This window comes from Rhodococcus sp. FW305-130, assembly GCF_058788335.1.
This window is the reverse complement of record NZ_JBYTAP010000002.1, coordinates 1-227,272: the sequence shown is the minus strand read 5'-3', so window position 1 is coordinate 227,272 and position 227,272 is coordinate 1. Positions and strand designations below refer to the sequence as shown.

General features: G+C 62.5%; 232 protein-coding genes and 2 riboswitches (1 of these 234 cut by a window edge). Of the genes, 95 read left to right on the top strand and 137 right to left on the bottom strand.

From position 1 onward, the window contains the following. On the top strand, positions 1-233 hold the 3' portion of the coding sequence (locus AC3WQS_RS07190; protein ID WP_492712111.1) for a DNA-formamidopyrimidine glycosylase family protein. 559 nt of this gene lie to the left of the window's left edge; 233 of the gene's 792 nt are visible here — the last part of the coding sequence; its start codon lies off the left edge, out of view; the stop codon is at positions 231-233. Here AC3WQS_RS07190 and AC3WQS_RS07185 read toward each other — a convergent pair. Then, on the bottom strand, positions 220-789 hold the full coding sequence (locus AC3WQS_RS07185; RefSeq protein WP_019747721.1) for a TetR/AcrR family transcriptional regulator: 570 nt from the start codon (positions 787-789) through the stop codon (positions 220-222). The two genes, AC3WQS_RS07190 and AC3WQS_RS07185, sit on opposite strands and share 14 nt — an antisense overlap. An 87-nt stretch (positions 790-876) precedes the next feature. Between AC3WQS_RS07185 and AC3WQS_RS07180 the strand changes: the two genes are divergently transcribed. The 3 genes from AC3WQS_RS07180 to AC3WQS_RS07170 all read left to right on the top strand — a co-directional run bounded on the left by AC3WQS_RS07180 (position 877) and on the right by AC3WQS_RS07170 (position 3,357). Further along, entirely contained in the window at positions 877-1,818 is a 942-nt protein-coding gene (locus tag AC3WQS_RS07180) for an oxygenase MpaB family protein (RefSeq protein WP_019747720.1), read from the top strand. 17 nt (positions 1,819-1,835) lie between these two features. Then, positions 1,836-2,372, top strand: a complete 537-nt coding sequence (locus AC3WQS_RS07175) for a hypothetical protein (RefSeq protein ID WP_019747719.1) — start codon at positions 1,836-1,838, stop codon at positions 2,370-2,372. Between the two features lie 100 nt (positions 2,373-2,472). Next, positions 2,473-3,357: an aldo/keto reductase gene (locus AC3WQS_RS07170; protein ID WP_029537905.1), complete on the top strand. Its 885-nt coding sequence runs from the start codon at positions 2,473-2,475 to the stop codon at positions 3,355-3,357. A 22-nt stretch (positions 3,358-3,379) separates the two neighbouring features. Here AC3WQS_RS07170 and AC3WQS_RS07165 read toward each other — a convergent pair whose 3' ends face one another. Continuing rightward, the gene (locus tag AC3WQS_RS07165) at positions 3,380-4,123 is read right to left on the bottom strand and encodes a 3-hydroxybutyrate dehydrogenase (protein ID WP_029255017.1); all 744 of its coding nucleotides are present in this window, start codon (positions 4,121-4,123) and stop codon (positions 3,380-3,382) included. Next, positions 4,120-5,496 carry an MFS transporter gene (locus tag AC3WQS_RS07160; RefSeq protein ID WP_041815787.1) on the bottom strand — a complete coding sequence of 459 codons (1,377 nt, stop codon included), beginning with the start codon at positions 5,494-5,496 and terminating at the stop codon, positions 4,120-4,122. Before AC3WQS_RS07160 ends, AC3WQS_RS07165 begins: the two co-directional genes overlap by 4 nt. Positions 5,497-5,649: 153 nt before the next feature. Here AC3WQS_RS07160 and AC3WQS_RS07155 point away from each other — a divergent pair, with 153 nt between their 5' ends. After that, complete coding sequence (locus AC3WQS_RS07155; protein ID WP_020907050.1) at positions 5,650-6,597, top strand: LysR family transcriptional regulator; 948 nt, start codon at positions 5,650-5,652, stop codon at positions 6,595-6,597. Here the strand turns inward: AC3WQS_RS07155 and AC3WQS_RS07150 are convergent. The 3 genes from AC3WQS_RS07150 to AC3WQS_RS07140 form a co-directional block, all read right to left on the bottom strand. Further along, positions 6,566-7,282 carry a GAF and ANTAR domain-containing protein gene (locus tag AC3WQS_RS07150; protein ID WP_019747714.1) on the bottom strand — a complete coding sequence of 239 codons (717 nt, stop codon included), beginning with the start codon at positions 7,280-7,282 and terminating at the stop codon, positions 6,566-6,568. The two genes, AC3WQS_RS07155 and AC3WQS_RS07150, sit on opposite strands and share 32 nt — an antisense overlap. Positions 7,283-7,332: 50 nt before the next feature. After that, on the bottom strand, positions 7,333-7,875 hold the full coding sequence (locus AC3WQS_RS07145) for a hypothetical protein (RefSeq protein WP_021332531.1): 543 nt from the start codon (positions 7,873-7,875) through the stop codon (positions 7,333-7,335). 99 nt (positions 7,876-7,974) lie between these two features. Beyond that, a complete protein-coding gene (locus AC3WQS_RS07140; protein ID WP_492712113.1) occupies positions 7,975-9,717 on the bottom strand; it encodes a glycerol-3-phosphate dehydrogenase/oxidase in 1,743 nt (580 codons plus the stop codon). 108 nt (positions 9,718-9,825) lie between these two features. On the opposite strand from AC3WQS_RS07140, the gene glpK reads away from it, so the two are divergent. Then, complete coding sequence (gene glpK, locus AC3WQS_RS07135) at positions 9,826-11,316, top strand: glycerol kinase GlpK (protein ID WP_492712115.1); 1,491 nt, start codon at positions 9,826-9,828, stop codon at positions 11,314-11,316. 171 nt (positions 11,317-11,487) lie between these two features. Continuing rightward, positions 11,488-12,903 carry an MFS transporter gene (locus AC3WQS_RS07130; RefSeq protein ID WP_080909723.1) on the top strand — a complete coding sequence of 472 codons (1,416 nt, stop codon included), beginning with the start codon at positions 11,488-11,490 and terminating at the stop codon, positions 12,901-12,903. Here the strand turns inward: AC3WQS_RS07130 and AC3WQS_RS07125 are convergent. Then, entirely contained in the window at positions 12,900-13,796 is an 897-nt protein-coding gene (locus AC3WQS_RS07125; protein WP_020907047.1) for a LysR substrate-binding domain-containing protein, read from the bottom strand. The genes AC3WQS_RS07130 and AC3WQS_RS07125 overlap by 4 nt on opposite strands. Before the next feature lie 84 nt (positions 13,797-13,880). Between AC3WQS_RS07125 and AC3WQS_RS07120 the strand changes: the two genes are divergently transcribed. Then, positions 13,881-14,795: a CoA transferase subunit A gene (locus AC3WQS_RS07120; protein ID WP_020907046.1), complete on the top strand. Its 915-nt coding sequence runs from the start codon at positions 13,881-13,883 to the stop codon at positions 14,793-14,795. Further along, positions 14,792-15,577, top strand: a complete 786-nt coding sequence (locus AC3WQS_RS07115) for a CoA-transferase subunit beta (RefSeq protein ID WP_492712117.1) — start codon at positions 14,792-14,794, stop codon at positions 15,575-15,577. The genes AC3WQS_RS07120 and AC3WQS_RS07115 overlap by 4 nt, the downstream gene beginning before the upstream one ends. Here the strand turns inward: AC3WQS_RS07115 and AC3WQS_RS07110 are convergent. Together AC3WQS_RS07110 and AC3WQS_RS07105 are read right to left on the bottom strand one after the other, a co-directional pair. Then, entirely contained in the window at positions 15,558-16,739 is a 1,182-nt protein-coding gene (locus tag AC3WQS_RS07110) for an aminotransferase-like domain-containing protein (protein ID WP_492712119.1), read from the bottom strand. The genes AC3WQS_RS07115 and AC3WQS_RS07110 overlap by 20 nt on opposite strands. 180 nt (positions 16,740-16,919) lie before the next feature. Further along, on the bottom strand, positions 16,920-18,323 hold the full coding sequence (locus tag AC3WQS_RS07105) for an NAD(P)H-quinone dehydrogenase (RefSeq protein ID WP_020969166.1): 1,404 nt from the start codon (positions 18,321-18,323) through the stop codon (positions 16,920-16,922). Positions 18,324-18,477: 154 nt separating this feature from the next. Here AC3WQS_RS07105 and AC3WQS_RS07100 point away from each other — a divergent pair, with 154 nt between their 5' ends. Next, the gene (locus tag AC3WQS_RS07100; protein ID WP_003940753.1) at positions 18,478-18,948 is read left to right on the top strand and encodes a gamma-glutamylcyclotransferase family protein; all 471 of its coding nucleotides are present in this window, start codon (positions 18,478-18,480) and stop codon (positions 18,946-18,948) included. 13 nt (positions 18,949-18,961) lie between these two features. Here the strand turns inward: AC3WQS_RS07100 and AC3WQS_RS07095 are convergent, their stop codons facing one another. Genes AC3WQS_RS07095 through AC3WQS_RS07080 form a run of 4 tightly spaced genes read right to left on the bottom strand, consistent with a single transcriptional unit; the run spans position 18,962 to position 23,110 of the window. Continuing rightward, positions 18,962-20,038 (bottom strand): hypothetical protein, encoded by a 1,077-nt coding sequence (locus AC3WQS_RS07095; RefSeq protein ID WP_181447641.1) that lies wholly within the window; start codon positions 20,036-20,038, stop codon positions 18,962-18,964. Positions 20,039-20,093: 55 nt separating this feature from the next. Next, positions 20,094-21,242 (bottom strand): M20 family metallopeptidase, encoded by a 1,149-nt coding sequence (locus AC3WQS_RS07090; protein ID WP_003940741.1) that lies wholly within the window; start codon positions 21,240-21,242, stop codon positions 20,094-20,096. Continuing rightward, positions 21,239-22,399 (bottom strand): M20 family metallopeptidase, encoded by a 1,161-nt coding sequence (locus AC3WQS_RS07085; protein WP_020969164.1) that lies wholly within the window; start codon positions 22,397-22,399, stop codon positions 21,239-21,241. Before AC3WQS_RS07085 ends, AC3WQS_RS07090 begins: the two co-directional genes overlap by 4 nt. A gap of 12 nt (positions 22,400-22,411) precedes the next feature. Then, positions 22,412-23,110 (bottom strand): enoyl-CoA hydratase-related protein, encoded by a 699-nt coding sequence (locus AC3WQS_RS07080; protein WP_003940710.1) that lies wholly within the window; start codon positions 23,108-23,110, stop codon positions 22,412-22,414. Between the two features lie 67 nt (positions 23,111-23,177). On the opposite strand from AC3WQS_RS07080, the gene AC3WQS_RS07075 reads away from it, so the two are divergent. After that, complete coding sequence (locus AC3WQS_RS07075; protein WP_020907041.1) at positions 23,178-23,975, top strand: purine-nucleoside phosphorylase; 798 nt, start codon at positions 23,178-23,180, stop codon at positions 23,973-23,975. Continuing rightward, positions 23,972-25,564 carry a phospho-sugar mutase gene (locus AC3WQS_RS07070; protein WP_492712121.1) on the top strand — a complete coding sequence of 531 codons (1,593 nt, stop codon included), beginning with the start codon at positions 23,972-23,974 and terminating at the stop codon, positions 25,562-25,564. Before AC3WQS_RS07075 ends, AC3WQS_RS07070 begins: the two co-directional genes overlap by 4 nt. On the opposite strand, the gene upp is transcribed toward AC3WQS_RS07070, so the two are convergent. Further along, the gene (gene upp, locus AC3WQS_RS07065; protein WP_007727319.1) at positions 25,561-26,184 is read right to left on the bottom strand and encodes a uracil phosphoribosyltransferase; all 624 of its coding nucleotides are present in this window, start codon (positions 26,182-26,184) and stop codon (positions 25,561-25,563) included. The genes AC3WQS_RS07070 and upp overlap by 4 nt on opposite strands. Positions 26,185-26,265: 81 nt before the next feature. On the opposite strand from upp, the gene AC3WQS_RS07060 reads away from it, so the two are divergent. From AC3WQS_RS07060 to AC3WQS_RS07040, 5 genes are read left to right on the top strand one after another with little or no spacing between them, the layout of a single operon-like run. Further along, positions 26,266-26,580: a type VII secretion target gene (locus AC3WQS_RS07060; protein WP_020969162.1), complete on the top strand. Its 315-nt coding sequence runs from the start codon at positions 26,266-26,268 to the stop codon at positions 26,578-26,580. Continuing rightward, complete coding sequence (locus tag AC3WQS_RS07055; protein WP_243617097.1) at positions 26,577-27,569, top strand: C40 family peptidase; 993 nt, start codon at positions 26,577-26,579, stop codon at positions 27,567-27,569. The genes AC3WQS_RS07060 and AC3WQS_RS07055 overlap by 4 nt, the downstream gene beginning before the upstream one ends. Then, positions 27,566-27,919 carry a hypothetical protein gene (locus AC3WQS_RS07050; RefSeq protein ID WP_021332524.1) on the top strand — a complete coding sequence of 118 codons (354 nt, stop codon included), beginning with the start codon at positions 27,566-27,568 and terminating at the stop codon, positions 27,917-27,919. Before AC3WQS_RS07055 ends, AC3WQS_RS07050 begins: the two co-directional genes overlap by 4 nt. Further along, positions 27,916-28,215: a YbaB/EbfC family nucleoid-associated protein gene (locus AC3WQS_RS07045; RefSeq protein ID WP_021332523.1), complete on the top strand. Its 300-nt coding sequence runs from the start codon at positions 27,916-27,918 to the stop codon at positions 28,213-28,215. The genes AC3WQS_RS07050 and AC3WQS_RS07045 overlap by 4 nt, the downstream gene beginning before the upstream one ends. 47 nt (positions 28,216-28,262) lie before the next feature. Beyond that, a complete protein-coding gene (locus AC3WQS_RS07040; RefSeq protein ID WP_020969158.1) occupies positions 28,263-29,501 on the top strand; it encodes a SatS C-terminal domain-containing protein in 1,239 nt (412 codons plus the stop codon). 15 nt (positions 29,502-29,516) lie between these two features. Here the strand turns inward: AC3WQS_RS07040 and AC3WQS_RS07035 are convergent, their stop codons facing one another. From AC3WQS_RS07035 to AC3WQS_RS07025, 3 genes are read right to left on the bottom strand one after another with little or no spacing between them, the layout of a single operon-like run. Next, a complete protein-coding gene (locus AC3WQS_RS07035; RefSeq protein WP_042951360.1) occupies positions 29,517-30,602 on the bottom strand; it encodes an adenosine deaminase in 1,086 nt (361 codons plus the stop codon). 9 nt (positions 30,603-30,611) lie between these two features. Continuing rightward, positions 30,612-31,907, bottom strand: a complete 1,296-nt coding sequence (locus AC3WQS_RS07030; protein WP_092763735.1) for a thymidine phosphorylase — start codon at positions 31,905-31,907, stop codon at positions 30,612-30,614. Continuing rightward, complete coding sequence (locus AC3WQS_RS07025; protein WP_019747693.1) at positions 31,900-32,304, bottom strand: cytidine deaminase; 405 nt, start codon at positions 32,302-32,304, stop codon at positions 31,900-31,902. The genes AC3WQS_RS07030 and AC3WQS_RS07025 overlap by 8 nt, the downstream gene beginning before the upstream one ends. 253 nt (positions 32,305-32,557) lie before the next feature. On the opposite strand from AC3WQS_RS07025, the gene sdhC reads away from it, so the two are divergent. From sdhC to AC3WQS_RS07005, 4 genes are read left to right on the top strand one after another with little or no spacing between them, the layout of a single operon-like run. Continuing rightward, positions 32,558-32,962 carry a succinate dehydrogenase, cytochrome b556 subunit gene (gene sdhC, locus AC3WQS_RS07020; RefSeq protein ID WP_020969155.1) on the top strand — a complete coding sequence of 135 codons (405 nt, stop codon included), beginning with the start codon at positions 32,558-32,560 and terminating at the stop codon, positions 32,960-32,962. A 1-nt stretch (position 32,963) separates the two neighbouring features. After that, positions 32,964-33,419 (top strand): succinate dehydrogenase hydrophobic membrane anchor subunit, encoded by a 456-nt coding sequence (locus AC3WQS_RS07015; protein WP_003940699.1) that lies wholly within the window; start codon positions 32,964-32,966, stop codon positions 33,417-33,419. Between the two features lie 15 nt (positions 33,420-33,434). Then, complete coding sequence (gene sdhA / locus AC3WQS_RS07010; protein ID WP_019747692.1) at positions 33,435-35,186, top strand: succinate dehydrogenase flavoprotein subunit; 1,752 nt, start codon at positions 33,435-33,437, stop codon at positions 35,184-35,186. Beyond that, positions 35,186-35,953, top strand: coding sequence for a succinate dehydrogenase iron-sulfur subunit (locus AC3WQS_RS07005; RefSeq protein WP_003940925.1), 768 nt, complete (start codon positions 35,186-35,188; stop codon positions 35,951-35,953). Before sdhA ends, AC3WQS_RS07005 begins: the two co-directional genes overlap by 1 nt. 58 nt (positions 35,954-36,011) lie before the next feature. Here the strand turns inward: AC3WQS_RS07005 and AC3WQS_RS07000 are convergent, their stop codons facing one another. Next, positions 36,012-37,034, bottom strand: coding sequence for a LacI family DNA-binding transcriptional regulator (locus tag AC3WQS_RS07000; protein ID WP_092763737.1), 1,023 nt, complete (start codon positions 37,032-37,034; stop codon positions 36,012-36,014). Positions 37,035-37,109: 75 nt separating this feature from the next. On the opposite strand from AC3WQS_RS07000, the gene AC3WQS_RS06995 reads away from it, so the two are divergent. Genes AC3WQS_RS06995 through AC3WQS_RS06980 form a run of 4 tightly spaced genes read left to right on the top strand, consistent with a single transcriptional unit; the run spans position 37,110 to position 40,802 of the window. Next, a complete protein-coding gene (locus AC3WQS_RS06995; protein WP_019747690.1) occupies positions 37,110-37,901 on the top strand; it encodes an SDR family oxidoreductase in 792 nt (263 codons plus the stop codon). Next, positions 37,901-38,941, top strand: a complete 1,041-nt coding sequence (locus tag AC3WQS_RS06990) for a Gfo/Idh/MocA family protein (RefSeq protein WP_172933438.1) — start codon at positions 37,901-37,903, stop codon at positions 38,939-38,941. The genes AC3WQS_RS06995 and AC3WQS_RS06990 overlap by 1 nt, the downstream gene beginning before the upstream one ends. After that, positions 38,938-39,804: a TIM barrel protein gene (locus tag AC3WQS_RS06985; protein ID WP_029254998.1), complete on the top strand. Its 867-nt coding sequence runs from the start codon at positions 38,938-38,940 to the stop codon at positions 39,802-39,804. The genes AC3WQS_RS06990 and AC3WQS_RS06985 overlap by 4 nt, the downstream gene beginning before the upstream one ends. After that, positions 39,801-40,802 carry a Gfo/Idh/MocA family protein gene (locus AC3WQS_RS06980; RefSeq protein WP_080909717.1) on the top strand — a complete coding sequence of 334 codons (1,002 nt, stop codon included), beginning with the start codon at positions 39,801-39,803 and terminating at the stop codon, positions 40,800-40,802. Before AC3WQS_RS06985 ends, AC3WQS_RS06980 begins: the two co-directional genes overlap by 4 nt. Positions 40,803-40,860: 58 nt before the next feature. Here AC3WQS_RS06980 and AC3WQS_RS06975 read toward each other — a convergent pair whose 3' ends face one another. The 4 genes from AC3WQS_RS06975 to AC3WQS_RS06960 form a co-directional block, all read right to left on the bottom strand. Continuing rightward, positions 40,861-41,673, bottom strand: a complete 813-nt coding sequence (locus AC3WQS_RS06975; RefSeq protein WP_492712123.1) for an ATP-binding cassette domain-containing protein — start codon at positions 41,671-41,673, stop codon at positions 40,861-40,863. A gap of 3 nt (positions 41,674-41,676) precedes the next feature. Further along, positions 41,677-42,735, bottom strand: coding sequence for an ABC transporter permease (locus tag AC3WQS_RS06970; RefSeq protein WP_003940759.1), 1,059 nt, complete (start codon positions 42,733-42,735; stop codon positions 41,677-41,679). 63 nt (positions 42,736-42,798) lie between these two features. Beyond that, positions 42,799-43,800, bottom strand: coding sequence for a substrate-binding domain-containing protein (locus AC3WQS_RS06965; RefSeq protein WP_007727338.1), 1,002 nt, complete (start codon positions 43,798-43,800; stop codon positions 42,799-42,801). A 160-nt stretch (positions 43,801-43,960) separates the two neighbouring features. Next, entirely contained in the window at positions 43,961-44,962 is a 1,002-nt protein-coding gene (locus AC3WQS_RS06960; RefSeq protein WP_019747686.1) for a LacI family DNA-binding transcriptional regulator, read from the bottom strand. Between the two features lie 116 nt (positions 44,963-45,078). Between AC3WQS_RS06960 and AC3WQS_RS06955 the strand changes: the two genes are divergently transcribed. Together AC3WQS_RS06955 and AC3WQS_RS06950 are read left to right on the top strand one after the other, a co-directional pair. Beyond that, positions 45,079-46,104 carry a Gfo/Idh/MocA family oxidoreductase gene (locus AC3WQS_RS06955; protein WP_492712125.1) on the top strand — a complete coding sequence of 342 codons (1,026 nt, stop codon included), beginning with the start codon at positions 45,079-45,081 and terminating at the stop codon, positions 46,102-46,104. After that, positions 46,101-46,877, top strand: a complete 777-nt coding sequence (locus tag AC3WQS_RS06950; RefSeq protein ID WP_492712127.1) for a TIM barrel protein — start codon at positions 46,101-46,103, stop codon at positions 46,875-46,877. The genes AC3WQS_RS06955 and AC3WQS_RS06950 overlap by 4 nt, the downstream gene beginning before the upstream one ends. Here the strand turns inward: AC3WQS_RS06950 and AC3WQS_RS06945 are convergent. Then, complete coding sequence (locus AC3WQS_RS06945; RefSeq protein WP_492712128.1) at positions 46,874-47,914, bottom strand: Gfo/Idh/MocA family protein; 1,041 nt, start codon at positions 47,912-47,914, stop codon at positions 46,874-46,876. The two genes, AC3WQS_RS06950 and AC3WQS_RS06945, sit on opposite strands and share 4 nt — an antisense overlap. Positions 47,915-47,994: 80 nt before the next feature. Between AC3WQS_RS06945 and AC3WQS_RS06940 the strand changes: the two genes are divergently transcribed. The 3 genes from AC3WQS_RS06940 to AC3WQS_RS06930 all read left to right on the top strand — a co-directional run bounded on the left by AC3WQS_RS06940 (position 47,995) and on the right by AC3WQS_RS06930 (position 50,649). After that, positions 47,995-48,990, top strand: coding sequence for a Gfo/Idh/MocA family oxidoreductase (locus AC3WQS_RS06940; protein WP_336504799.1), 996 nt, complete (start codon positions 47,995-47,997; stop codon positions 48,988-48,990). A gap of 95 nt (positions 48,991-49,085) precedes the next feature. Continuing rightward, positions 49,086-50,270, top strand: coding sequence for a phytanoyl-CoA dioxygenase family protein (locus tag AC3WQS_RS06935; protein WP_492712130.1), 1,185 nt, complete (start codon positions 49,086-49,088; stop codon positions 50,268-50,270). Between the two features lie 61 nt (positions 50,271-50,331). Next, on the top strand, positions 50,332-50,649 hold the full coding sequence (locus AC3WQS_RS06930; protein ID WP_229756809.1) for a hypothetical protein: 318 nt from the start codon (positions 50,332-50,334) through the stop codon (positions 50,647-50,649). 97 nt (positions 50,650-50,746) lie between these two features. Here the strand turns inward: AC3WQS_RS06930 and AC3WQS_RS06925 are convergent, their stop codons facing one another. The 5 genes from AC3WQS_RS06925 to AC3WQS_RS06905 form a co-directional block, all read right to left on the bottom strand. Then, on the bottom strand, positions 50,747-51,172 hold the full coding sequence (locus AC3WQS_RS06925) for a hypothetical protein (protein ID WP_492712131.1): 426 nt from the start codon (positions 51,170-51,172) through the stop codon (positions 50,747-50,749). Positions 51,173-51,200: 28 nt separating this feature from the next. Continuing rightward, entirely contained in the window at positions 51,201-52,667 is a 1,467-nt protein-coding gene (gene iri / locus AC3WQS_RS06920) for a rifampin monooxygenase Iri (protein ID WP_492712133.1), read from the bottom strand. A gap of 121 nt (positions 52,668-52,788) precedes the next feature. Further along, the gene (locus AC3WQS_RS06915) at positions 52,789-54,174 is read right to left on the bottom strand and encodes an MFS transporter (RefSeq protein ID WP_256063574.1); all 1,386 of its coding nucleotides are present in this window, start codon (positions 54,172-54,174) and stop codon (positions 52,789-52,791) included. Between the two features lie 30 nt (positions 54,175-54,204). After that, positions 54,205-55,353 (bottom strand): Gfo/Idh/MocA family protein, encoded by a 1,149-nt coding sequence (locus AC3WQS_RS06910; protein WP_020969141.1) that lies wholly within the window; start codon positions 55,351-55,353, stop codon positions 54,205-54,207. Between the two features lie 106 nt (positions 55,354-55,459). Beyond that, on the bottom strand, positions 55,460-56,197 hold the full coding sequence (locus AC3WQS_RS06905) for a GntR family transcriptional regulator (protein WP_003941006.1): 738 nt from the start codon (positions 56,195-56,197) through the stop codon (positions 55,460-55,462). Positions 56,198-56,396: 199 nt separating this feature from the next. On the opposite strand from AC3WQS_RS06905, the gene iolC reads away from it, so the two are divergent. The 8 genes from iolC to AC3WQS_RS06865 are packed head-to-tail and all read left to right on the top strand — an operon-like array spanning position 56,397 to position 65,599. Next, positions 56,397-57,401, top strand: a complete 1,005-nt coding sequence (iolC, locus tag AC3WQS_RS06900) for a 5-dehydro-2-deoxygluconokinase (protein ID WP_020969140.1) — start codon at positions 56,397-56,399, stop codon at positions 57,399-57,401. Then, positions 57,394-58,293, top strand: coding sequence for a Cgl0159 family (beta/alpha)8-fold protein (locus AC3WQS_RS06895; protein ID WP_020969139.1), 900 nt, complete (start codon positions 57,394-57,396; stop codon positions 58,291-58,293). The genes iolC and AC3WQS_RS06895 overlap by 8 nt, the downstream gene beginning before the upstream one ends. Before the next feature lie 21 nt (positions 58,294-58,314). Beyond that, the gene (iolB, locus tag AC3WQS_RS06890; protein WP_020969138.1) at positions 58,315-59,187 is read left to right on the top strand and encodes a 5-deoxy-glucuronate isomerase; all 873 of its coding nucleotides are present in this window, start codon (positions 58,315-58,317) and stop codon (positions 59,185-59,187) included. A gap of 14 nt (positions 59,188-59,201) precedes the next feature. Further along, positions 59,202-61,157 carry a 3D-(3,5/4)-trihydroxycyclohexane-1,2-dione acylhydrolase (decyclizing) gene (iolD, locus tag AC3WQS_RS06885; RefSeq protein WP_492712137.1) on the top strand — a complete coding sequence of 652 codons (1,956 nt, stop codon included), beginning with the start codon at positions 59,202-59,204 and terminating at the stop codon, positions 61,155-61,157. Positions 61,158-61,209: 52 nt separating this feature from the next. Continuing rightward, positions 61,210-62,115 carry a sugar phosphate isomerase/epimerase family protein gene (locus tag AC3WQS_RS06880; protein WP_046378296.1) on the top strand — a complete coding sequence of 302 codons (906 nt, stop codon included), beginning with the start codon at positions 61,210-61,212 and terminating at the stop codon, positions 62,113-62,115. A 26-nt stretch (positions 62,116-62,141) separates the two neighbouring features. Next, positions 62,142-63,182, top strand: coding sequence for a Gfo/Idh/MocA family protein (locus tag AC3WQS_RS06875; protein ID WP_046378295.1), 1,041 nt, complete (start codon positions 62,142-62,144; stop codon positions 63,180-63,182). Positions 63,183-63,184: 2 nt separating this feature from the next. Beyond that, entirely contained in the window at positions 63,185-64,069 is an 885-nt protein-coding gene (locus AC3WQS_RS06870; RefSeq protein ID WP_020969134.1) for a sugar phosphate isomerase/epimerase family protein, read from the top strand. Positions 64,070-64,093: 24 nt separating this feature from the next. Continuing rightward, positions 64,094-65,599 (top strand): CoA-acylating methylmalonate-semialdehyde dehydrogenase, encoded by a 1,506-nt coding sequence (locus AC3WQS_RS06865; RefSeq protein WP_019747667.1) that lies wholly within the window; start codon positions 64,094-64,096, stop codon positions 65,597-65,599. 62 nt (positions 65,600-65,661) lie between these two features. Here the strand turns inward: AC3WQS_RS06865 and AC3WQS_RS06860 are convergent, their stop codons facing one another. Together AC3WQS_RS06860 and AC3WQS_RS06855 are read right to left on the bottom strand one after the other, a co-directional pair. Continuing rightward, positions 65,662-66,234, bottom strand: coding sequence for a dihydrofolate reductase family protein (locus AC3WQS_RS06860; protein WP_019747666.1), 573 nt, complete (start codon positions 66,232-66,234; stop codon positions 65,662-65,664). Between the two features lie 121 nt (positions 66,235-66,355). Then, positions 66,356-66,754, bottom strand: a complete 399-nt coding sequence (locus AC3WQS_RS06855; RefSeq protein ID WP_047888601.1) for an Rv0361 family membrane protein — start codon at positions 66,752-66,754, stop codon at positions 66,356-66,358. Between the two features lie 103 nt (positions 66,755-66,857). Between AC3WQS_RS06855 and AC3WQS_RS06850 the strand changes: the two genes are divergently transcribed. Further along, the gene (locus tag AC3WQS_RS06850) at positions 66,858-68,171 is read left to right on the top strand and encodes a D-alanyl-D-alanine carboxypeptidase family protein (protein ID WP_492712143.1); all 1,314 of its coding nucleotides are present in this window, start codon (positions 66,858-66,860) and stop codon (positions 68,169-68,171) included. Here the strand turns inward: AC3WQS_RS06850 and yhjD are convergent. The 7 genes from yhjD to AC3WQS_RS06815 all read right to left on the bottom strand — a co-directional run bounded on the left by yhjD (position 68,168) and on the right by AC3WQS_RS06815 (position 74,812). Continuing rightward, entirely contained in the window at positions 68,168-69,202 is a 1,035-nt protein-coding gene (yhjD, locus tag AC3WQS_RS06845) for an inner membrane protein YhjD (protein ID WP_020969131.1), read from the bottom strand. The genes AC3WQS_RS06850 and yhjD overlap by 4 nt on opposite strands. A 51-nt stretch (positions 69,203-69,253) precedes the next feature. Further along, entirely contained in the window at positions 69,254-70,288 is a 1,035-nt protein-coding gene (gene trpS / locus AC3WQS_RS06840; protein ID WP_003941025.1) for a tryptophan--tRNA ligase, read from the bottom strand. A 26-nt stretch (positions 70,289-70,314) separates the two neighbouring features. Continuing rightward, positions 70,315-70,809 (bottom strand): barstar family protein, encoded by a 495-nt coding sequence (locus tag AC3WQS_RS06835; RefSeq protein ID WP_492712144.1) that lies wholly within the window; start codon positions 70,807-70,809, stop codon positions 70,315-70,317. Next, positions 70,809-71,360, bottom strand: coding sequence for a guanyl-specific ribonuclease (locus AC3WQS_RS06830; protein WP_306490550.1), 552 nt, complete (start codon positions 71,358-71,360; stop codon positions 70,809-70,811). The genes AC3WQS_RS06835 and AC3WQS_RS06830 overlap by 1 nt, the downstream gene beginning before the upstream one ends. 8 nt (positions 71,361-71,368) lie before the next feature. Continuing rightward, the gene (locus AC3WQS_RS06825; RefSeq protein WP_492712146.1) at positions 71,369-72,214 is read right to left on the bottom strand and encodes an exodeoxyribonuclease III; all 846 of its coding nucleotides are present in this window, start codon (positions 72,212-72,214) and stop codon (positions 71,369-71,371) included. A 36-nt stretch (positions 72,215-72,250) separates the two neighbouring features. Next, complete coding sequence (locus AC3WQS_RS06820; RefSeq protein WP_492712148.1) at positions 72,251-73,459, bottom strand: MFS transporter; 1,209 nt, start codon at positions 73,457-73,459, stop codon at positions 72,251-72,253. 129 nt (positions 73,460-73,588) lie between these two features. Beyond that, complete coding sequence (locus tag AC3WQS_RS06815) at positions 73,589-74,812, bottom strand: NADP-dependent isocitrate dehydrogenase (protein WP_019747659.1); 1,224 nt, start codon at positions 74,810-74,812, stop codon at positions 73,589-73,591. Between the two features lie 305 nt (positions 74,813-75,117). Continuing rightward, a riboswitch (SAM riboswitch) is annotated at positions 75,118-75,258 on the top strand. Between the two features lie 143 nt (positions 75,259-75,401). Here AC3WQS_RS06815 and AC3WQS_RS06810 point away from each other — a divergent pair. From AC3WQS_RS06810 to AC3WQS_RS06795, 4 genes are all read left to right on the top strand, one after another. Then, positions 75,402-76,727, top strand: coding sequence for a bifunctional o-acetylhomoserine/o-acetylserine sulfhydrylase (locus AC3WQS_RS06810; RefSeq protein ID WP_279218271.1), 1,326 nt, complete (start codon positions 75,402-75,404; stop codon positions 76,725-76,727). Further along, the gene (gene metX / locus AC3WQS_RS06805; RefSeq protein WP_492712149.1) at positions 76,724-77,860 is read left to right on the top strand and encodes a homoserine O-acetyltransferase MetX; all 1,137 of its coding nucleotides are present in this window, start codon (positions 76,724-76,726) and stop codon (positions 77,858-77,860) included. Before AC3WQS_RS06810 ends, metX begins: the two co-directional genes overlap by 4 nt. A 118-nt stretch (positions 77,861-77,978) precedes the next feature. Next, positions 77,979-79,808, top strand: a complete 1,830-nt coding sequence (locus tag AC3WQS_RS06800) for a DEAD/DEAH box helicase (RefSeq protein WP_492712151.1) — start codon at positions 77,979-77,981, stop codon at positions 79,806-79,808. Next, positions 79,808-80,383: an SWIM zinc finger family protein gene (locus tag AC3WQS_RS06795; RefSeq protein WP_020969123.1), complete on the top strand. Its 576-nt coding sequence runs from the start codon at positions 79,808-79,810 to the stop codon at positions 80,381-80,383. Before AC3WQS_RS06800 ends, AC3WQS_RS06795 begins: the two co-directional genes overlap by 1 nt. A gap of 5 nt (positions 80,384-80,388) precedes the next feature. Here AC3WQS_RS06795 and AC3WQS_RS06790 read toward each other — a convergent pair whose 3' ends face one another. Continuing rightward, positions 80,389-80,673, bottom strand: coding sequence for a DUF3017 domain-containing protein (locus AC3WQS_RS06790; protein WP_003940740.1), 285 nt, complete (start codon positions 80,671-80,673; stop codon positions 80,389-80,391). A 5-nt stretch (positions 80,674-80,678) separates the two neighbouring features. Next, positions 80,679-81,536: a bifunctional methylenetetrahydrofolate dehydrogenase/methenyltetrahydrofolate cyclohydrolase gene (locus AC3WQS_RS06785; protein ID WP_007727401.1), complete on the bottom strand. Its 858-nt coding sequence runs from the start codon at positions 81,534-81,536 to the stop codon at positions 80,679-80,681. Between the two features lie 64 nt (positions 81,537-81,600). Here AC3WQS_RS06785 and AC3WQS_RS06780 point away from each other — a divergent pair, with 64 nt between their 5' ends. Continuing rightward, positions 81,601-82,080 (top strand): GNAT family N-acetyltransferase, encoded by a 480-nt coding sequence (locus tag AC3WQS_RS06780; RefSeq protein ID WP_019747653.1) that lies wholly within the window; start codon positions 81,601-81,603, stop codon positions 82,078-82,080. A gap of 31 nt (positions 82,081-82,111) precedes the next feature. Further along, positions 82,112-82,387: a DUF1905 domain-containing protein gene (locus AC3WQS_RS06775; RefSeq protein WP_047888596.1), complete on the top strand. Its 276-nt coding sequence runs from the start codon at positions 82,112-82,114 to the stop codon at positions 82,385-82,387. A 6-nt stretch (positions 82,388-82,393) separates the two neighbouring features. Here AC3WQS_RS06775 and AC3WQS_RS06770 read toward each other — a convergent pair whose 3' ends face one another. Beyond that, positions 82,394-83,014, bottom strand: coding sequence for a pentapeptide repeat-containing protein (locus tag AC3WQS_RS06770; protein WP_003940770.1), 621 nt, complete (start codon positions 83,012-83,014; stop codon positions 82,394-82,396). Between the two features lie 33 nt (positions 83,015-83,047). Further along, a complete protein-coding gene (locus tag AC3WQS_RS06765) occupies positions 83,048-83,728 on the bottom strand; it encodes an excalibur calcium-binding domain-containing protein (protein WP_308372262.1) in 681 nt (226 codons plus the stop codon). Positions 83,729-83,864: 136 nt separating this feature from the next. On the opposite strand from AC3WQS_RS06765, the gene AC3WQS_RS06760 reads away from it, so the two are divergent. After that, complete coding sequence (locus AC3WQS_RS06760; RefSeq protein WP_019747649.1) at positions 83,865-84,329, top strand: tRNA (cytidine(34)-2'-O)-methyltransferase; 465 nt, start codon at positions 83,865-83,867, stop codon at positions 84,327-84,329. Positions 84,330-84,335: 6 nt separating this feature from the next. Here the strand turns inward: AC3WQS_RS06760 and AC3WQS_RS06755 are convergent, their stop codons facing one another. Continuing rightward, positions 84,336-88,520 carry a bifunctional nitrate reductase/sulfite reductase flavoprotein subunit alpha gene (locus tag AC3WQS_RS06755; protein ID WP_492712153.1) on the bottom strand — a complete coding sequence of 1,395 codons (4,185 nt, stop codon included), beginning with the start codon at positions 88,518-88,520 and terminating at the stop codon, positions 84,336-84,338. Between the two features lie 254 nt (positions 88,521-88,774). Here AC3WQS_RS06755 and AC3WQS_RS06750 point away from each other — a divergent pair, with 254 nt between their 5' ends. Beyond that, positions 88,775-88,963, top strand: a complete 189-nt coding sequence (locus tag AC3WQS_RS06750) for a hypothetical protein (protein ID WP_492712154.1) — start codon at positions 88,775-88,777, stop codon at positions 88,961-88,963. Here AC3WQS_RS06750 and AC3WQS_RS06745 read toward each other — a convergent pair. Further along, positions 88,919-90,082: an FAD-dependent oxidoreductase gene (locus AC3WQS_RS06745; RefSeq protein ID WP_492712155.1), complete on the bottom strand. Its 1,164-nt coding sequence runs from the start codon at positions 90,080-90,082 to the stop codon at positions 88,919-88,921. The two genes, AC3WQS_RS06750 and AC3WQS_RS06745, sit on opposite strands and share 45 nt — an antisense overlap. A 75-nt stretch (positions 90,083-90,157) precedes the next feature. Between AC3WQS_RS06745 and AC3WQS_RS06740 the strand changes: the two genes are divergently transcribed. Then, the gene (locus AC3WQS_RS06740; protein WP_031330947.1) at positions 90,158-90,838 is read left to right on the top strand and encodes a TetR/AcrR family transcriptional regulator; all 681 of its coding nucleotides are present in this window, start codon (positions 90,158-90,160) and stop codon (positions 90,836-90,838) included. Positions 90,839-90,863: 25 nt separating this feature from the next. On the opposite strand, the gene AC3WQS_RS06735 is transcribed toward AC3WQS_RS06740, so the two are convergent. Then, positions 90,864-91,775: a LysR family transcriptional regulator gene (locus AC3WQS_RS06735; protein WP_019747644.1), complete on the bottom strand. Its 912-nt coding sequence runs from the start codon at positions 91,773-91,775 to the stop codon at positions 90,864-90,866. A gap of 90 nt (positions 91,776-91,865) precedes the next feature. Between AC3WQS_RS06735 and AC3WQS_RS06730 the strand changes: the two genes are divergently transcribed. Both AC3WQS_RS06730 and AC3WQS_RS06725 read left to right on the top strand, forming a co-directional pair. Further along, on the top strand, positions 91,866-92,951 hold the full coding sequence (locus AC3WQS_RS06730) for a TDT family transporter (RefSeq protein WP_492712156.1): 1,086 nt from the start codon (positions 91,866-91,868) through the stop codon (positions 92,949-92,951). Between the two features lie 74 nt (positions 92,952-93,025). Continuing rightward, the gene (locus tag AC3WQS_RS06725) at positions 93,026-93,667 is read left to right on the top strand and encodes a dihydrofolate reductase family protein (RefSeq protein WP_029254966.1); all 642 of its coding nucleotides are present in this window, start codon (positions 93,026-93,028) and stop codon (positions 93,665-93,667) included. A gap of 48 nt (positions 93,668-93,715) precedes the next feature. Here the strand turns inward: AC3WQS_RS06725 and AC3WQS_RS06720 are convergent, their stop codons facing one another. Further along, on the bottom strand, positions 93,716-94,024 hold the full coding sequence (locus tag AC3WQS_RS06720) for a rhodanese-like domain-containing protein (RefSeq protein ID WP_019747641.1): 309 nt from the start codon (positions 94,022-94,024) through the stop codon (positions 93,716-93,718). 85 nt (positions 94,025-94,109) lie between these two features. Between AC3WQS_RS06720 and AC3WQS_RS06715 the strand changes: the two genes are divergently transcribed. Beyond that, complete coding sequence (locus AC3WQS_RS06715) at positions 94,110-94,949, top strand: CPBP family intramembrane glutamic endopeptidase (protein ID WP_031330946.1); 840 nt, start codon at positions 94,110-94,112, stop codon at positions 94,947-94,949. 33 nt (positions 94,950-94,982) lie between these two features. Beyond that, positions 94,983-95,873 carry a poly(ethylene terephthalate) hydrolase family protein gene (locus tag AC3WQS_RS06710; RefSeq protein ID WP_019747639.1) on the top strand — a complete coding sequence of 297 codons (891 nt, stop codon included), beginning with the start codon at positions 94,983-94,985 and terminating at the stop codon, positions 95,871-95,873. On the opposite strand, the gene AC3WQS_RS06705 is transcribed toward AC3WQS_RS06710, so the two are convergent. From AC3WQS_RS06705 to AC3WQS_RS06690, 4 genes are all read right to left on the bottom strand, one after another. Beyond that, positions 95,860-96,867, bottom strand: a complete 1,008-nt coding sequence (locus AC3WQS_RS06705) for a zinc-dependent alcohol dehydrogenase family protein (RefSeq protein WP_492712157.1) — start codon at positions 96,865-96,867, stop codon at positions 95,860-95,862. The genes AC3WQS_RS06710 and AC3WQS_RS06705 overlap by 14 nt on opposite strands. A 58-nt stretch (positions 96,868-96,925) precedes the next feature. Further along, on the bottom strand, positions 96,926-97,696 hold the full coding sequence (locus tag AC3WQS_RS06700) for a glucose 1-dehydrogenase (RefSeq protein ID WP_020906972.1): 771 nt from the start codon (positions 97,694-97,696) through the stop codon (positions 96,926-96,928). 14 nt (positions 97,697-97,710) lie between these two features. Continuing rightward, entirely contained in the window at positions 97,711-98,058 is a 348-nt protein-coding gene (locus tag AC3WQS_RS06695) for a hypothetical protein (RefSeq protein WP_492712158.1), read from the bottom strand. 216 nt (positions 98,059-98,274) lie between these two features. Next, positions 98,275-101,562, bottom strand: coding sequence for an error-prone DNA polymerase (locus tag AC3WQS_RS06690; RefSeq protein WP_492712159.1), 3,288 nt, complete (start codon positions 101,560-101,562; stop codon positions 98,275-98,277). A gap of 269 nt (positions 101,563-101,831) precedes the next feature. Between AC3WQS_RS06690 and phoA the strand changes: the two genes are divergently transcribed. Next, positions 101,832-103,364, top strand: a complete 1,533-nt coding sequence (phoA, locus tag AC3WQS_RS06685) for an alkaline phosphatase (protein WP_021343627.1) — start codon at positions 101,832-101,834, stop codon at positions 103,362-103,364. Positions 103,365-103,401: 37 nt separating this feature from the next. On the opposite strand, the gene AC3WQS_RS06680 is transcribed toward phoA, so the two are convergent. From AC3WQS_RS06680 to AC3WQS_RS06665, 4 genes are read right to left on the bottom strand one after another with little or no spacing between them, the layout of a single operon-like run. Next, positions 103,402-104,172, bottom strand: coding sequence for a (2Fe-2S)-binding protein (locus tag AC3WQS_RS06680; protein ID WP_046378280.1), 771 nt, complete (start codon positions 104,170-104,172; stop codon positions 103,402-103,404). Beyond that, a complete protein-coding gene (locus AC3WQS_RS06675; RefSeq protein ID WP_020969107.1) occupies positions 104,169-105,002 on the bottom strand; it encodes an ABC transporter ATP-binding protein in 834 nt (277 codons plus the stop codon). Before AC3WQS_RS06675 ends, AC3WQS_RS06680 begins: the two co-directional genes overlap by 4 nt. Continuing rightward, positions 104,999-106,039, bottom strand: a complete 1,041-nt coding sequence (locus AC3WQS_RS06670; RefSeq protein ID WP_029254959.1) for a FecCD family ABC transporter permease — start codon at positions 106,037-106,039, stop codon at positions 104,999-105,001. Before AC3WQS_RS06670 ends, AC3WQS_RS06675 begins: the two co-directional genes overlap by 4 nt. Further along, the gene (locus AC3WQS_RS06665) at positions 106,036-107,031 is read right to left on the bottom strand and encodes an ABC transporter substrate-binding protein (protein WP_492712190.1); all 996 of its coding nucleotides are present in this window, start codon (positions 107,029-107,031) and stop codon (positions 106,036-106,038) included. Before AC3WQS_RS06665 ends, AC3WQS_RS06670 begins: the two co-directional genes overlap by 4 nt. 116 nt (positions 107,032-107,147) lie before the next feature. After that, a riboswitch (cobalamin riboswitch) is annotated at positions 107,148-107,295 on the bottom strand. Positions 107,296-107,364: 69 nt separating this feature from the next. On the opposite strand from AC3WQS_RS06665, the gene AC3WQS_RS06660 reads away from it, so the two are divergent. The 4 genes from AC3WQS_RS06660 to AC3WQS_RS06645 all read left to right on the top strand — a co-directional run bounded on the left by AC3WQS_RS06660 (position 107,365) and on the right by AC3WQS_RS06645 (position 112,275). Then, positions 107,365-109,485 carry an MMPL family transporter gene (locus AC3WQS_RS06660; protein ID WP_492712160.1) on the top strand — a complete coding sequence of 707 codons (2,121 nt, stop codon included), beginning with the start codon at positions 107,365-107,367 and terminating at the stop codon, positions 109,483-109,485. Positions 109,486-109,614: 129 nt separating this feature from the next. Further along, positions 109,615-109,737 (top strand): hypothetical protein, encoded by a 123-nt coding sequence (locus AC3WQS_RS06655; protein ID WP_019747629.1) that lies wholly within the window; start codon positions 109,615-109,617, stop codon positions 109,735-109,737. A 50-nt stretch (positions 109,738-109,787) separates the two neighbouring features. Next, complete coding sequence (locus AC3WQS_RS06650; protein ID WP_172933418.1) at positions 109,788-111,782, top strand: SDR family oxidoreductase; 1,995 nt, start codon at positions 109,788-109,790, stop codon at positions 111,780-111,782. 52 nt (positions 111,783-111,834) lie between these two features. Next, positions 111,835-112,275: a hypothetical protein gene (locus AC3WQS_RS06645; protein WP_020906963.1), complete on the top strand. Its 441-nt coding sequence runs from the start codon at positions 111,835-111,837 to the stop codon at positions 112,273-112,275. Positions 112,276-112,655: 380 nt separating this feature from the next. On the opposite strand, the gene AC3WQS_RS06640 is transcribed toward AC3WQS_RS06645, so the two are convergent. Further along, positions 112,656-113,645, bottom strand: coding sequence for a threonine ammonia-lyase (locus AC3WQS_RS06640; RefSeq protein WP_279218926.1), 990 nt, complete (start codon positions 113,643-113,645; stop codon positions 112,656-112,658). 81 nt (positions 113,646-113,726) lie between these two features. Here AC3WQS_RS06640 and AC3WQS_RS06635 point away from each other — a divergent pair, with 81 nt between their 5' ends. Further along, positions 113,727-114,641 (top strand): LysR family transcriptional regulator, encoded by a 915-nt coding sequence (locus tag AC3WQS_RS06635; RefSeq protein WP_492712161.1) that lies wholly within the window; start codon positions 113,727-113,729, stop codon positions 114,639-114,641. Between the two features lie 25 nt (positions 114,642-114,666). Here AC3WQS_RS06635 and AC3WQS_RS06630 read toward each other — a convergent pair whose 3' ends face one another. After that, on the bottom strand, positions 114,667-115,251 hold the full coding sequence (locus AC3WQS_RS06630; RefSeq protein ID WP_020969094.1) for a TetR/AcrR family transcriptional regulator: 585 nt from the start codon (positions 115,249-115,251) through the stop codon (positions 114,667-114,669). Between the two features lie 77 nt (positions 115,252-115,328). On the opposite strand from AC3WQS_RS06630, the gene AC3WQS_RS06625 reads away from it, so the two are divergent. Continuing rightward, complete coding sequence (locus AC3WQS_RS06625; protein ID WP_492712162.1) at positions 115,329-115,943, top strand: NAD(P)H-dependent oxidoreductase; 615 nt, start codon at positions 115,329-115,331, stop codon at positions 115,941-115,943. Positions 115,944-115,957: 14 nt separating this feature from the next. On the opposite strand, the gene AC3WQS_RS06620 is transcribed toward AC3WQS_RS06625, so the two are convergent. From AC3WQS_RS06620 to AC3WQS_RS06605, 4 genes are all read right to left on the bottom strand, one after another. Next, entirely contained in the window at positions 115,958-116,539 is a 582-nt protein-coding gene (locus AC3WQS_RS06620) for a GNAT family N-acetyltransferase (protein ID WP_020906959.1), read from the bottom strand. A 184-nt stretch (positions 116,540-116,723) separates the two neighbouring features. Continuing rightward, a complete protein-coding gene (locus tag AC3WQS_RS06615; protein WP_374277204.1) occupies positions 116,724-117,626 on the bottom strand; it encodes a ferredoxin family protein in 903 nt (300 codons plus the stop codon). Between the two features lie 30 nt (positions 117,627-117,656). After that, on the bottom strand, positions 117,657-118,229 hold the full coding sequence (locus tag AC3WQS_RS06610; RefSeq protein ID WP_047888590.1) for a YdeI/OmpD-associated family protein: 573 nt from the start codon (positions 118,227-118,229) through the stop codon (positions 117,657-117,659). Positions 118,230-118,238: 9 nt separating this feature from the next. Then, complete coding sequence (locus AC3WQS_RS06605) at positions 118,239-118,742, bottom strand: hypothetical protein (protein WP_492712163.1); 504 nt, start codon at positions 118,740-118,742, stop codon at positions 118,239-118,241. 127 nt (positions 118,743-118,869) lie between these two features. Between AC3WQS_RS06605 and AC3WQS_RS06600 the strand changes: the two genes are divergently transcribed. Continuing rightward, on the top strand, positions 118,870-119,703 hold the full coding sequence (locus AC3WQS_RS06600; protein WP_019747617.1) for an alpha/beta hydrolase: 834 nt from the start codon (positions 118,870-118,872) through the stop codon (positions 119,701-119,703). On the opposite strand, the gene AC3WQS_RS06595 is transcribed toward AC3WQS_RS06600, so the two are convergent. Continuing rightward, positions 119,700-120,656: a GlxA family transcriptional regulator gene (locus tag AC3WQS_RS06595; RefSeq protein ID WP_408989301.1), complete on the bottom strand. Its 957-nt coding sequence runs from the start codon at positions 120,654-120,656 to the stop codon at positions 119,700-119,702. The genes AC3WQS_RS06600 and AC3WQS_RS06595 overlap by 4 nt on opposite strands. A gap of 126 nt (positions 120,657-120,782) precedes the next feature. On the opposite strand from AC3WQS_RS06595, the gene AC3WQS_RS06590 reads away from it, so the two are divergent. Further along, positions 120,783-121,421, top strand: coding sequence for an HD domain-containing protein (locus AC3WQS_RS06590; RefSeq protein WP_019747615.1), 639 nt, complete (start codon positions 120,783-120,785; stop codon positions 121,419-121,421). 9 nt (positions 121,422-121,430) lie between these two features. On the opposite strand, the gene AC3WQS_RS06585 is transcribed toward AC3WQS_RS06590, so the two are convergent. The 7 genes from AC3WQS_RS06585 to imuA' all read right to left on the bottom strand — a co-directional run bounded on the left by AC3WQS_RS06585 (position 121,431) and on the right by imuA' (position 128,789). Beyond that, a complete protein-coding gene (locus AC3WQS_RS06585) occupies positions 121,431-122,387 on the bottom strand; it encodes a R2-like ligand-binding oxidase (protein WP_019747614.1) in 957 nt (318 codons plus the stop codon). Positions 122,388-122,474: 87 nt separating this feature from the next. Then, positions 122,475-124,112 carry a sulfatase family protein gene (locus tag AC3WQS_RS06580; protein WP_492712164.1) on the bottom strand — a complete coding sequence of 546 codons (1,638 nt, stop codon included), beginning with the start codon at positions 124,110-124,112 and terminating at the stop codon, positions 122,475-122,477. Between the two features lie 45 nt (positions 124,113-124,157). Beyond that, positions 124,158-124,499 carry a DUF6292 family protein gene (locus tag AC3WQS_RS06575; protein WP_019747612.1) on the bottom strand — a complete coding sequence of 114 codons (342 nt, stop codon included), beginning with the start codon at positions 124,497-124,499 and terminating at the stop codon, positions 124,158-124,160. 67 nt (positions 124,500-124,566) lie between these two features. Beyond that, positions 124,567-125,322 (bottom strand): alpha/beta fold hydrolase, encoded by a 756-nt coding sequence (locus AC3WQS_RS06570; protein WP_019747611.1) that lies wholly within the window; start codon positions 125,320-125,322, stop codon positions 124,567-124,569. Beyond that, a complete protein-coding gene (locus tag AC3WQS_RS06565) occupies positions 125,309-126,154 on the bottom strand; it encodes an alpha/beta hydrolase (RefSeq protein ID WP_070796129.1) in 846 nt (281 codons plus the stop codon). The genes AC3WQS_RS06570 and AC3WQS_RS06565 overlap by 14 nt, the downstream gene beginning before the upstream one ends. 164 nt (positions 126,155-126,318) lie before the next feature. Further along, positions 126,319-127,872, bottom strand: coding sequence for a DNA polymerase Y family protein (locus AC3WQS_RS06560; protein ID WP_029254945.1), 1,554 nt, complete (start codon positions 127,870-127,872; stop codon positions 126,319-126,321). Beyond that, a complete protein-coding gene (gene imuA', locus AC3WQS_RS06555) occupies positions 127,869-128,789 on the bottom strand; it encodes a DnaE2-dependent mutagenesis accessory factor ImuA' (protein WP_492712165.1) in 921 nt (306 codons plus the stop codon). The genes AC3WQS_RS06560 and imuA' overlap by 4 nt, the downstream gene beginning before the upstream one ends. Before the next feature lie 227 nt (positions 128,790-129,016). Between imuA' and AC3WQS_RS06550 the strand changes: the two genes are divergently transcribed. After that, positions 129,017-130,216 (top strand): serine/threonine-protein kinase, encoded by a 1,200-nt coding sequence (locus AC3WQS_RS06550; RefSeq protein WP_020969081.1) that lies wholly within the window; start codon positions 129,017-129,019, stop codon positions 130,214-130,216. A 27-nt stretch (positions 130,217-130,243) separates the two neighbouring features. Here the strand turns inward: AC3WQS_RS06550 and AC3WQS_RS06545 are convergent, their stop codons facing one another. Then, complete coding sequence (locus tag AC3WQS_RS06545) at positions 130,244-131,632, bottom strand: FAD-binding oxidoreductase (RefSeq protein ID WP_019747606.1); 1,389 nt, start codon at positions 131,630-131,632, stop codon at positions 130,244-130,246. Further along, positions 131,632-132,468, bottom strand: coding sequence for a class I SAM-dependent methyltransferase (locus AC3WQS_RS06540; RefSeq protein WP_445388009.1), 837 nt, complete (start codon positions 132,466-132,468; stop codon positions 131,632-131,634). The genes AC3WQS_RS06545 and AC3WQS_RS06540 overlap by 1 nt, the downstream gene beginning before the upstream one ends. 151 nt (positions 132,469-132,619) lie before the next feature. Here AC3WQS_RS06540 and AC3WQS_RS06535 point away from each other — a divergent pair, with 151 nt between their 5' ends. The 6 genes from AC3WQS_RS06535 (at position 132,620) to AC3WQS_RS06510 (ending at position 138,198) form a co-directional block, all read left to right on the top strand. Beyond that, complete coding sequence (locus tag AC3WQS_RS06535; protein ID WP_021343599.1) at positions 132,620-133,297, top strand: winged helix-turn-helix transcriptional regulator; 678 nt, start codon at positions 132,620-132,622, stop codon at positions 133,295-133,297. Positions 133,298-133,407: 110 nt separating this feature from the next. Further along, positions 133,408-133,992, top strand: a complete 585-nt coding sequence (locus AC3WQS_RS06530; RefSeq protein WP_019747603.1) for a M15 family metallopeptidase — start codon at positions 133,408-133,410, stop codon at positions 133,990-133,992. Positions 133,993-133,994: 2 nt separating this feature from the next. Continuing rightward, positions 133,995-134,636, top strand: a complete 642-nt coding sequence (locus AC3WQS_RS06525; RefSeq protein WP_019747602.1) for a phosphatase PAP2 family protein — start codon at positions 133,995-133,997, stop codon at positions 134,634-134,636. A 75-nt stretch (positions 134,637-134,711) separates the two neighbouring features. After that, positions 134,712-135,410, top strand: a complete 699-nt coding sequence (locus tag AC3WQS_RS06520) for a response regulator transcription factor (RefSeq protein ID WP_084325094.1) — start codon at positions 134,712-134,714, stop codon at positions 135,408-135,410. After that, a complete protein-coding gene (locus AC3WQS_RS06515) occupies positions 135,407-136,801 on the top strand; it encodes a sensor histidine kinase (RefSeq protein ID WP_492712166.1) in 1,395 nt (464 codons plus the stop codon). Before AC3WQS_RS06520 ends, AC3WQS_RS06515 begins: the two co-directional genes overlap by 4 nt. A gap of 188 nt (positions 136,802-136,989) precedes the next feature. Further along, on the top strand, positions 136,990-138,198 hold the full coding sequence (locus tag AC3WQS_RS06510; protein ID WP_020906942.1) for an MFS transporter: 1,209 nt from the start codon (positions 136,990-136,992) through the stop codon (positions 138,196-138,198). Here AC3WQS_RS06510 and AC3WQS_RS06505 read toward each other — a convergent pair. Genes AC3WQS_RS06505 through AC3WQS_RS06495 form a run of 3 tightly spaced genes read right to left on the bottom strand, consistent with a single transcriptional unit; the run spans position 138,195 to position 141,635 of the window. Continuing rightward, positions 138,195-139,649, bottom strand: a complete 1,455-nt coding sequence (locus AC3WQS_RS06505) for an MFS transporter (RefSeq protein WP_492712167.1) — start codon at positions 139,647-139,649, stop codon at positions 138,195-138,197. The genes AC3WQS_RS06510 and AC3WQS_RS06505 overlap by 4 nt on opposite strands. A gap of 49 nt (positions 139,650-139,698) precedes the next feature. Next, positions 139,699-140,358, bottom strand: a complete 660-nt coding sequence (locus AC3WQS_RS06500) for a response regulator (protein WP_020969075.1) — start codon at positions 140,356-140,358, stop codon at positions 139,699-139,701. Further along, positions 140,355-141,635: an ATP-binding protein gene (locus tag AC3WQS_RS06495; RefSeq protein WP_037134353.1), complete on the bottom strand. Its 1,281-nt coding sequence runs from the start codon at positions 141,633-141,635 to the stop codon at positions 140,355-140,357. Before AC3WQS_RS06495 ends, AC3WQS_RS06500 begins: the two co-directional genes overlap by 4 nt. Before the next feature lie 236 nt (positions 141,636-141,871). Here AC3WQS_RS06495 and AC3WQS_RS06490 point away from each other — a divergent pair, with 236 nt between their 5' ends. Both AC3WQS_RS06490 and AC3WQS_RS06485 read left to right on the top strand, forming a co-directional pair. Further along, a complete protein-coding gene (locus AC3WQS_RS06490; RefSeq protein WP_492712168.1) occupies positions 141,872-143,266 on the top strand; it encodes a PspC domain-containing protein in 1,395 nt (464 codons plus the stop codon). Next, positions 143,263-143,496: a hypothetical protein gene (locus AC3WQS_RS06485; RefSeq protein ID WP_020906937.1), complete on the top strand. Its 234-nt coding sequence runs from the start codon at positions 143,263-143,265 to the stop codon at positions 143,494-143,496. Before AC3WQS_RS06490 ends, AC3WQS_RS06485 begins: the two co-directional genes overlap by 4 nt. A gap of 56 nt (positions 143,497-143,552) precedes the next feature. On the opposite strand, the gene guaA is transcribed toward AC3WQS_RS06485, so the two are convergent. After that, complete coding sequence (guaA, locus tag AC3WQS_RS06480; protein ID WP_492712169.1) at positions 143,553-145,124, bottom strand: glutamine-hydrolyzing GMP synthase; 1,572 nt, start codon at positions 145,122-145,124, stop codon at positions 143,553-143,555. Between the two features lie 366 nt (positions 145,125-145,490). On the opposite strand from guaA, the gene AC3WQS_RS06475 reads away from it, so the two are divergent. Both AC3WQS_RS06475 and AC3WQS_RS06470 read left to right on the top strand, forming a co-directional pair. Beyond that, positions 145,491-147,260, top strand: a complete 1,770-nt coding sequence (locus tag AC3WQS_RS06475; RefSeq protein ID WP_197941268.1) for an Ig-like domain-containing protein — start codon at positions 145,491-145,493, stop codon at positions 147,258-147,260. Between the two features lie 51 nt (positions 147,261-147,311). Beyond that, a complete protein-coding gene (locus tag AC3WQS_RS06470) occupies positions 147,312-149,069 on the top strand; it encodes an Ig-like domain-containing protein (RefSeq protein ID WP_019747591.1) in 1,758 nt (585 codons plus the stop codon). Positions 149,070-149,152: 83 nt separating this feature from the next. Here AC3WQS_RS06470 and AC3WQS_RS06465 read toward each other — a convergent pair whose 3' ends face one another. From AC3WQS_RS06465 to guaB, 3 genes are all read right to left on the bottom strand, one after another. Next, positions 149,153-150,907, bottom strand: coding sequence for a GMC oxidoreductase (locus tag AC3WQS_RS06465; RefSeq protein WP_020906934.1), 1,755 nt, complete (start codon positions 150,905-150,907; stop codon positions 149,153-149,155). Positions 150,908-151,080: 173 nt separating this feature from the next. Beyond that, entirely contained in the window at positions 151,081-152,220 is a 1,140-nt protein-coding gene (locus tag AC3WQS_RS06460) for a GuaB3 family IMP dehydrogenase-related protein (RefSeq protein WP_003940976.1), read from the bottom strand. Between the two features lie 27 nt (positions 152,221-152,247). Beyond that, positions 152,248-153,771, bottom strand: coding sequence for an IMP dehydrogenase (gene guaB / locus AC3WQS_RS06455; RefSeq protein WP_020723641.1), 1,524 nt, complete (start codon positions 153,769-153,771; stop codon positions 152,248-152,250). A 243-nt stretch (positions 153,772-154,014) separates the two neighbouring features. On the opposite strand from guaB, the gene AC3WQS_RS06450 reads away from it, so the two are divergent. Continuing rightward, a complete protein-coding gene (locus AC3WQS_RS06450) occupies positions 154,015-154,419 on the top strand; it encodes a DUF5319 domain-containing protein (RefSeq protein ID WP_003940777.1) in 405 nt (134 codons plus the stop codon). Between the two features lie 102 nt (positions 154,420-154,521). Here the strand turns inward: AC3WQS_RS06450 and AC3WQS_RS06445 are convergent, their stop codons facing one another. The 3 genes from AC3WQS_RS06445 to AC3WQS_RS06435 all read right to left on the bottom strand — a co-directional run bounded on the left by AC3WQS_RS06445 (position 154,522) and on the right by AC3WQS_RS06435 (position 156,894). Then, positions 154,522-155,457, bottom strand: a complete 936-nt coding sequence (locus AC3WQS_RS06445) for an anti-sigma-D factor RsdA (protein ID WP_492712170.1) — start codon at positions 155,455-155,457, stop codon at positions 154,522-154,524. After that, positions 155,441-156,019, bottom strand: a complete 579-nt coding sequence (locus tag AC3WQS_RS06440; protein ID WP_003940953.1) for a sigma-70 family RNA polymerase sigma factor — start codon at positions 156,017-156,019, stop codon at positions 155,441-155,443. The genes AC3WQS_RS06445 and AC3WQS_RS06440 overlap by 17 nt, the downstream gene beginning before the upstream one ends. Before the next feature lie 176 nt (positions 156,020-156,195). After that, positions 156,196-156,894 (bottom strand): hypothetical protein, encoded by a 699-nt coding sequence (locus AC3WQS_RS06435; RefSeq protein ID WP_046379846.1) that lies wholly within the window; start codon positions 156,892-156,894, stop codon positions 156,196-156,198. Between the two features lie 755 nt (positions 156,895-157,649). Between AC3WQS_RS06435 and AC3WQS_RS06430 the strand changes: the two genes are divergently transcribed. The 4 genes from AC3WQS_RS06430 (at position 157,650) to AC3WQS_RS06415 (ending at position 160,273) form a co-directional block, all read left to right on the top strand. Continuing rightward, positions 157,650-157,946: a WhiB family transcriptional regulator gene (locus tag AC3WQS_RS06430; RefSeq protein WP_003940939.1), complete on the top strand. Its 297-nt coding sequence runs from the start codon at positions 157,650-157,652 to the stop codon at positions 157,944-157,946. Positions 157,947-158,111: 165 nt separating this feature from the next. After that, positions 158,112-158,777, top strand: a complete 666-nt coding sequence (locus tag AC3WQS_RS06425; RefSeq protein ID WP_007728616.1) for a fasciclin domain-containing protein — start codon at positions 158,112-158,114, stop codon at positions 158,775-158,777. 88 nt (positions 158,778-158,865) lie between these two features. Further along, entirely contained in the window at positions 158,866-159,534 is a 669-nt protein-coding gene (locus tag AC3WQS_RS06420; RefSeq protein WP_019747585.1) for a sigma-70 family RNA polymerase sigma factor, read from the top strand. A gap of 1 nt (position 159,535) precedes the next feature. Next, positions 159,536-160,273 carry an anti-sigma factor gene (locus AC3WQS_RS06415; RefSeq protein WP_019747584.1) on the top strand — a complete coding sequence of 246 codons (738 nt, stop codon included), beginning with the start codon at positions 159,536-159,538 and terminating at the stop codon, positions 160,271-160,273. 76 nt (positions 160,274-160,349) lie between these two features. On the opposite strand, the gene groL is transcribed toward AC3WQS_RS06415, so the two are convergent. Beyond that, a complete protein-coding gene (gene groL / locus AC3WQS_RS06410; RefSeq protein WP_019747583.1) occupies positions 160,350-161,960 on the bottom strand; it encodes a chaperonin GroEL in 1,611 nt (536 codons plus the stop codon). Positions 161,961-162,046: 86 nt separating this feature from the next. Further along, on the bottom strand, positions 162,047-162,346 hold the full coding sequence (groES, locus tag AC3WQS_RS06405) for a co-chaperone GroES (protein ID WP_003940763.1): 300 nt from the start codon (positions 162,344-162,346) through the stop codon (positions 162,047-162,049). Between the two features lie 233 nt (positions 162,347-162,579). On the opposite strand from groES, the gene AC3WQS_RS06400 reads away from it, so the two are divergent. Beyond that, positions 162,580-164,295 (top strand): TIGR03767 family metallophosphoesterase, encoded by a 1,716-nt coding sequence (locus AC3WQS_RS06400; RefSeq protein WP_492712171.1) that lies wholly within the window; start codon positions 162,580-162,582, stop codon positions 164,293-164,295. 19 nt (positions 164,296-164,314) lie between these two features. On the opposite strand, the gene AC3WQS_RS06395 is transcribed toward AC3WQS_RS06400, so the two are convergent. Continuing rightward, positions 164,315-164,875 (bottom strand): potassium channel family protein, encoded by a 561-nt coding sequence (locus AC3WQS_RS06395; protein WP_020906930.1) that lies wholly within the window; start codon positions 164,873-164,875, stop codon positions 164,315-164,317. 161 nt (positions 164,876-165,036) lie between these two features. Here AC3WQS_RS06395 and AC3WQS_RS06390 point away from each other — a divergent pair, with 161 nt between their 5' ends. Continuing rightward, positions 165,037-166,623 (top strand): Hsp70 family protein, encoded by a 1,587-nt coding sequence (locus AC3WQS_RS06390; protein WP_019747580.1) that lies wholly within the window; start codon positions 165,037-165,039, stop codon positions 166,621-166,623. A 3-nt stretch (positions 166,624-166,626) separates the two neighbouring features. Here AC3WQS_RS06390 and tsaD read toward each other — a convergent pair whose 3' ends face one another. The 7 genes from tsaD to AC3WQS_RS06355 form a co-directional block, all read right to left on the bottom strand. Next, positions 166,627-167,664 (bottom strand): tRNA (adenosine(37)-N6)-threonylcarbamoyltransferase complex transferase subunit TsaD, encoded by a 1,038-nt coding sequence (tsaD, locus tag AC3WQS_RS06385; protein ID WP_492712172.1) that lies wholly within the window; start codon positions 167,662-167,664, stop codon positions 166,627-166,629. Then, positions 167,661-168,155: a ribosomal protein S18-alanine N-acetyltransferase gene (gene rimI, locus AC3WQS_RS06380; RefSeq protein WP_020906927.1), complete on the bottom strand. Its 495-nt coding sequence runs from the start codon at positions 168,153-168,155 to the stop codon at positions 167,661-167,663. Before rimI ends, tsaD begins: the two co-directional genes overlap by 4 nt. Positions 168,156-168,165: 10 nt before the next feature. Continuing rightward, positions 168,166-168,864 (bottom strand): tRNA (adenosine(37)-N6)-threonylcarbamoyltransferase complex dimerization subunit type 1 TsaB, encoded by a 699-nt coding sequence (tsaB, locus tag AC3WQS_RS06375; RefSeq protein ID WP_020906926.1) that lies wholly within the window; start codon positions 168,862-168,864, stop codon positions 168,166-168,168. A gap of 136 nt (positions 168,865-169,000) precedes the next feature. Next, the gene (gene tsaE, locus AC3WQS_RS06370; RefSeq protein ID WP_019747576.1) at positions 169,001-169,492 is read right to left on the bottom strand and encodes a tRNA (adenosine(37)-N6)-threonylcarbamoyltransferase complex ATPase subunit type 1 TsaE; all 492 of its coding nucleotides are present in this window, start codon (positions 169,490-169,492) and stop codon (positions 169,001-169,003) included. Further along, positions 169,482-170,534: an alpha/beta fold hydrolase gene (locus tag AC3WQS_RS06365; RefSeq protein ID WP_492712173.1), complete on the bottom strand. Its 1,053-nt coding sequence runs from the start codon at positions 170,532-170,534 to the stop codon at positions 169,482-169,484. Before AC3WQS_RS06365 ends, tsaE begins: the two co-directional genes overlap by 11 nt. Beyond that, positions 170,531-171,733 carry an alanine racemase gene (alr, locus tag AC3WQS_RS06360; protein ID WP_492712174.1) on the bottom strand — a complete coding sequence of 401 codons (1,203 nt, stop codon included), beginning with the start codon at positions 171,731-171,733 and terminating at the stop codon, positions 170,531-170,533. The genes AC3WQS_RS06365 and alr overlap by 4 nt, the downstream gene beginning before the upstream one ends. A gap of 55 nt (positions 171,734-171,788) precedes the next feature. Further along, on the bottom strand, positions 171,789-173,222 hold the full coding sequence (locus AC3WQS_RS06355; RefSeq protein ID WP_019747574.1) for an NAD(P)H-hydrate dehydratase: 1,434 nt from the start codon (positions 173,220-173,222) through the stop codon (positions 171,789-171,791). Positions 173,223-173,260: 38 nt separating this feature from the next. Between AC3WQS_RS06355 and AC3WQS_RS06350 the strand changes: the two genes are divergently transcribed. Then, entirely contained in the window at positions 173,261-173,632 is a 372-nt protein-coding gene (locus AC3WQS_RS06350) for a cupredoxin domain-containing protein (protein WP_019747573.1), read from the top strand. Between the two features lie 54 nt (positions 173,633-173,686). On the opposite strand, the gene glmS is transcribed toward AC3WQS_RS06350, so the two are convergent. Further along, positions 173,687-175,549, bottom strand: coding sequence for a glutamine--fructose-6-phosphate transaminase (isomerizing) (gene glmS, locus AC3WQS_RS06345; protein ID WP_020906923.1), 1,863 nt, complete (start codon positions 175,547-175,549; stop codon positions 173,687-173,689). Positions 175,550-175,671: 122 nt separating this feature from the next. On the opposite strand from glmS, the gene AC3WQS_RS06340 reads away from it, so the two are divergent. Together AC3WQS_RS06340 and AC3WQS_RS06335 are read left to right on the top strand one after the other, a co-directional pair. After that, complete coding sequence (locus AC3WQS_RS06340) at positions 175,672-176,511, top strand: poly(ethylene terephthalate) hydrolase family protein (protein WP_182261810.1); 840 nt, start codon at positions 175,672-175,674, stop codon at positions 176,509-176,511. 6 nt (positions 176,512-176,517) lie between these two features. Beyond that, complete coding sequence (locus AC3WQS_RS06335; RefSeq protein WP_492712175.1) at positions 176,518-176,739, top strand: hypothetical protein; 222 nt, start codon at positions 176,518-176,520, stop codon at positions 176,737-176,739. Positions 176,740-176,785: 46 nt separating this feature from the next. On the opposite strand, the gene AC3WQS_RS06330 is transcribed toward AC3WQS_RS06335, so the two are convergent. The 9 genes from AC3WQS_RS06330 to eccCa all read right to left on the bottom strand — a co-directional run bounded on the left by AC3WQS_RS06330 (position 176,786) and on the right by eccCa (position 187,480). Further along, positions 176,786-177,769 carry a hypothetical protein gene (locus AC3WQS_RS06330; RefSeq protein WP_492741431.1) on the bottom strand — a complete coding sequence of 328 codons (984 nt, stop codon included), beginning with the start codon at positions 177,767-177,769 and terminating at the stop codon, positions 176,786-176,788. Between the two features lie 176 nt (positions 177,770-177,945). After that, positions 177,946-178,251, bottom strand: coding sequence for a hypothetical protein (locus AC3WQS_RS06325; protein ID WP_020969054.1), 306 nt, complete (start codon positions 178,249-178,251; stop codon positions 177,946-177,948). A 110-nt stretch (positions 178,252-178,361) separates the two neighbouring features. Continuing rightward, positions 178,362-179,699 carry a phosphoglucosamine mutase gene (gene glmM / locus AC3WQS_RS06320; RefSeq protein ID WP_021343572.1) on the bottom strand — a complete coding sequence of 446 codons (1,338 nt, stop codon included), beginning with the start codon at positions 179,697-179,699 and terminating at the stop codon, positions 178,362-178,364. Between the two features lie 154 nt (positions 179,700-179,853). Beyond that, a complete protein-coding gene (gene rpsI / locus AC3WQS_RS06315; RefSeq protein WP_019747567.1) occupies positions 179,854-180,366 on the bottom strand; it encodes a 30S ribosomal protein S9 in 513 nt (170 codons plus the stop codon). After that, entirely contained in the window at positions 180,363-180,806 is a 444-nt protein-coding gene (rplM, locus tag AC3WQS_RS06310) for a 50S ribosomal protein L13 (protein ID WP_019747566.1), read from the bottom strand. The genes rpsI and rplM overlap by 4 nt, the downstream gene beginning before the upstream one ends. 290 nt (positions 180,807-181,096) lie before the next feature. Further along, positions 181,097-181,390, bottom strand: coding sequence for a WXG100 family type VII secretion target (locus tag AC3WQS_RS06305; protein WP_003940975.1), 294 nt, complete (start codon positions 181,388-181,390; stop codon positions 181,097-181,099). A gap of 87 nt (positions 181,391-181,477) precedes the next feature. Further along, positions 181,478-181,891, bottom strand: a complete 414-nt coding sequence (locus AC3WQS_RS06300; protein WP_223257856.1) for a WXG100 family type VII secretion target — start codon at positions 181,889-181,891, stop codon at positions 181,478-181,480. Between the two features lie 70 nt (positions 181,892-181,961). Next, the gene (locus AC3WQS_RS06295) at positions 181,962-183,464 is read right to left on the bottom strand and encodes a type VII secretion-associated protein (RefSeq protein ID WP_084326083.1); all 1,503 of its coding nucleotides are present in this window, start codon (positions 183,462-183,464) and stop codon (positions 181,962-181,964) included. Further along, on the bottom strand, positions 183,461-187,480 hold the full coding sequence (eccCa, locus tag AC3WQS_RS06290; protein ID WP_492712192.1) for a type VII secretion protein EccCa: 4,020 nt from the start codon (positions 187,478-187,480) through the stop codon (positions 183,461-183,463). The genes AC3WQS_RS06295 and eccCa overlap by 4 nt, the downstream gene beginning before the upstream one ends. A gap of 224 nt (positions 187,481-187,704) precedes the next feature. Here eccCa and eccD point away from each other — a divergent pair, with 224 nt between their 5' ends. Both eccD and mycP read left to right on the top strand, forming a co-directional pair. After that, complete coding sequence (eccD, locus tag AC3WQS_RS06285; RefSeq protein ID WP_492712178.1) at positions 187,705-189,171, top strand: type VII secretion integral membrane protein EccD; 1,467 nt, start codon at positions 187,705-187,707, stop codon at positions 189,169-189,171. 14 nt (positions 189,172-189,185) lie between these two features. After that, entirely contained in the window at positions 189,186-190,598 is a 1,413-nt protein-coding gene (gene mycP / locus AC3WQS_RS06280; RefSeq protein ID WP_492712179.1) for a type VII secretion-associated serine protease mycosin, read from the top strand. A gap of 14 nt (positions 190,599-190,612) precedes the next feature. Here mycP and eccB read toward each other — a convergent pair whose 3' ends face one another. Then, a complete protein-coding gene (gene eccB / locus AC3WQS_RS06275; protein WP_492712180.1) occupies positions 190,613-192,079 on the bottom strand; it encodes a type VII secretion protein EccB in 1,467 nt (488 codons plus the stop codon). 97 nt (positions 192,080-192,176) lie between these two features. Between eccB and eccE the strand changes: the two genes are divergently transcribed. Then, positions 192,177-193,817: a type VII secretion protein EccE gene (eccE, locus tag AC3WQS_RS06270; RefSeq protein WP_492712181.1), complete on the top strand. Its 1,641-nt coding sequence runs from the start codon at positions 192,177-192,179 to the stop codon at positions 193,815-193,817. A gap of 16 nt (positions 193,818-193,833) precedes the next feature. Here the strand turns inward: eccE and AC3WQS_RS06265 are convergent, their stop codons facing one another. Continuing rightward, positions 193,834-194,391, bottom strand: a complete 558-nt coding sequence (locus tag AC3WQS_RS06265; RefSeq protein WP_020906901.1) for an NADPH-dependent FMN reductase — start codon at positions 194,389-194,391, stop codon at positions 193,834-193,836. Between the two features lie 22 nt (positions 194,392-194,413). Continuing rightward, positions 194,414-194,992 (bottom strand): TetR/AcrR family transcriptional regulator, encoded by a 579-nt coding sequence (locus AC3WQS_RS06260; RefSeq protein WP_492712182.1) that lies wholly within the window; start codon positions 194,990-194,992, stop codon positions 194,414-194,416. A 57-nt stretch (positions 194,993-195,049) separates the two neighbouring features. On the opposite strand from AC3WQS_RS06260, the gene AC3WQS_RS06255 reads away from it, so the two are divergent. Further along, the gene (locus AC3WQS_RS06255; RefSeq protein ID WP_172933403.1) at positions 195,050-196,192 is read left to right on the top strand and encodes an acyl-CoA dehydrogenase family protein; all 1,143 of its coding nucleotides are present in this window, start codon (positions 195,050-195,052) and stop codon (positions 196,190-196,192) included. 57 nt (positions 196,193-196,249) lie between these two features. Here the strand turns inward: AC3WQS_RS06255 and truA are convergent, their stop codons facing one another. The 32 genes from truA to rpsJ all read right to left on the bottom strand — a co-directional run bounded on the left by truA (position 196,250) and on the right by rpsJ (position 214,438). After that, positions 196,250-197,134, bottom strand: a complete 885-nt coding sequence (truA, locus tag AC3WQS_RS06250) for a tRNA pseudouridine(38-40) synthase TruA (RefSeq protein WP_151531841.1) — start codon at positions 197,132-197,134, stop codon at positions 196,250-196,252. A 6-nt stretch (positions 197,135-197,140) separates the two neighbouring features. Further along, entirely contained in the window at positions 197,141-197,698 is a 558-nt protein-coding gene (rplQ, locus tag AC3WQS_RS06245; RefSeq protein ID WP_020906897.1) for a 50S ribosomal protein L17, read from the bottom strand. Between the two features lie 29 nt (positions 197,699-197,727). After that, positions 197,728-198,789, bottom strand: a complete 1,062-nt coding sequence (locus tag AC3WQS_RS06240; protein ID WP_003941016.1) for a DNA-directed RNA polymerase subunit alpha — start codon at positions 198,787-198,789, stop codon at positions 197,728-197,730. A 120-nt stretch (positions 198,790-198,909) separates the two neighbouring features. Continuing rightward, complete coding sequence (gene rpsD / locus AC3WQS_RS06235; protein ID WP_003940769.1) at positions 198,910-199,515, bottom strand: 30S ribosomal protein S4; 606 nt, start codon at positions 199,513-199,515, stop codon at positions 198,910-198,912. 22 nt (positions 199,516-199,537) lie between these two features. Further along, positions 199,538-199,951 (bottom strand): 30S ribosomal protein S11, encoded by a 414-nt coding sequence (gene rpsK / locus AC3WQS_RS06230; protein WP_003940683.1) that lies wholly within the window; start codon positions 199,949-199,951, stop codon positions 199,538-199,540. Then, a complete protein-coding gene (gene rpsM / locus AC3WQS_RS06225; protein ID WP_003940834.1) occupies positions 199,951-200,325 on the bottom strand; it encodes a 30S ribosomal protein S13 in 375 nt (124 codons plus the stop codon). The genes rpsK and rpsM overlap by 1 nt, the downstream gene beginning before the upstream one ends. A gap of 250 nt (positions 200,326-200,575) precedes the next feature. Next, on the bottom strand, positions 200,576-200,689 hold the full coding sequence (rpmJ, locus tag AC3WQS_RS06220; protein ID WP_003938068.1) for a 50S ribosomal protein L36: 114 nt from the start codon (positions 200,687-200,689) through the stop codon (positions 200,576-200,578). 90 nt (positions 200,690-200,779) lie between these two features. Beyond that, positions 200,780-201,001, bottom strand: coding sequence for a translation initiation factor IF-1 (gene infA, locus AC3WQS_RS06215; RefSeq protein WP_003418601.1), 222 nt, complete (start codon positions 200,999-201,001; stop codon positions 200,780-200,782). Between the two features lie 313 nt (positions 201,002-201,314). Beyond that, positions 201,315-202,112 carry a type I methionyl aminopeptidase gene (gene map, locus AC3WQS_RS06210; protein WP_003940806.1) on the bottom strand — a complete coding sequence of 266 codons (798 nt, stop codon included), beginning with the start codon at positions 202,110-202,112 and terminating at the stop codon, positions 201,315-201,317. Next, positions 202,112-202,657, bottom strand: a complete 546-nt coding sequence (locus tag AC3WQS_RS06205; RefSeq protein WP_003940868.1) for an adenylate kinase — start codon at positions 202,655-202,657, stop codon at positions 202,112-202,114. Before AC3WQS_RS06205 ends, map begins: the two co-directional genes overlap by 1 nt. Next, complete coding sequence (secY, locus tag AC3WQS_RS06200; RefSeq protein WP_020906895.1) at positions 202,654-203,973, bottom strand: preprotein translocase subunit SecY; 1,320 nt, start codon at positions 203,971-203,973, stop codon at positions 202,654-202,656. The genes AC3WQS_RS06205 and secY overlap by 4 nt, the downstream gene beginning before the upstream one ends. A 257-nt stretch (positions 203,974-204,230) precedes the next feature. Beyond that, positions 204,231-204,674 carry a 50S ribosomal protein L15 gene (rplO, locus tag AC3WQS_RS06195; protein WP_019747555.1) on the bottom strand — a complete coding sequence of 148 codons (444 nt, stop codon included), beginning with the start codon at positions 204,672-204,674 and terminating at the stop codon, positions 204,231-204,233. Between the two features lie 2 nt (positions 204,675-204,676). Continuing rightward, complete coding sequence (rpmD, locus tag AC3WQS_RS06190) at positions 204,677-204,856, bottom strand: 50S ribosomal protein L30 (RefSeq protein ID WP_003940751.1); 180 nt, start codon at positions 204,854-204,856, stop codon at positions 204,677-204,679. Beyond that, a complete protein-coding gene (rpsE, locus tag AC3WQS_RS06185) occupies positions 204,856-205,527 on the bottom strand; it encodes a 30S ribosomal protein S5 (protein WP_003940718.1) in 672 nt (223 codons plus the stop codon). Before rpsE ends, rpmD begins: the two co-directional genes overlap by 1 nt. 31 nt (positions 205,528-205,558) lie before the next feature. Then, a complete protein-coding gene (gene rplR / locus AC3WQS_RS06180; RefSeq protein ID WP_003940996.1) occupies positions 205,559-205,966 on the bottom strand; it encodes a 50S ribosomal protein L18 in 408 nt (135 codons plus the stop codon). Between the two features lies 1 nt (position 205,967). Further along, complete coding sequence (rplF, locus tag AC3WQS_RS06175; RefSeq protein WP_003940970.1) at positions 205,968-206,507, bottom strand: 50S ribosomal protein L6; 540 nt, start codon at positions 206,505-206,507, stop codon at positions 205,968-205,970. A 14-nt stretch (positions 206,508-206,521) separates the two neighbouring features. Continuing rightward, entirely contained in the window at positions 206,522-206,920 is a 399-nt protein-coding gene (rpsH, locus tag AC3WQS_RS06170) for a 30S ribosomal protein S8 (RefSeq protein ID WP_003940873.1), read from the bottom strand. A gap of 452 nt (positions 206,921-207,372) precedes the next feature. Beyond that, on the bottom strand, positions 207,373-207,558 hold the full coding sequence (locus AC3WQS_RS06165; RefSeq protein ID WP_003940698.1) for a type Z 30S ribosomal protein S14: 186 nt from the start codon (positions 207,556-207,558) through the stop codon (positions 207,373-207,375). A gap of 4 nt (positions 207,559-207,562) precedes the next feature. Further along, positions 207,563-208,129: a 50S ribosomal protein L5 gene (gene rplE / locus AC3WQS_RS06160; protein ID WP_003940924.1), complete on the bottom strand. Its 567-nt coding sequence runs from the start codon at positions 208,127-208,129 to the stop codon at positions 207,563-207,565. Position 208,130: 1 nt separating this feature from the next. Then, positions 208,131-208,448, bottom strand: coding sequence for a 50S ribosomal protein L24 (gene rplX / locus AC3WQS_RS06155; protein WP_003941019.1), 318 nt, complete (start codon positions 208,446-208,448; stop codon positions 208,131-208,133). Continuing rightward, positions 208,448-208,816 carry a 50S ribosomal protein L14 gene (gene rplN / locus AC3WQS_RS06150; RefSeq protein ID WP_003940951.1) on the bottom strand — a complete coding sequence of 123 codons (369 nt, stop codon included), beginning with the start codon at positions 208,814-208,816 and terminating at the stop codon, positions 208,448-208,450. The genes rplX and rplN overlap by 1 nt, the downstream gene beginning before the upstream one ends. Before the next feature lie 357 nt (positions 208,817-209,173). Next, the gene (gene rpsQ / locus AC3WQS_RS06145; protein ID WP_003941020.1) at positions 209,174-209,455 is read right to left on the bottom strand and encodes a 30S ribosomal protein S17; all 282 of its coding nucleotides are present in this window, start codon (positions 209,453-209,455) and stop codon (positions 209,174-209,176) included. Beyond that, positions 209,452-209,688: a 50S ribosomal protein L29 gene (gene rpmC, locus AC3WQS_RS06140; RefSeq protein WP_003940734.1), complete on the bottom strand. Its 237-nt coding sequence runs from the start codon at positions 209,686-209,688 to the stop codon at positions 209,452-209,454. Before rpmC ends, rpsQ begins: the two co-directional genes overlap by 4 nt. Next, positions 209,688-210,104, bottom strand: coding sequence for a 50S ribosomal protein L16 (gene rplP / locus AC3WQS_RS06135; protein ID WP_003940899.1), 417 nt, complete (start codon positions 210,102-210,104; stop codon positions 209,688-209,690). Before rplP ends, rpmC begins: the two co-directional genes overlap by 1 nt. A 3-nt stretch (positions 210,105-210,107) precedes the next feature. Continuing rightward, a complete protein-coding gene (rpsC, locus tag AC3WQS_RS06130; RefSeq protein WP_003941003.1) occupies positions 210,108-210,914 on the bottom strand; it encodes a 30S ribosomal protein S3 in 807 nt (268 codons plus the stop codon). Then, entirely contained in the window at positions 210,914-211,318 is a 405-nt protein-coding gene (gene rplV / locus AC3WQS_RS06125) for a 50S ribosomal protein L22 (RefSeq protein WP_003940717.1), read from the bottom strand. Before rplV ends, rpsC begins: the two co-directional genes overlap by 1 nt. Then, positions 211,315-211,596, bottom strand: a complete 282-nt coding sequence (gene rpsS, locus AC3WQS_RS06120; protein ID WP_003940820.1) for a 30S ribosomal protein S19 — start codon at positions 211,594-211,596, stop codon at positions 211,315-211,317. Before rpsS ends, rplV begins: the two co-directional genes overlap by 4 nt. A gap of 13 nt (positions 211,597-211,609) precedes the next feature. Beyond that, positions 211,610-212,446, bottom strand: a complete 837-nt coding sequence (gene rplB, locus AC3WQS_RS06115) for a 50S ribosomal protein L2 (RefSeq protein ID WP_003940895.1) — start codon at positions 212,444-212,446, stop codon at positions 211,610-211,612. A gap of 39 nt (positions 212,447-212,485) precedes the next feature. Then, positions 212,486-212,791, bottom strand: a complete 306-nt coding sequence (gene rplW, locus AC3WQS_RS06110) for a 50S ribosomal protein L23 (RefSeq protein WP_003940990.1) — start codon at positions 212,789-212,791, stop codon at positions 212,486-212,488. Continuing rightward, entirely contained in the window at positions 212,788-213,462 is a 675-nt protein-coding gene (gene rplD, locus AC3WQS_RS06105; RefSeq protein WP_003940723.1) for a 50S ribosomal protein L4, read from the bottom strand. The genes rplW and rplD overlap by 4 nt, the downstream gene beginning before the upstream one ends. Next, positions 213,459-214,115, bottom strand: coding sequence for a 50S ribosomal protein L3 (gene rplC / locus AC3WQS_RS06100; RefSeq protein WP_003940826.1), 657 nt, complete (start codon positions 214,113-214,115; stop codon positions 213,459-213,461). The genes rplD and rplC overlap by 4 nt, the downstream gene beginning before the upstream one ends. A 17-nt stretch (positions 214,116-214,132) precedes the next feature. Next, positions 214,133-214,438, bottom strand: coding sequence for a 30S ribosomal protein S10 (rpsJ, locus tag AC3WQS_RS06095; protein ID WP_003938093.1), 306 nt, complete (start codon positions 214,436-214,438; stop codon positions 214,133-214,135). 575 nt (positions 214,439-215,013) lie between these two features. On the opposite strand from rpsJ, the gene AC3WQS_RS06090 reads away from it, so the two are divergent. From AC3WQS_RS06090 to AC3WQS_RS06070, 5 genes are all read left to right on the top strand, one after another. Then, the gene (locus AC3WQS_RS06090; protein WP_462374286.1) at positions 215,014-215,490 is read left to right on the top strand and encodes a hotdog fold domain-containing protein; all 477 of its coding nucleotides are present in this window, start codon (positions 215,014-215,016) and stop codon (positions 215,488-215,490) included. A gap of 85 nt (positions 215,491-215,575) precedes the next feature. Beyond that, positions 215,576-216,100, top strand: a complete 525-nt coding sequence (locus tag AC3WQS_RS06085; RefSeq protein ID WP_492712183.1) for a chorismate mutase family protein — start codon at positions 215,576-215,578, stop codon at positions 216,098-216,100. Continuing rightward, entirely contained in the window at positions 216,097-218,181 is a 2,085-nt protein-coding gene (pabB, locus tag AC3WQS_RS06080) for an aminodeoxychorismate synthase component I (RefSeq protein ID WP_492712184.1), read from the top strand. The genes AC3WQS_RS06085 and pabB overlap by 4 nt, the downstream gene beginning before the upstream one ends. An 8-nt stretch (positions 218,182-218,189) precedes the next feature. Then, positions 218,190-219,089, top strand: coding sequence for a prephenate dehydrogenase dimerization domain-containing protein (locus AC3WQS_RS06075; RefSeq protein WP_492712185.1), 900 nt, complete (start codon positions 218,190-218,192; stop codon positions 219,087-219,089). Positions 219,090-219,095: 6 nt separating this feature from the next. After that, positions 219,096-220,067: a diiron oxygenase gene (locus AC3WQS_RS06070; RefSeq protein ID WP_416315092.1), complete on the top strand. Its 972-nt coding sequence runs from the start codon at positions 219,096-219,098 to the stop codon at positions 220,065-220,067. Here the strand turns inward: AC3WQS_RS06070 and AC3WQS_RS06065 are convergent. Further along, positions 220,048-220,902 carry a glycosyltransferase family 2 protein gene (locus AC3WQS_RS06065; protein WP_416315091.1) on the bottom strand — a complete coding sequence of 285 codons (855 nt, stop codon included), beginning with the start codon at positions 220,900-220,902 and terminating at the stop codon, positions 220,048-220,050. The genes AC3WQS_RS06070 and AC3WQS_RS06065 overlap by 20 nt on opposite strands. Before the next feature lie 434 nt (positions 220,903-221,336). Here AC3WQS_RS06065 and AC3WQS_RS06060 point away from each other — a divergent pair, with 434 nt between their 5' ends. The 4 genes from AC3WQS_RS06060 to AC3WQS_RS06045 all read left to right on the top strand — a co-directional run bounded on the left by AC3WQS_RS06060 (position 221,337) and on the right by AC3WQS_RS06045 (position 225,221). Further along, the gene (locus AC3WQS_RS06060) at positions 221,337-222,317 is read left to right on the top strand and encodes an ATP-binding cassette domain-containing protein (protein ID WP_350490541.1); all 981 of its coding nucleotides are present in this window, start codon (positions 221,337-221,339) and stop codon (positions 222,315-222,317) included. Next, on the top strand, positions 222,314-223,177 hold the full coding sequence (locus AC3WQS_RS06055; RefSeq protein ID WP_047888519.1) for an ABC transporter permease: 864 nt from the start codon (positions 222,314-222,316) through the stop codon (positions 223,175-223,177). Before AC3WQS_RS06060 ends, AC3WQS_RS06055 begins: the two co-directional genes overlap by 4 nt. After that, on the top strand, positions 223,177-224,031 hold the full coding sequence (locus AC3WQS_RS06050) for an ABC transporter permease (protein WP_047888604.1): 855 nt from the start codon (positions 223,177-223,179) through the stop codon (positions 224,029-224,031). The genes AC3WQS_RS06055 and AC3WQS_RS06050 overlap by 1 nt, the downstream gene beginning before the upstream one ends. 140 nt (positions 224,032-224,171) lie before the next feature. Beyond that, entirely contained in the window at positions 224,172-225,221 is a 1,050-nt protein-coding gene (locus tag AC3WQS_RS06045; protein WP_054188111.1) for an alpha/beta hydrolase, read from the top strand. An 83-nt stretch (positions 225,222-225,304) separates the two neighbouring features. Here AC3WQS_RS06045 and AC3WQS_RS06040 read toward each other — a convergent pair whose 3' ends face one another. Together AC3WQS_RS06040 and AC3WQS_RS06035 are read right to left on the bottom strand one after the other, a co-directional pair. Further along, on the bottom strand, positions 225,305-225,943 hold the full coding sequence (locus AC3WQS_RS06040; RefSeq protein WP_492712187.1) for a histidine phosphatase family protein: 639 nt from the start codon (positions 225,941-225,943) through the stop codon (positions 225,305-225,307). Continuing rightward, the coding region (locus AC3WQS_RS06035) for a thioesterase domain-containing protein (RefSeq protein ID WP_492741427.1) at positions 225,940-227,272 on the bottom strand (1,333 nt) is incomplete at its 5' end. The genes AC3WQS_RS06040 and AC3WQS_RS06035, both read right to left, overlap by 4 nt.

Here is a 227,272-nt window from a genome sequence, read left to right as displayed (position 1 = left end):
TCGACGCGATTGTGGATCTGTCATTCCGCACCATCAACGTCAACAAGTCGCGTCGCATCCGGGTCACCACCGGCGACACCCGCCCAGGTAGGCAAACGTGGGTGTACGGCAGACGCGGAAAACCTTGCCGCCGATGTGGAACCCGCATCAGAGAAGACACCCTCGGACCGGATCAGCTCACCGAGCGAAATATCTTCTTCTGCCCCGCGTGCCAGCCGTTCACGCCTGGTTAGCGTTGATCAGCAGCCGGACGCAATGGCGCACAAATCGCTCGCGCTCGACGACGATCGAGCCGTCCAGATAACCGATGAACAGTGTGAACAACGCCCCGACCAGCCCGACTGCCACCAGCTGCTTGTCCACCGGATCAGCAATCTCGGACAACTGGTCGTACACCAGGTCCACGAACGCCGGCATCGATTCGATACCGCGTCCGCTCAGCACCGGCTCCGAGAGCGGAGCGATCAGAAGCACTCGCCCCATTGCCGGGTCGTCGACCATCAGCTTGACGAAAGCGTCGACCGCAGCGGTGGCGACTGCCTCGGATGTCGTCTCGGACTCCACTGCCGTCGCGAGCGCCGACTGCGCGCGCTCGGCGACAAACGTGTGGACCGCGACAACGTACTGATCGCGATCGGTGAAGCTCTCGTAGAAGTACCGCTCGGTCAGACCAGCGGCCTTGCAGACCGCTCGCACGTTGACGGCCGGACCGTCGACCGCACCGAGCAGTGTCACTCCGACGTCGAACAACGTCGCCTTTCGAGTGGCCCTGCGTTCTTCGATGCTCACAACTTCCCCACTTCGCCGACACTTGTTCTTCAATGCACCCGGTACTCGATCCTTGACTACCGCTGTTGTCGATCCTAATCTGACAACATGCGTAGTCAACTTGGCGACAGCAGCACCCCGGTTCCCCTCGGTCCGGATTCCCTGACCTGGAAGTATTTCGGCGACTGGCGCGGGATGCTCCAAGGTGTCTGGGCAGGTTCGATGCAAAACATGCACCCTGGTCTCGGCGCCGGGGTCGAGGAGCACTCGCAGTTCTTCGACGAGCGCTGGGAACGGCTGTACCGCTCGCTGTATCCCATTGCCGGCGTGGTCTTCGACGGCGATCGCGCGCAGCAGACAGCCGAAGAAGTCCGTGGCTATCACACACGGATCAAGGGCATCGACAAGCTGGGACGCCGGTACCACGCCCTTGATCCCGACACCTTCTACTGGGCGCACGCGACATTCTTCATGGGCACCATCGTCACCGCCGAGAACTTCTCCGGTGGCCTGACCGAGGCCCAGAAACGACAACTCTTCACCGAGCACATTCAGTGGTACCGCCTGTACGGGATGAGCATGCGCCCAGTTCCCGAAACCTGGGAGGCATTTCAGGAGTATTGGGACCACATGTGCCGCAACGTACTCGAAGACAACAAAGCGACCCGCGACGTCTTGGATTTGTCGGGGCTGGGAAAGCCCCCGTACATGACGTGGCTACCCGATCCGTTGTGGCGGCTCACGCGGATTCCCCTCGCCCGCGGATTCGTGTGGCTGACAGTGGGCATGTACGACCAACCGGTTCGCGACCTTCTCGGCTACTCGTGGACCAGTCGCGATCAGAAAATTCACAACGCTGTCGGCCGCACCGTCAACGCCGTCTTCCGCCTGGTGCCGTGGCGATACCGGTATCAACCGCGCGCTCGCGCGGGGTGGGACCGAGCCAGCGGCAGAATTCCCGCCGGGGCTCCACTGGTCCACACGCCGGCCCGCAATCTACCGCCGCTCGAGCAGCGAGATAATCCGATGCACTACAGCCCGAGGGTCTGATCTGCCATGCTCTGAACATGGAGTGGGACCTGCGAACACTGCTGAACCGGCCGATCACGTCTCACGGTGCGCCGCTGGGACAAGAACGTGTGGCGGCGAGAACCACCGCGTACATCTACGGCAACATTCTTGTCCTTGCCGCACTCGTCCCGGTGACGAAATCTCAGGAATCACTGGGCGCCGCGATTGTGGTCGGCACGGCATTGTCGACGTATATCGCCCACACATTTGCCGAGAGCGTCGGCGAGAGCATTCGCAACGACCGCCGTCTCACCACCGCGGAGAGAATCGACTCGCTGCGCGATTCTGTCCCGATCCTCACCTCCGCGGTTGTTCCTGTCGCCATTCTCGCGACGGCGTGGTTCAACTTCCTGGAACCACGGACGGCGCAGTTGATCGCGGAAATCGTCTTGATCCTGCGCATCGGATCCACGAGTTACGTGATCAGCCGCCTTCACGGCGAGAAGGTCAGCACGAACACACATCTGGCAGCCTTCGGCCTCGCTGCCGTCGCCACCCTCATAGTCGGCTTGAAGATAGTGCTCACTCATTGACGAGCCACAACTGCAAATTGCCAGGCCTGAAGGGGTACTGCCGTTACCCGGCTGAGCAGTCACTCCCACCGAACCAGTGGCCGCCGCTACCGTGGACGACATGAGCATCCCGAGCCTGAAACTGAACAACGGCGTCGACATCCCCGCGCTGGGCTTCGGCGTCTACCAGACCCCGCCGGACGAAACTGTCGCCGCAGTCGAGTCCGCGCTGTCGGTGGGTTATCGCCATATCGATACGGCTGCGGCCTACGGCAACGAGAAGGGTGTCGGCGAGGCGATCCGGCGATCCGGTCTCGATCGCGGTGAGATCTTCGTCGAAACGAAAGTCTGGATCACCGACTACGGATACGACGAGACCTTGCACGCCTTCGACAAGAGCGCAGGCAAACTCGGAGTCGAGCAACTTGACCTCCTCATCCTTCACCAGGCGTTGCCGAGCGAGTTCGAGCGCACCATCGACGCATACAAGGCCCTGGAAACACTTCTCGCAGACGGCAAGGTTCGTGCCATCGGAGTCAGTAACTTCATGCCGGATCACCTCACCCGACTATTGGACGCAACGTCCGTAGTGCCGGCGGTCAACCAGATCGAGGTCCATCCATACTTCAGGCAGTCGACCTTGCTCGAGGCCGACGCCGATCACGGCATTCTGTCTCAGGCATGGTCACCGATCGGCGGAATCACGTTCTATCGCGACGGCTCTCACGGCTCAACCCTCGAGGACGCCACCATCGGCGCTATCGCTTCCTCTCACGGCAAGTCTCCCGCACAGGTGATGCTCCGCTGGCACCTCCAGCAGGGCCGCCAGGTGATCCCCAAGTCGGTGACTCCCTCGCGCATCGCGGAGAACTTCGACGTGTTCGACTTCGAACTCACCGCCGAAGAACTCTCCGCAATCGACGCACTCGACACCGGAGTTCGCGGTGGTCCCGAACCCGAGGTCATCACTCGCGAGAAGTTCGGAATCGAGATCCCCGAAGCGTGAAAAACCCAGCAGCTCGGGTGGTCTAGCTGGCGCTCCACCCTCCGTCGATGGTGTACGACGCCCCCGTCACCATCGACGCCTCGGTCGATGCCAACCAGCCCACCAGCGATGCCACCTCCGCAGGCTCGACCATCCGTTTGATTGCGCTCTCGGTGAGCATCACCTTTTCGACAACCTCGGATTCACTGATTCCGTGAACCTTTGCCTGGTCGGAGATCTGGGATCGCACTAGTGGCGTCAGGACGTAGCCCGGATTGACGCAATTGCTGGTGACACCGTGTGGGGCGCCTTCGAGCGCAACAACTTTCGACAGTCCTTCGAGTCCGTGCTTAGCCGTGACGTATGCACTCTTGAATGCCGAAGCGCGGAGCCCGTGGACCGAGGAAATGTTCACGATGCGACCGAAACTGTTGCGGTACATGTACGGCAGGGCGGCCCGAGCGAGGAGGAATGGCGCTTCGACCATGAGGCGCTGAATCTTCCGGAAGTCCTCGACGTCGAAATCCTCGATAGGACTGACCCGTTGAATGCCGGCGTTGTTGACGAGTATGTCCGTCTCGAGTGACAGATCCACGAGTTGGTCGGTGTCGAGGAGATCGACGGCCCACGCCGTGCCGTCGATCTCGTCGGCCAGCGACTTCGCGGCGACGTCGTCGAGATCGGCGACGGTCACGTGCGCGCCGCGGGCGGCAAGGAGTCGAGCACACGCCTCGCCGATCCCGCTGGCACCACCGGTGACCAGAGCAGACTTTCCGGTCAGCGTCATACAGACACACCGGCCCGCTCGTCGGCGAGAACACGGGCGTCAGCGGCGTCGACGGACTCGAGCGAGATTCCCTTGGTCTCCCGCGCGAAAACGACTGCAACGATGGTGACCAGGGATGCCAGCAGGAGATAGATCGCGATGGGGACCGAGGAGTCGAACTTGCTCAGCAATCCGGTCGCGATGATCGGAGCCAGTGAACCCGCCACGATGGACGTGACCTGATAACCCAGGGAGACACCGGAGTAGCGCATCCGAGTCGGGAACATCTCGGCCATGATCGCGGGTTGGCCTGCGTACATGAACGCGTGGAACACGAGCCCGATGATGATTGCCGACAAGATGACTGCATTGTGCCCGCTGTTCATCATCGGGAAGGCGAAGAATCCCCACGTTCCGGCGGTGACGGCGCCGATCATGTACACCGGGCGTCGACCGATCGTGTCGGACAGTTTGCCTACCAACGGAATCACTGCGAAGTGCACGGCATGTGCCATCAGCATCCACCAGAGGATGTGCGCCGTGTCCGCATGAACGACGACCTTGAGGTAAGTGATCGAGAAGGTCACCACGAGGTAGTACATGACGTTTTCGGCGAAACGCAGCCCCATCGCGGTCAACACTCCGCGCGGGTAACGCTTGACGACCTCGAAAACGCTGTACGAGGTTGCCTTGACCAGTTCTGCTTCCTTCTGCGCCGCAATGAAAATGGGAGCATCGGTGACCTTGGTCCGAACGTAGTACCCGACCAGAACGATCACCGCGGAGAGCCAGAAGGCAACGCGCCAGCCCCAACTCATGAAGGATTCGTCCGAGAGCGTCGACGTCAGGATCAACAGCACGACCGTCGCCACCAGGTTGCCCATCGGCACGCCGGCCTGAGGCCACGACGACCAGAATCCGCGCGATCGATTCGGGCTGTGCTCGGCGACCAGGAGTACCGCCCCACCCCATTCGCCGCCGACCGCGAATCCTTGGATGAAGCGCAGCGTGACCAGCATTGCCGGCGCCCAGTAGCCGATCTGACCGTAGGTAGGCAGGCAGCCCATCAAGAACGTTGCGGCGCCGACCAACAGCAAACTGAACTGCAGCAACTGCTTTCGGCCGAATTTGTCTCCGAAGTATCCGAAGACGATTCCGCCGAGTGGCCGCGCGGCGAATCCGACGGCGTAGGTGATGAAAGCCGCGATGATCGCATCCAGCTCGTTGCCGCCGCCGGGGAAGAAGACCTTGCTGAAGACCAGCGTGGCCGCCGTGCCGTACAGAAAGAACTCGTACCACTCGACCACGGTGCCCGCCATCGAGGCGCCGACCACCTTCTTCAGCCCCGATGGTGGGGCTTGGCTCTCGGGTTTCGGCATGTTGTCGACGCTCATCGTGGACTCCCTCGTCTTCAGTTCGCGATTCGCCTGCTCTTCACGATCAGGAATGTGACCGCTCGCACACTTTTTGTGACTCGATGAGTATCAGTGCAGATTGATGGCACGACAATGACAAATCTCGCACCATATAGGTGCAAAAATGCAGATATGACTCTCGGACTGAGCCCGGACGACCTACTGGTGCTTCTCGCGGTCGGTCGCACCGGTCGCTTCAACACCGCCGCCGACGACCTCGGCCTCAATCACACCACCATCTCGCGCCGCATTTCCTCGCTCGAGAAGTGTCTCGGCGGCCGTGTCCTGGTTCGCTCGTCCGGCGGCTGGGAGCTGACCGACCTGGGCAGACAAGCCCTCAGCGCGGCCGAGCGCATCGAGGCTGCGGTGAACGAACTGGCGCTCGACTCCACCGGTCAGCAGCAACTCGACGGCGTCGTGCGAGTCTCGGCGACCGACGGATTCAGCGCATACATCGCGGCGCCCGCCGGCGCCGCGGTTCGCAGACGCCATCCCCGCGTCAGCGTCGAGATTGTTGTCGCAACCAGAAAGGCGTCGCAGATACGCTCGGGCCTCGACATCGAGGTTGTGGTCGGCAAGCCTCAGGTTCACCGCGCCGAAGCAGTCCATCTGGCCGACTACGCGCTGGGTTTGTACGCCTCCCGAGAGTATCTACGTCAGAATGCTGTTCCCGAAAATGCCGAAGATCTGGCCGAACACTCGCTCGTGTATTTCATCGACTCGATGCTGCAGGTCGACGAACTCGATCTGGCTCGCAAGCTCACGGTTTCCATGCGCGAGGCCGTCACGTCCACCAACGTGTTCGTCCACATCGAGGCAACGCGCGCGGGTGCCGGCATCGGCCTTCTCCCCTGTTTCATGGCCGAGCAGCACGACGATTTGATTCGCGTTCTACCGGCTCACATCGAGGTGAGACTTTCCTATTGGTTGGTGGCCCGTTCGGAATCCTTGCGACGCCCGGAGGTCGCAGCGGTGGTGACAGCTCTTCGAGAGACGGTGGATCGCAAGCGATCTCAACTCCTCGGTTCTCCCGGGACGAACGAAGCGCTCAGTCCAGAGTCGAACGATGCTGGACGATGACCTTGCGCGCCAATTCGGCGATCTTGACGTTCATGTTTTGTGAGGTTCGCACCAGAATGTCGAAGGCCTCGTCGTCGGACACACGATGCAGTGCCATCAGCAGACCGACGGCCTGACCGATTTCGCGACTGCTTGCCAGACCACGTCGCAGCGAGTCGGCATCCTCGCCTCGCGTCAGCGCAGTGACGGCCACGGATGCAAATGACGCCAACATGATCGCGTGGTCGGCAACGGTTTCGGTGAAAGCCCCCGGAGTGTCCGAGAAGAGGTTGAGGGCACCGAACTTCTGACGATCTACCATCAGCCGGAACCCCATCGATCCGCGAATGGGTGTCTCTGCCACGACTTTCCGAGCGAACTCGGGCCACTGATTCGGGGTGCGAAGGTCCGACTCGAGTTGCGGAGCCTCCGTATCGAGGGCGTCGATGCACGGCCCCTCACCGGTGGCACGCTCGAGATCGTCTGCATAATCGGCGATCTCGTCGCTCGCCGCTACGGTGACGTTGGTGTTTCCACGTCGCAGCATCAGACTTGCGTGGTCGCAACCGGGAATCAACTCGACAGCCGCCGAACAGATCGCGGAGTACACCTCGGCGCTGTCTGCCGCGGAGTAGAGGATCTCCGCCAACGCCGCGAACACTGCCTTGGGTTCTGTCAGTGCTTGGTCGCGCTCAGCCATCTCCATACACCTCGGGGTCTACCGTTCATCGAATTCTTCATCGAACGGTACAAACCTTACTTACTCGACCTGATGGGGTCGCCGCCGCTCGCCGATTCCCGCCCGTCCGTCCCCTGGAAAGCCTCCGTAGCTGCGCGGTGATGCAGCGCCGTGACCGTGGTGATCTGCTTGGACACCAGGTCGTTGAGTTCGCGGTACTGCTCCTCGGTCTCCCCGGCCGGAATGTCTCGCAGGACCTCCCACATCGCACTCTTGCCGCACAGAGCGGTCCGCATGATCTCGAGAGTTGCCAACTTCACGAGACGGTTGCGCCAGATTGCGTCGACGTGAACGAGGCGTCTGATCCGATTGACCGTCGCGTCGATCTTGGAGTACCGCGGCAGAGATATGCCCTGGGTGTCCTCGATCAGTTGCAGCAGCTGCTCGATCTCGTACTCGAGCTCACCCGGCAACGAGTCCAGCTCACCGTCGGCCCAGGCACCGTACGAGTCCGCGAGTGACCGCGAGAGTTGCAGCCCCACCATCGCCCCGCACAGGTGAGTGACCAGATAGCCGGTAGCTATGTGTTCCTCAGCAGATCGCGACCGATTACCGAACATTGAGATCCTCCTGGGTGACGCTCGACCGGTCTGTGCTGACACGGGTGGTGATTCGCCATCCGCCTACCCGCGACAGACCGAGAACAAACGACAGGCGACTCAGACCCGATCCGGCACCACGACGACGGGCTCGAGGATCTCGGCCCGCGACTCCGGCGCTGCGGCGCGCAATGCGTCCGCCGACTCGTCGTCCGGCTGGGTCTGAGACTCGATTTCGGCTTCGACACGCGCTCGGTACGTGTCGACTTCGCGTTCGACGGTGGCGGCATCCCAACCGAGAATCGGGGCAACCAATCCGGCGACCTGCTGTGCGCAGTTGACACCACGATGCGGATATTCGATTGCGATACGCGTACGGCGGGCCAGAATGTCGTCGAGGTGCAGTGCCCCCTCGGCCGCGGCGGCGTACACAGCTTCGACCTGAAGGTAATCGGGCGCGTCCGTGATGGGCTGCAACAACTCCGGTGTCTGCCGGCCGAGTTCGAGGACCTCGGTGATGAGCGAACCGTAGCGGTCGAGCAGGTGCTTGACGCGATACGGATGCAAGCCGTACTGCTCGCCCAGTTGCACGGTCTGGTTGATCAACGCGAAGTATCCGTCGGCGCCGACGAGCGGTACCTTCTCCGTGATCGACGACGCAACCCGCGCCGGAATGTCTTCTGCTGCGACGTCGACGGCGTCTTCCGCCATGACCCGATACGTCGTGTACTTTCCGCCGGCGATGGCGACCAGACCTGGAGCCACACGGGCAACGGCGTGCTCGCGCGAGAGCTTCGACGTCTCGTCGCTTTCACCGGCAAGCAGCGGGCGCAGGCCGGCGTACACACCGTCGATGTCGGCGTGCGTCAACGGCGTGACCAGGACGGAGTTCACGTGGCCGAGGATGTAGTCGATATCTGCTTTGGTTGCCGCCGGATGTGCGAGATCCAGGTTCCAGTCGGTATCAGTGGTGCCGATGATCCAGTGACTGCCCCACGGAATGACGAACAGCACCGACTTCTCGGTACGCAGGATGATGGCGGCTTCACTGACGATGCGATCGCGCGGGACGACGATGTGTACGCCCTTCGACGCTCGCACCCGGAACCGTCCGCGCTGACGTGAGAGCGCTTGGATCTCGTCCGTCCAGACACCGGTCGCATTGATGACGACGTGACCCTTGACCTCGGCGGTACGGCCGTCTTCGCAGTCCCGAACACGAACTCCCGAGACCCGATCCGCTTCCCGCAGAAAGCCGACGACCTGCGTCGACGTTCGGACGACCGCGCCGTAGTGTGCAGCGGTCCGTGCGACGGTCATGGTGTGCCGAGCGTCGTCGACGACGGTGTCGTAGTACTGGATGCCACCGGTCAGCGAACTGCGCTTGAGGCTCGGCGACATGCGTAGCGCGCCCGCCCGCGTCAAGTGCTTCTGGGAGGGGACCGACTTTGCGCCGCCCATTCGGTCGTAGAGGAAGATTCCCGCCGCCATGTACGGGCGCTCCCACACTCGGTGAGCCAGAGGGAACAGGAACTTCAGCGGCTTGACCAGGTGCGGAGCGAGCGTGGTCAGCGAGAGTTCGCGCTCACGCAATGCTTCACGAACGAGGCCGAATTCGAGTTGCTCTAGATAGCGGAGACCGCCGTGGAACATCTTCGACGAGCGACTGGACGTGCCGGATGCGTAGTCACGGGCCTCGACCAACGCAACCTTGAGTCCGCGGGTGGCCGCATCGAGCGCAGCTCCGACACCGACAACACCGCCGCCGACAACGACGACGTCGAATTGCTCGGCCTGAAGCTGTTCCCAAGCAGCTTCACGCTGCTGCGGGCCGAGAAACTGCGCACCTTGCTGCTTACTCAACCCGGTCTCCTGTAAGTCGACGACGAATCCGTTTACAGGCTAGTAGCTTGATCCACATACTGCGACAGCGCACGGATAACTGCGAACGCGCCCGAACATAGGAGCACAGTGAATCAATACATCGCCGCCATCGACCAAGGCACGACGTCGAGCCGCTGCATGATCTTCGATCACGACGGCGCCGTGGTGAGCGTTGCGCAGAAAGAACACGAGCAGATTTTCCCGCGTGCCGGTTGGGTCGAGCACGACCCGGTTGCGCTGTGGATCAACACCCGGGAGGTGGTGGCCGGCGCTCTCGCGAAGGTCGACCTCACGCGGGCCGACATCGCGGCCGTCGGAATCACGAATCAGCGTGAGACGACCGTCGTTTGGGAGCGTTCGACGGGCAAGCCGATCTACAACGCGATCGTGTGGCAGGACACGCGCACGGATCAACTGTGTGTCGAACTGGGCGGCGACGAGGGTCCGGACAAGTACCGAGACAAGACCGGGCTGCCGCTCTCGACCTACTTCGCCGGGCCGAAGATCCGGTGGATTCTCGACAACGTGGACGGCGCGAGAGCCAAAGCGGAGGCCGGAGAATTGTGCTTCGGCACCGTCGACACGTGGATCGTATGGAACCTGACCGACGGTGTTCACGTGACAGATGTCACCAATGCGTCACGCACGATGCTGATGGATCTCGAGACCCTTCAGTGGGACGAATCGATCTGCGCGGACTTCGGAATCCCGATGTCGATGCTCCCGGAAATCCGTAGTTCGTCCGAGGTCTACGGCACCGGCCGTCCTCGCGGCAATCTCGCCGGTGTGCCGGTCGCGGGAATCCTCGGTGACCAGCAGGCAGCCACATTCGGCCAGGCCTGCCTCTCCGAGGGTGAAGCCAAGAACACCTACGGCACCGGCAATTTCATGCTTCTCAACACCGGAACGAAGCCGGTGCACAGCAAACACGGACTGCTGACGACCGTCTGCTACAAACTCGGCGAAGCCCCTGCCGTCTACGCACTCGAAGGTTCCGTCGCGGTGACCGGCTCCTTGGTCCAGTGGCTTCGGGACAATCTCGGAATCATTCAGAACGCCAAGGACATCGAGCCGCTCGCCGCGAGTGTCGACGACAACGGTGGCGCCTACTTCGTACCCGCGTTCTCCGGACTGTTCGTTCCCCGGTGGCGACCGGATGCACGCGGCGTGATCGTCGGCCTGACGCGGTTCGTCAACAAGGGACACCTGGCTCGCGCGGCGCTCGAGGCGACGGCATACCAAACCCGTGAGGTCATCGACGCCATGCGTGCGGATTCGGGAGTCGAACTGTCCGCGCTGAAGGTCGACGGCGGCATGGTGGTCAACGAAACCCTGATGCAGTTCCAGTCGGACATCCTCGGAGTTCCCGTCATCCGTCCGGTGGTCAACGAAACGACAGCACTCGGCGCTGCGTATGCAGCGGGCCTCGCCATCGGTTACTGGGCCGACACCGAAGACATCCGCAACAACTGGGCCGTCGGCCAAACCTGGGAACCGGCGATGGACGAGTCCGAAAGGTCACGGCTGTACGCGGAGTGGAACAAGGCCGTCGAGCGGACGTACAACTGGTCCGAGTAATCACCCCGATCCTTCCATACCGGAAGAGCTGATCATGGCCGCCTATTGATACTCCTGAGGTATCAATAGGCGACCAAGTTGGTATTGGACGTGACCTACACCACTCTGCGAATCTCATTCAGGCGCGCCACGTTTCGGCGCCGCGAATGTTGCAGAGAAAGGTCGCCACGCATGAGTTCACCCACTCGCAGTTCCGAGGAGATCAACGCCAAGGCACGAAGAGCCGGTATCGCTTCATTCATCGGAACCACCATCGAGTGGTACGACTTCTATATCTACGGCACCGCGGCTGCCCTGGTATTCGGCGAGATCTTCTTCTCCGACACACTGCCGAACGGAGTCGGCACGCTCCTCGCCTTCATCACCCTGTGGGCAGGCTTCCTCGCCAGGCCGATCGGCGGGATCATCTTCGGCCATCTCGGCGACCGGATCGGGCGCAAGAACACTCTGGTCATCACCTTGATGATGATGGGCGTCGCCACTGTCGGGATCGGGCTCCTCCCCACCTACGCGCAGGTCGGCATGTGGGCCCCGATCGGTCTGGTCACCCTTCGCGTGATCCAAGGAATTGCGGTCGGTGGTGAGTGGGGTGGCGCGGTACTCATCGCCAGCGAGAACGCACCGAAGGGCAAGAGCATCCTCTACTCCGCGTTCGCTCAGCAGGGCTCGCCCGCGGGAAATCTGTTGGCGACCATCGCATTCTTCCTGCTGTCCTCGATGCCGACGCCGTCATTCCTTCTCTACGGCTGGCGAATCCCTTTTCTCGTTTCGGCAGGCCTGGTCATCCTCGGCATGATCATTCGCCTGAAACTCGAAGAGTCCGACGAGATGAAGGCCGTTCTCGCCCGCAAGAAGGTCGTCAAACTTCCGCTCGCCGAAGTATTGCGCAAGCATTGGGTGCTGGTTCTCCTCGGCGCCGGCGCACTCCCCCTCGCCCAGGTCACCTATTTCAAGAACACCTTCGCATTGTCCTGGGCTACAAAAGAACTCGGATACGACCGCGGCACATTCCTCGCCGCTATCGCGATCGCACTTGTCGTGCAGTTCATCGTCCAACCGTTCGGGGCCGTTCTGGTTTCCAAGATAGACATGCGGAAGGCCATGTGCCTGATGGTGATACCGGAGTTCGTTCTCATGCCCGCGATGTTCTTTGCCATCAGAACCGGGAACTTCACCATCGCAGTCGTTGCGATGTGTCTCGCCACGATCCCGCACTCGATGTTCTACGGCGCCATCGCCGGCGTTCTCGCTCGCGCCTTCCCTGCGAACATCCGTTACACGGGTCTGTCGACGGCATATCAACTGTGTTCCCTTGTCGTCGGCGGCGGAACTCCGGTACTGGCGCAGTGGATGCTCAACACGTCAGGCAACATCGTCGGGGTCGCGATCGTGTCCGGACTGTACGCACTTGTCTCGCTGATCTGCACCCTTCTCCTACTCCGACGTACCGGCTACAACGCAAGCGAACTCTCGACGGCCGAGCAAGCGGATTACGACGAGCTCGAACTCGAGAACGCTCTTGCCGATACTGCAAACTCGCCGACGTCCGAAGCGGGTGAAATTCCTACCGGGAGGGCAACCGTCTAAGCCAGGGACGGCAGCGCCTGCTCGGACAATTTCAACACTTCGAGAAGAGCAGGTCTGTCGTCTCCATCTCGCCAGGCGATACGCAGTTGAAGGGGAGGAGGTGGATCCATGACGGGAACAAAGACAACATCAGGGTTCACGATGCTTTGGGCCACCGACGAAATAGTCAACGAGCATCCGATTTCCGCGGACACCAGCGCGATCAACGACATCGAATCCGGTGCCGTCTGCACGATTCGAGCCAGGAACCCTGCGTTCTTCGACGCAGTGAGCAGAGACTCCCGCAGAATCGAACCCGGCTCCGCCGGAAGCGTCACCCAATTCTCGGACTCCAATTCGATCAACCGAACCGATTCCCTCGACGCCAACGGGTGGTCTTTCGACATGGCAACCAGAAAGTTCTCCTCGGCGATCAATCTCGACGTGATCCCGAGCGGCGGGACGGTCCACCGCACCATCCCGATGTCGAGGCGTCGATCGAGCAACATCAACAACGCCTCGTTCGCGAAAGCGGAACTGTCGAGCACGAATTCGATACCGGGATTCGTCTTTCTCACCAATTTCGCCCACCGCCCGACGAGTAGGTGCGACGAGGTTCCCGCGAAGCCCAGGCGAACGCGACCTGTCGTTCCCTGGCCTGCCGCGGATACCGCGATCTCGGCCATCCGGCACGCGTCCAGAATCTCGCGCGCCGGAAGCAGCAGTGCTTCACCGGCAGCAGTCAACCGCACAGTTCGAGTACTTCGATCGAACAACGGCGAACCGAGCTGTTTCTCGAATTGCCTGATGGTTCGACTCAGCGGCGGTTGCGCAATCCGAAGCCGCTGAGCCGCACGGCCGAAATGTAGCTCCTCAGCCACCGCGAGAAATGCGTTGATCTGATGAATTTCCACCCGACATTGTTGCGCCACACCGGCCGACCATGTCAAGTTTCCGAAACCGACCAAGTGCGCGAGAACGTAAGAAGAGGTACACACGTGGACAAGACGCTCTCGATGAAAGAGGCCATCGGTCGATACGTCGGCGACGGAATGACTGTTGCGTTGGAGGGCTTTTCGCATCTCATTCCATTTGCCGCGGCACACGAGATCATCCGGCAGGGCAGGAAGGACCTCACGCTGTGCCGGATGACGCCGGACATCGTTTCCGATCAACTCGTCGCCGCCGGCTGCGTCCGAAAGCTGGTCGCTTCGTTCTTCGCCAGCGGCTCCGCAGGTTCTCTGTACGAGTTACGCAGACGCATCGAGAACCAGGACCCGCTCCCCCTCGAAGTCGAGGAATACAGCCATTACGGCATGGTGTGCCGGTATCAGGCGGGAGCCGCCAGGCTTCCCTTCTTCCCGCTACGGTCGTACGCCGGTAGTGATCTACCCGCACTCAACCCACAACTGAGACTCGTCGAGGACCCGTACGGCGGCGGGAGCGTCTACGTTGTGCCGCCATTGAATCCGGATGTCACGATCATCGGCGCACAGCGAGCGGACACGTCCGGGAACGCGCAGATCTGGGGCATCGCCGGGGTGCAGCAAGAGGCCGTGTACGCCGCGAAGAAGGCAATCGTCGTTGTCGAAGAACTGGTCGACGACGAGGTCATCAGGTCAGACCCGAGCCGAACTCTGATTCCCTCGCATGCAGTCGACGCGGTTGTCGTCTGCCCGCGCGGCGCACACCCGTCGTACGCGCAGGGATACTACGACCGCGATTGCGGCTTCTACCGACGCTGGACTGAAATCTCCAAAGACCCTTCACGGCTGAGAAATTGGCTCGACGAATGGGTGTACGCACTCGACAGTCACGGCGAGTATCTCGCCAAACTCGGAGCCGACTACTGGTCGGATCTCGAGGTCGGACCAAAACTCTCCACACCAGTCGACTACGGGAGCAGACTATGACCACCACGATCGACACCGGTAGCACCACCTCCACCGAAACGATCGTCGCCGTCGCGGCACGCGAATTGGCGGGTAAGCGCCGGGTCTTCGCCGGAGTTGGACTGCCCACGCTCGCAGTCGATCTCGCGCGGCACACGTCGAATCCGGACGTCGAGCTGATCTACGAATCCGGAGTGTGCGGTGCACATCCGTCGGCAATGGCCGAGGGTATCGCGGACTCCGTGGTTGTCTCCGGTGCCGAATCCGTGCTGAGCATGGCCGCGCTCTTCGGTTACGTCCTGCAAGGTGGCAACGTCGACGTCGGATTTCTCGGGGCCGCTCAAATCGATCGAACGGGCAGTCTGAACACAAGTTTCATCGGTGACTGGAAGAACCCGACGGTCAGACTGCCCGGAGCGGGCGGGGCCGTCGAGATCATCGCGAACGCCGCCGAGATCTTCGTCGTGATGCGTCGCCACGATCTCAGTTCCTTTCCGGCCGAGCTCGACTTCTGCACCTCACCCAGCCCCGCCCGCGCCCACGCCAGCGGTAAGGGCATCATGCCGGCAGGTGCAGGAGTGACCAAGGTATTCACCAACCTCGGCGTCCTGACACGCCAGGGCCCCGGCGGCGAATTGGAGTTGACCAGCGTCCACGAGGGAATCTCGGTCGATCAAGTCCGAGAGTCGACGGGATGGGACCTCGCCGTCGCCGAGCACGTCACCATCACCACCCCACCATCGAGCACGGAGATCGATCTGCTCCGCAACACTATCGACAAGGTCAGGCTGTACCTGCGGTAACACTCTTCCGGAGCCTGCCGACGGCATCGACCAGCACGGCTTCGGGATACGTCGCGAAACAAAGTCGAGCGCTTCGACCGAGGTCAGCTTCGACCGCGAAGGCCGAACCTGGGACAAATGCCACGCCGTGCTTGAGCGCGGCACCCAGGAGTTCGGTGGTGTCGACGTCGTCGACGAAATCCATCCAACAGAACATCCCGCCGCGGACCTCGGAAAAGCGTGCACGCCCACTCAATTCCGTCTCGGCGGCCGTGACCAACGCCTTCGCTCTGGCGCCGTAACCTTCCCGGAGCTTGTCGAGGTGCGTTTCGAACCATTCGACGTCGGAGAAGAGGTCTGCGGCGATCTGCTGGGTGAGCGAAGACCCGCACAGGTCAGCGCCTTGCTTGATCAGTTCCACCGCCTCGCAGACCTTTCGGTCGCCGTGCAGCCAGCCGACGCGCAGCGCCGGTGCCAACACTTTGGAAGCACTGGACAGCCGAATCACCCTGTCCGACAACGCCGCCAGCGGTGCGGGCGGTTTCTCGCCGAAGTACAGTTCGCCGTACGGGTCGTCCTCGAGAACCCAGAACCCGTATCGGTCCGCCAGCGCCGCCAAGTGCGCTCGCCGCGGCGCCGAGAGCACCGCGCCCCGCGGGTTGTGGAAATTGCTCACGGTGTGCACAACTTTGGGCCGAAGACCGGCGGCGAGTTTCGCCTCGAGCGCGTCGGTGTCCATTCCGTCCTCGTCCAACTGGACGGGAACGAGACGAGCCTGCGCCGTCCGAAAGACCTGCAGCGCACCGGTATATGCCGGTTCCTCCACGACCACAACGTCACCGGCGTCGAGGAGGACCTGCGCGAGCAGGCTCAAACCTTGCTGAGAACCGTGTGTGATCACAACTTCGGACACGTCGAGTGCCCGCCCGATCTTGGAGGATTCGCGCTCGGCAATCACCTCACGGAGGCGCCGCAGGCCTGACGTCTCGCCGTATTGAACGGACGAGGGGTCACCGAGTGCGTCGTGGGCTGCCTTCGAGATTCGTTCCCGCGGAATGAAATCAGGATCGGGTAGTCCGCCGGCCAAGCTGATGACGTCGGGTCGGGCAGTCAAGGTGAGCAGATCGCGAATTGCAGAACTACGGAGTCCGTCCATACGAGCGGACAGCGCGGCGTGTGTCATGTGAAGCTCCCAGGCACGCAGAATGAAGGTCAGAGGAAAACACCCTGAGCCGTCCTGGGTCAACGGGGCGGGAGAGCGCCGAGATACCGACCCTTGATTCGGTCGGTATCTCGACTATCTCACCAATACTTCAGTATGTGAAACAGACTTCTCACATTGTAAGAAGACTCTGGTCCGTTCTCAGTCCAGGTCGTCGTGACGCATGAGCTGACGAGCTGCCTCGGTGATCGATCCGGTCAGCGACGGGTACACCGAGAACGTCTGAGCCAGGTCGTTGACCGTCAGGTTGTTCTGCACGGCGATCGCAATCGGCAGGATGAGTTCCGAAGCGGTGGGCGCGACCACAACACCGCCGATGACCACGCCGGTAGCCGGGCGGCAGAAGATTTTCACGAAGCCGCGGCGCAAACCGGACATCTTGGCACGCGGGTTGGTGTTGAGCGGCAACATGACGGTGCGAGCAGGCACCTCTCCGTTGTCGATCGCGGCCTGCGAAACACCCACCGTTGCAATTTCGGGGCGTGTGAAGACGGCCGATGCGACGGTCTTCAACTTGATCGGGCTGACGCCTTCACCGAGTGCGTGGTACATCGCGATACGTCCCTGCATCGCAGCCACCGACGCGAGCGGGAGCAGTCCGGTGCAGTCACCGGCAGCGTAGATACCGGAAACCGTGGTGCGCGAGACCCGGTCGACACGCAGGTATCCACCCTTGTCCAACTCGATGCCGACCCGCTCCAGGCCGAGACCGTTGGTGTTGGGGACGGAACCGACGGTCATCAAAGCGTGGCTTCCTTCGACCGTGCGGCCGTCGGAGAGCTTGACGATGATGCCCTTCTCGGTGCGCTCGACGGCGTCTGCGCGGGCGTGCTTGACGAGGGTGACACCGCGCTCGGCGAGGGCGTCCTCGAGCACGAGCGCCGCATCGGCATCCTCGCCGGGCAGAACACGGTCACGACTGGACACGAGTGTGACCTTGACGCCCATCTCGGTGTATGCGGAGACGAACTCGGCACCGGTGACACCGGAACCGACCACGACCAGGTGCTCGGGCAGCTCGTCCAAGTCGTAGAGCTGACGCCACGTCATGATTCGCTCACCGTCGGGCTCGGCTCCCGGGATGATGCGGGGGCTGGCGCCGGTGGCGATCAACACGACGTCTGCGTCGATGGTCTTCTGCTCGCCGCTTCCGAGCGTCGCGCGAACCTGGTGTGCTGCCATACCGAGGAGCGGATCGGTCAGTTCGGCGGTGCCGGAGAGAACCTCGACGCCGACCGTCTGCAACCGTGCGCGAATGTCCGAGGACTGGGACAACGCGAGACTCTTGACTCGGGAGTGGATCTTCGGCAGTGACACCGAAGCCTGCTCCGGATCCAGAGTGATGCCGAGGTCGGATGCACGACGCATGTCGGTGCGGATTCCGGTGGACGCGATGAACGTCTTCGACGGGACACAGTCGAACAGCACACACGCGCCGCCGACGCCGTCCGAATCGACCAGGGTGACCGTGGCCCCGTGCTGCGCGGCTACCAGTGCCGCCTCGTAGCCGGCGGGTCCGCCACCGATGATCACGATCCGGGTCATGTGTCCTCCAAGTCCTCGCGTGGCCGGCAGGGGTCTCCCGTCGACCAGTGTCACGCTATTCGAGCACCACGTGTCGCGCAGTGCTTGTACCAGATTACTTGCGTCCGGTGGTCCGCTTCGCCACACCCTCGGACCACGGTTTAGGCTTGCGCCCGTGTCGATTTATGCCGCCTACGGTTCCAACATGCATCCCGAGCAGATGTTGTTGCGCTGCCCACACTCGCCCATGTCCGGGACAGGGTGGCTGCGAGGCTGGCGCCTGACCTTCAGCGGCGAGGACCTCGGCTGGGAGGGGGCTCTCGCCACCGTGGTCGAAGACCCCGATTCCAGTGTTTTCGTGGTCCTCTACGACGTCCCGGAAGAGGACGAAGTGAGTCTGGACCGCTGGGAAGGTGCCGAACTCGGTCTGCACCGCAAGATCCGCGTGCGGGTCGACACCGCAGGCGATGCGGTGCTCGCTTGGCTCTACGTCATGGATGCGTACGAAGGCGGACTGCCGTCGGCCCGCTACATCGGCGTGATGGCCGACGCCGCCGAGATTGCCGGAGCGCCGGCCGAGTACGTGCGAGAGTTGCGGACGAGAAACAGCCGCAACGTGGGTCCGGGTAACGGTGTTACCGATTAGATAGCTGTCCTGCTCAAAGCAGCAGGAAATACGCGAGCAGTGCAAGTGCTGCGAGTACCACCACAATCGTCAGGCCGATGAGCACACGCTTGGAACCGCGTGACTCCGATTCGCCTGCGGCAACTGCAGTTTCCGGCTCGACTGTTGCCACCCCGGTTGCAGTTTCAGCCGCCACCTTCTCACGTCCGAGAGTGTCGAACACCTCCGTCACGTCGTGTGAAGGCGGCAAACCGATCGGAACGATCGTGTGCGACGTCGAGGTGAAACCGGCAGCCAGAATTGCGGCTCCCAGCGCGGCCGACTGCTCCGGTCCGGGCCCGAGTTCACATCTGACACCGAGCTTTTCGGCGATTCCGGCCGCTATGGACATCATGGCTGCTTTGTCTGTCGCCGGTTCTCCGTCACCGGTGACGACTACGGCGTCCAGGTTCTCCGGCATCCAACCGAACGCACCTAGTGCCGTCGCGAGGCGTGAACTCGGTGAACTCCCGTCGCCGGCGAAGCCGAATGCGCGGCCGGCGGCGACGCCCGAACGCACCAGCGTGACCGCTGCCCCGGTGTCGTCGACGTGATAGATGCCGATGAGCGTGCCGGCGAGTGCCGCGATTTCCGACTCGAACCACGCCGAGACCGCCTCGGCGTCCGAGACGAGAGTGACCCGCTCGAGGCCTGCATAGACCAGTGAATCCTGCATGAGGGCCGCTGTGGACGAGTCCCAGCGCGACGGGTAGGTCGCGACGATGTCGGGCGCTCCCCCACTTCGACCACCACGATCGGGCAGCGGCTCGCATTCCTGTAATAGGCAGCGAATCGACGTCGCCACCAAATCCTCGGCGCGGTAACGGGTATCGGCCGTTCCGGAGACGCCACTCGGGTCCCCCACACGGCCGACAAAACCTGACCATGATTCCGAGAATTCACGGCCGGCACCCAATTGCTCGGTACCGCCGAGCACGGTCGTTCCGTCCTTGCGTTGATTGAGAATCGTGTCCCTGACCAACACCACCGGATCGGCCGAACCCGGATCGTTGGACGCAACTACAGCCGTCGACACCAATGTGCCGATTCGCACTCCCACACCTATGGACATGCCCGTACCTTCACTCGAACGACACGAAAAACGGTACCCCCGACGGGAACCGGAACTATCCCAGAACCAGGCTCGTCAGAACCTTCACACCGACGCCGAGTGCACGCTCGTCGAGATCGAAAGTGGGTTGGTGGATATCGAGCTGATCGCCTTCACCCGACCACACGCCGAGCCGCGCCATGGCACCCGGCACGGTTTCGAGGTACCACGAAAAGTCTTCGCCACCACCGGATTGCGGGGTGTCCGCCAAAGCATCTTGTCCGACGGTCGCGATGGCGTCCTCGAACATCCGAGTGGACACCTCGTCGTTGACGACCGGTGGCACTCCGCGACGATAGTTGAGTTGGTAGCGAACTCCGGTGGGCGCGAGCAGTCCGTGGACGATTTCTTCCACGAGCGGTTCGAGCAACTCCCACGTGTCGTGATCGCCGGTACGTACCGTGCCCGTCATCATGCCGGTCTGCGGAATCGCGTTGGGCGCCTGACCTGCACTGACCGCACCCCACACCATCACGGTGCCGGTACGCGGATCGATACGACGGCTGAGCATTCCCGGCAGCCCGGTCACGACTGTGCCGAGTGCGTAGATGAGGTCCGTGGTCAGGTGCGGCCTCGACGTGTGCCCACCCGGAGAGTCGAGAACGACCTCGATCGTGTCTGCAGCAGAGGTGATCGCGCCAAGACGCATTCCGACCTGGCCTGCCTCGAGTCGCGGATCGCAGTGCAGAGCAAAGATTCTGGACACGCCGTCGAGCGCGCCGGCAGCGATGACGTCGAGTGCACCACCAGGCATGACTTCCTCGGCGGGCTGGAAGATCAGCCGAACCCCGACGGGAAGTTCGGGCAGCGTGGCCAGAGCCAATCCGGCGCCGAGCAGGATGGTGGTGTGGGCGTCGTGCCCGCATGCATGAGACACACCGGGGACCGTGGACGAGTACGTCGCCCCGGTCGCCTCCTGCATCGGCAAAGCGTCCATGTCGGCGCGAAGTGCGATTCGCGGCCCCTCAGGTCCGATGTCGCACGTGAGCCCGGTGCCACCGGGAAGGATCTTCGGCGACAGCCCAGCGGCGGTGAGGCGGGTCGCGACGAATTCGGTGGTCGCGTATTCGCGGCGAGCCAACTCCGGGTTGGCATGGATGTGTCGACGCCACGCGACGAGGTCGTCGGTGTGCGCGTGAATCCACGTGTCGATTGCCGCGTTCACCGGCGATCTACCCCTTCCAACAGACGGGTGCGTTGTTCTGGATCGGACGCTACCCGGACAGCAGTGCGGGCCAACGCAATTGCACCGTCGACTACCGCTCGATCTGCGGAGGTGGTGATACACGCGGCCGCGAACTCCGGCTGATGTGTCACTGCCCCCGATGAATCCAAGCCTATGACCGGGTGAATTCCCGGAATCACATTGGTCACATTACCCATATCCGTACTACCCAGTGGACGGGAGCGCTCCCATTCCGCTGCCAGTGGCACCCGCCCGAGGTCGACGATCTGTTCACGGTACGCCGCCGCCAGCCACGGATCGGGGGTCAACTCGGTGTAAGTGGGCGATACCGTGCGGATTTCGTGGGTGCATCCGGTGCCGAGTGCGCCCGAGGCGAAGCAGGCGTCGGCACGCTCGGACAGATTGGCCAACGACGCGGCCGTCTCGGCACGCAGGTAGTACAGCAGTTCGGACCGAGCCGGAACGATGTTGGGAGCAGTGCCGCCATCACTGACGATTCCGTGAATCTGTTGCCCTGGCTGGAGGTGCTGGCGCAACAGTCCGACCGCCACCTGCGCGAGCGTCGCGGCATCGGCGGCATTACGACCGAATTCCGGCGCAGCAGAGGCGTGCGCTTCGCGACCGTGATAGCTGACGGCGATGTCCGCCAGGGCCAGCGAGGTGGCACCGATGATGTCGATCGGTCCTGGATGAACCATCATGGCCGCGCCGACGCCGTCGAATGCACCACGCTCGAGCATCAGAACTTTGCCGCCACCGGTTTCCTCCGCGGGAGTACCGATCACTCGGACGGTGATCCCCAGTTCGTCGGCCACGGTAGCCAACGCGATGCCGGCCCCGACCGCGGCGGCGGCAATGATGTTGTGCCCACAGGCATGACCGATCTCGGGCAGCGCGTCGTACTCAGCGCAGATCGCGATGACCAACTCTCCACTGCCGTAGGTGGCATCGAAGGCCGTCGGCAGATCGACGATCCCGTGAGTGACCGCGAAACCGTGCTGCGCCAGCAGGTCCGACACTTTGGCAGCGCTGCGGAACTCCTCGAAGGCAAGTTCCGGATCGCTGTGAATCGAATGCGACAGCGCAATCAGATCGGCCTCTACGGACCTGACTGCGCTGTCGACATTCTGGTTCACGCGATCATTGTCTCACCCGAAGGAGAAGTTGCTCTTGTCAGTCACCTGAGCGAGGTCCGCAAGCGCATCGCGGTGGATGCCTGCCTTGATTCCCGCCAAGTTCTTGCCGTGAGTCGACGTCAGTGCCGATGCCTTGGCCACTGCTGCGGCGAGTACTCCGTCGCCGTCGACCGTTTCCTGCACGATGCCGGCAGCAAGCGCGTCGGCGCCGCCGAATCGACGCCCCGTCGTCATCGCGTCGACTGCCGTCTGCTTGGGCAGACGACTGTTCAACAGTGCTGACATGCCGACAGTGAACGGCATGTTCAGTCCGACCTCGGGGAGGCAGTAGAAGCCGCGGTCCGCGCGCATGATCTGGAAATCGTGTGAGGACGCGAGCATGGCGCCGGCGCCGAACGCGTGCCCCTGCACGGCCGCGACCGTGGCCATCGGGAAGGTCAACAAACGGCTGTAGATGGTGTGGACCTTGTCCAGGTAGCCGGGCAGACCGTCGAGATTGCCGAAGATCCACGTCGTGTCCAGGCCGTTCGTGTAGAACTTGCCCGTCGCGGTGGTCACCAGGGCTGCGGGCCCCTCGTGCGCTTCGACCTCGTCCAACTTGCTGTGAACAGCGTCGATCCACTCAGGGCCGAAGCGGTTCTCGTTGTCCGTTTCGCCCTCGTTGCCGAGGTACAGGATGAATACGTCGCCGTCGCGTTCGAGATAAGGCATGGATGGGAGAGTAACGCCCGCCAACTCACCCGGCGAACCGACCCGACTCCTCAGTAGGGTTGCTCACATGGGAACGATCGCCGAGGCCGCCGCCGCTGCTCTGTCCGCCATGACTGGCTCTTCGTCACCGTCAGTCGCCATCGTGCTCGGGTCGGGGTGGACCGATGCCGCAGACGTGTTCGGCGACGCCGGTGCGGACGTGACAGCCGAAGTCTCGATGGCGGATCTTCCTGGCTTCGCCCCACCGTCCGCGCTCGGTCACGCGGGCACCATTCGTTCGGTGCGCGTCGGAAACACCGAAGTTCTGCTGCTGCTCGGGCGCGCGCACGCATACGAGGGCCACGATCTCGGTACCGTCGTCCACCCGGTCCGGACAGCCATTGCTGCCGGCGCCGACACGGTCATCCTCACCAATGCGGCCGGCGGTATTCGCGAAAACTACACAGTCGGTCAACCGGTGCTGATCAGTGACCACCTGAACCTGACGGCCCGCTCTCCCCTCGTCGGCGCAGAGTTCGTCGACCTGGTCGACGCCTATTCGCCGGAACTGCGCGCGCTGGCTCGCTCGATCGACCCGGACCTTGCCGAGGGTGTTTACGCCGGGCTTCCCGGTCCGCACTACGAGACTCCGGCCGAGATTCGAATGCTTCGTACACTCGGCGCCGATCTGGTCGGCATGTCGACGGTTCACGAGACCATCGCGGCTCGCGCGCTCGGCGCCCGCGTTCTCGGCATCTCCATGGTCACCAATCTGGCCGCCGGAATCACGGGCGCCCCGCTCGACCATCAGGAAGTGCTGGCGGCAGGCAAAGCCTCGGCGGCCCGGATGGGAGTGCTGCTGCGTCAACTGGTCGAGCAGCTGTGACACCACTGAACGTCACCGAGTGGATCGACGCCGATCCGGACCCAGTTACCCGCGCAGAATTAGCAGCCATTTCCGAACATGAACTGACCGAACGCTTTTCCGCACCACTGACGTTCGGCACTGCTGGGCTTCGCGGGCCGGTGCGCGGCGGGCCCAACGGCATGAACCTCGCGGTCGTCATCCGGACCACGGCCGGTCTGGCGGCCTGGCTGACAGCTCGCTGCCAGGGCGGGTCCCGCGTTGTGGTCGGCCGCGACGCCCGGCTCGGTTCAGAGGCATTTGCTCTCGCCGCCGCCGAGGTCATGGCAGCGGCCGGGTTCGAGGTGACCCTGCTCCCCCGCCCACTGCCGACACCGCTGGTGGCGTTCGCGGTGCGCAGGCTCGGGGCAGCGGCAGGTATCCAGATCACCGCCTCCCACAATCCTGCCGCCGACAACGGTTACAAGGTGTATCTCTCGGGCGGAGCGCAACTCGTCTCCCCCGCCGATCGTGAAATCGAGAGCGAGATCGCCCGCATCGGTGGTGCCGCCGACGTCGCCCGGGCATCGGTGATTCCGGCCGACGATTCTCTGGTCGAGGAGTACATCGCCCGCATCGCGACCCTCCCGCACGGCGACGCCCGCTCGATCCGGATTGCGCTCACGGCAATGCACGGCGTCGGCGGGGAGACTGCGACAGCGGCTCTGCGAGCAGCAGGGTTCGACGATCTGCACGTCGTGGCGGAGCAGTTCGATCCCGACCCCACGTTTCCGACCGTCGAGTTCCCCAATCCCGAAGAGCCTGGCGCCGCAGACCGCCTGCTCGCCCTTGCCCGAAGTGTCGACGCGGATCTGGCGATCGCACTCGACCCGGATGCCGACCGCTGCGCCGTCGGAGTTCGCGACGGTGATCAGTGGCGCATGTTGCGCGGCGACGAAACCGGGGTGCTCCTGGCCGACCACGTACTGCACACGGCGCCCGGAGATTCGTTGGTGGCGACGACGATCGTCTCCTCGACTCTGCTCTCGAAGTTGGCGAAAGCTCGCGGAGCCAGGTTTGCGCAGACACTCACCGGATTCAAGTGGCTCACGCGCGCCGGCGACGGACTCGTCTACGCCTACGAGGAAGCGATCGGGCACTGCGTCGATCCGGATGTGGTGCGGGACAAGGACGGAATCTCAGCTGCCGTTCTGGTGGCCGACCTGGCTGCCACCCTCGCGGGCAGCAACAGAACCCTGTTGGACGTTCTAGGCGACTATGCCGTCGAATTCGGACTGCATCGCGGGGACCAAGTATCCCGCCGCGTCGAGGATTTGAGCGACATCGCCGAAATGATGAAACGACTACGCGCCGATCCTCCTGGCCAACTCGCGGGTGAGCCGGTCACGACCGAGGACTTGTCCCTGGTTCGCGGCGGTATGCGCACCGACGCAGTGATATTCGACGGGCCGTCGATCCGCGTGGTTGTCCGACCGTCCGGAACCGAGCCCAAGCTCAAGTGCTATCTCGAAGTTGTCGTCCCGGTGGCGAACCGCGACGACCTCGCGAACGCACTAGAGCAGGCGAAGGCCCGGCTGGCCGAACTTCGAACCTTCGCCCTTTCGCTCTAGCGGGGTCCGAACTGCCGATCGCCGGCGTCACCGAGACCGGGGACGATGAAAGCGTTCTCGTCGAGTCCGTCGTCGATGCTCGCGATGACCAGACGAACCGGGTGGCCGGACGCTGCCAGCGCGTCGACGCCGGCCGGAGCGGCCACGACGCACACTGCCGTGACATCCGTCGCGCCACGCGCAACCAGCAAGTCGATGGTGTGCACCATCGAGCCACCGGTGGCGAGCATCGGATCGAGCACGAACACCGGGATACCGGACAGATCCGCAGGCAGGGATTCGAGGTACGGAACCGGCTGATGAGTCTCTTCGTCACGTGCCATTCCGACAAAGCCGACGCCGGCCGACGGAATCAGCGCACTCGCCTGTTCGACCATGCCCAGACCGGCCCGCAGCACGGGTACCAACAACGGCGGCTTCGCGAGCCGGATGCCCGTCGTCGCTGCTACCGGGGTGTCGACCGGAAACTCCTCGACCTCCGCGTCACGCATGGCCTCGTAGACCAGCATGTGCGTGAGCCTGCGAAGTGCGGAACGAAAAGTTGCGTTCTCACTGCGTGCATCACGCATTGTCGTCAAGAGGGCCGCCGCGAGCGGATGGTCGACTACGTGCGTCTGCATGACCATCAGAATAGTTCCTCGGGAACCGGAGCACCCCGCGCGGCGTCCAAGAAGGAGTAAGCGCAACGGGGGGAAGACAAGTTGACAAATCTGGATCTGGACACTGAAAGCATCGCGGAGTTCGCCACGCGGTTGGGCACTGTTGCCGACAACGTCGCGCAAGCGCGACAGGACGCGGCGGGTGGCGATCACTTGGCTCTGTCCACTGTGCTGGGGCTGATCGGCGGCGACTTCGTCGATGTCGCGAGCCGAGCACAGCAAGCGCACATCGACGACATCGATCGACTGTCCGCTGTGATCTCCAGCGTCCAGTCAGCCACCCGCGACGCTCACGCCGTCTATCTCGACTCCGAGGAATCGGTACGAACGACTCTCGCTGAAGCCGCACGCTCATGATCGACGTCGACGCACTCGCACGACCGATCATCGATCTGGTCGACATTGTCGGGACTGGCGTCCCCAGCGCAAGTGGACCCGACGTCGGCATCCGAATCGCTACGGACGCCCTCGAGATCGCATACCAATTGGGAAGCGCTGCTCTGAGCGAACTGGCGTCCTCTCAGAGCTCGTCCACGGCCCTCACCGCTGCGGTGACCAAAACCGAGCAGACGCAGACGTCGACGCGAAACCTCGCCGATCGTGGAAACGACATCGCCGGCGTCGTGGACGAAGCAACAACGTCCGTGTACGCGGGAATGACCGAACTCGGTGAGATTCTCCAGTCGTTTCTGACACTCGCGATCAAGGCCGGGCCGACGCTCATGACACCGACGGGCCAATTGATGTTGTTGTCGGCCGCGTTGGAGCACCTCGGACGCGCGGTATCGGTTATCGAGCGGGTACGCGGTGAGCTGGCGGGGTCGACCGACAAGATGTCCGCACTCGTCCCGTCCGTCCCGATACCCGATCCCGCACCTGGAGTCTCCGGTTCGGTGGGTGGTTCCGGTTCCGTCGGTGGTTCCGGTTCCGTCGGTGGTTCTGGTTCCGTCGGTGGAGTAGAGGTCGAACTTCCCGACGGCTCGATTGCCACCGCACCGAACGCCGAGGCCGCTGCTGCCGTACGCAACGCGCTTACTCAACAGGGTGTCCCGTACGCCTGGGGAGGCACGACACCCGGAGTCGGTCTGGACTGCAGTGGTCTGACGCAATGGGCGTACGGCCAGGCCGGAGTCGATATTCCGAGGTTGGCTCAGGAACAGGGAATCGGGAACCAGGTCGATCAGAACAATCTGATGCCGGGCGACCTCGCGGTCTGGGACGGCCACGTCGCGATGGTGATTGGCGGCGGCCAGATGATCGAAGCCGGCGACCCAGTCGAAATCAGCGCCATCCGAACCACGAACAGCGGCATGGGCTTTCACGGTTTCTACCGTCCGACAGAATGACAGGAAACATGAACGAGAACATGCGGGAATCACCGCCGATCATCACAGCCGTCTCCGTCAACCGCGCTGGAACCATCGCGGTCCGCGCCACGGAACACGCCATTCCCGTGGACCTGCGGATCAGCCAGGAGGAACTGCGGTACGGCGGGGAACGGTTGGCGCAACAGATACTCACACTGTGCTCGAAAGCAGCAATCGAGGCCGGCGCCCGCCATCGTGTGGAGCTCGAAGAGACCGGAGTCCCGGCAGCGATCCTCGATCGGCTCGGTCTCGCGACCCGAGACGAACTGGCCGATGTCGATGCCGCCGAGGGCCAGATCCTTCCGTCGAGCTGGATGCGTTCGATATGAGCGAGATTGATCGAATCATGGAGCTGGCGAAACACCGGACCGGACTCTTGCAGGACGCCGTCGACGGGGTCGGCGCTCTGCGGGCAGTCGTCTCGAGCGAGGGTGGGATAGTCACGGCGACTGTCGACGGGCTGGGCGCTCTGGTCGATCTACGGATTACCGACGCAATCACCACGATGAATTCTCGCACTGTGGCCGCATTGACGGTGGCAACAATTCACCAGGCAGTTCGACAGTCCAACGACGAACGAGAGCGACTGGTCAGTGAGCTCCGAGTGGCACTGAAACAAACGTGACGAACCCCCGCTATGCCTTTCGCTCTGCGGTGGATAGGCTTCCGCCCATGGCTGGAGACATCGTCCCTATCGAAATCGGACTCACCGACGGAGACCTCGTCACTTTGTGGGCACCCCGCTGGCGCGAAGGCGACGACGAGTGGGAAGCGTTCCTCGGCCATGAGGAAGACCTGTACGGGTTCTCCTCCGTCGCAGAACTCGCGGCCTTCATCCGAACGGACTCCGACAACGACCTGGTCGAGCATCCGGCGTGGGCCGTCGTCTCCGGACTGTCGGCAGCCGAGCTCGAACCGGAAGAGAACTTCACCTTCGACTTCGTCGGCGTGCCGGAACTGGCCGCAGGTGACCCTGAGGCACTGGCGGTCTCGGAACTCGAAGACACCTTGAACATGGCTCGCAACATCGGCGAGGTGTGCGAACTGGACGCGGTCATCCGCTTCTTCAGCGGCCATCCGGTACTCGGCGCGCTTGCGACCGGCGCCGGCACCTTCGAAGGTCGCGAAGGCCTGGAGCTGTGGGACCAGGTCGGCGCTGCGATCGTCAAGGACTGGGACGCCGTTCTCGACGCCATCGACAAGGTGGTCACCTCCCCGAAGGTCGACGCAGCTGCCGTCGCGGTCGCCGAAGCTGAACTGCTCGCTGCCGCCGAGAACACCGTCGACGCCGACGATGTCGCTGAGGAGGGCGAGGACGAGGAATTCGACGAAGACGACCTCGACGAGGAGGAAGACGAAGTCGAGACCTTCTGGGGCGAGGTCGGTGTCGACCCGATCCGCATCATCACCTCAGCCGAGACGTTCTACACTCTGCGCTGCTACATGGGCGATCAGGCGATCTTCCTCGGCAAGGACGGACTGATCACCGTCTTCCGTAGCGAGCGCGCACTCGCCCGCTACCTCGCCGACAACCACGAACACGATCTCTCGCAGGTCAGCACGTACGGCGAAATTCAGAATGCTGCCGTCGACGGTTCACTCGAAATCGAAGTCACGGACGAGAACGTCTACGTTCTGCCCGGTATCGCCGACGACCTCGCCCAGGGCCCGGACGTCGTCGATGCCGAGCAACTGGAACTTGCCGTCGAATTGTTCACCGATGCAGCGGATTTCGCCGACGACGACTCCACCGAGGAGGCTCTGTCCGCGTCGAACGAGCTGGGTTGGTACGTCTCGTACCTCCTCAACCCCGATCCGTCGCGGATGGCTCCGAGTGCGCCGTTCACCAAGGAATCCGAGGCCTGGCGCGAACTCGAGCGTGAGTTCGAGGCCCGGCTGCGATCTGAGTAGTCGGGTGCACGTCAGCTAGCCGATGAGCACGGCGTAACCCGGCTTGATGACGTCGTCGATCAACGCGAGGCGCTCGTCGAACGGGATGAAGGCCGACTTCATCGCGTTGATGGTGAAGCGTTCCAGATCGGTCCAGCCGTAACCGAAGGTCTCGACCAACGCGGCCATTTCCCGGCTCATGCTGGTGTCGCTCATCAGCCGGTTGTCAGTGTTGACGGTCACGCGGAAGCGCAAGTCCGCCAACAGTCCGAACGGATGGTCCGCCAGGGCGGCTACCGCTCCGGTCTGCACGTTCGAACTCGGGCACAGTTCCAGGGGAATGCGCATGTCACGGACGTAGTTCGCGAGTCGACCCAGTTCTGCCCCACCTTGGCCACCTACGTCGATGTCGTCCACGATCCGCACGCCGTGGCCCAACCGATCCGCTCCACAGAAGGCGATGGCTTCGTGGATCGACGGCAACCCGAACGCCTCACCCGCGTGAATCGTGAAGTGGGCGTTCGCATCACGCATGTATTCGAAGGCGTCGAGGTGCCGGCTCGGCGGGTTACCGGCCTCGGCACCGGCGATGTCGAAACCGACGACGCCGCGGTCCCGGAATCGCACAGCGAGTTCGGCGATCTCTCGTGACCGGGCGGCATGCCTCATCGCCGTGAGAAGACACCCGATTCGGATCTCCCGTCCCGCGACCCTGGCAGCGGATTCGCCGGCCCGGAAACCTTCGAGAACGTGCTCGACGACCTCGTCCAAACTCAGGCCTTGTTCCAGGTGCTGCTCGGGCGCAAAACGGATTTCGGCATAGACGACGTTGTCGTCGGCCAGATCCTCGGCGCACTCGCGCGCGACCCGCGCGAGCCCTTCGGGAGTCTGCATCACGGCGACTGTGTGCGCGAACGTTTCGAGGTAGAGCTCGAGCGATCCGCTGTCAGCGGCAGTTCGGAACCATTGCGCGAGTTCGGATGCCGTAGTCGCCGGCAGCTCGTCGTAGCCACACTGCTCGGCCAGTTCGAGGACAGTCTCGGGTCTGAGTCCTCCGTCGAGATGATCGTGGAGAAGAACTTTGGGTGCGCTGCGGATCGTGGTCAACTCCGGTGCGTTCATTCGCCAACGCTAACGCGAATCACCCACAATTCGCTCGATGAGCAACGGTCGCGAAACGGTGTCGGAATCGGCCCCGATCGACCAGCCTCCGCCGAGGCTCCGCCGCGCAGGATCAAATCTCTCGGGAGTGTCGGTGTGCAGTGTCATCAGCTTCTGTCCGGCGCGGACCACGTCGCCGGGCTTCGCGTGCATCTCGATGCCGGCACCGGCCTGAACGGCTTCGCCCTGTCGTTCGCGTCCGGCTCCGAGCTTCCAGGCCGCGATGCCCACCGCCATGGCGTCGAGTCGGGTCAGCACGCCGTCTCGGTCCGCGGTGACGACGTCGCTGTGCCGGGCCACCGGCAGCGTCGCGTGTGGGTCCCCACCTTGTGCGGCGATCATCGCGCGCCACCGGTCCATGGCCGTGCCGTCGGCCAGTCTGTCTGCGGGGTCGATACCGTCGATCCCAGCCGCGGACAGCATCTCCCGAGCCAGGACCAGGGTCAGCTCGACGACGTCGGACGGCCCGCCGCCTGCCAGCACCTCGACGGATTCACGCACCTCGAGAGCGTTGCCAGCCGTCAATCCCAGCGGGGTGTCCATCCCGGTGATGAGAGCACTTGTACGAACGCCGGCGTCGTTGCCCAACTCGACCATCGTGCGTGCCAACTCTCGCGCGTCGCCGAGGTCCTTCATGAACGCTCCGGAACCGACTTTGACGTCGAGCACCAGGGCGCCGGTTCCCTCGGCAATCTTCTTGCTCATGATCGAACTTGCGATCAGCGGAATGGATTCCACCGTTCCGGTCACGTCGCGCAGCGCGTAGAGCTTCTTGTCGGCGGGGGCCAGGTTCGCTCCGGCAGCGCAGATCACCGCGCCGATTTTCGGGTCCGCGAGAATGTCGACCATCTCCGTCGCCGTGAGCTCGGCTCGCCAACCTGGAATGGCCTCGAGCTTGTCGAGAGTTCCGCCGGTGTGGCCGAGTCCGCGTCCCGACAACTGCGGGACTGCAAGACCACATGCCGCGACGAGGGGTGCGAGCGGAAGGGTGATCTTGTCCCCAACACCACCGGTCGAATGCTTGTCGACGGTGGGCAGCGGCAAGTCCGAAAAGTCCATCCTCCCGCCGGATTCGATCATTGCCTCGGTCCATCGGCCGGTCTCTGCTCGTGACATTCCTCGGAAATAGATCGCCATCGCGAGCGCCGACATCTGCTCGTCGCCGACGACCCCCTCAGTGAACGCCTGAACTATCCAGTCGATCTCGGTTCCCGACAACTCGCGGCCGTCACGCTTGGCGCCGATGATGGAAACTGCGTCAAACATGGCGGAGCCCCTCTGCTTGTTCCGGCCCGAAAGCATCAGGCAACAGCTCGCTCAGCGGCTTGAACCCACTGCTCGTGTCGACAAGCATCTCACCCCCGCCGTGCTCGAGAAGAAGCTGTCTGCACCTGCCGCATGGCATCAGAATCGAGCCCTTCGCGTCGCAGCACGTGAAGGCAACCAGCCGCCCGCCCCCGGTGGCGGCTAAGTTACCGACGAGTCCACATTCGGCACACAGGCTCAAACCGTATGAGACATTTTCCACATTGCATCCTGAGACGATCCGACCATCGTCTACCAGGGCAGCTGCACCCACTGCATAGCCCGAGTACGGTGCATAAGCCTGCCGCATGACCACTTGCGCGTTGTGCCGCAACAACTTCCAGTCGATGTCACCCATGGTTCGTTATCCAATCACGCCGACTGAATGGATGCAGAAACCACGCCGAAACCGACTAGGTGAGATTGGAAAGGCAAACCTTACAAAGAGTTTGGTACGCGTACGAATCCCGCATCTGATTAGTTCCCGGTTTCACATAGGTTTAGAGTCTGAGTCAAGTCGGTTCAGGATCCCGTCGAGCCCGGGCTGAGGTACATCGAAGCTCTCTGCAGGCTCGACGCGTCCACCAATGACGTTGGAGGCACAGCACTCGATGAGTACTACGACTGAAGCCGCTCCTCAGAAGGAGCGCACGAGGTCGCTTTACCGGGGCGACCCCGGAATGTGGTCCTGGGTTCTACACCGGATCACAGGCGTCGCTACTTTCTTCTTCCTATTCGTACACGTTCTCGATACGGCACTCGTTCGGGTCAATCCCGATACGTACGACGCCGTCATCGACACGTACAAGAACCCCCTCGTCGGCCTCATGGAGATCGGCCTCGTCGGCGTAGTCCTCTACCACGCCCTCAACGGCGTGCGCGTGATGTTGGTGGACTTCTGGTCGAAGGGCCCGAAGTACCAGCGCGTCATGCTCTGGACCATTCTGACGATCTGGTTCCTGGTGATGATCCCAGGCGCCGGACGCATCCTCATCAACATGTTTGCGGAGCACTGACATGGCGACTACTCACGGACCCGAAGCCAAGAGCCTGGGCACCTCATACGACCGTCCCGCAAGCCTGGACAACCCGCGGTCCCCGCGCGCGAAGGCTCGGAACAACTTCGAGTTGTACGCATGGCTGTTCATGCGCTTCTCCGGCGTCGCCCTGATCGTTCTGGTCCTGGGCCACATGTTCATCATGCTGATGCTCGACGGTGGCGTTCACCGTCTGAACTTCGCATTCGTCGCAGGTCGCTGGTCCAGCCCGTTCTGGCAGTTCTGGGATCTGACGATGTTGTGGCTGGCACAGCTGCACGGCGGTAACGGCCTGCGCACGGTCATCGCGGACTACTCCCGCAAGGACTCCACGCGCTTCTGGCTGACCACGATCCTCGTTCTCTCGATGATCCTGATCATGGGCCTGGGCACGTACGTCATCTTCACCTTCGACCCCAATATCTCGGCGAGCTAGGGGAGCACAGACTTCATGCAGGAACATCGTTATGACGTGGTCATCGTCGGCGCCGGCGGCGCAGGCATGCGTGCGGCAATCGAAGCTGGCCCCCGTGCCCGCACGGCCGTACTGACCAAGCTCTACCCCACCCGCAGCCACACCGGCGCGGCCCAGGGCGGCATGTGTGCCGCACTGGCGAACGTGGAGGAAGACAACTGGGAGTGGCACACCTTCGACACCGTCAAGGGCGGCGACTACCTCGCCGACCAGGACGCCGTCGAGATCATGGCCAAAGAGGCCATCGACGCGGTGCTCGACCTCGAGAAGATGGGTCTGCCGTTCAACCGCACGCCCGAAGGCAAGATCGACCAGCGTCGATTCGGTGGCCACACGCGTGACCACGGCAAGGCACCCGTCCGCCGTGCGTGTTACGCAGCCGACCGCACCGGTCACATGATCCTGCAGACGCTGTACCAGAACTGCGTCAAGCACGACGTCGAGTTCTTCAACGAGTTCTACGCGCTCGACATCGCCATCACCGAGACCGAGGACGGCCCGGTTGCCACCGGTGTCATCTGCTACGAGCTCTCGACCGGCGAGCTGCACATCTTCCACGCCAAGTCGATCATCTTCGCGACCGGCGGCTCGGGACGTATGTACAAGACGACGTCCAACGCGCACACCCTCACCGGTGACGGCATGGGCATCATCTTCCGCAAGGGCCTGCCCCTCGAGGACATGGAGTTCCACCAGTTCCACCCGACAGGACTCGCCGGTCTCGGCATCCTGATCTCGGAAGCCGTCCGTGGTGAAGGTGGCATTCTCCGTAATGCCGACGGCGAGCGCTTCATGGAGCGCTACGCCCCCACCATCAAGGACCTCGCTCCGCGTGACATCGTGGCCCGTTCGATGGTCCTCGAGGTTCTGGAAGGCCGCGGCGCCGGCCCGAACAAGGACTACGTCTACATCGACGTGACGCACATCCCCGAGGAAGTTCTCGACGAGAAGCTCCCCGACATCATGGAGTTCTCGCGCACCTACCTCGGCGTGGACCCCGTCAAGGAGCCCGTGCCCGTCTACCCGACGTGCCACTACGTCATGGGCGGTATCCCCACCAAGATCAACGGTGAGGTTCTGCGCAACAACGACGAGGTCGTCAAGGGCCTGTATGCCGCCGGCGAATGTGCCTGCGTTTCCGTGCACGGTGCAAACCGCCTCGGCACCAACTCGCTCCTCGACATCAACGTGTTCGGCCGCCGCGCCGGCATCGCTGCCGCCGAGTACGCGAACTCCACCGAGTTCGTCGACCTGCCGGAAACCCCGGCTGCGATGGTCGAAGACTGGGTCGGCGTCATCCTGTCCGATCACGGCCACGAGCGCGTTGCGGACATCCGCACCGAGCTGCAGCAGTCGATGGACAACAACGCCTCCGTCTTCCGCACCGAAGAGCGCCTCACCCAGGCACTCAAGGATGTGCGTGCTCTCAAGGAGCGCTACAACCACATCACGGTCCAGGACAAGGGCAAGCGCTACAACAGCGACCTGCTCGAGGCCATCGAGCTGGGCTTCCTCCTCGAAATGGCAGAGGTCACCGTCGTCGGCGCCCTCAACCGCAAGGAATCGCGCGGCGGCCACGCTCGTGAGGACTTCCCGGATCGCAACGACGCCGAGTACATGAAGCACACGATGGCGTACAAGGAGGGTGACGGCCTGCTCTCCGACATCCGTCTGGACTACAAGCCGGTGATCCAGACCCGCTACGAGCCGATGGAGCGTAAGTACTGATGTCTGCGCCTGCTGTAGATGCACCCAAACTCCCCGCTGTTCCCGAGGGGGCCGTCATGGTCACTCTCAAGATCGCGCGGATGAACCCCGAATCGGGCGAGGGCCAGCACTGGGACAGTTTCCAGGTCCCGGCACTGCCCACCGACCGTTTGCTCAACCTGCTGCTGTACGTGAAGGGTTACCTCGACGGCACCCTCACGTTCCGTCGCAGCTGCGCACACGGTGTCTGTGGATCGGACGCCATGCGGATCAACGGTGTGAACCGTCTGGCCTGCAAGCTGCTGATGAAGGACATGCTGCCCAAGGACGGCAAGCCGGTCACCATCACGGTCGAGCCCATCAAGGGCCTGCCCGTCGAGAAGGACCTGGTTGTCGACATGGAACCCTTCTTCGACGCATTCCGCGCCGTGAAGCCGTTCCTCATCACCAGTGGCAACGAGCCCACTCGTGAGCGCATCCAGAGCCAGCACGACCGTGCTCGTTTCGACGACACGACAAAGTGCATCCTCTGCGCATGCTGCACCACGTCGTGCCCCGTGTACTGGAGCGACGGCAGCTACTTCGGTCCCGCTGCCATCGTCAACGCACACCGGTTCATCTTCGACAGCCGTGACGAGGCTGCTTCCGAGCGTCTCGACATCCTGAACGACAAGGACGGCGTGTGGCGTTGCCGCACCACGTTCAACTGCACCGACGCATGCCCCCGCGGCATCCAGGTGACAAAGGCAATTCAGGAAGTCAAGCGAGCTCTGCTCTTCGCTCGATAGTCAGGCCTTCGGCCCTGTGCGCGGTTAGGGAGTCTCCGGACTCCTTAACCGCGCACAGCTATGTCGGGGGCATGTTGAGCGGTGTCACGACTTGAACCGGTGACGTCGTAAAGCCGAAGTGAGCGCCCATGGCGCCGTGTTCTTTCATGACCACCTGACAGGCAGTGCGAACATCCGCACGCAGATCGTGGTGGAGCACCGCTGATATTCGCCTCTCCCCCAGCAACTTTCGATTGTCACCGTCGAGATCGTGGGCGATGAAGACACTGCACTCCCGGTTCAGTTCTTCGAACGCGTCGACCGTGGCCAGGTTGCCACCACCGATCGAATAGACAGCCCGGATCTGCGGATCGGATTCGAGTGCCGCTCGCACCAGTTTCCTACTCGTCTGATCCAGACCGTCACTGTTCGGAATGTCGATCAACCGTCGATGCGGAGCCGCGACGCGCATGGCGGATCGAAATCCCATCTCCCGTTCTTCCTCCCCGCGAAAGAATCCGCTACTCATGCTGACCAGCACGTTGCCGTCCCGATCCCTCAGCCACTGATCGATCAAGTACGCGGCGGTGGCTCCGGCGGCTCGGTTGTCGATGCCGATGTAGGCGGCTCGCCTGCTACCGGGAACATCGGTCACCAACGTGACGACCGGAATCTTTGCCGCCACCAACCGGTCGATCGCCGCCACGACTTCCGGAGTGTCGGGAGCCTTGACGATGACTCCGTGGGATCCGCGTCGGCGAATCTTGTCGAGCGTCGACGTCATCGCTTCGACCGAACCGGTTTCACGAAAGTGGAACCGGGAACGAACGACAGCAGGCGCAAGGGTCGGCAGTTCGTCCTCGAGCGCGTCACGGACGGCGTCGGAAAACCTTGCGGGGGTTTGCAACACGACGTCGACGATGAACGTGCGCCCGACCAGTTTCAGTTGCGAGCGTTGACGTTCCAGGTCCGTGATCGCCTGGCGAACCTCCGATCGTGTGCCCTCCCGAACTCCAGGACGGTCGTTGAGCACCCGGTCGACGGTGGCCTCACTCAGGCCCGACTGCTGAGCGATCTCCCGTACTTTGAATCGATGCGCCACAACTACCTCACGATGATGGATATTTGATGGTTTTTCGCTGTTGCTCGAGGTCTTCGTCACAGCCAGACTAAACCCATGACTTCTCCGCCGGGCGTAACCAGGCCCGCACTCCTAGCCGACACCGTCGTACTGGTCAGTGGCGGCTCGCAAGGCGTCGGCGCCGGCGTCGTACGCGCCGCAGTCCGTGAGGGCGCTCAGGTGGCTTTCACCGGCCGACGCCCGGACGTCGGAAAGGCTCTCGAGGCAGAACTTTCGGGAACCCACTTCATCGAAGCCGATGTGGCGCAGACCGATTCCGCGCTCGCCAGCGTGGCCGAGACGATCTCACATTTCGGCCGCGTGGATGCCCTCGTCAATTCCGCCGGACTCACCTCGCGCGGCACGCTGCTCGACACCACCGAGGAACTCTTCGACCAGCACATCGCGGTGAACCTTCGCGGTCCGTTCTTCACGATGCAGGCAGCCGTCAAGGACATGCGCGAGCGTGCGGTCCCCGGGTCCATCGTCAACATCATCTCCACGTCCGAACTCGGCGGGCAACCGTATCTCGCGCCGTACGTGGCAGCGAAGGCCGGGCTGGCGGGGCTGACCCGCAACGCCGCCCATGCGCATCGCTGGGATCGTATCCGGATCAACGGTCTCGACATCGGGTGGACACAGACCGAGGGAGAAGACCTCACGCAGAGAGCTTTTCACGACGCTGGTGACGATTGGCAGGAACGTGCGGGCAGCACCCTCCCCATGGGCAAGCTCGGACAGGTCGACGAAATCGCCGACTTCGTCGTCTTCCTGCTCTCCGATCGCAGCGGAGTCGTGACAGGTTCGATCATCGACTGGGACCAGAACGTCTTCGGAGGGCTGGACTGATGGGCGCTCGTATCGGAGTCATCGGCCTCGGACGAATCGGCAGCTACCACGCCCGAAACCTGCTGACGACGGACGGCGTCGACGCACTGGTTGTCACCGACGTCGACGCACGTCGAACCTCGGACGTGGCAAGCGAACTCGACGTGGAGTCCGCTGCCGATCCCGACGCGCTTTTAGCGTCAGGCATCGACGGCGTTCTGATCGCCGCGTCGTCGAGTTCGCACGCCGACCTGATCGAAGCCGCTGTCCGCCGAGACATCCCGACGTTCTGCGAAAAGCCGGTAGCCGACTCGATCGAATCCTCGGTTCGTGTCCTCGCGACTGCCGAGCAGACGTCGGTACCAGTACAGATCGGATTTCAGCGCCGATTCGACCCGTCATTTGTGGCGGCGTACGACGCAGTTCGATCTGGAGAACTCGGTTGGATCCACACTCTCCGATCGACCACCCTCGACCCCGCTCCCCCGCCGATCTCGTACATCGCACACTCCGGCGGCATCTTCCGCGACTGCTCGATCCACGATTTCGACATCGTCAGGTGGGTCAGCGGCCGCGAAGTCACCACGGTTTTTGCCACCGGCTCGAATCAGGGTGATCGCGGGATCGCCGATGCCGGTGACGTCGACACCGCCGCAACGGTTCTCACTTTCGAAGGCGGAACCATCGCGGTCGTGTCAAATACCCGCTACAGCGGCCGCGGCTACGACTGCCGACTCGAGGTACTCGGCTCGGCGGACTCCGTCGTTGCCGGGCTGGACGACCGCTTGCCACTCCGCTCTCTCGACCCCGAAACATCGTTCCCCTCGAAGGAGCCGTACACGTTCTTCATGGACCGCTTCACGTCCGCCTACCGTGCGGAACTCGAAGCATTCCTCGGCGTTGTCGCCGGGCGTCGGGAATCACCGTGCACGCCCACAGATGCGGTCGAGTCGGCGTGGATCTCCGAAGCTGCAACGCACTCTCTGCGCGAGGGTCGGCCCGTCACGATCACCGAAGTCAAAGATCTGTTCCTTCACGACAAGAATGAGGCACACACATGAGCACTCCTCGCATCGCCGGCGCACCGATCTCCTGGGGCGTGTGCGAAGTCCCGGGCTGGGGCTACCAACTCGACCCTGCGCAAGTCCTCCGGGAAATGCGCGAAGTCGGTCTGGCGGCAACGGAAATCGGACCGGAGGGCTTTCTGCCGACAGCACCCGCCGAAATGGCCAAGGTGCTCGCGGATCACGACCTGAGCGCAGTCGGCGGGTTTGCACCAGTACTGCTGCACGATGACGATCATGATCCGGTACCCGGCATCTCCCCCATCCTCGACGGTTTTGTCGCCTCGGGTGCCGAGGTTTTGGTTCTGGCCGCCGCGACGGGTTCCGACGGCTACGATTCACGCCCAGAACTGGACGAGCAGAGTTGGAAAACCCTGCTGCACAATCTCGATCGCCTCACCGACGCCGCCGCCGAGCGTGGAATCAGGGCAGTTGTCCACCCTCACGTCGGAACGATGATCGAGCAGCGCGACGAGGTCCTGCGAGTGCTCGACGGCTCGGCCATCCCACTGTGCCTGGACACCGGCCACCTGTTGATCGGCGGCACCGATCCGGTCGACCTGGCGCGTCAAGCTCCCGAGCGCATCACCCACGTGCATCTCAAGGACGTCGACGATGCCCTCGCATCACGCGTTCGCAGTGGTGAGCTCACCTACACCGACGGCGTGAAGGCGGGAATGTACCGTCCACTCGGTGGCGGCGACGTCGACATCGCCGGTGTCACAGCCATATTGCAGCGCCACGGTTTCGACGGATGGTACGTGCTCGAGCAGGACACCATTCTGACCGAGGCTCCGTCCGACGAGGGACCGGTGCGCGATGTGCGAGCGAGCGTCGAGTATCTGCGGTCGGTTCTGTGACACCTGCCCCGCTGCGGATAGGCATTCTGGGAGCCTCACGCATCGCCGAGAACGCGATGATCAAACCTGCAACGGCCACCGGGCACCGCCTGGTGGCCGTTGCCGCACGCAGCCCCGAGCGGGCCAGAGCCTATGCAGCCCAGCATGGGATCGAACGGGTGGTCGGTTCGTACGCCGAGCTGATCTCGGATCCGGAGGTGGACGTCGTCTACAACGCGCTGCCCAACAGCCTGCACGGACCGTGGAATCTCGCCGCCGTTCAGGCCGGCAAGCACGTGCTGACGGAGAAACCGTTTTCGAGCAACGCGGTGGAAGCGCGTGCTGTAGCCGAGGCAGCGCGCGTGAGCGGAGTGACGCTGCTCGAGGGGTTCCACTACCTCTTTCATCCGGTGAACCGGCGCCTGCTGGATGTGGTTCGGAGCGGCACAGTCGGCGCGGTCACTCGGGTGGAAACCGTACTGCGGATGCCCAAACCATCCGAGAACGACCCGCGGTGGGAGCTCGCCTTGTCAGGCGGGTCACTGATGGACCTGGGCTGCTACGGGTTACATGCTTCCCGGATGCTGAGTGACGTCTGTGGTGGTGCGCCAGTGGTGACCGGGACCCGCCACGAGGAATACGCTCCGGGGGTCGATTCGTGGTTCGACATCGAACTCGAGTATCCCGGCGGAGCGCGGGCATCCGTTGTGACAACGATGTTGGACGAGCAGTACCACTTCACCTTCCGGGTCTTCGGATCCAACGGAGACGTCCTGGTGCACAACTTCCTCCAGCCGGACGTCGACGACCGTGTCTCCGTCACTGTCCATGGGCGCACGAGTATCGAGCAGCTGGGCACGAAGTCGTCGTACACCTGGCAACTCGAAGCGTTCGCCGATCATCTGTCCGGGGTCTCGGCGCTGCCGATCGGACCGGGCGACGCGGTAGCCAACATGACGATGATCGACGAGGCGTACATGCATTCCGGCCTCGGGGTTCGGCCGACGACCATCCTCTGACGAAACGACTACAGCCTCGGTTCGATTCGAACCGAGGCTGTAGTCGCGAGGTTTTGATCTAACGGCGAAGCTCGTGGGTCAGTGTCTCGAGCTCGTCACCGCCCGCCATCTCCTTGGTCAGTTCTTCGAGTGAGATGTCGTCGTACTTGGCGTCGAGCTTCTGCCTGCCTCGGTTGAGGAGCACGAAGTGATCGCCGACCATGTACGCGTGGTGCGGATTGTGCGTGATGAAGATGACGCCGAATCCCTGTTCCTTGGCAGCGGTGATGTAGCGCAACACCATTCCCGACTGCTTGACGCCGAGCGCTGCTGTCGGCTCGTCGAGAATCAGCACGCGGGCACCGAAGAAGATGGCGCGGGCGATGGCAACACACTGACGCTGACCGCCGGAGAGACTACCAATCGGTGCGTCGACGTCAGGCAGTTCGATGCCCATCTTCGACAGTTCCGAAAGAGTCGTCGCGCGCATGGCGTTGGCGTCGAGCGACTTGATCAGACCACCCTTGCGCCGTTCCTGCCCGAGGAAGAAGTTGCGCCACACCGGCATCAACGCAACAACGGCGAGGTCCTGATAGACCGTCGCGATGCCTTTGCCAAGCGCTTCTTTAGGCGAGTGGAACGTTGTCGGTTCGCCGTCGACGAGTAGTTCACCTTCGCTCTGCTGGTGCAGACCGGCGATGATCTTGATCAGCGTGGACTTGCCTGCGCCGTTGTCACCGAGCACACCGGTCACTTCACCCGCACCGACGCGCAGGTTGATTCCCTTGAGCGCGATGATGTTTCCGTATTGCTTACCGACGTCCTTGAGCTCGATCAGTGGCACGTTGCCGCCCGAGTTCGAGAGAGCCGGAACTTCAGCTGTGGTACTCATGTGTCACCTTTTCGCAGCGTAGTTGCGGAATGCGTTGTTGGCGATGACCGCGAACAGCAGCATGGCGCCGAGGAAGAACTTGAACCAGTCCGGGTTCCAGCCTGCGTAGACGATGCCCTGGTTGGTCATACCGAAGATGAATGCGCCGATCGCAGCGCCGATCGCGGTTCCGTAACCACCGGTGAGCAAACAACCGCCGATGACTGCGGCGATGATGTACAGGAACTCGTTACCGACACCCTGACCGGACTGAACGGTATTGAACGAGAACAGCAGATGCATGCCCACGAACCAGGCAGCAAAGCCGACGGTCATGAACAAACCGATCTTGACTGCGGTCACCGGCACACCGATCGCGCGGGCACTGTCCTGATTGCCGCCGACCGCGAAGATCCAGTTGCCGATCTTGGTCTTGAACAAAACAAATGTTGCAATCGCGGTGAACAGCAGCCACCACACGACCGTGATCTTGACGGACACCCCGAAGACCGAGAACGACGACGCGAATACCTTTTTCGCAGAATCGAATCCGGCCATGTCGGAGACGCTGGGTGTGGCAACCTGACCACTCACGAGCTTGGTGACGGCCAGGTTGATTCCGGTCAACATCAGGAACGAGCTCAGGGTGATGAGGAAGCTGGGAATCTTCGTCTTCATGACGAGGTAGCCGTTGAAGAATCCGACTGCGAGCGAGACGACCAGCGCCAGAATCGCACCCACCCACAGATTGAGGTGCAGGTTGTAGGCGATCATCGACGCGGCGAGCGAGGACGTGGTGACTGCGACGCCGGCGGATAGGTCGAACTCGCCGCCGATCATGAGCAGGGCGACCGCGCAAGCCATGATGCCGATCGTGGAGCTGGAGTAGAGCACTGTCGCAAGCGCTTCCGGCGTACGGAACGGTGCCGCGACGATACAGAAGAAGATGAAGATGGCGATGGCGCCGACAAGTGAACCCATCTCCGGGCGGAGCAGTAGGCGCTGAATGCGCTTTTGCTCCTTCACCCGTTCATCGGTCACGACTTTGTGGGCGGCAAGGTCGAGATCTGCCTGAGTGGACATGATTTCCCTTCCGTGCTGGACAGGCGCACGGAGGGCGGACTCTCAGCCCTCCGTGCGCCCGGATCAGCGAGTTCCGTTCTTGGCGTACTCGGCGACCGAGTCGATGTTGGTGTTGTCGATGAACGCGGGTCCGGTCAGGGTCGGCAAGCCGCCACCGATCACGTTGCCGTTGTTGAGGTAAAGCCACAGCGAATCGATGGCGAGGTAGCCCTGCAGGAAGGGTTGCTGGTCCACTGCCCACTGCACGTCACCGGATTTGATGGCGTCGACGAGCGCCGCGTTGGTGTCGAAAGTGACGACCTTCGCCTTGCTGCCCGCATTGCCGACCGACGTCACGGACGTCAAGGCAAACGGAGCACCGAGTGCGAGAACTCGATCGATTGCCGGGTCCTGTTGAAGTTTCGCGGTGATGGTCGATTCCACCGACGGCATGTCCTTGCCGTTGACGTTGAGAATCTCCGTCGTTCCCTTGAACGACTTCTTCACTCCGGCACAACGTGATTCGAGGCTCACGTTGCCCTGCTCCTGAATGACGCACAACACCTTGGTGGCACCTTCGGTGTTGAGTCGCTCGCCGGCAGCTTCACCGGCAATCGACTCGTCCTGACCGAAGTACTCCTTGACGCCCATGTCCTTCCAGGTCTCGAGGCCCGAGTTGAGGGCGACCACCGGAATGCCCGCGGCGGTGGCACTTTGGACCGCGGCAACCATGGCGTCGGGCTTCGCGAGGGTCACGGCAATCCCGTCGACCTTGCTGTCGATCGCACTCTGAACCAAGTTGGCCTGATTCGGCGCCTCGGGATCGGCGGAGTACCGAAGCTCGATGTTGTCCTTGGCCGCTGCGGTTTCGGCTCCCTTGCGCACCAGATCCCAGAACGTGTCACCGGGAACTTCGTGAGTGATCATCGCAATGGTGGCGCGGGGCGTGTCCGCCGTACCCGCGCCCATTCCGGATCCGGAAGAATCCGGCTTTCCGCCGGTGCTTGAACAGGCGGCCAGACCCAAGACCACGACTGAGGCTCCGGCCAGTACGGCAACGCTCTTGCGTCCCGTGAGAAACGACATGTGAACTCCCTCTCGACATCAACCAACGGCCCGCGAACGGATGGTGCTCGGTTGTATGTGAAAGATGTAATACCCGTCACAGTCGAATGTCAATAGTTTGTTCTGACATTAGGACTGCTTATCAAAGGCCGAACAAACTAATGGAAGTCGAAACTGCAGGTCAATGCCCTGCGGGTCCAGTTGAACCTCGAACCACCAGTTGTGGCTGCGCGACAATGTCCTTGCCCAATGGCCCACTTCCGCCGTCGAGGCGTTCGGAGATCCGCTCCACCGCGGCGCCGCCCAGAAACGCCGTGTCCTGCCCGACACTGGTCAGATCGATGTGCGCCAAACCTGCCAATGCACTGTTGTCGAATCCGATCACGGAAACGTCGCCAGGCACCGAGATCCCGGCACGCAGGAAGACGTCGAGAACTCCGAGCGCGCAGCGATCGTTGAAAGCGAAGACCGCCCCGGGTAACCCACCCTCGACCATCGACCTGGCGGCAGCTGCGCCGAACTCCTCCGTGAGACCGCCGGGAAGAATTCTCGGCTCCAGACCTGCCGCTCGCATGGCCTTGCGGTAGCCCTGACGCCGTTCCTGGGCGCCCGGGCCGCGCCCGCCGTCGACGTGGGCGATCGAGCGGTGCCCGAGTTCGACAAGGTGATTCACGGCCATCACCGCGCCCGCCTCGTCATCTGTTCGGACAACATCCACGTGCACTGACGACATCTTCCGCGCGATTACGACAACGGGAACCTTGTCGGCCAGGTCGACGATCTCTGCTTCCGGCGCCTGTGAACCCAACAGCAAGATCGCCTCACACCGGTCGTCGAGCAGGGTCCGCGTTGCACGAGAATCCGGCCGTCGCTCCGAGACCGCACTGAGGACGACGTCGTAGCGCGACCGTTCGGCGGCCACATAGATTTCGTCGAGCAGCTCCGCGTGAAATGTTTGCGCCGCAACGTAACTGACACCGATCAGGCGGCTGCGATGTTGGCGCAGCAGTCGCGCCGCGTTGTCGGGTCGATAGCCGAGTTCGTCCGCGGCCGCCTTGACCCGTACCCGCGTCGCATCGCTGGCACCTGGGACATCACGAATGACGATGGACACCAGAGCGCGTGACACACCGGCCAGGTCTGCTACGTCTTGCAAGGTGGGGCGTCGACTGTTCACCTCCACAGACTAGATCGTTCCAGCGAATTAGCACCGAAGCATTGACGCGCGCCGCATCCGGCGCTTTACTGGCATGGACTAGAACGATCTAGTTCCTCATTCTCACTCCGAACGGAGCCCCCATGTCTGCCTCTGTTGCAGTCGGTCTCATCGGCGCCGGATGGATCGGCCGCTTCCACGGCGAGTCCGTCGCGCTGCGTATCTCCGGCACCCGTCTCGTCGCCGTCGCCGATCCTGCGCCCGGCGCTGCGGCGTCGTTGATCGAACGTGTCAGTCCCGACGCCCGCGCGTACACCGACGCCCTTGAGCTGATTGCCGATCCGACCGTCGAAGCGGTGCTCATCAGTACGCCCGCATCAACTCACACCGATCTCGTGGTGGCCGCCGCGGAGGCCGGCAAACATGTCTTCTGCGAAAAGCCGATGGCCTTGACACTCGAGGACGCCGATCGCGCGATCGGCGCATGTGCCGCGAACAACGTTGCGCTGCAAGTCGGTTTCAACCGGCGCTTCGCCGCCGACTTCACCGCGGCCCACGACGTGATCACCGCCGGCGGGATCGGAACCCCACAGTTACTTCGTTCTCTGACCCGCGACCCAGGAATCACCGCCGACGTCGCCTCCCGAGTCAAGCCGTGGACCATCTTCAACGAGACGCTGATTCACGACTTCGACGCTCTGCTCTGGCTCAACCCCGGGGCACGCGTCGTCGAGGTGTTCGCGCAGGCCGATGCTCTCATCCATCCGCAGTACAAGGAGCAGGGGTACCTCGACACATCGATGGTTCAGTTGCGCTTCGACAACGGCGCCCTCGCGTCGGCCGAGGCCAACTTCCAAGCCACCTACGGTTACGACGTTCGCGGCGAAGTTTTCGGTTCCGGTGGAATGGTGAGTGCAGGCGAGGTCACGCGGACCGCGATGCGTCATTACAGCTCACCGGGCGTTCTGGCCGACACACCTCGGGTGAACATCGAACTGTTTCACGACGCCTATGTCGCCCAACTGGCGCACTTCGCAGACTGCATCCGCTCCGGCAGCGCGCCGTCGGTCGACGGTCTGGATGCCCGCAATGCGCTGGAAATTGCATTGGCCGCAAAGGAATCCGTGGAAACCGGACTGCCCGTATCATTGTTGGCGGTGCCGCAGTGAGCCCCTTCGATTTGGCGGTCTCTGCCGAGATGACGTTCACCGAACTCCCTGTCGTCGAGCGTGTTCGGCGGATCTCGGAGGCGGGGTTCGCAGCTGAGATCTGGAGTTGGCAAGACAGGGACCTCGATGCTCTGGTCGCCACCGGAGCTCGGTTCTCCTCGATGACCGGCTATCTCCACGGCGATTTGTTCGACGAAGCCGGCAGCGCCGAACTGGTACGCACAGCGGCGCTATGCCTCGCTCCGGCAGCGAAACTCGGCGTTCCCCGGCTGAACTTCCATACCGGCGAGCTCATCGACGGACAGGCTGCGCGCCCGCAGTATCGAACTACGGGAGCGATGTGGCTGACCGCCCAACGCGCGCTCGAGAAGATCGCGAGACTGGGCGAAGAAGCCGGAGTCGTCTTCTGCCTCGAGAATCTCAATACGATCGTCGATCACCCCGGCGTACCGATGGCCCGCGCCAAAGACACTCTGGCACTGGTGGAATCCGTCTCACACCCCAACCTCAAGATGATGCTCGACCTCTACCACGCACAGATCGGCGAAGGAAACCTCATCGAACTCGTGCGGCGTTGTGGTGACAACATCGGCGAGATTCAGGTGGCCGACGTACCCGGCCGATGCGAACCCGGAACCGGCGAGATCAACTACCCCGCCATCGCACGCGTGCTCGCCGACCAGGGTTACACCGGCACGATCGGTTTGGAGGGCTGGGCATCCGGAGACAGTGACACCGCACTCACTGCTTTCCGGAAGGCCTTCACGCTCTAGCCCTCACCCGGGAACGTGATCCCCACCTGACGGCGGATCTCGTCGAGGATGTCGAGCGTCGCAATGGCCGCGTCGAGCGGATGGACCGGCGACTCGATATCCCCGGCGGTGATCCGCCGCGCCGCCTCGGCCGCCTCGAACGCGAGACCTCCGACGTATCCGTCGACCGGATCGTCGTAGCGCGCAGATCTTCCGTCACCTAGCCGGACAGTGAAGGCCCCGGGCCGGTAGAACGTCGAGTCCAGAACGATCATCCCCTTGTCGCCGCAGATCGAGGCCGTGTTGGGCGTGTCAGCAAGGATCGTGGTGTTCAGACTGGCCTGAGCAATGCCTGCCCAGGACAGAACCACTGAGATCTGGCCGTTCACCATGTCATTCGCCGGCTCGCCCAGGGCAGCAACCGCAGTAGGAACACCCAATACCCGATACGCGAGACTGACCGGATAGGTCCCGAGGTCGAGAAGTGGCCCACCCGCAAGCGCTGGATCGTAGATACGATGATCGGTCTCGAACCGTTCGCCGTGATCGGCCAGAACCGTACGTATGGTTCCCAGCAGCCCCGCCTCGAGGATCTGGTCGATCACGTCGAACTTGGGCAGAAACGACGTCCACATCGCCTCCATGCAAAACAGTCCGAGCGCAGTCGCCCGCTCCTGAATCGCCCGTCCCTGCGCTGCGTTCAAAGCCAGCGGCTTTTCGACCACGACATGCTTGCCGTGATCCAATGCCGCCATCGCGCAATCGAAATGAGCAGTGTGCGGTGTTGCGACATAGACGACGTCCACATCCTCGGAGGCAAGCAAAGCGTCGTAGCTACCGTGAGCGCGTCGGATCCCCCAATTGTCCGCGAAGGCCTGAGCGCGGGTGAGTCCGCGCGAAGCGACGGCCGTGACTTCCTGCGCTGTATTTCTCTGCAGTGACTCCACGAAGCGTTCTGCAATCCAGCCAGGCCCGAGGATCCCCCAGCGCAAAGTCGGAGCGTCGACCGGATCGGGGACCCGGGTGCGAGGGAGTTCCAGAACTGTAGAAGAAGTCATGCCTCGAACTGTAGAGTCGAATCTCGAAATATGTAAGGACATTAGGTTGTCCGTTTCAATCCTCTGGAAGTAGGAACCTCATGTCGATTCGTGTCGGTGTGATCGGAACCGGCGTCATGGGCGCCGACCACGTCCGCAATCTCCACTCCACGGTCTCCGGGGCAACGGTCTCTGTGGTTGCAGACCTCGATCAAGAGCGAGCAAAGTCCGTAGCGTCCGCAGTCGGCGCACGGTGGGTGACCGATCCGTTGAAACTGATCAACGACGCCGGTGTGGACGCCGTAGTCATCGCTTCCCATGATTCAACGCATGCCGACCTCACGCTTGCTGCTGTCGAAGCCGGAATACCGGTTCTGTGTGAAAAGCCCCTCGCAGTGACAGCAGAGGACTGCCGACGCGTCGCTGCGGCCGAGAACCCCGAAAGCCCCCTTGTGAGCGTCGGATTCATGCGCCGCTTCGATCCGGGATACGTGGCGCTGAAGGCCGAAACACATTCCGGCCGTATCGGTGACCCACTGATCGTGCACTGCTCGAGTCGCACTGTCAGCGCCTACCCGGGTGGCAGCTCGGAATCCACGGTGACCAACTCCGCGATTCACGAACTCGACATCGTGCCGTGGATCTTGAACTCCCCCGTCGTCGCAGCCAGCTGGCACTGCGGGCGCTCGAGTTCGCTGGTGAACGATCGCCAGGATCCGCAGATAATCATGCTGCGCACCGCCGACGGCGTTCTCACCACGGTCGAGGTCTTTCTCAACGCGCGGTACGGCTACGACACTCGGTGCGAGGTCGTGGGCGAAATCGGCGCCGCTCGTCTCGCCGAACCGGTGGTCATCCACACCGACGCGGATCGATCCCACTCGTACGGCTATGCGGCGGATTGGATTCCGCGTTTTGCCGAGTCGTATCGGCGCCAATTTCAAGAGTGGATCGACGCATTGAGCACCGGAAGACCGTCGACCTTGGCCACAGCCGCGGACGGCCTGCGGGCAAATCTCGTGGCAGCTGCCGTGATCAAGTCGATGCACTCCGCGGGGACAACTGTCTCGGTCGAGCCCGTGGGGGAAAGTTTCTGAGGTCTTTTTGATGGATTTCAGGGGTAGTTTCGATGGGTTCTCCTTGGCAGTCTTTGAGGTACAGCGCATCTTGAACACCGCAGGAAAGGCCCCGAATGACTCCATCACTGACCAACCACACCGTGCCGTCCGCAGGTAGGTTGCACCGAGAAGACTGCAACATCGACGACTTCGCCGCTTTGGTCGCGCACGACACCGACCTTGCCGATTACCCGTACGCCGATTCAGTGGCCGACGGGGTTCTTCTGTACCGCTCCGAAGCATTGGTAGAGCAATCGTCGAATCCTGAAACCCGGGCCGAGATCCAAGACGAGATCGCCCGGGCGTTACTCACCGGCCCCGGCATCACAGTCTTTCAAGGCGCGTTCGACGCGGAGATACTGGATCGCGCCAGCGCGGTCTTCCGTGAACTCATTGCACGCCAACACGAATCCGGTGCAGCGTCCGGAGATCACTTCGCCAAACCTGGTGCCAATGACCGAATCTGGGGCGCACAACTGAAGTTGGCGCTCGAAGATCCCAAGGCTTACGTCGACTACTACGCAAACAGCATTGTCGCTTTGGCTTCGGAAGCGTGGCTCGGCCCCATGTATCAGGTGACGTCGGACGTCAACGTCGTCAATCCCGGTGGCGCCGCACAGAATCCACATCGCGACTACCACCTCGGTTTCATGTCGAGCGACGTAGCCGCGAAGTTTCGGGCGCATGTTCACCGCTTGACCCCTGCCCTCACCTTGCAAGGTGCAGTCGCCCACGTGGATATGCCGGCCGAGACGGGGCCGACGAAGTATCTGCCGTACTCGCAGCAATTCGAATCCGGATACCTCGCGTTCGAGCGTCCCGAGTTCAAGGAGTTCTTCGAAGCCAACTACGTCCAATTACCTTTGAAGAAGGGAGATGCCGTCTTCTTCAACCCAGCCCTGTTCCACGCGGCAGGCCACAACAAGTCCGCCGACGTCCTGCGTATGGCAAATCTTCTCCAGGTGTCGTCGGCCTTCGGTCGAGCCCTCGGAACCATCGACCGGGAGGCACTCGTCAACGCGATCTATCCGGCACTGCTCGCTCTCAGCGAGGCGGCGTCAGACGAGGCAGTTCGGTGTGCCGTCGCCGCCTCGGCCGAGGGCTACGCCTTCCCGACCAATCTGGACCGAGACCAACCGATCGACGGCCTCGCGCCTCAGACGCAGGCCGAACTCGTGACGGAGGCGGTTCGCGAGCGGATCTCACCTGGTCGACTGGCCGATCTACTGAAGGCACAGTCCGAGAGACGAATGAGCTGAGGGACGGTAGCACTGAAGAGACTTGAGCCGCTTGATGCCGATCGGTCGGTACGCTCGAAGCATGGGGTGGGACTTGTTAGTGCTGTTCGCCATGATCGGCCCGTTGGCAGTGTTCGGGTGGGCGGCTGTTCGGGCGAAGCGCCGCGGACTCGGTGGCTCGTTCGTGGGGCCGTTTCAGGAAATGTTCGATCCTGGTGCGGCGCGAGCACAGACGGTCATCGAACAGATCGCGGAACTGCCGGATCCTGCGGACTCCGGCGACCCGGACAACGATGACGATGTGCCGTACACAGTCACCTATGAGGGTGTTCGGCTCCACATCAATCCCGGTAGGGCCCGACAGCGTGGAGGCGAAGGGACCGCCAAGCACGCTGACTGAAAGTTGCACCGGATACAACATGCTGTATGGGTTTTTTCGACGTGCAGTACAGGGATCGCTACTGTTCGAGAATTCGGGTGAGGGAGAACTGGTTCGGTCAGGGCCGGCGCAGTTGATAGGTGACACCGTTTTCCAACTCGTCCGAGCTGAACGACTTCGGGGAAAAGCGGCCCAAGCTCACCTCGTAGTTCTTCTGGTTTGCGGGGACGGCATCAAAATGTGCGGTGTAGGAGCACGTGCTCATTCCGTCAGGAAGTTGATCGATTGCCTCGACCTCGAGTGTCGACCTGACGGACGCAGCGCCACTGCCCCCGAAAATTTGAATCTGGTCGTTCGGAGCGACACGGATCGAGTCGATCACGCACTCTCCAGAGCCGGCCTCGACTTGCTCTGCCTGACCGGTCACCGTCAATGTGGCAGCAAATGTCTTCGGCACATCGACATTGGTCGTGCAGCCCGTGAGTATCAGCACTCCGACGGCGATCAAGGCCGCAGGCGTGATCTGCCCCAATCCTTGTCCCATAAACGGCAACGGTAGTGCACCCGAGGTGTCACGGTGCTCGGTTGTCGAAATCGAAGGGTCGCGCGCGGTCCCTCGCCGGCCGACCGAACCACGTGGACAGCTGAGTGTCCAACTCCGCCTGCGTATCCCCCAGCCACACCACATGACCGTCCGGCCGAAGCAGGACAGCCGGAGCGTCCAATTCAGTGCTTGTGTCAACGATGTGGTCGGCGCGATCGCTCCAACCATCGACGGACAGTTGGCCACCCTGGTCGAGAAGAAGTCCGCGGCCGGATCGCATCAGGTCGTACAGGTTGCCGCGGGTCAACGCGATGTTCCGCAGCCTCCGACCGAGTAGGTCGTCGCCTTCGCCGAAATCGTAGCGAATCGAGATCGCAGTGATCTTCTCGGTCAAATAGCGCTTGACGTCTTCGAATTCCATCAGCTCGGAGATCAAGCGCCGCACCGCTTGTGGTCCGGCAGCGGTGGAGATCAACTCGGCCTGGGCGCGCGTGTTGTCCAGCACGTCGGCAGCCACCGGACGCCGTTCCGATTCGTACGTGTCGAGCAGGCCCTCCGGTGCCCAGCCGTTGATCTCGGCGGCGAGCTTCCAGCCGAGGTTGAAGGCGTCCTGCACACCGAGATTGAGACCTTGACCGCCCATCGGTGGGTGGATGTGTGCGGCGTCGCCGGCGAGAAACACCCGGTCGCGCCGGTAGTGCTCCGCCAGACGAGTGGCGTCGCCGAAGCGCGAGAGCCACCGCGGCGAGTGCACACCGAAGTCGGTACCGGCAATGGCCAGTAGCTGTTGTTTGATGTCGTCGAGGGTGGTCGGTGCTGCGCGACCGTCGGCAACTTCGGCCGCAGGAACCACGACACGAAAAGCACCATTGCCGGCGGGACCGACTCCGAATCGTTTGTGCGTTTCCCGGATTTCGGCGACAACGGCGGCCAGTTCATCAGCGGGCATGGTCACGTCCATTTCGCCGATCAACGTGTCGGCGCTCGACGGCTCGCCGGGAAACCCGACGTCGATCAGCTTCCGAACAGTGCTGCGGCCGCCGTCGCAGCCCACGAGGTAACGCGCGTGAAGTGTTGTGCCGTCGGACAATTCCGCTGTGACGTTGTCGGCATCTTGACGGATCGCGACGACGCGCTTCCCTCGCTGAATGTCCGCGCCGACTTCGGTGGCATGTTCGGCAAGAATCCTGTCGATCTCGGGCTGAGGTATTCCCAGTACGTACCCGTGCGCAGTATCGAGGTGCGCGGGTGCCGGTTTGCTGATCCCCGCGAAGAATCCACCGAGCGGATACTTGCGGCCGTGCGCGAGGAACTTGTCCAGCAACCCGCGCTGCTCCATGATTTCGATGCTGCGCACATGGATGCCGAGGGCACGGACGAACTGAGTCGGCTCCTCGTCCTTGTCCACGACGACGACATCGACGCCCTGTAGCCGGAGCTCACCTGCCAGCATCAATCCAGTTGGTCCAGCACCGACAATGATGACGTCACTCATGCGATCCCCTCCTTCGGGCAAGGCTTTTGCTTGCTCGCAGCAGACGAGTGTGCACCATCACCGGGGCCTTGCCGCAAGCCCCGGGTCCCGCGTTATGATGAAGGTGGCGGAAGACGCTTCATTATCGGCGCACCAACACCACAGCACCCGTATCGCGTGGGAGCCGCCAACTCTCGATCACCGTCGGCACCAGCATGGCCCCGAGAACACCCAGCGTCAGAGAAAACGGCACTCCGCCGCTCAGATCCCCCGACTCCGCCAACGGTGTGCAGAGCGTGATCACCAACGCGGACAGTGCAATACCTAGACCGGATGCCAACTCTTGCAGCGTTGCATGCAGAGTATTTGCATCGGTCAGCTCACCCGAGTCGACGTCGGCGAACGCCAAGCTGTTGTACGCGGTGAACCCGATGGATCGCAACGCGCCACTGACAAACAGTGCAACAGCGATAACGACGTCCGGTGTCGTCGACGAGATCAGTACCAGCGCACCGAAGCACACCACCGACAGAACTCCGTTTCCCACCAGAACTCGTCTGATCCCGAATCTGCGCATGAGCGGAGTGGTGAGCGGTTTGATCGCGATATTCCCCGCGAACAGAACCATCACCAGCAGACCTGCCTTGAACGCCGACATTTCGAACCCCACTTGGAACAACAACGGCAGCACAAACGGCACGCCCATGATCACGAGCCGGTACAGCGAGCCGCTCGACGCGACGAGCCGAAACGATCGAAGTCGGAGGACGCCGAGCGCGATGAGCGGGTGATCCGACCGGACGAGGTGAATGACGGCCAAGCTCAACAAGATCAGAGCCGCAATGATCCCGAGGCCCACTCGTAGCCAGTCGGTTCCGGCACTGTGCACGCTGTCGAGCGCCACCACAAGCACTGCGACGCCTGCTCCGATCACCACCAATCCCAGCCAGTCAAGGCTCCGTTTCTGCGTTTGCCGAATGTCGGGTACCATGCGCAATGCCAGCAGAAACCCGACGATCCCGATCGGAACGTTGATCAGAAAGATCCAGCGCCACGAAGCGATCGACACGATGGCTCCACCCACAGCGGGCGCAAGAACCGGCGCTGTGAGCGCCGGCCACGTCAAGTAAGCGATAGCCCGTACGAGTTCCGCCTTCGACGTCACCCGCAATACTGCGAGCCGCCCTACCGGCACCATCATGGCGCCGCCTACCCCTTGTAGTGCGCGCATTCCCACCAGCATCGGGAGGGACGTGCTCAGTGCACATCCCACCGACGCCACCGTGAAAACGGCTATGGCAGAGATGAAGACACGTCGCGTTCCGAACCTGTCGGCCATCCATCCGCTCGCCGGGATCAGGACGGCCAACACCAGGAGATACGAAGAAACGGCGACATTGACGTCGACGGCGTCAACTCCGAAGGATTGGGCGATCGACGGCAGTGCGGTTGCGAGAATCGTCGCATCGAGCATCTCCATGAACAGTGCTGCTGCCACCAGCAACGCCAGTCCGCGGGGAAATGTCACTGCACCAGAGCCTTTCGGAGCAATTCTCGATCAGCCGAGAGAAATCCAGCCACCGGAGGAGACCGAGGCAACCATCGCGTCCAGAGCCTGCGCCGACGCGACAGCATCAGCGATGGTCGCGCCCTGCGGCGCTCCGTCCACGATCGAGGAGACGAAATTGCGAGCCTCGATGACCTTCAGGTCGTCATAACCCATGGCGTTGGCCGCGCCGGGTTGGAAGCGGCCGAACTCTCCCGACTCGGGGCCGACCAAAACCGTCGTGACGGATTGGTCCTGGTACTTCGAGCCGAGGCTGGTGCCCAGTTCACCCATCCGGCGGTAATCCCAGAACACGGCACCCTTCGTACCGTGAATCTCGAATCCGTAGTTGTTCTGCTCTCCCACGGCGACGCGGCACGCTTCGAGTGTGCAGCGGCCGCCCGAGCCGAGCCGCAGCAGTGCGCTGACGAAGTCTTCGTTCTCGACAGCTCCCATCTCCCCGCCGCTGGCTCGGGCATGTCCACTGGTAGCGGCGGACGGACGCGCACGCTCCGGGATGAAGATCGCAGTATCAGCAACGAGAGCGTCGACGTCACCGAGAAGATGACGAATCAGATCGATGCCGTGCGAAGCCAAGTCGCCCAGGACGCCGGCGCCGCCGCGCTCACGCTCGTATCGCCAACTCAAAGCGCCTTCAGGGTGGGCCGCATAGTCGCTGAGGAAACGAAACCGCGAGTGCGTGATCGTGCCCAACTCCCCTGAGTCGATCAGGCTTTTTGCCAGGGCTACAGCCGGCGCGTTTCGGTAGTTGAAGCCGACGGTCGACTGCACACCGGCCTTCGAGACTGCTGCGGCAACAGCTTTGGCGTCTTCCGTGGACAAGCCGACGGGCTTCTCGATCCAGATGTGTTTGCCGGCTTCTGCCATTGCGACGCCGATTTCACGGTGCAAGAAGTTCGGGGCCGTGATGCTCACCGCGTCGATGGCCGGATCGGCTGCGATATCGCGCCAGTCCTGGGTGAAAGCTTCGAAACCGAATTGGTCCGCCGCTTCCTCCCCTCGGCCAGGCACCTCGTCGGCGACGACGGCCAGGCGGATCACGGGAAGCTGGGGATAGTGTTGCCGCAGACGCAGATACGCCTGCGTGTGGACGCGGCCCATCCATCCGAATCCGGCAACTGCTACTGAAATGCCTGTCATGAGGCTCCGTTCGGGTCAAATGATCGAAGGATCGCAGAAATGCTGGGATCACAAATCACCCCCACTGACTCGGTCAGGCGGGTACTCGTGTCACCGGGATCGAGATCTAGCGGTCGACCACGGTGGTGTCGAAGTAGTAACGCGACGCTCGGTAGCAGTGGCTGCCGTACTCGACGGCACTACCTGAATCGTCAAATGCAGTGCGGCTCATGGTCAAGAGGGCAGCACCCACTTTCTCGTCGAGCAATCCTGCTTCTTCGCGAGTCGCCGCCCGAGCGCCGATTCGCTGCCGCGCCACACGGATGTGAACGCCGCGAGTTCGCAAGGTTTGGTACAGCCCTTGCGTCTCCAACTCCTCGGGATCGGGGGCGATGTCCACCGGAATGTAGTTGGTCATCACTGCAAGCGGTTCGCCGTTGGTGCTTCGCAGACGCCTGATGGTGGCCACTTCGGCGTCAGGTTCGAGGTTGAGTTCCGCGGCAACGTCCTCGGCGGGAACTCCCACCGTGAACTCGAGCAGCTTGGTCGTCGGCGCTTGGCCTGCCCTCGCAAGGTCGTCGAACAGGCTGGTGAGCTCGACCGGGCGGTGCACCGGACTTTGCACCACCTGAGTTCCGACTCCCCGCTTACGAACAAGTAGGCCCTTGTCCACCAGTTCCTGGATCGCACGTCGAGTGGTCGGACGTGAGAGATTGAGCCGTTTGGCCAACGCCAGTTCGTTCTCGAAGCGATCACCTGGGGCAAGTTCGCCACCGAGAATAGCGCCCTCGATTGCCTGGGCCAGCTGAAAATACAGCGGCACCGGGCTCGAGCGGTCCAACTCGACGGCGAGTGCTGCGACCACGGTCAACTCCGATCTGTCTTGGGAAGGCGCCGTATCGACGCTACTTCTCTCGGCAGTGTATGCGAACACTAACATTCACTTGACCGCAAGTCATAATGTCCAGACAAACTATTGACAATCGCTGTGTCGCGGCGCACAGTTTCAGTCATACAACGGTGCCCTGCGCGGGCAGCCCACCACGAACTCTCGGGAGTCAGTCTTGACAAGCATCAACACTCACCAGAGCGGGTCACACATCCCTGACGCACCATTCGACGTGCTTGCCATCGGCCGATCGGGGGTGGACATCTACCCACTTCAAACCGGTGTCGGACTCGAAGACGTCGAGACCTTCGGCAAGTTTCTCGGCGGCAGCGCGGCAAACGTCTCGGTGGCGGCTGCACGCCTCGGCCGGCGAGCAGCACTGATCTCCGGCGTAGGCAGCGATCCCTTCGGAAAGTTCGTCACACGCGAGTTGGCACGTCTGGGCGTCGACAACAGGTTTGTCGTCACCAATTCCGAGTACCCGACACCGGTGACGTTCTGCGAGATCTTCCCCCCTGACGACTTCCCGCTGTACTTCTACCGCAAGCCGCATGCGCCCGATCTTCGGATCACCCCGGAAGATATCGACCTCGACGCCGTTCGAGGAGCGTCCCTCTACTGGTCGACTGTGACGGGGCTGTCCGAAGAACCGAGTCGCAGTGCACACTTCGCTGCCTGGGAAGCCCGCGAACGACGCCCGCTGACGGTCCTCGATCTGGACTACCGCCCGATGTTCTGGTCGACACCCCAAGAAGCGACCACTCAGGTGCAGCGCGCTCTCGCGCACGTGACGGTAGCCGTCGGAAACCGCGAAGAGTGCGAGATCGCGGTCGGTGAGACCAATCCGAACAAGGCCGCCGACGCGCTTCTCGACCTCGGAGTCGAACTGGCCATCGTGAAGCAGGGCCCGAAGGGTGTCCTCGGCAAAACACGAAAGCAATCGATCACCGTGCCGCCCAACGCCGTCGACGTGGTCAACGGGCTGGGTGCCGGCGACAGCTTCGGCGGGTCACTGTGCCACGGACTGTTGGCCGGGTGGCCACTGGAGAAGGTACTGCGCTATGCCAACGCGGCCGGTGCCATAGTCGCATCTCGGCTCGAATGCTCCACTGCGATGCCAACCGCTGAAGAAGTCCACGATCTCGCCGAAGCCACAGCCACGGAGGCAGTCAATGTCTGACAAGCTCGCCGCCCGCCCCCTCGCCACCACCTACGCCGACGTGACGGAACTGCGTGCGAGCGATCCGCAGATCATCGAAAAGGCCTGGGCAGCACGCACTCCTCGCGCCACCGTTCGAGGCAACGGACGACTGATGATCGTCGCTGCCGATCACCCAGCGCGTGGGGCATTGTCTGTCGGCGGCAAGCCGACAGCGATGAACAGTCGTACCGATCTGCTCGACAGATTACGCACGGCGCTCGACAATCCCGGAGTCGACGGCGTTCTCGGTACCGCGGACATTCTCGACGATCTGCTCCTCCTCGGGGCCCTCGAGGACAAGGTCGTCTTCTCGTCGATGAACCGCGGCGGCCTGGCGGGCGCGAGCTTCGAACTCGACGACCGCATGACCGGATATACCGCGGCGGGCACCGCGAAGTTCGGAATGAACGGCGGAAAGATGCTGCTGCGCATCGCCCTCGACGACGCGGGCACCCTGCCCACCATGACGGCATGTGCCGAGGCCGTTGACGAACTGGCCGCGGCCGGACTGATCGCGATGCTCGAGCCGTTCCTCTCCAGTCGCGTCAACGGCAAGGTGGTCAACGATCTCAGCCCCGACGCCGTCATCAAGTCCATCCACATCTCCCAAGGTCTCGGCTCCACCTCGGCGTATACGTGGATGAAACTGCCGGTCGTCGACGAGATGGAACGCGTCATGGATGCGACCACCCTCCCGACGCTCCTCCTGGGCGGCGATCCGCAGATCGCGCCGGAAGAAACGTACGCAAAGTGGGACGCTGCCCTTCAGCTGCCGTCCGTGCGCGGATTGATAGTCGGGCGCGCGCTGCTCTACCCACCGGACGGCGACGTGACCGCGGCCGTCGACACCGCAGTCAAGCTCGTCCACTAGAACCGACCTGGCAGGAGCAAGATGTTCAGCAAGTACTACGTCCCCGCCGGATCGTCCGCCGACGGTGATTTCACGACAGTGGTCACGCCGGAGTCCGCGGGTTGGACCGAATCCAGCTTGTGGACACTCGAACTCGCCCCTGGCGCGAGCGTCCGCTTGCAGTCCGGCGAGAACGAGATAGTCGTCGTTCCACTGTCGGGTTCGGCCGTGATAGTTGCCGAGGGGACGGAGATCGCCCTGACCGGCCGCGCGTCGGTCTTCGACGGACCGAGCGACTTCGCCTACATAGGACGCGATTCCGACTACACAGTGGCCAGCGCAGGTGGAGGCCGCTTCGCCCTGTGCGGAGCGCGCGCCGGCGCAAAGCTCCCCCATCGCTACGGTCCCGCATCAGGAGTTGCCGTCGAACTCCGCGGCGCCGGTAACTGCAGCCGACAGGTTCACAACTTCGCCACCGCAGACACTTTCGAGGCAGACTCCATCATCGCGTGTGAGGTCATCACCCCCGGCGGGAACTGGTCGTCGTATCCCAGCCACAAGCACGACGAGAACAGCGACGTCGAATCGGCCCTGGAAGAGATCTACTACTTCGAGATCGACCGAAGCCCCACCGGGACCGAAGGGTTCGGCTACCACCGCGTGTACGGAACCGCCGAGAGACCTATCGAGGTGCTCGAGGAAGTCCGCTCGGGCGACGTCGTCCTCGTGCCGCACGGCTATCACGGCCCGTCCATCGCAGCGCCGGGCCACCACATGTACTACCTCAATGTCATGGCAGGTTCGGGCGAGATCCGGGCGTGGAACATCTGTGACGATCCGCAACACACCTGGCTACGTGGAAGCTGGGATCACCAGGACATCGACCCTCGACTGCCGTTGCAGTCCCACAACTGACGGAAGTGAAAGCTGTGGCACCCACCAACAACGCAACCGGCAATCGTCTACCTCGCGACGAGCCGACCGTACACCTCACCGTTTCTCAAGCTGTCGTCCGCTTCCTCGCCAACCAGTACACCGAACGCGACGGCCAGCGCACCAAGCTGTTCGCCGGCTGCTTCGGAATCTTCGGGCACGGCAACGTCGCCGGACTGGGGCAGGCACTCTTGCAGGCCGAGATCCAGGATCTCGATGCCGGCCGTGAGCCGACACTCCCCTACGTGCTCGGCCGCAATGAACAGGCGATGGTGCATTCGGCTGTCGCGCACGCCCGCATGAAGGACCGCCTGCAGACGTGGGCAGTCTCGTCCAGCGTCGGCCCCGGTGCCACCAATATGATCACCGGCGCGGCACTGGCCACCATCAACCGTCTACCTGTATTACTGCTTCCCGCAGACACTTTCGCGACCCGCGCCAGTGCCCCCGTCTTACAGGAACTCGAACTCCCGTCGAGCGGCGACGTCACAGTCAACGACGCTTTCAAACCGGTCTCACGATACTTCGATCGGGTATGGCGCCCGGAGCAGTTGCCGAGCGCTCTGCTCGCCGGGATGCGCGTTCTCACTGATCCCGTCGAGACCGGCGCAGTGACCATCGCCATCCCGCAGGACGTGCAGGCCGAGGCTTTCGACTGGCCCGAGTCCTTCTTCGCCGAACGGGTGTGGCACGTGGCCCGCCCGCTCCCCGAACGATCGGTGATCGAACGCGCCGCCGCGATCATCCGCTCGGCTCGCAAGCCACTGATCGTCGCCGGCGGCGGAGTGATCTACAGCCAGGCCACCGACTCTCTGGCAGCGTTCTGCGCGCAGACCGGAATCCCCGTGGGGCAGAGCCAGGCCGGCAAGGGTTCATTGGTCTACGACCATCCACAATCCGTCGGGGCGGTGGGGTCCACCGGCACTACGGCTGCAAACGTACTGGCTACCGAGGCGGACGTCGTCATCGGTATCGGCACGCGGTACAGCGATTTCACGAGCGCGTCCCGCACCGCATTCACCAATCCCGACGTTCGCTTCGTCAACATCAACGTCGCTTCACTGGACTCCGTGAAGCAGGGCGGAGTCAGCGTGGTCGCCGACGCACGTGAGGCGCTCGACGCGCTGGCGATCGCACTGAACGACTACCGGGTGGACGACGAATACGCGTCCAGGATCGGTGAACTCGCTCGCGATTGGGATGCGATCGTCGAATCCGTCTACAACCCAGCCGAACCCGCTGCCGACGGGTCACTGAATCAGAATCAGGTGATCGGCCTGGTCAACACTCTGTCCGATCCACGTGACGTCGTGGTGTGCGCTGCCGGGTCCATGCCGGGTGACCTCCACAAGCTGTGGCGAACCCGTGATCCCAAGGGGTATCACGTCGAATACGGGTACTCGTGCATGGGATACGAAGTTGCCGGCGGTCTAGGCGTCCGCATGGCGTGCCCCGATCGCGACGTGTTCGTGATGGTCGGCGACGGTTCCTATCTGATGATGGCCACCGAATTGGTCACCGCCGTACAGGAACGCCTCAAGGTCATCGTCGTCCTGGTGCAGAATCACGGATTTGCCTCCATCGGTTCGCTATCCGAGTCGTTGGGTTCCCAGCGCTTCGGCACGCAGTACCGCTACCGCTCGAATGACGGACGTCTCGACGGAGGTGTTCTCCCGGTCGATCTGGCCGCGAACGCCGCCAGCCTCGGTGTCGACGTCATCCGCGCCAACACCGCCGCCGAGTTCGCCGATGCGATCAAAGTCGCCAAAGCAAGCGACACCAGCACGGTCATCCACGTCGAAACCGATCCGCTGATCGGCGCCCCGGACAGCGAATCCTGGTGGGATGTACCGGTATCGGCCACCTCCGAACTGGAATCGACCAAGAACGCCCGGACAACCTACGAGTCCTGGAAGAAGATCCAGCGACCGTACCTCCGTCCATCCGAATGAAATTTCCGCACAACCACACCCCAAAAAGCTTGCCCGCGAAAGGAATCTAGACATGAGCGCGATTCGCGTCGGATCAGCCCCCGACTCCTGGGGTGTGTGGTTTCCGGACGACCCTCAGCAGACCCCGTACACGCGATTCCTCGACGAGGTGTCCGCGTCGGGATATGAATGGATCGAACTCGGTCCGTTCGGATACCTTCCGACCGATCCAGCCAAGCTGACTGACGAACTCGGAGCACGCGGCCTCAAGCTTTCGGCCGGTACCGTTTTCGAACACCTGCACCAGGACGATTCCTGGGATGCCGTCTGGAATCAGATCAAGGACGTCGCCAAGTTGACCGCAGCCGTCGGCGGCAAGCACGTAGTGGTCATACCCGAGATGTGGCGCGATCCTTCCACCGGAGTGGTACTCGAGGATCGAAATCTGACTCCCGAGCAGTGGCGCAAGAAGACCGACGGCATGAACGCTCTCGGCAAGGCGATGCTCGAGGAGTACGGCGTCATGGCGCAGTACCACCCTCATGCCGACAGCCATGTCGATATCGAGGACAACGTCTACAAGTTCCTCGAAGGTACAGACGAGCGTTTCGTGAACCTGTGCCTCGATACCGGCCACATCAGCTACTGCGGCGGCGACAACCTGGCCATCATCAACAAGCATCCGGAGCGCATCGGGTACCTGCACCTTAAGCAGGTGGATCCGGCGATCGTCGCCAAGGTGGAGGCGGAGGACCTGCCGTTCGGCGAAGCCGTCAAACTCGGCGCGATGATCGAACCACCGCGTGGAATCCCGGACATGCCGCCGCTTCTGGAGGCCATCGAGAAGCTCGGCATCGACGTGTTCGCGATCGTCGAGCAGGACATGTATCCCTGCCATCCCGACACACCGCTGCCCATCGCAGCGCGCACTCAGAAATACCTGTCCACCTGTGGCGTCCCCGCCGTCCGTTTCAGCTGAGCAACACAATCGAGGAGTACCACCGCATGTCTGACAACCAGGATCTCCGGATCGCAGTGCTCGGCGTCGGCATCATGGGGGCCGATCACGTCGACCGCATCACCAACAAAATCGGCGGTGCCCGAGTCACCGTCGTCAACGACTACTCTCTTGCCCGCGCCGAGGAAATCGCAGCATTGACGCCGGGGTCACGCGTCGTCGTCGATCCGTTCGATGCCATCGCAGCCGAGGACGTCGACGCCGTTGTGCTCGCAACCCCGGGCCCGACCCATGAGAAGCAGGTACTTGCCTGCCTCGAAGCAGGCAAGCCGGTTCTCTGCGAGAAGCCGCTGACCACCGACGCGGGCAGTTCGCTGGCGATCGTCAAAGCCGAAGCAGCGCTGGGAAAGAAACTGATCCAGGTCGGTTTCATGCGCCGGTTCGACCACGAATACACCCAGCTCAAGGATTTGATCGACAGCGGCGATCTCGGTCGCCCTCTCGTTGTTCACTGCGCGCACCGCAATCCTGCGGTTCCGAACGGCTTCGACAGCGCGATGATCGTCAAGGACTCACTCGTCCACGAGGTCGACGTGACGCGATTCCTGCTCGACGAAGAGATCACCTCGGTGCAGATAATTCGGCCGTCTGCGAATTCGCTTGCTCCCGAGGGTATTCAAGACCCACAGATCGCTATATTCGAGACCGAGTCCGGTAGACACGTCGACGCCGAGGTGTTTGTCACCACCGGAGTTGCCTACGAGGTGCGCACCGAAGTTGTCGGCGAACTCGGAAGCGCGATGATCGGACTCGACGTGGGACTGATCCGAAAGACCAAGCCCGGCAACTGGGGTGGGCAGATCACCCCAGGATTCCGCGAACGCTTCGGGCAGGCATACGACACCGAGTTCGCCCGGTGGATCAAGGCAGTGAAGACGGGCGCCGGCACCGGCAACTACATCGACGGACCAGGTGCCTGGGACGGGTACGCCGCGGCCGCTGTCTGCGCCGCTGGCGTGAAGTCTCTGGAGACGGGTCAACGCGTCGTCGTGGACATGGTTCCGCGCGACTCTGTGGCCGGGGCGTAGCGATGAAGGTCGCTCTCGATCCCACACCGTTCCATCACGACTACTCGCTGCTGGAGCTTCCCCGAGTTGTTGCCGATCTCGGGTACGAGTACCTGCAGCTCACACCGCACGTCGACATGATCCCGTTCTTCAATCACCCGAAAGCCGACGACGCGCTCGTCGCCGAGTTCCGGAAGGCCTGCGCGAGTGCGGGAGTCGGCATCGCGTCGGTGCTCCCGGTCCTTCGGTGGTCCGGCCCGGACGAGGACGCTCGCGAAGCAGCAGTGCGTTACTGGAAGCGGGCCATCCAGATCACGGTCGATCTCGGTGTCAACGTCATGAACACCGAATTCTCCGGCCGCCCCGAGAAAGCCGAAGAGTCCGAGCGTGCGTTCTATCGTTCGATGGAGGAACTGCTTCCGATCATCGAACGCGAGGGGATCGACGTCCTGATCGACCCGCACCCGGACGATTTTGTCGAAGACGGACTTGCCGCGATCCGCACGATCCGTGGCGTGAACTCCAAGAACCTCGGCATGGTGATCGTGGCGTGCCACCAATTCCATATGGGTGGGGACCTTCCCGCCATCATGGAGGCCGCCGGCGACATGGTCCGTCTCGTACATGTGGCAGACACCATGGATCATCACCGTTCCCACGGACTTCGCTACATCACCAATCCGCCAGGCAATGCCGTTCGAGTGCATCAACACCTCAAAATCGGGGACGGAGACGTCAACTGGGACGAATTCTTCGGCGGCCTCGGCAAACTCGGCTTCTACGATCGTGACAACACCGTGATGGTGTCGAGCGTCTTCGCCGAGAACGAAAACGCACACGAGGTTTCCCGGTACCAGCGCGAGACGATGAACGACTATGTCGCCAAGTACACCTCCCCGAACTCCTGAGCCACCAGACCACTAGGAAATACCATGACCAGCACTGATACTCGTGTCATCGCACACTGGTTGGACGGCAAGTCGTTCGCCGGAACATCCGAGAACACCGCCCCCGTCACCAACCCCGCCACCGGGCAGATCACCGGCCGACTCGCCCTGGCGAACCTCGAGGATGCCCGCACCGTCATCGACGCTGCTGCGGCGGCCTTCCCCGCCTGGCGTGACACCTCCCTGGCCCGGCGCACACAGATACTGTTCAGCTTCCGCGAACTCCTCAACGCTCGCAAAGGTGAACTCGCCGAGATCATCACAGCCGAGCACGGCAAGGTTCTCTCCGACGCCCTCGGCGAAATCAGCCGCGGACAAGAAGTAGTCGAATTCGCCTGCGGAATACCGCATCTCCTCAAGGGCGGATACACCGAGAATGCATCGACCAAGGTCGACGTCTACTCCATCCGCCAACCCCTCGGCCCCGTAGGCATCATCTCCCCCTTCAACTTTCCCGCGATGGTCCCGATGTGGTTCTTCCCGGTTGCCATCGCCGCCGGGAACACCGTGATTCTCAAACCCTCGGAGAAGGACCCCACCGCGGCGATCTGGCTCGCCGAACTCTGGGCCGAAGCCGGTCTGCCCCCCGGCGTCTTCAACGTCCTCCAAGGTGACAAGCTCGCCGTCGACGAACTTCTGGAAAACAAAGCAGTCAAAGCGATTTCGTTTGTCGGATCCACCCCCATCGCCCAGTACGTCTATGCCACCGGCACCGCCAACGGCAAACGCGTGCAAGCACTCGGCGGCGCCAAGAACCACGCCATCGTTCTGCCGGACGCCGACCTCGACCTCGCCGCCGACGCAATGGTCAACGCGGGATTCGGCTCCGCGGGCGAACGATGCATGGCGATCTCCGCCCTGGTCGCAGTCGGCGACATCGCCGACGAACTGGTCGCCAAGATCGTCGAGCGCACCACTCCCCTCGTCACCGGTGACGGCACCAAGAACTCCGACATGGGTCCGCTCGTCACCAAGGCCCACCGCGACAAGGTCGCCTCATACGTCGATGCAGGCGAGAAGGACGGCGCCACCATCGTGGTCGACGGACGTACAGTCCAGGCCGATGGTGGACCGGACGGCTTCTGGCTTGGACCCACCCTCATCGACCACGTCACCACCGACATGTCGATCTACACCGACGAAATCTTCGGGCCTGTTCTCTCCGTCGTGCGCGTCGATACCTACGACCAAGCCCTCGAACTGATCAACAACAACCCGTACGGAAACGGCACCGCCATCTTCACCAACGACGGCGGCGCTGCCCGACGCTTCCAGAACGAGGTGGAGGTCGGCATGATCGGCATCAACGTCCCCATCCCGGTTCCCATGGCCTACTACAGCTTCGGCGGCTGGAAGAACAGCCTCTTCGGTGACACCCACGCTCACGGGACAGAAGGTGTTCATTTCTTCACGCGAGGTAAAGCCGTCACCAGTCGCTGGCTCGACCCCAGCCACGGCGGCATCAACCTCGGCTTCCCCGAAAACAGTTAGCCGGCAAGACATCTGTGGCCGAGACTCTCGAAGAGGCTCGGCCACAGATGTTTTCGAGAGGTCTACGCGACCGTGGGGTGGTACGTCAGCACCTGAACTCCGGATTCGTACCGACGATCGTCCTTCAACTCGAGGTCGATCTTGTCGGCCGATTCGGGGAACACTCTCCCGCCGGACCCGAGAATGACCGGGAAGACCATCAGTCGCAGCTCGTCGACCAGACCGGCCAGCAACAACGCGTGGACGAGCGTCCGACTTCCCGCGACCAGGATTTCGCCGTCGATCTGTTCCTTCAGCTTCGGAACGGATTCCTCGATGGGACCGTCGAGCGCCGTCGAGTTGTTCCATTCGAGCGGCTCCGTCGAACTCGTCACGACGTACTTGGGCATCTCGTTCATCTTGTCCGCAAAGCCTTGGTCGTCTTCGCGCTCAGGCCAGGCACCGGCGAAGCTCTCGTAGGTCCGTCGACCGAGTAGAAGCACGTCCGCGGCGAGGGTTTCGTCGAGTTTGAACTTCATCTGATCGCCCTCCTGGTACGGAAAGACCCATCCAGTGTGCGCATAGCCCGGTTCGCCACCGGGCGCTTCCATGACCATGTCCAAAGACACGAATTCCGTCACCACGATCTTGCCCATACCGATCCCCTGTCGTCAGTGCGTGTGCGCCATTCGAGTAGTCGACTACCCCACTGTTACAGACTCTGTGTGGTGGTGGAACTCATCGGCGGCGATCTTCGATTGTCACCACATAAAGACGTCAGCACACAACCCAGGCGCCGTTCTCCTTGATCAACGTGATGTCCTCGCGCATCATCTCGGACGGATCCTCGGTGCTGTAATGGCGAGTGTTGGCTGTTGCCGAATCCCCGTTCACGACGATGTTCTCCACTCCGTCCAACCTCAGACTCGCAAGCGTGTCGTCGAACGGCGACTCTTCGGCCCGGGGGCTCTCGCTGCGCATCGAACTGCATTGAGTGCTGTCCACTGCCTCCCAGTCCCTTTCGGCCATGAATTCGAAACTCTGACCGACCACGGCAGAGATTTGGCTCTCGGCCGACGGTTCCGAATCGCCGGAACATCCCACGACGGCGGCTGACGTTCCGATGAGTGTCATTGCGGCGAGCGTCAGGCGTCCGCGTATGACTGTGAGGTTCATCCGTCCACTATGACCGATGTACAAACCGAATCGCCTGTTTTCGATCCCTCTGCTTGCGCGGCGATTCGGACGTTCCCTCACGTTCGCATACCCTCGTATATCGATGATGTGGCGTCGAAAGTGTGCAGTGGCAGTGGCCGGAACAGTGCTCTCAGGGAGCATTGCGTTTACCGGTGTCGTAGGGACCTCGGGAGTGGCCGGCGCCCAACCGGCCCCGCCGCCGCCCACCACCACCACCGAGGCACCGTTCACAACACCCAACACCGACAGCTGCCCGTTCACGAGTAGCCCGGCGCCGGCGATCGATCTCTCCGAAGCACCCGCGCCCGGATCCACGGCCCCGACTGCTGTCCCGATTCCGGAAAGCCCCGTCGGTGGAGACAAGCTCGGCGAGTGTGGCGTCGTACTTCCTGACGGCGCTCCCCCGCTCCCGGCCGACATCGCGGCATCCGGATGGGTACTCGCGGACGCCGAAACCGGTGAGGTCCTCGCCGCGAAAGATCCGCACGGTCGCTACCGACCGGCCAGCACCATCAAGATGCTGTTGGCTCTCGTCGCTCTCGACGAACTCGATCTCGACACCGAAATCACCGCAACTGCCGAAGATGCGGACGCTGAAGGTAGCGCTGTCGGCATCGGCAAGGGCGGCAAGTACACCAACCGGCAACTGATGCAGGGTCTGGTCATGGCGTCGGGAAACGATGCCGCGCACGCTCTTGCCCGCCAACTCGGCGGTGACGCTGCAGCCGTGTCGAAGATGAACGCGCTCGCGGCCGAACTCGGCGCCCTCGACACTCGCACGGCAACTCCATCCGGACTCGACGGCCCGGGGATGAGCAGCTCACCGTACGACCTGGCCGTAATCTTCCATACAGCCCTCCAGAATCCGACGTTTGCCGGACTGATCCATACCGAAACCGTCGAGTTTCCCGGCTTCCCGAAAGATCCGACGATTCCTGACGATCAGGACCGCCCCGGATTCACTCTCGCGAACGACAATCAGTTGCTCTACAACTACGACGGCGCATTGGGCGGCAAGACCGGCTTCACCGACGACGCCCGCCACACGTACGTCGGTGCTGCGGAGCGCAACGGCCGGAAACTACTGGTGACATTGATGGGCGGCGAAGCCAAGCCGATCCGTCCGTGGGAGCAGGCTGCCCGTCTACTCGACTACGGATATGCACTCCCCGCCAGCACAACCGTCGGCTCGTTGACGGACCGATCGACCGACGATGCCACGCCCGATGTCACTCGCACACCGTCTGCCGCTGCACCAGCCTCGATCTCGGCAGCACCCACCGCTACCGACACCGAGTCGGACACCACTGACCGCATCCTCATCGGTGCTGTCGGCGGAGTTGTGGTGATCGCGCTGGTGGCGGGAGCCGTTGCCCTGAACCGTCGAAGGCGCTAGCGCGGCCGACGGCGCATGAAGCCCGAAAGACCCAGGCCGGCAACCGCACCCGTGGCGATCAACGCAGCCACGCGAGACGGTGAAGCTCCGTCACTGACAACGATTCGCGGCGAGATCACGGCCGGATCCGGCGGCGGAACGAAGGCGAGAGCCATACTTTCCTTTGTCGTCGCCGCCCACGCCGTGCAGAACAGCAGCATCCTCGACGCAGTGAACACGAACACGAGCAAACCGATGATCGGGCCGAATGCCACGCCCGCCGGGCCACTGGTGACGGCCGCGAGGTAGATCGCACCTACCTGCTTGAAGATTTCGAACACGACCGCGGCGATAAGCGCTGCCTGCGCGGCGCTGCGCAGCGTGACAGGCTCGCGCGGTAGCCGGGCAATCACCCACAGGAACACCGCCCACGTCGCCAGGAGTGAGAGCAACAGTGAAACGACTCTGAGCCCCACGCCGACACCGGTGATGTTCTCGAGGTTGAGCCATTTCACGATCTGAGTCGCAACCGGCCCGCTGCTCAGCGCCGACATTCCCAGTGAGACGACCATGGCGAGAGCCAGACCGATGAGGGCCCCTGCGTCACCGAGTTTGGTACGAACGAAACCCTTCGGCTCGCGCTTGCTCTCCCACATCGCCGTCAGCGCGTCGCGAACATTTGCCATCCAACCGAGACCCGCGTACGCGGCACCCAGGAGACCGAAGATTCCGACGCTCGCGCGCGAGTCGATAGCCGAATCGATCAGCGTGTTGATGGTGTCACCCAAGCTGCCCGGAATGCTCTTGGTGATCTGCTCCTGAATCGACTCCAGGTACTCGGGATGCCCGGCCAATACGAAACCGGCCACTGCAAACGCGACCATCATGATCGGAATCAATGCGAGAACACTGAAGTACGTGATTCCCGCAGCGTAGTAATCGCCCTTTTGCTCTTGGAAACGTCCTGCGGCGCGAACCAGATGATCGAGCCAGGGTCGCGCTGCTCGTTGCTTCTCGAGAAAGCTCGGTGCGTCGTCGTCCGTGTCAGCCATTGCCGTCCCCCTCATGTTCGGTCAGGCGTCGTGAGTCCGAATTCGCGTAAGTCAGCCCTTCGGTGCCAGGAATCCGACCTTGTCATAGACAGCGGCGAGAGTGCGTGAAGACACCTCACGGGCGCGGTGCGCTCCAGCCGCGATGATGCGATCCAGCTCTGCCTCGTCGGCAAGGTAACCGTCGACCTTCGCCTTGAGTGGGGTGACGAACTCGGTCAGCACGTCAGCGGTATCGGTCTTGAGGTCGCCGTACCCCTTGCCCTCGTAACCGGCCACCAGAGTCTCGATCGGCACTCCCGAGAGAGCCGACTGAATGGTGAGCAGGTTGCTGACGCCCGGCTTGGCCTGCGGGTCGAAACGAATCTCGCGCTCGTTGTCGGTGACGGCCGACTTGATCTTCTTTGCCGACACCTTCGGATCGTCGAGCAGATTGATCAGTCCGGCCGCACTGGCGGCGGACTTGCTCATCTTGGCGGTCGGATCCTGCAGGTCGTAGATCTTTGCCGTGCCCTTGATGATCTGCGGCTCGGGAACAACGAACGCCTTGCCGTAGCGGGTGTTGAACCGGCCGGCCAGATCGCGTGCGAGTTCGAGGTGCTGACGCTGATCCTCACCCACCGGAACTCGCTGCGGGCGGTACAGAAGGATGTCCGCGGCCATCAGAACCGGATACGTGAACAAACCGACACTGGCGTTGTCGCTGCCTTGCTTGGCGGACTTGTCCTTGAACTGCGTCATACGGCTGGCTTCACCGAAACCGGTGATGCAGTTCAGGACCCACGCCAACTGTGCGTGCTCGGGAACCTGACTCTGTACGAACAGCGTCGCCCGATCCGGATCGATACCCACCGCAAGGAGCTGAGCCACCGCAACCTTGGTGCGACGACGCAATTCCTTCGGGTCCTGCGTCACCGTGATGGCATGAAGATCCGGAATGAAGTAGAAAGCGTCGAAATCGTCCTGCAACGGAACCCACTGCTGCAGCGCACCCAGGTAGTTGCCGAGGTGGAAAGAATCCGACGTCGGCTGGATTCCGGAAAGCACGCGAGGCTTTGCGGTGGGCTTCTGTTCTGCAGGGGTCGACATGGTTCCGATCTTTTCACGAGTGGAAATCAGTGCAGTGGCGTGGTGCCCGGGTAGTCGAGTTCGACGAGGTCTTCACCGTGGGCGGTGAGGTCCTCCGCACCGAACTGGTAGACGGTCCGGAAAACGACGGGTTCCCATTCTTCGGTGTAGAAGTCCATCGTTTCGCGGAACCACTCCAACTGATCCTGTTGCTCGGACAGTAGAGAACCCGCACCTCGGATCACAACTACATATCCGGCGCCAAGTCCGAGTACGCCGTCGAGATCGCGCATGACATCGTCGAAAGCGTCTTTGTTGCGCCCGAAGTGGGACGGAAACTGGAAGGCTGCCGCGAACTCGTCGAAGACCTGCGCCGTTGTTCGCATGTTCTCTCCGCGAACCACCCGAACGACAAAATTCTCGCCACGGAGTTCACGTGCAAGATCATCCGCAACGGCCGGGTCGCCCTGCAGGGCCACCGAAGCCACATCGGAAGACGGATCCAGCCACTGCGCCACGCTGACCGTATACGAGTCCGACATCAGCGAATCCTCACAAACGTGTCGTAGTGATCGAGGGTGTACCACGCCGAACCGTCGTTACCGGTGACGATTCGCTCGGCATCACGACCTTGGCCGTTTTTCTTCGCGTTGACGTCCCATTCCTGATAGACGACACGTCCGCCACCGGCACCGACAGCGGGCAGACGCCCTTCGCTGTTGCGGAAGGTGATGCCGCCCTTGGTGCCCGGCGCATTGGCGGAATCCGGCCACCGCCCGGCGTCGATCTCCACGAGCGTGGCGAGAACGCGCGCCGGCGCATCGCTGTTCGTCTGCTGCGTTGTCTTGACGGCGGAGCTGGAGGGCGCGGAGCTCGAGGGCACGGAACTCGACGGCGCGGCCTTGGTGGTAGCACCCGGCTTGGCTTGAACAGTCGAGGACTGGGCACTCGAGGACTTCGTAACCGACGACGCCGAACTGTCGGAGTCACGTGAAGAAAGGGTTACCGCCAGTACGAGCGCCACCACCGCCACCACGACGGTGATGATGGCGTTGCGCGTCTTTGCGCTCGGCATTTTCAGACCTTCAGACATGCGCGTCCCTACCGGTACGAGACAGTGACAGGTGCGTGATCCGACCAACGGAGGTCGTAGGACTCAGCGCGTTCCACGAGCGCAACCTTGGCCCGCTCGGCGTATCCGCGGGTGGCAACCTGGTAGTCGATACGCCAACCCGAATCGTTGTCGAATGCCTTGCCGCGGTACGACCACCACGAGTACGGACCGTCGACACCCGGATGGAGGGTGCGGAAGACATCGACCCACGCGGAATCTTCGGCGAACAGCAGATCCATCCAGGCGCGCTCCTCGGGGAGGAATCCCGAAGACTTCTTGTTGGTCTTCCAGTTCTTGAGGTCGAGTTCGGTGTGCGCGATGTTCCAATCGCCGCTGACCACCACGTGACGATCGGCAGCCTCGGCCGCCGCAGCGGTGGTAGCGAGGTGAACTGCGAAGGACGCCATGAACCGCTCCTTCTCCTCCTGCTTCGGCGTGAGCGCCTCACCGGAGGGCAGGTACAGGCTCGCGACGGTCAGATCCGCGAAGTCGGCTTCGATGTATCGACCGACGTCGAGAAACTCGTCGTCGCCGTGACCGATCCGCACCGCGTCAGGTTCCGTGCGTGAAAGCACAGCGACTCCGTTGCGTCCCTTCGCGGACGGCTCGGCGGAGACGAGGAACCATCCGTTGCCGAGCGCTGGTTCGAGAGTCTCGCGAAGCTGATCGTCCGACGCACGCGTTTCCTGAAGGCAGATGAAATCCGCCGACGTCTTCTCCAGCCAGTCGAGCATGCCCTTGCGGGCAGCTGCTCGAACGCCGTTGACGTTCACGGACGTGATGGTGTGGGGCGCAAGAATGTGGGAGTCAGCAGTTTGTGGCACGGCAAGCACCGTAGCCGATTCCACCGACGCGGATGGGCGCCCAGGTCAGCGCACGGCCCTACGCTGCAGAATCACCGCAACCGCCAGCACGACGAGACCCGCGACGGCCAGCAGCGACCCAACCGCTGCCGGTGCGGTGTACCCGTACCCGGCCGCGATGACGACGCCGCCGATCCACGCTCCGAAGGCATTGGCGATGTTCAGCGCGGCGTGATTGAGAGACGCAGCCAAGGTCTGAGCGTCCTCGGCGACATCCATCAATCGTGTTTGAAGGCCAGGAACCATCGAGGACCCGGCAAGCCCGATGAGGAAGACGAAGACAAGCGCCGTGTACGGATTTCGCACAGCGATCACGAAGACCGCGAGGATCACCACGAGGGATCCCATCGACAGGAACAAACCCTTCATCAGTGCGCGATCCGCGAGGTATCCACCGACGAAGTTGCCGGCCACCATGCCCAGTCCGTACAGCATGAGCGCCAGAGGAATGAACGAAGCACCGAGACCGGACACGTCGGTGAGCGTCGTACTGATGTAGGTGTAGACGGCAAACATCCCGCCGAATCCGACCATTCCCACGATCAGGGTCATCCACACCTGAACGCGGCCTAGCGCCCCGAGTTCGGTGATCGGATTCGTCACCGGCATATCGTCCAACCGCGGAATCCAGACGAACAGCGAAGCAACGGTTGCCACCCCGATCACGGCGACCAAGGCGAAGGCGCTGCGCCAGCCGAGTGCCTGGCCGATCCAGGCCGCGACCGGCACCCCGATCACATTGGCCACGGACAGACCCATCATCACCATCGCCACGGCCTTCGCGCGTTTACCTGGTTCGGCCAAATGAGCGGCGACCAGTGCGGCGACTCCGAAGTACGCGCCGTGCGGCAATCCAGCGACGAATCGAGCCATCATCAGCGTCGTGTACGAGGGCGCAAAGACCGAAGCGGCATTGCCGACGGTGAATGCGACCATGAGTGCGATCAACAGGGTGCGGCGCGGTACCCGTGCGGTGAGAGCAGCGATCAGCGGAGCACCGACGACAACCCCGAGCGCGTACGCCGAGATCACGTGACCAGCGATGGGTTCCGAGACGCCGAGCCCGGATGCCATTTCCGGGAGCAATCCCATGGCGACGAACTCGGTTGTGCCGATACCGAAACCGCCGAGGGCAAGAGCGAGCATCGCTGGACCTCTGGCGGAACGAACCCCGGGTGTCGAGGTGTCAGAACGGGAGAGGGTAGACGAAGTCACTGATCAATTGTGGTCTCACACCTGGTTGAACTTCCAAGTGAGAGCGGGTGAGTTCACTCACGTGAGACCGCGAACACAAATGGGACGCCCGGTTTCCCGGACGTCCCATCAGAAGGTGAAACAGTGAATCTACTTCGCGGCCATGGCCTTCTGCAGGTTCACGTCGAGTGCGCCGAGGAACTCCTCGGTGGTCAGGTAGCCCTGATCGCCGCCGACCAGCATCGAGAGGTCCTTGGTCATCTGGCCGCTTTCGACGGTCTTGATGACAACGTCTTCGAGCGCCTGCGCGAAGCCGATGACCTCAGGGGTGCTGTCGAGCTTGCCACGATGCTCGAGCCCGCGGGTCCACGCGAAGATGGACGCGATCGGGTTGGTCGAGGTGGGCTTGCCCTGCTGGTGCTGACGGTAGTGACGCGTCACGGTGCCGTGAGCAGCCTCTGCCTCACAGGTCCTTCCGTCCGGTGTCAGCAGAACCGACGTCATGAGGCCGAGCGAGCCGAAGCCCTGGGCCACGGTGTCGGACTGGACGTCGCCGTCGTAGTTCTTGCATGCCCAGACGTATCCACCCTCCCACTTGAGTGCGGAAGCGACCATGTCGTCGATGAGGCGGTGCTCGTAGGTCAGACCTGCGGCATCGAACTCAGCCTTGAACTCGGTCTCGTAGACGTGCTGGAAGATGTCCTTGAAGGCACCGTCGTACGCCTTGAGAATGGTGTTCTTGGTGGACAGGTACACCGGGTAGTTCTGCTGCAGTCCGTAGGTGAGCGACGCGCGAGCGAAGTCACGGATGGACGTGGTGAAGTTGTACTGCCCCTGGACGACGCCGCCCTCTTCGGGGAAGTTGACCAGTTCGTGCTCGATCGGTGCGCTGCCGTCCTCAGGCGTGTAGGTGATCATCACCTTGCCGGGGCCGGGGACCTTGAAGTCTGTGGCGCGGTACTGGTCGCCGAATGCGTGACGGCCGATGATGATCGGCTTGGTCCAGCCCGGAACGAGTCGCGGAACGTTGGAGATGATGATCGGTGCGCGGAAGATCGTGCCGCCGAGAATGTTGCGGATCGTTCCGTTCGGGGAACGCCACATCTTCTTGAGACCGAATTCCTCGACACGTGCCTCGTCCGGCGTAATCGTGGCGCATTTGACGCCGACGCCGTGCTTCTGGATCGCGTGCGCTGCGTCGATGGTGACCTGGTCGTCGGTCTCGTCGCGGTACTCGATACCGAGGTCGTAGTACTCGAGGTTCACATCGAGATACGGATGGATCAACTTGTCTTTGATGAACTGCCAGATAATGCGCGTCATCTCATCGCCGTCGAGTTCGACGACGGTGCCCTCAACCTTGATTTTGGACATGGGTGCTTCGCGTCCTCCTAGGAAGTTTCCCTGGTTACACGGTTGCGGTCACACTTTGTGAGTGGGTCCGCGAACGGTTCGATTATCAAACCTAGACGGTGTGGACTGATCTCGGGAGATGAGTCCCAAACAAGACAAGCGTACTGCTAACCCGTGAGGCCGCAACCGGCAGGTCCACCCATCGGTCTCTACTCGCGAGTAACTTTTGCCTGCTAGTGGGCTGCGTCGCTCTGTCTCGCGTGCGGTTGCGGCTCACAATTCGCCCCGCGTCAGGACTGCGCTCACTTCCCGGTAGAATCCGACTTGGTCATGAGTGCCAGCGTCAAGCCCCGGCTCGCTGGACGGCAACCCTCCAACCGCGGTGGGGTGCCCCGGGTGATGACCAGGTTTCCCGACGTGGATCTGCTCACGCAGTTCCACCGCAATTCGGGTGACAAGCGCGGGTCCGACAGGGACGGACCCCAGACCGGGCCGAGCCCCACGGAGGTAACTCAGTATGTGTCGCACTTGTAGATAGACCCCAGCACGGGGCGGCGATCCTTCGCCCCCGTCCGACATCTATCCGTCAGACCACTGGAGTGAACAAATCATGACCGACAACACAGCCGACGGCGCAGCAACTTCTGATCCGACCGCGAACTGGTCGTTCGAGACCAAGCAGGTGCACGCCGGGCAGACAGCGGACACCGCCACCAATGCGCGCGCTCTGCCGATCTACCAGACCACCAGCTACGTTTTCGACAGCACCGATCACGCTGCGGCACTGTTCGGCCTCGCCGAGCCTGGCAACATCTACACGCGGATCATGAATCCCACACAGGACGCCGTCGAGCAGCGCATCGCCGCCCTCGAAGGCGGAGTCGCCGCACTCCTCCTCTCCTCGGGTCAGGCTGCCGAAACCATCGCGATCCTCAACATTGCCGAAGCCGGCGACCACATCGTCTCGAGCCCGTACCTGTACGGCGGCACGTACAACCTCTTGCATTACACCCTTCGCAAGCTGGGCATCGAAGTCACCTTCGTCGAGGATCCCGACGATCTCGAGCAGTGGCGCGAAGCCATTCGCCCGAACACGAAGGCGTTCTACGGCGAGACGATCGCTAATCCCAAGAACCACATCCTCGACCTCCCCGGCATCTCGTCGCTGGCCCACGAGAACGGTCTTCCGTTGATCGTGGACAACACAGTCGCGACGCCGTACCTGCTCCGCCCACTCGAACACGGCGCCGACATCGTCGTTCACTCGGCCACCAAATACCTTGGCGGACACGGCACCGCGATCGCCGGCGTGATCGTCGACGGCGGCACCTTCGATTGGACGCAGGGTCGCCACACGAACTTCACGACGCCTGATCCCAGCTACCACGGCGTCACCTTCGCAGACCTCGGCGCGCCGGCGTTTGCACTCAAGGCGCGCGTCCAACTGCTGCGCGATCTCGGCTCCGCCGTGGCGCCGTTCAACGCGTTCCTCATCGCGCAGGGCATCGAAACCTTGAGCCTGCGCATCGAGCGTCACGTGTCCAATGCACAGAAGGTCGCCGAATTCCTCGACGGCCACGGCGAGGTGGCCTCCGTTTCCTACGCGGGACTCCCCTCCTCGCCATGGTTCGAACGCGGAAAGCAGCTGACGCCCAAGGGAACCGGCGCCATCGTCACCTTCGAGCTGCCCGGAGGTATCGATGCGGGCAAGACGTTCGTCAACGCTCTGACGCTGCACAGCCACGTCGCCAACATCGGCGACGTTCGCTCACTCGTCATCCACCCCGCCTCGACGACACACTCGCAGCTCACCCCCGAAGAGCAGCTCGCCTCCGGTGTCACACCCGGACTCGTTCGCCTCGCGGTCGGTATCGAAGGAATCGACGACATCGTCGCCGATATCACCGTCGGCCTGGCTGCGGTGGCAAACTCGTGACCGTGAACGAATTGGAGCCCAGGATCGACCTCCTTCCCCCGCCCGACGGCCAGGTGGGGTTCGTCGACATCGGCGCCCTGGAACTCGAGAGCGGCGCGGTACTCCCCTCGGTTTCGCTCGCCGTTCAGCGGTGGGGTGAGCTGTCCCCGAACCGCGACAACGTCGTACTCGTCGAGCACGCACTGACCGGAGACTCACACGTCACCGGACCGATCTCCGCAAATCAGCCCTCCCCCGGTTGGTGGAACGGGATGGTCGGCGCCGGCGAACCGATCGACACCGGCGAATGGTGCGTCATCGCAACCAATGTCCTCGGTGGTTGTCGCGGCACGACCGGTCCCAGTTCGCTGGCCGACGACGGCAAGCCGTGGGGCAGCAGGTTCCCGGAGATCTCCATCCGGGATCAGATCGCGGCGGAGAAGAAGCTCGTCGATCTCCTCGGGATAGACCAGTTGGCCTCGGTAGTCGGCGGATCCATGGGCGGCATGCGCACCCTCGAATGGGCAGTTACCTACCCGGACAGCATTCGCTCCGCGTTGGTTCTCGCAACCGGTTCACGGGCCACCGCAGATCAGATCGGCACCCAGACGACGCAGATCGCTGCCATCGTCTCCGATCCGGATTGGCAGGGCGGTGACTACCACGGAACGGGGCGGGTACCTCGCGCCGGACTCGGCATCGCCCGTCGCATCGCGCACCTGATGTACCGCACCGAGTCCGAACTGGATGCGCGCTTCGAGAACTCCGCTCAGAACGACGAAAATCCTTGGAACGGTGGACGATACGCCGTCCAGAGTTACCTGGAACATCAGGCAGACAAGCTGGTCGACCGCTTCGACCCGAGCACGTACGTCCTCCTGACCGAGGCCATGAACCGGCACGACATCGGTCGTGGACGCGGCGGCGTTGCAGCGGCGTTGGCATCGATCACGGCGCCGGTCGTCGTGGGCGGCGTGGACTCGGATCGGCTGTATCCCCTTCGTTTGCAGGAGGAGATCGCGGACGGCATTTCGACGTGCACTGGCCTCGAGATTCTCAAGTCCAGAGACGGCCATGACGGCTTCCTGACGGAGGCGGACGCTGTCGCCGGACTGCTTCGCCGAACGATGGAGTTCGCACGCACGGCCCGCTGATCCGGCACAGAGGCACAATTTCAGGATCCGTCAATGTCGGGAAAACCACAGCTGATCTGCAGGTTTTCCCGACATTTTCATTGGCGTCCCTGAGCCGGCGCGGCTAGCATCGGCGAACGTGAATCAGCCATGCTCGACGCGCCTGCAGGCTACGTACATTCCCGAGCACATGTCCTTCGCGTTCTGGGGTGACACAGATCCGGCAGCGCGTCTGTCGGCGCTGGGGATGCCGACGGGATCGCCGGGCATCTGCCAGCTGGCGATCCCGGTCGACGAGTCGATCACAGCGACCGATGTCGAAGCGCAACTGCTCGACCTCGCCACCGCGATCGACGCCTTGCACACCCTCGATGCGCGTCGCGACGACCTCGGACCGTCGTTGCTCGCATGGAAGCGCGTCATCGACACCGGCGCACATGACATTCCGACTGCAGCGCATGCCGCGATCGAGCGCGACGACACGAGAATCAGAAGCGCCCGGTCGACGGTGCAATTGTTCACGGAAGCGCGCGCGGCCATCGAGAGTCTTCGCCGAGCAAAGATTCAGGCGACATTGCGCCCGTATCAAGTGCACGGAGTTGCCTGGCTGACTGCACTGTCGGGTTCGGGCGGTGGAATCCTCGCCGACGAGATGGGTTTGGGCAAGACACTGCAAGCGATTTCGATGATCGCGATCCGCGCCGACGACGGTCCGCACCTGGTTGTGTGTCCCACCTCGGTGATAGGAAACTGGCGCCGCGAGATCGAGCGATTCGCTCCGCATCTGCCACTACACGTTCATCACGGGACTGCTCGCACACTTCCCACTCGTGTTCCTGCCGGCACCACGGTTCTGACCAGCTACAGCGTCTTGCGTTCCGACGCAGCACAATTGGCCCCGATCCATTGGAGTTCAGTGGTCTTCGACGAGGCACAACAGATCAAGAACCCCTCTTCGCTGGCAGCGAAAGCAGCAATGCAGTTGTCGGCCGACGTCAAGGTAGCGATGACCGGCACGCCGGTGGAGAACCGCCTCGAAGAATTGTGGTCGCTCTTTCGCGTCGCCAATCCCGAAGTCCTCGGAACTCGCGCACGGTTTCGTCAACGCTTTGCCGTACCGATCGAATCCGGTCGATCGGCCACCGCGGCGACCAGGCTTGCCGCGGTCATCGATCCGTTCATTCTGCGCAGAACCAAAGACACAGTGGCCAAGGATCTTCCGCCCAAGCAATTTTCCACCGTCTCGTGCACTCTGACGTCGGAACAGGCGCGCATCTATCGGTCTGCAGTTGCAGATGCTTTCGACACCGGTTTGGGTACGGGAATTGCCCGGCGCGGCAATATCCTTGCACTGCTGACCACCCTCAAGCAGGTATGCAATCATCCGGCGCAGGTCACCGGCGATACGGACGACCTCTACGGAAGATCCGGAAAGCTCGACCGCGCAACGGAAATGATCGCCGAGATCGTCGACGACGGCGATCGCGCGCTGATATTCACGCAGTACCGGACGATGGGCGAGATGCTCTCGCGGCACCTGGGCTCCGAGTTGGGAATCGGCGCAATCCCGTTCCTTCACGGCGGCCTGAACACCGACAAGCGCGACGCGATGGTCGACGCATTCCAGAACGACACGGATTCACCACCGGTTCTGATTCTGAGCTTGCGCGCCGCCGGCTTCGGCCTCAACCTCACGCGCGCAAGTCACGTCGTGCACTACGACCGGTGGTGGAACCCAGCCGTCGAGGATCAAGCAACCGACCGGGCACACCGCATCGGCCAGAAGCGCACCGTCAACGTCCACACCTTGGTGACGGGCGGTACCGTCGAGGATCACATCGCAGCGATGCATGAGTCCAAACGAGCTGTGGCCGATGCTGTTTCCGGGAACGTCGAGGCCGCCCTGGCCGATCTCCCTGACACCGAACTGCGTGAACTCCTCGAACTCGACGGCGCGGTGATCATCTGATGGCCAACGAATTCGGTGTCACCGCTTGGGGTCGAGCATGGCTGCGCACGGTGGAGCGGACTGCGGCATCCGGTCCGAACCCGTCCCTGCCGACGGCTCGTACCCTCGCACGCAACGGTTCCGTGGAGTTCACCGTGGTCTCATCGGGGACCGTCGTCGCGGAGGTGAGCACCAAAGCAAAAACCTCGTCGGTGACAATTTCTGTCCCGCTCTGGACCAAATCCGAAATCGCCGCAGTGAAGAGCCTTCTCCGTTCGGCGGGAAAGGCCAACAGATCCGTCTCCACCGGCGAACTGCCGGACAGCATCGTCACCGAACTGCAGGCTCGAAATATCGCAGTAGCCGTTGATCTTTCGGAGTGCACTGCCAGCTGCGACTGCTCAGGTCGACGCTCGCCGTGCGTTCACCATCTCGCCGCGATCTACGCCCTGGCCGGGCGAATCGACGAGGAACCTGCACTTGCGGTGACGCTGCGAAGTGCACCGGTCAAGGCTGGAAAGAAGTCGACATCCACAGATTCACCGGAGTGGATCCCCTTGAGTGATATCGACATTCGCTCGTTCTACGGGGACTGATCTTCTCAGTCGGTGCCGAGCGGATCGATGGTCAGGGCGAGCGTCGCGATCAACACACCCATCACACCCATCGCCGCAGTGTCGAAGACCCTTCCGCGCACCGCGAGCAACCCCACACGATTCTCGGGAACGAACCACCGAGCGGCAGCTCCGATGATGACGGCAACACCGAAGACGAGGGCGCCGCGACGCCACCGGTCGGCCAGCACGAGAACCACGGCCGCCGCGATCACGGCGAGGACCGCGAGCATGGGCAGATTCTTCTTCGCGAGGCCGACCAGTGAGGACATCGGACTCAGACTCCGGCCAGAACCCGCTCGGCGCGCTCGACCACGTTGGTGATCAGGAACGCGCGGGTCAGCGGTCCGACACCACCGGGATTGGGTGAGACGAAGCCGGCGACCTCGTTCACGTCGGCTGCCACGTCGCCGCGCAGGCCGTCGTCGGTGCGACTGACGCCGACGTCGAGGACCGCTGCTCCGGGCTTGACCATGTCTGCGGTGATGAGGCCGGGAACGCCGGCGGCAGCGACGATGATGTCGGCGCGGCGAACCTCGGCCGCGAGATCGCGGGTACCGGTGTGGCAGAGCGTGACCGTCGCGTTCTCGCTACGACGCGTCAGCAGCAATCCGATCGGACGACCGACCGTGACGCCGCGTCCGACAACCACCACGTGTGCACCGGCAATCGGGACCTCGTAGCGACGCAGAAGGTGGAGGATTCCACGTGGGGTGCACGGCAGCGGGGCTTCCTTGCCCAACACCAGTCGACCGAGGTTGACCGGATGCAAGCCGTCGGCATCCTTGTCGGGGTCGATACGCTCGAGGGCCGCGTTCTCGTCGAGGTGCTTGGGGAGCGGCAACTGCACGATGTAGCCGGTGCACTCGGGATTGGCATTGAGCTCGTCGATCGTCGCGTTGAGCTGTTCCTGCGTGATGTCGGCAGGCAGGTCGCGTCGCAAAGAATTGATACCGACCTTGGCGCAGTCGTTGTGCTTGCCGCGCACGTAAGCCGCGGATCCCGGGTCGTCGCCCACCAGGATGGTGCCCAAGCCGGGTGTGATGCCCTCTGCCTTCAGAGCGCTCACCCGCACCTTCAGGTCTTCGAAGATTTCGTCGCGGGTAGCTTTGCCGTCGAGGATCGTTGCAGTCACGGCGACCATTGTTCCAGGTTAGGGTCGATGAGTGACAACGGCTCCGGAACTACGCGGCCCGAGGGTGCTCCTCTCCCCCGTCGCGCCCGATCATCACGCCCGTCTGCGGGCAATTCACCTGCACCCGGACGTCGTGCAGTGGTGGCAAAATCCCGACGACGACTGGCCTGCAGCGCCGGAGGCCGGCACCACGCGCTACAGCATCTTCTACGGCGACCACCTGATCGGCTTCATCCAGTGGTATGAGGCGGAGGACAATCCCGACTTCCGCCACGCCGGGCTCGACTTGTTCCTCGATCCCGACTTTCACAGCCAAGGGTTCGGTCGCGAATCGATTCGGGTGCTGTGTGCCCACCTGATCGACGACCTCGCATTCCACCGTCTGGTCATCGACCCGGAAGTCGACAACTCCGTCGCCATCGCTTGCTACCGATCGGTGGGGTTCAAAGACGTCGGGGTGATGCGCGAGTACTCGCGAGATCGCCATGGTGTGTGGAAGGACGGACTGCTGATGGATCTGCTCGCACGGGAATTCATCCGCTGATCACAAGGTACGACCCGAAGGGACAGTCATCATGTTGCTGGACAAGGAATTCACGGCCACCTTGCAGAAGAGTGACGCCAAGGGTGGGTGGACCTACGTGATCTGGCCGGAGTCCGCCGAGTTCTTCGGCACCCGCGGCCTGGTCAAGGTACGCGGGACGATCGACGGACATCCGTTCCAGAGTTCGTTCATGGCGCTGGGAGACGGCAACCACAAGCTGCCGGTCAAAGCCGATCTTCGCAACGCCATCGGCAAGGAGACCGGCGAGATGGTGACAGTGCGCCTCGAGGAGCGCGTGGAGAGCTAGGCGCCTCTACTTCATGTCTACGACAAGACCGTGCGCCGACGCATAAGCCACCGCCTGCATCAACTCGATCTGCGCGTTTCCGACGGATGCGGACGTCCACAGGCTCGGATCGATCCGCGCGCCGCGCAGATCTGCACCTTCGAGTTTGAGTCCACCCGTACGAGCACCGGACAGATCCGCCGACGCCAGGACCGCGCCCCGCATGTCGGCCCGAACCAGGTTCGCTTCACGGAATCGGCATGAGGTGAAGTCGATCTTCCTCAGGTCCGCTCCACCGAGTGAGGTCAACGAGAAGTCGACTTCGTCGAGCGTCAACGGCCGGATACGGCAACCGTCGAACGTCGACCCGAGCAGACTGCAGTTTCGGAACGTGCTGTGCCACAGGCTGGTCCGAGCAAAATTGCAGGAGCGAAACGCCGTTCCCGTGTGCACGGACTCCCCCAGATCGGTGCCGGTGAAGTCACAATCCGTGAACACCACCGACTCCGTCGTGAGTCCGGTGAGGTCGGCGTCTCGAAAATTGCAATTGGTGAAAGTGCGCTGACGCCACTTCTGCCCGGCCAGCCGCGCGTCTGAATAGTCTTCGCCGACGACGTCGTCGGATTCTTCGGGGAGCATGCCGTCCATACTGCCCCGCCGCACCGACACCGCTTCGATCGCCTAGGTCTCGCAGGCCACGCCGTCACCGTCACGATCAAGCTTGGACGAATAGCCGGGATCGCCGCGGTAGATCGGGGCAGCACCAGCCGCTCGCACCGCTGAGCAGTTGGCGTAATACACCCCTGCATCAGGCACCTTTGCCGGCGGCGGAACGTACGCGGGTTCCGTTGTCTTCGGCGGGGTGTACGCCGGGGCGGGCGGAACGTACGGCGTAGTCGTGGTCTCCGGAACCTGCGGAACCAGCGGCACGATTGCCACGGTTGTCGTCGTTGGTGGCGGCACGATCGTTGTCGTCGTCGGCAAGAGGGACGACGTCGTGGTCTTCGTCGTCGACGGGACCGTGCTTTTGGTTGTCGTCGCCGCCGCTGTCGTAGAAGAGGTCACAGCAGGCGTCGTTGATTCTTCCGACTTGCCCGCGCCCGTCGCCGCGGCGATGGCAACCAGCCCCACGACTGCTGCGCCGGCGATCCACGGCCACTTACGCCGCGTCTTGCCTTCCTCGGCGTTTGCGTCCGGCACCGGCGATCCGGGAGCACCGAAGACCTGGGTGGGAGTGCCGAAGGCTTGAGTGGGTGCGTCGACGCCCTTGGGCCGTGTCTGTGCAGTCCACTGCTGACCGTCCCAGTAACGGTCGATCGTGGGGTCGAAGGGGTCGGGGTTCCAACCGGCGGGAGGGTTCATCAAAATGTCCGTTCTGCGAAGAGTGCCGGAAATAGATTCGCACGGACTGGCCGGTTTGTTACCAATTCGCCCACGCTTCCCGACCGGTCTCCTCACGGACGCGGGCACCGATACGACGCCCGGTACAGTTCCTCGAGTGTTCCGAGTGATGTTCCACGAGCCCCGCATCCCACCCAACACCGGAAACGCGATCCGCATGGTCGCAGGCACCGGTTGCGAACTCCACCTGGTCGGCCCACTCGGGTTCGACTTGTCGGAGCCGAAACTCAAGCGCGCAGGCTTGGATTACCACGATCTGGCGACTGTCACGGTCCACGAGAACCTTGCTGCGGCGTGGGAAGCCGTCACCCCCGCTCGCGTGTTCGCCTTCACCGCGCACGCGACCACGTCCTATGCCGATATCGCCTACCAACCCGGCGACGTCCTGCTGTTCGGGCCCGAGCCCACCGGACTGTCCGAAGAAGTATTGGCGGACGAACACATCACCGAGCGCCTGCGTATCCCGATGCTTCCCGGACGCCGGTCCCTCAACCTGTCCAACGCCGCCGCCCTCGTGACGTACGAGGCGTGGCGTCAGCACGGGTTCAAGGGCGCCGTCTGATCGACGTCAGTAGACGTCTCGGACGTACCGCTTCTCGGCCGAGAGAGCCTTCACGTACGCCTCCGCACTACGAGGTGCCAGTTTTCCGTGTTGAGCGACCACCCCGTTGAGGGCACTGTCGACGTCCTTGGCCATCCGGTTGGCATCGCCGCAGACGTAGAAGTGGGCGCCCTTCTGCAACCACTCCCACAGCAGCGCACCGCGCTCACGCATCCGGTCCTGCACGTAGACCTTGTCGGCTTGATCCCGGGAAAATGCGAGGTCGAGTTCGGTGAGGAATCCGTCTTTCCGCAATTCTTCGATTTCTTCGCGGTAGTAGAAGTCGGTCGCGGCGTGCTGTTCCCCGAAGAACAGCCAGTTCGGGCCCGTGTGCCCCAATGCCCGACGCTCATGCAGGAAGGCACGGAACGGCGCGATGCCGGTTCCCGGACCGACCATGATCATCGGGGTTTCGGGATCGGACGGTGGCCGGAAATGGGTCGACTTCTGCACGAAGATGCCGATGTCATCATCGTGGGCGTGGTCTGCGAGGTAGGTCGAGCACACCCCACGCCGTGGGACACCCGCGACGTTGTAGCGCACCGCGGACACCGTCAGCTGCACTTCGCGTGGGTTCTCCTTCGGACTGGAAGATATCGAATACAGCCGCGGCTGAAGCGGTTTGAGGAGGGAGAGCCATTCGTCCGTCGAGGCACGAACGGGTGACTGCGCAAGTACGTCGACGGACTGTCGTCCCCACGACCAGTCTTTGAGCGTGGAGATGTTCTCCGGCTTCATCAACTCGGCGAGGTCCGCGTCGCGAGTTCGTTGATGCACGAACCGAATCATCTCGCTCGAGATTCGAGTGATCTCCAGGCGTTCGGTGAGCGCGGCACGCAGGGTCATATCGCCGTACTGCCCCAGTTCGACGACCTCCTCACCGTCAAGGCCGGTGAGGGTGAGCCACTCGTCGACAAACGGAGAGCTGTTTCGGGGCCAGACTCCGAGAGCGTCGCCGGCTTCGTAACTGACCGTGTCGCCTGGAAGGTGAAAGCCCAACTGCCGCACGTCTTTGGAAGAGCCTGGCCGGTTGAGCACGACATTGCGCGTCAAGGCTGTGGTCAGCGGCGCCTTCTTATTGTACTGCAGCGGCGCCGACATCGCCGGTGAAATCGGCGTGGCCGCAACGGTTGTCCCAGAATTCTTCTTTGCAACGACGACGTCGGCCGTCTCACCAGCCGCCGAGCGCTGAAGTTCAGCCGTGACAGAGTCCAGCCAACCAGCAGCGGTGTCCTCGAAATCGGGCTCACAGTCGGCGCGATCGACGATACGACTGGCCCCCAGTTCACCAAGGCGGGCGTCAAGCTTTCGTCCATGCCCACAGAAGTCGTCATAGTTCGAGTCACCGAAAGCAATGACTGCATACCGTGTCTCGGCCATGCGGGGCGCCGTGTCAGCAGCCAACGCATCCCAGAAACCGCTGCCGTTGTCCGGGGATTCGCCGTCACCGGAGGTACTGGTGATCAGCAGGACCTCTCGGGTGGCCGCCAGGTCGGCGGCCGGGAACTCGTCCATTGCATGCATCACCACGGGCAAGCCAACTTCCCCAAGGCGAGCAGCGCAGGCGGCGGCAAATTCTTCCGCGTTTCCGGTCTGCGATGCCCAGAGCACCACGATCGGCGCGCGTTCTGTCGCAATGCCCGGAGCCGAGGACAACGCGGGCCCGTCGGTGTCAGGGAGCGAGGTTCGCGAGTACAGGCCGGCCAATACCCCGTCGACCCACATCCGCTTTTCGGCATCGAACGGCGCCGTCGACGGCAACGTCGGGACCCCGGCAGTGCGATCGGCGTCCGCACGCAACGCGGCGAGAAGACCGGCCAGGTAGCTCTGCTGGAGCGCATCGAATACCACTGCAGGTGTTCCTGTTTGACCGATGACATCCGCGAGGACATCGGTTCGCGACAAAGCCCGATCAGCTGGCGCGGAAGCCACCAGCGGCGCCTCGGCGAGCACTGTTTCAGGTGTGTTCACGGCGACCTTCGTCATAGTGACAGCACAGGCTTTGAACTCCGGTTGCTGCGAGGCTGGATCGATGGCGTCGTTGGTGACAGCGTTGATGGACAGATATTCGCCGAAGGCGTCGTTCCAGTGAAACGGGGCAAAGCAGTTCCCCGGACGCACTCGGTCGGTGATGACGGCCGGAAGCACAGCGCGACCGCGGCGTGAGGCAATCTCGATCGCATCCTGGTCGACGACGCCGAGCCTGGCGGCGTCGTCGGGATGGATCTCGACGAAGGGACCTGGGTTGAGTTTGTTCAGCTTGGCGACCTTGCCCGTCTTGGTCATGGTGTGCCACTGGTGCGCGAGACGACCGGTGTTGAGCAGGAATGGATAGTCGTCGTCGGGCATTTCGGCGGGAAGCATGTGCGGCCGTGCGAAGAACATCGCACGGCCAGTGGCGGTGGGAAATGCGAGCCGCGGAGTGCTGCCGTCCTCGCGGATCAGGAGCCTTTGACTGACACCGTTATTGACGTATCGGATGGGATGACGGTCCTGATCACTGTCTGGCGGGCACGGCCACTGGATTGATGTCTTGCGGAGGCGCTCGTAGGTGACGCCGCGTAAGTCGTAGCCGGTCTTCGGATTCCAGAACTGCTTGATCTCTTCGAACACCTCTTCGGCACAGGTGTAGGTGAACGCCTCGACATACCCCATCTCGCAGGCGATCCGGGCGATGATCTGCCAATCAGGCAGCGCCTGCCCGACCGGATCCAGTGCCTGCTGAAAGAGCGTCAGGTTGCGTTCGGAATTGATCATCACTCCGTCGGACTCTGTCCACAGTGAGGCGGGCAGCAGAACATCGGCGTATTCGTTGGTCTCGGTGCCCAGGAACGCATCCTGGGTGATGACGAGGTCAGCCTTCTCCAAGCCGTCGATGACGGTCTTTCGGTTGGCTACCGTTGCAACGGGATTGGTGCAGATGATCCAGCATGCCTTGATATCACCCGCCGCCATGCGGGAGAACATGTCGATGGTGCCACCGCCAATGTCGGTGCGCAGCGAGCCTTGCGGGATCCCCCACCTCTCCTCTACGAATTCGCGATCGGCGTCGACCATCACTGCACGCTGGCCGGGCAAACCTGGACCCATGTAGCCCATTTCACGCCCACCCATGGCGTTCGGCTGCCCGGTCAGCGAGAACGGACCGCTGCCGGGCTTGCAGATCGCACCGGTCGCAAGGTGAAGGTTGCAGATGGCGTTGGTGTTCCACGTGCCATGGGTGCTCTGGTTCAAACCCATTGTCCAACAGCTCATCCAGTTTGCAGCCTCACCGATCCACTGCGCTGCAGTGCGGATGTCGGCCTCGGGGATACCGGTGATCTCACTGACCTTCTCCGGGGTGTACTCCGCGAGGAAACTGGGCATCACCTCCCAGCCTTCGGTGAAGTCGGCGATGAAGTCAGGGTCGGTGTGGCCGTTCACCACGAGCAGGTGGAGTAGTCCGTTGAGTAGCGCGAGATCGGTGCCGGGAGCGATCTGCAGGAACAAGTTCGCCTTGTCGGCGGTGGCACTGCGTCGAGGGTCGACGACGATCAACTTCGCGCCTGCCTTGATCCGCTCCTGCATCCGCAGAAAGAGGATCGGATGGCAGTCCGCCATGTTCGCGCCGGTCACGAAGAACACGTCGGCGTGTTCGAAGTCCTGATAGGAACCGGGCGGTCCGTCGGCCCCGAGAGACTGTTTGTAGCCGGTGCCGGCACTCGCCATGCACAACCGGGAGTTCGATTCGATCTGATTGGTCCCGATGAATCCCTTGGCCAGCTTGTTCGACAAGTACTGGGCTTCGAGAGACATCTGCCCGGACACGTACAACGCAAATGCGTCGGGGCCGTGCTCGTCGATGATTGCCCGTAGACGCTGGGCGGTGTCAGTGATGACGGCGTCCATGTCCGCGGCTTCGATCGCATCCCCTCGGTGCGGACGGCGATATGCAGAGTCCATTCGCCCCGGACCTGCGAGCATGTCTGCGGTCGTGGTCCCTTTGGTGCACAGACGCCCGAAGTTGGTGGGATGTGTTTTCAGACCGGAAGACTTCGCAGCCTTCCGGCGTCCCGTCTCCGGATCGGTGATGATGTCGAGGACAAGACCACAGCCGACCCCGCAGTACGCGCAGAGTGTGTCGACACTGGTGGTGGTGAGTTGAGCGCCCATCGATTCATGCATCCCTTCGACCGAGGATCAAGGTCGACTTCTATCTTCGGATGCAGTTGTTTCGGGAGTTCATGCTCGATGTTGCGTATCAATCACTCTTTCCTCACCGCGCCCTTCGGACCGATGTGCGGTCTCCGAACCGGCGGTCGTCGACGGGCAGCGACACGCGAATGCCCAGTTCTACGCCCTGCCGCCGAATCGAGCAATGTAGTGCCAGACCTTTTTGACGTCCTGCGGATCGAAGGACGCGCTCCGTGCGAGCCCAGTACGGCAGGCGTCAGTCGCCTGCCGCGGGCAATTTCTCGGGCAAGGTCGACGACGGTCGCTCCCCGGTATTCGGGATGTTCGGCTATCTCTTCGACATCGACCGCGTAACCGTCGTGCCACAGCACTGCCCATTATCCGGATACGGAAGCAGCGCCGGTGAAGAAGTCGACCAGTGAATACGGTGCGCCTTCACCGAGGCAGAGATCAAGGATCACGTGCGAGTCAGTGGCCTCGGATGCACTGCGCACGAACATCGCTTCCTCGTAGCCGCTCAGTGCCGCTTCGATGTCGTCCGGGTGCGCGGCGATCGCCCTTCCCAGTTCGGCGCCGTCGAACATGGCCAAGTTCGCACCCTCACCGGACGGAGCCATCAGATGTGCCGCGTCACCGAGGAGCGTGACCCCAGGCACGCGATCCCATCGGTGCTCGTCGGGAAGTGCATGGATCGCGCGCGGAATCGGCGCGGTTTCGCCGTCTGTGATCAGCGCAGTGAGTTCCGTTGCCCAACCGTCGAACTCGGCCGCGACCCGCGCTGTCGCAGCAGCGGCGTCGGTGAAATCGATACCGGCAAACCACTCCGCCGTACGGTTCAGCTGGACGTAGGTGTGCACGATGTCCCCCACCTCTCGATGCGCGGCGATCGCTTTTCCGGGTGCGGGCGCGTACATCGCCCCGTCACCGACTGCCTCGGCTGCAGCCGAATGCTTCTCGTCGACGTCGTACAGATACGTCTCGACGAACGTCGTGCCGACGTATTCGGGCTTCGCATCGGAGAGCAAGGGGCGGATCTTCGACCAGGCACCGTCGGCGCCGACGAGGAGGTCGGTAGTCACCGTCGAACCGTCGGCAAAGGTCAGTTCGTGTCGGCTGTCAGCGCGCTCGTCGGCGGTGTTCCGTGAGCCGAGCGAGCGGACACTGTCGACCTTGCGTCCCCATTCGATCGTGCCGTCCGGAAGGGATTCGAGCAGGATCCGTCGGAGGTCTCCGCGCAGCACTTCAGGACGGACTCCCGTGCCGTCATCGGGTTCGTCGAGGAGTACAGCGGCGTGTTGATCGAGTACGCGCGACGCGGCACCGCCCTCGTGGATGATCGCGCGGAACTCGTCGATGAGGCCGGCAGCATCGAGCGCCGCCTGACCGTTGTGTTCATGGATGTCGAGTTGGCCGCCCTGCGTGCGAGCTTCTGCCGACGGTTCCGCCTCGTAGATCTTCGACGGAATTCCGTGAACGTGGAGGACGCGCGCGAGGGTCAGACCGCCGAGGCCCGCCCCGATGATCGTTATCGAGTTGCTCATGTTTGTTTCCTTTCAGCCTTCTATTGGAACGTCGTTCCAGTGACCATCTTGGAACGGCGTTCCAGATATGTCAAGATGGTGCGCATGGCGACCAGGAATCAGCGGACCGAACGACGTACGGACGCGCTCTCGAAGGAGCGAATCGTCGAGGCTGCGATCGAGATCCTCGACGACGAGGGCGAAACTGCGCTGACATTTCGCGCACTCTCCGCACGCCTGGCAACAGGTAGCGGGGCGATTTACTGGCACGTCGCCAACAAGAGCGAACTGCTCGCCGCGGCGACCGACGACGTCATCGCCCGCGTGACCACCGAAGGAACCGAAAGCGCAACCCCACGTGAGGCGATCCGGATCATCACTCTCGGTGTGTTCGACGCGATCGACGCGCACCCGTGGGTCGGCACCCAACTCTCTCGCGAGCCGTGGCAATCAGCGGTGATGCAGATCTTCGAGAGTCTGGGAGGGCAACTCCAAGCACTCGGCGTTCCCCAACCGGCACAGTTCGATTGTGCGTCCGCACTCCTGAACTACGTGCTCGGCCTCGCCGGACAGTATGCCGCGGGGGCCCGCCTCCTCCCCCGCGAGACAGATCGGTCCGCCTTCCTCGCCACCGTCGCGCAGCGGTGGGAAGAACTCGATTCCGCGAAGTACCCGTTCCTTAATCAGGTGACGGCGCAATTGCGCGACCACGACGACCGAGAACAGTTTCTGGCAGGCATCGATCTCATCCTCGCGGGGATCGACACCGTCCGATAGCAGCCGTTCCCGTCAGCCGCAGCCGTCAACGCGAGTGAACAGCGGTGTTGGAGCCGAGCGCTATGTCGAGGAAATCTCTTGCCGCACCGCGCAATCCGCGATCGGGATCCCAGACGGCTTGGAGTCGCCTCGGCATCCGCAAGCCGTCGACGTTGACCGCGACCAGTCGGCCGTCCGTCAGGTCGGCAGCAACGGCCAACGACGACAGAACGGCGGGCGCGTTGCCTGCCACCACCGCAGCCTTGACTGCGGTGCACGAGGTGAGCTCGAGCAAGGGCGGCACACAATCGGGAACAGCATTCTCGAGCGTCAGACGCGTCCCTGACCCTGACTCGCGCTGAATCAGCGGCGTGCGTGCGAGGTCCGCAACCGGAACAGGCACACCATTGGCCCAGTCGTGTCCCGGCGGCACAACCACGACGAGGTGATCACGCGCTACCTCGCACGACGCCAGCGCCGACGGCACATCCGGACCTTCGACGAATCCGATATCGGCCTGGCCTGCCTGCACTTGAGCAGAGACATCCGAGGAATTGTGCAAGCTCACCGACGCCACGACGTTGGGGAACTTATGCCGCATCGCGACCGTCCATCCGGGAACCAGATACTCGGCGATGGTCATGCTGGCGGCAACTGTGACGGCAGCGTCGCGTTCACCGCGAAGTGCGGCAACTCCCGATGCCATTTCCTCGGCACTGACGAGGATGTGACTTGCCCACTCGAGAATCAGACCGCCCTCGGCGGTGGGACGAACACCGGTCGCCGCTCGATCGAAAACCTTGATTCCGAGCTGCCGTTCGACCGAACGCACCCGGGCGCTGACCGCTTGCTGACTGAGTCCGTGCTCCCGGCCGGCAGCACCCATGCTGCCTAGACGCCCTACGGAAAGCAGGACGTCGAGGGCACTGAGTTCCGGCACCCGAGGAGACAACGACATAGACCAAGATTAGACCCACAAGGCGAGTTTGTGGGCATTCAAGGACAACCGGTCTACCGGTACGAACCGGATGAGACGACAGTGAAATACATGACCACCACAACGAGTCCCACCTTCGCCCACATCACCCCGAACTGGTTCGCGGCAGCGATGGGAACGGGAATCGTCTCGGTGGCCGCCGCTTCGCTCGAACCGGAGATCGAAGGCTTGAAGCTGGTCTCGGAAATCTTCTGGGTTCTGGCGGTTCTCGTACTGTGCGCCTTGATCGGCGCATTTGCCACCCATTGGTCACAACATCGATGTCAGGCCCTCGCCTACCTGCACAGCCCCGCGATGTTCCCGTTCTACGGAGCCGTCGCCATGGCCCTGCTGACCGTGGGATCGGCAACCGGCATCACCGGGCCGGACTTCCTCGGCCACGACGCGGCGATCACCGTCTCGCTGACTCTGTGGATACTCGGCACGGCACTCGGCCTGGTCACCTACGTCGTGATGATGATTCGTCTCGTTCGAGATGCTGGGATGGCGACGGCAATGCCCTTCTGGCTCATGCCCGTCGTACCTCCGATGGTCTCGGCCACCACCGGCGCAGCGGTCAGCACCCACATGCCCGAAGGCGCTCCGCGCATCGCGGTACTGATCTTCTGCTACATCCTGTTCGCTCTGGCACTGACCGCCGCTATCGGCATTCTGATAGCCGTCGCAAGGCAGTTCGCACGCAACCGCTCGGCCGGCATCGACGTGATCCCGTTCAATGCCATTCCCTCGCTGTGGATTCCGTTGGGCGTGATCGGACAGTCGATCGCAGCATCCAACCTGTTGGCCGCCGCCTCACGGCATGCACTCAGTACCGAGCACGCCGACACCCTGCACGAATTCGGAATCGCATACGGAACCGTCGTCGGAATCATCGGCGTCATGGCATTTGTCACCGTCACCACCGTGACCATCCACGCACTGCGCCGCGGCTTGGACTTCTCGCTCGGCTGGTGGAGCTTCACCTTCCCCATCGGAGCATGTGCAGTCGGAGCGAATGCCTTCGGAGTCGCCACCGGTTCGACGCTGATTCTGGGAATCGCACTTGCCCTGCTGACCGTGCTGATCCCCATCTGGGCAACCGTCGCGGTGCGGACCGTCCGATCGATCCGCAGTGGAGCTCTCCCGGCGGCTGCATGAATTCGCACCGATGAGTTTTACCTCGCCGTACGGTCTGTACTCACGTAGACCATTGTCGAGAGCGGGAGTACACGGTGAGTCAGTTATTACGAGTACAGAATTTCAGCGTTTCCAGTGACGGAATAGCCTGCGGTCCGGACCAAAGCTTCGAGAGCCCGTTCGGCCTGGACCACGGTGAAATGTTTGCGTGGGCGGGAGCTACAGCGAGCTGGCCCAATCGCACCGATCCCGGCGGCAGCCGAGGCATCGACGACTATTTCACGCGGGACTTCTCCAACAACATCGGTGCCGAAATCATGGGCCGCAACAAATTCGCACCATACCGCGGCCCTTGGGAGAATCTCGAGTGGCAGGGGTGGTGGGGCGACGAGCCACCGTTCCACACCCCGGTTTTTGTCTTGACCCACCACGTGCGGCCGTCGTTCACGCTATCGGACACGACATTCCACTTCGTCAACGCTGACCCGGCGACGGCCCTCGAGCAGGCACGTGAGGCAGCGCAGGGCAAGGACGTTCGACTCGGCGGCGGGGTCAGCACTATCCGTGAATTCCTCGACGCCGATCTGGTCGACACGATGCACATCGCTGTCTGCCCGATCGAATTCGGATCCGGTCTACGCCTGTGGGAGACACCTGATGAGTTGCGCGACCGCTTCAACCTCGAAATCGTGCCGAGCCCGAGCGGCGTGACGCATCACCTGTTCTGGCGAAAGTGACCGGTGGGGGCGGCTCCCGAAACGGGAACTGCCCCCATCAGTTGTGTCTTAGGCTCCGGTCTCGACCTGGCGCCCCGACTGGTACCACGCCATTGTTCCACCGGCCACCGAAACGGCATTGATGCCACGGGCCTGCAGATACTCCGCGGCCTGCAGGCTACGGCCACCGACGGCGCAGATGATGTACACCGTTTCCGCGTCCGGAATTTCACCGACGCGAGAGACGAATTCGCTGAGCGGAATGAGCGCCGCACCGGGAACTCGGACCTGAGCGAACTCGTCGGGCTCACGGACGTCGATCAGCGGCTCACCTGCCGCCAATGCCGTGTCCAGTGCATTCAAGTCGACTTCCAACATGTCTTCTGCGTCCTGCCTTCGTGTTCGCTGCTGTCCGAATAGACGGTACCGCGTGATTTCGTGTGGTTGCCTTTACGATCTGACAATGACCAATACTGTTCCCGAAAAGTCGGGTTTTTGGAGTCGACCCACTTTGTGGAAGTTGCTCCTTCTCATCGTTGCCTATTTGGTCTTCTACCTTGCCGCCGGGCAGGTGATCTCGCGTGTTTTCGCCGACCAGATCGACACGGACAACGTGGTCTCGAGTGCCTCGAGCATCATCTTCGGCGTCATGTTGCCCATCGCGATCGGTGCAGTTGCGTTGCTGATCTTCACGGTCAAGGTCGGCTGGCTCAGCAGTATCTTCGGTCCTCAACCGGTACGCGGACGCGGCTGGATGTGGATCGGGCCGATTATCGTCGTTGCCGCCATCGCTGCCCACCTGGCCGGAACCGACTGGAGCGCGTGGTCGGCCGGCGAAATCGTCTCGTTGATCGCCCTCGGTGTATGTGTCGGTCTCGCAGAGGAATTGGTCACCCGAGGTATTGCAGTGAAGATGCTTCGTGATGCCGGCCACCGAGAACGCTTCGTCGCTGTTGTGTCGTCCCTACTGTTCGCACTCATGCACACGGTGAACTTCATCGCGGGAATGGAACTGGCAACAGTCCTTGCCACCGTCGTCTACACCTTCGGATTCGGAATGTGCATGTACTTGACCATGCGCGTGACGGGCACGATCTGGGCCGCAATCGTGTTGCACGGCCTCACCGACCCCACCACCATTCTCTCGACCGGCGGGCTCGACACCTCGGTGACGACGGGTGCCAGCGGAGCCACCACGATCGCCACACTGCTCACTGTCGTGCTGGTCGCCTTCGGCGTAGTTGCCATCTTCTTCATCCGCGGCCGGGTCGGCGAAGAGCAGCCCACGCGCGTCTCGGCCTGACTGATCGCATGGGTACAAGACATACTTGTACCCATGCCTTCTCGGACCACACATTCGATCGCCGTCGTGACCGCATCTTTTGTTCTGGCACTATCGGGCGCCGTCACACACGCCAGTGCGGGGGTTCCGGCCGCTCCCGAAGCCGCGACTACCGAATCCATCGCATCGGAGTCGATCAGCGATCTGTACGCAGCCCAGGGTGCGCACGAGGTGGCGGCCGACTCGGTTCCCGGATACCAATTGTTCTACCCAGCCGACTTGTCCGCTGATGGCAAGCGGCATCCCGTCATCACGTTCGGCAACGGCAGCTACGCGACGTTCGAAGAGTACGAGGCCCTCCTCCGACACTTTGCGTCGTGGGGTTTTGTTGTTGTGGTGGCCGACAGCAGTGTGACCGGCGACGGTACTGAAATCTTGGGTGCCGCTCAGTACCTCGTCGATCAGAACACCAACGCTGAGAGCATTTTTCACCAGAGGATCGATACCGACAACATCGCCTCGGTCGGACACTCCCAGGGGGCAGGTGGCGCGATCAACGCTGCAACGCAGTCGGCGAATCTGATCACCGCCACTGCGGTGCTCGACCTGCCGGACCCGTGGTGGGCTTCGCGACCTGTCGATGTCGTCGACGTGGCGAAGTTGACCGGGCCGACGTTCTTCATGACCGGCGCCGACGATCCGGTCTCCACCGCCGATCCACAAGCTGAGTACTTCGACAAAACCGCAGCACCGGCGGTCCGGGGCAGACTACTTGGCGTCGGCCACAATTGGGCCGCCGACGGCGAAGGATTCCGGGGTTACCTGACCGCGTGGCTGAGGTTCGCCCTCAGCGGCGACCAGACTGCCGGACGTGCGTTTGTCGGCGACTCGGCGGAAATCCTCACCGATCCCCACTGGGACCGGCAAGCGATCAAGGGTTTGTGATGACGATCTTGCCGTAGGCCTGCCCGGATTTCTGCTGCTCGAACGCCTCGGCAAGATTGTCCAGACGGTACGACGAATCGATGACGGGACGAAGCGCGAGGCTCTCCAGCCCTGCAACCATCTCCTCCTGATGTGCACGACTGCCCACCAGAACACCTTCGATGGTGACCTGTTTGGTCAGTAGCGAAGTCAGGTCGATCGACGATGACGGGCCGTTCATGATGCCCAGCGCGCAGATCCGGCCGCCTGGTCGGACTGCCGCCAGAGATTGACCGAGGGTGGACGGCCCGCCCACGTCGAGCACAAGGTCGATCCCGCCGCTGAGCCGCATCGCTTCCGATCCCCAGTCCGGGCGCTCACGGTAGTTGACCACGTGATCGGCACCGAGCTCGGTCAATCGAGCCATCTTGTCGGGAGCCGACGAGGTTGCGATCACCTGAGCTCCAGCAGCTTTGGCAAGCTGGACGGCAAACAGCGCTACCGTGCTGGTCCCGGGAATCAACACCGACGAACCTGGGATGAGCGGGACGCCGGCAAACAATGCACGCCACGCGGACAAGCCCGCAGTGGGCAAGGTAGCGGCTTCTTCGTACGTGTAGTTTCGCGGCATCGACGTCACTGCCGATACCGGTACGGTGACGGTGTCACGGGCGAACCCGTCGACGCCGTCACCGGGTGAATTTCCGAATCCGTCGAAATCCGGTGCACCGCTGCGCCAATGCGGCAGATAGGTGCTCATCACACGGTCCCCGACCCCGAACTGTGTGAGGCCGTCGCCGACGGCAACTACCTCACCCGCTGCGTCGGACAACAGAATGCGAGGGCCGTCGGTCGGTATCTCGCCGGTCGCCACGAGGTAGTCGTGGTGGTTGAGCGAATTCGCGCGGATCGCGACCGTCACCTCACCCGCACCTGGCCCTGGCGTCTCGATCGTCCTCGATTCGAGGTTGTTCAACCCTCCAGGCGGAAGTACGTATACAGCGCGGTTGGTCATGGTGTGGATCCTCGCACGATTGACGATTTCGGGTGACGTTCGGAAAGGGTTCCGCTGCTCAGAGGAGAGAAGCGGTGAACCCTCCGTCGAGAACCAGGCTGCTGCCGTTGCACCACGACGACTGGTCGCTCGCAAAGAACACTGCGGCGGCGGCGACTTCCTCGGTCCGGCCGTAGCGGGTTTGCTTCGTGACCATCAGGTCGTCGAAGCCGCCGGACTCGAGGCCGAGTGCGTTCTCGAAATCCTGTTGGTGACTCTTGACCAGGTCTGTGTCGATGAATCCGGGTAGCAGGGCATTGGCTCGGATTCCGTGGAAGCGAAGTTCGGCTGACAGGGTTTCGGTGAGATTGCGAACTGCTGCTTTGGCGGCGGCATAGCTACCGATCAAGGGCGACCCGGTGGTCGACGAGATCGACGAGATGTTCACGATCGAACCGCCGCCGGATGCGACGAGCGCGGGTAGCGAATGACGGACGGTCAAGAACACTCCATCGAGGTTGACCGACATGACTTTCCGCCAGTCCTCGAACGAGGTCTCGATCAGCGGAGTCGTGGTGGCGATGCCGGCGTTGGGTACTACGACGTTCAGTCCGCCGAACTCTTCGACCGCCCTGGCGACGAGATCCTTGACCTGCTGTTCGTCGGTGACATCAGTGGTGACAGCGATAGCTCCGTCGATCGAGTCCGCCACTGCCTGTGCTGCGTCACCGTTGATGTCGGAGACTACGACGCTCGCGCCCTCCGCCCCGAACGCCCGGGCAATGGCGGCGCCGATTCCGGCACCTGCGCCGGTGACAATTGCAACTTTGTTCGCGAGAAGATCGGACATGTCAGCGTTCCCCTTCAGTTCTCGGTCGGGACGTAGAAAAGCAATTCGGGTCCGGAGTCGCCGGTAGTCGCGATGGCCTCGGACATGTCGAGAGTCCCGTCGCCCAAAGCACTTCCCAACGCCTGCGCCGTGCCCGCGAGATCTTCCGTGTCGAGTTGATAGATGCTCAGGTAGCGGCGCGCGGGCAATGCATCCTCGGGCAGCAACTGCACATCCGCCAGGAAGAATCGGGAGGCGGAGACAACTCCAGGCACTCGTTCGACGACCTGCGGAATATGCACGTCGTCGTACCAGCGGTTGAACGCGTCCTCCGAAGACGGATCGGCAGGGTGTACGTGTGCGACGAGAATCGCTGTGCTCATGGAGTTCCTCTTCAACTCGAAGTGCTTTGGATTCAGCATGTTTGGAAGGCGACAATATTCACCAGCGAGGCCACTGGTCGTGGCCGTGCCAGGCGATTCGATGGCCGCTCAAGCGACAACCCTAGGCAGGGATTGTGACCCGCGCCATATGCTCGGAGGTCAGAGTTGAGCTCCACATTTGTCCTCTCGGCACAAAACTCCGAGCAGAATCGGGCATTAGCGAAAGTCTCGCGACTTGGCTGTGACTCGCAGATCCATCAGCTGCATCCGGTCTGCCACGACAGTGACAGCGCCTTCCGCATTTTGCACCTTTCCTCGAATAAGCAACGCCGGCGCCGTATTTGCCAGTTTTCGGTACTTTGCCCACAACCCCACCGAACACACGACATTGACCATGCCGGTTTCGTCTTCGAGGTTGATGAACGTGACGCCCGCAGCTGTGGCCGGACGCTGCCGGTGTGTGACCGCTCCCCCTACCAGCACACGGTCGCCGTCCGGGATGTCGAGGAGCCTCGAAGCCGGCACCACGCCGAGCGCGTCGAGCTGTGGGCGAAGAAACTGTGTCGGATACGTGTCGGGAGATACTCCTGTCGCCCAGACATCCGCTGCCGCCAATTCGACGTCGCTCATGCCGGGAAGGGTGGGAGCTGTGACCGACGCACCGATACCGGGCAAGCGGTCCGGACGCTCCCCTGCCGCAGCGCCCGCAGCCCACAGCGCTTCTCTACGCGAGATGCCGAAGCTGGCAAGCGCGCCGGCAGTCGCCAACGATTCAGCTTGCGCGGTAGTCAGTTCCACCCGACCGGTCAGATCGAGAAACGACGTGAACGGTCCACCGAGGTCGCGCTGTTCGACAATTTTCTCGGCGAGCGCATCGCCGATGTTGCGCACTTCCCCCAGCCCCAGCCGAACTTCGAATCCACTTGCCTCGACGGTGGCATGCGCGAGGCTGACATTGATGTCTGCACCGTGTACCTGCACTCCGTGCCGGCGCGCATCGGCAACCAGGGACTGCGGTGAGTAGAAACCCATCGGCTGCGCTCGCAGAAGCCCGGCACAGAACGCAGCGGGGTGATGAAGCTTGAACCACGAGGAGTAGAAGACCAGCGCGGCAAAACTCTGTGAATGACTTTCCGGAAAACCGAAATTAGCGAATGCGTACAGCTTTTCGTAGATTCGGTCGGCAACCTCGTCGCCGATGCCATGTAGGTCTCGCATGCCCTGGTACAGCCTCGCTCGCAGTTGCTCCATCTTCTCGGTGGAGCGTTTCGATCCCATTGCCCGACGCAATTGATCGGCCTCGGACGGCGTGAAACCCGCAACGTCGACGGCCATCTGCATCAACTGTTCCTGAAACAGCGGAACCCCCAACGTGCGTTCGAGTGCCTTCTCGAGCGACGGATGGTCATAGGACACAGGTTCGAGTTTGTTGCGCCGGCGGATGTACGGATGGACTGATCCGCCTTGAATCGGCCCGGGACGGATGAGCGCGACTTCGACCACCAGGTCGTAGAAATTTCGAGGCTTCAGACGCGGCAGTGTCGCCATCTGCGCACGTGATTCCACTTGGAACACCCCTACCGAATCTGCCCGCTGCAACATCTCGTACACCGCTGTTTCCGACAGATCGAGTTGCGCCAAATCGACTGTGATGCCTTTGTGTTCGGCCACCAGATCCATCATGTAATGCAAAGCCGAGAGCATGCCGAGCCCGAGTAGATCGAACTTGACCAGCCCAGCGGCAGCACAATCGTCCTTGTCCCACTGCAGGACACTGCGATTGGCCATCCGCGCCCACTCCACCGGGCAAACGTCGGCGATGGGACGATCACAGATGACCATTCCACCGGAGTGGATACCGAGGTGCCGTGGATAGCCTTCGATCTGCGCCGCCAGTTCGAGTACCGGACGCGGAATATCGGTATCCGCATTCTTGTCGATACCACCCCACCGGCCGACCTGCTTACTCCACGCATCTTGCTGGCCCTGCGAAAAGCCAAGCGCGCGAGCCATGTCCCGCACCGACGACTTTCCTCGATAGGTGATGACATTGGCTACCTGCGCGGCATACGTACGCCCGTATTTCGCGTACACGTGCTGGATCGCCTCTTCCCGGCGATCCGACTCGATGTCCACGTCGATATCCGGTGGGCCGTCGCGCTCGGGCGCAAGAAACCGCTCGAACAGCAATTTGTTGCGAACCGGATCGACGTTGGTGATGCCGATCGCGTAACACACCGCAGAGTTCGCAGCGGAACCCCTTCCCTGACAGAGGATGTCGTTGTTCTTGCAGAACGACACGATGTCATGCACGACCAGGAAGTATCCGGGAAAGTTCAATCCCTCGATGATGGCAAGTTCATGTTCGAGCTGTTTGTATGCCTTCGGTGCGCCTTCCGGGGGTCCGTAGCGTTCCAGCGCCCCCACCATGGTCAGCTCACGCAACCACGACGCCTCGGTATGCCCGGCGGGAACGTCGAACGGTGGCAATTTGGGCGCGATGAGCTTGAGATCGAAAGCGCACTCACGACCAAGATCGGCGGCACCACTGACAGCCTCGGGATAGAGCGAGAACAGCGTCGCCATCTCCGCGCCGGACCGCAGGTGTGCTCCGCCGGTCGGAGCCAACCATCCAGCTGCCTCGTCCAAGCTTTGACGCGCCCGCACAGCTGCCATTGCCATGGCGAGGCGTCGACGCGGAGGAGCGGCGAAGTGTGCGGCGGTGGTCGCCACCGTACGTAGTCCACGTTCTCTCGCCAGTTCTGCCAGAACGGCATTGCGCTCGTCGTCCTCCGCCAACCCATGATGAGTGAGCTCCACCGACACTCGCTCCGCCCCGAAACGCTCGACCAGATCCTGTAAGGCCTCCGCCGCGGCTTCGCGACCACCCGACGTCAAGGCTTGCCGCACATGACCTTTGCGGCACCCGGTCAGGATCTGCCAGTGCCCACCGGCGGCTTCGGTCAGCACGTCGTAGTTGTACTGCAGTTTGCCCTTCTCACCGCCCGCCAGATGTGCGGCGGCTATCTCCCGCGAAAGACGGCGATATCCTTCCTGCCCACGGGCAAGTACCAGAAGATGCGTTCCACCGGGATCTGCCGTCCCAGTTCTGGGTACCGAATCGAGCGACAACTCGGCCCCGAACACGGTCCGCATTCCCCATTCACGCGCAGCCTCCGCAAACCTCACCACGCCGTAGAACCCGTCGTGATCGGTGACGGCAATCGCCTCGAGCCCGAGACGCACAGCTTCCTCGACCAGCTCTTCCGGCGGTGATGCGCCGTCGAGGAAGCTGAAGGCCGAGTGAGCGTGCAGTTCTGCGTAAGGAACCACGCCGGTGCCACGAGTGAGTTCGCCTGCGTGATACTCGCCGCGCTTTCGTGACCAGGCGGGACTGTCACTTCCGTCGCCCGGGAACAAATCCTCGTGTTCCACGCGGCCTGGCCGTCCGGACAGCACCCGTTCCATCTCGGACCACGTCGGCGGCCCATTTCCCCAACCCACACTGACCTCGCACCTGATCGAGCCGGCCGTCACGGGACGACCGACTGCTCGAGGATGCCGAAAGGGAAGACGCACCACATGCATCGAACTGATGTTCGATGCAGATTCAGTCTGACAGGTCACTCACCCTCAGTCAACAGAGCGAATCTCAACCCTCACCGTCTCGTCACATTCAGATGTACGCATGTCTGCACTCCGTTCACTTTGGCCCCAGATCATTAGCCGCGTTCATAATCTCCATCCATACTGTTTCCAGGAGTACTACTCGTATGTCGTTCTCGCGCAACACACGTAGGTTGACGGCCGTCGCCGGCGCCGTCGCCGTTCTGGCCGCCGCCGGCTGCAGCAGCAGTGCCGACGAGGCAACAGGCTCCAACGGCACGACCGTCGATCGCGCCGCGACCGGCGAACTGTCCTCGAACGGTGGTGCTCGCCGCATCGACGGTGATCAGTCGGCCGCAGTGCGTGACGCCGTCAACGCTTCCGGCGCGAAGAACGTCATCCTCCTGATCGGGGACGGCATGGGCGACTCGGAGATCACCGCCGCGCGCAACTACGCCGAGGGTGCTGCTGGCAGCTTCGCCGGCCTCGACGCCCTGCCGATCACCGGCCAGTACACGCACTACGCACTGACCAAGGACGGCAAGCCCGACTACGTCACCGACTCCGCTGCCAGTGGATCGGCATGGTCCACCGGCACCAAGACCTACAACGGCGCGATTTCCGTCGACATAAAGGGGCAGGCCCAGTCGACCGTCCTCGAGATCGCCAAGGCGAACGGCAAGGCCACCGGCAACGTCTCCACCGCCGAGGTGCAGGATGCCACCCCCGCAGTGCAGGTCGCGCACGTGAGCGGCCGCAAGTGCTACGGACCCGAGGCGACGTCCAAGTCCTGCCCGGAGAACGCCATCGAGAACGGCGGCAAGGGATCGATCAGCGAACAGCTCCTCGACACCCGCGCCGACGTCACCTTTGCCGGCGGCGCCAAGTCCTTCGCTGAAACCGCGAAAGCCGGTGACTGGCAGGGCAAGACCCTCAACGAGCAAGCTGCCGCTCGTGGCTACCAGCTGGTGAAGAATGCCGCCGAGATGAACGAGGTCGGCAAGGCCGATCAGGACGCACCCGTGCTCGGGCTGTTCGCCGACGGCAACATGCCCGTCCGCTGGGAAGGCTCTGTCGCCACCCGCGACGGTTACCTGCAGCCCGCCGAGACCTGCATCGACAACCCCAAGCGAACCTCCGACGTACCGAAGCTCGCGGACATGACGCAGAAGGCAATCGACCTACTGAAGGTCAACGACAACGGATTCTTCCTCCAGGTCGAAGGTGCCTCGATCGACAAGCAAGATCACGCAGCCAACGCGTGCGGTCAGATCGGTGAAACCGTCGACCTCGACGAAGCTGTGCAGAAGGCACTCGAATTTGCGAAGACCGACGGAGAAACCCTGGTCATCGTCACAGCCGACCACGCTCACACCAGCCAGATCGTCACCAACGTCAGCGCAGACGACATCGCCACCATCGCCAAGGACCAGAACATCCCGGTCGAGCGCGCCCAGGAAATCGTCTACCCCGGTCTGACCCGCAAGCTGACCACGAAGGACGGCTCGGAGATGACGATCAGCTACGGAACGTCCGAAGATCCGGCCGTCGAATCCGAAGGGCATACCGGAACTCAGTTGCGCGTAGCAGCTTTCGGCCCGCACGCGGCCAATGTCAGCGGCCTCACGGACCAGACCGATCTGTTCTTCACGATGACCGACGCGCTGGGACTCGACCGTTCCAAGGTCGCAGCTCACTGACCTGACAACACCCGACCCGGTAAAAGCCTGGGTCCAGTCACACCAGAGTAGCCAAGGCGCGCACCCGATCTTCGGGTGCGCGCTTCGGGCAACTGGTGCACTTACCTTCACCGGGCACCTCGTAAATCAGGCAGCACGACGCGCGCTGCGTGAATCTGCGTCGCCCGGATGCCACCGGTGTCAACGGATTAGAAACGCGCACAACACTTTCATTGCGGTCGACATCGACGAAACGCGGAACCGGAATGCCCGGGTTCTCACCGCGGAGAACATCGATCAGGCCGGCAGCAAATGCACTTCCGCGCTCCCTCGCGCTACCGGCGGCGTCGAGGCTGCGATTGGCGATGGAGTCCGTCGCGATCGCCCACAGCGCCTGCTGCCGAACGCCGGACACCTCGGCGAGTACCTCGATCACGGGACTGAGTGAGCGGAACATCGCGTGGCCCAACTCCGCCACACTCCGCGAGATCGGAATGACCGATCCGGCAGCAAACCCGCCCAGATAGCCGTTGTCACGCAAGAAGATCCGCCCACCGTTCAACGATGGATCGGCCGCGAACCCGGTGACCATTCCGGTTCCGATCGGAATGCCAGTCAGCGTGGAACTGGCCGAGTACCACCACAACGTGCCGTTCACTCGGCTGTCCGCACTCCCCCATCGCTCGGCCGTATCGGCGACACGTGCTGCCAACCACTGGGGGTCGGTCATCAACACCGCGGGCATCGTATCCGGATACGCGCTCAGGTTGTCGAAGAACGGCACCGCTAATGCCATACGGGCGTAGATCCCGGCTACCGATTCCGTCATGCCAGCCCCAATATCTCCATCCGCGGACGTACTCCGCGTTCGACTCGCGCCTTGATGCCGAAAACCTCGGCCAACAACGGCTCGTCCAACACCTCGACCGTAGACCCACACGCGCGGAGTTCACCTTCGGTGAGCACGGCAAGGTTGTCGCAGTACTCGACTGCCAACCGTAGATCGTGCATCGTGACCACAACCGCGAGCCCCGCCGACGCAAGTTCGGCGAGCAATTCCATCACGATCAACTGGTGACGAAGATCGAGATGATTGGTCGGCTCGTCCAACAACAGAACCTTGGGCTCCTGAGCCAATGCGCGCGCTATCGAGACACGTTGCCGCTCACCACCCGACAGGGTGGACACGTCGCGTCCGGCAAGCTCGACCAGACCAACCTGCTCGATGCACCGGTCCACGATGGCGGTATCTCGCTCAGTGCTTCGGTCCAACCAGCTACGGTGCGGAGTTCGTCCGAGCGCGATCGATTCACGAACCGAAAGTCCTGCCGAGACAGTAGGTTCCTGGACGCTCGCCGAGATGGTTTTGGCGATGTCCTTACGCGAGAGCGTCGTCGAGTCGGCTTGATCGATCAGAACTGCGCCACCTGTCGGAGTCAAAGCGTTGTAGCAGCAGCGCAGCGCCGTCGTCTTGCCACTGCCGTTGGGTCCGACCAAGCCCAGTATTTCACCGGACGTCACCGCGAAAGTGATGCCGCGCAAGACTTCGCGGTTGCCAAGCCGCGCCCGGGTCTCGACGAGTTCGAGCAGAGGCGCAGCTTCGGCGTCCTTCGGGAGTGTCTCTGTTCTGGCCTGTGTCACTGTTCTGGTCTGCGTCACTGTTCGAGCCTCCGATACTGCCGGTAGAGCATCCAGACGAAGATCGGTGCACCCACGAGGGCGGTGATCACTCCGACCGGAACTTCGGTGGATTGTGCCACCGAGCGCGCAGCGGTATCCGCGGCAACCATCGCGACGGCGCCCAGAAGGGCTGCAGCAGGGAGCAGTCGAATTGCTCTGGTGCCGACGATGAAACCGGCCAGATGTGGGATCAGGAGGCCGATGAATCCGATTCCACCGGCAACGCTGACTGCCGCGCCCGCCAGTACGGAGACCGCAAGCAAGGACAACACTCGGAACCGTCGGACGTTCATACCGAGTGCTGCAGCCCCGTCGTCACCGGTCTGCAAGACGTCCATCCACCGCGAACTGAACAGAAGGGCCGTGCCGACGACGACCAGTGCGATCGTCGGGAAGATCAGCGTCGACCATCGCGCATCACCGAATCCGCCGGCAATCCAGTGCATCACCGACGTCACGTGCCGATCATCGGCCAACACCAGGATGCAAAAGGTGATGAGCGCCGAGAATATCTGGGCGAGCGCTACACCCACCAAAATGATCGCGGTCGGCTGCGGATACCGGCCGCCGATCAGCAGTGCGAGAAACAACGGGATCATCGCCCCGACGAATGCTGCGACCGGAATCGTGAAAACCCCGAGGAGGCCGGCGCCGAAACCCAGCACCGACACGAGCACCACCATGAATCCCGCACCCGACGAAACTCCGAGCAGATACGGGTCGGCAAGAGGATTCCGTGTGACAGCCTGAGCAACAGCACCCGACATCGCCAAGGAAGCACCCACGACCGCAGCCGTGAGTGCACGTGGCAGGCGGGAGTCGATCACGATCGACTCCCGCGCCGCGGTCCACCACGTTTCGAAAGTCCCTGGCGCCAAACGGGCTCCGACTATCGCCCAGACGTCACCGACGGGAATGCGAACCGATCCCAAGGAGACGGCCAACCCCAGGACGATCGCCAAGGCGACCGCCAAGCCGACAAGTAGGGCGCCGTACCCGTAACGCGTGCGGGTCACTTCGCCGCGTCAGCGCCCGGATGGAAGGCCGTCGCGATGGTCTGTGCCGAACGCACCAACCGTGAACTCTCGAACAGGTCCGCGAGAGGAACCACGACGAACCGGTTCTGCTGCACAGCAGGGGTGGTCGCCATCAACGGCTGGGCACGGAGGAAGTCGATCTTCTGCTCGGCCGTCTTGTCGCCGTAGTCGATGACCACGATCGCCTGGGGTGCACGCTCGGCAACAGCTTCCCACGATGCGTCGATGTAGGGCTTTGTCCCTTCGGCGAAGATGTTCGAGACACCGGAGTATTCCGCGACCAATTGACCGACGCCGACTCCGCCGATAGTCGTCGGAACCTGGTCACCACTGTCGTAGAAGAAGGTCGGTACCGGCGCCGCGTCCCCGACCGAAGCGCGGACGGAATCGAGACCATCGCTGATCTCCTCTGCGACCTCGCGGGCGGAATCTTCAACGCCCAGGACTCGACCGAGTTGCGTGTAGTCGTTCTCGAGCAATCCGATGTCGGGGAAACCGGTGCCACAGTATTCCGAGAAGAGGAAGGTGTTGATTCCGCGCTCGCCGAAAGCGTCTCGGGAACGGCCCTGCTTCTCGTTGAAGGCACTGGTCATTCCTCCGACCACGAAGTCCGGATCGACGTCGAGAACCTGCTCCATGCTGGGGAACGTATCGGAGAGGCTGGGAATCTTGTTGAATGCATCGGCGGTCTCCGCAGTTGGCGGATTGTCGCTGTACGCCCGACCGACGATCCGGTCACCCGCACCGATTTCGATGAGCACCTCGGTGACATGCCCGTTCAAAGACACGATGCGCTGCGGCGGCGAGTCGAAGGTCATCTCTCGATCGCAGTTGGTCACGGACACAGGCTGTGCGAAGGATTCCGCAGCAGACGCGGACTCTGATTCCTGGCCTTTGGAACAACCTGCCGAAACCAAGGCGACCGCGATGAGAACAGCGGCGGCGCGGGACGGGGAGAACTGAAGTGACACGGGGACCTCGTAAGGGCTCTGAGCCACGAATGAGAATCCGACAGACAACTCCGCCCGCACACTGATACTCGGCCAGAGCTCCTGCTGGACTTCCTTTTCGTAGACCACGACGAATGGATGTCGCACACCGCGCGGTGGGTAATCGGGCTTGCCGACGCTCGGTGACTACCGAGAATCGACCTACCGTTGCGGGTCAGCGCCGGATTCGGACCGGCTTCCCCCACACACGTGGCTTGCAAGTGCTTCGAGCAGTATGCATGACGTTTCCGATTCAAGACCAAACGCCCACTACAGTCGATCTGGCCAGACGCCCCCACACACCGGAGTTGATACATGACACGCTGGGCCCAAACCGTCGTCGCCCGGAAATGGTGGGTACTGAGCCTCGCGGTTCTGATAGTTCTCATCAGTGGGGTGTGGGGACTCGGAGTGTTCGGCAAGCTCAGCCAGGGCGGCTTCATCGATCCGGGCAGCGACTCCGCGAAGGTTGCGGACATCATCGAAGACAATCTCGGGCCGCAGACCCCGGACATCATCGCGATCTACTCACCCACCGACGGTAAGACCCTCGACGACATCGGGCCGGCAGTAACGGCCGCCGTCGACCAGTTCAAAACGGAAGTGCCGACCGCGTCGGTGAAGTCGTATTGGGGAACAGACGCCGCGGCCAAGGCCAGCCTGCTCTCGAACGACGGATCCATGGCGGCCGTTGCGATCACGTTGGCACCGGACTCGGGCGTCACACCGGCCACTTTCGCCGATCTCTTGCCGAAGCTCGAAGTTGAAGGTGCCGAGGCACAATTCGCGGGCAATACCGTCGTCGGCGTTGCCTTCAACACCAAGCTGGAGAAAGACCTGGTGGTCGCCGAAGCCATCGCCATTCCGATCACTCTGGTGCTGCTGGTCTTCATCTTCGGCGGCATCGTCGCTGCGGCGGTTCCGGTATTCGTGGGTGTACTCAGCGTCTTGAGCGCCTTGGCGGTTCTGCGAATCCTCACGCTGATCACCGATGTGTCCTCGTTCTCGATCAACGTCGCTTCTCTTCTCGGGTTGGGACTTGCAATCGACTACGGACTGTTCGTGGTCGGTCGGTTCCGTGAAGAACTGAATTCGGGCTCGGACCCGGGAGCGGCTGCGCAGCGGACAGTTCTGACCGCGGGTCGCACCGTCATGTTCTCGGGTCTGCTGCTGATCTGCGCGTTCAGCGGCATGCTCGTTTTCCCGCAGGCCGTCATCCGGTCTTTGGGTTTCGGTGCGATCGCAGCAGTACTGAGCGCGGCAGTTCTGTCGCTGACCGCTGTGCCTGCGCTGCTTGCCATTCTGGGGCATCGCATCAACGCCCTGACGTGGCGCAAGGATGCGGCGCAACGCGGCGAGGAACGCTCGCGCAAGTTCTGGGGCCGCGTCGTCACGTGGGTGATGAAGCGTCCGGTCGCGGTCTCGGTGACGATCGTGGCCGTGCTGCTCGTGATGGCCTCGCCGCTGCTCGGTGCCCGTTTGGGAGAACTCTCGTACACCGCACTCCCGGACAACGACCCCGCTCGCGTCGCAATGGACACGTTGGTCAACGACTTCCCGCAGACCGGCAACGGCGCGACGATGATCCTTCAGGCCGAGGACGGGAACACTCTCACCCCGACCGAAGGTGCAGCGATCGCCGAGTCCGCCGGTCAGGTCGAGGGCATCGGTCAGGCGACCGTCGTCGCGAGCACCAATCAACTCATCGCGGTTCAGGCTCTCTACAGCGAGGGCTCTACACCCCAATCACAGAGCACCGCAGTGACAGATCTGCGTGCGATCTCCGCTCCCGACGGAACAGTGCTGCTTGTCGGTGGCGGTCAAGCCATGGTCGACGACGGCAACAACGCCGTCCTGCACTGGTTGCCGGTGATGATCATCATCATGGTCGGATCGACCTTGATCCTGTTGTTCCTCGCGTTCGGTTCGGTGGTCCTGCCCATCAAGGCGGTACTGATGGCCGCGCTGAGCCTCGCGACCACCTTCGGAGTCCTCACCTTCGTCTTCCAGGACGGTCACGGCGTCGAACTCCTCGGGGTCAGTCAAACTCCGCTGGAGGCGACGTTCGTCGTGCTCATCCTGGCGGTGGTGTTCGGATTGTCCACGGACTACGAGGTTTTCCTGATGTCCCGGATGGTCGAGGCCAAGAACGCGGGAGCGACGACGGAGGAAGCAGTCAAGTTCGGAACCGAACGCACCGGCCGAATCGTGACGGCCGCCGCCCTACTCCTGATCGTGGTGACGGGGGCATTCGCGATGTCCGGGTTGTCGGTGATGAAGTTCCTGGGCGTCGGCATGATCGTCGCGTTGATAGTCGACGCGACCATCATCCGCATGTTGCTCGTGCCCTCGCTGGTGAAGTTGATGGGCGAAGCGAACTGGTGGGCTCCGGCCTGGATGAAAAAAGTTCACGCGAAGGTCGGCATCGGCCACTGATTTCGGGCCACTGATCACGCACTAGTGGATTTCCCTGATCGGGCAGTCGTCCTCGAGGATGACTGCCCGATCAGGGAAATCGCTCCGCAGGTCGATGTTCTCCGAAGCTGATTTCGTCAGACTTGGAGCATGACAATTTTCGAATGGATCCTTGCAATCCCCGCTCTTGCACTTGCCGTCGCGTTCCTGTTTTCCGGAATCATCACTGCGGGCATCGACTTCGACACCGAGGATGGCGTCATGACGCACTGATGTCCGGTTCCCCCTAGCCGTCGATCTTACTTTGGAGTAAGTTACCGACCATGGCCACATACATTGTCACTGGCGGTACCGGGTTCCTCGGACGAGCTGTACTACCGCTCCTGCTCGAGCATGATGAAACTGCTCAGATCCACGTGCTGGTCAGAGCGGGTTCTGTCGCAAAACTCGAAGCACAGGTGTCGGCAATTCCCGGCGGCGATCGAGTGCATCCGCTCGTTGGCGATCTGACCGAGCCCGAGCTGGGCATCGACTCTCCCCCGCCGGCCGACCATGTCCTTCACCTCGGCGCGATCTACGACATCACGGCCGGAGACGAGCAGGCTTCGACGAATGTCGAGGGCACACGCTCCGTGGTCGAACTTGCTGCGAAACTGGGAGCCACCCTTCATCACGTGTCATCGGTCGCAGTCGCAGGCGACTATCCGGGCACGTTCAGCGAGACCGATTTCGATTGCGGCCAAGGCTTTCCGACGCCGTACCACCGAACCAAGTTCGAGGCCGAGAAGCTCGTTCGAGAACGAGAAGGCCTCACCTGGCGTGTTTATCGGCCGTCTGCCGTGGTCGGCAACTCCGTCACCGGAGAGATGGACAAGATCGACGGACCGTATTACTTGTTCCCAGGTCTGGCGCTACTCGCGAAACTACCTGCAGCACTCCCTGTCCCGATCCCCAACCTCGGTGCAACCAACGTGGTGCCGGTCGACTATGTGGCCGCTGCCCTCGTCGAGTTGATGCATGTGCCCGGCCGTGACGGCGAAGCATTCCATCTCGTCAATCCGAAACCTCAACCGGTACGCGAAATCTATGCCGGCCTCGCCAAGGCCGCCGGAGCGCCGCGGCCCGCGCTCAGCCTGCCGGGCGTGATCGCCAAACCCTTTGTCTCGCCATTGCCGATGGATTCGGCAGAATCGGCACGAAAAGTCTTCCTCGATCGCATCGGCATGCCTGCAGCGTTGCTCGACAACATGACGATGGCGCCGACCTTCACCTCCGAGAGAACCGTTGCCGCCCTCGCCGGATCAGGCCTGACGGTCCCCGAGTTCGGGTCGTATTCGACTGTGCTGTGGAAGTACTGGCGCGCAAACCTCGATCCCAATCGCGCACGTCGCAACCATCCCGAAGGACCACTTGTCGGTCGGATAGTCCTGATCACCGGTGGCTCGTCCGGAATCGGCAAGGCCTCTGCCATCGCCGCCGCCCAGAAAGGCGCCACAGTTCTCCTGATCGCACGCCGCACCGACGAACTCGATGCCGCGGTGCAGGAGATTCGATCAACCGGAGGCAAAGCGTTCGGTTATCCCTGCGACATCACCGACGACGAGTCGGTCCAGCATACGATCAAAAGCATTCTGACAGAACATGATCACGTGGACATGTTGGTGAACAACGCCGGCCGATCCATTCGGCGCGGCATTTACCATTCCACGGATCGTTTCCACGACTACGAACGAACGATGGCCGTGAACTACTTCGGCGCTGTGCGATTGGTGCTCGCATTGTTGCCCACCATGCGTTCTCGCCGCTTCGGTCACATCGTGAACATCAGCAGCGCGGGAGTCCAGGCGGCAACCCCTAGATTCTCGGCCTACGTGGCGAGCAAGGCCGCCCTCGACGGCTTCTCCGACGTAGCTGCCTCCGAAACCCTGGCGGACGGAATCACTTTCACGACCATCCACATGCCGCTGGTCGAAACGCCGATGATCGCTCCGACCGGCGAATACAACAACGGCCCGATCACCAGCCCGGAAAAGGCTGCGGCAATGGTGATCCGCGCGCTGATCGAACGCCCCAAGCGCATCGACGTGCCACTGGGCACTCTGGGTGATCTGGGAACCTTGTTCGCACCGCACACCAAGGACCGGATTCTCAACCAGATGTACCAGGCCTTCCCTGACTCCCCGGCGGCAAAGGGGCAGGTAGACAAAGAAACTCCGTCAGACGTTTCGGCAACACCGTCGCGTCAGCGCCATTCACGCTCGCGCATCCGCAAACTCGGCCGACGCGCCGCCCGACTCGTGCCCGGAACGCACTGGTGACCGGTGGTGTGACTTCGCCTCGTAGCGTGTTGGCCACCGCAAGGGATCTGCAGTGCTAGTCATCAGAATCTATCCTGACCATGGCCATCCCAGTTCACTATGGCCGTCGAAGGAATTGATTGTCGTCCCGCCGCAACGGTTCCCGCAGGCATACGTTCTCCCGAGCCAAATGGGGATCGACGACGAACTCGGAGAGAAGATACTGGCGTGGACTGATCGCTTCCAAAAGTTCTTTGTGACCGAGATCGACGGCTTCGCGATGCGACCGAGGTGGCGTCCAGGGATCAACGTTTTCGACTGGTACGACGAGGGCTATCGGATCGTGGGCGAACTTCGCGCACGGTTTCCGGACGTGCACGTCAAACCTGAATTTGCCCAGTACGTCTTTTCGGTCAACGAGCGTCGGGAAAGCATGGGGCTTGTGCCGGTCAGCCTTCCGAACGAACCCAAGGCCGGGCATATAAGCATCACTGAACTCCTGCACCCCAAGTGAGTTTCAGAGCCATGGCGATGAGTGCGATCGATACTGCGGCAGTGATCGAGTTTTCCCATCCGAGGGCGAAGTAAACCGCGGAAGAATCGAAATCCACTGCCTTGCAATAGGCTATGGGAAACGGGATCCAGGCCCATCCTGTTTCTTCGAGTAATCCGATTCCATACGAACTTGATCTACAAAGCTCCGATGCGGACGCTGGGAACCCCCAACGTGAGGTCACTCCGAAGCTCACGATCAATCCAAGAACACCGACGACCAGCATGAGTGCGCAAATATTGAGAGTACGTGACTTTTCTCGGGGTGAAGTCATTGGCACACAGTACTTCGGCTTTCCGTCAGTTCGCTGACACTGCACATTGTTCCGAATGCGAGATCAATTAGCTGACGACCCTGCGGATCTCGCTCTCGGAGGCATTGGCGCCCGTGCAGACAACAGCAACGCGCTTGTCCGCGAAGGTGTTCGGATGTGCGTAGACCGCAGCAAGTGCGGCCGCACCGGCGCCCTCACTCAAAGTGTGTGCGTCGAAAAGGAGAGCCCGCTGCGCGAGGGTGATGTCATCGTCCGTGACGAGCAAGAAACCACCTAGCCGTTCTCGCATGACGCGTTGAGTCAATGCGAATCCGGCCCCGGTCGCGAGCCCTTCGACACGAGTGGCGTTCGGGCTCTCGACACAGGTGCCGGAAGTCCACGAGTCGTGCGCCGCTCGTGCGGCCTCCGACTGCACCGCGAACACCTCCAGGTGCGGTGCAAGCGCACTGGCGACGAGGCAAGCGGCCGCCGCACCACTGCCACCACCGACGGGGACGACCACTGCGTCCAGATCTGGCTGCTGCTCGACGAGTTCGACGTACGCCGTAGCAACACCGGCGAGGATTGCCGGCTCATTGGCGGCGCTGACGAGACGCAGGCCGTCACGTTCGCTGATGAACTCTGCGTGAGCGCGTGCCTCGTCGAAGTTTGCGCCGTGCTCGATGAGCTCGGCCCCAAGCATGCGGACAGCGTGAGCCTTGACCGGATTTGCCCCAGCCGGCATCACAATTACGCACCGCACGCCCGCATCCGCTGCGGCATACGCCAGGGACTGAGCATGATTTCCCGTCGAGTAGCCGATGATGCCTCGGGCCCGCGTCGGCTCATCGAGTCCAGCCACCAGGTTCAGTCCACCGCGAACCTTGAACGCACCTGTGGGTTGCACGTTCTCATGTTTGACGAACAACTGGCTGCACGAGCCCGCTCCCAAGGTCGGGTGCGATATCAGGGGCGTGACCGGTAGGTGGCGTCGGACAACCTGACTTGCACGCTGAATGTCCGCCCATGTGGGTGGTTGTAGCCCGGTTGTTGCCGCGAGATCAGGTGCCTGTGCCATGTGGATCACCCTGTCAAACACTGATTCATAGGTCTAATACATGTTTTCGTCGAAAGCATCGAAATCCTCTATGATTTCGTCATGCTCGATCTAATTCGACTTAGGGTCTTGGTCGCTGTCGCGCAGGAAGGATCGGTGACAGCCGCCGCCGATTCGCTCGGTTACGCGCAGCCCTCCATCAGTCACCACCTTCGACAGCTCGAATCGGAAGTCGGAGTTCCGCTGTTCCAGCGAGCCGGTCGTGGGCTACGTCTGACGGATGCCGGTGCGGTACTGGTTCGGCGCGCCACGGAAATTCTCGGTCACGTCGACGCTGCCGTAGCCGAGGTCGAAACGTACGCGGGACTGAGGGCGGGGCGGGTACGACTTGCCGCATTCCCGTCAGCCCTGGCGAGTTTGATTCCGCAGGCGATGGCAGCGTTCACGTCCCAGTACCCCGACGTGTCCATCAGCCTCGTTGATGCAGAACCACCCAAAGCACTTGCAATGCTTCGTAACAACGACGTCGACGTAGCTGTCGTTTTCGCACACGCGGATACCCCGGATGTGGGGCTGAAGCACGTCACCCTAACGACGTTGCTGGACGATCCGTTGTACCTGATCACCTCTGCGCGGAATGCAGATGCCGCCAACGAGATCACGGACTACGCCGATGAGACCTGGATTGCAGGCTGTCCGAGCTGCCGCGCCCACCTTCTCACCGCCTGCAATCGAGCTGGCTTCGTTCCACGGATCGAGTTCGAGACCGACGACTACGTCGCGGTCCAAGCGCTGGTCGCCTCCGGAAGCGGAGTCAGCACCCTTCCCGCCCTCGCTCTCCATGCACATCAGAACCCGGGTATCCGCGCACACCGCATTCGCGGCGAGCGACGCACTGTCTCCGTCGCAACCTTCGGGAAACCTCCGCTCGCTCCTGCCATTGACGCGTTCGTCAGCACCCTGGCGGCGACATCCGACTCCGTGCGTGAGCGGTTCGAATTGGATGGGCACCTGTAGGCGATGAGATCACGGCTGCACCGCACTACCCAGTCAGTGATGGCCTGCCGACAACCGCGACGATCAGCGCGGCAAGTTCACCTTTGGCGTCCTCGGGCGAGAGCACTCCGACGACCGCCGCGTGCGAGAGGGCCTCTGCAGCACCGAATATCGCAGTCATCGATGATTGTCCAAGCCCGTCGGCACTGAAAGGAGCCAGCACCTCGCGACAACGCTCTGAATAGGCGCGTTCCGACTCGCGCTTGACCTGCTCCAGCTCGGGCGAGCCCTCCAGCGCTGCAAGCACTCCCGTCAGTTCACGCCCCTGTGCCAGTGAACATCCGACATAGGAGTCGGCGATGGCATTCGCCCGCCCGTTCACAGACTCCTCCGCAGCTTCGAGGTATTCCCCGAGCATCACCGTCTGACGATCGTCGAATTCCTTGAAGAGGGCCGCCAACAGCGCAGCGCGGGAGGCGAAATGGCTGTAGACGACCGGCTTTGCAACGCCGGCACGTTCAGCCAACCGGCCGAGGGTCAGCGCATCCGCGCCCTCCTCTCGCACCAGTGCCCACGACACCTCCACGAGTTGTTCGTACCTGTCGGCTCGCGACAGTCTCGTTCGTGCCATCGGACACCTCCTTGCGCTATATACCAATAGTAACCTACTCTTAGTACATAAGCGCACCATCTACCGAAGGAACGCTCATGACCACACTCGTCGTAGTCTCCCACTCCGATCCACAGTCACTTACCCAGCATGTCGCCCGTTCTACCGCCGACGCGATCCGCGACCTGGGCGGCGATGTCGACATCGCGGACCTACATGCCGAGAATTTCGATCCCCGATTCTCCAAAGCCGATGTGAACCTGTTCCGCGGCAAGGGGACTCCCCCGGCCGACGTTGTAGCCGAGCAGGACCGAATCGATCGAGCAGACGATCTGATTCTCGTGTTTCCGATGTACTGGTGGTCGATGCCCGCACTACTCAAAGGTTGGATCGATCGAGTCTTCGTCAGCGGATGGGCGTACGAGTTCACCCCGGGAAGCGAATTCGTGAAGAAACTGGACCGACTCACGGTCCACCTGATCCCTGTCGCGGGTGACGACGCGGAAAGTTTCGAACGCCACGGTGTGTACGAGGCCTTCCAGACACAGATCGAGCACGGCATCATCGAATACTGCGGTGCCACACTGGGATCGACAACATTCGTTCACGAGTCGGACACGAAGCGCCGCGATACCCTCGCCGCAGAAATCCAAGACCTCAGCGAAAGCATCGCTGCCCGTGTCGCCTACCCTGCGACCGTGGCTTCCCGTTGACGGTCAGACATCGGTCAACTGACGCTTGACCGGCCCGTGACTGCCCAGTAGCGAAGCGTATCCCCCGTGTGACCGAGGTTGCGCGACAACTGATCAGCTGGGCGCACGCTGTCGAGTAGACCACCACACCCTTCGATTGCCTTACGTGAACCCGCGTTCGTTTCGTCGCAGGTAATCAGGACGCGACTGAGCCCCACCGGGTCGCCTGCATACGTGAGCACCTCCCGCAGAGCAGCCGACGCTAAACCTTTCCGGCGTTCCGACGGCCTGACCCCATAGCCGATGTGACCACCGACATCGGCCAAGAACTCATTCAAGCTGTGCCGCAACTGGATAGCGCCGAGGTACCTGCCGTCTCGAACGATCCACCAGTTGGTTGCCGGGACAATGTCGGGCCCCGGCACTGCCTCTGGCTGCGCCAACAACTCCTGCACCCACTGCCCGAATCCATCCCGGGAGGCAAGATCGAGATCTAGACGTTGCGCAACTCCCAATGCCGAACCGGGCTGGTCCGCCTGCGGTCCGCCCCACTCGTCACGCGACTCCAACCAGGACGCCCACAAGGCCTCGTCAGGTGCAACCAGATCGACAGTCATAGCTGCGATGCTACTTCGCACCCGCAACGGTGCCGCTATTCCCCCGAACCGCCGCTGCCTAAGTCCCGAATCCGCTTGTCACGCCAGCAGACTGTGGATCTGATGGAGTCCGTATCCTCCGCGCCACCTGCCGGCCCATGTGATCGCATTCATCGAGACTGATCGTATGGAACCGACGAGGGAATCACAGTTCTCGAATCGACGTGACGACAACTGGCCTGACCGGTTTGGGCGCCGCGCCGCAACTCGGTGGACGCGGCGCGAGTTCGGAGACCGCCGTCTCGACCATCCACCGCCGTCCGTCCACATGCGCGACGACGCATGTCCCGTCACTGGCCTGCTTGATGATTGCCAAATCGTCGATTCCGCAGCTGATTTGTTGTCGTACAGCAACTTCCGAAGCCTGCCCCGCAGGAAACCAGCAACTCCGTCCACGCAGGCCTGGCAAATGGACCTGATCTCGGGAAGCCACCTCCACAGCCGTGACACTCTCACCAGCGGACAGACGGCCGTACGTATTGCCGCTCGGCAGCAGGATCATCGACGGCGCAAATCGGTGCCCGCCAGTATGCGAACACTCCCACACCTGGGGTCCGAAGGACGACATCAGCGCTGCGGCAATCGGCCTGCCGAACACAGCGCAGCATTGGTCACGCTTACCGTGCGCACAAACCAAGACGACTGGCTCGTCCACCGAGTCGCCCAATCCTGGTGGAGGGCCGTCGAGTAGCGCGAAATCGATGTCGAGCAGATCAGCCGGTGAATCGATGCGCAACCGTTCGCACCACGAGTCGCTCGGATCGGAGCGCGCGAGCAAGACCGTGTGCCCATCAGTCAGCGGATCGGTGCGGCCTGGTCGCCGAATGAACATGATTCGTACGTCGGCAGCATCAGCTCGCCGACTCAGCTCGGCGGCAAGCTCCTCCCCCAAGGCCGTACCGTCCAGCACGTCACGGCCCCAAGCGGCATTGAATTCGAGGCATACCCAACCCCGCACGACGGCAGCGCTGCCTGCCAACGGTTCGTCAACAGCAGACAGTGCGGAACAGGTCTCGGCTTCGATCACGAGCCCTATTGTGTCAGCCACGTTGAAAGTCGATCAGCCATCCCAGTCAGCTCAGTAGAACTTCTTGCCCTCCGCGAGTTGGTTCACGAACTTCTCGATCCGCCTGGCGCGTGTCTCCGGACGCTTTGCCTCCTGCAGTCGGTACGCGATGGTGAATCGATTGGTGGAATTGAGCGTCGCGTAGAACTCGCGAGCCTTCGGGTTTTCCGCAAGCGCATCGAGAAAGTCCCTCGGGACCTCGGCCTTGGCTGCTCCCTCGTACGCGCGATCCCAGCGGCCGTCGGCCTTGGCCTTCTCTATCTCAGCGATGCCGGATGGCTCGAGGAGTCCCGCAGTGTCGAGGCGGGCGACTATCTCGACGTTGCGTTTGGACCACGGACTCCGCGCAGTGCGACGCGAAAACTTCTGCACGAAAAAATCGTCGTCGATTCGCCGGGAGAGGCTGTCGATCCAGCCGAAGCACAGGGCAACGTCCAACGCTTGGTCGTAGTCGATCGAACTGTGTGACGAGGTCTTCTTGGCCATTTTCAGCCAAAGCCCGGGGACCGCCTCGTGGTTCTCGCACAGCCATCGACGGAACTCTTCTCCGTCAGCGAAGTATTCGGTACCGAGTTCGACTGCCATCAGTGCTCCTCATTTTCGCGATACCCATACTCTGACAAAACCCTGCGACAAATATCCGAAAGTTCCGAGTGCGAGTACCCATTTGGCAATACTGACCGTCGAGGCGGCGCGAACCCTCGAGTCGGTGATGCTGTCGCGATGATCGAGGAAATGGAGGCCGATCACGTTCTCGACATAATCGCCCGCCGCCGACAGCACCGGCGCTACGGCAAGCGCGCGCCGAGTTGCGGTCGAAAGGGGAACCCGCTCTCCGAGCCGCTTGCCTGCGGACCGCAAAGCCATCGCGTAGATCGCGGGATGTACGAAGTCCGGGTAGTAGTGACTACGAAATCGCGCCGTGGCCTCCGCTTCCATGGAGTCCAAGATCTCGAGGTACCGACGAGCGGAAAACGCCGTCTGCACTTCCAATACTTTAGGAGCCACCGGCCCGAGTAGACGAGCAATGTTTGCTTGTGAGACAGCAAAAGCGGTGGTCCACAGTGCCATCGCCTTCGCGGAGCCGGTTGGTGCCATGCCACGATCGTGCCATCTTCGAACAACAGAACGGAATGACCCGACGGAAAAGCTCCACAAAATATGCGTGAGGTTGTAAAAAGCGGGCATCCCGTATCGATCATCGGTCCGATAGCGGGGAGCGCGCATGTCGCCCAAGTCCAACCCGACTGTTCTGTTCATCCACGGACTCTGGATGCACCCGACCACGTGGGATCCCTGGGCGCAGGTTTTCAACGCGCAGGGGTACTCCACGATGGCACCCGGATGGCCAGGGGATGCGTCCACGGTGGGTGAGACGCGCGAACACCCGGAGGACATCGCGGGACACGGCATCGACGACGTGACGGACCACTACGCCAAGGTGATCGCTGATCTCGACGAACCACCGATCGTGGTCGGGCATTCGTTCGGAGGTTTGATCGCGCAGAAACTGCTGGGCCAGAAGTTGGCGACCGCGGCAATTGCCATCGACCCCGCTCAGCCCAAAGGTGTGTTGAAACTTCCTCTCGTTCAGCTTGGAAGCGTGTTCCCTGTCCTGTCCAACCCCGGCAACTACCGGAAGGCCTACTCACACAACAGAAAATCGTTCCACAAGTCCTTCGCCAGCGCCGTGTCCCAGGACGAGTCCGACGCCCTGTTCGAGCAGTATGCAATTCCCGCCCCCGGACGGCCGTTGTTCGAGGCAGCACTCGCCAACTTCGCGCCCCACAGCCCCGCTGCAGTGGATTTCAACGCCCGCCGCGGCCCCCTCCTGATGATCGGCGGCGGTAAGGATCGCACAGTACCGAAGGCCAGTTCGGACAGCTCGTTCAAGAAGTACGCCAAGGCCCCGACGATCAACGAATACAAGGTATTCGGCGACCGAGGTCACTCGCTGACCATCGACCACGGTTGGCGTGAGATCGCCGATTACAGCCTTGCCTGGCTCGACAAGCAGGGCATGAGCCCGCCACAAGGCAAGCACGAAAGTCAGTCCTAGCCGAACGCTTGAAACCGACGACGGTACACCTGGGGCGAGATTCCGAGATGAGTCGAAAATGCTCGTCGTAGGGATTCCGAACTGCCGAATCCCGCCAACTGCGCGGCTTCGGTCACCGAGTGGCCGGCATCGAGGAGCGCCTTCGCAGCGTCGAAACGGATCAACTCGACGTATTTGGCCGGCGTCGTCCTTAATTCTTCGCGAAAGAGCCTCGTCAGATGACGCGGGCTCAGGTGCGCCAGGGCAGCCAGTTGCTCGACCGAATACTCCCCCGCCGGATCGGCCGCGACGGCGTCGACCACTTCTCGGAGCGCAGGGACCCGAGGCCGCGGCCCACTGAGCGAGGGCGAAAACTGTGACTGTCCGCCTGGACGCTGGAGAAATACCACCAGAAGTTGTGCGACGCGTCGAGCCATTTCTGCACCATGATCACGCTCGAGCAATGCGAGCGCGAGGTCGATGCCCGCGGTCACACCCGCAGACGAGAACACCGCGCCATCCTGAATGAAGATGGCGTCAGGAACCACCGTGATCTGTGGATAGGCGCGCGCCAGCGTTGCCGTGTGTTGCCAATGTGTCGTTGCGCGGCGTCCGTCGAGCAATCCACTCGCCGCAAGAATGAATGTCCCGGTACAGATTGAGGCGACCCGGCCCGAACGCCCCGCCAGATCGCTTGCTGCCTCGCGCAGTTCCGGACTCACCGGCGTCGACGGGAACACGTCTCCACCCATGACCAGCAACGTGTCGAAAGAACCGGAATCTACAACGTCACGGTCGACCGGAATGCGCATCCCGGTCGAGGAGTCGACATCGTGTCCACCTACCGAGCAGATCACCAACTCGTAGTTCGCCCCGCCGCGATTGGCTTCCGCGAACACCTCACTCGGACCTGCGACGTCGAGCAGTTTGACGCCGTCGAACACCAGGACGGCAACTCGATGCACTGCGGTCACGATGCGCTCTCCTTCGTCCTGATCTGTGGACAGTATGGCCGAGATCAGGGTGCGCCCGCGGGCGTGCTCGACCGACACTGGGATAGACCGAGAAATTCGCAGCAACGACGAGCAGAGCAGGTACCGATGACCACGATCATTGCCGGTGTGAAAATCCCCGATTCGAAGATGGCTGCCGACGCCACCGAGCTGGTACGAGATACGGCGTCCGAGTTACTGTTTCACCACTCGCGACGTGTCTTCCTCTTCGGATCGCTTCAAGGAGCGCGTCTGGGTCTGCAGGCCGACCCCGAATTGCTCTACGTCGGCGCCATGTTCCACGACCTGGGGCTCACCGCGAAATTCCGGGACAGTACGTCACGTTTCGAATTGGACAGCGCCGACGAAGCGCGGCGATTCCTCACCGGCTACGGAGTCGACGAAACCGACATCCGCACAGTGTGGGAAGGCATCGCTCTGCACACGACGCCCGAGATCCCCTCCCGATTGGAACCCGAAATCGCCTTGGTGACAGCGGGTGTGGAGACCGACGTACTCGGAATCGGATACAGCGAACTCGACCAGGCCGACATTGACGCCGTCACCGCGGCTCACCCGCGCCCGGATTTCAAGAATCAGATCTTAAAGGCTTTCACCGAAGGCTTCAAGCACCGTCCCGAAAGTACATTCGGGACGGTCAACGCTGACGTACTCGAACATTTTGTGCCGGGATTTCGGCACATCGATTTTGTCGAGGTCATCCAGAACTCGGCTTGGCCCCAATAGAATTCGCTGTCATTTGGCCGCCTCACTCATCGCAGCGGCATCTTCCGCCCCGAACTTTTCCTCGAGGGTCTCCGGCGAATAGTCGAGGTCGATCTCGGCGACGTCGCGCCCGCGCGCGGACTCGATCGCCGAAAGTCGGCGCTGCGCACGGTCTGCGGCGTACTCGAGGAACTCCTGATTGTCCAAACCGAACGGCTGCACCTCGAATTGATCGTTGACCCAGTTGATCATTCCGAGTGCCATGGGCATGAGTTCACCCATCCGCTGCTGGACGACGTCCCAGTTGTGATCGTCGGCGGCTACGTGCCTTCGGCAGGTGAACGTCCCCCAAGCCATGTGCCGTCGCTCGTCGTCACCGATCTTTCGCACCAATTGCTGCATGCCAGGCAGGATTCCGCGCGTCGCACAGACTTTCTGCCAGGCGTAGTAGCCCGTCAACGCCAGACTGCCCTCGATGACGTGGTTGTACGTGACGCTGGCACGCACCTGGTTGACCGGACTCGGATCCGTCTCGAGAATGCGTAGCGACGAAGGCAACTCCTCGTAGAACAGTTGCCGGTAGTACGGATTGTCAGCGACGTAGGAATGCAGATCGCTGGTCAATCCCACTTCGTCCATCCACAGCCGAAAGACCTGGGTGTGCTTGGCTTCCTCGAAACAGAACTGCGTCAAGTACATCTCGTCGCCGAATCGCCCCTCGGTCGACATCGCTTTCATGAACGGTTGAATGTCTTCGGTGACGGCTTCTTCACCGGCAATGAACTGCGCGCACAGGAAGGTGGCGCTGCGCTGCTGCTCGCTGGTCAGCTCCTGCCAGTCACGAGCGTCCTGGGAAAAATCGAGGTCGGTTGGGTTCCAGAATTTGGCATTTCCCTTGGTGAACAATCGGAGTGGGAACGAATCCCAGTTCAACCCTCCCGACCGAAGAGTACTGAAACCTTCTCGCCCCGGCGAGGTGACAGTCATGACATTCCTTCTTCCCGAACCGAAGACAGATGCCCCATCAGCATGCCCGCAGAACTGAAACGTGAATCAGTTTTGGCGAAATTCGATCTATTCCTTCAGAGAAACGCCCTTGGTCTCCATCACTGCGAAGAGCTTGGCGTTCATCTGAGCCGCCAGATCCGGCCGATACGAGCCGATATTGAGCGGATTGGCTAGATTGTTCAGTTCCAAGGGGTCGGCTTGTAAGTCGTAGAGTTCGTATTGCGGCGCAGCAACTCCCGCAGGATCGAAGTACATCGTGTACTTCCATCGGTTCTCCCGGATGCAGCGGATGTGATTGGGCTGGGTGACGATGTTCTGACCGTCGGGCGTCGCACAATTCTGATCGTCGTAGGTGAACAGAATCGTGTCCTGAACCTGCGCGCTGGGACCGTGGGGGTAGGCGGCAGCGTTGATGATGACCGGTGTCAGATCGGTACCCGAGAAGTTCCACGATTCACGCGCTGGCGCTTGGGCGAGAGTGGCGAGAGTGGGCATCACGTCGATCAACGACGCCAAGGCGTCTGTGCGAACGGGTTCGGGAAACAGCAAGGGGTTGCTGATGACCAGTGGAACGCGCAGCGTTTCCTCGTAGGCGTTGAACACCTTCTGCCGCAAACCTCCGTGGCTCATCCCCATCTCACCGTGATCGGACATCCGTACGATCACGGTGTCGTCGAGCATCTGCGGGGTGGCTTCGATCGCGTCGAGCACGCTGCCGATGTGTTCGTCGACCACCTTGTGCATGTAGGCGTAGAAGTTGATGTAGTTGCGTGCCTGATCAGGCCCGAGCAGCGGCCCGAGCCCGGCTGCGAGTAGCAATTCCGACTGAACCTGCGCTGTCGGTTTGTGATTGAGTGCCAGGATCTCGTCGAAAGTGGGCGGCAAGTCGATCCCCTGCTCGAAGGCGCCTGGCGCGTCCGATCCATAGTTGTCGCACGTTCCGTTCATCGCATTCCAGGTCTGGGGGTACGCGAGGACGTCGTGTGGGTTCACGAACGAGACGATGAGCGCCCAAGGCTGCCCGGATGTGACCGCAGATCCGGAGAGGAAATCGACTGCCTCCTCGGCAACACGGCGATCATGGTCGGCGCACCCGCCACCGAAGTGGTCCGGATTGGTGTCCTGACCCGCGTCGGGGGGAATCCACCCTTCGAAGCCGAATCCCGCTACATCGTCACTTGTCGGATCACCACCCTCGACGCCTTTGCTCAGATGCCACTTCCCCCGGTACTGAACGTTGTAGCCGGCCGACGCCAGCAGCTTTGCCATGTTCTGCTCGGAGACTTGTAACTGTGGCTCGGTGGGTGAGACAGTGCCGCCTTCGGTGAGGGTTCTGGTGACCCTGTGCTGCGCAGGAAAGAGGCCGGTGAAGAACGTACTACGACTGGGCGAGCACATCGCGGTATTGCACACTGCCTGGTCGAACGTCAGCCCGTGATCGGCAATCCTCTTGCGGTTGGGCAGATTCTGATCAGCCCAGCCCTGCGGCCAATACATCGGCCGGCGCTCCTGATCGGTGATGATGACAACGATGTTGGGTTTCTGCGGAAACCGATCGGCGGGCGATGCTTTCGCCGGCGCCGCGCTCGCCGCGCCGGTTGCCACGTCTGCCACTCCGGCGAGGACAAGAGCACCGACGCCACCGAGGAACGTCCGGCGCGGCAATGAATGACAGTGCGATGCAGGAACGTTCTCTGGGTTCACGGGCGTCGTCCTCTCGGAGGCGTTGTGGCCCCAGAGTTGACCGAATCAGTGTTCGCTACACATGCGCGAGCAAACTGCCTCGGCGCTGATCAGTTCGATGACTCGATCCGCGCAGCGCAGCGGATCCGGTGTCCGGCCGATACCGAGAGGGTCGACAATCGAAATCGTCCTTCGCACGTCAGCCTCCTCGACACCCCACGACCAACCGAAGTCGTGATTCCAGAGCAGAACCGCGTTCTTCCCCGGATGGTTTCGGGCATGAACTGGCAGAACGATCACCGCATCCATACTCGGTCCCTGCGGCCATCGGACGGTCTCACCGTGAACGGATCGTGCTACCGCTTCGACGTATTCGTGTGCGGACCAGTCGTTGCCGTTGGTATGCATGGAAGTACATTCGGTGCCGCACGCGTAGCGGATGGGTTCTTGCCGGAACTGATCGAGTATTGCGCTTTCAGGAAATGAACGGCAACACAACGGATTCGAATTGGCGATGGCCGTCGCGATGGACACTGTGGCCGGTACGGAACGAGACCAATTCGCAGCGCGCGACGGTGGCTGCAACAGCGTCGAGGCGATCGGGATCCACCATCCCGCCCAGACCTCCACGCAGGAACAACATGTCAGCTTCGATGAGCGGCAACCGATCCCACCACTGCGGATCCGGTCGGCGGAACTGCTCGAGCGCGGACCGCGTCATCGAGCGATCGAACGTGAGCGCAGCTCGCGGGTGCCGCACCAGACTTGTTGTTGCATGCCACAGTTCTGGCACACTCGGCAATTTCCTCGCGAATACCTGTTCTGCGTCACCTGCGCGTAGCGGCAACGGTGCTTCCTCGATGACCAACTTCCGCACCACGGTGGGTCGTTTCTGCGCGATCAACGACGCCGCGTGCCCGCCGAGCGAATGGCCGACGAGATCCACCTGATCGAGTTCGAGATGATCACACACGTCCATGACGTCGTCGGCGAACTCGTCGAACAGATACGACGACGCCCGAGCGCTCCGGCCGTGGCCGCGAAGATCGACCGAAACAACTCGCCGGTTGCGTGATCGCAAGGTCCGCGCGAACTTGTCCCAGGTACCGCTGTCGCCACCCATCCCGTGCACGAGGACTACCGGAGGCAGATCGGCAACACTGGGATGCGAGCCGGAATCGCGGTAGCTGATCTGGACCCCGCCGGCACTTCGTACGTTAGCGACACTCACGAGTTCCCAGGATAGACCTGTCCTCGTGGATTGCTGAAGCTGTCAGCCGAGGCGGCAACTGCCCTGGCCGCGTGACCTCGTCGTAGCGACCGAGACCGATCCTCGCGATGTTGCGCAGCGACTCGCTTGCATCGGCGAAGTATCCACAATGCCCTCGAATGGCACCGGTGTCGAAAACAACAGCTCCGTGCTGCGCCCGAACTGGAGACGGGCCGTGCCCGAGGCGACCGATCTTCACGCGTGGGAAATACCGAATCCAGTCCGACGGCCCCAGCGCGGCCCAGAGATTTCCGGCAAAGCACAGGTCTTCGCGAGAACTGGTCCCCATCCCCGGGCTACCGAGCACCACACAATCGTCTACTCGCGCCGACGGGAGGGCGAGTCCGCACACCACGGCCCCGTAGCTGTGTCCGACGAGCGTCACATGCGCCGAACGCGGCAGGATGCGTGTCAATCGCGCCAGATCGATCGCACCGCGTTCTGCGAGTGTCCGCGAGAACGACTCGAGAAATCCCCACGGCGTCCGATAACCGACCCACACGATCACCGCGACGTGGTCGTTCCGTCCGAGCGTTCGGAGCATTCTTCCCAGTGTCCATCCGCTCGCTCGTGGTCCTGTCGGACGGTTCTCGTCGAAGTAGTTTCCCAATCCGTTGTCGTTGCCAGGCACGAAGATGACGATGTGCTCGGCTGTGGCGACATCGCCGAACACCTCCACGATCCGGCCTTCGCCAGACTCGTCGTACGCCAGAAGTTGTGCGTCGTGCAGCTCCGTCTGCTCGTAGTGAAGTCGATCGGTTCCGGAAACTTCAGGTCGACCCGCCGTTGCCATGACACTCCTCGTAAAGAGTTGCAACGGTGAGAATCATTGCAACGGTTACTTTTTGAATGTCATCAACGCTAGGAGCCGAGCGACGGCATGACGATGGTGCCAACGCCCCTACTGTTCGTACAGTCGACTCGACCAGGCGGGTACAGCTGGCTATACCTGCGAGCTCATTCGTACACACCCTCCACCGACCATCCACCGCCTTCACAGATCATCAGCAGCGCACGCGATTCCTCCAACAGAACCTGAGCCCGCGCCGCCGTGCGTGCCGAGGCAGCGTCCCACCATCGCTCGTCAACCGGCCAGGGCCCGGCCCACCCCTGCACTGCCCATTCCTTGCTCCCCCACTTCAGCCTTCCCGGCTGCGAACTGAAGACACCGCGCTCAGTGACGTACACGGCGTTACCGGCCACATCCCCCAGCCACACCTTGGGATTGTCGACGAAGATCGACCCCGGAGACGGTTGCGGCAGACGGCCCGGCCACGGGGCTGTCGGATCATGGGTAGCTACCCGCTCGTCACCCAAGGGCAACAAGGTAATTCGCTCCAAGGGCCCTCGACCTCCGCTCAGGACACCGACCTGAACCGATTCGCCACCCAGAAGACCCTGCACGCGCACCAATGCTCGCCTGGCTCGTTCCTCCTCGTCGCCGACACCGCCCCACAGCCCCAACTGCAAAGCGCCGGCACTGACCACCTCCACCGGTTCCAGACGCAACACGGCTATGCCTGCGGTTGGCCGGGTCTCACTGCGCCCGGTGAGCCAGCCATCCAGTTGCCATCGCACTCGATCGGCCGTTCCCTCCGGCGTCAGAGGTTCGGCGCAACGCCAAGTCCGAGAAAGATTTTCACCGTTACCCGTACTGGCCGAAATCGACAGACGGGTGCACGCCACCGCGGCAGCAGACAACTTGTCGTGCAGGAGACTCGCCAAGGCGCGCCCGGCAAACGCTGCGGCATCCACCCGCTCGATCGACGGATCGTAATGCTGCTCCACCTCCAGGTCCGGCGGAAGTGTCCGCGCCGACGGTGGCCGTTCGGGTTCACCTCGCGCCGCACGATGCGCGAGCACCGCATCGGCACCGAAACGCGAAGCGACGTCCACTGCCGGCAGATCCGCAAAAGCACCGATGGTTCTGATCCCGAGCCTGCGCAGCAGATCCACCAACTCCCCGCGATGCGGTGCAGACAGGCTGGGTTCGGCCGCCAACTCCGGCATGGGTAGCGGCGCCAGAAACCGTGCCCCCTCCCCCGGCGGCACCAGCGCTGCCCGGCGCGCGGCAATGACCGCCGTGGACAGCTGATCTGCCACCCCCACCTGACTCTCGACACCCGCAGCAGATGCCTGATCCACCAATCGTTCCGCCGCAGCTTCCTCAGAACCGAAGTACCGACTGACACCACGCGCGCTGAGCACCAACAAACCAGGACGGAGTACCTCGACGCCCGGTGCCACCGCGTCGATGGCCGCGGCCACCGGCTCGAACAATCTTGCATCGCGTTCCGGATCTGCCATCGCCACATACAGTTCCGGGCAGCGAGCCTGCGACTCGCGTCGGCGCAGGCCTCGTCGCACTCCCTCCGCACGAGCCGTCGCCGAACATGCGATCACCCGATTACCCGAAGTGACCGCGACGGGATGTGTGGCCGGAAGATCGGCAAGCGCTGCCGCTGCCACCGCCGGCCAGTCCGGGCACCACAACGCCAGAACTCTGCTCACAGTGACACCACCTGCGACGACACCACCTGCGACGACACCACCTGCTCCGACACCACCTGCGACGACACATCCTCGACCGGCCGAGAAGGTACCCACTCGACCCGCCCGGCTGCACTGCAGATGTCCAGACGCGTGGTCCGGGGCTGGAACGAGCGCCCCCGAGCACGAACCGCGAGGCTCAGGGAACTGAGCCGTCCACGCCCCAACTCCCGGCCCTGACCGAACCCACCATAGCCATGAACCCGAGCGTCCAACCGAACCTCGGCTCCGTCCCAGTGACCTTCGGTGACAACAAGAGTCGAGCCCTTGCTCCGAGCACGTGCGACCACCGCCCGAGCACGCGACGGGGATACCGACGCACCCGCCAATCCCAGAATCACCAGATCCATACCGTCGAGCAGCACGGCGGCGATCTCGACCGGATCCGGCCCAGGCGCCGGAATGAGTGCCAGACGTTCCAGTTGCGCACCCATCTCGTACGCCGCCAGCAATCCCAGTCGAGGCTGCCCGATGACTGCAACATGTCCTCCGGACGCCGTCACCGACGCGACCAATCCCAAAAGCAAGGACGCTGCGCCCTCGACGGACACCACGGTTCCGCGCACCAAACCGCCCTGCGGTAACAATGCGGCGATACCCTCCGGCACCGGGAGGACACCGGCTTTGTGCGCACGGTCCACGACCGGCCTGTCCCGGTCGGCAACACTCTCGGAGGCCGCTGCACTTGTCCCGGAAACACCAGCCACAGAAACACCGGCCACAGAAACACCAGGTCCGGAAACACTCGGTCCCGAAAACGACGTATCGCCTCGCGAGGGAATGGACGCGATCTGTCGGCGGAGCTGTGCCAGCCGATCCTGACGGGACAACCCCGCCGCATCTGCCGACAGCTCTACCAACTCGGTCACCTCGGTCATCCCCATCCTCCGGAACACCGGAAAAACTCACTCGGCAGCAATCCATAACCAGCCGGCAAACCGCGGGGAAGTCGGGTCTGACATGCATCCAACGAACAGCAATTTCGAACATATTTTCGAACTGTTTTCAGTAAACCGTGTCACCCCCGACACGTCAAGCAGAGCCAAAAACCCAGTTCACAGGAGCCTCGAGCGTCACAGTGGCATCAATCCATTAACCTTGAGATGTGACAGCTCAAGAGCAGACCGGGAGGGGCATCGGGCCCGAATACCTGCTGGCGGGGCGGTACCGACTCCGCTCCAAGATCGGCGACGGAGGGATGGGCGCCGTCTGGCTGGCCCGCGACACCCTCCTCAGCCGTGACGTCGCGGTGAAACAGGTCACAAGCACGGAAGGCCTCGACACCGAAACGGCCGAAGAGGTCCGTGAACGTACATTGCGCGAGGGCAGGAACGCCGCAAAGCTCACCCATCCCCACTCCATCGCCATGTACGACGTCGCGATCGAGTCCGGCGAACCCTGGCTGGTCATGGAGTACTTCCCGGCTCGCAGCCTCGCCCAGGCCATGAACCTGGCGGACACGTTGCCACCACTCGAAGTCGCGCAGATCGGCGCGCAGATCGCTGCGGCACTCACCGAAGCGCACGCCGCCGGCATCGTCCACCGCGACATCAAACCCGGCAACATCCTGATCGCCGACCGAGGCAAGTCCCTCGGCACCGTCAAGATCAGCGACTTCGGCATCGCCCGCGCAAAGAGCGACGTGTCCGACACCCAGGACGAGGTCATCACCGGCACTCCCGCGTACTTCGCACCCGAAGTTGCCCGCGGCGACGACCCCACCGAGGCCAGCGACGTCTTCTCACTCGGGTCGACGCTCTACACGGTGATCGAGGGCCAACCGCCCTTCGGCATCGACTCGGACGCTATCGCCCTACTGCATCGTGTCGCCAAGGCCGAGATCTACCGACCCACCAAGTCTGGACCGCTCACCGATGTTCTCCTTCAGCTCCTCGAGCCGGACCCGACCCGTCGGCCGACGATGGCTCAGGCACGCGACGCGCTCGCCGCAGCCGCGACCGGCGGCGGCACGATCGATCAGTTGATCGACGCTCCCGTCTACTCGTCCGAGGGCGCCGTGCCGGCCTGGGCTCACCGCACCACACAACTCGCCGACCCACACCGCCGCAATCGCCTGACCGGCTCCACGGTCACCGGACTTCCTGCAGTGCAACAGAACACGCCACTGCGAAACGTTCCCAGTCCGATGGACATGTTCTCCTGGCCGCCGCGGATACCGACCGGACCCACCGATGCCAGCACCCGCGACAAGGTAGTCGCGTGGGCTCCCCTCGCCATGACCGGCATGGTCGCCGTCATCATCTTGGCCGCACTGATCGTCGTCATCCTGGTGTTCACGGCCTGACTGGTGTTCACGGTCTGAGCACAAGCTTCACGCAGGCAGAATATTTGCATTGAGGTGAAACACGTTGTCCGGGTCGTACTTCGCCTTGACTGCGGACAACCGCGCGTACTTCCCCGCGCCGTAGGAAGCTCGCACTCGGTCCTCGTCGACGTCGGTCATGAAGTTGACGTACCCGCCTTGGTTGGACGAGAACGGACGCAAGGCTTCCCAGGTCTCACGCACCCACGATCGATCCAATTCCAGCGTCCCGGCATCGGTGGCCGTCGCCGTCATATTGCACACGTAATGCGGTGTGCGAGAACCACCGAACGCTGTGTCGTCCTCGCCGACGGAAGTGAAAGCTCCCTGCAGCGGAAAGATCGGCATGAAGGACATCGGCGACGATTTCTTGCCCGCTTGTTCGGTCAGAACATCGATCACGTCGTCGGAGAAATCCACCAGGTCCAAAGCCTTCTCATAGGCGTACGCACCCCACGGTTCCGATTCGTCGAGCATCGACTGCAAGCCGACGTACGGGATCGGAGTGACGAACTCGAAAAGCGTCGGCAAGCCCTCTCGAATCGGCGCAATCGCGTTCGAGTGTTCTACTTCCGATCCGAAACCGGCTACCAGCAACGCGTATCCGGGCAGTAGGTGAAATTGATCCGGGACAAACGGCGCCGGCGGCGCGGACAAACTGACGGCAACCATCGCGCCCGCATTTCTCGGCAGGGCAGGCACTACCTCGCGGCACAGACGAAGCGCCGCGGGTCCGTCCTCCATCCCCCAGAAGAACAGTCCCAGATGCACTTCCGGACCGATCTCGCTCAGACGGTACTCGAACTCGGTGACCACTCCGAAATTTCCGCCGCCACCGCGCAGTGCCCAGAACAAGTCGCTGTGATCGTTCTCGGAGGCTCGAACGATCGAACCGTCGGCGAGCACCACCTCTGCCGACACCAGATTGTCGATCGCCAGGCCGAGCGTGCGGGTCAACCACCCCATGCCACCACCGAGTGTCAGGCCACCGACGCCGGTATCACTGATCACTCCGCCGGTCACCGCCAACCCGTGTTCCTGCGTCGCCTTGTCGAGGTCGGCGATCGTCGCACCACCACCGACCCTGGCTCGCTTTGCTGACGGGGCGACGCTGACTACGTTGATCGCACTGAGATCGATCATCACTCCGCCTTCACACACCGATGTGCCTCGGTAGGAATGCCCGCCACCTCTGACCGAAACCTCCAACGAATGGGCTCTGGCAAATGCAAGTGCCACAGCCACATCCGACGCCGACCGGCACCTGGCGATCACCGCCGGACGATGATCGATCTGCCCGTTCCAGATCGATCTGGCGTCGTCGTACTCCGGATCTCGGGGGCCGAACACAGAACCTGTGATCGCCGATTTCAGTGGCGCGAACTCGACCGTCGTCATCACGCACCTCCCCCACCGGGCGTCACGGTGACCAGCAGGTACTCCCACTCCATCGTGAACGGTTCGCTTCCGCTGCCGTACCTTTCCGCCAATTCGAGCAGATCGCGGTCCAGCGCCTGCGTTCGGTCAGGATCGCCGGCGATGTTCCGGTACACCGCGATGGTCGGCCCGTAATTCTTCTTGAAAAAATCACGGAACTCTTCCGGCCCGCTGAATGTGTCCACACGAAGTACGTCTTTCCTCGTGGCCACATCGCCGAGCAGATCACGAACATGGTTCTCATCGCCCCACAAAGGCGCCGGCTGCGAACCAGGAGGCGGCGGCGGTGCGTACGGCTTCATCGTTTTGAACATCTCGCCGATGAATCCCGTCGGAGTCCAACTCAGCACTCCGATCTTTCCGCCGGGTCGGCATACTCGCACAAGTTCGTCCGCGGCGCGCTGATGATGCGGTGCGAACATCACACCGACGCACGAAAGCACCACGTCGAACTCGTTGTCACCGAAAGGAAGAGCCTCGGCATCGGCCTCCTGCCAGTCCAATTCGACTCCGGCGAGGGAAGCGGCCTCCTTACCCGCTACGAACAATTCGGGAGCCAGGTCAGTGGCAATCACCTGCGCACCCAGCGCGGCCGCCGGAATGGCGGCATTGCCGGACCCCGCCGCGACGTCCAGCACGCGGTCACCCTTCTGCACACCGCACTCGCCGACCAGTACCGGCCCGAGTTCCGCAATGACCTGCGTGGCCACCGCCGGATAGTTACCGAGACCCCACATGGCCCGATGCTTGGCCTTCAGCTCACGATCCAGCCCGAGCGTTTCCGTCGATTCACTCATTACCGTTCTCCTTCAATATTTTTGGTACTCGGAGCCCAACAACCTCGGAGCCCGACAACATTCATGCCGTTACTTCGACGCTACGACGACGGTTCACTCCGCTCCAGTACGAAATCTGTACCGGAGCACTCCAGAGGCCTACGATCGAATGATGGGGTCCTCGTACCACCAGTTCTGCCCCGTCGCCAAGGCGATGGAGCTACTCGACGAGCGGTGGACGCTGCTTCTCCTGCGCGAACTGATGATGGGAAGCGACCATTTCAACGATCTCCGACGCGGACTTCCGCGAATGTCACCGACTCTGCTCTCCACGCGGCTGCACCAACTCGCGATCGCCGGCATCGTGGAGCGAGAAGAAACCGACTGCGTCGTCCGTTACCGATTGACCGACGCGGGCCGAGAACTGCGCCCTGTGGTCGAAGCTCTCGGAATCTGGGGTACCAGGTGGATCGGCGAGCTGGGCGATGAAGACCTGGATCCGAAACTGCTGCTGTGGGACATGCATCGACGCGTGGATCACTCCGTGGTTCCCGACGGAAAGACCGTGGTGCACTTCGTTTTCTCCGGAGTGCGTGAACATTCGCGAAACTGGTGGCTCGTCATCAATTCCGGGGAGGTGGACATGTGCGATATCGATCCGGGTTTCGACGTTGCGGTGTCGGTCTCTGCGGGCTTGCGACCGATGACCGAGATCTGGCGCGGTAACCTGACCTGGTCGGACGCCATACGGTCAGGTGACGTCACCATTTCGGGGCCTACGGCGTTGCGTCGTAGCTTGCCTTCGTGGTTCGAACTGTCGACTTTCGCATCGATCCCGCGCCCCGCGTAAAGCGCGCTCACCAGCCCCGTTCCGTCCTGTTACAGAGCTGTTTCAGACCGTGACACCGTCGACGAACGGCGACCACCTGACGGTGACACTGACCGAGCAGTCTCTGTTGTATGCCCAGCCACCGCGGAATAATCCGCCTCGCCGCACTCGGTGCAGTCGTACTCGGTGCGCTCACGCTCAGCGCATGCTCGTACACAGAAGAAGCAAAGCCCAAGAGTGGTAATTACCTTGCCACTCAGCCTGATTCAGGACCCGCAGGCGGCGAGATCGAGGACGGCATCAGCGTGCAGGATACCCATGTACCTGCACTGGCCCGTCTCGATTCCGCACTGCTCGCGGCGCTGCAGTCGGCAGCGGCCGACGCACAGGCCTCCGGAGTGAACATGCACGTCACCTCGGGTTGGCGGTCCGCCGCATATCAACAGCGACTGTTCGACGAAGCCGTCGTCAAGTACGGCAGCATGAACGAAGCGTCCAAATGGGTGCACTCCCCGAGCCTGTCGAAGCATGTCAGCGGACAAGCCGTCGACATCGGACCGACCGACGCCGACGACTGGCTCATCCAGCACGGCAATGATTACGGCCTCTGTCAGACCTATGCCAACGAGATGTGGCATTTCGAATTGGCAACCACTCCCGGCGGGGAATGCCCGCCCCAACTGAGCAACCCTTCGGACGAGAGAGCGGAAGGCTGATCATGACTCGAGTCAAACCCGCGAGACTGATTGCCGCACTGGCACTCCTGATCCTCGGAGTCGTCGAATTCGAACTGGCAGTCAACACTACTGGTGGTCAGATCGTCGACCAACAACTCATGGTGGGCGCGGCCACTTCCGAAGGACTCAGTGTGTTCTCCACCGAGTTCATCGGCCTCGTCACTCCGATACTGATAGTGGGAGGAGTGCTCGTGGCACTCATGATCACATTGCGCAACAACCCGATTGCGCTGGCCCTACGCGTCGTCGTCGTGACCCTCGGTCCCATCACGACGGCCTGGGTTCTCAAACAATCGTTGGATCGACCGGACCTGAACGGCCTGGTGATGCACAATTCCTTCCCCAGCGGCACGCTGACGGCCATCGCTGCTCTGGTCTGCGCAATCGTGCTCGTCACACCCTCGAGGTGGCGGGCAGTCGTTGCAGTCAACGGCGCGCTGATCACCATCGGGACCGCGATCTCGGTAGTCGTGTTGCAATGGCACCGGCCGAGTGACGTGATCGGTGCGCTACTGCTCGTCGGCTGCTACACCCTCGCCGTGTCGGCATTTCCGTTGAACACCAGCGTCGCACGGCACGCGGTGCTGGCGGACTCAGGCAACGAACGGCTCTCGAAAGTGTGACCCCTGTACCCTTGGCTGACCGAGATTCCTCCGACCGCAGAAGGCCCCTGATCATGGCGAGTCCAAGGTGAGCGCATGGTGAGCATTCTTTTCATAGAAGACGATCCAGCGGTGGCCGAGGCAATCACGTTGGGACTGAACCGACTCGGGCACAACGTCAGCCATCGGCCCGACGGTAACGGCGATTTCGACGACGTCCTCGGCTCCACCGACCTCGTCCTACTCGACCTCGGACTGCCGGGAGCCGACGGTTACGAGATCTGTCGACGCATCCGTACGCGCAGTTCGATCCCGATCATCATCTTGACCGCCAGATCCGACGACATCGACACTGTTGCCGGCCTCGAGGCCGGTGCCGACGACTACGTCGTCAAACCGGCCAGTCCGCGTGTCCTCGATGCTCGGATCAAAGCCGTCGTGCGGCGCTCGGCCCCCGCAACATCGCGTTCAGATGTGGCGCCGGGCGCAGAGAAGTTCGGCGACCTGGAATTGGATCGGTCGTCATTGCAGGTACGCAAGGCCGGGACGCTGCTGACCCTGACTCCGACCGAACTCCGACTGATACTGGCGCTGACCGAAAACCCCGGACAGGTTCTCAGCCGCAGGCAATTGTTGTCCGCAGCCTGGGACCAGGAATACCTGGGCGACTCACGAATCGTCGATGCAGCAGTGCAGCGGCTGCGCGGAAAGATCGAGGACGACCCAGCCGCACCGACCGTGATCGAAACGGTGCGCGGGTTCGGGTATCGCTTCAACACCAGCCCGGCCCGATGAGACCGACCTGGCTTCGGGTCGACGGTCTGCGGACCAGGCTCGTGCTCGTGTTCATCGCAATCGTCGTGATCATCGCCGGGGCAACCGCAGGCGTCGTCTCGTTCATGGCGCGGTCGTGGATCTATTCCAACGCTCAGGACGTGGCAACGGCACAATTTCGCGACGAACTGCAGTACAGCAACGGACCGCCGGTAGACGGGTTGACACCTGACACCCTCGACCAGATCTTCCAGTCCGACATGACTCTGATCGTCGACGGCGAAGTCATCCGACAAGGATCAGTGGATGCGGCAACGATCCCACCCAGCTTCGAAGAGGGTTTGGACAGTCCTAAACTGATCCGCTTCGAGAGACTCGACTCCCAGCGCATCATGTTGGGAATGTCGGTCAATGTCGTGGACATGACTGCAGACGACGGCTACGACAACGAGACACTGGTCAAAGCCGTCACCATCCGGCCGCTGGTAGGGGTGCAGGACAAGTTCGACGACCTGCTTCGAGCTGTCGGTCTCACCCTCGCGGCGGGTGTGCTGGTGAGCGGTCTGCTCGGACTCTGGATCGCGTCGACGCTGGTCCGTCCGCTCAAACGCCTGGACGAGGCCGCCGCCCGCGCCGCCGACGGCGACCTGAGCGTCCGGCTCCCCGAAGACGGAGTAGCCGAACTTGTCCAGGTCACAACAACTTTCAACAACATGGTCGCTCGCAACGAAGCGGTCATCCGAGGTCTGGAAGAATCGGAAGAACAGTCGAGAAGATTTGTCGCCGACGTCTCCCACGAGCTTCGAACGCCGCTGGCGGCATTGGTTCCGGTCAGCGAAATCCTCCGCGAAGAGATCCCTAATCTTCCGCCGGACGCCGCCGCTGCAGCGCGCATCGTGAGCAGTGAGATCGGCAAGCTCACTCGACTTGTCGAAGATCTGATCGAAATGTCGCGCCACGACTCACAACAGGCGCGTCTCGTCCTCGACGACGTCGACCTCGTCGAATTGACCGAGCGCACACTCGAGAGCCGAGGTTGGACAGAAACCGTCGAACTCCGTGCACCCGAAAGCGTCAGCGCCAGAGTGGATTCACGTCGAATCGACATAGTCGTCGCCAACCTCGTCGGCAACGCACTGCGCCACGGAGCGCCTCCGGTTCGCGTCGAGTTGAGCGCAGAACCCGGTTTCTCCGTCATCACCGTCGTCGACCACGGCCCCGGCATCTCACCCGAAGACCGGCAGGCGATTTTTCGGCGGTTCTACAAGGTCGACACCGCGCGCGGACGCAGCGAAGGCAGCGGACTCGGGCTCTCCCTCGCCGTCGAAAACGTGCACTTGCACGGCGGCACCATCAGCGTCGACCAGGTGGACGGGCGCACGATCTTCACGGTTCGCCTGCCCCATCGCTGACCCCTTCCCGAGCGAACGTACCTTTCGGCGCACCCAAGGCGATCGTCGTACCGTTCGCTCGAAAAGGGGTGGGCACTTCGCACCCTGGGCCGCCCAAGTTTGACCAAATAATGGGATTCTGGTTTCAACATGTGAAACTACGCGAGTAGCGTCGGCATCGTCGAACAGCGTAGAAATCGGAGGGCACCATGACGCAGGCGTCGCGGTTGGAAAAGACGGCCGTCTCCCCGAAGGCGTGGACGATGCTCGGAATCGGCGTCGCAGCCCAGGCCGCAGGCACCGTCTTCGTCAGCACCCCCGCCTTTTTGATCCCGCTGCTGCATTCCGAGCACGGTCTCTCGTTGACACAAGCCGGAACCCTGGCCGCTGCACCCACTTTCGGCATGGTTCTCACCTTGGTGGCGTGGGGCGCGATGGCCGACAGATTCGGCGAGAAATGGGTCATCTCCATCGGGCTCGCGCTGACGGCGATCGCCGCGCTCGCCGCGACCACCACCGACAACTACGCCCTCCTCGGGATCGCATTTCTATTGGGCGGAATGGCTGCGGCGAGCACCAACGCCGCCAGTGGGCGTGTTGTGGTCGGCTGGTTTCCCAAGGATCGGCGCGGCCTTGCGATGGGCATCAGGCAGATGTCACAGCCACTGGGCGTGACCATTGCGTCGTTGACCATCCCGACTCTCGCCGCGAACGTAGGAATCGGTTCGGCCGTCGGACTGTCGGTGGCGCTCAACGGCGTCCTCGCCCTGATCTGTGCCGTCGCATTGGTCAATCCCCCGCGACCGGCGGCGCGGCCCACAGATATCCCGGTCGAAACGATCAACCCCTATCGCTCGAACTGGTTCCTCTGGCGCATTCACGTCGTCTCGGCACTGTTGGTGTTTCCGCAGTTCACCCTCTCGACGTTCGGTCTGGTCTGGCTGATCAGCGAGCAAGGCTGGGACGCGGCGCCCGCTGGACTCCTGATCGGGATCTCCCAGTTCGTGGGTGCGCTCGGCCGCATCGTCGTCGGCATCTGGAGTGATCGCGCCGGAAGCAGAGTAGGCCCGCTGAGGTTGGTTGCCGTCTCCGCATCCGCGGTCATGTTGGCAATGGCAGCAGCCGGCGCAGCGCCTTGGGGCGTTCCGGCCCTGATCCTGCTGCTGGCAACCACCGTCAGCGTCGCCGACAACGGTTTGGCGTTCACATCCGTCGCCGAAGCGGCCGGGCCGAAATGGCAAGGAAAAGCGTTGGGCGCACAGAACACCGGCCAGTTCATTGCCGCGTCAGCAGTGGGCCCGGTGGTCGGTGCGCTGATCGGCGCGGTCGGCTACCCGCTCGCTTTCGCGATAGTCGCGGCATTTCCAGCCGCGGCAATCCCCTTGGTGCCCAGCCGAGATCGCGACATCAGCGTCTAGTCCCTCATCGGATTCGGTTGCACTGCAGGTCCCGTCAGATCACAATGCGGCTTGCACGCAACCGAATCCGCTTCCTGAACAGGCTCGACTGCCGGAGTACGAATCAGCGTCGCGGCGATCGCCGCACCGATCAACAGCAGCGCCACACAGATGTACATCGCATACCGGAAACCGTCGGAGAAACTCGACGGATCGACCAGACTCTCGGCATCGATACCCACCAGGGCAGGCAAGGCCGCAACCGCAAGAAGCTGGCTCGTGCGAGCAACGGCATTGTTCACACCTGACGCGATCCCGGACTGCTCCACCGGCACCGAGCCGAGCACCGCGGCGGTCAACGGCGCCACCATCACCGCCAGGCCGAGCCCGAAGATCAGAACTCCCGGCAGCACGACGGTCAGGTACGACGCATCCGGGCCGATCCGCGTCATCAACACCAACCCCACCGCGGCCACCGCGGGTCCGACCGTCATCGGCAATCGCGGTCCGTGCGTCTGCGCGTAACTGCCCGCGCGCGAAGACAACAGCAACAATGCCAAGGTGATCGGTACCGTTGCGACGCCGGCAGCCACCGGCGAGTACCCCGCGACCAACTGCAATTGCAGCACGAGCAGGAAGAACACACCGCCAAGCGCCGCATAGACCGCGAGAGTCACCAGATTGGCCGCGACGAACATCCGCGAACGAAACAGGGACGGCGGCACCAACGCACTCGGCGATCGACGTTCCACCACAACGAACAGGCACAGCGCGAGCACCCCGACCAGCCCGACTATCGGGTTGACTTCGATCAGCCCGTACGTCAGCGCCCCGAGACCGACTACTGCGCAGGCAGATCCGACCACGTCCAGGTGCTCGGGCGGATGCGGATCGCGGCTCTCGGGCACGTGGCGCACCGCTGCCCACACCACGACGATCACCAACGGAATGTTGAGCAGGAACACCGATCGCCATCCCGCCACTTCCACCAGCCAACCGCCGAACAGCGGACCGATAGCGCCGGCGACACCACCCAAGCCCGACCACAAGCCGATCGCCGCACCGCGGTCCTCCTCGCGAAGTGACGCGGAAATGATGGCAAGGCTGCCAGGCGTCAAGAGCGCAGCTCCCACTCCCTGCAGGATCCGCGCAATCACCAGAAATGTGATGTCAGGTGCAATTCCGCACAGCAACGACGCGACCGCGAACCAGACCGTCCCCCACACGAATACCCGCCGCCGACCCCAACGATCGCCGAGGGCTCCGCCGAGCAGTATCAGCGACGCCAATGCCAAGGTGTATCCGCTGAGAGTCCACTGCAGCCCGGCGACACCGGAATTCAAGTCCTCGCCTATGTGCGGCAGAGCAATGTTGACGACGGTGCCGTCGAGGAGAGCCATGCTCGAGCCGAGAACGGTGGCGGCGACAACCCAACGCCCGCGTCTCGACGCGAGCGCCAGTGGTTCCGTCATCGGTCCATGGTGCGCCTTCACTCGCAATCGCGAAAGGGTGCGCGGAAATTCAGTCGATCTGTCGGCGATGTGCCCAACGTGTCAGCGCATTGCGATTGGACTGCTGAGTCTTTCGCAGAACGTTCGATGCGTGAGTCTCGACGGTCTTCACGGAAATCACCAGGTCCTCGGCAATTTCACGGTAGGTGTACCCACGTGCCAGCAATCTGAGCACTTCGAGTTCTCGCGGAGTGAGCGAGTCGAGTTCCGGATCGAGTTGTGGCTCGGGTGCATTGGAGCGTCCGGTGAAGGAGTCCAACACGAAACCTGCCAGGCGCGGCCCGAACACCGCGTCACCACCGGCAACGCGTCGTACGCCCTCGGCAAGTTCGGATCCCGAGATCGTCTTGGTCACATACCCGCGCGCACCGCCGCGGATCACCGCGATCACGTCTTCGGCGGCATCGGAAACGCTGAGCGCCAGGCACACCGGGCCCGAATCGATTCCACGCAGAACTGCCACTCCACCACCGTCTGGCATGTGGACATCGAGCAGAACGACGTGCGGCTTCGTCGAGTTGATACCGGCGATTGCCTCCGCCACGCCGCCGGCCTCACCGACGACATCCATATCCGTCTCGCGCGAGAGCTCGGCCCTCACCCCGGAGCGGAACACTGCATGATCGTCGACAAGAAATACGCGGTACGGGGGCGGCGCAAGCGAAGTCACTGGGGCTGTTCCTCGGGGTTGTCGACACGGTCAGCAGTCTGGTCCCACTTTAGAGCAGAGTCACCGAGCGGCATGTGCACGCGGATTTCGGTGCCCTTTCCGATGTCGGATCGAACCACGACGCGGCCACCGCGCCGCTCGATTCGACCACGAATCGACTTGGCCAGCCCCTGGCGATCCTCCGGCACCGCGTCGACGTCGAATCCGACGCCGCGATCACGAACGAACACACTGACCTGATCACCCTCGACCTCGGCGAACAGATTGATTTCCTTCTCCCCCGAGTGCTTTGCCGAGTTCACGAGAGCTTCACGCGTCGCACCGAGGAGCGCGGTGAACGCTTCCTTGGGCAGGCCGTTCTCGACGCCTTCGCCTTCGAGTTGTACGTCGCCGACAGTGACGGGACGGACCGTGACACCGTGCTGGTCTTCCACTTCACCGGCGATGATCTTCAGGCCTTCCGTCAGGCTCGTGTGGTCGATGTCGCCGCCGCTGAACAACCACTTGCGCAGCTCGCGTTCCTGACCGCGGGCCAGGCGCGCCACCTCTTGTGGGTTGTCGGACTGTTTCTGAATCAGCGCCAACGTCTGAAGGACGGAGTCGTGTAGATGCGACGCGATCTCTTCACGTTCGTCGTTGCGAATTCGGGCCGCACGCTCGGCGCCGAGAGCACGCCACATCCGCAGCCACAGCGGCACCGTCAACAAACCGACACCGATCAGCGTCACGACCACAGCCAAGAGAGACGAGCGCAGTGCTTCGAGGTCGACCTGAGCAAGGACGACAACGCCAAGACCCAAGATGATCAAGGTGGCTCCCCCGACCACCCGCGCCCACGTCAGAACGGTAGGCCGCTGCGGCAAGCCGATGACAGTACGGGGACCGTCGGAGTCGAACTCGCGCCACACCAAGGCGGCACCGATCGCGACGACGAAGAACGGCGCGAGCACCGAACCCGCCGTGCCGCTGAACAACCAGGACAACGCGGCTGCGCCGCCCAATCCGAGTGCGATCAAGCCGTACGCCCGCTGCCGCTCGGCCGCGGACGGCTTCTGCGTGTCCGTGCCGGCGGAGGTGAAGATCCACAGGGCGCCGTAAATGACGATGCCGGATCCGGCCATCGCCGCAAGAATCGTGAAGGCGACGCGCACTTTCAGGACGTCGATACCGAGATGATCGGCGATCCCGCCCGCAACTCCAGCGACGATGCGACCGCCGGAGCGCCGCTCCAGCTTTCGCAGTGGCACGGCACCCGGAATGGGCACGCCCTTCTTCATGGGTACGGGATGCACCGGTACCCCGTTGACGGGCGGGCCTCCCGCAAACCCGGGAGCGGGACCGCTCACGAACGGCGGATCTGACAGATATTGCACATAGTCGATACTGGCACGAACCACGCGGACACACATCAGGGTCCAACCCTGAATCAGGCCGCCACCCTCACCCGCGATCACCACAAAGATCAGGGTTGGCCCTGATGCGCGGAGGCTGCCTCGGAAGCCAGGATTGATTCATGAACAATCCGACTTTCCAAGAACAGATCCAGGATCTGTGGCGGACCCGCCCCGTGCGTCTGCCGGCACAAGGTCACGTGGCTGGGGTATGCGCCGGAATCGGATACCGGTACGGCATCGACCCCGTTCTCGTACGCGTGGCGTTTGTCGCGTCCACCATTTTCGGTGGCTCAGGCATCCTTCTCTACCTCGCCGGCTGGTTGGTACTTGCCCGTGCCGGTGACGGATCGTCCCCCGCGCAGTCGTTGATGGGCCGCGGACACAGTTCCGATTCCAGTACCAAGACCATCGTCTTGCTGGTGGCCCTCGCCATCGCGGCTACGACTGTCGGCCCCGTCGGCGTCGGTCTGGGTGGTTCCGGACTGATCGGGCTGATCCTGATGGTCGGTGGCCTGTGGCTGCTCTACCAACGAGCGCCCATCCCGCCCGCACTGCCGCAGAACACGTCGCCTTATGTCGGCGCAGGTACCGCGTATCCAGGCACCGGATTCACGCCTGGGCCGTTCACCCCCGGATACTTCGCGCCCAATCAGCCTCCCGTGTACACGCCGTACACCAAACTCCCCGACAGCTATGTGCCCGAGGAACGACCGGCCGACCAGCCGCAGCAGTCACCACAATCTCAGGCCGCTCATCCGACGATCAACCTGTCGAAGGACCCGAGCGCTTCGGTCAGCACCAATCCGACCGAGGTGATCGGTGAGGCCGCCATCACGCCGCCGTCCTGGGATCCGCTCGGTGTCGCTCCGTTCGCCTGGGATCTTCCGGATCCGGCAGCCAAGGCCACACCGCTGCTCCCGTTGCCGCCACGTAAGCGTCGCTCGCGTTGGACGCTGACGGTCCTCGGACTCGCAATCATCGTCGCCGCCGTCACCGGGGCAGCGGGCGCCGCAACCGGCAACGAGTGGTTCACTCCCGGCCGAGTCGGTGCAGTCGGACTCGCCGTCATCGCACTCGGCCTGATCCTCGGGGCATTCTTCCGCAAGGGGTACGGCCTGCTGGTCGTCACCGGACCACTCGTGGGTTTCGTGCTTCTCGCCTCGCTGGTCTACCCGATCGAGTTCGACGCCTCGGGTGAGCAAAGATGGACTCCGGCAACAGCTTCCGAGTTGGATCCGTCGTATTCGGGAGCCTTCGGAAGCTTCACTCTCGACCTCAACGGGGTCAAGTTCACCGAGGACAAGACCATCGACGTCGCGGCGTCGTTCGGCGAGTTCACCGTCATGGTGCCACCAACCGTCAACGTCAAGAACAGCTGCACCGTCGTCATGGGTGACGGATCGGGTTGCCTCGACGGCGGAATACACCCGGGCAGTGATGTGACACCGGATTCGCCCACACTGACCATCAACGCCAAAGCCACGTTCGGCAGTCTGAAGGTGACGCAATCATGAGCGAGTACGACGAGACGACAGACCAGGACGAGACCCGAGAATCCAAGCGCCCCTCGGCACTTCTGCTGATCGCCGGACTGGCCGCACTACTGGTCAGCGTGTGGGCGTTGGTCGGGCCGTTCTCCCTGGCGCCGGCAGCGAACATTCAATTCCGTTGGCTGTTCGTCGGTGCCGCCGTCGTGGCGGGACTACTGCTGGTGATTCTGCCGAATCGGCGCAATCGCAAGTAAAACTACTGTGCGCCTTTATTAACCGCGGGGGGTTAATAAAGGCGCACAGTAGTTTTTTACTCCCACTCGATAGTTCCCGGCGGCTTGCTCGTCACGTCGAGGACTACGCGGTTCACGTCCGCCACCTCGTTGGTGATTCGAGTCGAGATGCGCTCGAGGGTCTCGTACGGCAGACGCGTCCAGTCCGCGGTCATCGCGTCTTCACTCGAGACCGGACGCAGCACGATCGGATGACCGTACGTCCGGCCGTCACCCTGCACGCCCACGCTGCGGACGTCGGCGAGGAGAACCACTGGGCACTGCCAAATCGTTCCGTCCAAGCCTGCAGACGTAAGCTCTTCGCGCGCAATGGAATCTGCATGACGCAGGATCTCGAGGCGATCGCGGGTGACCTCACCGATGATGCGGATACCGAGTCCGGGACCGGGGAACGGCTGGCGTCCGACGATCTCTTCCGGCAGACCGAGTTCGCGGCCCACTGCACGGACCTCGTCCTTGAACAGCAGACGCAGCGGTTCGACCAACTTGAACTGCAGGTCTTCCGGCAGCCCGCCGACATTGTGATGGCTCTTGATGTTTGCAGTTCCCGTGCCGCCGCCGGACTCCACGACATCCGGGTACAGGGTGCCCTGCACGAGGAAGTCGACGGTTGCACCGTGAGATGCGTTCTCGCCCAGAACATCACTGACTGCGCCTTCGAAGCTGCGGATGAACTCGCGGCCGATGATCTTGCGCTTGGTCTCGGGATCGGTGACCCCAGCCAACTCACCGATGAAGGTGTTTGCAGCATCCACGGTGATCAGACGCGCACCGGTTGCCGCGACGAAGTCCTGCTCGACCTGCGTGCGCTCACCGGCTCGCATCAAACCGTGATCGACGAAGACACACGTCAACCGGTCGCCGATTGCCCGCTGAACCAAAGCCGCAGCGACAGCCGAGTCGACACCACCGGACAGACCGCAGATGGCGTGTCCGTCGCCGACCTGCTCGCGAACCTGCTCGATCAGCGCATCGGCGATGTTCGACGCCGTCCACGCTGCCGGAATACCGGCGATCTCGTGCAGGAAGCGGCTCAGGACCTGCTGACCGTGCGGGGAATGCAGAACCTCGGGGTGGTACTGCACGCCGGCGAGCTTGCGAGCGCGGTCCTCGAACGCTGCGACGGGAGCGCCATCGCTGGTCGCAGTCACCTCGAAGCCGGACGGCGCTTCGGTGACGGCGTCACCGTGGCTCATCCACACCGGCTGCGTCGCGGGAAGTCCGTCGTGCAGCAACCCACCGGATACCGCGATGTCGGTACGGCCGTATTCGCGGGTACCGGTCTCGGCAACGGTGCCGCCGAGGGCGCCTGCCATTGCCTGGAATCCGTAGCAGATTCCGAAAACCGGGATGTCGTGATCAAAAAGTGCGGGATCGAGCTTGGGAGCACCGTCTGCGTAGACACTCGAGGGCCCACCCGAGAGCACAACAGCCAAGGGGTTCTTGGCCACGATCTCCTCGACGGTCGTGGTGTGCGGAATCACCTCCGAGTAGACCTTGGCTTCGCGAACTCGCCGTGCGATCAACTGCGCGTACTGCGCTCCGAAGTCGACGACAAGAACTGGTCTCTGCTGCTCGATATCTGCCACAGGTGCAGTCTAATCGCCGCAGCCAGCGCTTCTGCGCATGCATGGACTCAGCCCGCTCCTCGGCCGAGTGAGCGCGAGGTACGTCACTACAAAGGCCGACCCTCCGGACTGCGCGGCGACCTCGGGGCGAACTAGACCACCGTCCAGGTCAACGATGCCCCAATCGTCAGCACCTTAGCTTCGGCAATCAAAATGGCGACATCATCGCAGGCCAGAGCCCGAAATGGACGGAGGTGAATTTTCTGGACGTTTGACCGATTCGCCTGAACCAAACGTCCAGTAAAGGTAATCTCGCCCGTCAAGTGATCAGGATCACGATCGCAAACGGCCGGCGCCGCCGAACGGCGCTCACCTCGAGGAGGACCTGTGCGTCGATTCATACGACGACTCGCCATACCTGTCGCGGCTGTGACGGCTGCCGCCGGACTTCTAGTCCTCGGCACGCCGGCCACTGCTGACGAAGCCCCGCCGACCACCTTCACCGGCACGACCGACAATCTGATCTTCACGAAGAGTGTCATCGGGAACGCGGCAGTTCACCCGGGTGACACCGTCACGTACAAGACCGAGATCAAGCACAACGAAAGCGGCATCGAACGGTCGATCGCAAAGATCCGTGACATCCCGCCCGCAGGATTCGTCCTCGTGCCGGGCAGCGCCAAGGCCACCTACCTGGGTGTGACCAACCGGGCGACGATCAGCAACGAATCAGATGGCGGAGTCTCAGCGAAGTGCTCGAGCGGCTGCACCTTCCTTGTCGGTGGATTCGTCGTCAAGAAGAACCAACCCGTCACGCTCGAAGCGACCTACACGGTCCCTGTCGGCACAGCGTTCGGGACGTACGACAGCGGCATGCTCTTCGACGTCAACGCCTTCAGCACGCAGCAGGGCCTCAACCCGATCAACGTCAACGTCCAGGTCGTCGACCCGTCTGTCGCCACCGGAACCACTCTGGTTGCACCGGCAACGGCGAAGGTCGGCACGCCGGTCGACCTGACCGCGACGGTTGCGCCGTCCGACGCGAGCGGCACCGTCCAGTTCAAGGACGGCGGCAGCAACATCGGCTCACCCGTCCCGGTCTCGGGCGGTAGCGCCACCCTCTCCCACACCTTCGACAGCGTCGGCGCCCACGACATCACCGCCGCGTACAACGCCGGTCCGGGATTCCACAGCTCGACCTCCGGAGTCCAGACCGTCGACGTCTCCGCGGACACCACCACCACGATCTCGGCTCCGAACGCCGCATTGGTCGGTGACAGCATCACCGTGAGCGCCGTCGTCACACCGGCGAACGCCGTGGGCACGGTGCAGTTCAAGGACGGCGACACCAACCTCGGCGCACCGGTGGCCGTGGTCGACGGAACGGCTTCCCTGACCCGTAGCTACGACGCCTCCGGCACGCACAGCTTCACCGCAGTGTTCACCGGCGAGGCCGGCTACGGCGATTCAGTGTCCACCGCAACCCAACTCGACGTCAGCGATCCCGACTGGGGAACCACCACCACCGTTGTCGAACCGCTCACAGCAGTCGTCGGTGAACCGACCAACCTCTCGGCCACCGTCTCCCCCATCCCGAGCAGCGGAACCGTGACGTTCAAGGTCGACGGCGCCGAGGTCGGTACCGCACCCGTCGGCACGGGTGACGGCGTCGCGATCCTCCCGCACACCTTCGCATCAGCCGGTGCCGCAGCCGTGGTTGCCGAGTTCTCCGGCGGAACCGGATTCATCGGCTCCACGTCCACATCGTTCACGGTGAACGTCACCGATCCCGAGCCCGCCCGCGCGGACACCACGACTGTCCTGACTGTCAGCGGCTCCGCTCAGGTCGGAAAGGCATTGCAACTCAAAGCCACCGTTGCACCCGGAACAGCAAACGGAATGATCCAGTTCAAGTCCGGCACGACGCCCATCGGCGCACCCGTTGCCGTCGTCAACGGCGTCGCGACGCTCACGCACACCTTCGACGACGAGGGAACATTCGGCCTCACTGCCAACTTCGTCGGCGACGCCGGCTGGAAGAACTCCGTCTCCGGCCCGACGGTCGTGCAGGTCGGCACCGCGCCGACCGACGGCGGCGGCACCGGAAGCGTGGACACCGGTTCACTCAGCGGCCTCATCCCGCTCTTCGGAAGCTAGTCCCCCACATCAGCTTTGGACACCACTCCCGTACCCAGCTCAGGAGAATCCATGTTCGTGTACTCCAGACGTCGCATCGCGGCGCCGATCGCCGCCACGGCACTCGCCAGTGGCGTCATCCTCGCGGGAATCCCCGCATCAGCGGCCCCGGTGACAACAACTTTCGGAACGAGTTGCCTCGCAACCCCGTCCGCCGTCGCCGGTCCGACCACGCAGTCCCAGTCCGGTTCGGTCATCGTCGACGCACCGGAGAGCGTCGGAGCGGGTGAGACCTTCGAGGTCACCATCCAACCCGGTCCCATCGCCTTCCCCGGATCGGCTTCGGGGGCGACCGTCCAGAACGTCTCCCGCATCAAGGTCGACGTCGACGTTCCCGCGAACGCCACCCTGGTGGAAGCCACCATCGTTCCCGGAACTTCGGCAGGGCTCAGCGGTGTCGCGCCGAACATCCTGCGTGTCAACGAGAACGGCAACGTCGATCCCAACGGAACGATTCTGCGTCTCTCCGGAAACAACCAGGTCATCGGCAACAGCCCCAGCTCGAGCATCAACTCCGAGGGCGGCATCGTCGTCAAGGCGACCGGCAAGAACGTCGACGGCTCCAACAATGCCGACGGCTACACCCAGTTCCAACTCCCCCAGGTCAAGGCAGTTCTCAAGGCCGGCGATTCAGGGGACGTCGCGATGAAGGTACGCACCGGCGGCAGCGCGGGAGCGTGGAACAACGATCGCAACTTCCTCACGTTCCTCCCCAAGGCCACCCTGGTCATCACCGCCTGGGCACCCACACGATGCACCCCGCGTGACGCCGAGAACGGTCCGCTCAACAGCGGCGCAGGCCCCCTCGCCACGACACGGATCATCGAGGCGGACAAGGCAACCACCACCACTGTCGTCGGACCGGCCAACGCCAAGAACGGAACTCCTGTCACTCTGTCGGCCAACGTGAGCGGCGGCGCAAACGGTGGAACCGTCCAGTTCTTCGACGGCGACAACCCCCTCGGCGACGCGGTGCCGGTCACCGGAGGGTCGGCAAGCATCTCCCCGACCTTCACCGAGGACGGACCGCACTCCATCACCGCGAGCTACAGCGGTGCACCCGGATTCCTGGCGTCGACGTCGGCGTCGGCCAAGATCGTGACCGTCACGACCGATGCGCCGCCTGACTCCGTGACCACTACCGCAACGGTTTCGCCGTCTACCGCGAAGGTCGGTCAGGACGTCAACCTCACCGCCAAGGTCGATCCGCAGGGCACCGGCGGCACCGTCGACTTCATCGTCGACGGCACCGAAACGCTGACTGCCACGGTCGGAACAGACGGAGTTGCCATCGCTCCGTACACCTTCACCTCGACAGGAACGCACAAGGTTGTCGCGAAGTTCACGGGTTCACCAGGATTCGCGCCGTCCGCTGCCCCGGCATTCCCGGTCAGTGTCACGACTCCGGCTCCCGCTGACGTCGAGACGTCCACGGTTCTCGACGCCGTCGGAACTGTTCAGAAGAACACCCCGGTGACACTCAAGGCAACGGTCGATCCGGCCGGTGCCACGGGCAAGGTCCAGTTCAAGGTCGGTGACACCCTCATCGGTGGACCGGTCGACGTGGTCAACGGTGTCGCAACGGTACCGGCCACCTTCTACAACTCCGGGACCTACAGTGTCACTGCCGAATTCGTGGGTGCTTCGGGCTACACGTCCTCGGCCTCCGCGCCGCAGACCCTGACCGTCCCCGGTGATACCGACGGCGGACCCGGTGGCGGAACCGGCAGCCTCGACCTCGGCACCCTCTTCGGGTCGCTGGGCGGCTGACAAGGTGGGCTGACGATCTGAAACTGCAAAAGGGGCGTGCCGTCGAATCCTCGACGACACGCCCCTTTTCGGTTCGCGGTGAACTATCCGGCAGCAGGCTCCGCCGGAACAGCCGTAGCCGTCTTGCCGCCGGTGATCTTCACGATCGGCAGAACCAGCGCTGCCGGAGCCGACGCCGGCACCACGGGCGACTTGGGTGCAATCGGAGCCAAACGCTCGTAGCCGCTGCCCTGGGCGGGACGCAGGTCCGTCTCCCCCTTGTTCGGCCACAGCGAGGCCGAGCGCTCGGCCTGAGCGGCGATGGTCAGCGACGGATTCACGCCGAGATTGGCCGAGACCGCTGCACCGTCGACGACGCTGAGCGTCGGGTAGCCGTACACGCGGTGGTACGGATCGATGACGCCGTGATCGGAATCCGACGCGATAGCGCAACCGCCCAGGAAGTGCGCGGTCAAAGGAACGTTGAAGATCTCGCCCCACGTGCCGCCTGCGACGCCGTCGATCTTCGCGGCAACTCGACGCGTCGCCTCGTTGCCCTCGGGAATCCACGTCGGATTCGGCTGACCGTGGCCCTGCTTGCTGGTGACCTTGCGTCGACCGAACAGGCCCTTCTTCGTGTACGTGGTGATCGAGTTGTCGAGGTTCTGCATGACCAACGCGATGATCGTGCGCTCGCTCCAGTCCTTGACAGTCAGCATGCGCAGCATCTGGTACGGGTTCTTCGCGACCACACCGAGGAACTTGATCCACCGCGGTGTCGAGCCACCGCCATCCGTCATCAAGGTCTGCAGCAGTCCCATCGCGTTGGAACCCTTGCCGTAGCGGACCGGCTCGATGTGGGTGTCACTGCTCGGGTGGAACGACGACGTGATCGCCACTCCGCGGGTCAGGTCGAGTGCGGGATCGACCTTGTACTTGCCTGCGCCGACGATGGATTCGGAGTTCGTTCGAGTCAGCTCGCCGAGCTTGTCGGAGAGCTTGGGCAGCGCTCCGGTGTCCTTCATGTCGAAGAGCAGATGCTGAGTGCCCCACGTTCCGGCCGCGAGAATCACGTTCGCAGCCGTGTAGGTGCGGCGGTTCTTGCGTCCGAATGCACCGGTTCGCTCGGTGAACACGTCCCACGAACCGTCGCGAGCCTCACGAAGTCCGGACACGGTGGTCATCGGAATGATCTCGGCGCCGGCTGTCTCGGCAAGGCCCAGGTAGTTCTTGAGGAGAGTGTTCTTCGCGCCGTGACGGCAGCCCGTCATGCACTCGCCGCACTCGATGCAACCGGTGCGCTCGGGTCCGACGCCGCCGAAGTACGGGTCCTTCGCCTTCTTGCCCGGCTCACCGAAGTAGACGCCGACGGGCGTCTGGATGAACGTGTCGCCGACGCCCATGTCGTCGGCGACCGACTTCATGATCTCGTCAGCGGGCGTCATGTGCGGATTCTGCACGACGCCGAGCATCTTCTGAGCCTGCTCGTAGTACGGGGTGAGCTCACTTCGCCAATCGGTGATGTGCGCCCACTGCTTGTCCTGGAAGAACGGCTCCGGTGGCTGGTACAGCGTGTTGGCGTAGTTCAACGACCCGCCGCCGACGCCTGCGCCCGCGAGGATGAGGCAGTCGCGCAGCAGATGCACGCGCTGAATGCCGAAGCAACCCAGCTTCGGAGCCCAGAGGAACTTCTTGAGATCCCAGCTGGTCTTCGCGAAATCTTCGTCGGCATACCGTCGGCCGGCTTCGATGACGCCGACCTTGTAGCCCTTCTCCACGAGACGAAGCGCGCTCACGCTTCCGCCGAACCCGGATCCGACGATCAGTACGTCGTAGTCCGTTGCCCGTTGCTTGCCCATCAGGACACCTCCACCGTGAACCGTAGTTACCCGCCAGTATGCACCTATCCCTTGTGACTACCACCACAAGGGGCCCCATAAGCGTAACCGCAAGTATCAGGAACGGAAGAAAGTCCTGCACAACGAACTGTGGCCCCGGTTCACGAAGAACCGGGGCCACAGAAAGGTACAAACTACGCGCGGACCGTCAGCCCGACCTTCTGAAACTCCTTGAGGTCGGAGTACCCGGCCTTGGCCATCGACCGACGAAGACCGCCGACGAAGTTCAGAGAACCGTACGGATCGTCCGAAGGACCGCTCAGGACCTGATCCAGGCTCGGACGCTCGCCGTAGGAAACCGGAAGAAGCGCTCCACGCGGAACCGAAGGATGAGCCGCAGCGGACGGCCAGTACCAGCCGCCACCCGGCGCCTCGGCGGACACGGCCAGCGGCGTGCCCAGAACGGCAGCGTCGGCACCGCAGGCGATGGCCTTCGCCAGATCACCCGAAGTTGCGATGTCACCGTCGGCGATGACGTGGACGTAGCGTCCACCCGTCTCGTCGAGGTAGTCGCGCCTGGCTGCTGCAGCGTCGGCAATGGCCGTGGCCATCGGAACGCCGATACCCAGGACCTCACCGGTGGTGGTTGCACCCTCGGTGGAGCCGTACCCGACGATGACACCGGCAGCGCCGGTACGCATCAGGTGCAGCGCGGTGCGGTGGTCACTGACCCCACCAGCGACAACCGGAACGTCGAGTTCCGAGATGAACGTCTTGAGGTTCAGCGGTTCCTGCTCGGTGTGCACGACGTGCTCGGCCGAGATGATCGTCCCGTGGACGACCAGCAGGTCGATTCCGGCCTTGATCAGCTCGGGCGTCAGTGCGCGCGCATTCTGCGGACTGACCCGAACGGCAGTGGTGACCCCCGAATCACGGACCTGCGCCACCGCAGCAGCCAGAAGACCCGCCTGCAGCGGTGCCGCGTGCAGCTCCTGCAAGTAGCGGATGGCTGCGTCGACGCCACCGTCCTTCTCGGCGATCTCGACGAGACGCCGGAGCTTCTCCTCGACGTCGGGGTGACGGCCCCACAGGCCTTCACCGTTGATGACACCGAGGCCGCCGCGCTTACCCAGCTCGATCGCGAAGGTCGGCGAGACCAACGCGTCGGTGGGATGTGCGAGGACTGGGATGTCGAACCTGTAAGCGTCGAGCTGCCAAGCAGTCGACACCTCCTTCGACGAACGGGTTCGCCGGGAGGGAACGATGTTCACATCGTCCAACTCGTAGGTACGTCGGGCCGTTCGACCCATGCCGATCTCAACGAGGTCGCGCACGCGCGCCCCTTTCTCGTGTACTGGTTGCTAACGAGCGGTGTAGTTGGGTGCTTCGACAGTCATCGTGATGTCGTGCGGATGGCTTTCCTTCAAACCGGCCGCCGTGATCTGGACGAACTGAGCGTTCTGCAGGTGCTCGATCGTCGCCGACCCCGTGTAACCCATGGCAGCGCGCAGACCACCGGTGAGCTGGTGCGTCACCTGGGAAAGCGGGCCACGGAACGGAACACGTCCTTCGATGCCTTCCGGAACCAACTTGTCCTCGGAAAGTACGTCGTCCTGGAAGTACCGGTCCTTGGAGTACGACTTGGCCTCGCCACGCGATTGCATCGCGCCGAGCGAACCCATTCCGCGGTAGCTCTTGAACTGCTTGCCGCCGACCAGGATCAGTTCTCCGGGCGATTCAGCGGTACCGGCCAGGAGCGAACCCAGCATGGCCGTCGACGCACCCGCGGCAAGAGCCTTCGCGATGTCACCGGAGAACTGGAGTCCACCGTCAGCGATGACGGGCACACCGAGAGGCTTGCACGCGGCAACCGCTTCCAGGATGGCCGTGACCTGAGGGGCACCGACGCCGGCGATGACGCGGGTGGTGCAGATGGAACCAGGGCCGACGCCGACCTTGACGGCATCGACACCGGCTTCGACCAGTGCCAGAGCACCCGCACGCGTAGCAACGTTGCCACCGATGATCTGAACCCGCTCACCCAGTTCACGCTTGAGCTTGGCGATCATGTCGAGAACGTTGGACGAATGCCCGTGCGCACTGTCCACCACGAGTACGTCCACACCGGCATCGGTGAGCGCCATCGCACGCTGGAAGGCGTCGTCGCCTGCACCGACTGCAGCGCCGACGAGCAGTCGACCGTCACGGTCCTTGGTGGCGTCCGGATGCTGCTCGGTCTTGACGAAGTCCTTGACCGTGATCAGACCGGTGAGCTTGCCGTTGCCGTCGACGATCGGCAGCTTCTCGATCTTGTGCCGACGAAGAAGGCCCAGTGCCACGTCTGCGGTGACGCCTTCCTGAGCGGTGATCAGCGGCATCTTGGTCATGATCTCGACGACCGGACGATTCTGGTCGACCTCGAAACGCATGTCACGGTTCGTGACGATGCCGACCAGCTGTCCGGCGTCGTCGGTGACCGGCAGACCCGAGATGCGGAAGCGAGCGCACTTCGCGTCGACCTCACCCATCGTGTCGGTCGGCTTACACGTGACGGGATCGGTCACCATGCCGGCCTCGGAGCGCTTGACGGTCTCGACCTGTCCTGCCTGAACCTCGACGGACGAGTTGCGGTGCAGAACACCCATGCCGCCGGCGCGTGCCATCGCAATTGCCATGCGCGACTCGGTGACGGTGTCCATCGCAGAACTGACCAACGGAATCCGCAGACGGATGTCGCGGGTCAGTTGACTGGACGTGTCGACCTGGCTCGGGATGACGTCGGACGCAGCAGGCAACAGCAGCACGTCGTCGTAAGTCAGTCCCAGCATCGCGACCTTGTTGGGGTCGTCTCCTCCGGTGTGTACATGTCCTGCAGAACTACTCATGCGGTCAGGACCCTCCATGGACCTAGATTCGCCCAGGGCGACCGCTGTAGCAGCCGCCTCGAAACGGATTACGAAAGCTGGATATCGGATAGAAGGCGCCTGCACGGAAAGAAATTCCTGGCACCTTTTCCCGGCGTTGCACACCATGGTATCGGCTCACTCAAAGGTCCGAACCATCCCACCCACGCTGCGGGTACGCGTAACAAGTGGCGCTGACCCCCCTGACCTGCGTACCGTGGTGCTGTGCGTGATCAACTGCCCCCCGGTCTGCCGCCAGATCCCTTCGCCGGCGACCCAGCTGACCCCTCCGCGGCACTCGATGCCATCGAGCCGGGTCAACCACTCGACCCCCACGAACGCCAAGCGGTCGAGGAGGATCTCGCTGACCTCGCCGTCTACGAGGCGCTCCTCGCTCACCGCGGCATCCGCGGTCTCGTAGTGTGCTGCGAAGACTGCCAACAAGATCACTACCACGACTGGGACATGCTGCGCGCAAACCTGCTGCAGCTCCTCGTGGACGGAACCGTCCGCCCCCACGAGCCTGCCTACGACCCGATGCCTGAGGCATATGTCACGTGGGACTACTGCCGTGGATACGCCGACGCGTCGATGAACGAGGCGATGCACGGCGACGGTTTCGACAGCTGAGCGAAACCCCACCAGGTTCATACGAAAGTGGGCGAAAAAGAACGGCTTGTTTGGCACGTTCTTCTTGAATTGGACCGCAACGATGCGATCAGAGCGGGAACCTCAGGGTGGGGGTGAAGAAGAATCACCCGACGGCGACGAGGCCGGGGCCAGTGACGTCGTTGTCGTGGTGGTCGTCGTGGTCGTGGTAGTCGTCGTGGGCGATGATGACGGTGTAGACGACGCCGCGCTTGGACCAGGCGCTTGCATGATTCCAGGGTCGGGCGTTGTCGTTGTGGTCACGCCGCCAGACAACTGAGGGTTGGCCGGATTGACTGAAGTCCCCGGAATCGCCGTGGGAGAGGTGGCAAGCGAGGTTTGCTGATCGGACGTCAACGGCGGTACTGCGGGTGACGTGGTCTCCTGGACCTGCGTCATCAACTTGCCCCAACGCTCGACGAGATCCGTCTTGTCCTGCGAGTCCTTGACCGCATCGGCACGGTGAGCTGCGTTGTCCAGCACCATCTTTGCCGCGGGAATGTCCCCGGCGGCCAACAGACGCTCGGCCTTTTCCAGCTCGGATGTCGTGTCGATCTTCGCGACCGTCGAGTTGGCCTCGTCGGCGAAGACGACCTGCTTGACGCCCCAGAGGGCATCGCCGGGCTGGGCGTCGTACGCCATCGCTGTGGCACCACCGAAGACCACTGCTGCAACAGCTGCTGCGGCGGCGATCGGGCGGACCACACGCAATCGGGAACGGGAACGTGAACGCTGACGATCGGAGAAGCCGGACGGCGTCGCTGTGATTGCAGCGATGACATCGTCCAACAACGGACCCTCGGGCATCGGAGTCGCAACGACATCGTCACGCCATTGCGAGAGAATCAACGCAAGTTCGTACTGTTCGGTGCTATCGGTTGCTACCGGCCCGCCACTCGAAATGGACTCGATCAGCGCATCGTCACGCCGAACCGCAGCCAAGTCCACTGGCGTACCGTCGTCGGCGAGATCACCGAGATTCGAAGCGTCACGCCCCTCGTCTCTAGCCAAAGCTCTCACCTGCTTTCGTTACTTCTTTTTTCAGTTTCGCGATCGCCCTGTGCTGAGCGACTCGTACAGCTCCGGCGGTACTACCGACGGCGACGGCCGTTTCCTCGGCCGACATCCCGACCACCAGGCGAAGTATCAAGATTTCTCGATGCTTCTCCGGAAGTGTGCCGAGAAGTTCATGCATCTGTCTGCTGGACTCCGAATCGAGTGCTCGCTGTTCGGGACCATCATCCAGTGCTATTACATCCGGTACTTCGGAAACGGGCTCCGACTTGTTACGGGCGGAACTTCTATGTGCGTCCGCAACCTTGTGCGCGGCAATTCCGTACACAAAGGCCATGAACGGGCGTCCCTGGTCTTGATAACGCGGCAGCGCGGTCATCACGGCCAGACACACTTCCTGCGCGACGTCGTCAGCGGACAGGTGTCCCCGCTCGGCCGCACCCACTCGACCGCGGCAGTAGCGCACCACCATCGGTCGGATGTTCTCCAGAACCAAAGCTAGAGCTGTACGGTCGCCCTGCGCAGCAGCGGCGACCGCGGTGTCCAACTCATCGCTCGTATTTGTCATCGTCAGCGAAAATCCTGGCGTTACAGTGGCACCTCCCGAGCGGGTGTGCTCCCGCTCTCAGCGGAACCCTCTAAGAGTAACCATCCGGACCGGCTGGTCTCCGCATGCCCGCCCAGCAGTCGCGATATCAAAACGGCCCTGTGGGAATCGTTCGCGAGAGACTTCGGGTGGATCGATTACGACAAAGGTAGGAGTGATCCACCGCGCATCGCAATCAGATCGCCGATCTCACGGGCACTCGGCGAGGTCCTCCCGCCGCTCACGCCCTCGATCAGCAGCGACGACGCCCAGGCCAGGGGCAGCAGGCCGTATTGCTGACACCGCGCAAGCACTTCCGCTGCCGACTCCACGGCAGCGCTTGGGTCTGTTCCGGTCAGCGCGGCGCTGCGCAGTAGATCCGACTTCACGCGGTGCCGGACGGACTCCGATTTCCCCGACAATTCGACGGCGCGTTCTGCGTGTCTGCGGGCGCGCGCGAAGTCACCTCCCGCCAGCGCCAGTTCCGCCGAGACCCATTCGATCCGAATTTCCTGCCGCCACAGCCCGCCCTCGCCGCCCAGACGGGTCCGACACTCCCCCAGCAGGCGCCAGCCGAGCGGGAGCCGGCCACAACCGAGGGCGTCCGCGGCCAGACCGGTCAGAGCGTCACAGGCAGCCTCAGGATCGACTGGCAGACCGCCGACGATCGCCAGTGCGCGCCCGTCCCACGTCGACGCGAGTGCATGACGTCCACTCTGGCGAAGAAACGACGCCCTCGTGCTGGCAGAGAGAGAGGCAAGAACTCGATCCGAGTGCGTCGAGGACCCCGTCGTGAGCCGATCGAGGACATCCAATGCTGCCCGCGCCCTGGCGTAGTGCCCCTGACCACCCAGAATTACTGCCGTTGTCCACCAATCCCGGGTAGAGCACGGCGCCGGGAGACGGTCAAGGTCCGGATCCGCACCGAATGCGGCGGATTCGAGAGTCCCGGGATGGCCAGGTGACTCAGTGAACGAAGGCGATTCAGGGGGCTCAGGTGTCGACACAGGTAGATCATCGCAGCAGCGCCAACAGACAAGCGCCTGACCGATGCCGTTTGCCGCACGGGAAGACGAAAAGGCAAGTTTGTCGGAGTTAATCAGATATTCAACTGAGATTTGCCGAATGTACTCGTAATGATATTTAACGGGCATATATCCGTGACGTTAACTGCGCATTACTTATTGGACAGATGTCCTAGTTGAAACTTGGGCACTAAGTCCCGAAATGGAGTACGGCCCTGCCCGCGCAATATCGGACAAATGACGCAAACCGAGCCGGCGGGCTGAGTGTTTTCGCCGGGCGATCAGCAGCAAACATATCCCTGATCTGTGGGTTTCGCATCTCGAGCAGCCAGGCTTGCCTGCCACCACCTCGATCGACCCGATTTCAACATCGGCGCAGCACAACGCATGAGAGACCCGAAATGTAAATATATACTTCGTTAACTCTCGCATTTCGATATATGCCGATCGCCACTGAACGAGCCTATTGACGCGATTTACTCAGCACCCTTACGGTTAGCAAGCGTGAACGATTCAGAAGGCCCGGATAACCTCCGGGCAACTTGGTCCGCTCGTTGATCAACGCGAGCTTGCAGTAAGGAGTCAACATGCCTGCACCGAATCACCTTCCAGGCCCCAACGCAGACATCTGGGACTGGCAGATGCACGGTCTGTGCCGCGGAGTCGACTCCTCCATGTTCTTCCATCCCGATGGCGAACGCGGTAGAGCACGTGCCCAGCGCGAAACCCGCGCAAAAGAGATGTGCCGTCAGTGCCCGGTACTGATGCAGTGCCGCAGCCACGCGCTGACCGTCGCCGAGCCGTACGGCATCTGGGGAGGAATGTCGGAAACCGAACGTGAACTACATGCGCGCCACCGTCGCACCACCCGCATAGCTTCCTGATACACGTAGGTCGAGTGCACAAGGCCCCCGAGAGTTTTCGGGGGCTTTTGCTTGTGTACACCAGCTCCTGAAAAGAATTTCCGACTCCGACCCATCCTGTCGACAACCGACTCCGAATGCCTTCTGACAGTGCACCTCAGCACATCCCTTCAGGAAGGCAGACCCATGAACACCTCTACTCGAGTTCTGGCAGTCACCGCAGCAGCCTCTTTCGCCGTCTTCGGCGTCGTCGGTTGCTCCTCCGACGACAACGATTCGTCGACCGACACGTCCAGCGCCGCCATGACGTCTTCTGCCATGGGATCGAGCATGTCTCCCAGCAGCGCGATGGCGGAGCCTGCTTCTGATCTGGTCGGTGCCGGTTGTGCCGACTATGCAGCCGCAGTGCCGAGCGGCGCCGGATCGGTCAGCGGAATGGCCCAGGATCCGGTTGCCACAGCGGCATCCAACAATCCGTTGCTCACCACCTTGACCGCGGCAGTCTCCGGACAGCTCAACCCGGACGTCAACCTGGTCGACACTCTCAACGGCGGCGAGTTCACCGTCTTCGCACCGATCGACTCGGCATTCGCCAAGATCGACCCCGCGACGATCGACAGCCTCAAGACGGACAGCGCCACGCTGACCAAGATCCTCACCTACCACGTGGTTCCCGGCCAGATCGCTCCTGACGCGATCGACGGAACGCACCCCACCGCAGAGGGCGGAACGGTCACCGTCACCGGATCCGGTGACAACATCAAGGTCAACGACGCAACTGTCGTCTGCGGTGGAGTCAAGACCGCAAACGCCACCGTCTACCTCATCGATTCGGTGCTGATGCCGCAGTAGCCCCCACCTGCTGTGCGCCTTTATTAACCCCCCGCGGTTAATAAAGGCGCACAGCGGCCAACGGCGGGCCGAGAGAAAAGAACCGGACATGCACGCTACGGTTGTACGCGATGAAGCGAGACAACTCTTCGTGAGCGAGCCAGACCATGCGTCGGATGCGGCCGACGCATGCCCGACGGACAATTCTGCGGCCCGCACCGCGCGAATCGTGGAATCACGCGAGCTGGCAGTGATCCTCGCGAACGTGGCCGGTGGCGACCAGAGCGCCTTTGCCGAGTTCTACGACCGAACCAGCTCCCGTGTCTACGGCATGGTTCTCCGTGTACTCCGTGATCCAGGCTTCTCCGAGGAAGCGGTCCAAGAGGTCTACCTCCAAGCCTGGAAATCGGCCGACAGCTTCGATCCTGCCAAGGGGTCCGCACTCTCCTGGCTTCTGACGCTTGCCCACCGCCGCGCGGTGGATCGCGTGCGCTCCGAACAGTCGAGTTCGGATCGACAGGCTCTCTACGACACCACCAATGCCACTCCCGAGTTCGACGTCGTCAGCGACGAAGTGACACGAAGAGACGAGCATCGTGCTGTCACCGACTGTCTCGAAACGCTGACGGACACTCAGCGCCAATCGGTGACTCTCGCCTATTACGGCGGCCGAACGTACCGCGAGGTGGCCGAAGATCTCGGCGTGGCGATTCCCACGATCAAGTCGCGAATTCGCGACGGACTACTGCGCCTACGTGGATGTTTGGGGGTGATGTGAGATGGACGAAGAGCTGATCGACTACGCGTACGCCTACGCGATCGATGCGTTGGACCTCGACGAGCGCCGTGAGGTCGACAGACGACTTGCCGCTTCGGACTCCGCGACCCGCGCCGAATTCGACGCCCAGGTCCGACTCACCTCCGAAACCATGGCCGCGATGACCGTCGTCGACGCCGTCGAGCCCCCGCCGTCACTGCGCAGCAGCGTCCTCGCCTCGATCGCAGAACAGACCGCGGCTCCCAACGCCCCGGTTTCGCTGGCCGAGCGTCGTAACCGTCGACGCCCGTGGACCATGGCACTTGCGGCGGCCGCCGCAGTCGCAATCCTGGTCGGCGGCATCGGAATCGGACGCACGCTGTCCGACAACACGCCGCCGCAGAACCCCGCATCCGAAATCATGGCAGCACCCGACGTTCATGCCACGACGCGTGACATTCCGGGCGGCGGTAGTGCCACGACGCTGTTCTCGCCCTCCGAAGACGCCGCAGTCCTCGTGATGAACGATGTGACTCCCCCGAGTCCGGATACCGTCTACCAGATGTGGCTGGTGCCGGGCGACACCGACGACACCACGATGATCCCGATGGGGACGATGGCTCCGAGCGACGTCAAACCCACTACCCAGGTGGTGCTCGACGGCATCGGCCCGAACACGAAGTTGGCGTTCACGGTCGAACCGCCCGGCGGATCGCAGCAGCCCACCAGCGAGCCGTTCGCAACGATACCGCTCATCTGATCCCCAGACGAAAGAAGAGATCCCCCACCGGAATCCGGTGGGGGATCTCTTCTTTGTCGAAACTACGAGCAGCGAGCTAGTGGCTGTGACCGTGTCCGGTGTCGGCAACTGCCTCGGTCGGCTTCTCGACGACAGCGCTCTCGGTCGTGAGGATCATGCGCGCGACGGAAGCGGCGTTGACCACTGCCGAGCGAGTGACCTTGACCGGGTCGACGACGCCGTCGGCAAGCAGGTTGCCGTAGGTGAGGGTGGCAGCGTTGAAGCCTTCGCCCTTGGTCATCTCGGCGACCTTGCTGACAACGACGGATCCGTCGATGCCTGCGTTGCTGGAGATCCAGAACAACGGAGCGTTGAGGGCTTCACGGACCACGGCAACGCCGGTGGCCTCGTCACCCGACAGGCCGAGGTTCCCGATCAGAGCCGTACCGGCCTGAACGAGAGCCGATCCGCCACCGGGGACGATGCCCTCGGCAACTGCTGCCTTGGCTGCGTTGACCGCATCCTCGACGCGGAACTTGCGTTCCTTGAGATCGGTTTCGGTGGCTGCGCCGACCTTGATGACGGCCACGCCGCCGGACAGCTTCGCCAGACGCTCTTCGAGCTTCTCGCGGTCCCAATCCGAATCGGTGTTCTCGATCTCGCGACGCAACTGCGCGACGCGGGTCGCGATGTCGTCAGCGGTGCCGGCACCGTCGACGATGACCGTCTCGTCCTTGGTGACGACAACGCGGCGAGCGCTGCCGAGCAGGTCGAGGCCGGCTTCCTTCAGGGAGAGGCCGACGTCGGTGTTGATGACGGTGCCTGCCGTGACGACTGCGAGGTCGTCGAGGAATGCCTTGCGACGATCACCGAAGAACGGCGCCTTGACGGCGACGGCCTTGATGGTCTTGCGGATGGAGTTGACCACCAGGGTGGAGAGAACTTCACCCTCGACGTCCTCGGCGATGATCAAGAGCGGCTTGCCGGATTCGGCAACCTTCTCGAGCAGCGGCAGGAAGTCGGGAAGTGAGCTGATCTTCTCGCGGAAGAGCAGGATCAACGCATCTTCGTAGACGGCCTTCTGCGCATCGATGTCGGTGACGAAGTAGGGCGAGAGGTAGCCCTTGTCGAACTGAACGCCTTCGGTGACAACGAGTTCGGTTGCAACGGTGGAGGATTCCTCGACCGTCACGACGCCGTCGGTTCCGACACGGGTGAGTGCCTCGCCGACGAGCTTGCCGATCTCTTCGTCACGCGAGGAGACGGTGGCGACCTGGGCGATCGACTTCTCGCCCTCGACCGGGGTGGCCGCGGCGAGCAGTTCCTCGACGACCTTGTCGGCTGCGGCGTTGATGCCGACGCCGAGCGCCATCGGGTTCGCGCCCGCTGCGATGTTCTTGAGTCCGCCGCGGACGATGGCCTGGGCCAGAACGGTCGCGGTGGTGGTGCCGTCGCCGGCAACATCGTTGGTCTTGGTGGCGACGCTCTTGACGAGCTGTGCGCCGAGGTTCTCGAAGGGATCTTCGAGCTCGATCTCACGGGCGATGCTCACACCGTCGTTGGTGACGGTGGGGCCGCCGAATGCCTTGGCGAGCACGACGTGGCGTCCACGCGGGCCCAAGGTCACCTTGACGGCGTCGGCAAGCTTGTCGACTCCGGCTTCGAGAGCGCGGCGTGCGGTCTCGTTGAACGCAATTTGCTTGGACATCTGTTCTGTCAGCTCCTGAATCTTCGGGGCGTGAACGCATTCCGCCCCGGGATCCTGTGTGGACTCCGGGGCGGATCACGTGTGTCTTACTTGGAGACGACAGCCAGCACGTCGCGTGCCGACAGGATCAGGTATTCCTGGCCGGCGTACTTGATCTCGGTTCCGCCGTACTTGGAGTAGATGACCGTGTCACCCTCCTTGACGTCGACCGGGATGCGGTTGCCCTGCTCGTTGACGCGGCCTTCGCCGACTGCAACGACGGTGCCCTCCTGGGGCTTTTCCTTGGCTGTGTCAGGAATGACCAGGCCGGAAGCCGTCGTCGTTTCAGCCTCGTTGGCCTGGACGAGGATCTTGTCCTCGAGCGGCTTGATGTTGACGCTCGCCACGATGAGCCCTCCACTTTGGGGTATGTGCGTCCGAGGCGATCCTCGGACAGCTGTTTGGGTATGCCGTTTACGGCGCGTCACTGCAGTCCCGTCGTCGCGGGTGCCGGAACTCGATCAGCGCCAATTGGCACTCTATACGTGAGAGTGCCAACCCTCAAGGACTGGGCGCATTTTTCTCTTCGTCCAGAGCGAAACAGGACAGCCGTCCACCACGTTCACCTATTGTTCACTTCGTGACGAACATCAATCGCCGTAGTTTTCTGACCTTCGCCGGACTCGGCGCCGTCGGCGCGGTCAGCCTTGGCAAGCCGTGGGGCCTGCAATACGCAGGCGCGTCGACCATTCCGACGTCAGGTCCCGGCACCACTCTCGAGTCCGTGTCCACGCCCGTCAGCAGCAGCGGCTACACCAGGCTCACCGCCGGTCCCGGTTGGGCGAACATCGTGCGCAGCGAGTTGGCCGAGCCGAAGTCAGGACGCGAGGACCGACGCACCGCGCTCGCCTCACTCGTGCAGTTGACCGACGTCCACATCGTCGACGCCCAGTCCCCCATGCGCTTCGAATACGTCCATCAGATCACCGGCTCGGCGTTCCGCCCCCAGGAGACCTTGACGGCGCACGGGTTGATTTCGCTTGTCCGACGCGTCAATTCGATCGGGAGCGGCCCGCACACCTCGCGCCCCTTCGATGCCGTGGTCACCACCGGCGACAACACGGACAACAAGGAATTCGCCGAACTCGACTGGTTCCTCACCTCACTCAACGGCGGAACCGTCGTCGCCAACACCGGCGCCAAGGACCGCTACGAGGGTGTGCAGAACTCGGGTGCCGATCTGTACTGGAACCCTGAATCGCCGATGCTCGACATGTACAAGAAGGCCGGCTTCCCGGAGATTCCGGACTTCTTCGGGGCCGCGTTCACTCCCGTGTCGAGCCCCGGCCTGAACACCCCTTGGTACTGCGTGTTCGGCAACCACGACGATTCGGTGTCCGGCACGGTGCCCAGCGGCATCCCACCGCTCGAAGCGATGTACACGGGATCTCTCAAATTCGAGGTGCCCGGTTCACCGGAGCAGGCCAAGCAGATCGACATCGCCACCAAGTTCGATCCCAGTGCGATTCCCGGAATCCTGTCCGCCTTCACGACGCCGCCGCGCCAGGTCACCCCCGACCCGTCGCGCGCACCGTTCACACCCCGGCAGTTCATCGCCGCACACCTTGATCCCGCGCACACCGGCCCCGGCCCTGTCGGGCACGGTTTCGCCCCCGACGCCGGCGAAACCGGTATCGGCTACTACTCGTTCCAGATCGCACCGGGCGTCGTCGGCATCAGCATGGACTCCACCAACCGCGCAGGCCTTGTCGACGGTTCGCTGGGCGCCGCTCAGTTCCAGTGGATCGAGAACACCCTGCGCGCCGGCAGCAGCACCTACTACGACGCCGCGGGCTCTCGCGTCACCGAGTCGCGCAGTGACACCTATTTCGTGCTGTTCAGTCACCACACGAGCGACACGATGGACAATCTCATTCCCGACCCCGAGAACGTCCTCGAGCCGCGCCTGCGCGGTTCACAGCTTCTGGAGTTGCTGCATCGTTTCCCGAACGTACTTGCCTGGGTGAACGGACACACCCACGAGAACAAGATCACCCCGTGGCCCGGCGCGACCCCCGAGCAGGGCTTCTGGGAGATCAACACCGCCTCTCACATCGACTACCCACAGCTCGGGCGCATCATCGAGATCGCGGACAATCACGACGGAACGGTGTCGTTGCTTGCGACGCTCTTCGAAGCGGAAAGTCCCAATTCAGTCGAGTACAGCGACAAGTCGGCAGCCGGGCTCGCCTCGCTGTACCGCGAACTGTCGTTCAACGACATCCACCGCGACCCGAAGTTGACGGGTACCTGCGTCGACCAGAACGTCGAATTGTTGGTCCACACCGGACGATGACTCCGATTGCCGCAGTGTCCTAGGTGATTTCAGGTCCGCTCGAAGGCGAGCGGTGCGCTTTCGCCCACGACACTGCGGCAACCACGAATCGAACGCCGAATCCGATCAACACCAGATTGCAGACGATCTGAAGGCTCACGAGTCCCCTGGCAAGGTCCGTCTGTGCAGCGATGTCGCCGAAGCCGACGGTCGAGAACACCGACAGCGAAAAATACAGGGCCGCCATACGCGACAGCGGTTCGGTGAAACTGCCGGCACTCGCATGCTCGACCGAAAAATAGGTGATGGACACCAACAGCAAGTAGGTCGGCATCACGACCGCCACTGCTTCGACCGCCTGTAGAGAAGGCACATCGGAACGCAGAATTCGACGCACCTGCCAGGTCGTCACGGCAAGCACCGCTGCCCCTCCACCGATCAAGAGGAAAATCGCACCCACTGTGTGGACATCGATCCACGGCAGGAAGAAGTACGCACATCCGAAGGCGATCATCGTCAGCGTGGGTCGAAGCACCGCACCCCGGATCAGCGCGCGTCGTCGATCCCGGTCGATGTGGGGAGAATCGCCTTTTTTCCGCATGAATCAATGATCGACAATTTCGCAGGTAAAACCACCCTTTCGGTCCGAAAAGGGTGTCATGGAGACAAAAAGCACTGAGCAATCCTCACGAACCTTCTGTAACGTTCATATAACGGCGGTCGATTGAACATTGACCGGTATTGACTGTGAGGAGGTGCGCGATGAGTTGTTCACTGGGAATTTCCACTGGATCTTCCGGTGTCTATTCAGCACTCGTCGACACCGATACCAGCACAAACGCGCCAGGAGCGGTGCCTGCCGAGACTCGCTTCGTCTCGGCGGATCAGGCCAATTCCAACGTCGGTGACCTCGTCCGGGCGTCCATCAAGCTGATGACGACGCAGGTAACGGACGGATCTGAAGCGCCGCGCTCGATCGGTGTCAGCTATCGCACGGACGACCAGCTCGCGAGCATCAGGTCATCTCTCTCGCGCTCGCCGAAGCAGGTCCGTGCCATCCCCGAACCTGCCGCCGTACACGCGTATCTCGCCGAGACCGGGAAAACCGAGCGGTACGACACGACAGCTCAGGTGGACGTCGGCGATCAGGGTCTGACGGTGTCCGTCGTCGATCACACCGGTGAAGTTCTGCATTCCGACCGTATCGACGCCCTCGCGGGGGCCGGAATCGACCGGGCATTGGTCGACTTCGTGACGGAGAAGGCGCCAGGGCACCTGCGCCGGTACACCGACGCGGAGCTTCTTGCTGCCCGGTGCCACGTCGCGAAAGAGCAACTGTCCACCGCCGCCAAGGTGACCATCGACCTTCCCGTCGACGCAATGGCGATCACGCGCGACGAGTTCGAAGCCATCATCGCCCCGGATATCGAGCGCGCCGTCACCTTCATCCGTGAAGTCGTGAACGGCTCACCGCGGCCGGTCGGTGCCGTTGTGCTCATCGGCGGTGGCGCACACATTCCGGCCGTGCGGTCCGCCGTCGCCGCTGCCGTCGACCTCCCATTGGTCGAGATCGTCGAGCCCGAGACTGCGGCAACCAAAGGTGCTGCACTCCTGGCAGATTCGATCACCGCAATTCGTTTCCCCTTGCTGGGCTCCGGAAGTGACCAGCGCTCGGGATCCACCGCCAAGGTCTCGGGCGCTTTGATCGGTGCGCTCGTGGTCGGCGGACTGGTACTCGGTTACGGCGCAAAGGAATTGGTGCCGACCGACGACACCGCGGTCTCTCCTGTCGGAACCGGTTCGACCACGACGACGGTGAGCCCCGAAGCGACGCCGAGCACCGGATCGACGATCATCCCCTCGCATGATCCTCTGCCTTCGGTAGTGGGCAGCACTTTCCCGCAGTACGGCTATCCCACAACGCCGTTCGACTCACAGCCGTTCGACACGCACTCGTACACAACGCATCAGTACACGCTTCCGCCGGCGCCGATACCGGACACGTCGACGACAACCACACCGCCGACGACGACCACGACCACCCCGAATTGGCCGACCATCCCCGGAATCACGCTGCCCGATCCACCGGCGTGGTGGCCGACGCTTCCGGACACCGAGGCGACGCCCCCGGTCGATCCGACCGAGGCAAACCCCGGCGGCGGTCTCGGCCCGGGTGAGAGCGGCGGCGAAAACCCGACGACGCCGGAAAATCCTGGATCCGGTTCTACCGAAACCGAACTCACCACCCCCGGTGGTGATCCGACGACAAAACCCGGTGAACCGAATACCTCGACGCCCGAACCCGGCCCCGCGACCACACCGGATCGGGAACCGGTCCCAGTCGGTTGATTCTCAGCGCATCAACTGGCTGACCGAGACCGACAGCCCCGGGTCCGTGGCAACACTCAATTCCGAAGGGCCTGCACCGTTTCCGATCAGGTGGGCAGCCAACGAAGCGATCATCACGCCGTTGTCCGTGCACAGTCGAGGTTTCGGAATGCGCAACGTGATGCCGGCTTCGGCGCAGCGCTGCTCGGCGAGTGAACGGATACGTGAATTGGCCGTGGCGCCGCCGCCGAGAACCAACGTGTCGACCCCGACGTCCTCGGCTGCACGCACTGCCTTCATCGTCAGGACGTCGGCAACCGCTTCCTGGAACGAGGCAGCGATGTCCGGGATCGAAAAGGTCTCGCCTGCGCGCTCTTTCGATTCGACATAGCGGGCGACGGACGTCTTGAGCCCCGAGAACGAGAAGTCGTGCCGCGAATCGCGCGGGCCGGTCATCCCGCGGGGGAAGGCTATTGCGTTCCGATCTCCCTCTTGCGCAGCAGCATCGAGTGCCGGTCCGCCGGGAAAGCCGAGCCCGAGCAGTCTGGCCACCTTGTCGAAGGCCTCACCGGCGGCATCGTCGACAGTCGTGCCCAGTTCGACAATGGGCTTGCCCAGATCTTCGACGTGAAGCAGGTGCGTGTGACCACCGGAGACCAGCAGTGCAACGCACGAGGGCAACGGACCGTGCTCGAGAGTGTCAACCGAGACGTGACCGCCGAGATGATTGACCGCATAGAACGGGATGTTCCACGCTGCGGCATAGGCTTTCGCGGCGGCGACACCGACCAGCAGCGCGCCGGCCAGGCCGGGTCCGATGGTGACGGCAAGTGCGTCGGGCTTCTCGATACCGGCGGCAGCAAGGGCACGGCGCATCGTCGGCACTATCGCCTCGAGGTGAGCCCGCGAGGCTACTTCGGGAACCACTCCCCCGTACCTGGCGTGCTGATCCACGCTCGATGCCACCTCGTCGGCCAACAGGTCGCAGGTTCCGTCACCGTTCCAGCGAACGATACCGACACCTGTTTCGTCGCAAGAGCTTTCGACACCCATGACGATCATGCTTGCTGCTCCTCAATTTCGCGGACACCGAGCACGGCGGGCCGTCTCATCGTGTACGCATCTGCCCCACTGGGCTGGTAGTACTTCTTTCGTGTTCCGACGATCTCGAATCCTTCGCGCCGGTACAGCGCGATTGCAGGGTCGTTGTCGGTGCGCACTTCCAGGAACACCGGACACTGCCGTGAATCCGCCAGGGTCAGAAGCGCATCGAGCAACGCGCCGCCGATTCCCAGTCGCTGAGCCGAGGGATCGGTACCGATGGTGTGAACCTCGGCCTCCATGTTCGGCGACGCGCCCAACAACGCGACTCCGGCGTAGCCGAGGACGTGACCGTCGGGTTCCCTGGCAACGAAGTAATGATTATGTGCGCCCGCAAGTTCCGAGACAAACGCTTGCGCGCTCCAGGGTCCGTCGCCCGCGAACAACGCGCGCTCCAACTCCCCGCACCGTTCGGCGTCATCGACGTTCATCGGCTCGATGCTGTACTTCATCTGCTCGGTCTCACTTGCCACGTTCTGCGAGGGTCTTCGCGTCCGGGCGTCGGAGGTACAGCGGCTCGAGCGGGGCCGGAACCGATCCGGCCAGAATCTCGCGAGCAGCGACTGTGACCAAGCCGGCCGGTGAGGGTGTCTCCGCCGGGTCGACGGGCAGATCGAAGAAGTCCACGTGCGAAGCAGATCCGGCAATCAGCGTCGAAGGCGAAGGATCAACGTCGCCGGCGGAATTCACAGCCGGCCCTTCAACGCGCACTCCGCCGTCGTAGCGCGCCCAGTAGATCTCGCGACGCCTCGCGTCAGTCACGACGAGCAGGCTCTGTGTGGTCGGTACCGCAGCCGCGATGGCGTCGAGGCTGCACACGCCGTACACGGGAACACCGAGTGCATCACCGAAGGCAGCGCCTGTCGCCATGCCGACACGCAGTCCGGTGTACGGCCCCGGCCCGACACCCACGACGACGGCGTTCAACTCTGCCGGCGTGAGCCCGGCCTCGGCGAGGCATTCGAGGACGTGAGGGGTCAAGACCTCGGCGTGCGCACGAGGATTGACCGTGACACGCACGGCAAGCGTCTCCACTGTGCCCGGTGACTCGGTGCCAGGCGACTCGGTGCCCGGTGACTCTGCGTCCGGTGACGGAGCAGACAGGGAGACGACACCGGCAGTGACTGCCGGAGTGGAGGTGTCAATTGCGAGAACAAGCACGATTTCTCAGGGTACCCGCACGTGAAGAACTACTTCCGGCCCGGGAGGGTCACGACGTCCATAACACCAAACGCCGTTTCACGACGTCTGCGACACAAAACGCCGTTTCACGACGTCTGCGACACAAAACGCCGTTTCACGACGTCCAGGACCAACTCGCAGTCCGCACATCCGATTCAGGTTCCCGATGAAGCTGCACGCGCAAGTGTCGTTCGACGAGCCTTTCCACGACGTCACCACCCCATTCGACCACCACCACTGCATCGGTGAGGTCGGTGTCGAGGTCGAGGGCATCGAGTTCGTCGAGCGCATGCGGTCCGCTGTCTCCCAGCCGGTATGCGTCGACGTGGATCATGCCGACGGGAACTCCGCCGCCGGGGCGGGTGCCCGGACGATGCTCACGAGCGATGACAAACGTCGGGGACGTCACCCGGCCCTGCACTCCGAGCCCGGCGCCGATTCCGCGCGTCAACGCGGTCTTGCCCGCCCCGAGTGGCCCGTCCAGCACCACCAGGTCGCCGGCAACAAGTCCCGCCGCCAACCGTCGGCCGAAAGCCTCGGTATCCTCGGCCGTTTCCAACGTGATCTGTCCGGATTCGGGAAGTCCCGTGGCGTTCTCAGCCGACATCGGACCGCTCTTCTACCTGTGCACGCTGCACCAGCTTGTCGATTGCGTCCTTCACGATCGCCGGGAACTCGAGCTGCACCAGATGGCCGGCCCCGTGAACTCTCACGAGTTCAGACTCGGGGAGATCGGCAGCGAGACGCTTGGAGCTGATGAACGGAATCATCATGTCTTGATCGCCGCAGATCACGACTGCCGGTGTGTGCGCGAGCACCTCGAGGGACGCGGACTCGTCGTGCAGTTCCAACGTCCGCAAGAAATTGACGATGGTCACGACCGAGGTCCGGTCGAGCATGCCGTCCGACAGCTCATGCAGTCGTGGGCTGACATCGGTGCCGTACGACGCTGCACGCAGGATCGGCGTGATCAGTACTCGCGCAGCGCCCCGGGCGTGCTGAACCACTCCTGGCGAGGTGCGCACTGCCAACCGGAACCCGTCGATGATCGGATTCTGCAGATTGCGGGTCAGACCGGTCTCGGCCAGCCCTGCCGCCGTCGTCGCGACCAGCCCGACGCCGATGACTCGGCCCTCGAACCATTCGGGTCGCTGACCGGCAAGCGCGAGCACCGTCATGCCGCCCATCGAGTGGCCGACGAGAACTATCGGTCCCTTGGGCACTTTGGCCTCGACGACAGTCGCGAGGTCGCGGCCCAGCTGCGAGACCGTGCAACTCTTCGAACGCGGCATACCTGAATCTCCGTGTCCGCGCTGGTCGTAGAACACCATGCGAACCTTGTTGCCCCATCGCTCTTCGAGTTGGCGGCGCTGGAAATGCCAGGACAGCGCACTCAGGCAGTACCCGTGCACGAAAACGACTGTCAGCGGAGCGTCATCCGGTCCCACTTCGCGAACTGCCAGCTCGACGCCGTCCTCGGTGCGCACCGTGCTCTTGCGGTCGCGCGTCATGAGGTCGAAGTCCTCGTCCGCGTAGATTTCCCGGCCCGGACGCGTCGCGGTCTTGAATGCATTCACGCCGGCCATCGAGCCGAGCGCCACAGCACTGAGCAGGCCACCGAGAATGCTCATCTTTCCTGCAGTCTTCATGACGTCTCTCCCCCGATGTACGTACGCACAGTGCGTCCACGTATTCCGGTCACGACCTCGTAGTGAATGGTGTCGAGTACGTCGGCCCAGGCCTGCGCGTTGGGTTCGCCGTGATCGCCGTTGCCGAAGAAGATCGCGGTGTCGCCTTCGCGAACTCCGTCGCCGTCCGGCCCCAGGTCCACCAACACCTGGTCCATGCAGATCCGCCCGACGGCCTGGCGACGCTTGCCGCCCAACTGCACTTCGAACTTGCCGCTCAGTAAGCGAGTCAGACCGTCGGCGTAGCCGACGGGAAGCAGCGCAAGAGTGGTGTCGTGCGGTGCGACCCACTGATGCCCGTAGGAGACGCCCTCTCCGGCGGCCACCTTCTTCACCAGAATCACCTTCGCTCGCAGCGTCATCGCCGGTCGTAAACCGAAATCTCCGAGTTCGGGCACCGGAGACAATCCATATATCGCGATTCCGGGTCGAACCATGTCAAATTGCAGGTCAGGACGGGTGACTGTAGCGGCGGAGTTGGAAAGATGAACAACTTCGGGTTCGAATCCGCGAGCGCGGACGTCGGCAACCGCTTCGATCAAACGCTGCTTCTGCATGTCGATGACGTCATGATGCGGTTCGTCCGAGTGTGCAAGATGGGAGAACACTCCGCGCAGCCTGATCGTGCCCTCGTCCCGGGCAGTGGCGAGGTCGTCGAGCATCTGCGGCCACTCGGTTCTCGAGACGCCGTTGCGATTGAGACCGGTGTCCACCTTGAGCGTCACGGTCGCCTGTTGTCCCAGAACCCGTGCCGCGTCGACGACAGCAGCCAGGTGCCGCGGCGAGGACACGCCGATCTCGACGTCGGACCGGATCGCCGAGGAGAAATCGGCGTCGAGGCCGTGCAGCCAGGCCAGGACGGGAGCGGTGATGCCTGCCTCGCGAAGGACCAGTGCCTCCGCGATGGTGGTGACGCCGAGTTCCCGGGCTCCGGCCGACAGTGCCGTCCGCGCAACCGCAACTGCGCCGTGGTTGTATCCGTCCGCCTTGATGACCGCCATCAACGCTGCATCACCGGCAAATTCACGCAGGACACGCACGTTGTGCGCGATCGCGTCCAGATCGACGACTGCCTCCGTCTGCGGCCCTACTGCGTCGTCGAGTCGGCTCGCCTTCCCCTCCGCAGGCTCCTTCGGTGCTCTTCCCTGGGCAAGCGTCATGGCGACAATCCTGCCACCCGCGCAGAATCGGACACGTGTTCGGGTTTGAACACCCTCAATCAAGGGCAAAAGAGCGAAGCACACGCACCGACTCGCGCAGACCTCCCAGCAGCGGCGAAGCCGAAATCGGTGCTCCGGCGACATCGCTCTGACCGCCGGCAGCGGCGATGTTCGCAGCCAACGCGTGAGCCCGCGCCCCGACGGCCCCGGCTTCGAGAGGGCTCAGACCCGCCGCCAGCAACGCGCCGATCACACCGGAGAGGATGTCACCCGAGCCTGCGGTCGACGCCCAGGAGCCGCCGGCGTCGTTGACCAGGACCTCACCGCCGGGATCCGAGATCACCGTCGTATGGCCTTTCAGCAGAATCGTGACTCCGAGGCGTTCGGCGAGAGCACGCGTGGCCGCGATTCTGTCGTCGCCGAGTGGTGTGAATCGTGCGAACTCGCCGGCGTGGGGCGTCAGAAGAGTCGGCGCGGTCCGGGCTGCGACAAGTTCGGGACGTTGAGCGAGGAGGGTAAGTCCGTCCGCATCGACGACAACGGGTACATCGGTAGCCAGTACCGACGCCAGAAGCCGCGCGGCGTCGTCGTCGGTACCCATACCGGGTCCGACCACCCAGGCCTGAACCCGCCCGGCGGCTTGGAACGTCTCACTCGCAATCACCTCCGGGAACCGGGCGAGCACCTCGGCGGCGCCGTGCCCGGCGTAGCGAACCAGTCCGGAGGTCGCGGTCACCGCGGCGCCGGTGCAGAGCACTCCCGCGCCGGGATACTGCTCACTTCCCGCAACGATGCCCACCACACCCTGCGAGTACTTGTCGTCCTCCGCGCCTGGCACCGGCCACAGCGCACCGACCTCGGCCGGATCAAGCGAACCGAACGCCGGTTCGCCGACGCTCAATCCGATATCCACGAGTTCGACACGACCACACAGCGGAGCCGCGAGTACGTGCACCGGCTTGAGCGCACCGAATGTGACCGTCACATCAGCGGTCACCGACGGGCCGTCCACTGCGCCGGTGTTCGCGTCGACGCCGCTCGGAAGATCGACCGCCACGATCGGTGCCTCCACCTGGCCGACGAGCTCAGCTGCGTCAGGCCTCAGACCGCCGTGCCCGGAAATCCCGACGATGCCGTCGATCACCAGATCCGGCGACCCGACTTCGGCAGCGACTCGGCCACCGGCCTTCAGGAGAGCGTCGAGGCCCGACCGATGAGCGCGCGCCGGATCGAGCAACACGGCCCGAACACTCACACCTCGTTTGCGGAGCAACGCACCCGCCCACAGGGCATCACCGCCGTTGTCGCCGGTACCGACCAGAAGCGTCACCGACCGATGCGCGACCGATCCTGTACGGGAACGTAATTCGTCCGCGACGACTCGCGCGAGACCGTACGCCGCTCGACGCATCAGCACTCCGTCGGGCAGCTTGTCGAGCAGCGGCGCCTCCGCTGCTCGCACCTGATCGGCTGTGTAGTACCCACGCATGTCGGAACCCTTCAGTTGCCGTCGCTACCCTCGAAACCATGAAATCACGTCTTCGCCCGGCAATCGCGGGACTCGTCCTCGCTCTCGGTCTGGTCGGGTGCAGTTCCGGCACCGACTCCACACCATCTGCGGCCGAAACGACGGCGAGCGGACCCGTGGTGACCATCTCCGGGATGGCGTACTCCCCCGCTTCCATCACCGTGAACGTCGGCGACACCGTCACGTGGGTATTCGACGACAACGGAATGGCCCACGACGTCAACGGCCTCGGAGACGCCAAGGGCAAACTCCGCAGCCCACTCAAGAAATCGGGAACTTACACCTACACGTTCACCGAACCCGGAACCTACGACTACACCTGTACACCGCATCCCGAGATGCGCGGAACCGTCGTCGTCGAGACGCCGTAACGCACTCGGGCCCCACAGTCTTTCGACTGCGGGGCCCGAAATTCCCTACGAAAACTATTCGACCGTAACCGATTTCGCCAGGTTACGCGGCTTGTCGACGTCGTATCCGCGTGCCGCGGCAACCTCGGCCGCAAAGATCTGCAACGGAACCGTGGACAGCAACGGCTGCAGCAGAGTCGGTGACGCCGGAATCTCGATCAGGTGATCCGCGTGCGCCGCGGCGACGGTGTCGCCTTCCTCCGCGATCACGATAGTCGTTGCCCCGCGCGCCTTGATCTCCTGAATGTTGGACACCAACTTCGAGTGCAAGACGGCGCGACCCTGCGGCGACGGCATGACGATGATGACCGGAAGGTCCTCCTCGATCAGCGCGATCGGGCCGTGCTTGAGCTCACCGGCGGCAAAGCCCTCGGCGTGCATGTATGCAAGCTCCTTGAGCTTGAGCGCACCCTCGAGCGCCACCGGGTAGCCGACGTGGCGCCCCAGGAACAGCACGGTCGACGCGTGCGCGAACTGGCGTGCCAACGCGCGCACCGGTTCTGCCGTCTCGAGCACCTTGCTGACCAACGCGGGCATAGCTTCGAGGTCGGCGTACTCGCGCGCAACCTCGTCCGGATACTTGGTGCCGCGAGCCTGCGCCAAAGCCAAACCGACGAGGTAGTTCGCGGTCACCTGCGCCAGGAAGGCCTTGGTCGACGCAACCGCGATTTCCGGTCCCGCCCGCGTGTAGAGAACGGCGTCGGCTTCGCGCGGGATCTGTGCACCGTTGGTGTTGCAGATCGCCAGGACGCGTGCCTTCTGGTCCTTGGCGTGCTTGACAGCTTCGAGTGTGTCCGCCGTCTCCCCCGACTGCGAGATCGCGACAACAAGCGTCGAGCGATCCAGAACCGGGTCGCGGTAACGGAATTCGCTGGCGAGTTCGACCTCGACAGGTAGACGCGTCCAATGCTCGATCGCGTACTTCGCCAACAGTCCGGAGTGGTAGGCACTACCGCAGGCGACGACAAACACCTTGTCGACGTCGCGCAGTTCCTGATCGGACAACCGCTGCTCGTCGAGGACGATCTTCCCGTTCTCGAAGTGGCCGAGGAGCGTGTCGGCGACAGCGGTCGGCTGCTCTTCGATCTCCTTGAGCATGAAGTAGTCGTGACCACCCTTTTCGGCGGCCGCGAGATCCCAGTCGATGCGGAACGGGCGCCCCTCTGCCTCGTTGCCCGCGAAGTCGGAGATCCGATAGCTGTCGGCAGTGATCACCACTGCCTGATCCTGTCCGAGTTCAACCGCATCGCGTGTGTGCTCGATGAACGCAGCGACGTCGGAGCCGAGGAACATCTCGCCCTCACCGACACCGACGACGAGCGGCGTCGAGCGGCGGGCGGCGACAATCGTGTCCGCGTGGTCGGCGTGCGTGAAGACGAGCGTGAACGCACCTTCCAACCGACGAACCACCGACAGCGCACTCTCGATGAAATCACCTGCCGTCGGCCCGTGGGAGTACGCCCGGGCTACCAGGTGAACTGCCACCTCGGAATCCGTGTCGCTCTGAAGCTCGACGCCTGCAGCCTCGAGCTCCGCACGCAGCGGGGCGAAATTCTCGATGATTCCGTTGTGAACGACAGCCAGCTTGCCCGACGCATCACGATGCGGATGCGCATTACGGTCGGTCGGTCGCCCATGCGTCGCCCACCGGGTATGACCCATACCCGACGTACCGACAAAGTGATCCGCGCCGTACTCGCCGAGCTCCGCCTCGAGGTTGGCCAACTTACCGGCCTTACGCTCGATCTCGACCCCACCGGTTCCGTCGAGAATCGCGATTCCCGACGAGTCGTACCCGCGATACTCCATTCGCCGTAAAGCCTCCACCACAACGCCCAGAGCTGGGCGGTGGCCGACGTATCCCACGATTCCGCACATGGTGACTCAGGGTACTTGGACATCGGCGGTGGGCGCATTTTGCGGTTCCACAGACATCCCCCAGCCGGTTGCAGCGTCGGCTCCGCATACACGAGACGGCTCATCGGATAACGTCTTCAACCGTGGCACCGAAACTGAAGACACTGACCCGTGAGCTGTCCAAGCGCGGCCCGCACCGAGTTCTCCGCGGCAACCTCGCCCTGGCCGGACAGCCGGGTGTCGTGTACACGCCGGAAACCGGTTTCAATCTCCCCGCCGTTGCCTTCGCGCACGGGTGGATGGTCGGGTCCCACAAGTACGAGCAGACACTCCAGCACCTCGCTTCCTGGGGAATTGTCGCAGCGGCGCCCGACAGCGAACGCGGTCCGGTCCCGTCCCATCTCGGCTTGGCTGCAGATCTTCGAGCGACGCTCGACATCTGCGTCGGCGTACGACTCGGCCCCGGCCAGATCAGCGTCCAACCCGATCGGGTCGCCTTTGCCGGTCACGGCATGGGCGCGGGCGCGGCGGTGCTGGCCGCAGCGCAGCGCGGGGATGTCGGTGCGGTAGCCGCGCTGTTCCCGGCCCCGACAGCACCCAAGGCGGAGAACTACGCGTCGAAGATCACAGCGCCCGGATTGATACTTGCCGGCGAAGACGACGTCGATTCCTTGACCAGCAATGCCCGCCCGCTGAGCGTGGAGTGGGGCGGTCCCGTCGTCGCACGCACCGTGAACGACGGCCAAGACGCCGGACTGATCGAAGGCCGCCGACTCCTCGGAGCCCTGGGCCTCGGTGGATCCGAGCGCAAGACACAGTCCGCCACACGGTGCCTGCTCACGGGCTTCCTGTTGTTCCATCTGACCGGCGACAAGAAGTACCAGGACTTTGCTGATCCTGATGTCGAGATTCCACACACGGCGCCGTTGCTCCCGGTTGAACCTCACTCCGACGCGCGGGCCAGCCAGCTGTTGCGTAAGTAGGAGTCCGTGCCCGCCCCCGACTCCGGCGGCGAGCACGGCTTCGGCGGCGTCGTCGTCGGCTCTGACGCGGATCGCAGATACGGGCCGGATCTGACCGACCCTTCCGTGTCGTTATCGGCAGACGTCGTTTCGGACGGCGGCTCCTGGCGCGATTCCTCGCTCGCCGCTGCCGCTCTGCGCTCACGGAAGTCCTCGAGCGCTCTGCGCTCACGGAAGTCCTCGAGTTGAGAATCGAGAGTTCGACGGATCTCTTCGAAGGGCGCGTGAACGGACTTCACAGCGGACCAGCTCCGGCCAGCTCAGCGCCCGTCTCTCCGTCGGGGCCGGCGATCGACTCGTCCGGGACTGTGACAGGCGGCTCCGGGTCCGGCGCGGGCGAGACTTCGGCGGTGGTTTCAACCGGTATCTCGGGCTGGGGATTATCGGGCTGGGGATTATCGGGCTGGGGAATTTCGGGTTGAAGTGTCGCGGGCTGGGACGCTTCTTGCGGGTATGTCTCCTGCATGACCGCCTCCTGACCGGCATCAAAAACTATTCTCGGCCAACCGTTTTCGTCCAACTCCACGGCGACCGACACAGAGTTCCCGTCAGCACCGGCGACATCGAGACTCACCCCACGACCGTCGGGCGCAATCGAGAAGCCCCACGTGTTGCCGCCGATCGAGAAAGAGATCGGCGCAGCCGCGGCACCGGATTCGATCGTCTCGGCGACCGGCAAGGTCGACGGGAAGGCGTCTGTCACCCACTGAGTCGCGGCATCAAAAGCATCGCCTACCGCGCTCGCACACTGCGCGCACGCCCTGTCGAATTCGTCGCGGGCATCCAGATACGCCGAACGAAAAACGGTGTCCAACCATGGCGCCGCGCCACGACCGCTGGAAGCGACGTGAGCCAGCTGATCGATCTCCCCCGCACCCAGACCGCCGATGGTCGCCCGGTCGAGGCTGGCCACCTTGAAAGCTTTGTCTGCCAAAGCCGTTCGAACAGTCCGCGCAAGTTCGTCGGCTAGCGTGATCAACAGTGGCGCCGAATCCGCATCGGACCGAGCTTCGCGCCGCGCGGCGAAGACCTGATCGACGACCACATCCACGCCGGAAACATTCCACACTGCAGGAAGATTCTCGGCCAGGACCGTCAGCATCGCGATCTCCGCGACCGAACTATCCACCGCCGCAGCCATATCCGACATGTCTCGCTTCAGTGCCCCGATATCGATGCCCGCCTCTGCGCGATATGCATCCTCGTAGGAGGTAAGCATCCGTTCTTCGAAACCCAACCGAGTGGCCAGGTCGTGAAATCGGCCGAAGAACTGCAGTCCGCTAGCGCCCGCTTCCAGAATTTCGTCGGGATGAGCATGTGAATCACGCAGTGCAAGAATATCTTCGAAAGAACATGGGCCGTTCGGTACTGCCTGGGCTGTAAGGCTGTTCGGTATCACGAGGCCGACCCGCCGGAGTCCCGCACCCGCCGCGCACCCTCACGATCCACCTCAGTGATTGCCTCAGCCGAAGAGGAAAGCCGGCGCGCCAACGTATCGAGAAGATCCGCACGGCCAGTCAAGCGAGAATTCAGGACCGCCAATGCCGACGCCAACGCGGCTCCGTGCTCGGCGTAGTCACGGCCCGAAGCGGCACCGCCCCATCGCAAACGCTTGATCGGCTCGGCAGAATCGCGCAGACCCTGGGCCACCGACACCGCATGACGTGCCAATTCATCTGTTCCAGCGCGGTCGACATCCACGAGCGCCCCCAAGTTTCAACGGAACCACTCGCACGTCGAGCGGCCTTTGACTCCTTGGACGCAGCAGAGCGCAATTACGTTCCCTCAAAACGCGAAGGCGTAATGAGGGGCTACACCGAACCGACGATCTCGGCCAACTCGTCAGCCAGCTTCTGCGCGAGCGGCAGTTCGGTGGCCTCGACCATGACGCGGACCAGTTGCTCTGTCCCGGACGGGCGCAGGAGCACTCGACCACCGTCACCGAGAACGCGCTCGGCGTCCGCGACTGCTGCAAGTACCGACGGCGACGCTGCGACTGCCGCCTTGTCCCCGACCTTCACGTTGATCAGCACTTGCGGGAGGGTGGTCATCGTTGCAGCCAGTACCGATGCCGACTTACGCGTACGAGCCATGCGTCCGAGCAGCCTGAGACCGGTGAGAATTCCGTCGCCCGTGGTGCCGAACGCCGGCAACACCACATGGCCTGACTGCTCGCCACCGAGGCTGTATCCGCCCGCGCGCAGTTCCTCCAAGACGTAGCGGTCGCCTACGGCAGCAGTCACGATGTTGATGCCTGCCTCGCGCATCGCGATGTGCAAACCGAGATTGCTCATGACAGTCGCGACGAGAGTGTTCTCGACCAACTCCCCGGCCTCGTTCATCGCGATCGCCAGAACAGCCATGATCGCGTCACCGTCGACCACCGCGCCGGTCTCGTCGACGGCCAAGCAACGGTCGGCGTCGCCGTCGTGCGCGAGGCCTAGGTCCGCCCCGTGATCGACTACGGCTTTCTGAAGATTCTCCAGGTGCGTCGATCCGCAGCCGTCGTTGATGTTGAGGCCGTCGGGATCTGCGCTGATCGCGATGACGCGAGCGCCCGCTGCTGCGTAGGCAACCGGTGCGAGCGCGGAAGCAGCGCCGTTGGCGCAGTCGACGACAACGGTAAGTCCAGCGAGCGGCTCGCTCGCCGCGCTCGCCAGATGTGCAAGGTACAGCTGCGCGGCGTCGTCGACCGCACGGACTCGGCCTATCCCGGCACCTGTCGGAAGGACCGGCGGCGCAGTGCCGTCGAGTGCGTCCTCGATCGCCACCTCGACAGCGTCATCCAACTTGTGACCACCGGCCGCGAAAATCTTGATTCCGTTGTCCGGCATGGGATTATGCGATGCAGAAATCATGACACCGAGACTGGCGTCGAGCTTTGCCGTCAAGTATGCAACTGCCGGAGTCGGGAGGATACCCACGTCGAGCACGTCGACGCCTGCGGAACTCAACCCGGCCGTCACCGCGGCTTGAAGCATCTCACCGCTGGCGCGAGGATCGCGGCCGATCACGGCGGTCGGACGGGCATCCGAGGTGCCGGCTGTCAGTACGCTCGCCGCGGCAACTGCCAATCTCAATGCAAGATCTGCAGTCAGATCCGAATTGGCAAGCCCACGAACACCGTCAGTACCGAACAACCGACCCATAGAACGACTCCTGAATCCTGTGAACCTCGAGAATGAAACTCGAGAATGGAATTTCTCCGAGAAACACAAGAGCGAGCGTCCGGTAACGATGGACGCCCGCTCTTGTGGTGAACAGGTGCCGAAGCAGACCCGTCGGGTCAACCTCGGCAAAGCATCAGCGCTTGGAGTACTGCGATGCCTTACGGGCCTTCTTCAGGCCGTACTTCTTACGCTCGACCGCGCGGGCGTCACGCGTCAGGAAGCCTGCACGCTTGAGGGCCGGACGATCATCAGGGGTTACCTCGATGAGTGCGCGCGCGATAGCCAGACGCAGTGCGCCTGCCTGACCGGACGGGCCGCCACCGTGCAGCAGTGCAATGATGTCGAAAGACTCGGGACGCTCGACGAGCACCAGCGGAGCCTTGATCAGCTGCTGGTGAACCTTGTTGGGGAAGTAATCCTCCAACGTACGGCCGTTGAGCTTGAACTGACCGGTACCGGGAGTCATCCGGACGCGAACGACAGCCTCCTTGCGGCGACCGACGGTCTGGACCGGGCGATCGAGGACGATCGGTGCGAGCGTAGCTGCAGCAACCTCTTCGACGACCTCGACTGCGTCAGCGGCGACAAGCTCTTCCACTGCTTCGATGTTCTCTTCGGACACGTTCTGCTCTTCCGGCGATGTCACTGTGCGACCTGCTTGATCTCGAACGGCACCGGCTGCTGCGCGGTGTGGGGGTGATTCGGGCCCGCGTAGACCTTGAGCTTGCTGCTCATTGCGCGGCCGAGCTTCGTCTTGGGGAGCATGCCGACAATGGCCTTCTCGACGAGACGATCGGGGGTCCTGTCGAGGACCTCACCGACAGTGCGGGACTTCAGGCCACCCGGGAATCCGGAGTGGTGGTAAACGTTCTTGCCCTGCAGCTTGTTGCCGCTGATGGCAACCTTCTCAGCGTTGATGATGACAACGAAGTCACCACCGTCGATGTGCGGCGCGTAGGTGGGCTTGTGCTTGCCACGCAGCAAGTTCGCTGCCTGAACGGCAAGACGGCCGAGCACCACGTCAGTGGCGTCGATGACGTGCCACGAGTGGGTCACATCTCCGGCCTTCGGGGTGTACGTAGACACAGATCTTCCTCGTCTTAATTCATTCCACTGCTGACCATGTGCGTATCGCGTAAACGATCCTCGGCGGCCAGTTGAGACCCGAGAACCGCCGGTCTCCACGCATTTCTGCCGGAGCCCTACGGCACGCCACCGATAGACGATACCGGTCTACCCGCTGCCAGGTCAAAGCGCAGCCATCTCCGCCGACAATGCCCTCGTCGGGAACCAGCAGGTAAGCGATCGACACCCCGACTGCCCCGGCAACCTGACGGTACCGGGGCAGTCGGGGTGTCGTCACGACATGAATGTTGTCAGCGACCGAACCCGTTTGCGGCGATCCGGTCAGCTTCCTGCATCTTCTCCGAGCCGCTCGCCGTCGCTCCGGCGATCTGCGCGAGAACCATGTTCAGTTCTTCGGACGCCTGGGCCCAGCGGCGCTGTGCGTCGTTCCAGGCTTCGGAACCTGCCCCTTCCCAGCCTGCTTGCAGCTTGTCTACGACAACCTTGATGTCGCCCTGCTTGTCGTTGATCGCTTTGGCCTGCTGTTTCATCTGATCGGACAGCATTGCGAGGCCGCCGAAGTCGTACTTGATCCTGTCGGACATAACTGCTCCCGGTTCGGTGTGACTGGAGAGAACTTTGTGAGAACTACTGGCTGAGGACTGCTTGATCGAACGGTGAAGAGCTGACGGTCAGGACATGTTCACCGTCGCGCCGCGAAGCGAGCTGACGTTGTCGTCTTCGGTCGAGTCGAAGGTTCCCGCAGCCTGTTTGATCTGCTCGCAGATGTCGGTCAGAGCAGTGTCCAGCTTCAGGGCCGCGCTGTTGTATCGCTCCATGATTCCTGCGTATTCGACCTGCGCCGCACCGTTCCACGAATTGTGCGAAGCGTCGGCCTCCGACCGAACAGCGTTGACCAGTCCCCTGATGTCACCGAGATGTCCGTCGATGGTCCCCGCCGAATCGATCAATTCAGCGGTAGTTGCGGTAAAGCCCATGTCGTCCCCCTGGATTCGGTGAGTACCGTTCGGTATCGGCGACCACGACGGCTTGTCCGTCGGATGTGCACCGGGGTCGAGCGGAACTCCCTGATGTGCGCTACACATACTTTGACGCGACCTCCGTGCCAACGGTTCCGGCCCGATCGAAGAATGTTTTCAGAACCGACCGATCCGGTCAGGGCGTGAATTCGAGTGACTGCCACATCCGCAGGCAGTCCGCTTCGAGACTGTTCCACTCACCGACCAGATACTGGCAGCCGATACTCACTTGCCGACCGTTGTCGACGTACACGTGCCAACGCACCTCGGAGAAATCGTCCGGAAACTCGACGTACACCACTGCCTGTTTTCCTGCGGCATCGTCGATCACAGAAAACTCTCCGAACCGCAATGGGTCCTCGAACGCCGAAAACTGCTGACGCAAAGCGGCTTCGACGGAATCGAATCCAGCACCTTCCGCAAGACTTTTCTCGATGACCACGATCTTGCGATCAGCGCCGGAACTGGGTATCAAATCGGTGCGCCCGCTCGAGGTCCCTCGTGACAGAAGCTTCCAATCGGAAGGCAGCTCTGCTGCAACGCTCCCCACCTCCACACGCGTGAGTTCCGGCGTGACACCGGACTCGATCGACGGAATCGAAGTCTTCGGCGCAGGCTTTTCCTGCTCTTTCGACGCCTCCACGATCTCGGCTTTGCCTTCCGCCGTAGCTGCAACCGAGTCCGCCAACCGAGAATCGCCTCGATCGCGAGTCGACACCACGACCGTTGCCGCGACCGCAGCGACGACGGCGAGCACTGCAAGCGCCGCCGCGAACCATCGACGGCCTCCGTGCCACCCGCCGACTCGACGGGGCGAGGAGGCAGTCGAGTGCACGGAAGGAATCGACATCGCGCCATCCGGATCGCCTACCCACCCGGCGCCAAAAGCTGAATTGTCGACGATTCGACCGGAACTGTCCCGCGCAGTTGTCTGGCGAACGAGCGTCCGAGGATCCACCAGAGACGACGCCACCCGACTCTCGTCCAGAATTCGAATGCTCGCGTGGCCGTGGACATTCGTCGACCCACGTTCGAGCGAAGCCGCAACGGCATGCGAGCGCGGCCCGACCAACACCACAGCGTCCCGAACCGACAAGTCCCCGATTCCGGAAAACAACCCCGCAGCGTCTGCGATCGCCGAACTTTGTGCCCCGTCGATTCGGAGTTCACCGTCGACCTCGCTGACAACAGAAGCGACCACCATTCCGCCACGCAGTTCGAGGACGACACACCGTGATCGCCAGGCTGTACGAGCCGACCTCGCCGCCGCGACCGACGTCGGAACGAGGACGACGTCGTGCGCCACTCGCCGTGCGGCATCGAGCAATCGCCGCCTACGTGGGGCACCCCAATCCGAGGGATGGCTGAGATAGAGGATGTCTGCATCGACGATTCCGCACCCGTCCATCGCACTGGAGATCAGCCTGGCCAGCTCCAAGACGGTGGGGACAATCCGACCATCTACGTCGACATAATCGTCGTCGACGTAATCGATCGCATTTTCACCGGTCGTACCGGGACCCGACGCCGGTTCGCGTCTGAGGTCTGCACTGCAACAGAATTCGCGTTGACCCGAGACGACCCAGATATTGGATGCACCCCAATGTAGCGAGACCGACACCAAGGACGGAACGGTCACAGCGGTGGCATCCACGGAACTTGGACAAGTTGGGTTTGCGATCGAGAAACGTAGACCCCACGACCTTCCGGCAATGCCGACGCGCGGACGGTGCCGACGAGATTTCCCTCGTCGCGACTTCCGCTCATGATCAATCCGGCCGGTGCCATGTCGCGAATTCTCGCAATGACCGGCTCGTAGAGTGCTCTGGCCGCGCCACCGGAACGGCGGGCAATCACCAGGTGCAAACCGATGTCCTTGGAATGCGGAATGTACTCGAGCAACGGCGCCACCGGATTACCACTCGGTGTGGCCACAAGGTCGTAGTCGTCGATCAGTACATAAATCTCCGGCCCACTCCACCACGACCTTTCCCGCAATTGCTGCTGTGTTGTTTCGGCGTTCGGCATTCTGGCGGCGACGATCCGAGCCAAGTCGACCATCAACTCACCGAAGGTCGTCGACGACGCCGAGTAACCGCCGAGGTGATTCCCTTCGACCACTCCCAGCAGGGAATGCCGATAGTCACCGATAATCAGCTTGGCCTGCGCCGGTGTGTTCGACGCGATGATCCCTTCCGCTATTCCGCGCAAAAGAGATGTCTTGCCACACGCGGTGTCGCCGAATATCAAGAAGTGCGGGTGTTCCCGGAAGTCCATGTACACCGGGGAGAGGTCGGTCTCACCGAGCCCGATCGGCACGGTGAGGCACCGACCGTCGGCCGCACTCGGTGAGGGCCACCGGGTTCCGACAGCTTCGAGAAGTTCTACCCGCGAGTACGAATCCGGAAGCATCCGCACGGTGGGCGCCGGGCGCGAATTCGACATGGCTGCAATATGTTCGACCGTCGACGCCACAGAACCACCGGAATTCTCACTACCTGGCGAACCGCCGATTCGAGGTAGTGCGGTGAGAAGGTGAAGCCCGTCGCGCGTGATGCCACGACCCGGTCGACCTTCCGGCACCAGGCTGGCTTTCTGGCGACCCGCATCCGAATCTCCCGGATCACCCAATCGAAGTTCGACGCGAGTACCCAGTTGATCCTTGAGTGCCGGCCGGATCTCGGCCCACCTCGACGTCGTGACGATCACGTGCACACCAAAGGACAAACCTTGACCGGCGAGCATGCTGATCTGAGGCTCGAGTGATTCGAAATCCGAACGAACGCTGGGCCAACCATCGACGACGAGGAAGACGTCACCGTACGGGTCATCTCGGAGTCCCGCCGCCACACCTTCCCCGGCGGGATCAGCTGTTCGCAATCCTCGGAAATCGGCCATGGAGTCGATGCCGAGGTCACGAAACAGCCGCTCCCGTTTCGCGACCACACCGAGTACCTCGGCGACCGTGCGGCGGACGCGGTCGGAATCCAAGCGGTTTGCCACCGATCCGACGTGCGGCAGATCTTTCAATCCGAGGAGCGTTCCACCGCCGAAGTCGAGGCAGTAGAACTGAATCTGTTCCGGCGTGTGCGTCATGCTCAGAGACAAGATCAACGTGCGCAAGGCCGTCGACTTTCCCGACTGCGGGCCGCCGACGATCGCGAGGTTGCCCGTTGATCCGTTCAGATCGGCGACGAGAAGATCGCGGCGCTGATCGAACGGCCTGTCGACTACGCCGAAGGGTGCGCTCAGATTTCCGCGAGGTTGATCACCGGCCGCCCACCGCGGCAACAACTGGTCAAGCGTCGGGGATGCCTCGAGCGGCGGTAGCCACACCTCGTGCGCGCGTGGACCGTGGGCGCGCATGCGGTCGACGAGGACCCCCATGAGAGTACGTGCATCGTCACCGATTTCACCCATGTCGATGACATCGGGCTCGACGGGAACGACAACAGCCTCTGGCCCGACCACGGGCGTCGCGGTAAACGGCATCGGCGCGAGTTCGACGGGGGAATCTACCGAGAATCGAGTGGGCGCTATCCGCTCGCCCTCGTACGGGCCTGACACGTATGCACCTTGGAAGCGAACGATCTCCGCAGAATCGGACTTCAGGTATCCCGCACCGGGTGTGCCCGGCAGGTGATAAGCATCGGGAACGCCGAGAACGGAACGAGACTCGTTCGCCGAGAACGTTTTCAAACCGACGCGATACGAAAGATGGCTGTCGAGACCCCGAAGCTTTCCTTCGTCGAGCCGCTGACTGGCCAGCAGCAGGTGAATGTGAAGTGACCTGCCCAATCGCCCGATGGCCACGAACAATTCGGCAAATTCCGGCTGTTGACTGAGCAGTTCGGAAAACTCGTCGACAACCACGAAGAGTGCAGGCAACGGATCGAGTGCAGCGCCGGCCAGCCTCGCCTTCTCGTAATCGGACACGTTTGCGAAGTTTCCTGCCGCACGCAGCAGTTCCTGTCGACGATTCATTTCGCCGGCGAGTGCGTCCTTCATACGATCGACCATCGCCAATTCCTCGGCAAGGTTGGTGATGATCGCAGCAACGTGCGGCGCCTCCTCCAGGCCGAGAAAGGTTGCACCACCTTTGAAGTCGATCAGGACGAGATTCAGTGCGTTGGGTGAGTGCGTCGCGATCAGGCCGAGCACCAAGGTTCGCAGGAACTCCGACTTACCAGAACCGGTGGCTCCGATACACAGCCCGTGCGGACCCATACCGTTCTCGGCCGACTCCTTCAGATCCAGTTCGACAGGGTTTCCATCTTGTCCGACACCGATCGGCACGCGGAGTCGGTCGCGCCCCTGACGTGGCAGCCAGCCATGCTCAGGATTGAACCTCGCAACATTTCCTATCCCCAACATCTGGCTCCAGGTCCGAAGGGATCGGTCGTCGTCAGTCGCGTCCACGGCGTTCTGCGATGCCGCACGGAACGGTGCGATGCGACGTCCGAACGACTGCGCCAGGCTCGTCGTCGCGGCGTCAGGCGTCGCAAAATTCTCGACTCCTGCGCTGCTCACCGCGCCGATCTGATCGCTACCGACGACCAGTCGCAAACCACGCGCCGCCGCCAGCCGCGGGCAGAACCCGCACAGGTCGAGGACGGTCACCGAGTCGAGCCCGGATTCGGACAACAGGCCGGTGTCACCTTCGAGCAAGCCACCGTCCACGACCAACACGAGATGCGGAACGCCCGCACTCGCCGGAGTGTTGCGAGCAAATCGAGCACGCATCGAAAGCGTTTCCCCGAGGGAACTTTCGAACTCGAGATACGAACCGAACACCATGCGTGAAGTGCCGGCGCCGTCCTGAGACTCCGGGTGTTGTACGTGTGGGAGCCACTTGACCCACTCCCACTCGGCTTCGGCATCGGGACCGCACACCACTGCAACTTGGACGGTGTCCGGACCGTGAAAAGTGCACAGCTGCATCAACATCGAGCGGACGAGCGCTCGAGCGGAATCCCTCTGCCCCTCAATGGACATCGCAGCAAATCCGCGAAGCGAGACGGCGGTCGGCAGGTCTTTTACAACCGAATGCGCACGGACGAATCGCCGAAGTGAGACAGCAGCGACGGGTTCGAGATCCTCGACCGGCCCCGTCTCCGGAGATACAAGCCTGGTGGCCAATCGCTGTGTACCCAGACCGACCCGAACGTGGCAGTAGTCCGAGTCGGTGATCTGACGTTCCCACATCCGCACAGTCCCGGCCAGTGTCCAAAGCTGCGACGGCTCGGGATTGCTCCACTCGAGAGCAGCACGCTGCGCACCAGACGTCGCAGCAACATCGCTGCGCATCTGATCCAGGTACCGCAGGTAGTCCTTGCGGTCCTCGTTCGCTTCGGACGCTCGTGCCCCACCGCTACGACCGCCCCCGGCGAGCATCCCGAGCATCGACACCATCATCATGACCGGAAACAGCAGGGACATCGGATTGCGCGCCATGCCGGAAGAGAACATCAGCGCCACCATGCCGATCATGGCAACCACCATGATCACCGGAAGTAGTTTGGTCAGTAGGTTTCCCGGCGTGACGCGAGGAATCTCCGGTGGGGCCTGAAGCGTCACCTCGCCGCCCGGTGTACGCGGCGATTCACGGCGCGCTCGACGCGCAAATCTGACAGTGCTCAATTCACCCACCCCCATCGGTGCTGCAGCTGTTGCCGCCACGCGCCTCGTCCGACTACCGCCGGCCCGCCCCCCAAGGCGTAGTCACGCAATTGCAAGAGAGTAGATCACAACACCGACACTCGGGTCGGTGCCACCTGTTGTCTGCGCTGTCGCCGACACAGGCGCACAGTTCATGTCGTATTGTTCGGGTGAACTGGGGTGACGTGACAGGGGAATCGCGTCATGGGAGGGGACAGATCTTGACCAGCACCACTGAAACCAGCGCTGCGCACACCGCAAACGGACGACGCGCGACCCATTCTGCCGAATTGTGCAGGTTGACGGTACTTTCAGCCCATTCGCAGGTGGATCTTGCGGTGCCGCTTCGTGTTCCACTCGCGGTGGTCATTCCGGGCATTGTGGACACAATTGTCAACCACAGCAATTTCAACGAGTTCGACCACAGCGCCGAACAATTCGAGCCCGTCGACTGGACTCTGTCGAAAGTCGGCAGGGCACCGCTGGCACCGACGCTGTCGCTGCACGAGCATGGAATCCGCGATGGGGAATTGCTCGTACTCGCGGCCGCGGACACCGCTGCCCCGCCCCCACTCTTCGACGACATCATGTACACCGTCGCGGCGACGGATGCAGACATCTACCGACGCTGGACTCCGATCACCGCGCGCATTGTCGGCTCGTCCGCTGCCCTCGTCGCTGCGCTCGTCGCGGCCCTCGCCCTGGTCCTCGGCGATACAGGTCTGATCGGCGCTGTCTGCGGTGGAGTGACGTCTTTGGTGCTCACCGTCGCCGCCGTCGTGGCAGCGCGGGTGTACGGAGACACTGCAAGCTCCATCACGCTCGGATGCACAGCGGTGCCACTGGCGTTCGTCTCCGGCGCCCTCTGCGTACCCGGCACTGTTCTTTCTGCTCATCTCCTTCTCGGTTCGGCATTCGCAGCCGCGGTGACTCTGATCTGCCTCCGCTTGTGCGGTGCCGGATTAGCCGTCTTCACCGCACTTCTCGTCGTCCTCCTTGCTGCGGTGGGCACCTTCGCCGTCGCGACGACGCTTCCCGAGGCGCGCACCGCAACCGTCAGCAGCGCGGTGATTGCCGCAGCATTGATCGTTCTCACGTTCACCGCTCGACTGTCGATGCTGTTCGCGCGATTACCGCTTCCCCCGGTTCCGACGCCGAGTAATCCCCTCGACGACGATCGCGACGGACTGCCCGAGCCCGAACTGCCCGGGCTGACCGAGTTGACTGAAAGGGCAGGGCGGACTCGTAGCTACCTGACCGGACTGATCGTGGCCACGTCAGTGGTCGCGCTCACTGCCGCAGTCACGCTCGCGTGGTCCTGGCCCGGTCAGGGAATCGTCTGGCCGAACCTTGCTCTCGCATTCGCGACGGCCGTCGTGCTGATGTTTCGCGGGCGCACCTACGCGGGCGCACATCAGGCGGCCCCACTCATCTCGGCAGGCATCTCGGTGGTTCTCGCTCTCCTGGGCGGCATGGCATGGACCCATCGCGACCATGCATTGGTCGTCTTCGCCATCACGATGACTGTTCTCCTCCTGTCACTGATTCTGGGAATCCTCGCCCCCCAGAACACATTCAGCCCCGTGATGCGACGCGCGGCCGAACTGTTGGACCTCGCTGCGATTGCAGCAATCGTTCCGCTGATCTGCTGGGTCAGTGGGCTCTTCGCGCTCATGCGCGGTCTCTGAGCGATCGGATCTCGATGGTGATTCGACGCGCGACGAACATCTGTGCCGCACTCGTGATCGTTGTCTTAACAGTCCTCGCCGGGGCGGGTGGCGCATCGAGTGCGGTTCCTTCCCCCATCGATCCTGCAATGCTGCCGGAGGACGGTCCACCCGCGCCTCCCCAACCCACCGAACAACGAACCCTGTGCGTCCCCGCCGTAGCGGGCGGTGACGGCGCGGATATTCCACGTTCTCAACAGGATCTCGGATTCGATTCGGTGTGGTCGATCACCCGAGGGTCGGGGCAGCGAATTGCGGTCATCGACACCGGCGTCAGCAGACATCCCCGGCTACCGGCCCTCGAAGGCGGCGGTGACTATGTCGGGACCTCCGACGGCACCGACGATTGTGACTCACACGGAACAGTCGTCGCCGGTCTCATCGCCGCCGAGCAGGTCGACGGTTCCGGATTTTCCGGAGCTGCGCCGGACGCACAGATCATCTCGATCAGGCAGTCCAGTGCCGCTTTCTCGGTGGCCGGCCAACGCGAAGGCCCTGCCGTAGCCGAGAATTCGTCTGGCTACGGAAACGTCGACACCATGGCACTGGCCGTACGTCACGCTGCTGACTTGGGTGCAAGCGTTATCAACATCTCCGAGGTCGCTTGCAAGCCTGCCGGGGACGGGATCAACGACCAACGACTGGGCGCTGCAATCGAATACGCCACGATCGCGAAGAACGCCGTAGTCGTCGCTGCTGCAGGGAACGTCGGATCCGGAGGTTGCAAGAACCAGAATCCACCGCCGGATCCCCTCGATCCACAAGCTGATCCATGGAACTCGGTTACGACGATTGCCAGTCCTGCCTGGTACGACGACTATGTCCTCACCGTCGGGTCGGTCGACCCCAATGGCACCGCCAGCTCCTTCAGCCTCGGCGGTCCATGGGTCGACGTTGCGGCGCCCGGCACCGGAATCATCTCACTTCACCCGACGTCGCCTGGTCTGACCAACGGAGTCTACGGCTCCGACGGCGCCGTACAGTCGTTCAACGGGACCAGTTTCGCTGCGCCCTATGTCGCGGCAACCGCCGCGCTGGTCCGGTCGGTTCACCCGGAACTGACTGCACTTCAGGTCATGCAACGTATCGAAGCCACCGCCCACGCTCCGGCGCAGGGTTGGAATCCCTACGTCGGTCACGGCGTCATCGATCCACTCGCCGCGGTAACGGGCGAATTGGCACCGGGGGAACGCGTCAAGGTCAATCATCAGTCGGTAACGATCGATCCCCTACCCACGCCGCCGACCCCCGACAACCGATCTCGCGACGCGGCACTCGTCGGAGCCGGAACGGTCGGAACCCTAGCCCTACTGACGCTGTTGGCGTCGATGCCCATTCGTCGAGCAATTCGTCGGAGACTTCCCGAACGACGGGACGTCGATCTCTGAACCGTCAACGGTGTTCAGTTCACCGGAGCGGCCGGCGTTGAATCGGGGGCGACTCCGTCGTGAGCTATCAGTGCATTGCTCTTCTCGAGCGCCGGACCTGATGCAAGTAGATCTAGTATCTGCCAAGGCGCGCGATCGGGCGTTCGCGTCAATCCGAGCGCGCGAGCGGAGGTTTCGTCCGGTACTCCGTATTTCACACCGGTATCCGCTACGTAGAACACTCCGTCGTGTCTGGTGCTGTTCGTCTCGATTCCGGTCGCTTGAACAAACCCACCGAAGCCCTGTTCGACGTGGACGCTGTCGAGATTGTCGCCCGATCCGTCCGCCTGCGCCAAGGACACCAACTTGCCACCCTCCGGGATCGGAACCTGCAATCCAGCGACGAGTTTCAATGTTGCAGAACTACTTTCGCCGCCGTCGACTGCAGGTGAGGGAGCCCATTCCAGACAGCCGACAGGTGCGTCGTGATCATCGACGATCTCCGGAACCACCTGCGGCAACGAGTCGGCGGCCAGCTCCCTCACCGAGGGGATACGACTGATGGCATCAGGGGTGACGCTCGCGATCCCGGTGGCGCCCTGCGAATCCGAGAAGTAGATCAGTTGGGCGAGCGCCGCACCGACCTTCTGGATACCGTTCTCGAGCACCACGTAGTACTGCAGGTCCGCGCCCACCGAAACCTGAACGACGGAGCCGACAGTCTTGTTCTGCAGCGGGAACCGGGGCGCTGATCCCAGTTCGCGGATTCGCGGGGCCTCGATGCGCGGAACTTCGGGGATCGAATTGAGAAATCCGGCACTGATCGGTCGCGCCTGTGCTCCTTCCAGCCCCAAAGCCCGCATGATCGCCGGATTGTCCACATCGATTTCCGCTCGCTTCCCGTCGTATACGAGAAAGTGATCGGAACCCGACTTCACCAGGAATGCACGGTCCCTCGTCAGATATGTCGTGTTTTCACCGACATTGGACGAGCCGACCAGGACCGAAGTCGTCAACGATTTTCTCCCGTCGGATCCGACGGAATCGCATACCGTCCACAAGGCGTTGCTCGGGTCGGCTGATTCCGGCAGCGCGGACGGTGCGCCGGGAATGCCGACGAGCGCGCCCCTCGGTTTCGCCTCGACCTCAGACGCCTTGACTATTGCCGGTTTTACTGGCGAACCCAGAATCAGTCGGGCGGAGGCCAAGTTCAGCACAGGGCGAAAAGTACCCTCCATGGCGACGAACATTGCGCCAGATTCCTTTGCAACAACGATTTCTGCATCGCCGATTTTATCCTGAGGTCGAAACAGAGCGAGTACCGCGCAACCCGCCAATCCCAGTGCAGCGAGGACTATTCCGACGGTGAAGGCGCGGGACTGTGACCGCATCGGATCGTGAAGCATCCGCACGTCTCGTCTGACCAGCGCATGTTCCATCCGCCTGACCAAGAATCGGTACCCGTTGACCTGCCAGCGCGTGGTAGGTGTTGCAGCCATCATTCCCCCCGTGCCTTACATCCCCTTGCGAAGACACAGTACAGTTTGGCTGGGGCGGAAATTTTCGGGTAGTTCGCAGGTCAGGTATCGGGGAGGAACCGTGGACCGATCGCGGTTGAAGCATTGGCCGTCGTCACACAGGATTTCGACGCACGAATTCGTGTCGGCACAGATTCTCGGAATCAGTGCAGGCGGAATCGCGATGGCCAGTGGGCTGGATTGGCTCTGGGCGCTGGCAATCGGTTGTGTGGTTGCCGGATCAATGCTCCTCCATGTGGGCGGTTGGTCGGTAATGTCCTGGATTGTCAAGTACTTTCGCTATTTGCGCCGCAAGGACGTCGACGGCAGCACGATCGTCAGTTTTCACACTCCCTCCGAACAGTCGATCGGGCTCCGCGTGGACGGATCTTCACTCGTCGCTGTCGTCGAGATCGCTCCCCCACGCGACTACCTGACCAGGATCGGGCGTCATTCATTCGACGCTTCCCCCCTTCTGCCCACAGCAGCCCTGGTCAATTGTCTGCATCAGCACGACATCTCACTCACCGGCATCGACATTGTCAGTCATGGATACCGCGCCGCATCAGGAACGCCGGCCACCGAAGTCTACGAACGTCTCATCGGGCCACTACCAGCCACCGCCACCAGAAGTGTTTGGCTTGCACTACGTTTCGACGCTTTGGAGGGTCGTGCAGCAGTCGAACGCCGAGGCGGGGGCGAACAGGGCGCGGGCCGCGCGATCGCTGTTGCCGCCAATCGTGTCATCCGGGTGCTCGATTCAGCGGGATGCAAGGCGCGGATCCTCACCGCACCGGAGATCGCGTCGTCCACTGCCCAGGTCACAAGAGGAGTCGCCAGCCACGAGGTCACCGAAACGTGGCGAAGTACCCCCTTGCCTGGTGTGTCCAACGTCGGATACGGAATCGAACCCCGTTTCATCACCAACTCGACCCTGACCCGAGTATGGGCAGTGGCAACGGTCGGGACGTCCGTGACAATTCGGTTGCGCCCCACGGGCGAACGCGGAGAGGCGAGGGTCAGTGCGACATGTCGCTTCACCACGCGCAATCCACCTGAGAACGCACCGCTGGCCGGTTTGGTCTCGCTACGTGGGCGCCAGCGCGACGGATTGCTGACCAACCTGCCAACCGCATTGGCCGCGCTGGACCGCATCACGCCGCACATTCGCATGGACGGGGGCACACTCGACTCACTCGCTCTACCTCTTGCCGGGTGCGGCCAGCTCATCGGCTCGGACCGAAACGGGCACGGTGTCGCGGCCAGAATTTCGGGGTCGGGCGTCAACACCGTTCTTGTCGCCGGCGAACTCTATCTGGCTCAGCAATTGATCTTTCGAGCCATCGCGACCGGCGCACTGGTACTCATCCACACCGATCGACCGGAAGCATGGACCGCGCTCACCGACTCCATGGGAGTGCCTGACCGACTCCGCGTGTCCGGGCAGGGTGGTGGGCTCGAGGGCGCTTTCAACACGGTCGTGTTCGACGGAGTCGAGGGGTTACCGCCGCGTGCCGGCGTGACCGCGATCTACGTGTACGGACATCCACGCCAATGGCCTCGGATCGACCCTGAAATATCGATAGTCCAGCCATTCGCACTCGGTGACAAGATCACAGTCGAAACCGGCCGCACGCGCGTCGAACTGACTCTGGTAACCATTGCTTCCGAGACCTCGTTCATCGGCCGTCCTCGAGCCGGCGACGCTCACCAGATGGCGTGATCGCGTATGTCCAAGTTCAGCCAGGATAGGGATCACTCGCACGCTGCATCCGCAATCCACTCCCCCACCAATGCAATTCACGAATCATCTTCTCGCTGGCATCGATCGCGATCGAATCGACGCCGTACGGCTCGTGTCCGAATTGCTTGCGTACCCGGTGAATGGTCACGCTTTGACGCACCGAGACCATGTGCAGCTCCGCAACTACCTGCCTCAGTTGTTCGACGGCCCGAACACCACCTGAAATCCCGCCGTAGGACACGAATCCGATCGGCTTGGCACGCCACTCGTGTTTCACGGAATCGAATGCGGTCTTGAGGGCAGCCGGGTACCCGTGGTTGTATTCGGAGGTCACAGCAACAACAGCGTCGGCTCGTCCGATTCGCTGGCGGAAAACCTCCGTGGCAGGTGAATCCGAGAAATCCTGGGGCAACGACAGCTCTCTGAGGTCGATCACCGATACGTTCCACGACGGGTTCGCGGTTGCGCGCTCGACAAACCAATCCGCCACTGCTCGTCCTATTCGCCCCTCGCGGACCGAACCTACGATGACTTCGACCTTCAAAGGTGCCATGAACGTCGATGCTAGCGACTCGTCACGCAGTGATCCCGTCCGTGATGAGTGCGGCCAGTTCCCGATACGCGCTGGCATCGTCCAACCCGGTAGCCCGATAGACCGCGCGTTGCTGGATCCGAACCATTGTCGCTGCGGCCGCGTCAGCGACAAATGACGCGTGTACCCGCCGGAATGCGCCCGAATCCACTCCCTCGACGATGAGCGCTCGCACACGATCCGCGGCGATCGACGTGTTCTTCTCGTAAACCTGACTCGCCGACACCGATTCAGCCAGGTCTTCCATGAATTGACGGGACGCCGCGGTCAGTTGATCACCGACTGCTTCGAGATACACCGCGACTCGACGAGTCGGTGCCGCTTCGGCAGCGACGGCACTCTCCACCGCATCGGCCGCCGCACGGAAGAAGTGCACCGTCACAGCCCGCACCAGATCCTCTTTGCCGGCCGCCACGGTGTACAAGGTGCTCTTGGAGCAGTGCAGACGAGCTGAGATCTCGTCGAGCGTGAGGTGGGCGAAACCCTCGCTCAAGAACAGTTCGACCAATTGATCGAACAACTCTGCCCTGCGCGCAGTCGTCTTGTGAACCAGCCTTGCCATACGCAAGACAGTACTGCAGTATCGTTCTCAGTACTACTACCTAGCTAGGAGCCGACCGTGCCCGTCGAACGCCTGATGCCCAGCCAAGAAGCTCGCGATCTCATCGAACTGACGCGTGATGTCGCGGACAAGGTACTCGCGCCCAAGGTCAACGAATACGAGAAGGCCGAGAAGTATCCCGAAGGCGTGTTCCCCGCACTCGGACAGGCAGGCCTGCTGAGCCTTCCGTATCCCGAGGAATTCGGTGGCGGCGATCAGCCGTACGAGGTGTACCTCCAAGTCCTCGAAGAGATCGCCTCGCGCTGGGCAGCGGTTGCAGTGGCGGTGAGCGTACACAGCCTCTCGTGCTTCCCACTGTTCACCTTCGGCACCGACGAACAGAAGACCCGCTGGCTGCCGGACATGCTGGGCGGCAACACCATCGGCGCGTACAGTCTTTCCGAAGCGCAGGCCGGATCCGACGCCGCCGCATTGTCGTGCAAGGCGACGGCCACCGACGGTGGCTACCGCATCAACGGCTCGAAGGCCTGGATCACCAACGGCGGCAAGGCAGACTTCTACAACCTCTTCGCCCGCACCAGTGACGACGGCTCTCGCGGCATCTCCTGCCTCCTGGTGGACAAGGACACCGAAGGCCTCAGCTTCGGCAAGCCCGAGGAGAAGATGGGACTGCGCGCGGTCCCCACTGCATCCGCGAATTACGACGACGCCTTCGTCCCTGACGAGCGGTTGATCGGTCAGCGCGGCCAGGGATTGCCGATCGCCTTCAGCGCGCTCGACTCCGGCCGACTCGGAATCGCTGCTGTTGCCGTCGGAATCGCTCAGGGCGCGCTCGACGACGCGGTCGCCTACGCGAAGGAGCGCAAGGCATTCGGCAAGCGGATCATCGATCACCAGGGCCTCGGATTCGTGCTCGCGGACATGGCGGCCGCAGTTGACTCCGCTCGAGCCACATACCTCGATGCAGCCCGCCGCCGCGACGCCGGAGTTCCGTACTCGCGCAACGCCAGCGTCGCCAAACTCGTTGCCACCGACGCAGCAATGAAGGTCACCACCGACGCCGTTCAAGTGTTCGGCGGGTACGGCTACACCCAGGACTTCCCCGTCGAGCGCTACATGCGCGAGGCCAAGATCACGCAGATCTTCGAGGGCACCAATCAGATTCAGCGTCTGGTCATCGCGCGTCAACTGGCGGGATAGTCGTCTACATGAAATGCCCTCCCACGCAGAGTGGGAGGGCATTTTGTATCAAGGCGGTCAGTCCCCGCAGCACCCGCCCGAAGACGGAATCTCGCGGGTTTCACGGGTAATCGCGTTGCGGGCAGCCAGTTCCGAGTAGTCGGGGTAGTCCACGCGAACCAACGAAAGTCCGTGCGCCGGCGCAACGAGGATCGAACTCGACCGCGACGTTTCGTCGAGCAAACCTGCCACCCAGTCGGCGGTGCGGCGTCCCTCACCGACCGAGAGGACTGCCCCGACAAGACTCCGGACCATCGACCAGCAGAACGCATCGGCATTCACGTACGCCGTGAACACCGTGCCCTCCTGCGCCCAGTCGAAGCGTTGCAGCTCCCGCACCGTCGTAGCGCCTTCTCGACGCTTGCAGAATGCCGCGAAGTTGTGCAGGCCCAGAAGCCGATTCGACGCTTCTTGCATCGCTGCGAGATCGAGTGGTTTGGGGTACGACACCGTATCGCGCGCGCGTAGGGGTTCCACTCCGAATGCCGCGTTGGTCACCCGATACTCGTAGTAGCGTCGCATCGCCGAGAAGCGCGCATCGAAGTCACCCGGAACCACCGAGATCTGTTTGACCCGAACGTCCTTGGGCAGGAAGCGTGCAAGTCTGCGCACGAGTCGCGACGGATCGTCGGGGAGCAACTCGCTCGGGACGTCGACGTGCGCTACCTGCCCCGTGGCGTGAACGCCGGCGTCCGTGCGACCGGCAACAGTCAGCTGAACCGGTTGCCGTAGTACCGTTCCCAACTTGTCTTCGATCTCACCGCACACGGTGCGCAGATCGGTTTGACGGGCCCAGCCCGAGAAGTCGGTGCCGTCGTAGGAGATGTCCAGCCGCAATCGAACGAGCCCGCCGTCCCCGATGGGGGCGGCGGGCTCGTTCGATTCAGCGTGTGCCGAAACCAAGGGAGACTAGTCCTTCTTGGCCTCTTCGGCCTCGGGAGCGTCGGCCGCAGTTGCGGTCTCGTCCTCGATGGCCTCGACGACTGCGTCAGCGTTCTCGACCTCAGCCTCGGTCGCGTCGGCCTCTACGGCCTCGACGACGTTCTCTGCGGCGGGAGCTTCCTGCGAGGACTTGACGCGACGAGCGCGGTCAGCCTCGGAGGTGACGGTCTTTTCCTTGACGAGCTCGATGATTGCCATCGGAGCGTTGTCGCCCTTGCGGGGGATCGTCTTGATGATGCGGGTGTATCCACCGTTACGGTCCGCGTAGAACGGGCCGATCTCGGCGAACAGGGTGTGAACGACATCCTTGTTGCGGATGACCTTCAGCACCTCACGACGGTGAGCCAGCGTGCCGGCCTTCGCGTGCGTGACGAGCTTCTCGGCGTAGGGGCGCAGTGCCTTGGCCTTGGACTCGGTGGTGGTGATGCGACCGTGCTCGAAGAGCGCGGTAGCCAGATTGGCGAAAATCGCCTTCTGGTGGGAAGCCGACCCGCCGAAGCGGGCACCCTTCTTGGGCTTGGGCATGATGATCTCCTAGTAAAGGACCTGAGCTGCTACAGCTGTTCGGTCTCGGCGTAGTCCTCGGTACCTTCGGCATCGCCGAAGGAACCGGCATCAGTGTCACTCCACGTTCCGGTGGCGGCGTCGTAGCCGGCAACGGTGGTGGGATCGAAGGATGCGGGGCTGTCCTTGAGGGACAGGCCGAGCGAATGCAGCTTGACCTTGACCTCGTCGATGGACTTCTGTCCGAAGTTGCGGATGTCGAGCAGATCGGACTCGGTACGGCCGACAAGCTCACCGACGGTGTGAACACCTTCGCGCTTGAGGCAGTTGTAGGAGCGGACCGTGAGGTCCAGATCCTCGATGGGGAGTCCGAAGGAAGCGATGTGATCGGCCTCGGCGGGCGAGGGTCCGATCTCGATTCCTTCTGCTTCGACGTTCAGCTCACGGGCCAGGCCGAAGAGCTCAACCAGGGTCTTGCCCGCCGAAGCGAGCGCGTCCCGTGCGGTGATGGAGTTCTTCGTTTCCACGTCGAGAACGAGCCGATCGAAGTCGGTGCGCTGTTCGACGCGAGTGGCCTCCACCTTGTAGGTGACCTTGAGCACCGGCGAATAGATCGAGTCGACCGGGATACGGCCGATCTCTGCGCCGGACGCCTTGTTCTGGACGGCGGGGACGTAGCCACGACCGCGCTCGACAACGAGCTCGATCTCCAGCTTTCCCTTGTCGTTCAGGGTGGCGATGTGCAGATCAGGGTTGTTCACGGTGACGCCTGCCGGGGGCACGATGTCGCCTGCAGTAACAGCGCCGGGGCCCTGCTTGCGGACGTACATGGTGACCGGCTCGTCCTCTTCGGAGTTCACGACGAGGCCCTTGAGGTTCAGGATGATGTCGGTGACATCTTCCTTCACTCCCGGGACGGTGGTGAACTCGTGGAGAACGCCGTCGATACGGATGCTGGTGACAGCAGCGCCGGGGATCGACGAGAGCAGCGTGCGGCGCAGCGAATTGCCGAGCGTGTACCCGAAACCTGGCTCCAGGGGCTCGATGACGAACTTCGAGCGGTTATCAGCGATGACCTCTTCGGTCAGCGTGGGTCGCTGAGAAATGAGCATTGGTATTTCCTCCTGTACGGACGTCCACTATTTGACGCCCACGATGGGAAAGGGCCTGCGGCCCTGTGAGTGGTTGAGGAGTCCGGAGACTCCTCAACCACTCACGGGGTGCGAAGCGCCTTACTTCGAGTAGTACTCGACGATGAGCTGTTCCTGCAGAGCGATGTCGATCTGCGCGCGCTCGGGAAGCTGGTGAACCAGGATCCGCAGACGCGAGCCGACAACCTGCAGCCACCCGGGAACCGGGCGATCGCCGACGGTCTCACGCGCAACCTGGAACGGAAGCGTGGAGAGCGACTTCTCCTTGACATCGATGATGTCGTACTGCGAGACGCGGTAGCTCGGGATGTCGACCTTCTTGTTGTTCACGAGAAGGTGACCGTGCGTGACCAGCTGACGTGCCTGACGGCGCGTGCGAGCGAGGCCTGCGCGGTACACGACGTTGTCGAGACGCGACTCGAGGATGCGAAGCAGGTTCTCGCCGGTCTTGCCGGGGCGGTTGTTCGCCTCCTTGTAGTACAGGCGGAACTGCTTCTCCATGACGCCGTAGGTGAAGCGAGCCTTCTGCTTCTCCTGCAGCTGGAGCAGGTACTCGCTCTCCTTGATACGCGCGCGGCCGTGCTGTCCGGGCGGGTACGGGCGACGCTCGAATGCCTGGTCGCCTCCAACGAGGTCGACGCGCAGACGACGCGACTTGCGGGTGATGGGTCCGGTATAACGTGCCATTTTCTTCTACCTATCCTTCCCGCTATACCCGACGCCGCTTGGGCGGACGGCAGCCGTTGTGCGGCTGGGGGGTTACATCGGAAATGGTGCCGACCTCGAGGCCAGCAGCCTGGAGGGAACGGATTGCGGTCTCGCGACCGGATCCCGGTCCCTTGACGAAGACGTCAACCTTCTTGACACCGTGCTCCTGCGCCTTACGGGCAGCGCTCTCAGCAGCAAGCTGAGCGGCGAAGGGAGTCGACTTACGCGAACCCTTGAAGCCGACGTGTCCCGAAGACGCCCAGGAAATGACATTTCCGGCGGGGTCCGTGATGGACACGATGGTGTTGTTGAAGGTGCTCTTGATGTGAGCGGCGCCGTGCGGGATGTTCTTCTTATCCCTGCGACGCGTCTTCTGGGTCTTCTTCGGACCGGTGCTACGTGACTTCGGGGGCATTACTTCGCCTTCTTCTTGCCGGCAATGGTGCGCTTCGGACCCTTACGGGTACGGGCGTTGGTCTTGGTGCGCTGACCACGCACGGGCAGACCACGACGGTGGCGCAGGCCCTGGTAGCAGCCGATCTCGATCTTGCGACGGATGTCGGCCTGAACCTCGCGGCGAAGGTCACCCTCGACCTTGAGCGACTCCTCGATGTACTCGCGGAGCTTTGCCAGGTCCTCGTCCGAGAGGTCCTTGCTCCGGAGATCCGGGCTGACGCCGGTGGCGTCAAGGATTTCCTTGGAGCGGGTACGGCCGATGCCGTAGATGTATGTCAGTGCGATCTCCATGCGCTTTTCGCGAGGAAGATCAACACCAGAGAGACGTGCCATGGTGGCATTTCCTTATCGGTGTGCGGAGGTCTGCTCCCAGCCCTTCCCCTGTGCCTCTTGCCGAGTACCGACGCCCGAAGGCGCAGATGATCTCATCAACTAACTCAGTGGGGCCCCGGCCTCCGTGCCGGGGGTGAACCATTGTCCGACCTTGGCGATCGGTGAACGATCGCGTGGGGTCTCGTCAACAATGGCTGGTACTGGGAGGTCTTCTTTGCTTGTTGCCAAGCAGATCTTCGAAAAGCTAGATCTAGCCCTGACGCTGCTTGTGACGCAGGTTCTCGCAGATCACCATGACTCGACCGTTACGGCGAATCACTTTGCACTTCTCGCAGATCTTCTTGACGCTCGGCTGAACCTTCACGTCTTCTGATCTCCTGTTTTGTCGCAGCCCGCCGCGATGAACCGCGGCAGACATACTTCTCCCTGACCCAGGTCAGGTCCGGGAAGTTCGTTACTTGTAGCGGTAAACGATGCGTCCGCGCGACAAATCGTAGGGCGAGAGCTCCACGACAACGCGATCTTCCGGGAGGATGCGAATGTAGTGCTGACGCATCTTTCCGCTGATGTGGGCGAGGACCTTGTGGCCATTCTCGAGCTCAATGCGGAACATCGCATTGGGCAGCGGCTCGACTACTCGTCCTTCGACCTCGATGGCCCCGTCTTTCTTAGCCATATCCTCCGCGATCCGTTTGGTTTGGCATGCTTCGTGCATCGGCTTCCGTTACATTGGCACGCGATGGAAAGATCGTCGGCACTTCGGGGGCCCGATCCCGGAGCGATCCGGGCGTAGGCACACGAACTATCGACGCGCATAGCGCACCGCCTAGCCATGTTACGCGATGTAAACGACCAGGCCAAATGCGCCTCCGGTCAGGGTGACGACGCACACCGCTCCCCCATCGAAAAAGTCCCAGCCTCGACATGAGGCTGGGACTTCTCGAACGTGAATCATGCTCGCTGCCAACACTTGTCAGCAACGGCGTCAACTACTCCGGCCGGAGTGTCAGAATCCGCGGACCGTCCTCGGTCACAGCGACAGTGTGTTCCCAGTGCGCCGCACGGGACCCGTCGGTCGTCACAACAGTCCAGTCGTCGTCGAGAATCACCGTGTCGGTGGTGCCGAGCGTGAGCATCGGCTCGATCGCGAGGCACGATCCGACAACCAGTTCAGGACCCTTACCCGGGGCACCTTCATTGGCGAGGAACGGATCCATGTGCATTTCCCGACCGATTCCGTGTCCACCGTATCCGTCGACGATGCCGTAGGAACGACCGTGCAACTTCTCGGCGGCATGAGTACCGACCTCGATCGCGTGCGAAACATCCGTCAGACGGTTACCGGCGATCATCGCCGCGATCCCGGCTTCCATCGAAAGCCGAGTGGCTTCGCTGAGTTCCTGATCGGCGACGCTGATCTCACCGACACCGAACGTCCAGGCAGAGTCACCGTGCCAACCGTCGAGGATCGCGCCACAGTCGATGGAAACGAGGTCGCCTTCAGCCAGGATGTCCTGAGCTGAAGGGATCCCGTGAACGACGCGATCGTTGACCGAAGAGCAGATCGAACCGGTGAAGCCGTGGTACCCGAGGAACGAGGGCACGGCGCCGGCGTCACGAATGACCGATTCTGCGACCGCGTTCAATTCCAAAGTGCTGACACCGGGCTTTGCCGCAGCACGCACCGCCACCAGCGCCGAACCCACGATCGCACCGGCGGCAGCCATCGCGTCGAGTTCGCCCGCGGAGCGGAACGGAACAACCTTGCGTTTACGCCCGAAGACCATTACTTACCCAACGCTGCCAGTGCGCGTGCGTTGACCTCTTCGACCTCGCCGATCGCGTCGACGGAGACGATGCTGTCCTTGTAGTAATCGAACAGCGGTGACGTCTCGTCGCGGTAGACCCGGAGTCGGTTGCGAATGACGTCCTCGGTGTCGTCTGCGCGACCGCGGGCGAGCATGCGCTCGACCACGATGTCCTCGTCGACGACAAAAGAGAGGACACCGTCGAGCTTGGTGTCGAGATCCTTCAAGATTCCCTCGAGTGCCTGAGCCTGTTCGACCGAGCGCGGAAATCCGTCGAGAAGGAAACCGTTTGCTGCGTCCGGTTCTGCGACGCGAGCCTTCACCATGTCGTTGGTGATCGAACTCGGTACGAGTTCGCCGGCGTCGATGTACTTCTTTGCTTCCACACCGAGAGCGGTGGCCTGACCGATGTTCGCGCGGAAGAGATCACCCGTGGAGATATGGGGAACGCCGAACTTCTCGGACAAGATAGCGGCCTGGGTGCCCTTGCCGGCACCGGGAGGACCAAGGAGGACAAGTCTCACTTGAGGAACCCTTCATAGTTACGCTGCATTAGCTGACTCTCGATCTGCTTCACGGTGTCCAGGCCGACGCTGACCATGATCAGCACCGCGGTGCCACCGAACGGCAGGTTCTGCGCGCCGCCGCCATTCCCGATGTCGAGGAACAGGTTGGGCAGAACAGCAATGGTGCCGAGGTAAATCGCACCCGGAAGGGTGATGCGACTCAGCACGTAGTTGAGGTAGTCCGCGGTCGGCTGACCTGGTCGGATACCGGGGATGAAGCCGCCGAACTTCTTCATCTCGTCGGCGCGCTCTTCGGGATTGAAGGTGATGGCGACGTAGAAGTACGTGAAGAAGACGATCAGGCCGAAGTAGATCGCGATGTACACCGGGTTGGCCGGGTTCACCAGGTAGGTGTTGATGAGGCGCTGCCACCAACTGGGGTCGACCGCTGTACTGGCCGAAGTCAGCTGTGCGATCAAGTTCGGGAGGTACAGCAGTGAAGACGCGAAGATCACCGGGATGACGCCGGCCTGGTTCACCTTCAGAGGCAGGTACGTCGAGGATCCGCCGTACATCTTGCGTCCGACCATCCGCTTTGCGTACTGAACCGGGATCCGGCGCTGACCCTGCTCGACGAAGACGACACCGGCGATGATCAACAGCGCTGCGAGGCAGACGAAGGCGAAGACCAGCGGACCGCGGCTGTCGAGAATCGACTTGCCCTCGCTCGGGATACGCGATGCGATACCGGCGAAGATGAGGAGCGACATACCGTTGCCGACGCCGCGTTCGGTGATGACCTCGCCGAACCACATGACCATGGCAGCACCGGCAGTCATGACCAGCACGATGATGGCAAGACCGAAGATCGACTTGTCGGCGATGATGTCGTCACAGCCCTGGAGCAACTGTCCGCGTGCCGCAAGAGCGACGATGCCGGTCGACTGCAAGATTGCCAGAGCGATGGACAGGTAACGCGTGTACTGCGTCATCTTGGCCTGACCGGACTGGCCTTCTTTTCGAAGTTCCTCGAACTTCGGGATCACCACGGTCAGCAGCTGCACGATGATGCTTGCCGTGATGTACGGCATGATGCCGATCGCAAAGATCGACATCTGCAGCAGAGCGCCACCAGAGAACAGGTTGATCAGCGAGTAGATACCTGCTGAGTCACCGGAGTTGGCGATATCGATGCACTGACGCACGCGGCCGTAGTCGACACCTGGGGACGGAATAAGAGCGCCGACCCGATACAGAGCCACCAAGCCGAGGGTGAAGAGGATCTTCCGCCTCAGGTCTGGGGTCCTGAGGGCCGAGACGAAGGCGGAAAGCAAAGATCCTCCTGGCACGACGGTAGGGAGACAGATCGTTTGACCTGTCGAACTTTTGAACTCTAACAGTGAGCATTTGGGAACTAAGCGGGCAGACCACGAAAACCGGGTAAGCCGAAGATACATTTGCCACTCGGTGACCAGAATACTGGCCCATCCGAGGCATGCACGACCAATCTGTGACAAGACCTGGTAGACGCCGATGGCCGCAGCGCAGCAAACGCTGCGCTGCGGCCATCGGACTAGCTACGCGTGATTACTCACAGCTCGGTGGCGGAACCACCGGCAGCAGCAATCTTTTCCTTGGCGGAACCGGTGAACTTGTCGACGGTCACCTGAACGGCAACTGTCAGTTCGCCGTCGCCCAGAACCTTGACGAGCTGGTTCTTGCGAACTGCGCCCTTGGCAACGAGATCCTCGACCGTGATTGCTCCACCTTCGGGGAACAGACGGGCGATGTCGCCGACATTGACGACCTGGTACTCGGTGCGGAACGGGTTCGTGAAGCCCTTGAGCTTGGGCAGACGCATGTGAAGCGGCATCTGTCCACCCTCGAAGCCCACGCGCACGGTGTTACGTGCCTTGGTGCCCTTGGTACCGCGACCTGCGGTCTTACCACGCTTGCCGCCCTCACCGCGTCCAACACGAATCTTGTTGGACTTGGATCCCGGAGCGGGGCGCAGGTGGTGCAGTTTGATGGTCATGGTTAGACCTCCTCAACTGTTACGAGGTGGCGCACCACGTTGATCAGACCGCGGTTCTGTGCGTTGTCCTCACGAACAACGGTCTGACGGATGCCCTTGAGACCGAGCGTGCGCAGAGAATCCTTCTGGTTCTGCTTGGTCCCGATGATGCTCTTGATCTGAGTGACCTTGAGATCTGCCATTACTTCACACTCCCAGCAGCCTGTGCGCGAGCGCGAAGCATGCCGGCGGGTGCAACCTCTTCGAGGGTGAGGCCGCGGCGAGCCGCAACTTCCTCGGGACGCTGCAGACCCTTGAGCGCAGCAACGGTCGCATGCACGACGTTGATGGCGTTGTCGCTACCGAGCGACTTCGACAGGATGTCCGCGATACCAGCGCACTCCAGCACGGCGCGCACAGCGCCACCGGCGATAACACCGGTACCGGGGCTTGCCGGGCGAAGCATGACGATGCCGGCAGCAGCCTCACCCTGAACGGGGTGAGTGATGGTGTTGGCGATCATCGGGACGCGGAAGAAGCTCTTGCGAGCCTCCTCGACACCCTTCTGGATGGCCGCGGGAACTTCCTTGGCCTTTCCGTAGCCGACGCCGACCAGTCCGTTGCCGTCTCCGACGATCACCAGAGCGGTGAAGCTGAAGCGACGACCACCCTTGACGACCTTGGAAACGCGGTTGATCGTGACAACGCGCTCGATGAACTGTGACTTCTCCGCAGCGTTTCCGCCACGGCCACCGTCGCGACGGTCACGGCCGCCACCACGGTTGTCCCCACGAGCGTTGCTGTTGTCACCGCTGTTGGGGCCATTCTGTCCGGCGGGTCCGCTTCCGCCGTCACGCCTTTGACGTCCCGGCATCAGGCTGTCCTTCCGTTGAAAATGTTGGTCATCAGAACTTCAACCCGCCTTCGCGAGCCGCGTCTGCCAGGGCCGCGATGCGACCGTGGTAGCCGTGTCCGCCGTGGTCGAAGACAACTGCTTCCACGCCGGCAGCCTTGGCGCGCTCGGCGATCAGCTGACCGACCTTCGCGCTCGCAGCCTTCTTGTCGCCTTCTGCCACGCGCACGTCTGCTTCGATGGTCGACGCGGAGGCCAGGGTGTGGCCGGCCAGGTCGTCCACGAGCTGGACGTGGATGTGGCGCGAGGACCGGTTGACGACCAAGCGGGGACGCTCGGGCGTGCCGGAGACCTTCTTGCGGAGACGGAAGTGACGACGCGTCTTCGAGAGACGACGCTTGGTGGACGCATCCTTGCCCAGCGGAATCCGCTTGGCTTTCTGGTTTGCAGTCTGGCTCATATCACTTACCCGTCTTTCCGACCTTGCGGCGGATCTGCTCACCCTCGTAACGCACGCCCTTACCCTTGTACGGGTCCGGACGACGGAGACGACGGATGTTGGCCGAGATCTGCCCGACCTTCTGCTTGTCGATGCCGGACACCGAGAACCGGGTGGGCGACTCGACGACGAAGGTGATGCCTTCAGGAGCCTCGATCGGCACCGGGTGGCTGAAGCCGAGCGCGAACTCGAGGTCCTTGCCCTTCAGTGCCACACGGTAACCAACACCGTGGATCTCCATCTTCTTCGTGTAACCCTCGGTGACACCGGTGATGATGTTCGCAACCAGGGTCCGCGACAGACCGTGCAGCGCGCGGCTACGACGCTCGTCGTCGGGGCGCGTGACGCTCAGCGAGCCGTCCTCTGCCTTTTCGATTGCGATGGGCTCGGAGATGGTCAGCGCGAGGGTGCCCTTGGGACCCTTGACGGTGACATCCTGGCCGCTGATCGTGACGTCAACGCCCGCGGGGACGGTGACCGGAATCTTTCCAATACGCGACATTGTGGTGGCCTCCCTTACCAGACGTAGGCGAGGACTTCCCCGCCTACTCCTTGATTGGCCGCCTGGCGATCGGTGAGCAGACCGGACGACGTGGAGATGATGGCCACGCCGAGGCCTCCGAGGACCTTGGGCAGGTTGGTGGACTTCGCGTAAACCCGGAGACCGGGCTTGGAAACGCGACGCACGCCGGCGAGGCTACGCTCGCGGCTGGGACCGTACTTCAGATCGACGATGAGGGTCTTGCCGACCTCTGCGTCTTCGGTACGGAAATCGGAGATGTAGCCCTCGCGCTTGAGGATCTCGGCGATGTTCGCCTTGATCTTCGAGTGGGGAAGCTTCACCTCATCGTGGTACGCCGTGTTGGCGTTGCGCAGACGCGTCAAGAAGTCTGCGATGGGGTCAGTCATGGTCATAGGTCGACCTCGACACCTTTCTCGCTGTGGTTCCCATGCAACACCGGACGAATCCGATCGTGGGCCTCCAGCAATTCGGCTGGGCCGTCCGACTTGTGTCAGACGGCGTAAGTTACCGCACCGAGCTGAACGCATGCGTCAGCCACGGCAACCGCTCTAGTGTAGGGAACTTTGGCGCAGGTGTCCACCGGGATGCCACGTCAGCTCCCCCACCGCCACCCGAAGGTCGCCGATCGGGAAGGTATCGACGCACCCCGAAATCTGAACTGTTCGTTCGGGACCGAAGAACGACATCGACGAACGATGACTGCTTTCAACCAGAGTCGCAGCGGGACAGTTCTTTTCAGGATCGGCGCGATACACAACTCGATGGAAACCACGAATGGACGTGGGTTCCAAAGGAACCCACGTCCATTCACATGCGTGGTGTGACGAAGCCCGAGGGCCTCAGATCACCAAGAGCTCTTGCGAACTCCGGGAAGCTCGCCGGCGTGAGCCATCTCGCGAACGCAGATACGGCACAAGCCGAACTTGCGGAACACCGAGTGCGGGCGACCGCACCGCTGGCAGCGGGTGTAGGCGCGAACCGCGAACTTGGGCTTCTTGTTGGCCTTGTTGACCAATGCCTTCTTAGCCATGCGCTCAGTTCTCCTTGAACGGGAAGCCGAGGTGCTTGAGCAGTGCACGGCCTTCTTCGTTGTTGGTTGCGGTGGTCACGACGGTGATGTCCATACCGCGGGGGCGATCGATCTTGTCCACGTCGATCTCGTGGAACATCGACTGCTCGTTGAGGCCGAACGTGTAGTTGCCGTTGCCGTCGAACTGGTTGCCCGAGAGACCGCGGAAGTCGCGGATACGGGGCAGAGCGACAGACACGAGGCGGTCCAGGAACTCCCACATACGGTCGCCACGGAGGGTGACGCGTGCGCCGATGGGCATACCTTCGCGGAGCTTGAACTGCGCGATGGACTTACGTGCCTTGCGGATCTCGGGCTTCTGGCCCGTGATCAGCGACAGGTCATGGACTGCGCCGTTGATCAGCTTGGCGTCACGGGCAGCGTCGCCGACGCCCATGTTGACGACAACCTTGACGACGCCGGGGATCTGCATGACGTTCGAGTAGTCGAACTCGCTGTTGAGCGCGTCCTTGATCTCAGCGCGGTAGCGTGCCTTGAGGCGCGGCTGGACCTTGTTTTCGGTGGAGGTCATGTCAGATGTCCTTCCCGTTCTTCCGGGAAATCCGAACGCGCTTGCCGGACTCTTCGTCGGTGCGGTAGCCCACGCGGGTGGGGTTTCCGTCCGAGTCGACGACTGCAACGTTGGAAACGTGGATCGGGGCTTCCTGCGTGACGATGCCGCCGGAGGATGCTCCGCGCTCGTTCGCGGAAACCGCGGTGTGCTTCTTGATTCGGTTCACGCCTTCGACGAGGACCTTGTCGGTCGCGGGGTAGGCCTGAATGACCTTGCCCTTCGCGCCCTTGTCCTTGCCGGCGATGACCAGAACGGTGTCACCCTTGTGCACCTTCATCACAGCACCTCCGGGGCAAGCGAAACGATCTTCATGAACTTCTTCTCGCGCAGCTCACGGCCGACGGGTCCGAAGATGCGGGTTCCACGGGGATCACTGTCAGCCTTGATGAGCACTGCAGCGTTCTCGTCGAACTTGATGTAGGAACCGTCCGGACGACGGCGCTCCTTGGTCGTGCGAACGATGACGGCCTTGACGACCTCACCCTTCTTGATGTTTCCACCGGGGATTGCGTCCTTGACGGTGGCGACGATGACGTCACCGATCCCGGCGTAGCGACGTGACGAACCGCCGAGAACGCGGATGCAAAGGATTTCCTTGGCACCCGTGTTATCAGCGACGCGAACTCGCGACTCCTGCTGAATCACTTGATCTCCCTAGACCTGGAATTTCGTGCGCAACGGATTACCGACCCGGTGCGCGCGGTCATTGTTGCCACCTGCGTCGTGTCTGAGCTGCAGTCCCACCGACTGACGTCGGGAGACGATCACTGCAAGCACCGTTCGAGCTGCGCACGTGAAGACACACCTCTGCCACAGGCAACCGTTCTATTGTAGGGAAGGGTTCACCGAATACCAAATCAGCCGTACTCGACGCAACTCGAACCCTTCGCCCGGAAAGCCCAGAAAGCCCCCGGAAAGCCCCTGGAAAGCCGAATGGCCCACTCCCCCAAGGGGAAGCGGGCCATTCGGTGATACTCGATCAGCTCGAGGATTCGATCAGGCTTACTTGGCCTTTTCGAGGACCTCGACCAGACGCCAGTGCTTCGTCGCGGACAGCGGACGGGTTTCCATCAGCTGAACGCGGTCGCCGACGCCGGCAACGCCGTTCTCGTCGTGCGCCTTCACCTTGGTCGTACGGCGGATGATCTTGCCGTAGAGCTTGTGCTTGACGCGGTCTTCGAGCTCGACCACGATCGTCTTTTCCATCTTGTCGGACACGACGTATCCGACACGGACCTTACGGCTCGCGCGCTCTTCTGTGCTCACTGCTTTTTCCTCACTCATGCCGCGTCACCTGCATCCGGACCCACAGCGAGTCCGAGCTCACGCTCACGCAGGACGGTGTAGATGCGCGCGATCTCGTGACGAACGGTGCGCAGTCGTCGGTTGTTGTCCATCTGGCCGGTAGCCATCTGGAAACGAAGGTTGAAAAGCTCTTCCTTCGACTCACGGAGCCGGGTGACCAGCTCGTCTTCACTGAGCTCGCGGAGCTCTGCTGCTGGGGTTCCAGTAGCCATCAGAACTGCTCCTCTCTGGTCACGATCCGGCACTTGCACGGGAGCTTGTGCATCGCGCGGCGCAGGGCCTCACGAGCAATCTCCTCGTTGGGGTATGTCATCTCGAACAGAACGCGTCCGGGCTTGACGTTGGCAATCCACCACTCGGGCGAACCCTTACCGGAACCCATTCGGGTTTCGGCCGGCTTCTTCGTGAGGGGGCGATCCGGGAAGATGTTGATCCAGATCTTGCCGCCACGCTTGATGTGCCGAGTCATGGCGATACGAGCGGACTCGATCTGCCGGTTGGTGATGTAGGCAGGCTCGAGAGCCTGGATGCCGTAGTCACCGAAGGTCACCTGGGTACCGCCCTTGGCGGCACCCGAACGGCTCGGGTGGTGCTGCTTGCGGTGCTTGACCCGCCGTGGGATCAACATGCGTCAGCCCTCCTGATTCTGTTCAGTTGCGGGAGCATCGGCGGTTGCGGTCGCTGCGCGGCCGGCCTCGGTGCTGGTCGCAGTGGTACCGGTGGCACCGGAACGACGCGGACGGCTCGGACGCTCACGACGCGGGCGATCCCCGGCCGGTGCGGCCGTGTTGGCGGCGAGCTCACGCTTGCCACCGACGATGTCGCCCTTGTAGATCCAGACCTTGACGCCGATGCGACCGAAGGTGGTCTTGGCCTCGTAAAGGCCGTAGTCGATGTCCGCACGAAGCGTGTGCAGCGGCACACGGCCTTCGCGGTAGAACTCCGACCGGGACATCTCGGCGCCGCCGAGACGACCGGAGCACTGAACGCGGATTCCCTTGACGTTGGGCTGACGCATGGCCGACTGGATGGCCTTGCGCATTGCACGACGGAAGGCAACGCGGTTCGAGAGCTGCTCGGCCACACCCTGTGCGACGAGCTGTGCTTCAGCTTCTGCGTTCTTGACCTCGAGGATGTTCAGCTGAACCTGCTTGCCGGTCAGCTTCTCGAGCTCGGAGCGGATGCGATCGGCTTCGGCGCCGCGGCGGCCGATGACGATGCCCGGACGTGCAGTGTGGATGTCCACGCGAACACGGTCACGGGTGCGCTCGATTTCGACCTTCGCGATTCCTGCGCGCTCCATGCCGGTGGCGAGGAGCTTACGGATCGCGACGTCTTCCTTGACGTACTCCGCGTACTGCTTGTCTGCGTACCAGCGAGACTTCCAGTCGGTGGTGATGCCGAGACGGAAGCCGTGCGGGTTGATTTTCTGGCCCACTACTGAGCACTTCCCTTCCGGCGATTACGGGTCGATGTTCCGGTCTTCGGCAGGCTCTCCACGATCACGGTGATGTGACTGGTGCGCTTGCGAATACGGAACGCACGTCCCTGTGCACGCGGCTGGAACCGCTTGAGGGTCGCGCCCTCGTCCACGAACGCCGTAGCAACGACAAGCGTGCTGGGGTCGAGGTCGAGGTTGTTCTCGGCGTTGGCTGCTGCGGAGGCGATCACCTTGGCGACCGGCTCGCTCGCTGCCTGCGGCGCGAACTTCAGGATGTTCAGGGCGTCTTCAACCGAGCGCCCGCGGACCAGGTCCACAACTCGACGTGCCTTCATCGGCGTAACGCGAACGTGCTTCGCTACAGCCTTGGCAGTCGGGTTGGCGGTTTCGGTGTTGCTCATCGCCTCTTCGCCTTCCGATCATCCTTGATGTGACCCTTGAACGTGCGGGTCGGTGCAAACTCTCCGAGCTTGTGTCCGACCATGGAGTCGGAAACGAACACGGGGACGTGCTTGCGGCCGTCGTGAACTGCAAACGTGTGGCCGATGAAGTCCGGGATGATTGTCGAACGACGGGACCAGGTCTTGATGACCTGCTTGGTTCCCTTTTCGTTCTGTACATCCACCTTCGCGAGGAGGTGGTCATCGACGAACGGGCCCTTCTTAAGGCTGCGTGGCATCCTTCACTCCCTCCTAGCGCTTGTTCTTGCCGGTGCGGCGGCGACGGACGATCATCTTGTCGCTTGCCTTGTTCTTGCGGGTACGGCCTTCAGGCTTACCCCACGGGCTGACCGGGTGGCGTCCACCTGAGGTCTTGCCCTCGCCGCCACCGTGCGGGTGGTCGACCGGGTTCATCACGACACCACGAACGGTCGGGCGCTTGCCCTTCCAACGCATACGGCCGGCCTTGCCCCAGTTGATGTTCGACTGCTCGGCGTTGCCGACCTCGCCGACTGATGCGCGGCAGCGCACGTCGACGCGACGGATTTCACCGGAAGGCATACGCAGCGTGGCGTAGCTGCCTTCCTTACCGAGGAGCTGGATGCTGGCGCCTGCGGAACGAGCCATCTTGGCTCCGCCGCCGGGACGCAGTTCCACACCGTGGATGGTGGTACCAGTCGGGATGTTGCGCAGCGGCAGGTTGTTGCCCGGCTTGATGTCGGCGCCTGCACCGGACTCGACCGGTGAACCCTGCACCAGGCCCTTGGGGGCGATGATGTAGCGCTTCTCACCGTCTGCGTAATGCAGGAGTGCGATGTTTGCTGTGCGGTTGGGGTCGTACTCGATGTGAGCGACCTTTGCCGGGATGCCGTCCTTGTCGTTGCGACGGAAATCGATCAGTCGGTATGCACGCTTGTGTCCGCCACCCTTGTGACGGGTGGTGATACGACCGTGTGCGTTACGTCCACCGCGACCGTGCAGCGGGCGAACCAGCGACTTCTCGGGGGTTGACCGAGTGATCTCGGCGAAGTCCGAGACGCTCGAGCCACGACGGCCCGGTGTTGTCGGCTTGTACTTACGGATTGCCATGAGTCTTCTCGTCCTCTATGTCTCGTCAAGTCCCGGCGCTTACGCGACCGGTCCTCCGAAGATCTCGATGGGCTTGCTGTCAGCGGACAGGGTCACGAGCGCGCGCTTGGTGTCCTTGCGCTTGCCGTAACCGAATCGGGTCCGCTTACGCTTGCCCTGACGGTTGGCGGTGTTGACGCTGGTCACCTTGACGCCGAAGACCTTCTCGACGGCAATCTTGATCTGCGTCTTGTTCGAGTCCGGGTGCACCAGGAAGGTGTAGGTGCCTTCCTCGATCAGTCCGTAGGACTTCTCGGAGATGACCGGAGCGAGCAGGATGTCGCGGGGGTCAGCGATGGTGCTCACTTGGCGTCCTCCTTGTTCTGAGCGCTCTCTGCGGGCCCGTGGATGAACGCGTTGAGTGCCTCGACGCTGAACACGACATCGTCTGCATTGAGCACGTCGTAGGTGTTGAGCTGGTCGGGTGCAATGGGATGCACGCCTTCCAGGTTCTGCACGCTCTTCCAAGCGGCTACATCCTGGCGACCCACGACGAGCAGCAGCTTCTTGCGATCCGAAATCTCGCCGAGGAACGCGATTGCGCCCTTGGTCGAAGGCGTCTGCCCTGCAACCAGTTCGGTGATGACGTGGATGCGCTCGTTGCGTGCGCGGTCAGAGAGGGCTCCGCGAAGAGCGGCTGCCTTCATCTTCTTGGGGGTGCGCTGACTGTAGTCACGCGGCTGCGGGCCGTGAACGGTTCCGCCGCCGACGAACTGCGGTGCGCGAGTCGAGCCCTGGCGTGCGCGGCCGGTGCCCTTCTGGCGGTACGGCTTCTTGCCACCGCCGCGGACGTCGCCGCGGGTCTTGGTGGAGTGGGTTCCCTGACGAGCAGCTGCGAGCTGCGCGACGACAACCTGATGGAGAAGCGCGATGTTGGCCGGAGCGTCGAAGATCTCAGCGGGGAGATCGACGGTGCCGTTGGTCTTGCCGCCGGCGACCTTGACGTCCAGGGTCAACTTGGTCTCGGTGCTGGTCATGCCCGTGCACCACCCTTCACTGCACTCTTGACGATCACGAGGCCGCCCTTGCGGCCGGGGATCGCACCCTTGATCAGCAGCAGGCCGTTCTCGGCATCCACCTTGTGGACCGAGAGGTTCTGCGTCGTGATGCGGTCGCTACCCATGCGTCCGGACATGCGCATGCCCTTGAACACGCGGCCGGGAGTTGCACAGCCACCGATGGAGCCCGGGCGGCGGTGAACAGCCTGGGTACCGTGCGACGCGCCCTGTCCCTTGAAGCCGTGACGCTTCATGGTTCCGGCGAAGCCCTTGCCCTTGCTGGTTCCGGTGACGTCGACGTATGCGCCGTCCTCGAAGACCTCGGCGGTGAGCTCCTGGCCGACCTCGTAGTCGGAGGTGTCCGCAACGCGGAGCTCCACTACGTGGCGACGCGGGGTCACACCAGCCTTGGTGAACTGGCCGGAAGTCGGCTTGTTCACCTTGCGCGGGTCGATGGCGCCGAACGCGAGCTGAACGGCGCTGTAGCCGTCACGCTCTTCGGTACGGATCTGGGTTACGACGTTCGGCCCAGCCTTCACGACGGTGACCGGGACAACCCGGTTGTTCTCGTCGAAGACCTGGGTCATGCCGAGCTTGGTGCCCAGGATTCCCTTGATCTTGGTATCAGTCATTGTTTTTGTCTCCGCCGTCACTGAATGTTCACGTCGACACTGGCCGGAAGGTCGATGCGCATGAGCGCGTCAACCGTCTTCGGCGTCGGGTCGAGAATGTCGATCAGCCGCTTGTGAGTACGCATCTCGAAGTGCTCGCGCGAGTCCTTGTACTTGTGCGGCGAGCGGATGACGCAATATACGTTCTTCTCGGTCGGCAACGGCACAGGTCCAACGACGCGGGCACCCGTACGGGTTACCGTCTCGACGATCTTGCGCGCTGACGCGTCGATCGCCTCGTGGTCGTAGGCCTTGAGCCTGATGCGGATCTTTTGTCCCGCCACGCTTAGTGTCCTTTTCTTGCCGCGTTTCGTAGCCCGCCTGGTCAGGCTCGAGCTACCTCGTCTGCACAGTCCTTGCCTGGACGATGACACGACGAACACTGAAGCGATCGGGACCAAGTCCGAAAGTTCGGAAGACCGTGTTAGCGGTAAACCGAGCATCGGATCAGATCAGGATCTGCTGCCGCTGTTCGTTTGTCATTGTTCTCCGGTACACGCGGTCGGGCGTGTCGCCTTCTCACTCATCCTGCGCCGGACAATCTTTCGATCATCTGGCGCGTGATGCGTACCGGACGTGTTCGATGTCGAACACAAAGTAGGTACTGCTTCCGTCCTGCATTACTTCTCGTCTTGCATGTCTTGCATGGTCACAGTCGTTGACCCGATTACCCTGACGGGATCTGCGATCGATCGTCTGTGACGTCTTACCCTTACCCGATCACGGCCGCAAACGACCGCGTCCCGGACAAGGCAACCCGACCAGTATGCCGTACCTGGCCCGATTCCTCAACTCCCCCGAACCAGCCTTTCCGAGTGAGCTGCGCGACAACAACCTTACTCAGAAGTAAGATAGTCCGATGACTACTTCCAGCCCCACCTATCGCGGATGGCAGAAATTGCCGGACAACGCCCTCGGACATGCAGTTTTCTCGGCGGCGATGTCCATTCGCGTGCCCTACTTCGCCTCCGTTCTCCCCCGGGTGACCAAGTTGGAACCGGGCCTGTGCGAGGTCCGCTCCCCCAAATGGTGGGGCGTCCACAACCATCTCGGCACTTTTCACGCGATCGCAGCATGCAATCTCGCGGAGGTCGCAATGGGCATGCTGAGCGAAGCGACGGTTCCGAACTCGCACCGCTGGATCCCCAAGTCCATGAAGGTCGACTACCTCGCCAAGGCCGAGACCGGCCTGCGGGCGGTCGCCCGACTCGAGACTTTGCCGGACTTCGCGGCGATCGAGAGTGGCACGGAACTTCTCGTTCCCATCTCGATCTTCGATCGGTTCGGCAAGGAAGTAGTCCACGCCGAAATCACCACCTGGGTCTCCCCCAAGTAGGCACTCACGAACCCGCCTGCATCGCAACCTGATTCGCCCGCCAAACAGGTTTCGCGGAATTAGGCACCACCGCAGGTTTCGGCGAATGACGATCGTGGAACACCTCCCCGAACGGCGATGGTCGGTCGGGGTGCCGGTGTCCGGAGGTGGGTTGCGTTCCGGGCACCACATTGTCGACCTCGCGTCACGCCGAGCACCGGGAGGCCTCGTGGAAGAGTTCTTGACCACAACGAGTTCCGAAGCAGGCACGCAGACCTCGTCGTATCCGGACGAGGCCGAGGGATTGGACAGCTTCCGGCGCGACCTCGACGCCATCGACGCTCTACTTCTCGAGACGGTGCGGCAGCGGCTGGAACTCTGCCTACGCATCGGCGAGTGGAAGCGCTCCCGCGAGGTTCCGATGATGCAACCCGGCCGTATCCGCCTCGTGCAGGAGCGGGCGCGTGAATTCGCCCGTAGACACGACCTCTCCCCCGACTTCTTCAACGCCCTGTACGAGCTGATGATTGCCGAGACCTGTCGACTCGAAGACCTGGTGATCAACGCACCTGTTGAGGAGGAGGACACTGTTCGGGAATCCGTCGGACCGAGATCAGGATCATCGACATGAGTTCCCGCACCCTTCTGGTGGACAATTACGACTCGTTCACCTACAACCTGTTCACCCTGTTGACCGATGTCAACGGGGTTGTGCCGACTGTGGTCCGCAACGACGCGGATTGGGATTCCATCGATCTCGCGTCATACGACAACGTGGTCATCTCCCCAGGTCCCGGCCGGCCGGATCGCGACCGTGATTTCGGAATCAGCCGCCGATTCATCGAAGAAGCGCCGCTCCCACTTCTCGGTGTCTGTCTCGGCCACCAGGGCCTGTGCGAGTTGTTCGGCGCGGACGTGGTGGTTGCGCCCGTACCGATGCACGGCCGAATTTCGCTGATCGATCACGACGGCTCGGGCATCTTTGCCGGACTTCCGTCGCCGTTCCGAGCTGTTCGCTACCACTCGTTGACCGTCGAGAATCTGCCGAACGCCTTCGTTCGTACCGCGTGGACGTCCGACGGACTGCTCATGGGTGTCCGGCACCGGACCAAGCCGATGTGGGGCGTTCAGTTCCATCCGGAGTCCATCAGTACCGAGTTCGGCATAGATTTGCTCGCGAACTTCCGCGATCTGTCCGTCGGACGCACTCTGGATTCGGTGATCCGACCCGAACCGACTTCGCAAACACCCGACCTGCGGCCGGCGATCAACTACGACGTCGACGACGTGATTCTCGATTTTGCAGTGGACCCGTCGGCGGCCTATGCAGCACTGTTCGCCGACGGTCCGAACGCGTTCTGGCTGGACCGCGCGGCAACCGCAGAGCCGAGTGCGCGCTTTTCGATACTCGGCGATTCGTCGGGGCCGCTGGCCGAGTTCATCACGTACGACGTGCAAGCCGAGGTACTGACTGTCAGCCGAAAAGGCTTGTCCGACGAGCACATTCGAGTTCCGTTCTTCGATTACTTGGACGCACAACTCGCGACGCGCTTCGTGCCCTCGCAGCCGGAACTCGACTTCAACCTCGGCTACGTGGGCTACCTCGGCTACGAACTGAAAGCACAGACCGGAGGAAGGGCAGTCCATCCGGCACCCACTCCTGATGCCGCTCTGGTGTTTGCCGATCGCGCCGTCGTCATCGATCACACCGCGGGCCGCACTCACGTTTTGAGGTTGCGCGAGAAAGTCCGGGACGCCGGCTATGACGATTGGCTCGAATCGACCGTCGACACCTTGGCGCGGATCGGCGCGGACCTTCCGGAACGCACCCCGGTTCCGCTGATCAGCGACACCGTCTGGACGCAGGCTCGCCTTCGGCATGATCGCGATCAGTACCTGTCGTTGATCGGAACGGCCCTCTCGGAGATCCGGGCAGGTGAGTCCTACGAGGTGTGTCTGACCAACATGGCGAGCGTCGACGAGACGATCGATGCACAGCAGGCGTTCGAGTATCTGCGCTCGATCAATCCGACGCCGTACAGCGCACTTCTCGACTTCACCGGCATCTCGGTGGTCTCGGCCTCGCCTGAGCGGTTCCTTCGTGTCGACTCGGACGGCAACGTCGAGTCCAAGCCGATCAAAGGGACCCGTCCGCGCGGCGTCACCCGAGCGCGTGATGCTGCGCTACGGCAGGACCTGCTCGACAGCGAGAAGGACCGCGCCGAGAACCTGATGATCGTGGACCTCACTCGCAACGACCTCACCAAGGTCTGCGTTCCGGGAAGTGTCCACGTTCCGAGGCTGTTCGCGATCGAGTCGTACTCGTCCGTTCACCAAATGGTGTCGACGGTGCGTGGACATCTGAGTCCGGGGTCGTCCGCGGTGGACTGCGTCCGTGCCGCGTTCCCCGGCGGATCGATGACCGGCGCCCCGAAAGTACGGACGATGGAGATCATCGACCGCCTCGAATCCGGCCCACGCGGGGTCTACTCGGGATCGATCGGGTACTTCGCCCTCGGTGGCGCCGCAGACCTCTCGATCGTGATCCGGTCGCTGGTCTGCACCGAGAGCGGCGTGACCTTCGGAATCGGTGGTGCCATTACAGCGTTGTCCGACCCGGAAGAAGAATTCGACGAGACCACGGTCAAGGCGTCCACTCTGCTCCGTGCACTCGATGCGGTGTCCTCGCGGGTCCTCGAATACGGCGGGTAGATCCAGCCATGACGCCGGCATCAGGCACCGCGACGGTTGTCGGCGGCCTGGGTGCCGTCGGATCCATGTTCGTCGAACTGCTTCGCGCCGGGGGGTCGACGGTCACCGTCGTCGACCCAGCAGGCAGCGATCCTGACGGAGATGTAGTCGTCGGAGACATCACGAAACCCAGTGACCGGGTTCTCGCACACGTGGAGTCCTCGAGCGTCATCGTGCTCGCGGTTCCCGAACAGGTCGCTCTAGCCGCACTACCGAGCCTTCGAACATTCGGTGCTCTCGTTGTGGACACACTGTCGGTCAAATCGCGGATGGACGCAGCAATCGCCGACGCCGGCCGAGGAGGGGAGTTCCTCGGACTCAACCCCATGTTCCGTCCGTCGCTCGGACCGCGCGGTCGGGCCGTCATCGCAGTGCCGTACGTCGACGGTCCGCAGTCCGCCAGATTCCTCGACGTCGTGCGCTCGTGGGGAGCGTCGGTCGCGGTGATGGACGCCGATCGTCACGACCGGTTGGCCGCGGCTACCCAGGTTCTGACACACGCGTCGGTGCTGGCTTTCGGCGTCGCCCTGGCCGAACTCGGAGTTTCCGCGGACGAACTCCTCGCGGTCGCCCCTCCCCCACATCGGACCTTGCTTGCGCTCCTGGCGCGTGTGGCCGGCGGCGAACCGGAGGTGTACTGGGACGTGCAAGCGGGCAATCCGTATGCAGGTGCGACACGAAAAGCACTGTTCGATGCCACCGCACAGGTGGACAGGGCGGCCGAGTCCCTCGGCGACTTCACGACGCTGATGAAAACCGCCGACGCAGCGCTCGACAATCGCTCAGGCGAATTGAACGCGGAGTGCCAGAGCTTGTTCGATCGCATTGCCGAAGGGCACAGAGAGATTGCCGAAGGGCACAGAGAGTAGGGCACGATGAGACCTGGAGTGAGTCCGCCCAGCCTCCCGGAGTACGACGCCTCGGATCCGGTCGAGAGTGCAATCGTCAGTCGGCTTGCGAGCAATTGGGCGCGCCGGGCAACCGTGAAGAAGGCGGAGCCGGAACTGGACGATCTCTTCGATTCGTCGTTGTCCGACTACCCCGAAGCACTTCTCCCGTTCGCGGAGCATCCGACCTACCTGGCATTGAGTCCCGAGCAGAAGCAACGCCTGCAAGCCTGGGCATGGATCGCGTTCAACAAGAACGTCATGGACATCGAGAAGTACGTCGTCAATCCCGGCTTCGACGTTCTCGCCGAAGACCGACTCGGCGTCGGACTCGGAGATTGGGCTGCAGTGGCCGTCAATCAGGCGATGGTCGACGAGCAATATCACACGCTCATGCACTTCAATGCCAGTTCAGCGACCCGTCGAGGCAGGGGCTGGGGGCTGCCGGCGAAGGCACTGCCAGACGTCCTGACGGTCCGCACGCGGGCGCAAGCCCTCGACGCAGCCGAGGGGCCTCGCAAGATCGCCCTGACACAGTTGGCGTTCATGACCGTCGCCGAGGTGTCGATCACCGCTTACCTCGACCTGATCTCGGACGATCCGGGCGTGCAGTCGATAAACCGCGCGACAATCCGGTTGCACGCTCGCGACGAGTACTGCCATGCCTCGATTGCCGGGGAACTAGCCGTGTTGGTCTGGGATTCCCTGGATCGTGGAGATCGCAGCTATCTATTGGAAGGCTTCGAGGGCGCCATGCGCGCTTTCAGCGGAACCGACTTCGGCGCTTGGCGCGCAATCATGGAGATCGAAGCCGTAACCGGCGGACAGAAGATGCTCGACGACATCGAATCGGGACGGCGCAACAACCTGTTCGTCCAGGACTACAGCGGTATCGAGAGGTTGTACAAGACCTTGAATCTGGACAGGATATCGCCGACTCTCACGAATCCACGGGCATAGTGCGGGCTCCGGAACCTGACAGCAGTTTCCGCCATGACAACCGATCGGTTTGCCGGTCGTACATTCGGTACGCCGGCCACAACAGAGCATGCAGAATTGACGTCTTGAGAATCATCAAACGAAGTCGTGTAGTCATAGCCTGGTGATACTCGAGCGTTGTCACCGAAGCCTTGTTGTATGACAAAAACTCGATGGGTCCAGTCTCTCCCCTTCGACCGGAGATTTCGCTCCGCATGTCCAGGTCAGTGCCGAACTGCATCCCTGCCTTCACCAGGCACAGCGACAGATCCACGTCTTCGTGAATGTCGGTGCGATCACTGACCTTGTCGCGGATCGAGCGCCACGACGTCGCCCGAATCGCCATATTCGAACCAGTCAGTGCGTGCGCCGGTTTGATTCCGTGGAAATCGCCACGGGCCTCGGCTTTCTTCACCGCTGCTCGCTGAAGACCTGAAAACGGTGACTCGTAAAACAACGAGAAACCGGTAACGGCATCAAGATCATGAGAAGCGAAGGAACTTCGAACCGCTCGCGCCCACCCTGGTGCGACACGCGAATCCGCATCGACCCTGCCGATGAATTCACCCACTGCGATGTCGAACCCGGCATTACGTGCATGAACAACGCCTTGACGCGGTTCTACAAGATATCGAATTCGAGAATCCCGCTGCTCGAAAGAACGCGCGATTTCAGAGGTGCGGTCGGTGGAATTGTTGTCGACAACAATTATCTCGAGGATTTCGTCCCCTTGACGAGCGAGGGACTCCAAACACCCGGCGATGTAGTCCTCCTCGTTGTACACGGGAACCACCACTGACAACGTGCCGATATCCATGAGCAGTAGGTTACCTCGCCAGAGGGAGTCGACTTGATGATCGAGTCAGGGGTGCCCGTCGATCGAGTACGAACTCGTAGTACTCGACGAGCACTCAGCACGCGCGAACACGGTTCACACCTGTCGGCGACCCGAAATCACGCCCGGTATCGGACACTGTGCGATATCGCACAGTCCAGTCGGTCGGCCTGACCGCGGCTTATCTCCAAGCTGCACATTTGCATCGATCCCCACCGCGCGAAGGCCGGAACGAGGTTGTCCCTCCGGTAACATCCACTGTGCATCCGGAGATAGACGTACAAGGTTCCCGCAACCACTGGGGTCCTTACCAGTGACTCCGGCTCGGGCTACGACTTGCTCGAGAAAGGACACGGCCGAGAAGCCGTGTCCAAGCACAGCTCGGCCCGAACATCCATTTAGACAGCGGAGAATTGATGCCCTTATCGACGGACGCGGCGGTAGTCGTGGAGGACGTTCACAAGTCCTTCAAGGATGTGCACGCATTGCGTGGCATCAACTTCCAAGCTCCCAAGGGCACAGTGCTCGGCATCCTTGGACCCAACGGCGCAGGTAAGACCACCACCGTCAAGGTTCTGTCCACGTTGATTCGGCCTGACCGCGGCGTCGCAATGGTTGCCGGATACGACGTCGCTCGCAACCCAGCCGACGTTCGCCGTTCGATCATGATGACTGGCCAATTCGCCGCACTCGACGACGCACTCACCGGACGCGAGAACATCGAACTTTTCGCTCGCCTGATGGGCCTCGATCGTGCATCCGCCAGGCAACGAGCCGTGGATCTTCTCGAAGAATTCGATCTCGTGGAAGCTGGGGGGCGAGTTGTTGCAGGGTACTCCGGCGGCATGCGACGACGCATCGACATTGCGTGCGGATTGGTGGTGAGGCCAGAAGTCGTATTTCTCGACGAGCCGACGACTGGACTGGACCCTCGCAGCCGCCAGAGCGTGTGGAACCTCGTGCAGACTTTGAAGGAGCAAGGCATCACGGTTCTGCTGACCACTCAGTACCTCGAGGAAGCTGACCTCCTCAGCGACAACATCATTGTCATCGACAAAGGATCCGTCATCGCGGAGGGGACCGCCAACGAATTGAAGGCACGAACCGGCGCGAGCTTCTGCGAAATCGTTCCCGCTGAGACAAGCTTGCTGGGACCAGCAGCCAACGCGTTGGGTAATTTGGTTCCGCCGGACTTCCGCTTCGATCTCGCAGTCGAGAACGGCCGAATTGCAATTCCCGCACCCCGTGGTTCTGCAACCCTTGCAGAAGCCCTGCGGCGTCTCGATCACGCACGGATACCACTCGCGGACATCGCCCTGCGCAGGCCTTCACTTGACGACGTGTTCCTGTCGTTGACGGGGCAGTCACGTCCGAGCGAAACAAGCGATGCGCCGTGACCACGACGACGAAGTACGCAACTCAAGATCTTGCCTTGAAACAGGTAGGTCAACGGTCCATCACGGTGCCGAATGCAGCTCGCATCGGGCGCCATCGTCGTCCGCAGCCGTCCGCTGTAACACAGTGGTGGACACTCACCGGCCGTACCGTTCGCGCAATGATCCGCCGGCACGAATTGCTAGTCGCAATCGTCGCGCCATTGATCTTCACTGTCGGCTTTTATCTGCCCCTCAAGTTCGTAATGCAACTGCAGGGCATCAATTACGCGCAGTTTTTGATGCCGATCATCGTCTTGCAGGCGATGGCCTTCACTTCGATCTCAGCGGCGCAGATGTCGGCGACCGAACGCATCACTGGCTTCAGCAGTCGGATGCAAACTATGCCGGTATTCGGCCCGGTTCCACTGTTTTCGCGGATGAGTAGTGGATTCCTCCGGTCCGTCGTCTCACTGACAGCAGCTCTGATCTACGGATACGCGATCGGATTTCGCTTCGTCGGTGGTCTGTCACAGGCCGTGCTCTTCTGCGTGATCGCGTTAACATTCAGTACGTGTTTGTCGCTCGGGGGCGATGCAATCGGCTCACTATCGAAGAGCCCGCAAGCAACCAGTCAGGCATTGACACTTCCCCAATTGATCCTCGGGATGCTCTCGTGTGGATTTGTTCCGGAGAGCGGATTCCCGGAATGGATCAGACCCTTCGTACGCAATCAGCCCGTATCTCAGTTCTCCTACGCCATGCGTGACCTGGCTGCCGGCAGCCTCACGCCGAATACCTTGGTACCAGTCGCGGCTTGGTCGATCGGGTTGATAGCGGTATGCGGGCCTCTCGCATACTGGGCAAGTACGAGGCGTGTGTGATGAGTTCTCTTGAAAAGAGCGAGGAAATACGCAGCGGGCGGACACTCGCTTTCCCACTACCCGACGCTGCACTACCCGAGAGTTCGGCTGGTGCGCTCTGGACACACAGCCTCATACAGGCGAAACGCCTTCTGATCACTTGGGCGCGCGATCCTTCGACCACAATCCAAGCGCTCGTTTACCCCGCGTTGACCTTGATCATGTTTCGCGTTGTTCTGGGTAATTCCATCACCGCTGCCACCGGGCAATCAAGTATCTATGGGACAGTCCCGCTCATCATTCTCGTGGGAGCGATGTTCGGTTCGATCGCCAGCGCAGTTGGCTTGCGGGGCGAGAGGAAGAGCGGTCTGCTCGCTCGTTTCTGGACGCTACCCGCACACCGCGCATCGGGCCTGGTGGGCCGGATGATGGCCGAAGCCGTTCGAGTTCTACTGACCACGATCGTCATCATCGGCGTAGGTTATGCCGTCGGGTTCCGGTTCACTCAGGGCCCGCTTGCGGCAGCGGCAATGATACTTCTACCCATCGCATTCGGCATTGGGTTCGCGGTAATGGTCACGGCTCTCGCCACGATGTCGGAAAATGTCCCGCTCGTCGAATTGGTTTCCATTGGGTGCACCTTGTTGATGTTCTTCAACAGTGGTTTTGTCCCGACAATGGCATATCCGGTCTGGCTTCAACCCGTAATTGCCGCACAACCGATGTCCGTCGCAGTCGACGCTATGCGCGGACTTTCGCTCGGAGGCCCGGTCCTGGTGCCAGTTCTGAAAATGCTTGCCTGGTCAGCGGGAATGATCGCTGTTTTTCTATATCCTGCGATTCGGGGTTACCGCCGGGCTGCGGAGACTTCATGACAGACGCATCCAGCGAGTGTGGCCTTATACCAGAATTTGAATATCTAAATACGGTAACAGTCCACAAACAATAACCGACTCAATTCTCTGAATGCGACAAGGTCGCAATCGACAATGAATCAACCGAAAGGTATGAGGTCTTGACGCGAAATTCCACGACCTGGCGACGCACCGTACAGATCGGTGCATTGGCCGTTGCCGGCTCACTGCTCACAGCCGGTCTCGCGCAGGCCACCCCCGCGCGCGTCGGTGGCGACTCATCCGAAACAGCGTCGACGGGCTCCTACATCAAATCCGTCGAGAAGGTCAATGACCGTCAGCTCGTCGTCAACGTCTATGCGGCGTCGATGGACAAGGACGTTCCGATTCAGGTGATCACCCCGGCCGACAACTCCGAACCTCGCCCGATCGTCTATCTGCTGAACGGTGCCGGCGGCGGAGAAGATGCCGCGACATGGGAACTACAAACTGATGTAGTCGATTTTTTCGCTGACAAGAACGTGAACGTCGCCACGCCTGTCGGTGGGCGTCTCTCCTACTACACCGACTGGGAGAAGGACGACCCCAAGGCCGGACGCAACAAGTGGTCGACCTTCCTGGGCAAAGAATTGCCCCCGTTGTTGAACGAAGAGCTGGGGAGCAACGGTAAGCAAGCCATCTCGGCCATCTCGATGTCCGGTACGTCGGTACTGAACTTGGCGATCGAGTACCCCGGTTTCTACAGTTCTGTTGCCGCTTACAGTGGCTGCGCACAGACCAGCGATCCCCTCGGACAAGCATTCGTCCGGACGACCACGGAATGGATCGGCGGCGTCGACGACATCACGAATATGTGGGGACCATTGGACGGACCGGGATGGGTCGAACACGATCCGCTCGTCAACGCAGAGAAGCTGCGTGGTACGCCCATCTACATGAGCACCGGAAACGGGCTTCCTGGAATTCCGAACGACACATTCCTCAACCCACGTCTGAGTGATGGTCGCGCATATACGGAGAACCAGATCATCATCGGCGGCCCGATCGAAGCAGCGACCAACCTTTGCACTTCGAACATGGCCAAGCGCCTGTATGAATTGAATATTCCGGCCGTTGTCGACTTCCAGCCGGTCGGGACCCACTCGTGGGGCTACTGGCAGGATCAGCTACACAAATCATGGCCGTTCATCGCCGGTTCGCTCGGAATCTGAGACAACCGCAGGAACATTCTCAACCAGCCAGCCTGTTCTTCTCGATCAAATGCGAGAAGAACAGGCTGGCTTTCCTCTATACCTCAGTCCGTAGGTACATGGCTTGCGGAATAGCTGACATCAACGAGGGCTTCGCCAGAAAAAGTGACTGAAGTGATCGAAGTGTGAGCCACATCGCGTTCATGCTGCCGACGCCACAATGATTCGCTCCTCAACGAACGCCGCATGGTACAGATGGGCAGCTCGTGGCTGAAGCACACGCCCTCTTTGCCCGCGCTCCGACGCCGAGCCGAATCCAGGGCAGCAGACATACGTCTGACCATCGATTTGTAGCTCTCCCCCCACGAAGGCGTCACTGGATTCCACGTTTTGAGCAGCAACCCGACCGACGGCTTCAGTCTCGGGTCTCCCGCTGCGATCCCGTCGAACCTTCCCTCCCACTCCACAAGATCTTCGTTCTTCTCGATGGGTAGATTCAACAAATCGGCTAGCGGAGTGGCAGTTTCAATCGCGCGTTCGAGCGGGCTGGAGAAGATCGAAGAGATTGGACGATCACCGAGAATCTCGGCGACTGCCTTCGCTTGGCGATTGCCCAATTCGGAAAGCGAGTATCCGGGTAGCCGGCCGTAAATTACTTTCGACGGATTGAACACCTCTCCGTGACGTACAAAATGCACGACAGTGCGAGGTTCGGCCGACCGAGCCGGGGTTTCATCAGTCATGACGAGCGCTTCTCCTGCGTACGTAGGTACTCGGCGACGATCGGCCCGATCAACTCGAGCTTGTCCGGATGCATCATCGACGTGTGATTGCTGTCGATATCGATGTCAGTGATCTGTCCACCGATCACCGATCTCCATTCGTCTGTCACTGTGAAGTCCATGTCCATGCCCGCAGCTGCCCGGAACATCACCACGTCGCCATCATATTTGCGCGGCTCATACCCGGAGATCAATTCACCACTCGCCGAAGCGAAGTCGTAAAGTGCGCCAATCTGTGTCTCAGTCATGAACGACACCGAGTCCAGCGTTTTACCGATGGCGATGATCTGGCTGCGATCAAGAGAATTGACGTCGGCACCTTCACCGAGTTCCACTCCCCAACTAGCTGCCATGTCACGGGTGTTCTCGAGCGCTACATCATCGTCGACCTCCCTCGGATGACGTGGATCCACCATGAACAGAGAGACCTCGAAACCTTGCTCGCGTAGAAGAACAGCACATGCATGGCCGATGAACCCTCCAACTGAGTGGCCGATTATGTTAAACGGCCCAGTCGGATTCACATCGATCATCTCACGCACGTAACGGTGCGCTAGCTCGTCGACAGAGGTCGGTAATGCCCACGCCTCCGTCATTACGGGAGTTTGCAGGCCGTAGATCGGTGTATCTGCCTCTAGATACGGAGCGAAGCCCGAGGCCTTCCACGCCAGACCACTCATTGCATGGATATAGAAGAGCGGTGGCCGCTGTCCTTCGATGCGAACGGGAAAGAGCACGCCGATCGCATGATCGTCCGGTGTCGCCGAACCTGATTCCCGAGCCTCTTCGATCCTGGCAGCGAGTAATTCGGGTGTCGATGCACCGAAGAGCATGCGGACAGGAACATCGAAATCGAGTGAGCTGCTCAAGTTGGCGGTCAATTTCATCGCGATGAGGGAGTTGCCACCCAACTCGAAGAAATCATCATCCAACCCCACCCGATCAACACCCAACACACCCACAAACGCCGACGCCACCACCAACTCCACCGACGACACCGGAGCCCGAAACACCCGAGCCTCGAACACCGGCTCCGGCAACAACGCCCGATCCAACTTCCCCGACGAATTAAGTGGGAACGCATCCAACACCACCACAGCAGCCGGAACCATATAACCCGGAACCCGCTCCCCCACAAACCCCCGCAACACACTCACATCCACAACCGACCCCACCGCCGGCACCACATACCCCACCAACTGATCACCCATCACCGACCCACGCACCACCACCGCAGCCGACAACACCGACCCATGCGACACCAACGCCGCCTCGATCTCCCCCAACTCG

Bases quoted from the DNA above. Each gene is read 5' to 3' on its own strand.
- AC3WQS_RS07180 (WP_019747720.1), top strand. From the start codon at position 877: ATGCGTAGTCAACTTGGCGACAGCAGCACCCCGGTTCCCCTCGGTCCG.
- AC3WQS_RS07175 (WP_019747719.1), top strand. From the start codon at position 1,836: ATGGAGTGGGACCTGCGAACACTGCTGAACCGGCCGATCACGTCTCAC.
- AC3WQS_RS07170 (WP_029537905.1), top strand. From the start codon at position 2,473: ATGAGCATCCCGAGCCTGAAACTGAACAACGGCGTCGACATCCCCGCG.
- AC3WQS_RS07165 (WP_029255017.1), bottom strand. From the start codon at position 4,123: ATGACGCTGACCGGAAAGTCTGCTCTGGTCACCGGTGGTGCCAGCGGG.
- AC3WQS_RS07160 (WP_041815787.1), bottom strand. From the start codon at position 5,496: ATGAGCGTCGACAACATGCCGAAACCCGAGAGCCAAGCCCCACCATCG.
- AC3WQS_RS07155 (WP_020907050.1), top strand. From the start codon at position 5,650: ATGACTCTCGGACTGAGCCCGGACGACCTACTGGTGCTTCTCGCGGTC.
- AC3WQS_RS07150 (WP_019747714.1), bottom strand. From the start codon at position 7,282: ATGGAGATGGCTGAGCGCGACCAAGCACTGACAGAACCCAAGGCAGTG.
- AC3WQS_RS07145 (WP_021332531.1), bottom strand. From the start codon at position 7,875: ATGTTCGGTAATCGGTCGCGATCTGCTGAGGAACACATAGCTACCGGC.
- AC3WQS_RS07130 (WP_080909723.1), top strand. From the start codon at position 11,488: ATGAGTTCACCCACTCGCAGTTCCGAGGAGATCAACGCCAAGGCACGA.
- AC3WQS_RS07115 (WP_492712117.1), top strand. From the start codon at position 14,792: ATGACCACCACGATCGACACCGGTAGCACCACCTCCACCGAAACGATC.
- AC3WQS_RS07110 (WP_492712119.1), bottom strand. From the start codon at position 16,739: ATGACACACGCCGCGCTGTCCGCTCGTATGGACGGACTCCGTAGTTCT.
- AC3WQS_RS07105 (WP_020969166.1), bottom strand. From the start codon at position 18,323: ATGACCCGGATCGTGATCATCGGTGGCGGACCCGCCGGCTACGAGGCG.
- AC3WQS_RS07095 (WP_181447641.1), bottom strand. From the start codon at position 20,038: ATGTCCATAGGTGTGGGAGTGCGAATCGGCACATTGGTGTCGACGGCT.
- AC3WQS_RS07080 (WP_003940710.1), bottom strand. From the start codon at position 23,110: ATGCCTTATCTCGAACGCGACGGCGACGTATTCATCCTGTACCTCGGC.
- AC3WQS_RS07075 (WP_020907041.1), top strand. From the start codon at position 23,178: ATGGGAACGATCGCCGAGGCCGCCGCCGCTGCTCTGTCCGCCATGACT.
- upp (WP_007727319.1), bottom strand. From the start codon at position 26,184: ATGCAGACGCACGTAGTCGACCATCCGCTCGCGGCGGCCCTCTTGACG.
- AC3WQS_RS07055 (WP_243617097.1), top strand. From the start codon at position 26,577: ATGATCGACGTCGACGCACTCGCACGACCGATCATCGATCTGGTCGAC.
- AC3WQS_RS07050 (WP_021332524.1), top strand. From the start codon at position 27,566: ATGACAGGAAACATGAACGAGAACATGCGGGAATCACCGCCGATCATC.
- AC3WQS_RS07045 (WP_021332523.1), top strand. From the start codon at position 27,916: ATGAGCGAGATTGATCGAATCATGGAGCTGGCGAAACACCGGACCGGA.
- AC3WQS_RS07040 (WP_020969158.1), top strand. From the start codon at position 28,263: ATGGCTGGAGACATCGTCCCTATCGAAATCGGACTCACCGACGGAGAC.
- AC3WQS_RS07035 (WP_042951360.1), bottom strand. From the start codon at position 30,602: ATGAACGCACCGGAGTTGACCACGATCCGCAGCGCACCCAAAGTTCTT.
- AC3WQS_RS07030 (WP_092763735.1), bottom strand. From the start codon at position 31,907: ATGTTTGACGCAGTTTCCATCATCGGCGCCAAGCGTGACGGCCGCGAG.
- AC3WQS_RS07025 (WP_019747693.1), bottom strand. From the start codon at position 32,304: ATGGGTGACATCGACTGGAAGTTGTTGCGGCACAACGCGCAAGTGGTC.
- sdhC (WP_020969155.1), top strand. From the start codon at position 32,558: ATGAGTACTACGACTGAAGCCGCTCCTCAGAAGGAGCGCACGAGGTCG.
- AC3WQS_RS07015 (WP_003940699.1), top strand. From the start codon at position 32,964: ATGGCGACTACTCACGGACCCGAAGCCAAGAGCCTGGGCACCTCATAC.
- sdhA (WP_019747692.1), top strand. From the start codon at position 33,435: ATGCAGGAACATCGTTATGACGTGGTCATCGTCGGCGCCGGCGGCGCA.
- AC3WQS_RS07005 (WP_003940925.1), top strand. From the start codon at position 35,186: ATGTCTGCGCCTGCTGTAGATGCACCCAAACTCCCCGCTGTTCCCGAG.
- AC3WQS_RS06995 (WP_019747690.1), top strand. From the start codon at position 37,110: ATGACTTCTCCGCCGGGCGTAACCAGGCCCGCACTCCTAGCCGACACC.
- AC3WQS_RS06990 (WP_172933438.1), top strand. From the start codon at position 37,901: ATGGGCGCTCGTATCGGAGTCATCGGCCTCGGACGAATCGGCAGCTAC.
- AC3WQS_RS06985 (WP_029254998.1), top strand. From the start codon at position 38,938: ATGAGCACTCCTCGCATCGCCGGCGCACCGATCTCCTGGGGCGTGTGC.
- AC3WQS_RS06975 (WP_492712123.1), bottom strand. From the start codon at position 41,673: ATGAGTACCACAGCTGAAGTTCCGGCTCTCTCGAACTCGGGCGGCAAC.
- AC3WQS_RS06970 (WP_003940759.1), bottom strand. From the start codon at position 42,735: ATGTCCACTCAGGCAGATCTCGACCTTGCCGCCCACAAAGTCGTGACC.
- AC3WQS_RS06965 (WP_007727338.1), bottom strand. From the start codon at position 43,800: ATGTCGTTTCTCACGGGACGCAAGAGCGTTGCCGTACTGGCCGGAGCC.
- AC3WQS_RS06955 (WP_492712125.1), top strand. From the start codon at position 45,079: ATGTCTGCCTCTGTTGCAGTCGGTCTCATCGGCGCCGGATGGATCGGC.
- AC3WQS_RS06945 (WP_492712128.1), bottom strand. From the start codon at position 47,914: ATGACTTCTTCTACAGTTCTGGAACTCCCTCGCACCCGGGTCCCCGAT.
- AC3WQS_RS06940 (WP_336504799.1), top strand. From the start codon at position 47,995: ATGTCGATTCGTGTCGGTGTGATCGGAACCGGCGTCATGGGCGCCGAC.
- AC3WQS_RS06935 (WP_492712130.1), top strand. From the start codon at position 49,086: ATGACTCCATCACTGACCAACCACACCGTGCCGTCCGCAGGTAGGTTG.
- AC3WQS_RS06930 (WP_229756809.1), top strand. From the start codon at position 50,332: ATGGGGTGGGACTTGTTAGTGCTGTTCGCCATGATCGGCCCGTTGGCA.
- AC3WQS_RS06925 (WP_492712131.1), bottom strand. From the start codon at position 51,172: ATGGGACAAGGATTGGGGCAGATCACGCCTGCGGCCTTGATCGCCGTC.
- iri (WP_492712133.1), bottom strand. From the start codon at position 52,667: ATGAGTGACGTCATCATTGTCGGTGCTGGACCAACTGGATTGATGCTG.
- AC3WQS_RS06910 (WP_020969141.1), bottom strand. From the start codon at position 55,353: ATGACAGGCATTTCAGTAGCAGTTGCCGGATTCGGATGGATGGGCCGC.
- AC3WQS_RS06895 (WP_020969139.1), top strand. From the start codon at position 57,394: ATGTCTGACAAGCTCGCCGCCCGCCCCCTCGCCACCACCTACGCCGAC.
- iolB (WP_020969138.1), top strand. From the start codon at position 58,315: ATGTTCAGCAAGTACTACGTCCCCGCCGGATCGTCCGCCGACGGTGAT.
- AC3WQS_RS06880 (WP_046378296.1), top strand. From the start codon at position 61,210: ATGAGCGCGATTCGCGTCGGATCAGCCCCCGACTCCTGGGGTGTGTGG.
- AC3WQS_RS06875 (WP_046378295.1), top strand. From the start codon at position 62,142: ATGTCTGACAACCAGGATCTCCGGATCGCAGTGCTCGGCGTCGGCATC.
- AC3WQS_RS06870 (WP_020969134.1), top strand. From the start codon at position 63,185: ATGAAGGTCGCTCTCGATCCCACACCGTTCCATCACGACTACTCGCTG.
- AC3WQS_RS06865 (WP_019747667.1), top strand. From the start codon at position 64,094: ATGACCAGCACTGATACTCGTGTCATCGCACACTGGTTGGACGGCAAG.
- AC3WQS_RS06860 (WP_019747666.1), bottom strand. From the start codon at position 66,234: ATGGGCAAGATCGTGGTGACGGAATTCGTGTCTTTGGACATGGTCATG.
- AC3WQS_RS06855 (WP_047888601.1), bottom strand. From the start codon at position 66,754: ATGAACCTCACAGTCATACGCGGACGCCTGACGCTCGCCGCAATGACA.
- AC3WQS_RS06850 (WP_492712143.1), top strand. From the start codon at position 66,858: ATGATGTGGCGTCGAAAGTGTGCAGTGGCAGTGGCCGGAACAGTGCTC.
- yhjD (WP_020969131.1), bottom strand. From the start codon at position 69,202: ATGGCTGACACGGACGACGACGCACCGAGCTTTCTCGAGAAGCAACGA.
- trpS (WP_003941025.1), bottom strand. From the start codon at position 70,288: ATGTCGACCCCTGCAGAACAGAAGCCCACCGCAAAGCCTCGCGTGCTT.
- AC3WQS_RS06835 (WP_492712144.1), bottom strand. From the start codon at position 70,809: ATGTCGGACTCGTATACGGTCAGCGTGGCGCAGTGGCTGGATCCGTCT.
- AC3WQS_RS06830 (WP_306490550.1), bottom strand. From the start codon at position 71,360: ATGTCTGAAGGTCTGAAAATGCCGAGCGCAAAGACGCGCAACGCCATC.
- AC3WQS_RS06815 (WP_019747659.1), bottom strand. From the start codon at position 74,812: ATGTCCAAAATCAAGGTTGAGGGCACCGTCGTCGAACTCGACGGCGAT.
- AC3WQS_RS06810 (WP_279218271.1), top strand. From the start codon at position 75,402: ATGACCGACAACACAGCCGACGGCGCAGCAACTTCTGATCCGACCGCG.
- AC3WQS_RS06795 (WP_020969123.1), top strand. From the start codon at position 79,808: ATGGCCAACGAATTCGGTGTCACCGCTTGGGGTCGAGCATGGCTGCGC.
- AC3WQS_RS06790 (WP_003940740.1), bottom strand. From the start codon at position 80,673: ATGTCCTCACTGGTCGGCCTCGCGAAGAAGAATCTGCCCATGCTCGCG.
- AC3WQS_RS06775 (WP_047888596.1), top strand. From the start codon at position 82,112: ATGTTGCTGGACAAGGAATTCACGGCCACCTTGCAGAAGAGTGACGCC.
- AC3WQS_RS06770 (WP_003940770.1), bottom strand. From the start codon at position 83,014: ATGGACGGCATGCTCCCCGAAGAATCCGACGACGTCGTCGGCGAAGAC.
- AC3WQS_RS06765 (WP_308372262.1), bottom strand. From the start codon at position 83,728: ATGAACCCTCCCGCCGGTTGGAACCCCGACCCCTTCGACCCCACGATC.
- AC3WQS_RS06755 (WP_492712153.1), bottom strand. From the start codon at position 88,520: ATGGGCGCTCAACTCACCACCACCAGTGTCGACACACTCTGCGCGTAC.
- AC3WQS_RS06745 (WP_492712155.1), bottom strand. From the start codon at position 90,082: ATGAGCAACTCGATAACGATCATCGGGGCGGGCCTCGGCGGTCTGACC.
- AC3WQS_RS06740 (WP_031330947.1), top strand. From the start codon at position 90,158: ATGGTGCGCATGGCGACCAGGAATCAGCGGACCGAACGACGTACGGAC.
- AC3WQS_RS06735 (WP_019747644.1), bottom strand. From the start codon at position 91,775: ATGTCGTTGTCTCCTCGGGTGCCGGAACTCAGTGCCCTCGACGTCCTG.
- AC3WQS_RS06730 (WP_492712156.1), top strand. From the start codon at position 91,866: ATGACCACCACAACGAGTCCCACCTTCGCCCACATCACCCCGAACTGG.
- AC3WQS_RS06720 (WP_019747641.1), bottom strand. From the start codon at position 94,024: ATGTTGGAAGTCGACTTGAATGCACTGGACACGGCATTGGCGGCAGGT.
- AC3WQS_RS06715 (WP_031330946.1), top strand. From the start codon at position 94,110: ATGACCAATACTGTTCCCGAAAAGTCGGGTTTTTGGAGTCGACCCACT.
- AC3WQS_RS06710 (WP_019747639.1), top strand. From the start codon at position 94,983: ATGCCTTCTCGGACCACACATTCGATCGCCGTCGTGACCGCATCTTTT.
- AC3WQS_RS06705 (WP_492712157.1), bottom strand. From the start codon at position 96,867: ATGACCAACCGCGCTGTATACGTACTTCCGCCTGGAGGGTTGAACAAC.
- AC3WQS_RS06700 (WP_020906972.1), bottom strand. From the start codon at position 97,696: ATGTCCGATCTTCTCGCGAACAAAGTTGCAATTGTCACCGGCGCAGGT.
- AC3WQS_RS06695 (WP_492712158.1), bottom strand. From the start codon at position 98,058: ATGAGCACAGCGATTCTCGTCGCACACGTACACCCTGCCGATCCGTCT.
- phoA (WP_021343627.1), top strand. From the start codon at position 101,832: ATGTCGTTCTCGCGCAACACACGTAGGTTGACGGCCGTCGCCGGCGCC.
- AC3WQS_RS06680 (WP_046378280.1), bottom strand. From the start codon at position 104,172: ATGACGGAATCGGTAGCCGGGATCTACGCCCGTATGGCATTAGCGGTG.
- AC3WQS_RS06660 (WP_492712160.1), top strand. From the start codon at position 107,365: ATGACACGCTGGGCCCAAACCGTCGTCGCCCGGAAATGGTGGGTACTG.
- AC3WQS_RS06655 (WP_019747629.1), top strand. From the start codon at position 109,615: ATGACAATTTTCGAATGGATCCTTGCAATCCCCGCTCTTGCACTTGCC.
- AC3WQS_RS06650 (WP_172933418.1), top strand. From the start codon at position 109,788: ATGGCCACATACATTGTCACTGGCGGTACCGGGTTCCTCGGACGAGCT.
- AC3WQS_RS06640 (WP_279218926.1), bottom strand. From the start codon at position 113,645: ATGGCACAGGCACCTGATCTCGCGGCAACAACCGGGCTACAACCACCC.
- AC3WQS_RS06635 (WP_492712161.1), top strand. From the start codon at position 113,727: ATGCTCGATCTAATTCGACTTAGGGTCTTGGTCGCTGTCGCGCAGGAA.
- AC3WQS_RS06630 (WP_020969094.1), bottom strand. From the start codon at position 115,251: ATGGCACGAACGAGACTGTCGCGAGCCGACAGGTACGAACAACTCGTG.
- AC3WQS_RS06625 (WP_492712162.1), top strand. From the start codon at position 115,329: ATGACCACACTCGTCGTAGTCTCCCACTCCGATCCACAGTCACTTACC.
- AC3WQS_RS06620 (WP_020906959.1), bottom strand. From the start codon at position 116,539: ATGACTGTCGATCTGGTTGCACCTGACGAGGCCTTGTGGGCGTCCTGG.
- AC3WQS_RS06610 (WP_047888590.1), bottom strand. From the start codon at position 118,229: ATGGCAGTCGAACTCGGTACCGAATACTTCGCTGACGGAGAAGAGTTC.
- AC3WQS_RS06605 (WP_492712163.1), bottom strand. From the start codon at position 118,742: ATGGCACCAACCGGCTCCGCGAAGGCGATGGCACTGTGGACCACCGCT.
- AC3WQS_RS06600 (WP_019747617.1), top strand. From the start codon at position 118,870: ATGTCGCCCAAGTCCAACCCGACTGTTCTGTTCATCCACGGACTCTGG.
- AC3WQS_RS06590 (WP_019747615.1), top strand. From the start codon at position 120,783: ATGACCACGATCATTGCCGGTGTGAAAATCCCCGATTCGAAGATGGCT.
- AC3WQS_RS06585 (WP_019747614.1), bottom strand. From the start codon at position 122,387: ATGACTGTCACCTCGCCGGGGCGAGAAGGTTTCAGTACTCTTCGGTCG.
- AC3WQS_RS06575 (WP_019747612.1), bottom strand. From the start codon at position 124,499: ATGCATACCAACGGCAACGACTGGTCCGCACACGAATACGTCGAAGCG.
- AC3WQS_RS06565 (WP_070796129.1), bottom strand. From the start codon at position 126,154: ATGGCAACGGCGGGTCGACCTGAAGTTTCCGGAACCGATCGACTTCAC.
- imuA' (WP_492712165.1), bottom strand. From the start codon at position 128,789: ATGACCGAGGTGACCGAGTTGGTAGAGCTGTCGGCAGATGCGGCGGGG.
- AC3WQS_RS06545 (WP_019747606.1), bottom strand. From the start codon at position 131,632: ATGACGACGGTCGAGTTCGCGCCACTGAAATCGGCGATCACAGGTTCT.
- AC3WQS_RS06540 (WP_445388009.1), bottom strand. From the start codon at position 132,468: ATGAGTGAATCGACGGAAACGCTCGGGCTGGATCGTGAGCTGAAGGCC.
- AC3WQS_RS06535 (WP_021343599.1), top strand. From the start codon at position 132,620: ATGGGGTCCTCGTACCACCAGTTCTGCCCCGTCGCCAAGGCGATGGAG.
- AC3WQS_RS06530 (WP_019747603.1), top strand. From the start codon at position 133,408: ATGCCCAGCCACCGCGGAATAATCCGCCTCGCCGCACTCGGTGCAGTC.
- AC3WQS_RS06525 (WP_019747602.1), top strand. From the start codon at position 133,995: ATGACTCGAGTCAAACCCGCGAGACTGATTGCCGCACTGGCACTCCTG.
- AC3WQS_RS06520 (WP_084325094.1), top strand. From the start codon at position 134,712: ATGGTGAGCATTCTTTTCATAGAAGACGATCCAGCGGTGGCCGAGGCA.
- AC3WQS_RS06515 (WP_492712166.1), top strand. From the start codon at position 135,407: ATGAGACCGACCTGGCTTCGGGTCGACGGTCTGCGGACCAGGCTCGTG.
- AC3WQS_RS06510 (WP_020906942.1), top strand. From the start codon at position 136,990: ATGACGCAGGCGTCGCGGTTGGAAAAGACGGCCGTCTCCCCGAAGGCG.
- AC3WQS_RS06505 (WP_492712167.1), bottom strand. From the start codon at position 139,649: ATGACGGAACCACTGGCGCTCGCGTCGAGACGCGGGCGTTGGGTTGTC.
- AC3WQS_RS06495 (WP_037134353.1), bottom strand. From the start codon at position 141,635: ATGAAGAAGGGCGTGCCCATTCCGGGTGCCGTGCCACTGCGAAAGCTG.
- AC3WQS_RS06490 (WP_492712168.1), top strand. From the start codon at position 141,872: ATGAACAATCCGACTTTCCAAGAACAGATCCAGGATCTGTGGCGGACC.
- AC3WQS_RS06485 (WP_020906937.1), top strand. From the start codon at position 143,263: ATGAGCGAGTACGACGAGACGACAGACCAGGACGAGACCCGAGAATCC.
- AC3WQS_RS06470 (WP_019747591.1), top strand. From the start codon at position 147,312: ATGTTCGTGTACTCCAGACGTCGCATCGCGGCGCCGATCGCCGCCACG.
- AC3WQS_RS06465 (WP_020906934.1), bottom strand. From the start codon at position 150,907: ATGGGCAAGCAACGGGCAACGGACTACGACGTACTGATCGTCGGATCC.
- guaB (WP_020723641.1), bottom strand. From the start codon at position 153,771: ATGAGTAGTTCTGCAGGACATGTACACACCGGAGGAGACGACCCCAAC.
- AC3WQS_RS06440 (WP_003940953.1), bottom strand. From the start codon at position 156,019: ATGACAAATACGAGCGATGAGTTGGACACCGCGGTCGCCGCTGCTGCG.
- AC3WQS_RS06430 (WP_003940939.1), top strand. From the start codon at position 157,650: ATGCCTGCACCGAATCACCTTCCAGGCCCCAACGCAGACATCTGGGAC.
- AC3WQS_RS06425 (WP_007728616.1), top strand. From the start codon at position 158,112: ATGAACACCTCTACTCGAGTTCTGGCAGTCACCGCAGCAGCCTCTTTC.
- AC3WQS_RS06420 (WP_019747585.1), top strand. From the start codon at position 158,866: ATGCACGCTACGGTTGTACGCGATGAAGCGAGACAACTCTTCGTGAGC.
- AC3WQS_RS06415 (WP_019747584.1), top strand. From the start codon at position 159,536: ATGGACGAAGAGCTGATCGACTACGCGTACGCCTACGCGATCGATGCG.
- groL (WP_019747583.1), bottom strand. From the start codon at position 161,960: ATGTCCAAGCAAATTGCGTTCAACGAGACCGCACGCCGCGCTCTCGAA.
- AC3WQS_RS06395 (WP_020906930.1), bottom strand. From the start codon at position 164,875: ATGCGGAAAAAAGGCGATTCTCCCCACATCGACCGGGATCGACGACGC.
- AC3WQS_RS06390 (WP_019747580.1), top strand. From the start codon at position 165,037: ATGAGTTGTTCACTGGGAATTTCCACTGGATCTTCCGGTGTCTATTCA.
- tsaD (WP_492712172.1), bottom strand. From the start codon at position 167,664: ATGATCGTCATGGGTGTCGAAAGCTCTTGCGACGAAACAGGTGTCGGT.
- rimI (WP_020906927.1), bottom strand. From the start codon at position 168,155: ATGAAGTACAGCATCGAGCCGATGAACGTCGATGACGCCGAACGGTGC.
- tsaE (WP_019747576.1), bottom strand. From the start codon at position 169,492: ATGTCGGCTGAGAACGCCACGGGACTTCCCGAATCCGGACAGATCACG.
- AC3WQS_RS06365 (WP_492712173.1), bottom strand. From the start codon at position 170,534: ATGAAGACTGCAGGAAAGATGAGCATTCTCGGTGGCCTGCTCAGTGCT.
- alr (WP_492712174.1), bottom strand. From the start codon at position 171,733: ATGACGCTTGCCCAGGGAAGAGCACCGAAGGAGCCTGCGGAGGGGAAG.
- AC3WQS_RS06355 (WP_019747574.1), bottom strand. From the start codon at position 173,222: ATGCGTGGGTACTACACAGCCGATCAGGTGCGAGCAGCGGAGGCGCCG.
- AC3WQS_RS06350 (WP_019747573.1), top strand. From the start codon at position 173,261: ATGAAATCACGTCTTCGCCCGGCAATCGCGGGACTCGTCCTCGCTCTC.
- glmS (WP_020906923.1), bottom strand. From the start codon at position 175,549: ATGTGCGGAATCGTGGGATACGTCGGCCACCGCCCAGCTCTGGGCGTT.
- AC3WQS_RS06330 (WP_492741431.1), bottom strand. From the start codon at position 177,769: ATGCTTACCTCCTACGAGGATGCATATCGCGCAGAGGCGGGCATCGAT.
- glmM (WP_021343572.1), bottom strand. From the start codon at position 179,699: ATGGGTCGGTTGTTCGGTACTGACGGTGTTCGTGGGCTTGCCAATTCG.
- AC3WQS_RS06305 (WP_003940975.1), bottom strand. From the start codon at position 181,390: ATGTCCGACAGGATCAAGTACGACTTCGGCGGCCTCGCAATGCTGTCC.
- AC3WQS_RS06300 (WP_223257856.1), bottom strand. From the start codon at position 181,891: ATGTGTAGCGCACATCAGGGAGTTCCGCTCGACCCCGGTGCACATCCG.
- eccCa (WP_492712192.1), bottom strand. From the start codon at position 187,480: ATGGGGGTGGGTGAATTGAGCACTGTCAGATTTGCGCGTCGAGCGCGC.
- mycP (WP_492712179.1), top strand. From the start codon at position 189,186: ATGGTGATTCGACGCGCGACGAACATCTGTGCCGCACTCGTGATCGTT.
- eccB (WP_492712180.1), bottom strand. From the start codon at position 192,079: ATGATGGCTGCAACACCTACCACGCGCTGGCAGGTCAACGGGTACCGA.
- AC3WQS_RS06265 (WP_020906901.1), bottom strand. From the start codon at position 194,391: ATGGCACCTTTGAAGGTCGAAGTCATCGTAGGTTCGGTCCGCGAGGGG.
- AC3WQS_RS06260 (WP_492712182.1), bottom strand. From the start codon at position 194,992: ATGGCAAGGCTGGTTCACAAGACGACTGCGCGCAGGGCAGAGTTGTTC.
- rplQ (WP_020906897.1), bottom strand. From the start codon at position 197,698: ATGCCCAAGCCCAAGAAGGGTGCCCGCTTCGGCGGGTCGGCTTCCCAC.
- AC3WQS_RS06240 (WP_003941016.1), bottom strand. From the start codon at position 198,789: ATGCTCATTTCTCAGCGACCCACGCTGACCGAAGAGGTCATCGCTGAT.
- rpsD (WP_003940769.1), bottom strand. From the start codon at position 199,515: ATGGCACGTTATACCGGACCCATCACCCGCAAGTCGCGTCGTCTGCGC.
- rpsK (WP_003940683.1), bottom strand. From the start codon at position 199,951: ATGCCCCCGAAGTCACGTAGCACCGGTCCGAAGAAGACCCAGAAGACG.
- rpsM (WP_003940834.1), bottom strand. From the start codon at position 200,325: ATGGCACGTCTCTCTGGTGTTGATCTTCCTCGCGAAAAGCGCATGGAG.
- infA (WP_003418601.1), bottom strand. From the start codon at position 201,001: ATGGCTAAGAAAGACGGGGCCATCGAGGTCGAAGGACGAGTAGTCGAG.
- map (WP_003940806.1), bottom strand. From the start codon at position 202,112: ATGGTCTTCGGGCGTAAACGCAAGGTTGTTCCGTTCCGCTCCGCGGGC.
- rplO (WP_019747555.1), bottom strand. From the start codon at position 204,674: ATGACCATCAAACTGCACCACCTGCGCCCCGCTCCGGGATCCAAGTCC.
- rpmD (WP_003940751.1), bottom strand. From the start codon at position 204,856: ATGGCAGATCTCAAGGTCACTCAGATCAAGAGCATCATCGGGACCAAG.
- rpsE (WP_003940718.1), bottom strand. From the start codon at position 205,527: ATGCCGGGACGTCAAAGGCGTGACGGCGGAAGCGGACCCGCCGGACAG.
- rplR (WP_003940996.1), bottom strand. From the start codon at position 205,966: ATGAGCCAGACTGCAAACCAGAAAGCCAAGCGGATTCCGCTGGGCAAG.
- rplF (WP_003940970.1), bottom strand. From the start codon at position 206,507: ATGTCGCGTATTGGAAAGATTCCGGTCACCGTCCCCGCGGGCGTTGAC.
- rpsH (WP_003940873.1), bottom strand. From the start codon at position 206,920: ATGACCATGACTGACCCCATCGCAGACTTCTTGACGCGTCTGCGCAAC.
- AC3WQS_RS06165 (WP_003940698.1), bottom strand. From the start codon at position 207,558: ATGGCTAAGAAGGCATTGGTCAACAAGGCCAACAAGAAGCCCAAGTTC.
- rplE (WP_003940924.1), bottom strand. From the start codon at position 208,129: ATGACCTCCACCGAAAACAAGGTCCAGCCGCGCCTCAAGGCACGCTAC.
- rplX (WP_003941019.1), bottom strand. From the start codon at position 208,448: ATGAAGGTGCACAAGGGTGACACCGTTCTGGTCATCGCCGGCAAGGAC.
- rpsQ (WP_003941020.1), bottom strand. From the start codon at position 209,455: ATGAGTGAGGAAAAAGCAGTGAGCACAGAAGAGCGCGCGAGCCGTAAG.
- rpmC (WP_003940734.1), bottom strand. From the start codon at position 209,688: ATGGCTACTGGAACCCCAGCAGCAGAGCTCCGCGAGCTCAGTGAAGAC.
- rplP (WP_003940899.1), bottom strand. From the start codon at position 210,104: ATGTTGATCCCACGGCGGGTCAAGCACCGCAAGCAGCACCACCCGAGC.
- rplV (WP_003940717.1), bottom strand. From the start codon at position 211,318: ATGAGCAACACCGAAACCGCCAACCCGACTGCCAAGGCTGTAGCGAAG.
- rpsS (WP_003940820.1), bottom strand. From the start codon at position 211,596: ATGCCACGCAGCCTTAAGAAGGGCCCGTTCGTCGATGACCACCTCCTC.
- rplB (WP_003940895.1), bottom strand. From the start codon at position 212,446: ATGGCAATCCGTAAGTACAAGCCGACAACACCGGGCCGTCGTGGCTCG.
- rplD (WP_003940723.1), bottom strand. From the start codon at position 213,462: ATGACCAGCACCGAGACCAAGTTGACCCTGGACGTCAAGGTCGCCGGC.
- rplC (WP_003940826.1), bottom strand. From the start codon at position 214,115: ATGACTGATACCAAGATCAAGGGAATCCTGGGCACCAAGCTCGGCATG.
- AC3WQS_RS06090 (WP_462374286.1), top strand. From the start codon at position 215,014: ATGACTACTTCCAGCCCCACCTATCGCGGATGGCAGAAATTGCCGGAC.
- AC3WQS_RS06085 (WP_492712183.1), top strand. From the start codon at position 215,576: ATGACGATCGTGGAACACCTCCCCGAACGGCGATGGTCGGTCGGGGTG.
- pabB (WP_492712184.1), top strand. From the start codon at position 216,097: ATGAGTTCCCGCACCCTTCTGGTGGACAATTACGACTCGTTCACCTAC.
- AC3WQS_RS06075 (WP_492712185.1), top strand. From the start codon at position 218,190: ATGACGCCGGCATCAGGCACCGCGACGGTTGTCGGCGGCCTGGGTGCC.
- AC3WQS_RS06070 (WP_416315092.1), top strand. From the start codon at position 219,096: ATGAGACCTGGAGTGAGTCCGCCCAGCCTCCCGGAGTACGACGCCTCG.
- AC3WQS_RS06065 (WP_416315091.1), bottom strand. From the start codon at position 220,902: ATGGATATCGGCACGTTGTCAGTGGTGGTTCCCGTGTACAACGAGGAG.
- AC3WQS_RS06060 (WP_350490541.1), top strand. From the start codon at position 221,337: ATGCCCTTATCGACGGACGCGGCGGTAGTCGTGGAGGACGTTCACAAG.
- AC3WQS_RS06050 (WP_047888604.1), top strand. From the start codon at position 223,177: ATGAGTTCTCTTGAAAAGAGCGAGGAAATACGCAGCGGGCGGACACTC.
- AC3WQS_RS06040 (WP_492712187.1), bottom strand. From the start codon at position 225,943: ATGACTGATGAAACCCCGGCTCGGTCGGCCGAACCTCGCACTGTCGTG.